The sequence below is a fragment of the Lentibacter algarum genome (assembly GCF_018860975.1).
In the GTDB taxonomy this organism is placed as follows: Bacteria; Pseudomonadota; Alphaproteobacteria; order Rhodobacterales; family Rhodobacteraceae; genus Lentibacter; species Lentibacter algarum_A.
The window spans coordinates 567,076-789,326 of sequence record NZ_JAHKQI010000005.1 but is presented as its reverse complement, the minus strand read 5'-3'; the positions used below and the strand labels follow the sequence as shown (position 1 = coordinate 789,326).

228 protein-coding genes, 4 tRNA genes, 1 other RNA gene and 2 riboswitches (2 of these 235 only partly in view) are annotated in these 222,251 nt (G+C 58.4%); of the genes, 110 read left to right on the top strand and 123 right to left on the bottom strand.

All coding sequences use genetic code 11. The features are described 5' to 3' along the window. Window positions 1-309 carry the 5' portion of a (2Fe-2S)-binding protein gene (locus KO498_RS08140; protein WP_215959370.1) on the bottom strand. 150 nt of this gene lie to the left of the window's left edge, so 309 of the gene's 459 nt are visible here — the first part of the coding sequence; its start codon is at window positions 307-309; its stop codon lies off the left edge, out of view. A gap of 133 nt (window positions 310-442) precedes the next feature. Between KO498_RS08140 and KO498_RS08135 the strand changes: the two genes are divergently transcribed. Further along, window positions 443-1,435: an AraC family transcriptional regulator gene (locus KO498_RS08135; RefSeq protein ID WP_215959369.1), complete on the top strand. Its 993-nt coding sequence runs from the start codon at window positions 443-445 to the stop codon at window positions 1,433-1,435. A gap of 25 nt (window positions 1,436-1,460) precedes the next feature. Here KO498_RS08135 and KO498_RS08130 read toward each other — a convergent pair whose 3' ends face one another. Then, window positions 1,461-2,714, bottom strand: coding sequence for an aminotransferase class V-fold PLP-dependent enzyme (locus tag KO498_RS08130; RefSeq protein ID WP_215959368.1), 1,254 nt, complete (start codon window positions 2,712-2,714; stop codon window positions 1,461-1,463). 117 nt (window positions 2,715-2,831) lie between these two features. Here KO498_RS08130 and KO498_RS08125 point away from each other — a divergent pair, with 117 nt between their 5' ends. The 3 genes from KO498_RS08125 (at window position 2,832) to KO498_RS08115 (ending at window position 5,812) form a co-directional block, all read left to right on the top strand. Next, window positions 2,832-3,413 carry a TetR/AcrR family transcriptional regulator gene (locus KO498_RS08125; protein WP_215959367.1) on the top strand — a complete coding sequence of 194 codons (582 nt, stop codon included), beginning with the start codon at window positions 2,832-2,834 and terminating at the stop codon, window positions 3,411-3,413. Window positions 3,414-3,425: 12 nt separating this feature from the next. Continuing rightward, the gene (locus tag KO498_RS08120) at window positions 3,426-4,280 is read left to right on the top strand and encodes an SDR family oxidoreductase (RefSeq protein ID WP_215959366.1); all 855 of its coding nucleotides are present in this window, start codon (window positions 3,426-3,428) and stop codon (window positions 4,278-4,280) included. A gap of 125 nt (window positions 4,281-4,405) precedes the next feature. After that, window positions 4,406-5,812: a KAP family P-loop NTPase fold protein gene (locus KO498_RS08115; RefSeq protein ID WP_215959365.1), complete on the top strand. Its 1,407-nt coding sequence runs from the start codon at window positions 4,406-4,408 to the stop codon at window positions 5,810-5,812. Window positions 5,813-5,865: 53 nt separating this feature from the next. Here the strand turns inward: KO498_RS08115 and glyA are convergent, their stop codons facing one another. Continuing rightward, a complete protein-coding gene (glyA, locus tag KO498_RS08110) occupies window positions 5,866-7,149 on the bottom strand; it encodes a serine hydroxymethyltransferase (protein ID WP_215959364.1) in 1,284 nt (427 codons plus the stop codon). Between the two features lie 187 nt (window positions 7,150-7,336). Between glyA and KO498_RS08105 the strand changes: the two genes are divergently transcribed. The 3 genes from KO498_RS08105 to KO498_RS08095 all read left to right on the top strand — a co-directional run bounded on the left by KO498_RS08105 (window position 7,337) and on the right by KO498_RS08095 (window position 9,773). After that, window positions 7,337-8,098 carry an NAD kinase gene (locus tag KO498_RS08105; protein WP_215959363.1) on the top strand — a complete coding sequence of 254 codons (762 nt, stop codon included), beginning with the start codon at window positions 7,337-7,339 and terminating at the stop codon, window positions 8,096-8,098. Window positions 8,099-8,109: 11 nt separating this feature from the next. After that, window positions 8,110-8,667: a hypothetical protein gene (locus KO498_RS08100; RefSeq protein ID WP_215959362.1), complete on the top strand. Its 558-nt coding sequence runs from the start codon at window positions 8,110-8,112 to the stop codon at window positions 8,665-8,667. A 62-nt stretch (window positions 8,668-8,729) separates the two neighbouring features. Next, window positions 8,730-9,773, top strand: a complete 1,044-nt coding sequence (locus KO498_RS08095; RefSeq protein ID WP_215959361.1) for an endonuclease/exonuclease/phosphatase family protein — start codon at window positions 8,730-8,732, stop codon at window positions 9,771-9,773. A gap of 55 nt (window positions 9,774-9,828) precedes the next feature. On the opposite strand, the gene KO498_RS08090 is transcribed toward KO498_RS08095, so the two are convergent. The 5 genes from KO498_RS08090 to KO498_RS08070 form a co-directional block, all read right to left on the bottom strand. Further along, on the bottom strand, window positions 9,829-10,008 hold the full coding sequence (locus tag KO498_RS08090) for a hypothetical protein (protein WP_215959360.1): 180 nt from the start codon (window positions 10,006-10,008) through the stop codon (window positions 9,829-9,831). Between the two features lie 39 nt (window positions 10,009-10,047). Beyond that, window positions 10,048-10,482, bottom strand: a complete 435-nt coding sequence (locus KO498_RS08085) for a GFA family protein (protein WP_215959359.1) — start codon at window positions 10,480-10,482, stop codon at window positions 10,048-10,050. A gap of 144 nt (window positions 10,483-10,626) precedes the next feature. Continuing rightward, complete coding sequence (locus KO498_RS08080) at window positions 10,627-11,862, bottom strand: hydroxymethylglutaryl-CoA reductase, degradative (protein WP_215959358.1); 1,236 nt, start codon at window positions 11,860-11,862, stop codon at window positions 10,627-10,629. Then, the gene (gene prpE, locus KO498_RS08075; protein WP_215959357.1) at window positions 11,859-13,754 is read right to left on the bottom strand and encodes a propionate-CoA ligase PrpE; all 1,896 of its coding nucleotides are present in this window, start codon (window positions 13,752-13,754) and stop codon (window positions 11,859-11,861) included. The genes KO498_RS08080 and prpE overlap by 4 nt, the downstream gene beginning before the upstream one ends. 95 nt (window positions 13,755-13,849) lie before the next feature. Next, window positions 13,850-16,129 (bottom strand): NADP-dependent malic enzyme, encoded by a 2,280-nt coding sequence (locus tag KO498_RS08070; RefSeq protein ID WP_215959356.1) that lies wholly within the window; start codon window positions 16,127-16,129, stop codon window positions 13,850-13,852. 102 nt (window positions 16,130-16,231) lie between these two features. Here KO498_RS08070 and KO498_RS08065 point away from each other — a divergent pair, with 102 nt between their 5' ends. From KO498_RS08065 to KO498_RS08045, 5 genes are all read left to right on the top strand, one after another. Further along, complete coding sequence (locus KO498_RS08065; protein ID WP_354667635.1) at window positions 16,232-16,672, top strand: cytidine deaminase; 441 nt, start codon at window positions 16,232-16,234, stop codon at window positions 16,670-16,672. Then, the gene (locus KO498_RS08060; RefSeq protein WP_215959354.1) at window positions 16,669-17,976 is read left to right on the top strand and encodes a thymidine phosphorylase; all 1,308 of its coding nucleotides are present in this window, start codon (window positions 16,669-16,671) and stop codon (window positions 17,974-17,976) included. Before KO498_RS08065 ends, KO498_RS08060 begins: the two co-directional genes overlap by 4 nt. Beyond that, window positions 17,973-19,181: a phosphopentomutase gene (locus tag KO498_RS08055; protein WP_215959353.1), complete on the top strand. Its 1,209-nt coding sequence runs from the start codon at window positions 17,973-17,975 to the stop codon at window positions 19,179-19,181. Before KO498_RS08060 ends, KO498_RS08055 begins: the two co-directional genes overlap by 4 nt. A gap of 31 nt (window positions 19,182-19,212) precedes the next feature. Beyond that, a complete protein-coding gene (upp, locus tag KO498_RS08050; RefSeq protein ID WP_215959352.1) occupies window positions 19,213-19,845 on the top strand; it encodes a uracil phosphoribosyltransferase in 633 nt (210 codons plus the stop codon). 77 nt (window positions 19,846-19,922) lie between these two features. Further along, window positions 19,923-21,329, top strand: coding sequence for an SPOR domain-containing protein (locus tag KO498_RS08045; protein WP_215959351.1), 1,407 nt, complete (start codon window positions 19,923-19,925; stop codon window positions 21,327-21,329). A 78-nt stretch (window positions 21,330-21,407) separates the two neighbouring features. Here KO498_RS08045 and KO498_RS08040 read toward each other — a convergent pair whose 3' ends face one another. After that, window positions 21,408-21,782, bottom strand: coding sequence for a hypothetical protein (locus KO498_RS08040; RefSeq protein WP_215959350.1), 375 nt, complete (start codon window positions 21,780-21,782; stop codon window positions 21,408-21,410). Window positions 21,783-21,839: 57 nt separating this feature from the next. Between KO498_RS08040 and KO498_RS08035 the strand changes: the two genes are divergently transcribed. Next, on the top strand, window positions 21,840-22,610 hold the full coding sequence (locus KO498_RS08035) for an alpha/beta fold hydrolase (protein WP_215959349.1): 771 nt from the start codon (window positions 21,840-21,842) through the stop codon (window positions 22,608-22,610). On the opposite strand, the gene KO498_RS08030 is transcribed toward KO498_RS08035, so the two are convergent. After that, window positions 22,607-23,443, bottom strand: coding sequence for a DUF6473 family protein (locus tag KO498_RS08030; RefSeq protein ID WP_215959348.1), 837 nt, complete (start codon window positions 23,441-23,443; stop codon window positions 22,607-22,609). The two genes, KO498_RS08035 and KO498_RS08030, sit on opposite strands and share 4 nt — an antisense overlap. A 171-nt stretch (window positions 23,444-23,614) precedes the next feature. Here KO498_RS08030 and KO498_RS08025 point away from each other — a divergent pair, with 171 nt between their 5' ends. Continuing rightward, the gene (locus KO498_RS08025; protein ID WP_215959347.1) at window positions 23,615-24,490 is read left to right on the top strand and encodes a 3-hydroxybutyryl-CoA dehydrogenase; all 876 of its coding nucleotides are present in this window, start codon (window positions 23,615-23,617) and stop codon (window positions 24,488-24,490) included. 167 nt (window positions 24,491-24,657) lie between these two features. Here KO498_RS08025 and KO498_RS08020 read toward each other — a convergent pair whose 3' ends face one another. Next, window positions 24,658-25,104: a MarR family winged helix-turn-helix transcriptional regulator gene (locus KO498_RS08020; protein WP_215959346.1), complete on the bottom strand. Its 447-nt coding sequence runs from the start codon at window positions 25,102-25,104 to the stop codon at window positions 24,658-24,660. Window positions 25,105-25,188: 84 nt separating this feature from the next. Here KO498_RS08020 and KO498_RS08015 point away from each other — a divergent pair, with 84 nt between their 5' ends. Beyond that, on the top strand, window positions 25,189-25,614 hold the full coding sequence (locus KO498_RS08015) for an ABA4-like family protein (protein ID WP_215959345.1): 426 nt from the start codon (window positions 25,189-25,191) through the stop codon (window positions 25,612-25,614). Window positions 25,615-25,681: 67 nt separating this feature from the next. Here KO498_RS08015 and KO498_RS08010 read toward each other — a convergent pair whose 3' ends face one another. The 3 genes from KO498_RS08010 to KO498_RS08000 all read right to left on the bottom strand — a co-directional run bounded on the left by KO498_RS08010 (window position 25,682) and on the right by KO498_RS08000 (window position 31,266). Further along, entirely contained in the window at window positions 25,682-26,587 is a 906-nt protein-coding gene (locus KO498_RS08010; RefSeq protein WP_215959344.1) for a LysR family transcriptional regulator, read from the bottom strand. A gap of 147 nt (window positions 26,588-26,734) precedes the next feature. After that, entirely contained in the window at window positions 26,735-30,190 is a 3,456-nt protein-coding gene (gene smc, locus KO498_RS08005) for a chromosome segregation protein SMC (RefSeq protein ID WP_215959343.1), read from the bottom strand. Between the two features lie 125 nt (window positions 30,191-30,315). Then, window positions 30,316-31,266: a glutathione S-transferase family protein gene (locus tag KO498_RS08000; protein WP_215959342.1), complete on the bottom strand. Its 951-nt coding sequence runs from the start codon at window positions 31,264-31,266 to the stop codon at window positions 30,316-30,318. 207 nt (window positions 31,267-31,473) lie between these two features. Between KO498_RS08000 and KO498_RS07995 the strand changes: the two genes are divergently transcribed. Beyond that, complete coding sequence (locus KO498_RS07995; RefSeq protein WP_215959341.1) at window positions 31,474-31,821, top strand: hypothetical protein; 348 nt, start codon at window positions 31,474-31,476, stop codon at window positions 31,819-31,821. 7 nt (window positions 31,822-31,828) lie between these two features. On the opposite strand, the gene KO498_RS07990 is transcribed toward KO498_RS07995, so the two are convergent. Then, window positions 31,829-32,998 (bottom strand): MalY/PatB family protein, encoded by a 1,170-nt coding sequence (locus KO498_RS07990; protein WP_215959440.1) that lies wholly within the window; start codon window positions 32,996-32,998, stop codon window positions 31,829-31,831. 110 nt (window positions 32,999-33,108) lie between these two features. Here KO498_RS07990 and def (KO498_RS07985) point away from each other — a divergent pair, with 110 nt between their 5' ends. Genes def (KO498_RS07985) through KO498_RS07970 form a run of 4 tightly spaced genes read left to right on the top strand, consistent with a single transcriptional unit; the run spans window position 33,109 to window position 35,266 of the window. Further along, complete coding sequence (gene def, locus KO498_RS07985) at window positions 33,109-33,627, top strand: peptide deformylase (protein WP_215959340.1); 519 nt, start codon at window positions 33,109-33,111, stop codon at window positions 33,625-33,627. Then, complete coding sequence (def, locus tag KO498_RS07980; protein WP_215959339.1) at window positions 33,624-34,115, top strand: peptide deformylase; 492 nt, start codon at window positions 33,624-33,626, stop codon at window positions 34,113-34,115. Before def (KO498_RS07985) ends, def (KO498_RS07980) begins: the two co-directional genes overlap by 4 nt. Next, the gene (fmt, locus tag KO498_RS07975; RefSeq protein WP_215959338.1) at window positions 34,115-35,023 is read left to right on the top strand and encodes a methionyl-tRNA formyltransferase; all 909 of its coding nucleotides are present in this window, start codon (window positions 34,115-34,117) and stop codon (window positions 35,021-35,023) included. The genes def (KO498_RS07980) and fmt overlap by 1 nt, the downstream gene beginning before the upstream one ends. A 6-nt stretch (window positions 35,024-35,029) precedes the next feature. Then, the gene (locus KO498_RS07970; protein WP_215959439.1) at window positions 35,030-35,266 is read left to right on the top strand and encodes a GlsB/YeaQ/YmgE family stress response membrane protein; all 237 of its coding nucleotides are present in this window, start codon (window positions 35,030-35,032) and stop codon (window positions 35,264-35,266) included. Here the strand turns inward: KO498_RS07970 and KO498_RS07965 are convergent. From KO498_RS07965 to KO498_RS07945, 5 genes are all read right to left on the bottom strand, one after another. Beyond that, a complete protein-coding gene (locus tag KO498_RS07965; protein ID WP_215959337.1) occupies window positions 35,263-35,883 on the bottom strand; it encodes a trimeric intracellular cation channel family protein in 621 nt (206 codons plus the stop codon). The genes KO498_RS07970 and KO498_RS07965 overlap by 4 nt on opposite strands. Then, window positions 35,880-36,347 carry a ribonuclease HI gene (gene rnhA, locus KO498_RS07960; RefSeq protein ID WP_215959336.1) on the bottom strand — a complete coding sequence of 156 codons (468 nt, stop codon included), beginning with the start codon at window positions 36,345-36,347 and terminating at the stop codon, window positions 35,880-35,882. The genes KO498_RS07965 and rnhA overlap by 4 nt, the downstream gene beginning before the upstream one ends. After that, a complete protein-coding gene (locus tag KO498_RS07955) occupies window positions 36,340-36,942 on the bottom strand; it encodes a class I SAM-dependent methyltransferase (RefSeq protein ID WP_215959335.1) in 603 nt (200 codons plus the stop codon). Before KO498_RS07955 ends, rnhA begins: the two co-directional genes overlap by 8 nt. Continuing rightward, window positions 36,939-37,895 carry a 4-hydroxy-3-methylbut-2-enyl diphosphate reductase gene (gene ispH, locus KO498_RS07950; RefSeq protein ID WP_215959334.1) on the bottom strand — a complete coding sequence of 319 codons (957 nt, stop codon included), beginning with the start codon at window positions 37,893-37,895 and terminating at the stop codon, window positions 36,939-36,941. Before ispH ends, KO498_RS07955 begins: the two co-directional genes overlap by 4 nt. A gap of 107 nt (window positions 37,896-38,002) precedes the next feature. After that, complete coding sequence (locus KO498_RS07945; protein WP_215959333.1) at window positions 38,003-38,575, bottom strand: LabA-like NYN domain-containing protein; 573 nt, start codon at window positions 38,573-38,575, stop codon at window positions 38,003-38,005. A gap of 133 nt (window positions 38,576-38,708) precedes the next feature. Here KO498_RS07945 and folK point away from each other — a divergent pair, with 133 nt between their 5' ends. The 13 genes from folK to KO498_RS07880 all read left to right on the top strand — a co-directional run bounded on the left by folK (window position 38,709) and on the right by KO498_RS07880 (window position 49,671). Beyond that, the gene (folK, locus tag KO498_RS07940) at window positions 38,709-39,278 is read left to right on the top strand and encodes a 2-amino-4-hydroxy-6-hydroxymethyldihydropteridine diphosphokinase (protein WP_215959332.1); all 570 of its coding nucleotides are present in this window, start codon (window positions 38,709-38,711) and stop codon (window positions 39,276-39,278) included. Between the two features lie 76 nt (window positions 39,279-39,354). Continuing rightward, the gene (rpoZ, locus tag KO498_RS07935; protein WP_215959331.1) at window positions 39,355-39,708 is read left to right on the top strand and encodes a DNA-directed RNA polymerase subunit omega; all 354 of its coding nucleotides are present in this window, start codon (window positions 39,355-39,357) and stop codon (window positions 39,706-39,708) included. Window positions 39,709-39,743: 35 nt separating this feature from the next. After that, window positions 39,744-41,909, top strand: coding sequence for a RelA/SpoT family protein (locus tag KO498_RS07930; RefSeq protein ID WP_215959330.1), 2,166 nt, complete (start codon window positions 39,744-39,746; stop codon window positions 41,907-41,909). A gap of 12 nt (window positions 41,910-41,921) precedes the next feature. Then, a complete protein-coding gene (locus tag KO498_RS07925) occupies window positions 41,922-42,554 on the top strand; it encodes a DUF2062 domain-containing protein (RefSeq protein ID WP_215959329.1) in 633 nt (210 codons plus the stop codon). A 190-nt stretch (window positions 42,555-42,744) separates the two neighbouring features. Beyond that, window positions 42,745-43,497 (top strand): pyridoxine 5'-phosphate synthase, encoded by a 753-nt coding sequence (locus tag KO498_RS07920; protein WP_215959328.1) that lies wholly within the window; start codon window positions 42,745-42,747, stop codon window positions 43,495-43,497. After that, window positions 43,490-44,116, top strand: a complete 627-nt coding sequence (locus tag KO498_RS07915; RefSeq protein ID WP_215959327.1) for a LysE family translocator — start codon at window positions 43,490-43,492, stop codon at window positions 44,114-44,116. Before KO498_RS07920 ends, KO498_RS07915 begins: the two co-directional genes overlap by 8 nt. Continuing rightward, the gene (gene acpS / locus KO498_RS07910; protein WP_215959326.1) at window positions 44,113-44,514 is read left to right on the top strand and encodes a holo-ACP synthase; all 402 of its coding nucleotides are present in this window, start codon (window positions 44,113-44,115) and stop codon (window positions 44,512-44,514) included. The genes KO498_RS07915 and acpS overlap by 4 nt, the downstream gene beginning before the upstream one ends. A 51-nt stretch (window positions 44,515-44,565) precedes the next feature. Further along, window positions 44,566-45,402 (top strand): signal peptidase I, encoded by an 837-nt coding sequence (gene lepB, locus KO498_RS07905; protein ID WP_215959325.1) that lies wholly within the window; start codon window positions 44,566-44,568, stop codon window positions 45,400-45,402. Next, window positions 45,399-46,079: a ribonuclease III gene (gene rnc / locus KO498_RS07900; protein WP_215959324.1), complete on the top strand. Its 681-nt coding sequence runs from the start codon at window positions 45,399-45,401 to the stop codon at window positions 46,077-46,079. Before lepB ends, rnc begins: the two co-directional genes overlap by 4 nt. Beyond that, window positions 46,076-46,954: a DMT family transporter gene (locus KO498_RS07895; protein WP_354667633.1), complete on the top strand. Its 879-nt coding sequence runs from the start codon at window positions 46,076-46,078 to the stop codon at window positions 46,952-46,954. Before rnc ends, KO498_RS07895 begins: the two co-directional genes overlap by 4 nt. A gap of 55 nt (window positions 46,955-47,009) precedes the next feature. After that, window positions 47,010-47,918 carry a GTPase Era gene (gene era, locus KO498_RS07890; RefSeq protein ID WP_215959323.1) on the top strand — a complete coding sequence of 303 codons (909 nt, stop codon included), beginning with the start codon at window positions 47,010-47,012 and terminating at the stop codon, window positions 47,916-47,918. Beyond that, window positions 47,915-48,247: a DUF1491 family protein gene (locus KO498_RS07885; RefSeq protein WP_215959322.1), complete on the top strand. Its 333-nt coding sequence runs from the start codon at window positions 47,915-47,917 to the stop codon at window positions 48,245-48,247. The genes era and KO498_RS07885 overlap by 4 nt, the downstream gene beginning before the upstream one ends. Window positions 48,248-48,267: 20 nt before the next feature. Further along, window positions 48,268-49,671 carry an FAD-binding oxidoreductase gene (locus tag KO498_RS07880; RefSeq protein WP_215959321.1) on the top strand — a complete coding sequence of 468 codons (1,404 nt, stop codon included), beginning with the start codon at window positions 48,268-48,270 and terminating at the stop codon, window positions 49,669-49,671. Between the two features lie 75 nt (window positions 49,672-49,746). On the opposite strand, the gene KO498_RS07875 is transcribed toward KO498_RS07880, so the two are convergent. Both KO498_RS07875 and KO498_RS07870 read right to left on the bottom strand, forming a co-directional pair. Then, window positions 49,747-50,376, bottom strand: a complete 630-nt coding sequence (locus tag KO498_RS07875; protein ID WP_215959320.1) for a class I SAM-dependent DNA methyltransferase — start codon at window positions 50,374-50,376, stop codon at window positions 49,747-49,749. Window positions 50,377-50,414: 38 nt separating this feature from the next. Further along, window positions 50,415-50,660, bottom strand: a complete 246-nt coding sequence (locus tag KO498_RS07870) for an accessory factor UbiK family protein (protein WP_215959319.1) — start codon at window positions 50,658-50,660, stop codon at window positions 50,415-50,417. 97 nt (window positions 50,661-50,757) lie between these two features. Between KO498_RS07870 and lgt the strand changes: the two genes are divergently transcribed. The 4 genes from lgt (at window position 50,758) to KO498_RS07850 (ending at window position 53,798) form a co-directional block, all read left to right on the top strand. Beyond that, window positions 50,758-51,669: a prolipoprotein diacylglyceryl transferase gene (gene lgt, locus KO498_RS07865; protein WP_215959437.1), complete on the top strand. Its 912-nt coding sequence runs from the start codon at window positions 50,758-50,760 to the stop codon at window positions 51,667-51,669. Next, the gene (locus KO498_RS07860) at window positions 51,666-52,733 is read left to right on the top strand and encodes a class I SAM-dependent methyltransferase (protein WP_215959318.1); all 1,068 of its coding nucleotides are present in this window, start codon (window positions 51,666-51,668) and stop codon (window positions 52,731-52,733) included. The genes lgt and KO498_RS07860 overlap by 4 nt, the downstream gene beginning before the upstream one ends. Further along, complete coding sequence (gene pgeF, locus KO498_RS07855) at window positions 52,723-53,481, top strand: peptidoglycan editing factor PgeF (protein WP_215959317.1); 759 nt, start codon at window positions 52,723-52,725, stop codon at window positions 53,479-53,481. Before KO498_RS07860 ends, pgeF begins: the two co-directional genes overlap by 11 nt. Before the next feature lie 170 nt (window positions 53,482-53,651). Continuing rightward, window positions 53,652-53,798: a hypothetical protein gene (locus tag KO498_RS07850; RefSeq protein WP_215959316.1), complete on the top strand. Its 147-nt coding sequence runs from the start codon at window positions 53,652-53,654 to the stop codon at window positions 53,796-53,798. On the opposite strand, the gene KO498_RS07845 is transcribed toward KO498_RS07850, so the two are convergent. From KO498_RS07845 to KO498_RS07815, 7 genes are read right to left on the bottom strand one after another with little or no spacing between them, the layout of a single operon-like run. Then, on the bottom strand, window positions 53,795-54,730 hold the full coding sequence (locus tag KO498_RS07845) for an AEC family transporter (RefSeq protein ID WP_215959315.1): 936 nt from the start codon (window positions 54,728-54,730) through the stop codon (window positions 53,795-53,797). The genes KO498_RS07850 and KO498_RS07845 overlap by 4 nt on opposite strands. 2 nt (window positions 54,731-54,732) lie before the next feature. Then, window positions 54,733-55,545, bottom strand: coding sequence for an MBL fold metallo-hydrolase (locus KO498_RS07840; protein ID WP_215959314.1), 813 nt, complete (start codon window positions 55,543-55,545; stop codon window positions 54,733-54,735). Then, window positions 55,542-56,333, bottom strand: a complete 792-nt coding sequence (locus KO498_RS07835; protein ID WP_215959313.1) for a TatD family hydrolase — start codon at window positions 56,331-56,333, stop codon at window positions 55,542-55,544. The genes KO498_RS07840 and KO498_RS07835 overlap by 4 nt, the downstream gene beginning before the upstream one ends. Next, a complete protein-coding gene (locus KO498_RS07830) occupies window positions 56,330-57,466 on the bottom strand; it encodes a DNA polymerase III subunit delta' (RefSeq protein ID WP_215959312.1) in 1,137 nt (378 codons plus the stop codon). Before KO498_RS07830 ends, KO498_RS07835 begins: the two co-directional genes overlap by 4 nt. Further along, entirely contained in the window at window positions 57,466-58,092 is a 627-nt protein-coding gene (gene tmk, locus KO498_RS07825; RefSeq protein ID WP_215959311.1) for a dTMP kinase, read from the bottom strand. Before tmk ends, KO498_RS07830 begins: the two co-directional genes overlap by 1 nt. Next, window positions 58,089-59,246, bottom strand: a complete 1,158-nt coding sequence (locus KO498_RS07820) for a D-alanyl-D-alanine carboxypeptidase family protein (RefSeq protein WP_436835924.1) — start codon at window positions 59,244-59,246, stop codon at window positions 58,089-58,091. The genes tmk and KO498_RS07820 overlap by 4 nt, the downstream gene beginning before the upstream one ends. Before the next feature lie 12 nt (window positions 59,247-59,258). Beyond that, entirely contained in the window at window positions 59,259-60,122 is an 864-nt protein-coding gene (locus KO498_RS07815) for an SPOR domain-containing protein (RefSeq protein WP_215959309.1), read from the bottom strand. A 262-nt stretch (window positions 60,123-60,384) separates the two neighbouring features. Here KO498_RS07815 and KO498_RS07810 point away from each other — a divergent pair. Further along, window positions 60,385-60,474: transfer RNA gene (locus tag KO498_RS07810), tRNA-Ser, on the top strand. A gap of 221 nt (window positions 60,475-60,695) precedes the next feature. Here KO498_RS07810 and KO498_RS07805 read toward each other — a convergent pair. Next, window positions 60,696-60,860, bottom strand: coding sequence for a hypothetical protein (locus tag KO498_RS07805; protein ID WP_215959308.1), 165 nt, complete (start codon window positions 60,858-60,860; stop codon window positions 60,696-60,698). Window positions 60,861-60,893: 33 nt separating this feature from the next. Continuing rightward, window positions 60,894-61,802, bottom strand: a complete 909-nt coding sequence (locus KO498_RS07800) for a sugar kinase (RefSeq protein ID WP_215959307.1) — start codon at window positions 61,800-61,802, stop codon at window positions 60,894-60,896. Between the two features lie 424 nt (window positions 61,803-62,226). On the opposite strand from KO498_RS07800, the gene cysG reads away from it, so the two are divergent. From cysG to KO498_RS07770, 6 genes are read left to right on the top strand one after another with little or no spacing between them, the layout of a single operon-like run. After that, window positions 62,227-63,612, top strand: a complete 1,386-nt coding sequence (gene cysG, locus KO498_RS07795) for a siroheme synthase CysG (protein ID WP_215959306.1) — start codon at window positions 62,227-62,229, stop codon at window positions 63,610-63,612. Further along, window positions 63,609-63,908, top strand: coding sequence for a DUF2849 domain-containing protein (locus KO498_RS07790; protein WP_215959305.1), 300 nt, complete (start codon window positions 63,609-63,611; stop codon window positions 63,906-63,908). Before cysG ends, KO498_RS07790 begins: the two co-directional genes overlap by 4 nt. Further along, on the top strand, window positions 63,895-65,562 hold the full coding sequence (locus tag KO498_RS07785) for a nitrite/sulfite reductase (RefSeq protein WP_215959304.1): 1,668 nt from the start codon (window positions 63,895-63,897) through the stop codon (window positions 65,560-65,562). Before KO498_RS07790 ends, KO498_RS07785 begins: the two co-directional genes overlap by 14 nt. Further along, entirely contained in the window at window positions 65,549-66,271 is a 723-nt protein-coding gene (locus KO498_RS07780; RefSeq protein WP_215959303.1) for a phosphoadenylyl-sulfate reductase, read from the top strand. The genes KO498_RS07785 and KO498_RS07780 overlap by 14 nt, the downstream gene beginning before the upstream one ends. Beyond that, window positions 66,268-66,681, top strand: coding sequence for a DUF934 domain-containing protein (locus tag KO498_RS07775; RefSeq protein WP_215959302.1), 414 nt, complete (start codon window positions 66,268-66,270; stop codon window positions 66,679-66,681). Before KO498_RS07780 ends, KO498_RS07775 begins: the two co-directional genes overlap by 4 nt. 11 nt (window positions 66,682-66,692) lie before the next feature. Continuing rightward, window positions 66,693-67,535 (top strand): ferredoxin--NADP reductase, encoded by an 843-nt coding sequence (locus KO498_RS07770; RefSeq protein ID WP_215959301.1) that lies wholly within the window; start codon window positions 66,693-66,695, stop codon window positions 67,533-67,535. Between the two features lie 106 nt (window positions 67,536-67,641). On the opposite strand, the gene aroQ is transcribed toward KO498_RS07770, so the two are convergent. The 6 genes from aroQ to KO498_RS07740 all read right to left on the bottom strand — a co-directional run bounded on the left by aroQ (window position 67,642) and on the right by KO498_RS07740 (window position 72,197). Continuing rightward, window positions 67,642-68,073, bottom strand: coding sequence for a type II 3-dehydroquinate dehydratase (gene aroQ, locus KO498_RS07765; protein WP_215959300.1), 432 nt, complete (start codon window positions 68,071-68,073; stop codon window positions 67,642-67,644). Further along, a complete protein-coding gene (locus KO498_RS07760; RefSeq protein ID WP_215959299.1) occupies window positions 68,070-68,879 on the bottom strand; it encodes a crotonase/enoyl-CoA hydratase family protein in 810 nt (269 codons plus the stop codon). The genes aroQ and KO498_RS07760 overlap by 4 nt, the downstream gene beginning before the upstream one ends. A 125-nt stretch (window positions 68,880-69,004) precedes the next feature. Beyond that, window positions 69,005-69,421: a peptidoglycan-binding protein LysM gene (gene lysM, locus KO498_RS07755; protein WP_215959298.1), complete on the bottom strand. Its 417-nt coding sequence runs from the start codon at window positions 69,419-69,421 to the stop codon at window positions 69,005-69,007. A gap of 72 nt (window positions 69,422-69,493) precedes the next feature. Then, complete coding sequence (locus KO498_RS07750) at window positions 69,494-71,299, bottom strand: ABC transporter transmembrane domain-containing protein (RefSeq protein ID WP_215959297.1); 1,806 nt, start codon at window positions 71,297-71,299, stop codon at window positions 69,494-69,496. A gap of 88 nt (window positions 71,300-71,387) precedes the next feature. Continuing rightward, window positions 71,388-71,461 (bottom strand) — tRNA-Gly (locus KO498_RS07745). A gap of 49 nt (window positions 71,462-71,510) precedes the next feature. After that, window positions 71,511-72,197, bottom strand: coding sequence for an SOS response-associated peptidase (locus KO498_RS07740; protein WP_215959296.1), 687 nt, complete (start codon window positions 72,195-72,197; stop codon window positions 71,511-71,513). A gap of 85 nt (window positions 72,198-72,282) precedes the next feature. On the opposite strand from KO498_RS07740, the gene maiA reads away from it, so the two are divergent. Further along, window positions 72,283-72,924, top strand: a complete 642-nt coding sequence (gene maiA / locus KO498_RS07735) for a maleylacetoacetate isomerase (RefSeq protein ID WP_215959295.1) — start codon at window positions 72,283-72,285, stop codon at window positions 72,922-72,924. Here maiA and KO498_RS07730 read toward each other — a convergent pair. From KO498_RS07730 to hisD, 4 genes are all read right to left on the bottom strand, one after another. Then, entirely contained in the window at window positions 72,921-73,376 is a 456-nt protein-coding gene (locus KO498_RS07730; protein ID WP_215959294.1) for a low molecular weight phosphatase family protein, read from the bottom strand. The genes maiA and KO498_RS07730 overlap by 4 nt on opposite strands. 2 nt (window positions 73,377-73,378) lie before the next feature. Continuing rightward, a complete protein-coding gene (locus tag KO498_RS07725; protein WP_215959293.1) occupies window positions 73,379-73,858 on the bottom strand; it encodes a UPF0262 family protein in 480 nt (159 codons plus the stop codon). Between the two features lie 117 nt (window positions 73,859-73,975). Further along, the gene (locus KO498_RS07720; RefSeq protein WP_215959292.1) at window positions 73,976-74,410 is read right to left on the bottom strand and encodes an SRPBCC family protein; all 435 of its coding nucleotides are present in this window, start codon (window positions 74,408-74,410) and stop codon (window positions 73,976-73,978) included. Continuing rightward, the gene (gene hisD / locus KO498_RS07715) at window positions 74,411-75,715 is read right to left on the bottom strand and encodes a histidinol dehydrogenase (protein WP_215959291.1); all 1,305 of its coding nucleotides are present in this window, start codon (window positions 75,713-75,715) and stop codon (window positions 74,411-74,413) included. An 84-nt stretch (window positions 75,716-75,799) separates the two neighbouring features. On the opposite strand from hisD, the gene KO498_RS07710 reads away from it, so the two are divergent. Then, window positions 75,800-77,203 carry an amidase gene (locus KO498_RS07710; protein WP_215959290.1) on the top strand — a complete coding sequence of 468 codons (1,404 nt, stop codon included), beginning with the start codon at window positions 75,800-75,802 and terminating at the stop codon, window positions 77,201-77,203. A 15-nt stretch (window positions 77,204-77,218) separates the two neighbouring features. After that, window positions 77,219-77,533: a DUF1272 domain-containing protein gene (locus tag KO498_RS07705; protein ID WP_215959289.1), complete on the top strand. Its 315-nt coding sequence runs from the start codon at window positions 77,219-77,221 to the stop codon at window positions 77,531-77,533. A 4-nt stretch (window positions 77,534-77,537) separates the two neighbouring features. Here the strand turns inward: KO498_RS07705 and KO498_RS07700 are convergent, their stop codons facing one another. Genes KO498_RS07700 through KO498_RS07690 form a run of 3 tightly spaced genes read right to left on the bottom strand, consistent with a single transcriptional unit; the run spans window position 77,538 to window position 79,444 of the window. After that, window positions 77,538-78,008 (bottom strand): DUF2948 family protein, encoded by a 471-nt coding sequence (locus tag KO498_RS07700; protein ID WP_215959288.1) that lies wholly within the window; start codon window positions 78,006-78,008, stop codon window positions 77,538-77,540. Continuing rightward, window positions 78,005-79,276: a UDP-N-acetylglucosamine 1-carboxyvinyltransferase gene (gene murA / locus KO498_RS07695; protein WP_215959287.1), complete on the bottom strand. Its 1,272-nt coding sequence runs from the start codon at window positions 79,274-79,276 to the stop codon at window positions 78,005-78,007. Before murA ends, KO498_RS07700 begins: the two co-directional genes overlap by 4 nt. 12 nt (window positions 79,277-79,288) lie before the next feature. Continuing rightward, entirely contained in the window at window positions 79,289-79,444 is a 156-nt protein-coding gene (locus KO498_RS07690; RefSeq protein WP_215959286.1) for a hypothetical protein, read from the bottom strand. Window positions 79,445-79,527: 83 nt separating this feature from the next. Between KO498_RS07690 and KO498_RS07685 the strand changes: the two genes are divergently transcribed. Beyond that, a tRNA-Thr gene (locus KO498_RS07685) sits at window positions 79,528-79,602 on the top strand. Between the two features lie 15 nt (window positions 79,603-79,617). Here KO498_RS07685 and KO498_RS07680 read toward each other — a convergent pair. Further along, window positions 79,618-80,310 (bottom strand): GntR family transcriptional regulator, encoded by a 693-nt coding sequence (locus tag KO498_RS07680; protein ID WP_215959285.1) that lies wholly within the window; start codon window positions 80,308-80,310, stop codon window positions 79,618-79,620. Further along, window positions 80,307-81,671: a formimidoylglutamate deiminase gene (locus tag KO498_RS07675; RefSeq protein ID WP_215959284.1), complete on the bottom strand. Its 1,365-nt coding sequence runs from the start codon at window positions 81,669-81,671 to the stop codon at window positions 80,307-80,309. Before KO498_RS07675 ends, KO498_RS07680 begins: the two co-directional genes overlap by 4 nt. 77 nt (window positions 81,672-81,748) lie before the next feature. Between KO498_RS07675 and hutI the strand changes: the two genes are divergently transcribed. From hutI to KO498_RS07650, 5 genes are all read left to right on the top strand, one after another. Then, window positions 81,749-82,942: an imidazolonepropionase gene (hutI, locus tag KO498_RS07670; protein ID WP_215959283.1), complete on the top strand. Its 1,194-nt coding sequence runs from the start codon at window positions 81,749-81,751 to the stop codon at window positions 82,940-82,942. Then, window positions 82,939-84,480 carry a histidine ammonia-lyase gene (hutH, locus tag KO498_RS07665; protein ID WP_215959282.1) on the top strand — a complete coding sequence of 514 codons (1,542 nt, stop codon included), beginning with the start codon at window positions 82,939-82,941 and terminating at the stop codon, window positions 84,478-84,480. Before hutI ends, hutH begins: the two co-directional genes overlap by 4 nt. After that, window positions 84,477-85,262: an N-formylglutamate deformylase gene (hutG, locus tag KO498_RS07660; protein ID WP_215959281.1), complete on the top strand. Its 786-nt coding sequence runs from the start codon at window positions 84,477-84,479 to the stop codon at window positions 85,260-85,262. Before hutH ends, hutG begins: the two co-directional genes overlap by 4 nt. Continuing rightward, on the top strand, window positions 85,259-86,926 hold the full coding sequence (hutU, locus tag KO498_RS07655; protein ID WP_215959280.1) for a urocanate hydratase: 1,668 nt from the start codon (window positions 85,259-85,261) through the stop codon (window positions 86,924-86,926). The genes hutG and hutU overlap by 4 nt, the downstream gene beginning before the upstream one ends. 109 nt (window positions 86,927-87,035) lie before the next feature. Continuing rightward, a complete protein-coding gene (locus KO498_RS07650; protein WP_215959279.1) occupies window positions 87,036-88,055 on the top strand; it encodes a GrpB family protein in 1,020 nt (339 codons plus the stop codon). A gap of 6 nt (window positions 88,056-88,061) precedes the next feature. On the opposite strand, the gene KO498_RS07645 is transcribed toward KO498_RS07650, so the two are convergent. Genes KO498_RS07645 through KO498_RS07625 form a run of 5 tightly spaced genes read right to left on the bottom strand, consistent with a single transcriptional unit; the run spans window position 88,062 to window position 92,112 of the window. Then, entirely contained in the window at window positions 88,062-88,514 is a 453-nt protein-coding gene (locus tag KO498_RS07645; RefSeq protein WP_215959278.1) for a hypothetical protein, read from the bottom strand. Further along, window positions 88,511-88,993, bottom strand: coding sequence for an RNA pyrophosphohydrolase (locus KO498_RS07640; protein WP_215959277.1), 483 nt, complete (start codon window positions 88,991-88,993; stop codon window positions 88,511-88,513). Before KO498_RS07640 ends, KO498_RS07645 begins: the two co-directional genes overlap by 4 nt. An 8-nt stretch (window positions 88,994-89,001) precedes the next feature. Then, on the bottom strand, window positions 89,002-89,745 hold the full coding sequence (locus KO498_RS07635) for a sulfite exporter TauE/SafE family protein (protein ID WP_215959276.1): 744 nt from the start codon (window positions 89,743-89,745) through the stop codon (window positions 89,002-89,004). Next, entirely contained in the window at window positions 89,738-90,997 is a 1,260-nt protein-coding gene (locus tag KO498_RS07630) for a cytochrome P450 (RefSeq protein ID WP_215959275.1), read from the bottom strand. Before KO498_RS07630 ends, KO498_RS07635 begins: the two co-directional genes overlap by 8 nt. Further along, a complete protein-coding gene (locus KO498_RS07625; RefSeq protein ID WP_215959274.1) occupies window positions 90,994-92,112 on the bottom strand; it encodes a sulfotransferase family protein in 1,119 nt (372 codons plus the stop codon). The genes KO498_RS07630 and KO498_RS07625 overlap by 4 nt, the downstream gene beginning before the upstream one ends. Window positions 92,113-92,191: 79 nt before the next feature. Between KO498_RS07625 and KO498_RS07620 the strand changes: the two genes are divergently transcribed. Genes KO498_RS07620 through KO498_RS07590 form a run of 7 tightly spaced genes read left to right on the top strand, consistent with a single transcriptional unit; the run spans window position 92,192 to window position 101,441 of the window. Further along, window positions 92,192-93,457, top strand: a complete 1,266-nt coding sequence (locus tag KO498_RS07620) for a hydroxymethylglutaryl-CoA reductase (protein WP_215959273.1) — start codon at window positions 92,192-92,194, stop codon at window positions 93,455-93,457. After that, on the top strand, window positions 93,454-94,359 hold the full coding sequence (locus KO498_RS07615) for a UbiA family prenyltransferase (protein WP_215959272.1): 906 nt from the start codon (window positions 93,454-93,456) through the stop codon (window positions 94,357-94,359). The genes KO498_RS07620 and KO498_RS07615 overlap by 4 nt, the downstream gene beginning before the upstream one ends. After that, window positions 94,359-96,782, top strand: a complete 2,424-nt coding sequence (locus KO498_RS07610) for a PEP/pyruvate-binding domain-containing protein (protein ID WP_215959271.1) — start codon at window positions 94,359-94,361, stop codon at window positions 96,780-96,782. Before KO498_RS07615 ends, KO498_RS07610 begins: the two co-directional genes overlap by 1 nt. Further along, entirely contained in the window at window positions 96,769-97,866 is a 1,098-nt protein-coding gene (locus tag KO498_RS07605; protein ID WP_215959270.1) for a DUF3419 family protein, read from the top strand. The genes KO498_RS07610 and KO498_RS07605 overlap by 14 nt, the downstream gene beginning before the upstream one ends. Next, window positions 97,866-99,185 carry a diacylglycerol/polyprenol kinase family protein gene (locus KO498_RS07600; RefSeq protein WP_215959269.1) on the top strand — a complete coding sequence of 440 codons (1,320 nt, stop codon included), beginning with the start codon at window positions 97,866-97,868 and terminating at the stop codon, window positions 99,183-99,185. The genes KO498_RS07605 and KO498_RS07600 overlap by 1 nt, the downstream gene beginning before the upstream one ends. Beyond that, entirely contained in the window at window positions 99,182-100,027 is an 846-nt protein-coding gene (locus tag KO498_RS07595; RefSeq protein ID WP_215959268.1) for a hypothetical protein, read from the top strand. The genes KO498_RS07600 and KO498_RS07595 overlap by 4 nt, the downstream gene beginning before the upstream one ends. Then, on the top strand, window positions 100,020-101,441 hold the full coding sequence (locus KO498_RS07590) for an AMP-binding protein (RefSeq protein WP_215959267.1): 1,422 nt from the start codon (window positions 100,020-100,022) through the stop codon (window positions 101,439-101,441). Before KO498_RS07595 ends, KO498_RS07590 begins: the two co-directional genes overlap by 8 nt. A gap of 60 nt (window positions 101,442-101,501) precedes the next feature. Here KO498_RS07590 and KO498_RS07585 read toward each other — a convergent pair whose 3' ends face one another. The 6 genes from KO498_RS07585 to rsfS form a co-directional block, all read right to left on the bottom strand. After that, window positions 101,502-102,836 (bottom strand): S41 family peptidase, encoded by a 1,335-nt coding sequence (locus KO498_RS07585; RefSeq protein ID WP_215959266.1) that lies wholly within the window; start codon window positions 102,834-102,836, stop codon window positions 101,502-101,504. Window positions 102,837-102,839: 3 nt separating this feature from the next. After that, window positions 102,840-103,979, bottom strand: coding sequence for a murein hydrolase activator EnvC family protein (locus KO498_RS07580; RefSeq protein ID WP_215959265.1), 1,140 nt, complete (start codon window positions 103,977-103,979; stop codon window positions 102,840-102,842). Beyond that, entirely contained in the window at window positions 103,976-105,496 is a 1,521-nt protein-coding gene (gene gpmI, locus KO498_RS07575) for a 2,3-bisphosphoglycerate-independent phosphoglycerate mutase (protein ID WP_215959264.1), read from the bottom strand. Before gpmI ends, KO498_RS07580 begins: the two co-directional genes overlap by 4 nt. A gap of 81 nt (window positions 105,497-105,577) precedes the next feature. Further along, window positions 105,578-106,087, bottom strand: coding sequence for a hypothetical protein (locus KO498_RS07570; RefSeq protein WP_215959263.1), 510 nt, complete (start codon window positions 106,085-106,087; stop codon window positions 105,578-105,580). Window positions 106,088-106,098: 11 nt separating this feature from the next. Beyond that, window positions 106,099-106,569: a 23S rRNA (pseudouridine(1915)-N(3))-methyltransferase RlmH gene (gene rlmH / locus KO498_RS07565; protein ID WP_215959262.1), complete on the bottom strand. Its 471-nt coding sequence runs from the start codon at window positions 106,567-106,569 to the stop codon at window positions 106,099-106,101. Beyond that, window positions 106,570-106,944 (bottom strand): ribosome silencing factor, encoded by a 375-nt coding sequence (gene rsfS / locus KO498_RS07560; protein WP_215959261.1) that lies wholly within the window; start codon window positions 106,942-106,944, stop codon window positions 106,570-106,572. 234 nt (window positions 106,945-107,178) lie between these two features. On the opposite strand from rsfS, the gene KO498_RS07555 reads away from it, so the two are divergent. Further along, the gene (locus tag KO498_RS07555; RefSeq protein WP_215959260.1) at window positions 107,179-107,676 is read left to right on the top strand and encodes a hypothetical protein; all 498 of its coding nucleotides are present in this window, start codon (window positions 107,179-107,181) and stop codon (window positions 107,674-107,676) included. An 81-nt stretch (window positions 107,677-107,757) separates the two neighbouring features. On the opposite strand, the gene cobS is transcribed toward KO498_RS07555, so the two are convergent. From cobS to cobU, 3 genes are read right to left on the bottom strand one after another with little or no spacing between them, the layout of a single operon-like run. Beyond that, window positions 107,758-108,507 carry an adenosylcobinamide-GDP ribazoletransferase gene (cobS, locus tag KO498_RS07550; protein ID WP_215959259.1) on the bottom strand — a complete coding sequence of 250 codons (750 nt, stop codon included), beginning with the start codon at window positions 108,505-108,507 and terminating at the stop codon, window positions 107,758-107,760. After that, window positions 108,504-109,520 carry a nicotinate-nucleotide--dimethylbenzimidazole phosphoribosyltransferase gene (gene cobT / locus KO498_RS07545; protein WP_215959258.1) on the bottom strand — a complete coding sequence of 339 codons (1,017 nt, stop codon included), beginning with the start codon at window positions 109,518-109,520 and terminating at the stop codon, window positions 108,504-108,506. The genes cobS and cobT overlap by 4 nt, the downstream gene beginning before the upstream one ends. Further along, the gene (cobU, locus tag KO498_RS07540; RefSeq protein WP_215959257.1) at window positions 109,507-110,028 is read right to left on the bottom strand and encodes a bifunctional adenosylcobinamide kinase/adenosylcobinamide-phosphate guanylyltransferase; all 522 of its coding nucleotides are present in this window, start codon (window positions 110,026-110,028) and stop codon (window positions 109,507-109,509) included. Before cobU ends, cobT begins: the two co-directional genes overlap by 14 nt. 24 nt (window positions 110,029-110,052) lie before the next feature. Here cobU and KO498_RS07535 point away from each other — a divergent pair, with 24 nt between their 5' ends. Genes KO498_RS07535 through bluB form a run of 5 tightly spaced genes read left to right on the top strand, consistent with a single transcriptional unit; the run spans window position 110,053 to window position 114,033 of the window. Further along, a complete protein-coding gene (locus KO498_RS07535) occupies window positions 110,053-110,676 on the top strand; it encodes a histidine phosphatase family protein (protein WP_252731309.1) in 624 nt (207 codons plus the stop codon). Next, the gene (locus KO498_RS07530; protein ID WP_215959256.1) at window positions 110,673-111,485 is read left to right on the top strand and encodes a propanediol utilization protein; all 813 of its coding nucleotides are present in this window, start codon (window positions 110,673-110,675) and stop codon (window positions 111,483-111,485) included. Before KO498_RS07535 ends, KO498_RS07530 begins: the two co-directional genes overlap by 4 nt. Continuing rightward, a complete protein-coding gene (gene cbiB, locus KO498_RS07525) occupies window positions 111,482-112,420 on the top strand; it encodes an adenosylcobinamide-phosphate synthase CbiB (protein WP_215959255.1) in 939 nt (312 codons plus the stop codon). The genes KO498_RS07530 and cbiB overlap by 4 nt, the downstream gene beginning before the upstream one ends. Before the next feature lie 6 nt (window positions 112,421-112,426). Then, a complete protein-coding gene (gene cobD, locus KO498_RS07520) occupies window positions 112,427-113,413 on the top strand; it encodes a threonine-phosphate decarboxylase CobD (RefSeq protein ID WP_215959254.1) in 987 nt (328 codons plus the stop codon). Next, the gene (gene bluB, locus KO498_RS07515) at window positions 113,410-114,033 is read left to right on the top strand and encodes a 5,6-dimethylbenzimidazole synthase (protein ID WP_215959253.1); all 624 of its coding nucleotides are present in this window, start codon (window positions 113,410-113,412) and stop codon (window positions 114,031-114,033) included. The genes cobD and bluB overlap by 4 nt, the downstream gene beginning before the upstream one ends. Here the strand turns inward: bluB and KO498_RS07510 are convergent. Together KO498_RS07510 and cobO are read right to left on the bottom strand one after the other, a co-directional pair. Further along, entirely contained in the window at window positions 114,030-115,475 is a 1,446-nt protein-coding gene (locus tag KO498_RS07510; RefSeq protein WP_215959252.1) for a cobyric acid synthase, read from the bottom strand. The two genes, bluB and KO498_RS07510, sit on opposite strands and share 4 nt — an antisense overlap. Before the next feature lie 17 nt (window positions 115,476-115,492). Beyond that, window positions 115,493-116,104 (bottom strand): cob(I)yrinic acid a,c-diamide adenosyltransferase, encoded by a 612-nt coding sequence (cobO, locus tag KO498_RS07505; RefSeq protein WP_215959251.1) that lies wholly within the window; start codon window positions 116,102-116,104, stop codon window positions 115,493-115,495. Window positions 116,105-116,142: 38 nt separating this feature from the next. Further along, window positions 116,143-116,366: riboswitch (cobalamin riboswitch) on the top strand. A gap of 88 nt (window positions 116,367-116,454) precedes the next feature. Between cobO and KO498_RS07500 the strand changes: the two genes are divergently transcribed. Genes KO498_RS07500 through cobJ form a run of 7 tightly spaced genes read left to right on the top strand, consistent with a single transcriptional unit; the run spans window position 116,455 to window position 124,426 of the window. Further along, entirely contained in the window at window positions 116,455-116,844 is a 390-nt protein-coding gene (locus KO498_RS07500; RefSeq protein ID WP_215959250.1) for a DUF1636 family protein, read from the top strand. Next, a complete protein-coding gene (gene cobW, locus KO498_RS07495) occupies window positions 116,837-117,895 on the top strand; it encodes a cobalamin biosynthesis protein CobW (RefSeq protein ID WP_215959249.1) in 1,059 nt (352 codons plus the stop codon). Before KO498_RS07500 ends, cobW begins: the two co-directional genes overlap by 8 nt. A gap of 5 nt (window positions 117,896-117,900) precedes the next feature. Further along, window positions 117,901-121,185, top strand: coding sequence for a cobaltochelatase subunit CobN (gene cobN / locus KO498_RS07490; protein WP_215959248.1), 3,285 nt, complete (start codon window positions 117,901-117,903; stop codon window positions 121,183-121,185). Next, on the top strand, window positions 121,182-122,321 hold the full coding sequence (locus KO498_RS07485; RefSeq protein WP_215959247.1) for a cobalamin biosynthesis protein CobG: 1,140 nt from the start codon (window positions 121,182-121,184) through the stop codon (window positions 122,319-122,321). Before cobN ends, KO498_RS07485 begins: the two co-directional genes overlap by 4 nt. Window positions 122,322-122,325: 4 nt before the next feature. Further along, window positions 122,326-122,955: a precorrin-8X methylmutase gene (locus KO498_RS07480; RefSeq protein ID WP_215959246.1), complete on the top strand. Its 630-nt coding sequence runs from the start codon at window positions 122,326-122,328 to the stop codon at window positions 122,953-122,955. Continuing rightward, on the top strand, window positions 122,952-123,680 hold the full coding sequence (gene cobI / locus KO498_RS07475; RefSeq protein ID WP_215959245.1) for a precorrin-2 C(20)-methyltransferase: 729 nt from the start codon (window positions 122,952-122,954) through the stop codon (window positions 123,678-123,680). Before KO498_RS07480 ends, cobI begins: the two co-directional genes overlap by 4 nt. Further along, window positions 123,677-124,426 carry a precorrin-3B C(17)-methyltransferase gene (cobJ, locus tag KO498_RS07470; protein ID WP_215959244.1) on the top strand — a complete coding sequence of 250 codons (750 nt, stop codon included), beginning with the start codon at window positions 123,677-123,679 and terminating at the stop codon, window positions 124,424-124,426. Before cobI ends, cobJ begins: the two co-directional genes overlap by 4 nt. Here cobJ and KO498_RS07465 read toward each other — a convergent pair. Continuing rightward, window positions 124,423-125,157, bottom strand: coding sequence for a cobalt-precorrin-6A reductase (locus KO498_RS07465; protein WP_215959243.1), 735 nt, complete (start codon window positions 125,155-125,157; stop codon window positions 124,423-124,425). The genes cobJ and KO498_RS07465 overlap by 4 nt on opposite strands. On the opposite strand from KO498_RS07465, the gene cbiE reads away from it, so the two are divergent. From cbiE to cobF, 7 genes are all read left to right on the top strand, one after another. Further along, the gene (gene cbiE / locus KO498_RS07460) at window positions 125,156-126,367 is read left to right on the top strand and encodes a precorrin-6y C5,15-methyltransferase (decarboxylating) subunit CbiE (RefSeq protein ID WP_215959242.1); all 1,212 of its coding nucleotides are present in this window, start codon (window positions 125,156-125,158) and stop codon (window positions 126,365-126,367) included. The two genes, KO498_RS07465 and cbiE, sit on opposite strands and share 2 nt — an antisense overlap. Then, window positions 126,364-126,729 carry a cobalamin biosynthesis protein gene (locus KO498_RS07455; protein WP_215959241.1) on the top strand — a complete coding sequence of 122 codons (366 nt, stop codon included), beginning with the start codon at window positions 126,364-126,366 and terminating at the stop codon, window positions 126,727-126,729. Before cbiE ends, KO498_RS07455 begins: the two co-directional genes overlap by 4 nt. Then, window positions 126,726-127,520, top strand: coding sequence for a precorrin-4 C(11)-methyltransferase (gene cobM / locus KO498_RS07450; RefSeq protein WP_215959240.1), 795 nt, complete (start codon window positions 126,726-126,728; stop codon window positions 127,518-127,520). The genes KO498_RS07455 and cobM overlap by 4 nt, the downstream gene beginning before the upstream one ends. Continuing rightward, window positions 127,513-128,832: a cobyrinate a,c-diamide synthase gene (locus KO498_RS07445; protein WP_215959239.1), complete on the top strand. Its 1,320-nt coding sequence runs from the start codon at window positions 127,513-127,515 to the stop codon at window positions 128,830-128,832. The genes cobM and KO498_RS07445 overlap by 8 nt, the downstream gene beginning before the upstream one ends. After that, window positions 128,829-129,548 (top strand): uroporphyrinogen-III C-methyltransferase, encoded by a 720-nt coding sequence (gene cobA / locus KO498_RS07440; protein WP_215959238.1) that lies wholly within the window; start codon window positions 128,829-128,831, stop codon window positions 129,546-129,548. Before KO498_RS07445 ends, cobA begins: the two co-directional genes overlap by 4 nt. A gap of 36 nt (window positions 129,549-129,584) precedes the next feature. Next, window positions 129,585-129,764, top strand: a riboswitch (cobalamin riboswitch). Window positions 129,765-129,815: 51 nt separating this feature from the next. Further along, entirely contained in the window at window positions 129,816-130,493 is a 678-nt protein-coding gene (locus tag KO498_RS07435; RefSeq protein ID WP_215959237.1) for an energy-coupling factor ABC transporter permease, read from the top strand. A 65-nt stretch (window positions 130,494-130,558) separates the two neighbouring features. After that, window positions 130,559-131,311 carry a precorrin-6A synthase (deacetylating) gene (cobF, locus tag KO498_RS07430; protein WP_215959236.1) on the top strand — a complete coding sequence of 251 codons (753 nt, stop codon included), beginning with the start codon at window positions 130,559-130,561 and terminating at the stop codon, window positions 131,309-131,311. A 244-nt stretch (window positions 131,312-131,555) separates the two neighbouring features. On the opposite strand, the gene KO498_RS07425 is transcribed toward cobF, so the two are convergent. Beyond that, window positions 131,556-132,416 carry an N-formylglutamate amidohydrolase gene (locus KO498_RS07425; RefSeq protein ID WP_215959235.1) on the bottom strand — a complete coding sequence of 287 codons (861 nt, stop codon included), beginning with the start codon at window positions 132,414-132,416 and terminating at the stop codon, window positions 131,556-131,558. Between the two features lie 151 nt (window positions 132,417-132,567). On the opposite strand from KO498_RS07425, the gene KO498_RS07420 reads away from it, so the two are divergent. The 3 genes from KO498_RS07420 (at window position 132,568) to KO498_RS07410 (ending at window position 133,879) form a co-directional block, all read left to right on the top strand. After that, window positions 132,568-132,642: transfer RNA gene (locus KO498_RS07420), tRNA-Val, on the top strand. Window positions 132,643-132,723: 81 nt separating this feature from the next. After that, entirely contained in the window at window positions 132,724-132,849 is a 126-nt protein-coding gene (gene ykgO / locus KO498_RS07415) for a type B 50S ribosomal protein L36 (protein ID WP_008205324.1), read from the top strand. Window positions 132,850-132,958: 109 nt separating this feature from the next. Next, window positions 132,959-133,879: a hypothetical protein gene (locus tag KO498_RS07410; protein ID WP_215959234.1), complete on the top strand. Its 921-nt coding sequence runs from the start codon at window positions 132,959-132,961 to the stop codon at window positions 133,877-133,879. A 16-nt stretch (window positions 133,880-133,895) separates the two neighbouring features. On the opposite strand, the gene KO498_RS07405 is transcribed toward KO498_RS07410, so the two are convergent. The 7 genes from KO498_RS07405 to KO498_RS07375 form a co-directional block, all read right to left on the bottom strand. After that, window positions 133,896-135,116 (bottom strand): phenylacetate--CoA ligase family protein, encoded by a 1,221-nt coding sequence (locus KO498_RS07405; protein WP_215959233.1) that lies wholly within the window; start codon window positions 135,114-135,116, stop codon window positions 133,896-133,898. A gap of 53 nt (window positions 135,117-135,169) precedes the next feature. Continuing rightward, entirely contained in the window at window positions 135,170-135,997 is an 828-nt protein-coding gene (locus tag KO498_RS07400) for an ABC transporter ATP-binding protein (RefSeq protein WP_215959232.1), read from the bottom strand. A 70-nt stretch (window positions 135,998-136,067) separates the two neighbouring features. Continuing rightward, window positions 136,068-137,351, bottom strand: coding sequence for an ABC transporter substrate-binding protein (locus tag KO498_RS07395; RefSeq protein WP_215959231.1), 1,284 nt, complete (start codon window positions 137,349-137,351; stop codon window positions 136,068-136,070). 74 nt (window positions 137,352-137,425) lie between these two features. Next, entirely contained in the window at window positions 137,426-138,535 is a 1,110-nt protein-coding gene (locus KO498_RS07390) for a branched-chain amino acid ABC transporter permease (RefSeq protein ID WP_215959230.1), read from the bottom strand. Window positions 138,536-138,540: 5 nt separating this feature from the next. After that, window positions 138,541-139,527 carry a branched-chain amino acid ABC transporter permease gene (locus KO498_RS07385; protein WP_215959229.1) on the bottom strand — a complete coding sequence of 329 codons (987 nt, stop codon included), beginning with the start codon at window positions 139,525-139,527 and terminating at the stop codon, window positions 138,541-138,543. Between the two features lie 38 nt (window positions 139,528-139,565). Beyond that, entirely contained in the window at window positions 139,566-140,387 is an 822-nt protein-coding gene (locus KO498_RS07380) for an ABC transporter ATP-binding protein (RefSeq protein WP_215959228.1), read from the bottom strand. After that, complete coding sequence (locus tag KO498_RS07375) at window positions 140,384-142,357, bottom strand: AMP-binding protein (protein WP_215959227.1); 1,974 nt, start codon at window positions 142,355-142,357, stop codon at window positions 140,384-140,386. The genes KO498_RS07380 and KO498_RS07375 overlap by 4 nt, the downstream gene beginning before the upstream one ends. A gap of 181 nt (window positions 142,358-142,538) precedes the next feature. On the opposite strand from KO498_RS07375, the gene KO498_RS07370 reads away from it, so the two are divergent. Both KO498_RS07370 and KO498_RS07365 read left to right on the top strand, forming a co-directional pair. Next, window positions 142,539-144,461: a PAS-domain containing protein gene (locus tag KO498_RS07370; RefSeq protein ID WP_215959226.1), complete on the top strand. Its 1,923-nt coding sequence runs from the start codon at window positions 142,539-142,541 to the stop codon at window positions 144,459-144,461. Continuing rightward, window positions 144,458-145,159: a response regulator transcription factor gene (locus tag KO498_RS07365; RefSeq protein WP_215959225.1), complete on the top strand. Its 702-nt coding sequence runs from the start codon at window positions 144,458-144,460 to the stop codon at window positions 145,157-145,159. The genes KO498_RS07370 and KO498_RS07365 overlap by 4 nt, the downstream gene beginning before the upstream one ends. Before the next feature lie 122 nt (window positions 145,160-145,281). Here the strand turns inward: KO498_RS07365 and KO498_RS07360 are convergent, their stop codons facing one another. From KO498_RS07360 to fdhF, 3 genes are read right to left on the bottom strand one after another with little or no spacing between them, the layout of a single operon-like run. Then, complete coding sequence (locus tag KO498_RS07360) at window positions 145,282-146,481, bottom strand: hydantoinase/carbamoylase family amidase (protein WP_215959224.1); 1,200 nt, start codon at window positions 146,479-146,481, stop codon at window positions 145,282-145,284. Next, window positions 146,478-147,404 (bottom strand): HNH endonuclease, encoded by a 927-nt coding sequence (locus KO498_RS07355; protein ID WP_215959223.1) that lies wholly within the window; start codon window positions 147,402-147,404, stop codon window positions 146,478-146,480. Before KO498_RS07355 ends, KO498_RS07360 begins: the two co-directional genes overlap by 4 nt. A gap of 3 nt (window positions 147,405-147,407) precedes the next feature. Then, window positions 147,408-150,179 (bottom strand): formate dehydrogenase subunit alpha, encoded by a 2,772-nt coding sequence (fdhF, locus tag KO498_RS07350; protein ID WP_215959222.1) that lies wholly within the window; start codon window positions 150,177-150,179, stop codon window positions 147,408-147,410. A gap of 153 nt (window positions 150,180-150,332) precedes the next feature. Here fdhF and KO498_RS07345 point away from each other — a divergent pair, with 153 nt between their 5' ends. The 5 genes from KO498_RS07345 (at window position 150,333) to KO498_RS07325 (ending at window position 154,247) form a co-directional block, all read left to right on the top strand. Beyond that, window positions 150,333-151,064: a TSUP family transporter gene (locus KO498_RS07345; RefSeq protein ID WP_215959221.1), complete on the top strand. Its 732-nt coding sequence runs from the start codon at window positions 150,333-150,335 to the stop codon at window positions 151,062-151,064. A gap of 67 nt (window positions 151,065-151,131) precedes the next feature. Further along, window positions 151,132-151,782: a histidine phosphatase family protein gene (locus tag KO498_RS07340; protein WP_215959220.1), complete on the top strand. Its 651-nt coding sequence runs from the start codon at window positions 151,132-151,134 to the stop codon at window positions 151,780-151,782. 12 nt (window positions 151,783-151,794) lie between these two features. After that, window positions 151,795-152,841: a saccharopine dehydrogenase gene (locus KO498_RS07335; RefSeq protein ID WP_215959219.1), complete on the top strand. Its 1,047-nt coding sequence runs from the start codon at window positions 151,795-151,797 to the stop codon at window positions 152,839-152,841. Further along, window positions 152,838-153,092, top strand: a complete 255-nt coding sequence (locus KO498_RS07330; RefSeq protein WP_215959218.1) for a SemiSWEET family sugar transporter — start codon at window positions 152,838-152,840, stop codon at window positions 153,090-153,092. The genes KO498_RS07335 and KO498_RS07330 overlap by 4 nt, the downstream gene beginning before the upstream one ends. 12 nt (window positions 153,093-153,104) lie before the next feature. Next, complete coding sequence (locus KO498_RS07325; RefSeq protein WP_215959217.1) at window positions 153,105-154,247, top strand: saccharopine dehydrogenase C-terminal domain-containing protein; 1,143 nt, start codon at window positions 153,105-153,107, stop codon at window positions 154,245-154,247. A 93-nt stretch (window positions 154,248-154,340) separates the two neighbouring features. Here the strand turns inward: KO498_RS07325 and KO498_RS07320 are convergent, their stop codons facing one another. The 3 genes from KO498_RS07320 to mutL all read right to left on the bottom strand — a co-directional run bounded on the left by KO498_RS07320 (window position 154,341) and on the right by mutL (window position 157,739). Continuing rightward, a complete protein-coding gene (locus KO498_RS07320) occupies window positions 154,341-154,667 on the bottom strand; it encodes a DUF3775 domain-containing protein (RefSeq protein WP_215959216.1) in 327 nt (108 codons plus the stop codon). An 85-nt stretch (window positions 154,668-154,752) separates the two neighbouring features. Further along, complete coding sequence (locus KO498_RS07315; RefSeq protein WP_215959215.1) at window positions 154,753-155,907, bottom strand: DNA recombination protein RmuC; 1,155 nt, start codon at window positions 155,905-155,907, stop codon at window positions 154,753-154,755. Then, a complete protein-coding gene (mutL, locus tag KO498_RS07310; RefSeq protein ID WP_215959214.1) occupies window positions 155,904-157,739 on the bottom strand; it encodes a DNA mismatch repair endonuclease MutL in 1,836 nt (611 codons plus the stop codon). Before mutL ends, KO498_RS07315 begins: the two co-directional genes overlap by 4 nt. Window positions 157,740-157,963: 224 nt before the next feature. On the opposite strand from mutL, the gene KO498_RS07305 reads away from it, so the two are divergent. Continuing rightward, window positions 157,964-160,204 (top strand): transglycosylase domain-containing protein, encoded by a 2,241-nt coding sequence (locus KO498_RS07305; protein WP_215959213.1) that lies wholly within the window; start codon window positions 157,964-157,966, stop codon window positions 160,202-160,204. Here the strand turns inward: KO498_RS07305 and KO498_RS07300 are convergent. Further along, complete coding sequence (locus tag KO498_RS07300; RefSeq protein WP_215959212.1) at window positions 160,201-160,599, bottom strand: hypothetical protein; 399 nt, start codon at window positions 160,597-160,599, stop codon at window positions 160,201-160,203. The genes KO498_RS07305 and KO498_RS07300 overlap by 4 nt on opposite strands. A 180-nt stretch (window positions 160,600-160,779) precedes the next feature. Here KO498_RS07300 and KO498_RS07295 point away from each other — a divergent pair, with 180 nt between their 5' ends. Then, window positions 160,780-161,547, top strand: coding sequence for a FadR/GntR family transcriptional regulator (locus tag KO498_RS07295; RefSeq protein ID WP_215959211.1), 768 nt, complete (start codon window positions 160,780-160,782; stop codon window positions 161,545-161,547). A gap of 54 nt (window positions 161,548-161,601) precedes the next feature. On the opposite strand, the gene KO498_RS07290 is transcribed toward KO498_RS07295, so the two are convergent. From KO498_RS07290 to KO498_RS07270, 5 genes are all read right to left on the bottom strand, one after another. After that, window positions 161,602-162,159: a F0F1 ATP synthase subunit B gene (locus KO498_RS07290; protein WP_215959210.1), complete on the bottom strand. Its 558-nt coding sequence runs from the start codon at window positions 162,157-162,159 to the stop codon at window positions 161,602-161,604. Window positions 162,160-162,162: 3 nt separating this feature from the next. Continuing rightward, a complete protein-coding gene (locus KO498_RS07285; protein WP_215959209.1) occupies window positions 162,163-162,699 on the bottom strand; it encodes a F0F1 ATP synthase subunit B' in 537 nt (178 codons plus the stop codon). Between the two features lie 84 nt (window positions 162,700-162,783). Further along, a complete protein-coding gene (locus tag KO498_RS07280; RefSeq protein ID WP_108827259.1) occupies window positions 162,784-163,008 on the bottom strand; it encodes a F0F1 ATP synthase subunit C in 225 nt (74 codons plus the stop codon). Window positions 163,009-163,059: 51 nt separating this feature from the next. Next, window positions 163,060-163,818, bottom strand: coding sequence for a F0F1 ATP synthase subunit A (locus tag KO498_RS07275; RefSeq protein WP_215959208.1), 759 nt, complete (start codon window positions 163,816-163,818; stop codon window positions 163,060-163,062). 2 nt (window positions 163,819-163,820) lie between these two features. Then, entirely contained in the window at window positions 163,821-164,150 is a 330-nt protein-coding gene (locus KO498_RS07270; protein WP_215959207.1) for an AtpZ/AtpI family protein, read from the bottom strand. A gap of 272 nt (window positions 164,151-164,422) precedes the next feature. Between KO498_RS07270 and KO498_RS07265 the strand changes: the two genes are divergently transcribed. Continuing rightward, on the top strand, window positions 164,423-164,755 hold the full coding sequence (locus KO498_RS07265) for an ArsR/SmtB family transcription factor (RefSeq protein WP_215959206.1): 333 nt from the start codon (window positions 164,423-164,425) through the stop codon (window positions 164,753-164,755). A gap of 52 nt (window positions 164,756-164,807) precedes the next feature. Here the strand turns inward: KO498_RS07265 and KO498_RS07260 are convergent, their stop codons facing one another. Both KO498_RS07260 and KO498_RS07255 read right to left on the bottom strand, forming a co-directional pair. After that, window positions 164,808-165,674, bottom strand: a complete 867-nt coding sequence (locus KO498_RS07260; RefSeq protein WP_215959205.1) for a LysR family transcriptional regulator — start codon at window positions 165,672-165,674, stop codon at window positions 164,808-164,810. Between the two features lie 343 nt (window positions 165,675-166,017). Then, window positions 166,018-166,236 carry a hypothetical protein gene (locus tag KO498_RS07255; protein WP_215959204.1) on the bottom strand — a complete coding sequence of 73 codons (219 nt, stop codon included), beginning with the start codon at window positions 166,234-166,236 and terminating at the stop codon, window positions 166,018-166,020. 323 nt (window positions 166,237-166,559) lie between these two features. Here KO498_RS07255 and ffh point away from each other — a divergent pair, with 323 nt between their 5' ends. From ffh to KO498_RS07225, 6 genes are all read left to right on the top strand, one after another. Continuing rightward, window positions 166,560-168,056 carry a signal recognition particle protein gene (ffh, locus tag KO498_RS07250; RefSeq protein ID WP_215959203.1) on the top strand — a complete coding sequence of 499 codons (1,497 nt, stop codon included), beginning with the start codon at window positions 166,560-166,562 and terminating at the stop codon, window positions 168,054-168,056. 3 nt (window positions 168,057-168,059) lie between these two features. Next, a complete protein-coding gene (locus tag KO498_RS07245; protein ID WP_215959202.1) occupies window positions 168,060-168,617 on the top strand; it encodes a GNAT family N-acetyltransferase in 558 nt (185 codons plus the stop codon). After that, on the top strand, window positions 168,614-168,916 hold the full coding sequence (locus KO498_RS07240) for a chorismate mutase (RefSeq protein WP_215959201.1): 303 nt from the start codon (window positions 168,614-168,616) through the stop codon (window positions 168,914-168,916). The genes KO498_RS07245 and KO498_RS07240 overlap by 4 nt, the downstream gene beginning before the upstream one ends. A 12-nt stretch (window positions 168,917-168,928) precedes the next feature. Further along, entirely contained in the window at window positions 168,929-169,351 is a 423-nt protein-coding gene (rpsP, locus tag KO498_RS07235; RefSeq protein ID WP_215959200.1) for a 30S ribosomal protein S16, read from the top strand. A 199-nt stretch (window positions 169,352-169,550) separates the two neighbouring features. Next, a complete protein-coding gene (gene rimM, locus KO498_RS07230; RefSeq protein WP_215959199.1) occupies window positions 169,551-170,057 on the top strand; it encodes a ribosome maturation factor RimM in 507 nt (168 codons plus the stop codon). Beyond that, window positions 170,054-170,851: a hypothetical protein gene (locus KO498_RS07225; protein ID WP_215959198.1), complete on the top strand. Its 798-nt coding sequence runs from the start codon at window positions 170,054-170,056 to the stop codon at window positions 170,849-170,851. The genes rimM and KO498_RS07225 overlap by 4 nt, the downstream gene beginning before the upstream one ends. Before the next feature lie 42 nt (window positions 170,852-170,893). On the opposite strand, the gene KO498_RS07220 is transcribed toward KO498_RS07225, so the two are convergent. The 7 genes from KO498_RS07220 to nudC all read right to left on the bottom strand — a co-directional run bounded on the left by KO498_RS07220 (window position 170,894) and on the right by nudC (window position 177,222). Beyond that, window positions 170,894-172,921, bottom strand: coding sequence for an NADPH-dependent 2,4-dienoyl-CoA reductase (locus KO498_RS07220; RefSeq protein WP_215959197.1), 2,028 nt, complete (start codon window positions 172,919-172,921; stop codon window positions 170,894-170,896). 66 nt (window positions 172,922-172,987) lie between these two features. Beyond that, complete coding sequence (gene arsH / locus KO498_RS07215; protein WP_215959196.1) at window positions 172,988-173,701, bottom strand: arsenical resistance protein ArsH; 714 nt, start codon at window positions 173,699-173,701, stop codon at window positions 172,988-172,990. Window positions 173,702-173,705: 4 nt separating this feature from the next. Then, window positions 173,706-174,086: a hypothetical protein gene (locus tag KO498_RS07210; RefSeq protein ID WP_215959195.1), complete on the bottom strand. Its 381-nt coding sequence runs from the start codon at window positions 174,084-174,086 to the stop codon at window positions 173,706-173,708. 9 nt (window positions 174,087-174,095) lie between these two features. After that, window positions 174,096-174,872, bottom strand: a complete 777-nt coding sequence (locus KO498_RS07205; RefSeq protein ID WP_215959194.1) for a DUF6478 family protein — start codon at window positions 174,870-174,872, stop codon at window positions 174,096-174,098. Window positions 174,873-174,965: 93 nt separating this feature from the next. Beyond that, window positions 174,966-175,667, bottom strand: a complete 702-nt coding sequence (locus KO498_RS07200; protein WP_215959193.1) for a hypothetical protein — start codon at window positions 175,665-175,667, stop codon at window positions 174,966-174,968. A gap of 68 nt (window positions 175,668-175,735) precedes the next feature. Continuing rightward, the gene (locus KO498_RS07195; RefSeq protein WP_215959192.1) at window positions 175,736-176,203 is read right to left on the bottom strand and encodes an SRPBCC family protein; all 468 of its coding nucleotides are present in this window, start codon (window positions 176,201-176,203) and stop codon (window positions 175,736-175,738) included. Between the two features lie 59 nt (window positions 176,204-176,262). Beyond that, the gene (nudC, locus tag KO498_RS07190) at window positions 176,263-177,222 is read right to left on the bottom strand and encodes an NAD(+) diphosphatase (protein ID WP_215959191.1); all 960 of its coding nucleotides are present in this window, start codon (window positions 177,220-177,222) and stop codon (window positions 176,263-176,265) included. A gap of 177 nt (window positions 177,223-177,399) precedes the next feature. Here nudC and KO498_RS07185 point away from each other — a divergent pair, with 177 nt between their 5' ends. The 3 genes from KO498_RS07185 (at window position 177,400) to ffs (ending at window position 179,814) form a co-directional block, all read left to right on the top strand. Further along, window positions 177,400-179,265 (top strand): 5'-nucleotidase C-terminal domain-containing protein, encoded by a 1,866-nt coding sequence (locus KO498_RS07185; RefSeq protein WP_215959190.1) that lies wholly within the window; start codon window positions 177,400-177,402, stop codon window positions 179,263-179,265. A 63-nt stretch (window positions 179,266-179,328) separates the two neighbouring features. After that, window positions 179,329-179,670 (top strand): hypothetical protein, encoded by a 342-nt coding sequence (locus tag KO498_RS07180; RefSeq protein WP_215959189.1) that lies wholly within the window; start codon window positions 179,329-179,331, stop codon window positions 179,668-179,670. Window positions 179,671-179,715: 45 nt separating this feature from the next. Further along, window positions 179,716-179,814, top strand: an RNA gene (gene ffs / locus KO498_RS07175) — signal recognition particle sRNA small type. Here ffs and KO498_RS07170 read toward each other — a convergent pair. From KO498_RS07170 to KO498_RS07155, 4 genes are read right to left on the bottom strand one after another with little or no spacing between them, the layout of a single operon-like run. Further along, the gene (locus KO498_RS07170) at window positions 179,814-180,482 is read right to left on the bottom strand and encodes a DUF1045 domain-containing protein (protein ID WP_215959188.1); all 669 of its coding nucleotides are present in this window, start codon (window positions 180,480-180,482) and stop codon (window positions 179,814-179,816) included. The genes ffs and KO498_RS07170 overlap by 1 nt on opposite strands. After that, entirely contained in the window at window positions 180,479-181,264 is a 786-nt protein-coding gene (locus KO498_RS07165; protein ID WP_215959187.1) for a metal ABC transporter permease, read from the bottom strand. Before KO498_RS07165 ends, KO498_RS07170 begins: the two co-directional genes overlap by 4 nt. Next, entirely contained in the window at window positions 181,264-182,013 is a 750-nt protein-coding gene (locus tag KO498_RS07160; protein ID WP_215959186.1) for a metal ABC transporter ATP-binding protein, read from the bottom strand. Before KO498_RS07160 ends, KO498_RS07165 begins: the two co-directional genes overlap by 1 nt. Beyond that, window positions 182,010-182,513 (bottom strand): transcriptional repressor, encoded by a 504-nt coding sequence (locus KO498_RS07155; protein WP_215959185.1) that lies wholly within the window; start codon window positions 182,511-182,513, stop codon window positions 182,010-182,012. The genes KO498_RS07160 and KO498_RS07155 overlap by 4 nt, the downstream gene beginning before the upstream one ends. Before the next feature lie 45 nt (window positions 182,514-182,558). Between KO498_RS07155 and KO498_RS07150 the strand changes: the two genes are divergently transcribed. Beyond that, window positions 182,559-183,536, top strand: coding sequence for a zinc ABC transporter substrate-binding protein (locus KO498_RS07150; RefSeq protein WP_215959184.1), 978 nt, complete (start codon window positions 182,559-182,561; stop codon window positions 183,534-183,536). 9 nt (window positions 183,537-183,545) lie between these two features. On the opposite strand, the gene speB is transcribed toward KO498_RS07150, so the two are convergent. From speB to KO498_RS07130, 4 genes are all read right to left on the bottom strand, one after another. Next, window positions 183,546-184,505, bottom strand: coding sequence for an agmatinase (gene speB, locus KO498_RS07145; protein WP_215959183.1), 960 nt, complete (start codon window positions 184,503-184,505; stop codon window positions 183,546-183,548). Continuing rightward, complete coding sequence (locus KO498_RS07140; RefSeq protein WP_252731308.1) at window positions 184,502-185,296, bottom strand: C40 family peptidase; 795 nt, start codon at window positions 185,294-185,296, stop codon at window positions 184,502-184,504. The genes speB and KO498_RS07140 overlap by 4 nt, the downstream gene beginning before the upstream one ends. Then, complete coding sequence (locus tag KO498_RS07135; protein WP_215959182.1) at window positions 185,293-186,675, bottom strand: leucyl aminopeptidase family protein; 1,383 nt, start codon at window positions 186,673-186,675, stop codon at window positions 185,293-185,295. Before KO498_RS07135 ends, KO498_RS07140 begins: the two co-directional genes overlap by 4 nt. Before the next feature lie 100 nt (window positions 186,676-186,775). Next, window positions 186,776-187,192, bottom strand: coding sequence for a hypothetical protein (locus tag KO498_RS07130; protein ID WP_252731307.1), 417 nt, complete (start codon window positions 187,190-187,192; stop codon window positions 186,776-186,778). 160 nt (window positions 187,193-187,352) lie between these two features. Between KO498_RS07130 and KO498_RS07125 the strand changes: the two genes are divergently transcribed. Continuing rightward, the gene (locus tag KO498_RS07125) at window positions 187,353-188,000 is read left to right on the top strand and encodes a carbonic anhydrase (RefSeq protein WP_215959181.1); all 648 of its coding nucleotides are present in this window, start codon (window positions 187,353-187,355) and stop codon (window positions 187,998-188,000) included. On the opposite strand, the gene KO498_RS07120 is transcribed toward KO498_RS07125, so the two are convergent. The 15 genes from KO498_RS07120 to KO498_RS07050 all read right to left on the bottom strand — a co-directional run bounded on the left by KO498_RS07120 (window position 187,997) and on the right by KO498_RS07050 (window position 205,080). Continuing rightward, window positions 187,997-188,560, bottom strand: coding sequence for a hypothetical protein (locus KO498_RS07120; protein ID WP_215959180.1), 564 nt, complete (start codon window positions 188,558-188,560; stop codon window positions 187,997-187,999). The two genes, KO498_RS07125 and KO498_RS07120, sit on opposite strands and share 4 nt — an antisense overlap. A 9-nt stretch (window positions 188,561-188,569) precedes the next feature. Next, window positions 188,570-190,219, bottom strand: a complete 1,650-nt coding sequence (locus tag KO498_RS07115) for a DUF4139 domain-containing protein (RefSeq protein WP_215959179.1) — start codon at window positions 190,217-190,219, stop codon at window positions 188,570-188,572. A gap of 258 nt (window positions 190,220-190,477) precedes the next feature. Further along, window positions 190,478-191,500, bottom strand: coding sequence for an aspartate-semialdehyde dehydrogenase (locus tag KO498_RS07110; protein ID WP_215959178.1), 1,023 nt, complete (start codon window positions 191,498-191,500; stop codon window positions 190,478-190,480). Window positions 191,501-191,564: 64 nt separating this feature from the next. Further along, a complete protein-coding gene (locus KO498_RS07105) occupies window positions 191,565-192,743 on the bottom strand; it encodes an MFS transporter (RefSeq protein ID WP_215959177.1) in 1,179 nt (392 codons plus the stop codon). A 98-nt stretch (window positions 192,744-192,841) separates the two neighbouring features. Further along, window positions 192,842-193,588: an SDR family oxidoreductase gene (locus KO498_RS07100; RefSeq protein WP_215959176.1), complete on the bottom strand. Its 747-nt coding sequence runs from the start codon at window positions 193,586-193,588 to the stop codon at window positions 192,842-192,844. An 11-nt stretch (window positions 193,589-193,599) separates the two neighbouring features. After that, complete coding sequence (locus KO498_RS07095) at window positions 193,600-194,376, bottom strand: hypothetical protein (RefSeq protein WP_215959175.1); 777 nt, start codon at window positions 194,374-194,376, stop codon at window positions 193,600-193,602. Window positions 194,377-194,387: 11 nt separating this feature from the next. Continuing rightward, window positions 194,388-195,839: an aldehyde dehydrogenase family protein gene (locus tag KO498_RS07090; RefSeq protein ID WP_215959174.1), complete on the bottom strand. Its 1,452-nt coding sequence runs from the start codon at window positions 195,837-195,839 to the stop codon at window positions 194,388-194,390. Continuing rightward, window positions 195,839-197,434 carry an ABC transporter ATP-binding protein gene (locus KO498_RS07085; protein ID WP_215959173.1) on the bottom strand — a complete coding sequence of 532 codons (1,596 nt, stop codon included), beginning with the start codon at window positions 197,432-197,434 and terminating at the stop codon, window positions 195,839-195,841. Before KO498_RS07085 ends, KO498_RS07090 begins: the two co-directional genes overlap by 1 nt. Then, a complete protein-coding gene (locus KO498_RS07080; protein ID WP_215959172.1) occupies window positions 197,431-198,246 on the bottom strand; it encodes an ABC transporter permease in 816 nt (271 codons plus the stop codon). Before KO498_RS07080 ends, KO498_RS07085 begins: the two co-directional genes overlap by 4 nt. Further along, the gene (locus KO498_RS07075; RefSeq protein WP_215959171.1) at window positions 198,243-199,190 is read right to left on the bottom strand and encodes an ABC transporter permease; all 948 of its coding nucleotides are present in this window, start codon (window positions 199,188-199,190) and stop codon (window positions 198,243-198,245) included. The genes KO498_RS07080 and KO498_RS07075 overlap by 4 nt, the downstream gene beginning before the upstream one ends. An 82-nt stretch (window positions 199,191-199,272) precedes the next feature. After that, window positions 199,273-200,751 carry an ABC transporter substrate-binding protein gene (locus tag KO498_RS07070; protein WP_215959170.1) on the bottom strand — a complete coding sequence of 493 codons (1,479 nt, stop codon included), beginning with the start codon at window positions 200,749-200,751 and terminating at the stop codon, window positions 199,273-199,275. A gap of 240 nt (window positions 200,752-200,991) precedes the next feature. Further along, a complete protein-coding gene (locus tag KO498_RS07065) occupies window positions 200,992-202,290 on the bottom strand; it encodes an acetylornithine deacetylase/succinyl-diaminopimelate desuccinylase family protein (protein ID WP_215959169.1) in 1,299 nt (432 codons plus the stop codon). A gap of 56 nt (window positions 202,291-202,346) precedes the next feature. Then, window positions 202,347-203,033: a ribulose-phosphate 3-epimerase gene (rpe, locus tag KO498_RS07060; RefSeq protein ID WP_215959433.1), complete on the bottom strand. Its 687-nt coding sequence runs from the start codon at window positions 203,031-203,033 to the stop codon at window positions 202,347-202,349. Continuing rightward, entirely contained in the window at window positions 203,023-204,078 is a 1,056-nt protein-coding gene (gene fba, locus KO498_RS07055; protein WP_215959168.1) for a class II fructose-bisphosphate aldolase, read from the bottom strand. Before fba ends, rpe begins: the two co-directional genes overlap by 11 nt. Window positions 204,079-204,141: 63 nt before the next feature. Further along, window positions 204,142-205,080, bottom strand: a complete 939-nt coding sequence (locus KO498_RS07050) for a class 1 fructose-bisphosphatase (RefSeq protein WP_215959167.1) — start codon at window positions 205,078-205,080, stop codon at window positions 204,142-204,144. 106 nt (window positions 205,081-205,186) lie between these two features. On the opposite strand from KO498_RS07050, the gene KO498_RS07045 reads away from it, so the two are divergent. The 6 genes from KO498_RS07045 (at window position 205,187) to KO498_RS07020 (ending at window position 214,343) form a co-directional block, all read left to right on the top strand. Beyond that, window positions 205,187-208,387 (top strand): 2Fe-2S iron-sulfur cluster-binding protein, encoded by a 3,201-nt coding sequence (locus KO498_RS07045; RefSeq protein WP_215959166.1) that lies wholly within the window; start codon window positions 205,187-205,189, stop codon window positions 208,385-208,387. A gap of 104 nt (window positions 208,388-208,491) precedes the next feature. Beyond that, complete coding sequence (locus KO498_RS07040) at window positions 208,492-210,126, top strand: long-chain-fatty-acid--CoA ligase (protein ID WP_215959165.1); 1,635 nt, start codon at window positions 208,492-208,494, stop codon at window positions 210,124-210,126. Further along, window positions 210,123-210,542: a PaaI family thioesterase gene (locus KO498_RS07035; protein ID WP_215959164.1), complete on the top strand. Its 420-nt coding sequence runs from the start codon at window positions 210,123-210,125 to the stop codon at window positions 210,540-210,542. The genes KO498_RS07040 and KO498_RS07035 overlap by 4 nt, the downstream gene beginning before the upstream one ends. Continuing rightward, entirely contained in the window at window positions 210,539-211,576 is a 1,038-nt protein-coding gene (locus KO498_RS07030; protein WP_215959163.1) for an NADP-dependent oxidoreductase, read from the top strand. Before KO498_RS07035 ends, KO498_RS07030 begins: the two co-directional genes overlap by 4 nt. Before the next feature lie 319 nt (window positions 211,577-211,895). Continuing rightward, the gene (locus tag KO498_RS07025; protein ID WP_215959162.1) at window positions 211,896-213,308 is read left to right on the top strand and encodes a D-alanyl-D-alanine carboxypeptidase family protein; all 1,413 of its coding nucleotides are present in this window, start codon (window positions 211,896-211,898) and stop codon (window positions 213,306-213,308) included. A gap of 21 nt (window positions 213,309-213,329) precedes the next feature. After that, complete coding sequence (locus KO498_RS07020; protein WP_215959161.1) at window positions 213,330-214,343, top strand: Hint domain-containing protein; 1,014 nt, start codon at window positions 213,330-213,332, stop codon at window positions 214,341-214,343. Here KO498_RS07020 and ccoS read toward each other — a convergent pair. The 8 genes from ccoS to ccoN form a co-directional block, all read right to left on the bottom strand. Beyond that, window positions 214,340-214,498, bottom strand: a complete 159-nt coding sequence (gene ccoS / locus KO498_RS07015; RefSeq protein WP_215959160.1) for a cbb3-type cytochrome oxidase assembly protein CcoS — start codon at window positions 214,496-214,498, stop codon at window positions 214,340-214,342. The two genes, KO498_RS07020 and ccoS, sit on opposite strands and share 4 nt — an antisense overlap. Beyond that, window positions 214,495-216,690: a heavy metal translocating P-type ATPase gene (locus KO498_RS07010; protein WP_215959159.1), complete on the bottom strand. Its 2,196-nt coding sequence runs from the start codon at window positions 216,688-216,690 to the stop codon at window positions 214,495-214,497. Before KO498_RS07010 ends, ccoS begins: the two co-directional genes overlap by 4 nt. Then, window positions 216,687-217,388, bottom strand: coding sequence for a FixH family protein (locus KO498_RS18400; RefSeq protein ID WP_354667632.1), 702 nt, complete (start codon window positions 217,386-217,388; stop codon window positions 216,687-216,689). Before KO498_RS18400 ends, KO498_RS07010 begins: the two co-directional genes overlap by 4 nt. Continuing rightward, complete coding sequence (gene ccoG / locus KO498_RS07000; RefSeq protein ID WP_215959158.1) at window positions 217,388-218,836, bottom strand: cytochrome c oxidase accessory protein CcoG; 1,449 nt, start codon at window positions 218,834-218,836, stop codon at window positions 217,388-217,390. The genes KO498_RS18400 and ccoG overlap by 1 nt, the downstream gene beginning before the upstream one ends. Before the next feature lie 401 nt (window positions 218,837-219,237). Next, complete coding sequence (ccoP, locus tag KO498_RS06995; protein ID WP_215959157.1) at window positions 219,238-220,101, bottom strand: cytochrome-c oxidase, cbb3-type subunit III; 864 nt, start codon at window positions 220,099-220,101, stop codon at window positions 219,238-219,240. A gap of 3 nt (window positions 220,102-220,104) precedes the next feature. After that, the gene (locus tag KO498_RS06990; protein WP_215959156.1) at window positions 220,105-220,305 is read right to left on the bottom strand and encodes a cbb3-type cytochrome c oxidase subunit 3; all 201 of its coding nucleotides are present in this window, start codon (window positions 220,303-220,305) and stop codon (window positions 220,105-220,107) included. Between the two features lie 11 nt (window positions 220,306-220,316). Next, window positions 220,317-221,045 carry a cytochrome-c oxidase, cbb3-type subunit II gene (gene ccoO, locus KO498_RS06985; RefSeq protein ID WP_215959155.1) on the bottom strand — a complete coding sequence of 243 codons (729 nt, stop codon included), beginning with the start codon at window positions 221,043-221,045 and terminating at the stop codon, window positions 220,317-220,319. 11 nt (window positions 221,046-221,056) lie between these two features. Beyond that, window positions 221,057-222,251: the 3' portion of a cytochrome-c oxidase, cbb3-type subunit I gene (gene ccoN, locus KO498_RS06980; RefSeq protein ID WP_215959154.1), read on the bottom strand. 413 nt of this gene lie beyond the right edge of the window; the window shows 1,195 of its 1,608 coding nt (coding positions 414-1,608); its start codon lies off the right edge, out of view — the gene reads right to left on this strand; the stop codon is at window positions 221,057-221,059.

The following is a 222,251-nucleotide window of genomic DNA, read 5'->3' as shown; positions in this document are numbered from 1 at the left end:
GATCTGCCCTGACTGACAGTAGCCGCATTGCGCCACCTGCTGCGCAACCCAAGCGGCCTGCACCGCGTGCAAAGCGTCGGGCTGCCCAAGGCCTTCTATCGTCGTGACTTCACCGTCAACATCTTCGGCGGCAACCTGACAAGAGCGCACCGCGACCCCGTCAATATGCACCGTGCAGGCCCCGCACGCCGCAACGCCGCAGCCGTATTTCACACCTTTAACGCCAAGCTCGTCACGCAGCACCCAAAGGAGCGGCATATCGCCCTCGACATCAACCTCATGTGCTTTGCCGTTCACCGTAATCTGCATCGTCGCGCTCCTGCTTTGTTGCCTCAATATAGCGTCATCCATCGGCAATAAAACTCGCAAATCGCGCCATTCATCTTGCAGATCCCGCCAAACACGCCCTATCACCAGTGGACACTGTTACCTGAGAGCTGCTTTGAAACACCCCGAAACCTACCCGATCAGTGCCCCCTTGGCCCATTTTTCCGCCCTCACAGGCATCCCCGCTAGCCGCATCCTGCGCCGCGCAAACCTGCCTGACGACTTCCTTGATCACCACAAAGCCGAGGTCAATGCGCTGACATACTTTGATATCTGGCACGCCTATGCCGCCGAGGCCTCGGAAAGCGACGACATTTTCGCACTCGCCAAGGAGGTCGCCGCGCAGTTGGTGTTGCCGTCAATACTGGCCTATTCGGCCTCGGCAACCCTGCGTCAGGGCGTCAAACGGATGAGCCTGTTCAAGCCCCTTATCTGCCCTCTGCGGCTTGATATCTCCGAGCCCAACGACGTTTTCACTTTCACCATCGCGCCGCTCAATCCGAGCTACATAATCCCGCCGCTCATGGTGAAATTCGAGCTCGCCTTCCTGCTGGCCCTGTTTGAAGCCAGCACCGACAGCCCGGTTGCCCCCCTGCTCATCGGCCTCCCCAATGGTGTGCAGCTCACACCCGCCGAGCAAGACCTCTGCAAGGTTGTGCCCACACCGGCCAAGAGCCTTACAATCACCCTTAGCGGTAACGACGCCGCGCGCCCCCTGCTCTCTGCAAACGCCGCGCTGATCAAACAGCTCGAGCCGCTGTTGCACCAGCAACTCAGCAACAAGAAACGCGCCCTCGGCTTGCAACACCGTCTGCACAACGCCTTGCTTGAGATGCTCCCAGCCGGAGAGTCCAACCTCGCAAGCGCCGCCCATAAGCTCAACACGTCACGGCGCTCGCTTCAACGTCAGCTCAAAGCAGAAGGCGTCTCTTTTCAACATGTTCTAGAGAGCACCCGCGCCGAGCTGGCCAGCTCCTATCTCAAGCGCCCCGACATCTCGGTCACCGAAATCGCTTACTTGCTCGCCTTCCGCGATCCAAACTCGTTTTACCGCGCGTTTCAGGGCTGGACAGGCCTCACCCCCATGCAGGCCCGAGCAGCGCTCTAGGGTTTCTTTTGGCGAAAACTCAAAGTCAGCCTGCAAGGTCTTTCATAACGGCCAAAAATTGCGCCACTTCGCTCACCGAGTTGTAGTGACACATCGACACGCGCGCACAGCCGTCGAGGCCAAGAGGGTCAAGCACATTGCCAGAATAGTGATCAGCTTTGCGTAGATGCGTGCGTATGCCCTGAGCATTGAGCGCCTCCACCACATCAACCGCGGGCATGCCTTCAATTGTAAGCGAAACAAGCCCCTCGCGCGCGTCATTGTCGGCCCCTCCGAGCATGGTCACGCGCGGCATTTCACGCAGCCCCGCAAGGTTGCCAACCCCGTCAATCATCGCATCGGTCAGCGCCTTTTCCTGCGCATGAATAGCTTCGCCCGCCGCAACGATCTGCTCGCGCCGTCCCGTGGCGCCCGTCTCGCCGCCGAGCCACTCAAGATAACCGCAAACATCGCTCAAGGTCGCATAGGCCCCCGTATCGCGTGTGCCCATCTCCCAGTTCAGCGCAGGCCCACCGTCCAGCGCGTTATGCGCCACGGCTTCCAGAACGGGCGACATCCAAGCCAGCCCATAGCCATGCCGCGAGAACATTTTGTAAGGGCTGATCACATAGCCGTCGACATCATAGGCCGCCAGATCAATCGCCCCGTGCGCCGCATGCTGGATGCCATCAACAATGATCAAACACTCCGGCGCTTTGGCGCGTATGGCCTTGGAAACCGCAGCAACATCAACGCCCATTCCGGTGACAGGCGATGTGTGCACAATCGTCGCAACAACGGTGTTGGCCGTCACCGCATCGGCGTAGGCTTGCGCTGCAATCGTGCCACTGGCGTCGTCATGGGCGATCAACACATGCGTCAGCCCGGCTTCCTCGGCCCAGCGCGCCGCCGCCGAGCGGCTCGCGGGGTGCTCAAGCGTCGAGCTCAGAACAACGCCCTGCCCCCGCCGCGCCAAGCAAGCGTTCATGATCAACCGAAACAACAGCTCCGTGCCGCTTTCGCCAACAAAGAACTGCCCGTCTTTGGCGTTCATCATCAGCGCCATATCGGCCTTTGCCTTGGCGATGATATCAACCAGCGCCTTGCTCGCCCCGTTGGCCCGCCCCTGATTGTCAGGGATAGCGGCAAACTTTGCGGACGTCTCAACCGCAGAGTTGAGCGTCAAAGCCCCACCCGCGTTCTCAAAGAACACCCGCGCGCCTTCAAAGGGGCAACTTTCAACATGCGCAAACCGCGCCCGCACTTCACCCATCAGATCATCAGAAAACGCATTCGCCATACCGGCCTCCTTGGTTGCCCCATCAAAAGCGCAAAGCCGCGCAAATGAAAAGCCCCCTTGTATCGCTGATATGTCTGCCTATTTGTAGTAATGAATATTCATTACTGATTCGGAATCATGAAACGTAAGCCACAAGAAGAAGTTCAGACACGCATCGTGAACGCTGTCACCAAAGTCGCCTCCGAGCGCGGCATTGGCGGCACCTCGATGGCCAATGTCGCCAAGGCCGCACGCGTATCGGCCGGGACGCTCTATCTGCATTTCGCGTCAAAAGAAGACATGCTGCAAAAGGCCTACTTAAGCGTCAAACACGCTTTTCACGACAAGCTCATGCAATCCATCCAAGACGCGAAAACACCGGAAATCGCTATCAAGGCGCTCTGGAACGCCCTGCTCGAGTTCCAAACAGCCCGGCCTACGGCCTTCCTCTATCTTGAATACGCCGGCGCCGCCCAAGTCTTAACCGAAGCCCAGCGCGCCCAAGTCGCGCCGCTTCAGCAAGACGTTAACGAGCCGATCCGCTTGGCGATTGAGCAAGGCACAATCACAGTCTCGCTGGATATCGCCACCAACTTGCTCATCGGCTCTGCCATGCACCTTGCGCGCAAACACGCCCTCGCAGGCACAGCCATACCCGCTGACGAAGCCGACCAGACCTACGCCAGAGTCTGGGCCGCACTCACCCTTCAACAAACATAGGAAGCTACTCACATGTCAAAAGTTATTCTCGTCACAGGCACATCAACTGGTCTTGGCATTAGCATCGCCGTGCAGGCGGCTCAGGCTGGCCACACCGTCTACGCAACCATGCGCAATCTTGCCAAGCGCGCAGCCCTTGATGCCGCAGCCAAGGATGCTGGTGTTTCGCTCAAGGTCTTGGCGCTTGATGTGCAAGACAGTGCGAGCGTCCAAGCCGCTGTCGATACGATTATCAAGGCCGAAGGCCGCATCGACACGCTCGTCAACAACGCAGGGGCCGGATTTGTGCGCTCAACCGAGCAAGCCACAGAAGCAGAAGTTGACTGGGTGATGGACGTCAACTTCAAAGGCGTCGTGCGCTGCACAAAAGCCGTTCTGCCGCATATGCGCACTGCCCGTAGCGGCCACGTGCTCACTGTCTCTTCCGTCGGCGGGCTTGTCGGCCAGCCGTTTAACGAGCTTTACTGCGCGGCCAAGTTCGCCGTCGAAGGCTATACCGAGGCGATGGCCAGCTACATCACCCCCAGTTTCGGCATCAACTTCACCACGGTCGAGCCCGGCGGCATTGCTTCGGAGTTTGCCAACAACGCCCTCGCCCAGATCGAAGGCACAGGCGGCATTCTGGATGATGAATACAAGCCGATCCTGATGAAATACGTCGGCGGCGCCGAAAACCGCCAAAACGATGGCGTCTACCAAACAGCAGACGAAGTCGCCGAAGTTGTCATGGGCGCGCTTGAGGCCGACACCCCGCCCGTCCGCGTGCGCACTTCTAAATGGGCCGAAGACTTCTGCGCCCTCAAAACGCAGGCTGACCCTGACGGAACCAAACTCGCCAAACAAGTGTTCGAACGCTTCTTGGGCTGATCACCTCGCTAAAACACAAAAGCCCCCCGCATCACTGCGAGGGGCCGTTCAATACTGATCTCAAAACAACCTTGCGCCGAACTCCTACAGATGCTCCTTTATGGTGCTACATAAAGGAAAGTTGGATGCCCCGCCTCTCTCTCCCAGAGCCAGACATCAACATCTACAAAGACGGCTTTGACAAGCACAAGGCCCTGCTTGATCGTTCACAGCAAGGTCAACACCTGTCACACCTCGTCGAGACACTGGATGACCCTACAACAATCGCCGTTGACGGTGCTTGGGGCGCTGGCAAAAGCCACTTCCTCAAATGCTGGGTTGGTCAACACCTCAGAGATAATGCCGATACCGAAGTGCTATACTTCGACGCCTTCGCGCATGACTACCTTGACGACCCGCTGGTTGCCCTCACAGGCGCCTTGGCCGCTCGGATAGAAGACCCTGCGTCAAAGACCACGCCGAAAATGGGCCAAAAGGTGGGTGAAACCATCAAGAAAGTGGCACCCTTTGTGGGCCGTACAGCATTGCGCCTTGGCATATCTCTAGCAACCGCAGGTATCGTTAATCGCGCCGATGAAGCCTTAGAGAGCATTCTCGGCACCGATGAAGAAGCTGAAGGAGACGCCAAAAACCTTGCTCAGGCTGGAGCTGGCTCACTTTCTGCAGATGCAGAAAAAGCCATTAAGGACTTCTGGCAAGCAGAGGCGGGCAAGCGCGCCGCAATGGAAGCTTTCCATACTGCCCTAAAAACCCTCACCGAACCCGACGAGAGCGGCAAACCTACACGCCGCCTTGTGATTGTGGTCGATGAGCTAGACCGCTGCCGCCCCGACTATGCGCTCAACCTGCTTGAAATCATCAAACACTTCTTTCCCGTCAACGGCGTCACTTTTGTGCTCGGAACCAACCTCCGCGCCATGCAGAACCATGTGATCGCAAGGTATGGCGCGGGTGTCGATGCGGCGATTTACTTGCAGAAATTTGTGAGCTTCAGCATGCGGCTCAGCGATGGTGTCAATGGCTCAAACCTTGTCGCTTACTTTGATAAGCTTATTGCAATATTAGGCTGCGTTGGTGGCTACGCTGAAGTCAGTAAAGGCTACATCAAGCACTTGCGTGGCAACAGTGACATAACTCTACGCGGCTTACAAAGCTTGGCGCGGCTCTGCATTCTAACCCCAGAGCCACAAGGACAGTTCAACGCTGAACGCTACAAATTCACTTTGATCACTGGGTTGCTCTACCTTCAGGCCATGAACCCTGATGTCATAGACAAAATGCGCAAGAAAAATTTGGAGTGGAAAGACATCTCCGATCACCTACGGCCCTATGACCTGCTATCTCGGGATGTCTATGAGCGTGAAATTTCAGAAGCATGGCTCCTTTGCTTCCAAGATCAAAAGTCACCAGGTTTTTGGATTAATCATCTTGGCGATGATGTCGACATCATAACCAAGAGCTACGGCCCCGACACCCCCCGCCAACTCTATGAGCGCTATGTCGGTTCTATTTCCCTAGACCTCATTTCATAACAAAAGCCCCCCGCGTTTCCGCGAGGGGCTTTCGGTTTGCTTAAGTCTAAGGCCTAGAGGTTCGGATACAGCGGGAAGCCTTTGAGCATCGCGGCAACTTCGCCGCGCACTTTGGCTTCGACAGCTTCGTTGCCTTCAGCGCCATTGGCCGCCAGCCCGTCAACCACCTCAACAATCCAATCCGCGATCTGGCGGAACTCGGCTTCGCCAAAACCGCGGGTGGTGCCTGCTGGTGTGCCAAGGCGGATTCCCGATGTCACTGTCGGCTTCTCAGGGTCAAACGGAATACCGTTTTTGTTGGTCGTGATGTGCGCACGGCCCAGCGCCGCGTCGGTGATGTTACCCGTCACGCCTTTAGGGCGCAGATCAACCAGCATAACGTGTGTATCTGTGCCGCCTGTAACGATATCGAGGCCACCCTTGATCAGCTGATCAGCCAGCGCGTTGGCGTTGCTTTTCACCTGCTTGATGTAATCCTTGAAGTCGGGGCGCAGCGCTTCTCCAAAGGCCACAGCTTTCGCCGCGATCACATGCATCAACGGGCCGCCCTGAATACCGGGGAAGATCGCCGAGTTGACCTTTTTGGCAATCGTCTCGTCGTTTGTCAGGATCATACCGCCGCGTGGGCCGCGCAGGGTTTTGTGCGTTGTTGTCGTCGCCACATGCGCATGTGGGAAGGGGCTCGGGTGCTCGCCCGCGGCAACGAGGCCGGCGAAGTGCGCCATATCAACGTGCAAGTAAGCGCCAACCATATCAGCGATCTCGCGCATGCGGGCAAAGTCGATCACCCGTGGAATGGCCGAACCACCCGCAATGATCATCTTCGGCTGGTGCTCTTTTGCCAGCGCTTCAACTTGGTCGTAGTCCAAGAGGTTGTTATCCTCGCGCACGCCGTATTGCACCGCGTTAAACCACTTGCCCGACTGGTTGGGTTTCGCGCCATGCGTGAGGTGCCCACCGGCATCAAGGCTCATGCCCAAAATTGTATCACCCGGCTGCAAGAGCGCTTGGAACACGCCTTGGTTGGCTTGCGAGCCAGAGTTCGGCTGCACATTGGCAAAGCCGCAATCAAAGAGCTGCTTGGCGCGGTCAATCGCCAGTGTCTCGGCCACATCTACGAACTGGCAACCGCCATAGTAACGGCGGCCCGCATAGCCCTCGGCGTATTTGTTGGTCAGCACAGTGCCCTGCGCTTCCATAACGGCGGCTGAAACGATGTTCTCTGAGGCGATCAGCTCGATCTCGTCGCGCTGACGGCCAAGCTCGCCCGTGACTGTCGCGAAAAGTTCGGGGTCGCGTGACGCCAGTGTTTCAGTGAAAAAACCTTTGTTAGACATGCTCGTCTCCCGTGAGTGTAAAAGCGATTCCAGTGTTTCTCAGATGTTTCCTATTGGAAACCAATCCCTGCTGAAACCCTATTTCCGACCAATCTCAACTTCTGCACGCCAATCCGGCGTTCGACAGGTAGACAAGCAAGCCCAATAGTCTACTTTGACAGCCAATAGGAAACTAAAGAGCGCCCCAATGACACTCAAGATCGCCTTTTTAGCCAGCGACGCGCCTTTGGCTCAAACGGCCCACGCAGCTCTCGTAGGCCGCTACGGCAACACCGAAAAAGAAAAAGCCGATATCATTGTCGCGCTTGGCGGTGACGGCTTCATGCTGCAAACCCTGCACAGCACTCAGGCGCTTCCGGCCCCTGTCTACGGGATGAACCGCGGCACCGTCGGATTTTTGATGAACGAGTATCACGAAAGCGACTTGCCGGAGCGGCTTTCAGAGGCGTTGGAAGAAGTCATCAACCCGCTTTCAATGAAAGCCACCTGCACCGACGGCACCGTGCACAACGCGCTGGCGATCAACGAAGTTTCGGTGCTGCGGATGGGCCCGCAAGCGGCCAAACTCAAAATCACCATCGACGGGCGCCTGCGCATGGAAGAGTTGGTCTGCGACGGCGCGCTTGTCTCTACACCCGCAGGAAGCACCGCCTACAACTACTCGGCGCATGGCCCGATCCTGCCAATCGGCTCCGATGTGTTGGCCCTCACCGCCATCGCCCCCTTCCGCCCCCGCCGTTGGCGTGGCGCATTACTTCCCAAAGCCGCCAAAGTGCGGTTTGAAGTAACAGACCCCGAAAAGCGCCCCGTCATGGCCGACGCCGACAGCCGCTCCGTGCTCAATGTTGCAAGCGTCGAAATATCCTCAGCGCCAAATGTCGCACACCGTATCCTGTTTGATCTCGGTCATGGCCTGGAAGAGCGCCTGATCCGCGAGCAATTCGTCTAATGGACCCCATCATGAAGCCTTTCACACGCGTCGCGCCCACCGCCACACTCACCGCCGCCCTCGCCGCCACCCTCACCGCCTGTACGCTTACGCCGAAGTCAGGCACCGAGGTGGCTCTCAGGGAAGTTCTCGATACCCACGCAGGCCAATATGAATGCCTCGACTACCAAGCTGCAAGCGACAGCTGCAAAGCCCTCGGGCGCAGCGTCGTCTATGGTGATGATGTGATAACAACTTCCCTGTTTGCCTTTGACGAGGGGCTGCCAGCACAAATCAAAGTTGTCTCGCGCCACAAACTCGAAGGAGCCGCCCTTTGCGGCCTCACCGCCCCTATCAAAATCACCGTCACCTCGCAGGGCACCCCGCGGGCCAACCAAGCCATCAAAGAACTGTTCGCCAAAACATTCAACGACAGCATCCCAAACCTTTGCACACGCTACTACCGCGACGGCTCCGGTGACAGATACATCAACATCACCACCGACTTACAAGGCACCCCCGTGCCCGACAGCGCCGTCAAAGCGCGTTTCTTTGACGAGCAGAAAAACCTGCGCATCACCAAGCTCTGAGCAACAATCGCTCCTGTATGAAGGCTAACTGTGCTAACCTCTCTGCAAAAGGAGCGCAGATAATGGCTTATTACGGATTGCTCAAAAACAACATCCTCTACCCGCAAGGCAACAGCGCCCCCGGGCAAGCTGGTTGGGTCTGTGATCACCTCCTCGCCCTGCGCCGCGACCTTGCCCAGCAAATCAAAGACCAGCGCAAGCCAAATTCGCTGATCCTTGGCTCATGGAACATCCGTCACTTTGACGGCGGCAGGCCCCGTCTGCGCGAAAGCTTCCACTACATCGCCGAGATCATCGACCACTTCGACATATGCGCCGTGCAAGAAGTCAAAGATATCGAAAGCGTCGAGCGCCTGTGCAAACTCCTCGGTTCCAACTGGGACTTCTTTATCAACGACAGCTCCGGCGCAGGCCGCGGCAACCATGAGCGCATGGCCTTCATCTTCAACAAAGACCGCGTGAAGTTTCGCAACCTCATCGGTGAGCTGGTCTTCCCGCAAGACACACTCCCCGGCGGCGAGCAAATCGGCAGAACACCCTTCTTTGCCGCCTTCCAAGCGGGCTGGTTCAAGTTCACCCTCTGCTCGACGCACATCGTCTATGAAGAAGTCGACAACCGCCCCCTCAGGCGCGACGAAATCAGCGCCATCGCCAAGCTGCTGAAGAAACGCGCCAAGGCCAATAAGGAAGTGCATATCTTCCTTGGTGACATGAACATAGACGCCACAACAGACGCCTCCTTCCAACTCCTGCTTAACGAAGGCTATATCGCGCCGTTGTTTGGCGAAACCAACCTCGCTGGCGGCAAAACCTTTGATCAGATCACCTTCACCGGCCCCCAAGACGAAGCCCGCCTGTTGCGTCACGGCACGTTTGACTGGCGCACAGCCGTTTACAAGCCTTCCGAGCAGCAAGCCTATGAAGCCACAGCCATGGCCATCCGCGAAAAGCCCGACACAGGCAAACCCTACGGCAATTGGGCAAGCACCTACTCCGGCTGGTGCACCCACGAAATGTCAGATCATTTGCCCATCTGGATCGAGATCGAAGTCGACTACTCAGACGACTACCTGCGCACAATCAGTGAAAGCCAGCCAATCGCCTAAAGCGGGCTTTCTCTTCGCACAAATACTCACCTTTTGGTGCCACACCTCAGCAAGCTCAAAGCTTGCCGTCGCGCGCGGCCTTCTCTTCTTTGGTCAGCTTGTTGTTCCACTGATTGTTGCTCAACCCAAGTTCGGCTTTCGGTGGTTTGGTCTTGCCAATCTTCACTTCGCCGCCCTTGTTCAGGAACTCCTGAATAAGCGCATCATCGGTGGTCTCTTTGGGTACATGTTTCATAGGCTCAGCCTAGGCGCTTGCCCATCGGCTTGCAACCGCTCACTCGTGAAGCTCCGACACATCCGGCACTGGCGGCTGGCCCTCAAACTGCGGCTTGCCATCGGTTATCTCACAACAACCTGACTTTTGCCCAACAAAGGCATGGCGGAACACGTCAAGCTCACTGCAGTTATCCAGCACCCCCGCCTGCAAAACAATCATGCCTTCATGCTCAACTGGCAAAGGGCTGCCGCAAGTCCTGCAGAAATTGCGCCTGTAGGCCGGAGGGGTGTCAAGCAATGGCGCTTCATAGCTGGCAATATTGCCGACTTCTCCCGTCCACACAAACTTGTCACCCGCTGCCGCAACTTCTGGCGAAAACAAGCCCCCCGTCGCCTTCCGGCAGCGCTCGGCATGGCAGGCTTGTATCGGGCTCACCCAGCCCTCAAGCTCAAAGCCCACCGCCCCGCACAAACAACTCCCCGTCAACCTCATCTCCGAACTCCCGTTTGCAACGCACCTCACAGCATCATGCCGCTCGCGGCGTTAACCTTTTCGCCGCTCTCAAAACTGTCAGCACGCATTATGCACTGCTATATGCACTGTGGTATGCACGCATTGTGCAGCCCGTTTTAGCGGTTAACTTTTCAACAAATCACGCGCCACATCTTCGCGCACACCAAGCCCGTCGATCATCGCTTTGGCAATCCGCTCGACATCCTCACCAGTGGCCCCCGCAGCGATCGCCACATTGCGCGCATGCAGGCCCATATGGCCGCGCTGAATGCCCTCTGTCGCCAGCGCTCTAAGCGCCGAGAAATTCTGGATCAAACCCACCGATGCCGTCACCCGTGCAAGCCGGTCAGCTCCATCTACCCCCATGATTCTCAATGCTTTTTGCGCCATGGGATGCACCTTGGTAGCCCCACCAACAATGCCCATAGGCACCGGCATTTCGATCTCGCCCCAAAGGTCACCTTCCGCCGTCACACCATAGGTCGTTAACGGCCCGTAGCCCCCCTTGGCAGCATAGGCATGCGCCCCCGCCTCAAGCGCGCGGCTGTCATTGCCCGTCGCCAAAGCCACAGCCGAAACCCCGTTCATGATCCCCTTGTTGTGCGTCGCGGCGCGGTAAGGGTCATGCTTGGCAAATTCATAAGCCGAAACAATGCCTTGCACGGTTTCAGCGCCTATCTCATCCGCCGCCCAAACTGCCCTCGCACGCACCAATCGGCGGTCAGCAAGGTTGCTCAATATCCGCAATCCGACCTTGCCACCGGTCCACTCTTCAAGCTTCGGCGCCAAGGCCTCTGCCATCGTGTTCACCGCATTCGCGCCCATAGCATCACGCACATCTACGATCAGATGAATGACCAGAAACGGCCCGGCAATACGCACCTCAAGCTCGCGAAACCCGCCGCCGAGCTTCACCAGCATCGGGTCACAACCATCACAAAGCGCTGATATTTCGGCACTTTTTGCTCGCACGGCTTCCGCCGCAGCTTCCAAGTCAGCAAGGCCCGTCACCTGCACCTGAGCGATCATGCAAGGCGCGTCAGCCTCGGTCACAACGCCCCCCGTCGTCCGACACGCCAGTGCCCCGTTGCCCACCGCAGCAATCACCGAGCTCTCCTCGGTCGCCATCGGAACCAGCACGTCATCGCCGTCAACAATCAGGTTCGTCGCCACGCCCAAAGGCACGGCCATAACCCCGATCACGTTCTCGCTGAGATGCTCTGCCAGCTCCCCCGAAACAGCTGCCTCAAGGTTAATCTCGGCCGCATCCGCCGCGCTTAAAAGTCCTTGTTTTACAAGCTCCTGCAAACGCCCGCCACGGCTTAGCTTGTGAAAACCCGATATCCTCGATGTGCTCATGCGTCCTCTGCGAACCCAAGGCTTTTCAGCGCCACTGTGATCTCGTCGAGGATCACCGGATCATCAATCGTCGCCGGCATTTTCCAAGCCGTGCTATCGGCAATCGACACCATCGTCCCGCGCAAAATTTTGCCCGAGCGCGTCTTCGGCAACCGTTCAACCACAGCCGCCAGCTTGAAGGCCGCCACAGGGCCAATCTTGCTGCGCACAAGGCCGACAACCTCTTTGACAACCTCCTCATGCGGCTTACTGCATCCTGCGTTAAGGCACAGAAATCCAACAGGAACTTGCCCCTTGAGCGGGTCGGCAACCCCGATCACCGCGCATTCGGCAACATCCTCATGGCCGGCCAGAACTTCTTCCATGCCGCCCGTGCTCAGACGGTGGCCAGCGACGTTGATCACATCATCTGTGCGCGCCATGATGTAAAGATACCCGTCCTTATCAATCATCCCGGCATCACCGGTTTCGTAGTACCCGGGAAAGGCGTTAAGATAGCTCTTCTGGAAGCGATCTTCAGCCTTCCACAAATTCGGCAGCGTCCCGGGCGGTAACGGAAGCTTAACCGCAATGGCTCCAAGCTCACCCGCAGGCAGTTCATGCCCGCCGTCGTCAAGAATTGTCACATCATAACCCGGCATCGGAACCGAAGGAGAGCCAAGTTTGACATCCAACAATTCAACACCGGCGGGGTTGGCGGCAATCGCCCAGCCTGTCTCGGTTTGCCACCAATGATCGATCACCGGCACGCCGAGCTTCTCCTGCGCCCAGATGATCGTATCAGGATCAGCGCGCTCACCTGCGAGGTAAACCTGTCCAAGACAGCTCAGGTCATACTTCCCAACAAGCTCCCCCTTCGGGTCTTCACGTTTGACAGCACGAAACGCCGTCGGCGCGGTGAAAAAGCTCTTAACTTTGTGTTCTGAAATCACCCGCCAGAATGTGCCCGCGTCCGGCGTGCCAACGGGTTTGCCCTCAAACACAACCGTTGTGTTGCCGTGAATGAGCGGCGCATAACAAATGTAGCTATGCCCCACGACCCAGCCCACATCAGAGGCCGCCCAGAAGACGTCACCAGGGTCAACATTGTAGATGTTTTTCATCGTCCAGTTGAGCGCCACAAGCTGACCGCCCGTGTGCCTGATCACCCCTTTTGGCGCGCCCGTAGTGCCGGATGTGTAGAGGATATAGGCAGGGTGATTGCCTTCAACTGGCAAGCAATCCGCAGGTTCAACACCGTGCTGAAAACCATGCCAATCAAAATCACGCCCTTCAGTTAGCTTTGCAACCTCTTGTTCTCGCTGAAAAATAACCGTGAACTCCGGCTTATGAGCGGCCAGCTCAACAGCTCCGTCAAGCAGCGGCTTATAGTGCACAACGCGCCCCGGCTCGAGGCCGCAAGAGGCGGCGATGATGGCCTTGGGCTTGCAATCGTCAATGCGCACTGCAAGCTCGTTGGCCGCAAATCCGCCAAAGACGACTGAGTGCACGGCACCAATGCGCGCGCAGGCCAGCATCGCCTCAAGCGCTTCCGGCACCATCGGCATGTAAATGATCACACGGTCGCCTTTTTCCACGCCCTTGGCGCGCAACGCTCCGGCAAGGCTAGCGACGCGATCTTTGAGTTCCGCATAAGTGATTTCGCGTTTGGTGTGGGTGATCGGGCTATCATAAATGATCGCCGTTTGTGCCCCGCGCCCCGCGTCAACGTGCCGGTCAACGGCGTTCCAGCAGGTGTTGCACATCCCGTCCGAGAACCACTCAAAGAGATTTTCACCCTTGTCAAACAACGCCTTGGACGGCTTTTTGTCCCAGTCAATCGCCTCGGCTGCTTGCATCCAATAAGACTCAGGGTCGGCCTTCCAACCGGCATACATCTCTTTATAGCTCATGTGTCTCTCCTCCGTTGACCTATGGTTAAGCTCCGGAACTGCCGTTTATCAAGCCTGATGATTTGCCTTGCGTCAGTAAACCGCAAGGCAAATCATTAACCGTAATCCTCGACAGGAGTGCCAGCAATTGCCGCCATATTGAGCAAACCGCGCGCCGTTATGCCCTGAGTCACCACATGCGCCTTGTTGCCCATGCCCATCAAAATCGGGCCAACTTCAAGCCCGCCGCCTTTCATTTTGAGAATGTTGCGCGCTGTTGATGCCGCATCAGCGTGGCCAAAAATGAGAATGTTTGCAGAGCCTTGCAGGCGATTGTCAGGCATCAACCGCGCGCGCAAACCCGCGTCAAGTGCGGCGTCGACATTCATCTCTCCTTCATAGGCAAAGTCCTGTTTGCCCGCATCCAGCAGCGCAATAGCAGCCCGAATGCGTTTGCCCGATCCTTCCGCCTGGTTGCCAAACTGCGACTGCGAGCAAAGCGCAACCTTTGGTTCAACCCCAAAACGCGCAGCGTGCCGCGCAGCGCCAATAGCTGCCTCGGCAATCTGTTCGGGCGTGGGCAGCTGATGCACATGGGTGTCGGCAATAAACAGTGGGCCGTCTTCCAGGATCATCAGCGACAAAGCCCCATGAGCGTACCGTTCCTGGCAGCCTAAAACCTGCTCCACATAGTTCAAATGCCAGCGAAACTCGCCAAATGTGCCGCATATCATACTGTCGGCATGGCCAAGATGCACCGCGGTTGCCGCGATGGCTGTGGTGTTGGTGCGCATGATCGCGCGGGCCAAGTCAGGGGTCACGCCTTTCCGGGACATAAGCCCATGATAACTCTCCCAATACTCGCGATATCTCGGGTCATTTTCTGGGTTGATCAGCTCATAGTCTCGGTCGGCTTTGATAGTGATTCCGAACCGTTCGCAGCGTTGTTCAATCACTTCCGGACGCCCGATAAGGATCGGCCTTTCGACTGTTTCCTGCAAAATCGCCTGCGTCGCACGCAATACGCGTTCGTCTTCCCCCTCGGCAAAAATGATCCTGCGGGTGGCCTTTTTGGCCGTCTCAAAGACGGGGCGCATCAACAGCGCGGATTTGAAAACTGATTGATTAAGCTTCTCTTTGTAGCCTTCAATGTCTGCAAGCGGACGCGTCGCGACACCTGTCTCCATCGCCGCTTTGGCCACGGCCGAACTGACAATTGCAGAAAGGCGAGGGTCGAAAGGTTTCGGGATCAGATACTGCGCCCCGAAAGTCAGCTGCTCTCCCTTATAAGCCGCCGCGGCTTCGGCACTTGTTGTGGCACGGGCCAACTCGGCAATGCCCTCAACGCAGGCGATCTGCATCTCATCGTTGATCTCGGTTGCGCCGACATCAAGCGCACCACGGAAAATGAAGGGGAAGCATAGCACGTTGTTGACTTGATTGGGAAAATCGCTGCGACCAGTCGCCATGACGGCATCAGGTGCTACGGCCAGAACCTCATCTGGCATGATCTCCGGCGTCGGGTTCGCCAGTGCAAAGATGATCGGACGTTTGCTCATTTTGGCAACCAGCTCAGCACTAAGAACCTTAGGGCCGGAAAGACCTAGGAACAGGTCCGCACTGTCGATCACTTCTGCCAGTGTGCGCTTATCGCTCTTCTGGGCGAAGGCCGCTTTTTGCGGGTTCATGTCTTCTTCACGGCCTTCATAAACAAGCCCATGCACGTCACAAAGCCAGACATTCTCGCGCTTCACACCAAGCTTGAGCAGCATGTTGAGGCAAGCAATTCCCGCCGCGCCGCCGCCGGTGCTGACAATCTTGATGTCTTCAAATGCCTTGCCGACAACGTGCAGCGCATTGGTCGCCGCCGCGCCAACCACGATCGCAGTTCCGTGCTGGTCATCGTGAAACACAGGAATGCCCATGCGCTCACGGCAGATTTTTTCGACAACAAAACAGTCAGGTGCTTTGATATCCTCAAGGTTGATGGCCCCGAAGCTCGGTTCCAGCGCGCAGACAATATCGGCCAGCTTTTCAGGGTCGGATTCATCAACTTCGATGTCAAAACAGTCAATCCCAGCGAACTTCTTGAATAAGACAGCCTTGCCTTCCATCACCGGTTTTGAGGCCAGCGCGCCGATGTTACCAAGGCCCAACACAGCGGTTCCGTTGGTGACGACCGCGACAAGGTTGCCGCGGGCAGTATAGCGGCTGGCTTCAGCCGGGTTGGCGGCGATTTCGACGCAAGCCTCGGCAACCCCCGGTGAATAGGCACGCGCGAGGTCCCATCCGTTGGCCATTGGCTTTGTCGGGCGCACCTCAAGCTTTCCCGGAGTGGGAAACTCATGATAGGCAAGCGCCGCCTCGCGGGCAGATTGTTTTCTATCTTCATCCATATCGCGCCCTCGCATCTGTGCGGTCCAAACCCAATAGTTTAGCGTTAAACTATTATCCGCTCAATTAAAAGCAGCGAAACTCGGCACTGCCTCTTGCAATCTATAACCTGTCTCTCGCAAACTGGTGAGGAAATTATAAAGGAGTGCGTAATGCCCCTCGCCAAAGCTGCTAGTAACGTCCGTGAAAACGCCTATGCACCATATTCAAATTTTAAAGTCGGAGCCGCTTTACGCAGCGCCTCAGGCGCAGTTTATACAGGCTGCAACGTTGAGAATGTTGCCTACCCCGAAGGCACATGCGCCGAAGCGGGCGCGATTGCAGCAATGATCGCGGCTGGCGATAGCATAATCACCGAAGCCTATGTGATTGCTGACAGCCCTACGCCTGTAACGCCGTGTGGCGGGTGCCGCCAGAAGCTGGCTGAGTTTGGCGCGGGCGAAGTAAAAGTGACGATGGCGACCACAGATGGCGGCGAACTTGTGATGTGCCTCGCCGAGCTTTTGCCAGGCGCGTTCTCACAGGACCACATGGACAACTCATGAGCGACACCCGTGCCTTTCTGGCGGCCCTGCGCGACGGAGACAACGCCAGTCTGGCAGCGTTTGAGGCTTTCGCCGAGGGGCTTGCAGACCACTCTGTGAGCGATGCGCAAGCCGGCGCATTTGCTATGGGCGCGCTGCTCAAAGGGCTGTCTCGCGACCAGCGTGTTGCTCTCACGCTGGCGATGCGTGACAGCGGTGATGTGCTTGACTGGCAGCTTGATCGTCCTGTGCTCGACAAACACTCAACAGGTGGAATAGGCGATTGTGTATCGCTTCTTTTAGCCCCCGCTCTGGCTGCATGCGGCGCGGCGGTTCCGATGGTTTCGGGGCGCGGACTCGGGCATACGGGCGGCACGCTAGACAAGCTTGACGCGATCCCCGGTTTCAAGACCGATCTTGACGAGGCACAGTTCCGCCGTGTGGTTGAGCAAGCGCATCTGGCAATTATCTCGGCTTCAGCCAACATCGCTCCTGCCGACAAGCGCCTCTATGCTATTCGCGACGTGACGGCGACAGTCGAAAGCCTTGATCTGATCACCGCATCAATCCTCTCCAAAAAGCTTGCGGTCGGGCTTGAAGGGCTGGTTCTGGATGTCAAAACCGGCTCTGGTGCGTTTATGAAGACTCTCGATGACGCGCGCGCGCTGGCGCGATCGCTGGTCAACACAGCCAATGCCGCAGGTTGCAAGACCACTGCACTGATCACCGATATGAGCCAACCATTGGTGCCTTCGCTTGGCAACGCGCTCGAAATTGCCGAGGTCATGCGCGCTTTGCAATCGCCTCAAAGCTCGAAACTGCTCGAAGTGAGTGCAGCTTTGGGCGGCACTTTGCTTGCCGATAACGGGCTAAGTGACACGCCGCAATCCGGCGCCGCAGCCATCATCAGCGCCGTGCAGAACGGGAAAGCCGCCGAGGCCTTCGGGCGGATGGTGCATGCGCAAGGGGGCCCTGTGCAATTCGTTGACAGCTGGCAGCGTTTCCTACCGGAGGCCAACAATATCCGTGAAGTGCGCGCGCCCGAAGCAGGCTTTATCAGTGCTTATGCGGGCGAGCGGCTCGGGCTCGCAGTGGTCGCGCTCGGCGGTGGTCGACAAGTCGAATCTGACGTGGTTGATCCGGCGGTTGGCCTGTCTGACTTGCTCCCGCTTGGCACAAGCGTCAAGAAAGGCGACACAATCGCGCGCATTCACGCTAGCCGCGCGGGCCATGCCACAAAAGCCGAGGCCGAGGTTCTGGCGAGCGTAACGATCGGCAAAAAACCGGAACTGCCCCCGCTCGTTTACGAAAGGATCGAAGCATGAGCCGTGCCTTTCTGGTGGTGCTTGATTCCGTCGGTTGTGGCGGAGCACCCGACGCAGCCGACTTCTTCAATGGCACGCTTCCTGACACTGGCGCCAACACGCTAGGGCATATCATTGAGGCCTGCGCTAAAGGGCACGCAGAGGAAGGCCGCACAGGGCCTTTGCGGGTTCCAAACCTGGCCGGATTGGGCCTGATCGAGGCGGTGAAGCTGGCGTCTGGCATTGCCCTGCCCGTGAGCACCGCGCCGCATAACGGGCGCTGGGCCGCTGCAACAGAAGTGAGTCTTGGCAAAGATACCCCTTCGGGCCATTGGGAGCTTGCTGGCGTGCCGGTTCCGTGGGACTGGCACTACTTTCCCGACACGCAACCGGCCTTTCCAGATGAGATCACCGAACTGGTGAAGCGGCTTGCAGGCGTTGACGGGGTTTTGTGCAACGCGCATGCCTCGGGCACACAGGTTATCGACGACTTGGGCGCCGAGCATATGCGCTCGGGCTGGCCTATTTGCTATACTTCCGCCGACAGTGTTTTCCAGATCGCGGCGCATGAAGAAAGCTTCGGCCTTGAGCGGCTGCTTGAGCTTTGCCGCGCTCTCGCTCCGCATTTGCACAAGCTCAAAGTCGGGCGGGTCATAGCACGGCCATTCTTGGGAAGCGAAGGTGCGTTCGAGCGTACCGCCAACCGCAAAGACTTTGCGATCGAGCCGCCGAGCCCGACCCTCTGCGACTGGGTTTCTGAAAATGGCGGGCATGTGCATGCGATCGGTAAGATCGGGGATATTTTCTCGCTACGCGGTATCGACAGTTATGTAAAAGGCCCAGATATTGATCTGATGGTTGATCTGCACAACCAACTGAAAAATGCGCCGGAAGGCTCACTGACATTTGCGAATTTTGTCGAGTTTGACACCCAGTACGGGCACCGTCGCGACGTAAGCGGCTACGCCCGCGCGCTTGAGTGGTTTGACCGCGAGTTAGGACAGATGCTGCCTGTTTTACGCGAGGGTGATGTCCTTATCCTTACCGCTGATCACGGCAATGATCCGACATGGGCCGGCACCGACCACACCCGCGAGCGGGTCCCCGTTCTGGTGGCTGGGGCGGGGCATTCCGAGATCGGGCACATTGCCTTCAAGGACGTCGCGGCGAGCATTGCGGCGCATCTGGGCTTGAAAACCCGTGGCGATGGCGTCAGTTTCCTGTGAGCTCAAGCCTGCCAAAATGAAAAGAGATTCCATGACCCAGCACCTGACCGTCGTTGACCACCCGCTCGTGCAACACAAACTCACGCTAATGCGCGACAAAGCAACACCGACAGCTCAGTTCCGGCAATTGCTGGGCGAGATTACCCAGTTGCTTGCTTATGAAGCCACGCGTGATTTGCCCTTGGAAAACCGCAGCATCGAGACGCCGCTCGAAACCATCGATTCGCCGGTTTTGGCAGGCAAAAAGCTGGCGTTGATCTCCATCTTGCGGGCCGGCAACGGAATGCTTGAGCCTCTGCTCAGCTTGACGCCCTCGGCGCGGGTAGGCTTCGTTGGCCTTTACCGTGACGAGGAAACGCTCTTGCCTGTGCAGTATTATTTCAAAGCACCCGAAAACCTCGCGGAGCGCGAAGTTGTCGTTGTTGATCCGATGCTGGCAACAGGCAACTCAAGCGCAGCTGCGATTGACCTGCTCAAGCAGGCAGGCGCTAAAAACCTGCGCTTTTTGTGCCTTTTGGCAGCGCCTGAAGGTGTTGCGCGGATGAAAGAGGCCCACCCCGATGTCGCTATCACCACAGCCTCGCTTGACGCAAAACTGAACGAACAAGGCTACATCGTTCCCGGCCTTGGCGACGCCGGCGACCGGATGTTTGGCACGAAATAGCCGAAAAAAACGCAGCAGCCTGCTAGACTCGCCTGCGCTGATCAGGCAATGTCACGCAACACTTGTGGGGGCAAGAAATGAACCTGAAATCAATACTCGCAGTTACCATTATCCTTTCATCTTTCGGTCTGAGCGCAGCTCAGGGCAAGACGCTTCGCAATGCCGGTGAGCCAGCCGAGTTTCCGCCTGCCAGCTACAAAGGCAAGCAGTATGTGGACAGCCGGGGCTGTTCCTACATTCGCGCTGGCATTGATGGCCTCGTGCAGTGGGTGCCGCATGTGACGCGCAAGCGGCAAGTTGTTTGCGGCCAGAAGCCGACCTTTGGAGCGGGACAACGGCCTGCTGTTGTTGCCGCGGCCCCTGCCAAAAAGCCGGTGCAGATTGTTCCCAAGGTGCTGCCAGCGCAAACGCCGGTTAAGAAAGCCGCCCCTAAAGTAGCGCCCAAGCCGAAGCCAGTCGTGCAGCCCAAGCCAGTAAAAATAGCCCCGAAGCCTATGCCACGTGTGGCAAAAGCTCCGCGTGTTATTGTGCCTCAACCTGTGAAGCGAGCGCCACAACAGGTGCAACAGGTGCAGCGTATCCAACCGAGTGTTCGGGTCGCTCCTGCGGCGAAAGTCGCGCCTCAGCGGGTGCAATCGCAAGTCGCCACGCGCCGCACGTCCTGCACAAACTTTACCGGTGTCAGTGCGCAATATGCTGGCCGCGGCAGCGGTGTGCGCTGCGGATCACAGAAGCAAGCGCAAGCGCAGGCACGTGTTCAGGTGCGTCGCACCACCGCGCCTGTCGCGCCCGTGGCGGTTGCTCGTCAGCCTAAAGTTGTTGTGCGTCAGCCCGCACCTCAGCGCCGTGTTGTCGTGCAGCAGCAGGCCCAGAAACAACCGAGAATCATCAAACGCGGCAGCGACGGTCAGATCAACGCCAGTGGCACGACACGCGTAGTGCCACGGCATGTGTATGACAATGAGCAAGCGTCCAAGGTGACCCAGAAAGTGCCTAAAGGCTACCGTCCGGCTTGGACCGACGATCGTTTGAACACCAAGCGCGCCAATATGACAGTGAACGGCATCCGCCAGTCTGATCTGGTCTGGACACGCACGGTGCCGCGCAAACTTTACCTGCGCAGCTCTGGTCGTGTGGTCAACAACTTGTTCCCGAAACTGCGTTATCCATACACAAGTATGCGTGATCAGGACGCTGCGATGGGCCTTATCGCTTCTACGCGCAACGAGCCCAAACCTGCAAAGACGCAGCCCGCCACGACAGCCGGGCGCTTTGTTCAGGTCGGCACTTACAGCCAAGCCGGAAACGCCAAACGAGCGGCGTCGAAGCTACAAGCAGCAGGCCTGCCTGTGCGTATGGGCACACTCAAGCGCTCGGGCAAAAGCTACCGTGTTGTCATGGCAGGGCCGTTTGCTGGCAACCAGCTGAACGGTGCTTTGTCAAAAGCGCGTCGGGCTGGCTTCTCGGATGCGTTCGTGCGCTAAGCGCTGCACAGAAACCCCGACGACCAACATTTCAGGGCCTTTGTTACACAGTCTTTTCAGGACGGTGAAGCAGAGGCCCTAAATGAATCCGCGTAGATGCAACACCGTGATTACGATCGCCGCAAGCAGCAGCACGTTGAACGACAGGCTGGCGACGAGCCGCAGCGCACTATCGACTCGCAATTTCTTGCGATCAATCGTTTCCAGATACTCGGTGAGGCGGACGTCGGCGCGGTACAAGTTTGTTTCGGACAGCTGCGCAAACAACGCCGGATGGTCAGCCTTGGCGAGTGCTTCAATGATCACTTGCGCTCGTTTTTTCTGTGAGGAAGGCAGCCGCCTGCCCGCACGCCGCACAGCCTTTTCCAAGCTTGGTTGCGACAGACCCAAGCGCTCGTTCATCAGCGCACAGAGGCGGGCTTCGATTTGTTTGATTTCTTGCGGGTCGCTCACTCTGCGGGGCCTCATATCTTGCTTTGTTTTGCCGCGTTGACGCGCTAACAGGGACATATGCTAAACTTTATCCGCCACGGAACCAAGACCGAGAAACCACCTCTTTTGATCGCACATGGGCTTTTTGGCTCGGCGCGTAACTGGGGTGTTATCGCAAAGCGCCTTTCCAGCGAGCGCGAGGTGATCGTGGTTGACATGCGCAACCACGGATCTTCCCCTTGGTCAGACACCCACACCTATGAGGCAATGGCCAGCGACCTTGCTGAGGTGATTACTGCCGAACTTGACGGCAATGCGCATGTGCTTGGCCACTCGATGGGCGGGAAAGCGGTTATGGTTCTGGCGCTCAAATACCCTGAATGTGTTGGGCGGCTGACAGTTGCAGACATTGCGCCCGTGCCTTACGGACATTCCCAGCAAAGCAACATTGACGCCATGCTGGCGGTTGATCTGGACGCAATCGAAACTCGGCAAGACGCCTTGCGCGCGCTTGAGCCGCTGGTCAGCGAAGCCAGTTTGGCGGCGTTTTTCACCCAATCGCTTGATGTGAAAGCCCGAAAATGGCGGCTCAACCTTGAGGCACTCGCTAAGGAAATGCCGAATGTGCTGGCCTTCCCTGATTGCAGCGGTGACCCCGCGTTTGCAGGGCCAGTGCTGTTTTTGTCAGGCGCCAACTCTGACTATGTGCAGCCCGAGCACCGCTCTGTGATCAAGCCGCTGTTTCCGGCGGCCCGTTTTGCCAAGATACCGGATGCAGGCCACTGGTTGCATGCAGAAAATCCGCGTGCCTTTGTTGCTGCGCTTGAGGTCTGGCTGAACGCTGCTTAGCGCGCGCCTAGATGAGCCGGTAGCCTTTCCTGCAAGGCAAATGCTGCTTCCGTGTGAGCAGCCGGCCCTAGCAACTGCAAGGTCGCTTGCACTTCGAGCGGCGCGAAAACCATACCCTCGTTACCGCGCGCAAGAGCGGCGGAGCTGGCTTTGACAATCACTGTTTCGGAAGCGCCCATCTTGACCTGATCAAGCATCTTTTGCGTCACGCCAAAGGGGCTGCTGGTCACATGGTTGATCCCGATCTTTTCCTCCGGCCCGTGATCGGCAAACCAGAGCAGAACCTTGGTCCCCGAGATGCGATCCAGCAGTAAGGTTGTTCGTGCGACCCATGCATCCTGCAACTCATGCAGGACAAGTGTAAACCGCTCCATACCCAAGCCTGCGAGGTGCGCAAGCATATGATTGGTAAAGTGAAATTCGGTAAAATCAACGTCTTGATACACAGCGCTCAAGTGTTTGGACGCCCCAAGAAACCTGTCGTTGCGACGCGGATGCACGGAGTAAAACCGGTTCGATATCGTCTGTGCTCCCATGATTTGCACGACTGTCAAAGAAGCCTGCGCTGCTATATCGAGCGTCGTAGCGTCGTTCAAAAACGAGTCGAGCCCGGCATTTGGAACGCCCAAGTTCAGGCATTGGACATCAAGCATATCTTCCAGCTGATCGACAAAAGGCCTTGCGACAAACTTGCCGTAGGTTTCAGTGCTGCCCAGAAAGGCGATGAACGCCTCTTCAGGGTCACGCTTGGGGCCGCGAAACATCAGCCGCGACGCGCCATAAGTGCATGGATAGTATTCAAGGGGGCGGCCCCCCAGTTTTTCATAGGCCATAATTCCCACAACATTTTTAGTTCACCCAAAACCAGAATGCGGCGGACAAATTGAGATTTCGCTAACACATAAAGTCTTAACGAAATTTGGCACGGAGCTACCCCGCGGAAAAGTCGCTTGCGGCGTCCAAGCCTCGGCGCGTATGCTTTGCTTGAGGTTGAGGAGCGGTAGATGGAAATTCAAAAAGTTGGTGTTATTGGCGCGGGACAGATGGGCAACGGAATTGCGCATGTTATGTCACTGGCCGGCTATGATGTGATCGTCAACGATCTTAGTGAAGAAGCTCTTAACGCTGCGGTTGCCCGTATCGAAAAGAACATGCTGCGGCAGGTTTCCAAGGGGCAGATCGAAGAGAGTGACATGGCTGCGGCATTGGCGCGGATCGGCACTTCGCTTGATGTTGCAGCACTTGGGCAAAGCGACTTGGTGATCGAGTCTGCGACCGAAAATGAAGAGATTAAAAACAAGATCATCGAAGGGCTCATTCCGCATCTGCCCGAGCATACAATCGTGACCACAAACACCTCGTCTATCTCGATCACGCGCTTGGCGTCGCGCACGGACAGGCCCGAAAAGTTTATGGGGTTTCACTTCATGAATCCGGTGCCGCTTATGAAGCTTGTCGAGCTTATCCGCGGTATTGCGACAGATGATGAAACCTACCAAAGCTGCCTGAAAGTCGTTGAAACACTTGGGAAAACTGCCGCAAGTGCCGAAGATTTTCCGGCCTTTATCGTCAATCGCATCCTGGTGCCGATGATCAACGAGGCCTGCTATACGCTCTATGAGGGGGTCGGCAATGTGGCCTCTATCGACAACGCGATGAAGCTGGGTGCAAACCACCCTATGGGGCCGCTTGAGCTTGCTGACTTCATCGGGCTCGACACCTGTTTGGCGATCATGAATGTGCTGCACGACGGCCTCGGCGATACCAAATATCGCCCCTGCCCTTTGCTGACAAAATATGTCGCGGCGGGCTGGCTTGGCCGCAAGGTAAAGCGCGGATTTTACGATTATCGCGGCGACGTTCCGATGCCGTCACGCTAGCAACGTACGCTCGGGTTAACGCCGGTTTTTGCGAGCGGCTCGCATGTGACTTGCGTGCATACCACAGTGCATATGGCAGTGCATAATGGGTGCAGACAGATTTGGCTGCCTTTAAAAGCCAGATTTGGTTAACGCAGCGTGCGCAAGATCCGGGTGAGCGGCCCGCATCAGGCCAGTCTGTCTCCCGTTCCCGCGATCAGGCGGCGCAGCATTGCTGCGAATTGGTCTATCTCTTTTTCGTCCCACCGATCGCCGAAAAGATAGTCGGCACGTTTGGAGAATGTCGCCAGTGCTTCTGCAAGTTTTGCTTTGCCAGCCGCTGTGGCCACGACAAAGACCAACCGTGCGTCGCGTGCGTCGACTTCCCGATCAACAAGCCCGATCTTTTCCATCGGGGCAGCCATGCGGGTGATCGTGGAGGCGCTCACATGCATCCGCTTTGCCAACTCAACGCGCGACAGGCGGTTGGCGGCCGAACGCTCAAGATGCAACATCAGCAGAAACTCGTTCACAGAGATGCCGTGAACCGCCGACAACTCACCTGCTAGTCCGGCTCTAAAGTCGTCAGCGACTTGAAGAAGTCGCATTGCGTTTGTGGTGTTCATATCTGTCATGTCATCTATTTATTGCAAAGTGCTTGCATGTGCAAGCATAATTCAATAGTTGGCGCCATCTATTTAACCAAAGGATGACTCGACATGACTTTTGAAACTCTCTTCTCACTCGCTGGCCTTCTCGCTATGGCAGGATGGCTCATACTCCTGCTGTCGCCTCTCATGCCGCGATGGTCTGACCGGATTTCCGGTTTGATCCTGCCAGTGCTTCTCTCCATTGGCTATCTGGCATTGGTTTTGTTTCCCACCACCGAAAGTGGCGGCGGCTTTGGCAGCTTGGCCGAGGTAATGCAGTTGTTTTCATATGAACAGGCAGCGCTGGCAGGCTGGGTTCATTTCCTAGCATTCGATTTGTTTATCGGGGCATGGGCCTGCCGCAAGGCGCGCTCAGAGGGCATGGCTTTTTGGATCGTTCTACCTTGCTTGCCGCTGATCTTCATGATTGGGCCTGTCGGGTTGCTCGTGTTCCTTGCCGCCCGTGGGATACGTTTGCAAATGACACGCGCCTGAGGCTCTTCAAAAAAAATGGCCTCGCGCAATGCGAGGCCAGTTCAGGGAAGCAATCAAGATATGTGGCTCACCAGACTGATGGGCCTTTGTCGCCGAACGAATGCACGAGAAAGTCGATGAAGGCGCGCACTTTTGGCTGAGTGAAACGGCCCGGCGGGTAGACTGCATAGATGCCTTGTGTCTCGGTCGGAAGCTCGGGGATCGCGTCTACGACAAGGCCCTGCTCGAGTGCGTCAGCGTAGAGAAAGCTCGGCAGGTAGGCGATGCCAAGACCGGAAATCGCTGCGTTGAGAAGTGACTGGCCATCATTAACCGTGAGCCAGCCAGCGGTGCGCACTTGGCGCTTTTCGCCTGAGGGCGCGGTGATCTTCCAGACGTTGCCAGCCGAGTTGTTTGAATAGTGCAGCAGCTTGTGCTCGTTGAGATCGTCGATCTTTTGCGGGCGGCCGTAGCGCTGGAAATAATTCGGCGAGGCGATCATGCGCATATTTGTCTCGGTCAGCTTGCGCGCTCTCAGGGTGCTGTCTTCCAGGTCACCCATACGGATGGCCATATCAAAGCCTTCAGAGATCAACTCAACGTAGCGGTTGTTGAGCACCATGTTGACGGTGATATCAGGGAAATCGGCCAAAAACTCGCCCAGCACTGGCGAGAGGTGATTAACCCCGAAATCTGTCGCAACAGAGATGCGCAAAAGGCCGGATGGATCGGACTGCATCGAGCTGACAAGCGCGTCGGCTTCGCCTGCGTCGTTAAGGACACGGCGGGCGCGGTCATAGTACGCAAGGCCGATTTCTGTCGGGCTTACACGGCGGGTTGTGCGGTTGAGAAGGCGCGCACCAAGGCGGGCCTCAAGAGAGGACACGTGCTTGGAAACGGCAGACTTCGAGATCCCCATTTTCTTGGCAGCATCGGTAAACCCGCCCTGGTCAACGACCATAGCGAAGGCTTCCATTTCGGTTAGACGATCCATACTCGAGTACCTCAAATTCTTTTCTTGTTGAGGCTGTGTATGGCGGTCAATGAAGGCGCAATCTGGGCAGATGTGAGATAATACTGGGGTATTGCCGAGGATCGTTCCGGCTGTGGAAACAGCGAAACAGGTGTTTCAGGGGCAGCCTTAGGCCACCATCGCCTCGGCTTTCTTGAGGTCGACACTGACCAGCTGTGACACGCCTTGTTCTTGCATGGTCACACCGAACAGGCGGTCCATGCGGCTCATGGTGACGGCGTGGTGGGTGATGATCAGGAAGCGCGTGTCGGTGCGGCGGCACATTTCGTCGAGCAGGTCACAAAAGCGGGTGACGTTGGCGTCATCAAGCGGGGCGTCGACTTCGTCAAGCACACAGATCGGCGCGGGGTTGGCGAGGAAGACTGCGAAGATAAGCGCCATAGCTGTGAGGGTCTGTTCGCCGCCCGACAGCAGCGAGAGTGTTGCGAGTTTTTTGCCGGGTGGTTGGCACATGATTTCGAGGCCAGCTTCGAGCGGGTCGTCGCTTTCGACCAGCACGAGGTTTGCGTCGCCGCCGCCGAAGAGGTGACGGAACAGCAGTGTGAAGTTGTTGTTCACTTGCTCAAACGCGGTCAGCAAGCGTTCGCGGCCTTCGCGGTTAAGGCTGTTGATGCCGTTGCGCAAGGTGCGAATCGCTTCTTCGAGGTCTTCCTTCTCGCTCTTGAGGCTGTCGTGCTCTTCAGAAACTTCCTTGGCGTCTTCCTCGGCGCGCAGGTTGACGGCGCCCAAAGCGTCACGTTGGCGTTTGAGGCGGTTGACGTCGTTCTCGATCGCGTCGGAGGCGGGCATTTTCTCCGGATCGGCCTCAAGACTGGCGAGCAGTTCTTCGGGCGATGTTTCGGTTTCTTCCGCGATGCGCTCGGCGGCGTAGGCAACTGTCTCACGCGCGGCATCGGCGCGGGCTTCGGCGCGGGCGCGGGCTTCGCGGGCCTCGGAGGCAAGGCGCTCGGTGTCGCGCTCAAGGTTTGAGGCGGCGCGCTCTGCACTTTCGGCTTCCGAAAGGGCATCGGCGGCTTTGGCGCGGCGCTTGTCGGCATCGGATATCGCGTGGCCGAGTTCTTCGCGCTTGGCGGCGATCTCTTCGGGAGCGGCAGTGGCTTCTTTGAGTTCGACTTCTGAAGCGTCTTTGCGTTCGGCCAGCTCAGAAATGCGCTTGCCCGCGGTTTCAAGCCGGTGGCGCCAGCCGGAAAGCTCTTTGGTGACTTCCTGCGCGCGGCGGGTGCGGGCCTCGCCTTCGCGGCGCAGCTCGTCGTGGGCCGAGCGCTTGGACATCATCATCATCCGCGCGGCTTCGACTGTTACCTTGATGTCTTCAACCTGCGCGCGGGCCTCATCAAGGTTGCCCAGGCCAGCGAGGCCCTTCTCGGCTTCTTGCAGCGATTTGCGCGCTGTCATTGCCTCTTCTTCGTGGCGGCTGACGGCAAGGCGCAGGCTATCAAGGCGGCTTTCGGCCAGTGTGCGGTCGGCTTCGGCGCGGCTCAGGGCGCGGGCGGCTTCGGCGACGGCGGTGTCGGCGGCGCGGCGGGCTTCGCGGGCGGCTTTGTCGGCTTCGGCCTCGCGGGTGAGCTGCTCGGTGAGCACTTGGTGAGCGCGGCGGGCGCCTTCTGCGCGGGCGTTGGCAGCTTCCATCTGCTGCTTAAGCGCTTCAAGGCGGTTGATTTGCTCAAGGCGCAGCGCGGCGGCGCTTGGCGCGTCTTCGGCCCATGCGCGCAGCCCGTCCCAGCGCCAAAGATCGCCCTCAACACTGACAAGACGTTGGCCGGGCTTGAGCTTGGGTTGCAGCGCGGGGGCTTCGTCGGCGTCAACCAGACCGATCTGGGCCATACGACGTGCAAGAACGGCAGGAACATTGACGTGCTCGGAGAGTGGTTTGATGCCTGAAGGCAGCGGATGAGCTTCAGAATAGGCGGGCAAACTGGCCCAGCCTGACGGCCCGTCTTCGCCGACTTCCGGTGCGCGCAGATCGTCGGCCAGCGCCGCGCCGAGGGCTTTTTCGAAACCGGGCTCGACTTGCACTTTGTCGATGATCTGGCCGCCTTCGGCTGTGTCACGCTCGACAAGGCGCGCGAGGGCTGTCGCTTCGGCCGACAAAGCGTTGACCTCGCCTTCGGCTTCACTCAGTTCTGCACGCGCAACCGCTTCGCGGCTTTGGGTGGCAGCGCGGGCGGCTTCTGCGGCAATGAGCGCCTCTTCGGCTTGGGCGGAGGCTGCGTTGGCGGCGGCTTCAGAGCGCTCTGCGGCTTCAAAGTCGGTGGCGGCTTTGGCGAGGGCGGCGCTTGACACTTCGGCGGCGCTGCGTGCTTTTCCGGCTTCCTCGCCTGATCGGGCTTCAGTTTTGCGGCTGTCTTCCACGAGGCGTTGGGCTGACTGGTGACGCGCAGACAGACGCGCGACATCTTCTGTGAGCTCAGAGAGCGCGCTCTCGCGGTCTTGCAGGATTTCAGCCGCTTCATGGCTTGTCTCGGCAGCACTTGTCAGCTTGTCGCCGTGGCCTTCGCTGGCTTTTTTGAGCTCTTCAGCCTCCCATTCAAGCCGCTCGATGGTTTCGCCAGCGTCGCGGTTGAGGGCCTCTTCGCGCTCCATATCGGCGGCGAGCTGCGTGATGCGATTTTGCAGGGTTTCGATGACTTGCAAGGCGCTGCGCTCTTGGTCTTCGAGCGTGTCGCGCTGCACTGTCAGCCGCTGAAGCACGGCGGCGGCGATGGCTTCTTCTTCGCGCAGGGCTGGCAGCGCGTCTTCGCTGGCTTGGCGGGCTTTGGTGCTTTCGCGTGCCGCTGTTTCGGCTTGGCTGGCAAGAACAGTGCGCTCTTTGAGGGTCGCTTGCTCCCCGACCAGGGCCTCGTCGGCTTCCTTCCAACGGCGGTAGAGCAGCAGGCCCTCGGAGCGGCGCAATTCTTCGCCGATTTCACGGTAGCGCGCGGCTTGCCGGGCTTGGCGGGCGAGCTGGGAAAGCTGTGCCGCGAGTTGCTCGATCACGTCATCGACGCGGGCAAGGTTTGTTTCGGCACCTTTCAGTTTCAATTCTGCCTCGTGGCGACGCTGATAGAGGCCGGAAATACCTGCGGCCTCTTCAAGGATGCGGCGGCGGTTTTTGGGCTTGGCGTTGATCAGCTCGGCGATCTGCCCCTGACGCACCAGCGCGGGCGAATGCGCCCCTGTGGAGGCGTCGGCGAAGAGCATCTGCACGTCGCGCGCGCGGGTATCTTTGCCGTTGGCTTTGTAGGCCGAGCCGACATCGCGGGTGATGCGGCGCACGACTTCGAGATTGTCGAAGTCATTGAAGCCCGCAGGCGCGAGGCGGTCGTGGTTGTCGATGTGCAGGCTGACTTCCGCAAAGTTGCGCGCCGGGCGTGTTGCCGCGCCAGCAAAGATCACATCTTCCATACCGCCGCCGCGCATCGCTGTCGGGCGGTTTTCACCCATGACCCAGCGCAGGGCTTCTAGCAGGTTTGACTTGCCGCAGCCATTAGGGCCGACAACGCCTGTCAGGCCGTCCTGAATGATCAGGTCGGTCGGATCAACGAAGCTTTTGAAGCCCTGTAGTCTGAGTTTGTGAAACTGCACGCGTGATTAAGCCTGATTCCGGATTTGAACCAGTTTGGCTTGTAGCTTGCTTGCGAGTCAACGCGCGTGACGCCCTATATGGGGATATCCGCCGAGTTATCCACAAGATATTGCTATATGTCGCGTCAGTTTCCGCGATTGTGCGGCGCTTCATAGTCAAGCACGGGCGGCGTCGGAATGATGCGATTTGGATTTATCGTATCGTGGCTGTAGTGATAGTGCCTGACGATGTGGGGCATATTGACTGTCTCGGCCACGCCTTCGTGCTGGTAAAGCTCGCGGGTGTAGGCCCAGAGGTTCGGGTAGTCGACAAGACGCTTGCGGCTGCATTTGAAGTGCAGGTGATAGACCGGATCAAAGCGGATGAGGGTTGTGAACAGCCGCCAGTCGGCCTCGGTTAGGTGATCGCCCATCAGATAGCGGCTATTTGCGAGGCGCTCTTCCAGCCACTCAAGCGTGTCAAACAGCGGGGTGATGGCGGCGTCATAGGCTTGCTGGCTGGTGGCAAAGCCGCACTTGTAGACGCCGTTGTTGAGCGTGTCATAGATGCGGGTGTTGACCGCTTCGATGGCGTCGCGTTCGGCTTCGGGCCAATAGTCGAGCGTGTTGCCAGTAATGCCGTCGAACGCCGCGTTGAACATGCGGATGATCTCGCTGCTCTCGTTTGACACGATAGTCTCGCGCTCTTTGTCCCACAGTATCGGCACGGTGACGCGGCCCGAGACCTGCGGGTCGGCTTTCAGGTAAATGTCGCGCGCGAAGGGGAGGCCATAGAGCGTGTCGCCGGTTGCGCCGTGCGCGTCGCGCTCGAATGTCCAGCCTTCAGAAAGCATGTCGGGGTGAACAACCGAGACAGAGATGTGCTCTGTCAGCCCCTTGAGGGCGCGGAAGATGAGCGTGCGGTGCGCCCATGGGCAGGCGTAGGACACATAGAGATGATAGCGGCCCGAAGCTGCGGGGAAGTCTCCCTCGCCTATCCAGTTGCGAAAGCCGGCAGTGCTGCGCTTGAAGGCGCCGCCTGTTGCTTTGGTGTCATACCATGTGTCATGCCACACGCCGTTTACGAGCTGCCCCATTGGTGCTGTCCTTTGTCTGTTGAGTGCAGGTTAAGCGACGATGCTGCCGAAAAATACGCCTAGTAGCGCGCAGAAGCCCTGCACAAATGCACATACGAGAGTCACTGGAAGGCAACAGATCATGCTGTTGAGCAACAATCTGCTGCATTGTTACTTGTTGTTCATATCTGATGTGCAAGGCTGTAAATCTGCTACGGGGAGACTGCCATGAACGACTATCTTTCACCGGAAATCGAAGCTGCGTTGAAGGCGGCACGCAAACAAGCGATGCGCAATTCAAGCCGCCTGCGGGTGCTGGTTGATGACAACAGCTATGCGATCAACCGGATGTGGAACGAGGGCTTTGCGCTTGATCTGGAAGATGCGCCGCATTTGCGAGGTTTGGTTGATGTTTACGATGGCGCCAAGCACTTGATGCAGTGTTTGATTATTGCCTCTGACGCACAGGCCGGCGAGATGCTTTATGAATTCAAGCGCGCCACGGCTGCGGTTGACAGCGCACCGCTTGACTACGTGCGCGCTGCCGATGCTCCGGTTGCTTTGCTAGGCTCTTAGGAAGGCCTTACTGCAAATCCCCAAAAGCTTGCTTCATTCGCTCGACCGCTTCCTCAACCAGCGCTCGTGGTGTCGCGAGGTTAAAGCGCATGTAGTTTTCGCCGCCTGTGCCAAACGTCGGGCCGTGATTGGCGGCGATCCTGGCGGTTTTCTCGACACGCTGGGTGTATTCTTCGGGGCTCATGCCCGTGTCTTCAAAACTAACCCACGCAAGGTAGGTGCTTTCAAGGTTCATTGATTTGAGGCCGGGTATGCTGTTGATGCCTGCGTCAAACAGCTTTCTGTTGCCGTCCATGTAAGCGACCATTTCGTCAACCCATGCTGCGCCTTCGGGCGAGTATGCCGCCTCGGCCATGTGGAGACCGAAAGAGTTTGCCGACAGGCCAAGCGCAGCCATGCGCGTCTCGAACTCGCCGCGCAGTTTTTCGTCGGCGATGATCACATTGCCAGAATGACTACCCGCGATGTTGAAGGTCTTGGTTGTCGCCGTCATCATCACCAAGCGATCAGAGATGTTGTCCAACAGGGCAAACGCGGTGTGCGTCTGGTCGGGCATCACGATATCATGGTGAATCTCGTCTGACACCAAGATGAGGTCATGTTTGCGAGCAAAGTCAGCGACTTGCTCAAGCTCGTCACGGCTCCAGACGCGGCCACCGGGGTTGTGTGGTGAGCAAAACACCAAGAGCTTCTCGCTGCCATCGAGGATGTCATCGTAACTGTCAAAATCCAACTCGTAGCGACCGTTGTTCACCACCATCGGGCATTCGACAACGCGACGGTTGTTGGCTTTGATCACCTTTGCGAAAGAGTGGTAAACGGGTGTGAACAGCACGACGCCATCACCCGGCTCTGTCCATGTATCAACGCACATCGCGGTGCCATTGACCAAGCCATGCGTGGTGAAGATTGCGGCGGGATCAACCTCCCAGTTGTGGCGGGTTTTCATCCACCAGCAGATCGCGGCGCGGTAGCTCGCGTCGCCGGCGTAGTAACCGTAGACTCCGTGATCGAGCATTTCTTGCAGCTTGTTTTGCACACAGGTGGGCGGGCGGAAATCCATATCGGCGACCCACATCGCGATGCCGCCATCCGCAGGCACACCGTAGAGCGGCTCCATTGCGTCCCATTTGGCGGAATGCGTTCCTTTGCGGTCAATGATCTCGTCAAAATTCACTGAGTCTGTCATGGCTATGCCCCTCGTTGATTTGAGCAAGACGCTACCGGATTACACGCGAGGCGCAAGGCCATGTTGCACCGCGCTGCAACCTGCCCTAAATGGAGCCTATGAAAATGCCTATTCTTCTGCACCCCGACCCGCGGCTCAAAAAGCTATGCGCCCCTGTTGACGACTTGTCAGACAGTTTGCGCGTGCTGGCTGATGACATGTTAGAAACCATGTATGACGCGCCCGGCGTTGGCCTTGCTGCGCCGCAAGTCGGCCAGCTTGTGCGCCTGTTTGTGCTTGATTGCATTAAGGAAGAAGGCGAAGAGGCGCGACCGATGGTGATGTTTAACCCCGAGATTGTCGCCGCGTCGGAAGAGATGAATGTCTACGAGGAAGGCTGCCTGTCGATCCCCGAGCATTACGCCGAGGTGAAGCGCCCCAAGGTTGTTGATGTGCGCTGGCTTGACCGTGACGGCCGCGAGCAGACCGACACGTTTGACGGGCTGTGGGCGACGTGTTTTCAGCACGAGCTTGATCACCTCAACGGCAAGCTGTTCATTGATCATATCGGCGCGATGAAGCGGCAGATGATCACCCGCAAGATGCAAAAACTCAAGCGTGAGCAAGCGCGGGCATGACCGCGAGAACTTGCATTCCTTGGCCAGACAAGCGCCTGCGCAGCAAGGCCGAAACTGTTTCCGAGATCACCGATGAAGTGCGCGAGATCTGGGCTGATATGGTTGACACAATGGAGGCCATGCCCGGTGTCGGGCTTGCGGCTGTGCAGATCGGTGTGATGCTGCGGCTGGCGGTTGTTGACGCCTCCGAGGGCCGCGGCGAAGCGGTGCTAATGGCCAACCCCGAGATCGTCGATGCGAGCGCCATATTGCGTGAACATGAGGAAGCGAGCCCTAACTTGCCCGGCGTTTCAGCGAAGGTGAAGCGGCCACGCGGGGTGAGCGTGCGGTTTATCAACGCCGAGGGCGCCGAAGAACAGCGCGAGTTTGTCGGACTTTGGGCAACTTCTGTGCAGCACCAGATAGATCATCTGAACGGAAAAATGTATTTTGACAGGCTCAGCAAAGTGAAACGCGACATGCTACTGCGCAAGGCGAGGAAGGCCTGATGCGTGTTGTGTTCATGGGGTCTCCCGAGTTTTCGGTTCCGGTGCTTGAGGCATTGGTCGCGGCGGGGCACGAAATCGCGGCTGTCTATTGCCAACCCCCCCGCCCTGCAGGCCGCGGCAAGAAAGAGCGGCCTACACCGGTGCATGCGCGCGCGCTTGAGCTTGGATTTGAGGTGCGGCATCCGGTGTCTTTGCGCTCGGATGAGGCTTTGGCAGAGTTCGCCAGCTTTGAGGCCGAGGTCGCGGTTGTGGTCGCTTACGGGTTGATTTTGCCACAGGCGGTATTGGATACGCCTACGTATGGCTGCTTGAACATCCACGCCTCTTTGCTGCCGCGCTGGCGCGGTGCGGCGCCCATTCACCGCGCCATCATGGCTGGTGATGCAGAGACGGGTGTGTGCATCATGCAGATGGAAGCAGGGCTTGATACCGGGCCGGTGCTCTTACGGGAAGCTGTCGCGATTGGCTCGAAAGAGACGACCGCCGAGTTGCATGACAGGCTCGCGGCACTTGGCGCCGGAGCAATCGTTAAAGCGCTGTCAAAGATAGATAATTTAACAGCAGAGGTGCAAGCTGAAGAGGGTGTTACCTATGCAGCCAAGATCGACAAAGCCGAGGCGCGGGTTGACTGGAGCCAGACAGCAGAGGTTGTTGACCGGCAGATTCGCGGGCTCTCACCCTTCCCCGGCGCGTGGACTGAGCTTGACGGCGTGCGGGTAAAACTGCTGGCCTCACGGCTTGCCGAGGGTAGCGGCGAAGCAGGTGAAGTCATCAATACGCTGCCGTATGTTTCTTGCGGCAAGGGTGCTGTGCAACTGCTCAGGCTGCAAAATGCTGGCAGTCGCGCTCAGGATGCCGAAGACTTTATGAGGGGCACACCCCTACCGCTTGGCACTAAATTCTGTTAAGGAGGCATCATGGTTATCTGGCTTATCATCATCGGCGCAGCGGCGGGCTTTCTGGCGACAAAACTGATGCGCATCGAAGCCGATCTGGTCACCACGATGGCGATCGGCATTGGCGGCGCGCTTATAGGCGGGCTGATCCTTGGTGTGCTTGTCAGGGTCTTTGGCATGCTCTCGGGGCTTGTCGGTGCCGTGCTTGGGGCGATGCTGTTGATCTGGCTTTGGCAGACCTACATCAAACGTTAGCGTGGCGGGCGAGCTTTGTAGACAGGCAAGCGCCAGCCGAAGGTGATAGACCCTGCCCGCAAGACGAATGTGCTGAGCACGCTACTGCCGTAAATCACCAGCGATGATGAACTGAAGTAGGCGACGACAAGCGCCATTGCTGCACCGCCCAGCGCGGCAGAGACGTAAAGCTCGCCCTGACGCAGCACCATCGGGACTTCATTGGCGACAACATCACGCATGAGGCCGCCAAATGTGCCTGTCATCACCCCCATCATAAGCACAACGGGCCAACCAAACCGGAGCTCAAGCGCCACGCCAACACCTGCCGCAACAGCCACACCGAGCGCCATAGCATCGAGCCAGAGGAGCAATCGCGCACGGCTTTCAAAGCGGTGTGCGGTGAAAAAAATCAGTATGGCAGCGAGGCAGGCGATGCCGATATGCTCGGGATTGGCGACCCAGAAAACCGGATCACGATCAAGCATGAGATCACGCAGGGTGCCGCCACCGACGGCTGTTAGCGATGCCAAGAAGGCAAAGCCGATGATGTCGAGTTGAGCCCGAGAGGCTGCAAGCGCACCTGTAAGCGCAAAGATAAAGACCGAGGCATAATCAAGCAAGGAGAGCGCACTCATGCGGGGCTTTTCTTCGGCTTGAAGGGCTCCATTCCGGCGCGGGCGAGTTCATCAGCGCGCTCGTTCTCGGCATGGCCCGCGTGGCCTTTGATCCACTTCCAAGTGACGTTGTGGCGCTCTTGGGCGGCGTCGATACGCTGCCAGAGGTCAACGTTTTTGACCGGCTTTTTGTTGGAGGTTTTCCAACCGTTGCGCTTCCAGCCAAAGATCCAGCCCGTGACGCCGTTTTTGACATAGGCGCTGTCGGTCACGACTGTGAGGCTGGAAGGTTTCTCTAGCGTTTCCAAAGCGTTGATCGCCGCTAGAAGCTCCATTCGGTTGTTGGTTGTGTCGGCCTCACCGCCCTGCAAGCAGCGCTCTTTCAGCACCTTGTCGCCCTCTTTGGCGAGCAGCAAAACGCCCCACCCACCAGGGCCGGGATTGCCGGAGCATGCTCCGTCGGTATAGGCAAATAGTTCAGGCATGTGATCGCACCAGAATGAAGGGATCAACAGAGCCAGAAAGCCCCCTGCCCCTGCCTTTTTGGGTTAGATAGGGCGTGAAGCCCGCGTCTTGCAAAAGCTGCATAAGTTCGTCTTCCGTGACATAGGTGTATTGGCGGCCGATGGTGTCGCGCGCGGCGCCGTCGCCGAGCTTCATTCCTATATGGAACACGCCTGCGGGCTTGAGCACGCGTTTGATGCGCGCGAGATGCGCAGGTAGGTCTTCGCGTGGAGCGTGCAGGAGTGAGAAGCTTGCCCATACGCCATCGTATGCTTCGTTCGCGTCGAGGTCTTCAAAGTAGGCTTGCCACGCGTTCACGCCTGTGTGCTGCGCGGCGAGCGTGACCATTTCGGCAGAGCCGTCAAACGCATCAACCTTGCAGCCACGTCTTACCATTTCTGCTGCGAAGTGGCCGGGGCCGCAACCAAAGTCGAGAACATGGGAATTTGCAGGTAAGTCAGCGACAAAAGCGACAAGGCTTTCGTGGTCGGATTTGTTGACTGTTAAACCTGCATACTCGGATGCTTTGGCGTTGTAGACAGCAAGCGTTTCATCCCGATCTTTTGTGTCGCTCATGCTGGCATTCTCAGAACGCGGGGCACTTTGAATTCAACGTTTTCCTGTGCGGTTTCGACCAGTTCGGTCGTTACTGTGTAGCGCTCGGCGAAGGCCGCGATCACCTCTTCGACCAGCACCTCGGGGGCCGAGGCTCCGGCAGACAGGCCGACGGATTTGATCCCCTCAAGGGCGCGCCAGTCGATCTCGGTTGCGCGGCCGACGAGCTGGGAATAGGCACATCCGCCCTTGGCTGCAACTTCAACCAAACGGCGGGAGTTTGACGAGTTGGGCGCACCTACGACCAGCAGCGCGTCAACCTTGCCAGCGATGGCCTTGACGGCGGCTTGGCGGTTGGTTGTGGCGTAGCAGATGTCTTCTTTGTGGGGGCCGACGATGGCGGGGAAGCGGGCCTGAAGCGCGCTAACAATGCCTGCTGTGTCGTCAACCGAAAGCGTGGTTTGGGTGACGAAAGCGAGCTTGTTGGGGTCGCGGACAGCGACCTGCGCCACATCGTCCTCGGTTTCGACGAGCAGCACTTCGCCGTCGGGCAGCTGCCCCATTGTTCCGACAGTTTCAGGGTGCCCTGTGTGGCCGATCATGATGATTTGCAAGCCAGCGGCGGCGTGGCGCTCGGCCTCGATATGCACTTTGGAAACCAACGGGCATGTTGCATCAACATAGACCATCTCGCGGCGCGCGGCCTCAGCTGGCACGGCCTTAGGAACGCCGTGAGCCGAGAAGATAACGGGGCGATCATCGGGGCAGTCTTCAAGCTCTTCGACAAACACTGCCCCCTTGGCACGCAGGTCGTCGACGACAAACTTGTTGTGCACAATTTCGTGCCGCACAAACACCGGCGCGCCCCATTTTTCGATCGCCATTTCGACGATCTTGATGGCGCGATCGACACCTGCACAAAAGCCGCGCGGTGCGGCGAGGTAGATTGTGAGAGGTGGTTTTGATTGCAACATTTGAGCGCTCCTGTAGCTCTGAGCTAAGCGATGCATCTCGGCAGGTCTAGACCTTAGGCAAAAAAAGGCGCGGCTGGTGAGTGAAGCCTGCCGCGCCTGTTGTTGGGTTAGTCTTGGGTCTCAAAGCTGGTGTCGCTTCGCGCGACAGGCTCGCGGTGAGGCCTGCCTATGACGTCACGCAGCTCTTCAAGCTCGATGAAATTGTCAGCCTGGCGGCGCAATTCGTCGGCGATCATCGGAGGTTGGCTACGGATGGTAGACACCACAGATACGCGAACGCCCTGTCGCTGAAGGCTTTCGACAAGGGGGCGAAAATCACCGTCGCCGGAGAAGATCACGATGTGATCAACCCGCGGAGCGAGTTCCATCGCATCAACGGCAAGCTCGATATCCATATTGCCTTTGACCTTACGGCGGCCCATCGAGTCGGTGAACTCTTTGGCAGGTTTGGTCACCATGTTGAAGCCATTGTAATGCAGCCAGTCAACCAGCGGGCGGATCGGTGAGTATTCCTCGTTTTCGAGAAGTGCTGTGTAATAAAATGCGCGTAGCAATTTGCCACGGCGCATAAACTCGCTGCGAAGTAACTTGTAATCGATATCAAAACCAAGCGCCTTGGCGGCGGCATAGAGGTTTGATCCATCGATAAAGAGCGCTAATCGCTCGTCTTTATAAAACATAATTGTTCTTCCTTCATTGCCAGTCTCTTAATTGTCCTTATTGAGTGGTTCGGACGGCGAGACCGAGGCGCAGGCTTAGAGGCACGCAATTTTGTGATCAAGTATCGTTTTGTGGCAATGACAGGATAGTGTTTTGAATACGAGACAGCAAATTCACTTCATCGCGCTCGGCGCGAACTTGCCGTTTGGCAAAGCCAAACCTCAACAAGTGTTGCACTTAGCCTTGGAGGCCTTGGCAGAATCAGGGATGGAGATTGTCGCGAAAAGCCGGTTTTACGCGACGCCCTGTTTCCCTGCCGGGGCCGGGCCGGACTATGTTAACGCTGCGGCAGTTTTGCAAAGCGATATGGGCCCGGAGGCCATGCTGGAAAAGTTGCACAGCGTTGAAACGCAGTTTGGGCGCGAGCGCTTGCAACGTTGGGGCACACGCAGTCTTGATCTTGATTTGTTGGCCACAGGCGAGAGCGTTCTGCCCGACGAGGCCACCTTCAAAAGCTGGCTAGATCTTTCACTTGATGCGCAAAAGACAGTGGCGCCGGAGGGGCTCGTTTTACCACATCCGCGGATGCATGAGCGCGCTTTTGTGCTGGTTCCTCTAGCCGAAATAGCACCCGACTGGCGGCATCCGGTTCTGAACAGGAGCGTGTTGCAAATGTTGGCGGATTTGCCGGCGCGTGAAAAACAAGCCGTCAAAGCGCTTTAAAGGGCTTTTACACCTTGTCATTTGGGCAATTGCGGCATAAATAGCCAGCTTCACGAGATTGATCTGGAGTGTCCCCATGGCCCGCGTCACAGTAGAAGATTGCGTAGACAAAGTTCCCAACCGCTTTGAGCTTGTTATGCTTGCTGCCCACCGTGCACGCGAGATTTCGGCTGGTGGTGCTGTGACTGTCGAACGCGACAACGACAAAAACCCTGTTGTCTCACTGCGCGAAATTGCTGACGAAACGCAATCGGCTGATGATCTGCGCGAGCGTCTGATCGAAAGCAACCAGAGCCAGATCGAAGTTGACGAGCCTGAAGACGACGCCATGGCGTTGCTTATGGGCGCTGAAGCAGACAAGCCTGCTGACGACGATATGTCAGAAGAGCAGCTGCTGCGTCAGCTTATGGAAGCCCAAGGCCAAGGCTGATTTTACTGGGCTGAACGTAACAAAGGTTCAAGCGGATGATCCCTGTTGATGAGCTGATAGGTCTCGTCCGCGCCTATAACCCCAAGTCTGATGAAGCTCTTTTGCGGGCAGCATATGAGTTTGGCAGAGACGCCCATGAAGGGCAGTTTCGCCATTCGGGCGAGCCGTATTTCTCGCACCCTGTGCAGGTTGCGATGATTCTCTCCGAACAGCGGCTTGACGATTCAGCCATCATCACCGCGCTTTTGCATGACACCATCGAAGACACCGGCGCTTCATATGAGAGTGTAGCCGAGCAGTTTGGCAGCGAGATCGCTGATCTGGTTGATGGCGTGACCAAGCTGACAAACCTGCAACTCAGCTCGACAGAAACCAAACAGGCCGAGAACTTTCGCAAGCTGTTTATTGCCATGTCGCGTGACCTGCGGGTGATTCTGGTGAAGCTGGCTGACCGTTTGCACAACATGCGCACCATCAAAGCCATGCGCCCTGACAAGCAGGCGCAGAAAGCCCGCGAGACGATGGATATCTATGCGCCGCTGGCCGGGCGTATGGGCATGCACTGGATGCGCGAAGAGCTTGAAGACCTCGCCTTTAAGGTGCTCAACCCCGAAGGGCGCGCCAGCATCATGCGGCGGTTTATCACCCTGCAAAACGAGGCCGATGACGTGATCGGGCGGATCACCACCGATATGCGCCTTGAGCTGCAAAATGCCGAGATCGAAGCGAAGATCATCGGGCGCGCCAAGAAGCCCTACTCTATCTGGCGCAAGATGCAGGAGAAGGAACTCGCCTTTTCGCGGCTGTCAGATATCTACGGTTTTCGCATTGTCGCGGCCAATGAAGCTGATTGCTATCGCATTCTGGGGGTTATCCATCAACGTTGGCGGGCCGTTCCCGGGCGGTTCAAGGACTATATCAGCCAGCCGAAGACAAACGGCTACCGCTCGCTGCACACCACGGTGTCGGGGCGTGACGGCAAGCGTGTTGAAGTGCAGATACGCACCGAGCAAATGCATGACGTGGCCGAAAGCGGCGTGGCGGCGCATTGGTCATATCGCGAGGGCGTGCGCGCCGAAAACCCGTTTGCGGTTGATCCGGTCAAGTGGATATCGGGGCTGACCGAGCAATTTGACGATGACGATGATCACGACGCTTTTCTGGAAGCCGTGAAACTTGAGATGTATTCGGATCAGGTGTTTTGCTTCTCGCCCAAGGGTGATGTTATCAAGCTGCCGCGCGGCGCAACGCCGCTTGATTTTGCCTATGCTATCCACACCCGCATAGGCCATGCCTGCGTTGGTGCCAAGATCGACCACATGCGCGTGCCTTTGTGGACACGGGTGCGCAACGGGCAGTCGATCGAGATTATCACAGCCGAAGGCCAGATGCCGCAGCCAACATGGCTTGAGATCGCGGTGACGGGCAAGGCCAAGACGGCCATCAGGCGGGCGCTTCGGGAGGTTGACCGCGAGCGCTACATCAAGCTTGGTCGCGAGATCGCCCGCGCCGCCTTTGAACATGTTGGCAAGAAAGCCACCGACAAGGTCTTGGAAACCTCGGCGCGAAACCTCGGCATAGAAGAGAGTGACGAATTGCTGGCGCGGCTTGGCAGTGCCGAGATCGTTGCGCGCACGGTTGTGCAAGCGGTCTACCCTGATCTGGTTGACGACAAGCCCGATATGACAGCCCCTGCGGGCACGGTCATCGGCCTCGCTGCCGACCAGCACTTTGACCGCGCGCCCTGCTGCCAGCCGTTGCCCGGTGAGCGGATTGTCGGCATCACATTCCGCGGCAAGGGCGTTGTCGTGCATGCTATCAACTGCGAAAACATGGGGCTGTTTGAAGAACAACCCGACCGCTGGATTGACCTGCAATGGCAAGCGGGCAAGCATCCGGCTGTTTACCCGGTAACGCTTGAATTGACGATCGGCAACGATGCCGGCGTGCTCGGAAGGATCTGCACTCTGATTGGTGAACAGAAGGCCAATATCTCGGATATGAAGTTTCTCGATAGGAAACCAGACTTTTACAAACTAATGGTAGATGTTGACCTTAGTGATGCAGAACATCTTCATGCGGTGATTTCTGCTCTCAACGCAGAGAATGATGTTGCAGCGTCCGAGCGGGTGAGTGACCCTTCGCGCATGCAAAGCAGTAAGGCCGACTCAGAGACAGGCGGCGACGGAACAGAAAGTTGAGGCAGGCAGAGTTTGGTTTTTAAGCGGCGCGATAAGAGGCCTTGGTGGAAGGTGATTGTCGACTTTATCTACCCGAAGGGCGGATGGAGGCGCGCGTTTCAATATGTGCAGCACCGGCTGCACCGCCTGCCCGACCCGCCACACAAGATATCGCGCGGGATATGGGCCGGCGTGTTCACCACCTTCACACCGTTTTACGGGCTGCATTTTTTCATCGCGGCGGGGATTGCCTTTGTTATGCAAGGCAACATTATTGCCGCGCTTTTGGCAACGTTCTTTGGCAACCCGCTGACTTACATTCCGATCGCTGTCGTGGCTTTGAAGACGGGGCACTGGCTGCTTGGCACCGAGTTTGAAGAGGCCGATCAGCGGTTGGGTGAGAAGTTCTCTGGTGCTGGTGCTGACCTTTGGCACAATTTCAAGGCAATGTTCACTTCGGACGTCGCGGACTGGCACGGGCTGTCTGTGTTTTTTGACGAGGTGTTCTACCCCTATATGATTGGTGGCATTTTGCCGGGAATTCTAACGGCTTCGATCTGCTATTACCTCGCGGTTCCCTTGATCCGGTTCTATCAGAACCGCCGCAAAGGGCGAATTAAGGAAAAATTGCAAAGCTTGCGAAAGAAGAAAACAGAAGATCATTGAGGGCCAGTGGTGCTGGTGAAAGCCCTGTCGAATTTTGCTTTGCAAAATCCGACTCGCTGAGGGGGCCAGCCCCCTCAGACACCCCCGGGATACTTGACCCAAGAAAATGAGTTGGTGTTGGTTGGGGCTTGCGGGCGGATTTGATCAAATTACTCTGTGAGCATACGAATCGTTTTCTTTGGAGACCGTTATGACCGATCAGAACAAGTTGCGACTTGGTGTGAATATTGACCATGTGGCAACCGTCAGGAATGCTCGCGGCAGTGCTTATCCGGACCCTGTGAGGGCGGCGAAGTTAGCTGAAGGCGCAGGAGCGGACGGGATAACCGCGCATTTGCGCGAAGACCGGCGCCATATACGTGACGGAGATATTGACGGGTTGATGGCCGCTTTGAGCACACCTTTGAATTTTGAGATGGCGGCGACCGACGAGATGCAGGCGATAGCGCTCAAGCACCGTCCGCATGCTGTGTGTATCGTGCCGGAAAAGCGCGAAGAGCGGACTACCGAAGGCGGGCTTGATGTCGCGGGGGATGACAACCGTTTGGCTGGCTTTGTTGCCAAATTACGCGAGGCTGGTTGTCGTGTTTCACTGTTTATCGGCCATGAGGAGGCGCAGATTCGGGCTTCAGCCCGGATCGGGGCACAGGTTATCGAGCTGCACACAGGTGCTTACTGCGACTATCACTACGAGGGCGACTATGCCGCGCGCGATGCCGAGCTTGAGGCTTTGAAGGCTGGCGCGGCGCTGGCGCATTCGCTTGGGCTTGAAGTGCACGCGGGGCATGGGCTGACCTATGAGACAGTTGCGCCGATTGCCGCGATGCCCGAGGTGCGCGAGCTTAACATCGGGCATTTCCTGATGGCGGAAGCGCTGTTTGTTGGCATGAAACCTGCAATTGCCGAGATGCGGCGCTTGATGGATGAGGCGCGTGATGGGTGAAGCCGGTTTTCTACTGCCCATCAGTGTTGTTTTGCTCGGCTGGGTGCTGGCAGGGGGTAGCCCCGGCCCTGCAACTTTGAGCATTTCCGGCACTGCGATGTCTGAGGGGCGCGTTTCAGCTTTGCTGGTCGCGGCGGGCATTGTGGTTGGCTCGGCGACTTGGGGCATCGCGGCGGCGCTCGGCTTTTCAGCGGTGATGATGGCCAATGCTTGGCTGTTTGAAATGCTGCGTTATGCGGGCGCGGCTTACCTGCTTTACTTGGCAGTGAAATCTCTACGTTCAGCTTGGACTGGCGGCGCTGTGAAGCCTGTTGCTGCCAGTAAGAAAGCGTTGTTCAGGCGCGGGCTTTTGCTGCATTTGACCAACCCGAAAGCTATTCTGTCATGGGGTGCGATTTACGCGATAGTGCTCGCGCCCGATGCTGGCGCGGGCCAAGTCTGGCAGTTGTTTGGCATCCTGATCTGCGCGTCGATGCTGGTGTTCTTCGGCTATGCTGTGCTGTTCTCGTTTGCTCCGGTCGCGCGCGCCTATGCGAAAAGCCGCCGTTGGTTTGAGCTTGGCTTTGGGGTATTGTTCGGTGCTGCGAGCCTCAAGATACTGACGGTGAAGCTCACATGATTTTGGGCGTCGGCACCGACTTGGCGAACATCGAGCGGATCGCCGCCACGCTTGAGCGCTTTGGCGACAGGTTTCGCAACCGCGTTTTCACCGAGATCGAGCAAGCCAAAGCCGAGCGGAGGCTTGACACGCCGGGCACTTACGCCAAGCGTTGGGCGGCCAAGGAGGCTTGCTCGAAGGCACTCGGCACCGGCCTGCGCATGGGCATTGCCTGGAAGGATATGCGGGTGAGCAACCTGCGCACAGGCCAGCCTGTGATGGAAGTGACGGGGTGGGCCAAGGAGCGTCTGGACGAGATGACGCCCGCTGGCCATGAGGCGATTATTCATGTGACCTTGACCGACGATCACCCTTGGGCGCAGGCCTTTGTGGTGATCGAGGCGCGGCCTAACGCTTGACACCAATGCACCTGCCTATCATGTAGCTGTGAGCAGCAAGGAAAGTCGCGCATGAGCACCGAAGAGAAAAAACCAAACGGCATTTGGGAAACCATCAAAACCATATTCTGGGCTTTGCTCATTGCGGGCGTGTTTCGCTCGGTGTTCTTTCAGCCGTTCTGGATCCCTTCCGGCTCGATGAAAGACACGCTTTTGATCGGCGACTTTCTGTTCGTGAACAAGATGGCCTATGGCTATTCCTACGCTTCTTGCCCGAGCGTGCGCATTCCGGCTGTCGGGCTGAACGTTGATGCGGAAGACCTCTGCGGGTTTATGAAGGGCGATAATGCACGCGTCTGGGGCGGTGAGCCCGAGATGGGCGATGTCGTGGTGTTCCGGCATCCTGTGAACGGTACCGACTATATCAAGCGGCTGATTGGCCTGCCCGGTGACACCGTGCAAGTTACTGAGGGTGTTTTGCAGATAAACGGCAAGCCGGTAACCCTTGAAGACGGCGGCAGCTTTGATGAGATTTTTGCTCTGCAAGGCCCACAAGGTATGCGCCCGCGTTGTGAGAACGGGGCCGTTGGCGAAGGCGCCACTTGCAAAAAGTCGCGCCAATACGAGACGCTGCCTAACGGCCGCCGGCACAGTGTTTTGAACATCACCAACCAGCCCTCTGACAACACGCCGGTTTATACCGTGCCTGCCGGGCACTACTTTTTCATGGGTGACAACCGCGACAACTCGACCGACAGCCGCTTTGACCAACTTGTTGGCGGTGTCGGATTTGTTCCCTACGAGAACCTGATCGGCCGCGCTGACCGTATCGTGTTCTCCTCGGCCGGCCGCCGTATGCTCTATTTCTGGACATGGCGCGGCGATCGCTTTTTCAAGCGGGTTGAGTGAAGCTCTCGGCTGACACCAAAGCCTTTGAGGCGCGCATCGGGTATTCTTTCAAGCGGCCCGAGCTATTGTTGCGCGCGCTGACGCATCCTTCGGTTTCGTCCCCAACACGGCCTGACAACCAGCGGCTCGAGTTTTTGGGGGACCGCGTGCTTGGTCTTGTGATTGCCGAGGCCCTTATGGCCGACGACAAAGCCGCCAAGGAAGGCCAGCTTGCGCCGCGTTACAACGCTTTGGTGCGCAAGGAAACCTGCGCCGATGTGGCGCGGGAGATCGACATTGGTGCGGTGCTCAAGCTAGGGCGCTCGGAGATGATGTCAGGCGGGCGGCGCAAGACGGCGCTTTTGGGCGATGCGATGGAAGCGGTGATTGCGGCGGTGCATCTTGACGGCGGATTCGAGGCCGCGCGGGCGTTCATCCTGCAGTTCTGGGCGAGCAGGATAGCGAGCGTCGAGAGTGACGCGCGCGACCCCAAGACCGCGCTGCAAGAGTGGGCGCAGGCCCGCAAACAAACCCCGCCAAAATATGTTGAGACGGCCCGCTCCGGCCCTGACCATGCGCCTGTGTTTACCATCGAGGCGCAGCTTGCCAGTGGCGAGACAGCCCAAGCAACGGCCCCCTCAAAACGCCACGCCGAGCAAGCCGCGGCCCGTGAGTTGCTTGAGCGCGTTGGTGGGTGAGACAGGCTGACAACAAGCTTGGCGCTGGCCTTATGGTCGCGTCTATGGCAGGGTTTGCTCTGGAGGATGTGTTCTTCAAGTCAGCCACGCAAACCGCACAGGTTGGCCCCTCTCTGATCACTTTCGGTGCTCTCGGGCTGCTGCTCTTTGCAGGCTATTCCTTGCTGCGCCAAGAGGCGGTGTTTCACTCTGCAGTTTTTCACCGTTCACAGCTTATCCGCTCGGCCTTTGAGTTGATGGGGCGGTTGTTTTACGGCCTCGCGCTTGCCTATGCGCCCTTGGCCAGCACCTCGGCGATTTTGCAAGCCACACCGATTGTCGTGACCATCGGCGCGGTATTTGTGTTTGGTGAGGTTGTTGGTTGGCGGCGTTGGGCGGCCATGTTTGTTGGCCTTGTCGGGGTGCTCATAATCCTGCGGCCAGGCATAGGTGGCTTTGAGTTGACCTCGCTGTTTGCGGTGCTCGGAATGCTTGGCTTTGCAGGGCGTGACTTGGCCACGCGCGCGAGCCCTGCGAGCATGACCATGGCACAACTTGGCACCTTAGGCTTTTCTGTGCTGGTGCTTGCTGGCGCCATTTTGACGATACTTGAAGGCGTTCCGCCTGCCCTGCCTGCAGGCGTGCCATTGCTCAAGCTGATCGCGGCCGCCTTAGTTGGTGTTTTTGCTTACAGCGCCCTCAATGCGGCGATGCGTGTGGGTGATGTCGGCTTTGTTGCGCCGTTCCGCTACACGCGACTTGTGTTTGCGCTTATCCTTGCGGTGACGCTCTTTGGCGAGCGGCCCGATGGCTTTGTGCTGCTCGGGGCTGTCGTGATCGTGGCGGCCGGGCTGTATAGCTTTCTGCGTGATCGCGCCCTCAAAAGCCCGCACTAGCGGCCAGCGCTTAAACGCGCTAGAAGCGCCACAACAGCTTTTGGAGCAAGACACAATGACAAAACGCGCGGGCTTTGTCGCCCTGATTGGCGAGCCGAATGCGGGCAAATCGACGCTGACCAACCGTATGGTTGGTGCCAAGGTAAGCATCGTGACACATAAGGTTCAGACAACGCGAGCACGCATTCGCGGTGTGGCGATCGAGGGCGACTCGCAGTTGGTGTTTGTTGACACACCCGGCCTGTTTGCACCCAAGCGGCGGCTTGACCGCGCTATGGTAGCCGCAGCATGGGGCGGCGCGGCGGATGCGGACATCGTTGTGTTGCTCATTGAGGCGCACCGTGGCGTGACCGAGGGTGTTGAGAGCATTATTGCCAGCCTGACAGCCTTTGAGGGCAAGCAGCGCGTGGCGCTGGCGATCAACAAGATCGACAAGGTGAAGAGCGATGTGCTGCTGGCACTCACCGAGGACATGAACGCGCGCTACCCGTTCGAGCAGACCTTTATGATCTCGGCCGAGCGCGCACACGGCGTCCCTGCCCTGCGCGAGTGGCTGGCTGCCGAAGTGCCGGAAGGGCCGTGGCTTTACCCCGAAGACCAGATTGCTGATTTGCCAATGCGGATGATTGCCGCCGAGATGACACGCGAGAAGCTGACCCTGAGGCTGCACCAGGAACTGCCTTACCAGATGACTGTCGAGACAGAGAACTGGGAAGAACGTAAAGACGGCTCCTGCAAGATTGACCAGATGATTTACGTCGTGCGCGACGGGCATAAAGGTATTGTGCTTGGCAAAGGTGGCGAAACGATCAAGTCGGTTTCCAAGGCTTCGCGCGAAGAACTCGAAGAGTTCCTGGGCCGTAAAGTTCACCTTTTTCTCAAGGTTAAAGTGCGGCCCGGCTGGCTTGATGATGCCGAGCGCTACCAAGAGATGGGCCTGAATTTCAAGGACGGCAACGCTTGAGCAGACTGACCGCTGAATTCTGGGTTTCGGCCTATATTGCGCGTCTGCGACTGCAAGACATCCCTGCCTTTGTGGTTCAACATGGCGATGACACCGCGGGCGTGGTGTTTGTGAAACTCAACACGCTCGACGGGCAAGCACAAGTGTTCCAACGCAGTTTTGACCTGATGAGTGATACACGCCATTGGGCCGTTCTGGCCGAGGGCGCCGAACGCGAGGTTGATGAGGCACTGGCGAGGCAAAAGCGCTCTGACCCTGACTTGTGGATTATCGAAGTTGAAGACCGCGACGGGCGGCATTTGCTTGATGAGCCAGGGTTGTCGGACTAGGCTTTCTGCAAGGAGGCCTCATGCTCGACAAACTTGCTCAGATCGTTGGTGACAAACAGGTGCTCGAGGGCGCTGACATGGAGCGGTATAGCCGCGACTTTCCCGGTGACTTCAGCTGGACACCCTTAGCCGTTGTGCGGCCCGCCAACACCGCTGAAGTCTCCGATATCGTCAAGCTCGCGAATGCCACGGGCACAACCGTCGTGCCAGTGTCGGGCAACACCGGCCTCGCGGCAGGGGCCATTGCCGAAGGCGCGATCATGATCTCGCTAGAGCGCATGAATGCCATTCGCGAAGTGCGCGCCGAGGCCAAGATCGCGGTGGTCGAGGCTGGCGTGATCCTCGCCAACCTGCGTGGTGCGGTTGAGGAACAAGGCCTCATATTCCCCCTCACCTTCGGGGCGCAAGGCTCGGCGATGATTGGTGGCAATCTGTCAACAAATGCAGGCGGCTCCAACGTTGTGCGCTATGGCAACACCCGCGATCTATGCCTTGGGCTTGAGGTTGTGCTGCCGACAGGTGAAGTGATGGATATCATGAGCGAGCTGCACAAAGACAACTCGGGCTATAACCTCAAACATCTGATGATCGGCGCTGAGGGCACGCTCGGCATCATCACCGCCGCTGTGCTCAAGCTGTTTCCCAAACCGCGCGCCTATGCAACGGCGATGATTGCAACTGACAGTCTGACAAGTGCCTTAGCCCTGCTCGGGCAGTTGCAAGCGGCCACGGGCGGTGCTGTCGAAGCGTTTGAATACATGCCGCAAATCTATATTGAAACGCATATGAAAGCCACGCAAGCGCGAGCACCGTTTGAAGAAATGCACGCGGTGAACATACTTGTCGAAGTCGGCGCAACGGCTGCACGCGATGCCGCCGAACAAGACGATGGCCGCGCTATGATCAGCCACACGCTCGAAGACACACTTGCTACGTTGTTCGAAGATGGTGTGATCCTCGACGCTGTCGTGGCCCAAAACGAAGCCCAGCGCCGCGAGATGTGGGAGCGCCGCGAGGCTGCCGCTGAGATTATTTTTGCACAGGCTCCGATCATCAACAACGACATTGCGGTGCCGGTTGATAAGGTCGAAAGCTTCATCAACATGGCTGATCAGCGCATCAAAGAAGCTGACAGCGAGGCTTACCCACTGATCGTTGCGCACCTTGGTGACGGCAACGTGCATTACGCCGTAAAAGCACCGAACCACTCGGCAGATGTGAAAGCGCAAATTGTCGAGATCGTGGAAGACTGCGTGCTCGCACATGGCGGCAGCTTTTCGGCCGAGCACGGTATCGGAACTTACAAGCTCCCCTCAATGGCAAGGCGCAAAAATCCCGCAGCTTTGGCTGCGATGCGGGCGATCAAAGCGGCACTTGATCCTAACAATATCATGAACCCTGGAAAGGTCGTTCCGCCCGAATAGGCAGACACCAATCCGAGGATGTCGCCGCAGGCTTAAAGACGAGATGTTGAGCGCGCCCTATGGCGCACTATTTGGTCAGGCCTTGTAAAACAGGGCGATGTTGCCGCGGTCGTCGGCGTGCTCATGCTTTGCTTCTGCGCCGTAGATCTGCACAGGCACCAACTCAAAATCGTGGATTTTCCCGACAAGGCTGTCAAACTTAGAACGAAACCCTGCTGCTTCCCAATGCGCTTCGCTGATTGAAATTGCGATCAGAGCGCCTGTCGCCGCGATTCTCAGAACTTCATCCAGAGCCTCCGGCCCGACGTGGCCCGTGGTGAAGGTTCCCGAGGAGACAACAGCATTGTAGGCTCCGTCATTCACCGGCAGTCGCTTTGTCATGTCGCCGGTGAACAGCCGTTGATAGACATCTTTTTGCGCGGCTTTATCGAGCATTTCCTGGCTGATATCTGTGCCATCCACCGGGCCAAGCCCAAGCGCGCTCAGGGCCAAACCGACAAGCCCTGTGCCAGCACCGATGTCCAGGATCGGCCCGTTCGGCGAACGCGCAGCCAAGGCTTCGGCGACATGTTCGGGCAAGCGGTAGGCAAGCTCGTCTGCAAAACCTGTGTCATAGCTTTCGGCCCAGGCGCCGTAGAGACGCTTGCTGTCTTCAGGAGTTTTGAGCGCATAGGCTGCGTTCAGGTCGTCGTCGCCATCTGTCATGGCTCTACTGAACTTTGAGCAGAGCCATCTGGCAAGTGTTATTTCTTTTTGGCTTCAATTGCGTCAAGCCGCGCTGCCAAGCTGGCATTTTCTTCGCGGGCTTTCTGAGCCATAGCGCGAACAGCATCAAACTCCTCGCGGGTGACAAAGTCCCGGTCCGCGAGCCAGCGATCAACCAGTGATTTCATCGCAGTTTCCGCTTCTGTCTTCGCTCCCTGTGCCACGCCCATCGCGTTGGTCATCAGCTGGGAAATGTCGTCGAGCACTTTGTTACGTGTTTGCATGTTTCACTCCGGCGTTTTGCTTTCTTCCTATATGGGGTAGTGCAGCGCAATCCTCAAGGTTGACGTCAGTTTCTTCCAGATGCACACAGGTTTAATGATGCAAGCAATGATCCCCTTCCCCGAGATTTCACCCGAGATTTTCACTCTGCCTATCGCTGGGTTCGAGTTCTCGCTGCGCTGGTATGCATTGGCCTATATCGTCGGCATTATCATTGCGTGGCGCGTCAGCCTGCGGGCGGTGGCGACTGCGCGGCTTTGGGCCGGTGATGCGCCTTGCACCAAAGACCAGCTCGAAGACCTGCTCACTTGGATCATCCTTGGCATCATCATCGGCGGACGGCTGGGGTTTGTTTTGTTTTACGAGCCTGCTTACTACTTCGCCAACCCGAGCCAGATCTTGCAAGTTTGGCAGGGCGGCATGGCCTTTCATGGCGGTTTTCTCGGCGTTGTCGTGGCCTCGTGGATATGGACGGTGCGCAACGGAGTCTCCAAGATCGGCGCTGCGGATACCATCGCCCTTGGTGTGCCTTGGGGCCTGATGCTTGGACGGCTGGCAAACTTTATCAACGCCGAGCTTTGGGGCCGACCAACGGATGTGCCATGGGCGATGAAGTTTCCGACAATGTGCCGCGACACCATGCTGCAAGGCTGTGAACCTGTCGGTGACTGGTTTTACACCGGCAATGAGCTGCTGCGCCATCCCTCGCAGCTTTACCAAGCCGCGCTTGAGGGGGCTTTGCTTGGCCTCGTTCTGCTGTGGTTGGCCTACAAACGCGATGCGCTGAAAAAGCCGGGTTTGATCCTTGGCGTATTTGTTTTTGGTTACGGCGCGGCGCGCTTTGTGGTCGAGCATTTTCGCGAGGCCGATGCGCAGTTTATCACACCCGAGAACCCGCTTGGGCATGTGCTGCGGTTGGGTGAGTTTGGTGTCTCGATGGGGCAACTTCTTTCGCTGCCGATGGTGGCTGTTGGCCTCGGCTTTATCCTTTACGCGCGGCGGCGCGGGTGAACCCGCTTGAGGCCATCATCACCCGTCAGATAGCCGCGACGGGGCCGCTCACCTTGGCGGACTATATGTCGATCTGCCTGCAACACGCCGAACATGGCTATTACACCACCCGTGACCCTTTGGGCACGGCAGGTGACTTCACCACAGCGCCTGAGATCAGCCAGATGTTTGGTGAACTTCTCGGCCTCTCGCTGGCTCAGACATGGCTGGAGGCAGGATCGCCCGAGCGCTTCACTCTCGCAGAGCTTGGGCCCGGGCGCGGCACGCTTATGGCTGACCTTCTGCGCGCCACACGCGGTGTTGCGGGGTTTCACAGTGCTGCCGAGGTGCTGATGGTTGAAAGCTCGCCCGTGTTGAGCGCCCGCCAACAAGAGGCGCTGCTGCCGCATCGGGCGACTTGGAGCAGCCAGCTTGATCTGACAGGGCAGCCGTTGTTTCTCATTGCCAACGAGTTCTTTGATGCGCTGCCCGTGCGGCAGTTCATCCGTGATGGTGATAACTGGCGCGAGCGGGTTATCGGGCTAGAAGGTGACAGCTTGGCCTTCGGGCTGACCGAGGTAAGTGACTATAGCTTTCTGACGCATCGTCTGGCCGACACGCAGGACGGCGACATTGTCGAGCATTCTGCCCCGTCGCAAGCCATTGCTGCGCAGATCGGCCAGCACATCGCGCGGCACGGCGGTGTGGCACTGCTGGTTGACTACGGCGACTGGCGCTCAAAGGGTGACACGTTTCAGGCGCTCAAGGCACACGAGAAAGTTAGCCCGCTGCACAACGCAGGTGCAGCAGACTTGACTGCACATGTCGACTTTGAGGCGCTTGCGCTGGCCGCCTCTCCTGCCGCTTCAAGCGCGCTGACACCGCAAGGCGTATTCCTCGAACGTCTGGGTATCACCCAAAGGGCGCAGGCCTTGGCCAGCAAGCTCAGTGGTGCGGCGCTGGAAAGCCACATTGCGGCACATCGGCGCTTGACGCACCCCGAAGAAATGGGGACGCTCTTTAAAGTGATGGCACTTTACCAAAGCGGCGCAACACCGCCTGCGGGGCTCAACCATGGCACTTGAAATTCTTACCGATGACAGTTTGGCGCCGTTAAAACACGGGTTCTTCACTCGCAAGGGCGGTGCCTCGTCTGGCATCTATGCGGGGCTCAACTGCGGGCATGGCTCGTCAGATCTGACCAGCGCGGTGACGATCAACCGCGCGCGCGTTGCAGCGGCGCTTGATCTGACACCCGAAGTGCTTGTCTCTGTGCATCAGGTGCATTCGCCGGATGTTGTGCACGTTACTTCGCCGATCGCAGAGAAGCCCATGGCCGATGCAATGGTGACAGCTCAAGCCGGCTTGGGCCTCGCGATTTTGACAGCCGATTGCCAGCCGGTGCTGTTTGCCGACCACGATGCAGGTGTGATCGGTGCTGCACATGCGGGATGGAAAGGCGCGCAAGGCGGTGTTCTGGAAGCCACAGTTGATGCAATGGAAGCGCTGGGCGCAAAGGCCGCAAACATCTCGGCCGTGATCGGGCCGTGCATTTCGCAGCGTTCCTATGAAGTCGGGCAGGAATTTGTGGAGAGGTTCTTGGATGAAGACCTCGACAACAACCGTTTTTTCATCAGCGGACGCGATGAGGGCAAATATTTGTTTGATTTGGCGGGTTTTGGCCTGTCACGCCTGCGCGCACGCGGTGTCGGCAACACCAGCTGGACAGGTCATTGCACCTATGAAGACGCGGCGCGCTTTTACTCGTACCGCCGCACAACGCACAACAAAGAGCAAGACTACGGCCGCCTGATCGCGGTTATTCGCCTGTAAGCTAATTTTGAAACAATCGGCTCAATTGGGGCAGTGTTGTTTCTAAAATACTCAAAAATTGTCGCCAATACGCCCAATGTGCGCCTCATTTCACCGCTTTATTCGGACTTGAGCAACAATCAAGTCAAACCAACAAGCCGGTAAACGGCAGGTATATGAGGATAGGTTTCATGCAGGACCAACACAAACGCAAGCGCTGGCTCGACAATATGATCGAAGCTGCGAAACACGAAACAACAGCAATGCCTTGGGCCCGAGGCGCACGGCGCGCGGCGTTTATTGCCAAACGCAAAGAGACGCTTGGCGTAGCGGCTTAAGGCATCACGCCGAGCCAGAGCCAAACACTGAAAACCGAGAGCGTCGTTGCAACCAATACAGAGGCTGCAGCGACCCTTTCTGCTTTTCCATAGATGCTGGCAAAAATGTAGACATTGACGCCTGGGGCCATCGCAGCGGTGAGCACAGCAGAGCGGAAGGCCGGTGTTTCAAGCTCCATCAGACGCCCCATGTTCCAGACAATTGTCGGATGCAGCACCAAGGACACCGCGCAGATGAAAGCGATGACCTTGCTGTCACCTCTTATCTTGTAGCGCACCAGCACGCCGCCAAGACCAAACAGCGCCATAGGCAACGCCGTTTGCACGATAAGCGCGATTGCGTCGAGCAGCACTTGTGGTGGATGAATCCCCGTCAGGTTCACCGTGAAGCCAAGTAGCATACCGAGCACCAGCGCATTGCGGAACATTGCTTTGACCACGGTAGCAGGTGTTTTGACCAATGACGCGCCGCTGGCGTGAGCACGGGCAATTTCCATTGCGGTGATACCGACCCCGTAGCAAAACGAAGCGTGCACAGCGACGATTGCGTAGTTGGCTTGCAACGCGTCGCTGCCATAGGCCTGCTCGGTGAGCGCGAGGCCAAGCATGATCGAGTTTGCGAACAGGCAGCAAAAACCGATGGCGACGCTGTCTTCCCAGTCGCGCTTGAACAGGTAGTGCGCGGTCAGCAGCCCGATGGTGAAGCAGCTGATAGACCCTGTATAATAGCTGAGCAACAAAGACGGATCAAAGCTGGCGCTCAGGTCAAGGCCGGAGATCGCGGTGAACAACAGCGCTGGAATGGCGAAGTTCTGAGTATATTTCATCAACCCGTCGACGACGTCGTTGGAAAACAACTTTGCCCAGACAGTGACGTAACCCGCCCCGACAACAAGAAAAACCGGCAGGACGACGTCAAGCAAGGCTTGCATGGTTAATCCTTGAGCTTGATCACCATACCGTCATAGGCGGGGGTGATGTGATCGGGGGTTTCGGCCTCGAGCGTGTCATAGTCGAGGTCGATGTGCATGTTGGTTAGGACAGCGCGTTTGGGCGCGGCATCAGCTATCCACTCAAGCGACTGCGCAAGGTGGCTGTGTGTCGGATGCGGCGCACGGCGCAGCGCATCAAGCACCCACACGTCGAGGCCTTGCACAGCCAGCCATGCTTCTTCTGACATTTGCGCGACATCCGGCAGGTAAGCCAACCCGCCGATGCGAAAACCGAGCGCTTCGATAGCCCCGTGGTTGACTTCAAAGGGCGTAAACACGATCTCACCGCCGGCACCTGTTATGCCGAAGGCGTCGTCAATTGTGTTCATCTCACAAATCGGTGGATAGGAGCTGCCTTTAGGCTGGGTGAAAGCATATCCAAACCGCGCATAAAGATCACGTTGGGTGTAGCTGTCGGCCCAGACTTGTAGCCTTGTGCGCATGTTGAACACCACCATCCGCAAGTCATCGAGCCCGTGCACATGATCAGCGTGCGAGTGCGTGTAGACCACTGCGTCCAGCGCCCCCACACCTGCCACAAGCAGTTGATTGCGCATGTCGGGGCTGGTGTCGATCAAGACCCGCGTGGTGCCTTGGTCGGTGACGCGCTCAACCAGCATCGAGCACCGCTGGCGTCGGTTTTTGGGATTGTCGGGATCGCAATCACCCCATTCCCCTCCCGCCTTTCCGGCGAGGCGCGGAACACCGCCCGAAGAGCCACATCCGAGGATGGTATATCGCAGTTCGGCACTCATGCGAACTTGGCCTTGGTGAACAGCCGCTCAAAGTTGGCCTCGGTTTGGACGGCGAAATCGTCGTAAGAAAGGCCGAACACCTCGGCACCGACTTTTGCAGTGTTGACGACATATGACGGCTCGTTGCGCTTGCCTCTGAAGGGCGGCGGGGCAAGGTAGGGCGCGTCTGTTTCAACCAACACACGCTCGACGGGGGCGCTGGCGAAAATGTCACGGATATCTTGTGATCGAGGAAAGGCACTGATGCCCGACATTGACAGATAGAAGCCCAGATCAAGCGCGGCTTTTGCCAGCTCGGAAGAGGACGAAAAGCAGTGCATGACGCAGCTAAAAGCTGCATTGGCGTGCTCTTCGGCGAGGATGCGCGCCATGTCATCATCGGCGGCGCGCGCGTGGATGATGAGCGGCAGGCCGGTGGCAGCCGCAGCGGCGCAATGAATGCGCAAGCTGTCTTTTTGCACTTGGGCGCTTTCGGCGGTGTAGTGATAATCAAGCCCTGTCTCGCCGATGCCGACAAATTTCGGGTGTTCAGCAAGCTTCACCAACTCGTCAAACGTGGCCATAGGCTCGTCGGCAGCGCTCATCGGGTGAGTTCCCGCGGCGAAGAAAACCGGCGCGTGCGCCTCGGCGATGGCTTGCACTTGCGGCAACAACCTGAGTCGCGTGCAGATGGTGACCATGCGGTGAACGCCAGCTTCTACGGCGCGGCTGACAACTTGCGGCAGTTCTTCAGCGAAATCGGGGAAATCGAGGTGACAATGGCTGTCGGTTATCTTTGGAATGCTCATCTTGCGCTCTGCTCGGCAACTGATCGTTGAATACGCATAAACGTATCAAGGATGAGCGCGGCAGGGTCAAGGTTCACCGCGCGGCCATGACGAGCGCGAGTAAGCAACGCGTCAGAAAGCTTGGCCCAACGCCGGGCGGCATGGGCGTCGGGGCTGAGGCGGGTGAGCAGCTCGGCCTCGCCAGGGTGCGCTGGCGACATGCTGTTTGCTCCTGCAGCCCCCGCACGCGCAAGGCGGAACATCAGCGTTTCGAGCAGGTTGAGCAGCAGATCAAGCTTTTCTTCGGCGCCGCGTGCCGCAAAGCTGTCGGCAAGCCTGACAACACGTGAACGCTCAAGCTGCGGCAGGGTTTGAAAGACGCCAATGAGCTCGCTGTAAAGCGCAAGCCCGTCAAGCTGCAAGAGACGCGCCGCCGCGCCGACCGAGCCACCCGAGAGCGTGCCAAGCGCCTCGGCGGCACCGTCACTTTGCCCAGCGTCAAAGCCTGCACCTTCCAGCGCGAAAGCCATGTTCTCAGCTGAAAGTGTGGCAAGGCGCAACTCGCGGCAACGCGAGCGGATGGTTGGCAAAAGGCCAGCGGGCTGATGGGCGATAATCAAAAATGTTGTCAACGCGGGCGGTTCTTCGAGCATTTTCAAGAGCGCGTTAGCAGCCTGCACATTTAGCTCGTCGGCGGCGTCAATGATCACCACGCGGCGGCCACCCTCAGCAGCGGACATCGACAAAAAGCGGCCCAGCTCCCGCACGTCATCAACCACAATGCCATCACGCATGCGCTTGGTGTCGGGGTTCACTGTGCGTGTGATACGAAACAGCCGCGACTCCGAGCCAGCCACCATGCGTTGCAGCACGGGGTGTGCGGCATCGACATCAAGCGTGGTTGGTTTTTCAGGTTCTCCAAACAGCCCGCCCTCGGCCTCTTGCGTGAGCAAAAACCGCGCCAAGCGCCACGCCAGCGTGGCTTTGCCAACGCCTTTTGGCCCAGTGAGTAGCCAGCCGTGATGCAGCCGCCCGGCGTTGTAAGCGTCGAGAAATTTTTGCTCGGCGTCGATCTGCCCATAAAGCTGAACCGCGTCGCGCGGATGCGGTGCACCTTCCAGGCGATCAGGTTCAAAGACGGGTGCGTCAGCCATCAGAGCACTGCTTTTAAGGCTTTGAGCGTGTCGCTGGCAACGGTGTCGATGTTCTGACTGGCGTCAATCACAGCGAAACGCTCAGGTTCCGCTTTGGCCAGCTCAAGAAACCCCGCGCGCATTTTGACCTGCAGCTCAAGGCCGAAATCTTCAAACCGCTCTTCTGATGTTTGGCGGGCCTTGGCGCGGGACAGGCCTGTGCTCGGGTCCATATCAAACAGCAACGTAAGGTCAGCTTCGCAGCCAATCATCAGCGCATGCAGCTGGTCAACCGTGCTGCGCAGATCGCCACGCGAGATCCCCTGATAAACGCGCGTTGAGTCAACAAAGCGGTCACAGAGCACAACTTTGCCTGCAGCGAGGGCTGGCTCGATAGTGCGCTCGAGATGATCGCGCCGCGCCGCTGTGAACAACAGAATTTCGGTTTCGGCAGACCAGCGGTCAGGCTCGCCTTCAAGCACCAGAGTGCGGATCTCTTCGGCCCCTTTCGAGCCGCCAGGCTCGCGCGTGAGCAGCACTTCATAGCCCTCGGCCTCTAGCGCGTCTTTAAGCAAGCGCGACTGGGTTGATTTGCCTGATCCGTCGACGCCTTCAAGTGTGATGAAGCGTGCGGGCCTGACACTCAAAGCGCGCCCTCGGCATTTGCCGCAATCTTGCTCAACACCTTTTGGGAAGCCGTCTTGAGGCGCACCATAACACCGCCGCCATCAACCGCATGCGCAGCCACGAGCGGCACTTCGGTTTCTGACAGGCCCTCTGGCTTGATCAACAGTGTGCCGACTTTTTGTCCGGCAGTGATCGGCGCTTTGAGCGGGCCGTCATAGACTACTTCGGCCGCGATTTTGCCTTTCGAGGCAATGGGCACAAGCGCGAGCAAGTCGGCATCAGCCGTCAGGTCGACAGTGTCCTGTGCACCCATCCAGACATCTGCTTTGGCAATAATGTCGCCTTTTTCCAAGAGCTTGGCTTGGCTGAACTGGCGGAAGGCCCAGTTCGTTATCGCTTCCGCTTCAGTGGCGCGCGCGCTTTCGCTTTCCAGACCGGAGATCACGAAGATGATACGGCGGTTGCCCTGTTTGACGGAACCGACAAGCCCATACCCGGCTTCCTGAGTATGGCCTGTTTTGAGACCGTCAGCGCCGATACCGAGGCCCAACAGAGGATTGCGGTTAAAGCGGTTTTGCGATTCTTTCTCGTCAAAGAGAAACTCGCTTTCAGCAAACATTGTATAGTGTTCGGGGAAATCTTCGATGATGCGTGTCGCCAGAATTGCCAGATCGCGCATTGACATGCGCTGTCCGGGATCGGGCCAGCCGTTCGAGTTCGCGAAGGACGAGTTTGTCATACCCAAAGCCTTGGCGCGCTCTGTCATTTTGCGTGCAAAGCCTTTTTCAGTTCCGTCAGGGCTTAGAGTTTCGGCAATCACGGCGCAGGCATCATTGCCCGAAAGCACGATGATACCGCGCAGCAAGTCATCGACCCGAACGCGCTCGCCCTCTTCCAGAAACAACGTTGATCCTTTGTAGCTGTGCGCATGACGCGACACACGCAGACGCTCGTCAGGCTTGAGTTGCCCGTCGCGCAGCGCCTCAAAAGCCATGTATAGCGTCATCAGTTTGCTCATCGAAGCCGGTGGCAAGGCCACGTCAGCATCCTTTGACAACAAAACAGTGCCAGTCGTGTAGTCAAGCACGTAGGCCGACTTTGCACGGGTTTCAAAGGCCGCAGCAGGCAGGGCCAGCACCAATACAGCAAAGGCGAGTGAGAGCAGACGAGGCATCATAAAGCTCCGTTAGTTTGTGACAGCGTAGGCGTCAGTAAACCCTGAAGCCTTCACGCGTTTGATCAGCTGGTTAAGCTCGGATTTGTTCTGAGCTGGCCCGACGATAACCCGCCAGAAAGTTTTGCCATTGAGGCTTTGCTTTTTGACAGTCGGAATCATCCCCGCTGTGCGCATTGCCGTCGCTGTATTGTTGGCATTTTTCTCGACACTAAAGATACCGAGTTGCACGTAAGGCTTTGACAATGAGGACTTCTTGGGCGTTGCCGGTTTCGGAGTTACGGCCGGTGTTGCGGCTGCCGGCGTATCTGCGGCTTCGATTGCGGCAGCGGCGCTTTTGATCGGGTCAAGCGAGGTTTCCTCAACAAACTCGGGCTCGGAAAGCCCCTGACCTTCACCCTCAACCGCGACTTGCTCTTTGCGAAGGGCGGTAACGTTCAGCTCCATAGGCTGGCCTGCAAGCATGCCCAGGGCCTCGGCTGCGTCTGATGATATCTGCAAGCGCGGGCCTGGGTTTTCACGCTCACGGCGAAACAGCGCTCCGACGACAAATTTGTTGTTGGCTGCGTTGCGAAGGATCACCCGCTCGGGCTCTTTCACGTCAGGGTGTGCAGCCCAAACGCCACCGAGTGAGGGGCGACCATCCCACAAACCGGCTTCAGACACCTGAAACACTTCCGGTGCTTCGACATCACGCTCGACGGTTTTTCCGCTAGCCGCAACCGCTGGTGCATCGCTCGCTCCGTCAGCAGTCTTTGGGTTGAACAGTGAAAACTCGCCACTCTCTTCACAGGCAGTCAATGCCAGTGTAAGGCCAAAAACAAGGCCAATGCGGCCAAGCGTGAAAGGTGTTCTCGTCAGTGATCGCGTTTGCATTTTACTATCTGCCCATGTTCACAGAGCCCAGTCTCGTAGAACTCTGTTATGCTTCAATCCCTGCGCTTTACGTAACGCATTTTCGGGGAGTCTAGCCATTTGCTGCGCACATTAAAAGTCTGGGGTTAAAAATCGGCAATAAATCGTCGGCCAGGCGAGCTGTGCTCAACATGCCGCCCTTTCGGCTGCCTGCAAAATTATCGCGTTATTGCGCATTTTTATGGTTTCCCCCGTCGCAAACACGCGCTATGAGGGCCGCGTCGGAGGAGTGGCAGAGTGGTTGAATGCACCGGTCTTGAAAACCGACGAGGGTTAACGCCCTCCGTGGGTTCGAATCCCACCTCCTCCGCCATCTAGCAATTTCGTTAAATTTGAATGGGTCGCCTTGGGCGGCCTTTTTCTTTGGGGGGGGCGTTATTGCTCGTGGTTTGCGGCTTCTATATGCTGCGACACGCTATTGAGCGATTTGCTCGACCGGATGTATGGCAATCAGGCTGGCGATCTCCTGACCATCGGCAAAGGTGAGCGGCGCCAAAACCGCCTTGGCTTGTTGTGGTAAGGCCGCGAGAAAGATCAGCTCACATCCACCGTCGATAACCTCTTGGCTTTTTCACAAACGCGGACTTTGTCGAACACTTCGGGCAGAGGCCAGAACCCCACTGACAGGAAGCTCTGCACGCATGATGCCGGTGATGACTGCTCCGGGATGTCACCTGTGCCGATGAAGCCAGTTTTCATGTGATCCTCCTGTGAATGGGATCAAAACTCTAGCTAAACTACCAGCTCCGCCAGAGGGATGATCGCGCCTTTGTGGCCAATCACTTGCCCTGCACAACCTTGAGCGGTGCGGATCGCTTCATCAACTGGCAAGCCGCGCATGAGCGACGCCACATAGGCGCCGTTGAAAGAGTCACCCGCCGCCGTAGTGTCGATCACGTTTTGAACGGGCGCGACCGAAAACCTGGTAAGGCTCCCATCTGCAAGGTGAACCGTGTCGGCGGGCCCGTTTTTGACAACAACATGCCGCGCGCCGAGGCTCTCGTAACGTCGGGCGCTTATTTCCGGTGTGGCGTCGCCGAAGGCCGATGTTTCGTCATCAAAGCTTGGTAGCACGAGATCGCTTATAGCAGCGGCTTTTGAGATCATATCGAGCATACGGGTTTTGTCGCTCCACAGGTGCGGGCGAATGTTGGGATCAAACGCCAGAACCGCGCCTTGCTTTTTGTGCTGCACCAGCCCTGTAAGCAGTTCTCCAAGGTCGTCCGGAGGCAAGATCGCCAGCGTGATGCCAGAAAAATAGACCACATCCGCCGCGGCGACTTTTTGCCAGAGTTGGCCGGGTTGGCGCACCATCATCCGCGCCGCAGAGGTGTCGCGCCAATAGGTAAAGCTGCGCTCTGCGCCGTTCAGATGGATCGCATAGAGTCCGGGGCGACGGTCGGCGATACGGGGGGTATCGTCACAATTGATGCCACCTGATTTGGCAAACGCAAGCAACTGGTCTGACAGAGGGTCTTCTCCGAGTGCCGTGTGAAAGCCTATCTCTGCATCAGGTTCAGAGTAGGCGCGCGCATACCAGAGCGCGTTGAACACATCACCCGAAAACCGTTGCTGCCAAAGATCTGGGCCAGCGCCCGACAGTTCGATCATGCATTCGCCAATGCCAAGGATTGAGGTCATCGCGTTGGTGTCCTTTGTGTTGCTGTTGCTGCAAACGCGGCCAATGCGTCACGAAGCTCGGCCAGCCCCTTTGAGGCGGCCAATGTAGGAAGAGCCCGGATTGCTGGCAACACCCTGCGTGAAAACGGGATTCTCACGCGCGCCACATCAAGCCTAAAGCAAATCTGAACAGGTTGGCTCGACGACTCACCTCTCGCAGAAGCCCGCATATCCGGAACAAAAGGCGCGCAAGGCAAAATCCGGCCAAACAAAGTTCCTTTGATGGCTACAGACCAGACGAAACGTTTGCGCAGCTCCGCGAAATCAGAGCAATTTCCCAATTTATCCCTAGTTTAAGGCCATTCATACCTACCTGACCTGCGTCTATGGTGCTTTTGGGGGAAAATATCCCATATTGGGGCTGTCAGTCATCGCAGGTAACACCATGAAGCATTTCCCGATCTTTGTTGACCTAAACAATCAGCCAGTCGTCGTTACGGGCGGCGGAGAAGCAGCGCTTGCCAAATTGCGCCTGTTGCTCAAAACCAATGCTGATCTTGAGGTTTATACGGCCAACCCCGAGCCTGCGGTCGAGCGGCTTGCTTTGAATGGCCAGATCAAACTGCACCGTCGGACGTTACAGCCAGCCGATATTGCCAATGCCACTTTGCTTTATGCCGCCGATGCAGACGCCAGCGAAGCGCTGCGCGTTGCGGGCCTCGCCAAAGCGGCCGGGGTGATGTTCAACGTGGTCGACAATCTGGAAGCCAGCGCCTTCATCACGCCGGCCATCGTTGATCGTGACCCCGTGACAGTTGCCATTGGCACAGAAGGTGCCGCTCCGGTGCTTGCCCGCGCGATCAAGGCCAAGCTCGAGGAAGAGTTGCCCGAGCGGCTTGGTTTTCTAGCCCGTATCGGCAAGTTGTTTCGCCCGCAGGTAGCCGCCCTGCCCGAAGGCCGTGCACAACGTGCATTCTGGTCTGACTATTATTTCAAGTCGGGCCCGCGCCTCGCGTCGCAGCCAGAAACGGAAGTGCAGGCTGCCCTCGCTAGCCTTCTTAAAGCCCACTCTGCCCAAACCCCTCTTGAAGGCCACGTTGCCTTTGTCGGTGCAGGGCCGGGCGACCCCGAGCTGCTGACGCTCAAAGCCCGCAAAGCTTTGCACGAGGCCGATGTGGTGATCTATGACAGGCTGGTCTCTGCGCCAGTGCTTGAGCTGTGCCGCCGCGAGGCTGTTATGGTCTCGGTAGGCAAAGAGGGCTTTGGCCCCTCAACGCCGCAAGACGAGATAAACGCAAGCATAGTTGAACACGCTCAAAACGGTGCACAAGTTGTGCGCCTCAAAGGCGGTGATCCAACGATCTTTGGCCGCCTTGATGAAGAGATCGAAGCGCTTGAACCTTATGGCATCAGCTATTCAATTTTGCCGGGCGTCACCGCCGCTTCAGCCAGCGTTGCCGCTATCGGCCAGAGCCTGACCAAGCGTGGCCGCAACAACGCCGTGCGCTTTCTTACCGCCCACGCCATGCAGGGCTTCGCCGAACAGGACTGGGCCGCATTGGCGCGTCAAGGAGAAGTCAGTGCCGTTTACATGGGCAAAAAAGCCGCGCGATTTGTGCAGGGGCGCTTGCTCATGCATGGAGCGGCCCCGGCAACTCCAGTGACCATCATCGAAAACGCTTCACGCCCTGATCAGCGCATAATGAGCACAACTCTAGCCCACCTGAGCGCTGACATTGACGCAGCCGCGCCCCAAGGTGCCGCGCTTATCTTGCTCGGCCTCGCCCCACGTGAAGCCGCTGTTAACACCCTCAAGGAGGCCGTGATATGAGCCACCAAGTGATCACCGCCAACGCCCTGCTTGAAGGCGACGTTGTTTACCTCTCAAAAACCAATCATTGGGTGCGCAGGCTCGAAGACGCAGAGGTCTTCGCTGATGCCGAACTGGCCAAACTCGCTCTGGAACTGGCCGAGGTCCGTGATAGCGAAGTTGTTGGCGTCTATCTGATGAACGTATCGGTGGAAACAGGCACACCCGCCCCAACCCACTTTCGCGAGGCGTTTCGCCAAACCGGCCCATCAAACCGCTTTCACGGTAAACAGGAGCAAACTCATGTATCAGTATAATGATTTTGACACCGCCTTTCTGGCTGACCGCAACGCGCAGTTCCGCGCTCAAGTCGCCCGCCGCGTTGCCGGGGAACTCACCGAAGACGAGTTCAAGCCACTACGGCTGATGAACGGCGTTTACCTGCAATTGCACGCCTATATGCTGCGCGTGGCGATCCCTTATGGCACGCTCAACTCTGCGCAAATGCGCGCCTTGGCCTTGCTTTCCGAAAAGTGGGACAAGGGCTATGGCCACTTCACCACCCGTCAGAACATTCAGTATAACTGGCCCAAACTGGCGGATATCCCTGACATGCTAGACGCGCTCGGCGAGGTTGGTTTGCATGCGATACAAACCTCCGGCAACACGATCCGCAATGTCACCGCCGACCACTTCGCCGGTGCCGCAGCCGACGAGTTGGCCGATCCGCGCCCCGTAGCCGAGCTGATCCGCCAGTGGAGCACCGATCATCCCGAGTTCCAGTTTATGCCGCGCAAGTTCAAAATCGCGATCACCGGAAGCGAGAACGACCGTGCCGTAACCCGCGCTCATGATATCGGGCTGCGCATGGTATCGCGTGACGGCGAACATGGTTTTGAAGTCATCGTTGGTGGCGGCCTCGGGCGCACACCGATGATCGGCAAGGTGATCTCCGAGTTCTTGCCCAAGGCTGATTTGCTGCCCTATCTGGAAGCGATTGTCTCGGTTTGGAACCAGATCGGACGTCGCGACAACAAGTATAAGGCGCGTATCAAGATTACAGTGCACGAGCACGGCATCGACGAAATCCGCCGCCTCGTTGACGCGCGGTTTGCACAGATCAAGCCTAAGTTCACTGGCATTGATCAGACGTTGCTAACAGATATTGAAGCACAGTTTGCCGCGCCCGCCTTTAAGACAACGGGCCTTTCTGGATATGAAACCGAGCGCGCCAACAACCCCGCTTTCCGCTCATGGAGCGACACAAACCTCGCGGCGCACAAAGCCGAGGGCTACGCCATTGTCAGCATTTCGCTCAAGGCCCACGGTGCGACTCCGGGTGACGCGACCGCCACGCAAATGCGCCTGATGGCCGATCTTGCCGAACGCTATGGCCACGACGAGTTACGCATTTCACACGAGCAAAACGTGATCCTGCCGCATGTTCACAAATCAGACCTTCCGGCGCTTTACACCGCTCTGCGTGACGCTGGCCTTGGCACCGCGAATATCGGGCTGGCCTCTGACATCATCGCCTGCCCTGGCATGGATTATTGCGCGCTGGCAACCGCGCGCTCTATCCCGATTGCCCAGCAGATCGCCGAGCGCGTTGACGATCTTAAAATCGAGCACGACTTAGGTGAACTCAAGATCAAAATCTCGGGCTGCATCAACGCCTGCGGGCATCACCATGTCGGGCATATCGGCATCCTCGGTCTCGACCGCGCAGGTGTTGAAAACTACCAGATCACCCTCGGGGGCGACCATACCGAGACCGCCATGCTCGGCGCTCGCACAGGCCGCGGCTTTGCTTATGGAGAGATCGTTCCCGCGGTTGAGCGCCTGATGTTTGCCTATCTTGAACTGCGGCTTAATGATTCCGAGAGCTTCCTCGAAACCTATCGCCGCGTGGGCCTCTCTCCCTTCAAAGCCGCCCTTTATCAAGAGGTTTCAGCCCATGCTGCAGAGTAACCTCTTAGAAACAACCCGCCTGCACAACGCCCGGTTTGCAGCCTCACAAGCGCATGACCTGCTCAAGGCTGCGCTCCATGACAAGCAATTTGGTGAGGTCGCATTGGTATCAAGTTTTGGAACAGAGGCCGCTGTTCTGTTGCACATGATCTCGCAGATCGCCCCCGCTACACCCGTGCTTTTCTTGGACACCGAGTTGATGTTTGCCGAGACATTGGCCTACCAGCGTTCGCTAAGTGCCGCCTTGGGCCTTACGGGTGTGCGCCTAATACGTGCAAACGCAGGCGAACTTACCAAGCAAGACCCCGACAACACACTACACCAACGCGACACCGATGCATGCTGTGCCCTACGCAAAACCGCGCCGCTGCAAGCTGCACTGGAGGGCTTTAACAGTTGGATCAGCGGGCGCAAACGTTTTCAGGGTGGCAAGCGTGAACACTTACAACTTATCGAAGCCGAGCAAGGCACCGGACGCATAAAACTCAACCCGCTCGCCAACTGGAGCAGTGACGACACCCGCGCCTATATTGCCAAGCATGATCTTCCCAAGCACCCGCTTCTGGCGCAAGGCTATGGCTCGGTTGGCTGCGCGCCTTGCACCGTCCCTGCTGAAGGCCGTGAAGGCCGTTGGAAGGGTCAGGAAAAGTCAGAATGCGGCATACATTTTGAAAACGGAAAAATGGTTAAAACAGGAGCAACAGCATGATTACCCTTGTTCGTGACGACGGGTTTCACCGCGAAGACTGGCCGCATGGCTTCACGGAAAATCGCCGCGAGATAAGCGGCGAAAATGGCTCTGGGCTTGATCTTGATGCCAGCGCTGATCCGGCCGAGCTGCAAGGCCGTTTGCTCAATGTCGGAATGATCCGTGTGCGCTTTGACAGCTTTGCCGACGGGCGGGTGTTCACCATCGCGCGGCAGTTGCGGCTGATGGGTTACACAGGGCGTTTGCGCGTGGCAGGCCCCCTACTCGCCGACCAATATGCAATGGCTCGGCGTGTAGGCTTTGACGAAGCCGAAATCAGTGCCGAGCACGCCGAACGGCAGCCCGAAGCCAGCTGGATATTTCGTGCTGATTGGCAAAACAACAACTACCAAGCCCGCCTGCGCGGCTGAAAGTAATCAAGATGAATGTTCAAGCAACTCCGGCGGTGAAAGCCCAGCCCAAAACCCAGCCCAACACCCAAACGATCACCGGTGTCACCCACTACACCGACCGCCTGTTTTCGTTCCGCTGCACGCGGCCGGCGAGCCTTCGGTTTCGCTCCGGCGAGTTTGTGATGATCGGCCTCATGGGCGATCCCGACCCTGTCACCGGCAGGCAAAAACCGCTCTTGCGCGCCTATTCTATCGCCAGCCCGAGCTGGGATGAGGAGCTTGAATTCTACTCGATCAAAGTGCCGGACGGGCCGCTGACATCGAAGCTTCAGCACATCAAAGAAGGGGACGAGATCATCCTGCGGCCCAAGCCTGTTGGCACGCTGGTGCATGACGCCTTGTTGCCCGGAAAGCGCCTCTGGTTTTTTGCCACAGGCACCGGTTTTGCGCCCTTCGCCAGCCTGCTGCGTGAGCCGCAAACCTTTGAAGATTATGACGAAATCATCATCACACACACCTGCCGCACGGTGGGCGAACTCACCTATGGACGCGATCTGATCGAAGGCCTCAAGAGCAACGAATTGCTCAATGAAGTCATTGGCGAGGGCTTCTGGAAGAAGATCAAATACTACCCGACGACGACCCGCGAAGAGAGCCCGAAGATGGGCCGTATCACCGACCTCATGCGCAGCGGCGAGGCCTTTGCCGACCTCGGCGTCGAGCCGCTCTGCGCGCAAAACGACCGTGCCATGATCTGCGGCAACCTCGCGTTCAACCTTGAACTCAAAGACATGCTGGAAGACTTCGGCCTCGTCGAGGGCGCCAACTCCGACCCGCAAACATACGTGGTTGAAAAGGCATTCTTGGACTGACGCCTTACTCTGGTGCGCCCGCGCCCATCGACGGCGGCCAATTGCGCTTCCGGCGCAAGCTCGAGGCGATGATCGCGGAGGAAGCTTTGGTTGATGATCGGATGCTTTAGGCGAGCTTTTTGACAGCCCAAGCCAGCCCGTCAACATAGCCCTGCACACCGCGACCGACGATCACCTCGTCGGCGCGCAGGCTGACGTAGGAGTGGTGGCGGAACTTCTCGCGTTTGTGGACGTCAGAGATATGCACCTCGACAACCGGCCCCTCAAAGGCGCTCAACGCATCAAGAATAGCAACCGACGTATGCGTGTAAGCAGCGGGGTTGATCACAATCGCATCTGCCGTCTCGCGAGCCTCTTGAATCCAGTCAACAAGCACGCCCTCGTGGTTTGACTGGCGAAACTCTATGCTCACATCTGCAGGCGCAGCCTTGCGGCACATCACTTCTACATCGGCCAACGTGTCGCTGCCGTATATCTCGGGCTCACGCTTGCCGAGCAAGTTGAGGTTGGGGCCATTGAGGATAAAAACTGTGCTCACGGCGCGTTCTTGCGCACCCGTGCTGCGCTTTTGTCAGCAAATGCGGCAAGGCGGGAGCGCGCATCCGGCTGCGTGTTCACAACACCAGCCACGACCGATTCAGCATAGGCTGCATCCATCGCTGACATGTTCTGCATGTGGCTCACCGCAGAGCAAATGGCGAAATTGGATAGCGGCAGGTTTTCGGCGGCACGCCGTGCAAGCTCAAGCGCTTTGTCATAGACCGAGCCTTCGACAACATACTGAGCAAGGCCGACATCAGCCGCCTCTTGGCCTTGATAAACACGGCCCATCAGCATCATGTCGATCATCCGCGATTTGCCCACAAGATCAGACACGCGGATCGTCGCGCCGCCGCCGGTAAACAAGCCGCGTTGGCCCTCGGGCAGGGCAAAATAGGTGCTGTCGTTCATCACCCGCACATGCGCCGAGCTGGCAAGCTCAAGTCCGCCGCCAACAACCGCGCCTTGCAACGCCGCAATGATCGGAACACCGCCATATTCCATTTTGTTAAAGGCCTCGTGCCAGCGCAGGCAGAGGTGCATAAACTCGGCAGGCGAGCGGTCTTCATCGTGGTGCTCAACAAGATCAAGTCCTGCGCAGAAGTGATCGCCCGCCCCCGCCAAGACAACTGCCCGCACACCGGCGCGCGGCGCTTTGGAAAAGAACTCGACCAACTCCTCGACGGTGTCCGCATTCAAAGCATTGCGCTTGGTCGGGCGGTTAAGGGTAACAACCCAAACGCCATCATCATGCGCCTCGAGTGCTAGGTTTCTATACTGCGAAATGTCGATCTGAACGTTCATGGCTTTGCCCTCAAAACTCTGGTTACAACAGGCGTAACGAAGCACTTGCGCCTTCGCAAGAGGGGAACGACAAACAAAAAGGCCCCCGCAAATCTGCGAGGGCCTCTCTAACACAAAAGCTAATTTTAAGCTGCTGAATCCTGTGGGATGCGTAGCACTTGGCCCGGGTAGATCTTGTCCGGGTCGCTCAACATTGGTTTGTTGGCTTCAAAGATCTCCATGTAACGCGAGCCTTTGCCCAGCGCTTTTTCGGAAACTGCCCAGAGCGTGTCGCCCTTTTCAACGGTGTGGAAGGCCGCGTCGCCTGCGTCGTCTTCAACTTCGGCAACGCCTTCAACGTTACCAACCGCGAGGATAACTTTTTCGCGCATTTCGTCAGAAACGGCGGCGCCCGTTACTTTAACTTTGTCGCCTTCGATGCTGATATCGAGGCCCTCGGCGTCAAGCCCGAGATCGGCAACTTCTTTTTGCAAGTCTGCGGCTGTCGGCTCTTCGCTCTTAAGGCGCTTACCCGACCGTTTGAAAAAACTAAAAAGACCCATGATCATTCTCCCTGTCTGTGTCTGTTTCTGCGCGCAGTCTCCCCTAAGTAGCACTACAGAACAAGGGGGAAATCAGGGAGTTTCTCCCCCCACGACACCCCCGTCTGTAAACTGAAGGCGCGCCAGTTCGGCGTAAAGCCCGTTCGCAGCAACAAGCTCGTCATGGGTGCCCTGCGCGGCAATCTTACCACCGTCCAACACAACGATGCGGTCAGCTTTTTTCACTGTCGCCAAACGGTGCGCAACGATCAGCGTGGTGCGGTCTTGTGACAGGGTTTCGACAGCTTGCTGAACCGCCCGTTCACTGGCCGCATCAAGCGCCGAAGTCGCTTCGTCCAGCAGCAGCAAAGGTGCATCCCGCAAGATCGCGCGAGCGATGGCAACCCGCTGTTTTTGCCCGCCCGAGAGCATCACTCCACGCTCGCCAAGAGTTGCGTTATAGCCCTCTGGCAAAGCACTGATAAACTCATGCGCAGCCGCGGCCTTAGCGGCGTTCATTACCTCCTCGTCAGAGGCCTCGGGACGGCCAAAACGGATGTTGTCCATCGCAGTTCCGGAGAAGATGACCGGATCTTGAGGCACCACAGATATCTGTTGGCGAAAGTCCTGCCGCTGCATGTCGCGCAGATCAATCCCGTCAAGGGTAACGCGGCCCTTGTTCGGGTCATAAAAGCGTTGGATGAGCTGCATAACTGTGGTCTTGCCCGCGCCCGAGGGGCCGACAAGAGCGATGGTTTCACCGGGCTTGATGCTCAGGTTCACTGCTTCAAGCGTTTGCCTTTCAGGCCGCGACGGGTAAGAGAACCCGACATTGTCAAAGCTTATAGCTCCAGTGAGTTTGGCAGGGCATTTCACTGGCTCGACAGGGTCATTCACCGTGTCTTGCGCGTTCAGAAGCTCGACCAATCGTTCGGTCGCGCCCGCAGCGCGTTGCAGCTCGCCCCAAACTTCCGAGAGCGCGGCGACCGCGCCTGCAACCATGATCGCGTAGATCACGAATTGCACCAAGGCACCCGAGCTCATTGTGCCGGTGCGCACGTCATGCGCGCCAATCCACAGCACGCCGACAACACCCGCGAAGATCAGGAACATCACGGTGACTGTCATGATCGCGCGCACGGTAATGCGGCGGCGCGCGACGTCATAGGAGGCCTCGGTAACGTCACTAAAGCGACCACGCGTCACCGCTTCTTGCGCGAAGGACTGCACCGTTTGCACAGCGCTCAGCGCCTCGGAGGCCTGCCCCGAACTGGCTGCTATCCAGTCCTGGTTTTCACGGCTGAGCCCACGCAGTTTGCGCCCTAATGTGAGAATCGGAATCACCACCAGCGGCACGATCAACAGCACCAGCCCTGTAAGCTTGGCCGAAGTGAACAGCATCAAGATCATCCCGCCGATAAAGATCAGCACATTGCGCAGCGCAACCGACACAGATGAGCCGATAACCGACTGGATAAGCGTCGTGTCTGTGGTGATACGGCTGAGAATCTCGCCCGTCATCAGGCTTTCGTAGAAGGCGGGGCTAAGGCCGATCACCCGATCAAACACCGCCTTGCGAATATCAGCCACGACCCGTTCGCCAAGCCGTGTGACCAAGGCATAGCGTAGCCCCGTGCCCAGCGCGAGCAAGGCTGCAACGCCGATCGCTGCGAGAAAGTAGAGATCAAGAATCTCCTGAGATTCGGCGTTAAAGTTATCAACCACACGCCGCACCGCCAAAGGCAATGTCAAAGACAGGCAGGCCGTCATAAGAAGCGCAAAACCGGACAGGATCAGCAGCGTTTTATACGGCGCCAGAAAGGGCACCAGCTCGCGCAACGCGCCAACTTGCTTTGACGCTTCGCGCTCTTGGGATTCGCTTGATACCTTGTCTGCCATCGTCAACCTGCCTCAATGTTATCAGCTTTCTGGCCATTCGCGGTAGAGGCGTCAAGCATCCTATTGTCGCGCAGGAATGTGAAGGGAGTGGAGCGGGCGGCGGGAATCGAACCCGCGTCATTAGCTTGGAAGGCTAAGGTCTTACCACTACACAACGCCCGCGCAGTGCACACTACCTATTTCATCGGTTTTTGGGGGTCAAGGCCACTCTTCAACTTGTCTCAAATGGCTCGATAAGCTGCGCACCTGACGCGCGGTTTGAGTTCACTTCAGCCCGCACACGGTGGACATTCAGCGCTTCGTCTGGCGCAGGTTGCATGAGTATGGCCGCGCCTTTGCCCTCTTCGCCAAGCCACTTGCCCCAGTCGCGCGGCGCAAGGATCACTGGCATGCGGTGATGCACATCAGCCGTCGCCGCGTTCGCCGCACAAGTCACCACGGCGCAGGTGTCTTGCGCGTCATCGCCCTCTCCGCTGCTCCATGTTTGCCAGATGCCAGCCATCACCACAGATTCGCGATCTGCACGGGTGAAATACCAAGGCAGGCGCTTGCCTTCGGCGTCTTTCGTCCACTCGTAGTAGCCACTTGCCGGTATAAGGCACCGGTGCGAACGGACAGCGGCACGAAAGGCGGGCTTCTCGGCAATCGTTTCCGCACGGGCGTTGATCAGTAATGGCCCATCGTTGGGTGTTTTATACCAATGCGGAATAAACCCCCAACGCATCGCCACAAGCGCGCGGCTTGCGCCGCCGGTGTCACCACTGGCACGCACCACATGAATATCGTTGGTCGGACAAATGTTAAAGTTCGGCACCGACGGCAAGCTGTTAGAAGGCAAAGCTGCAAACAGCCGCGCCATAGAATCGCTGGGAAGGGTGTTGGCAATTCGTCCGCACATATGCCGATTAGACCCGACTGTTAGCTGATTGCCAACACCAGCAACTGCGCCTATTCTTCACCCGTTAACAAAGAGGCGCTCTCAAATGGAATTTTATGGTTACTTTCGCAGCTCAAGCTCATACCGCTGCCGCATCGCGTTCAACTTGAAGGGCGTAGAGTATACCTTCAAACAAGTGCATCTCAAGCAAGGCGAACAGCACTCCGAGGCCTTTAAGGCGCTCAATCCGCAAGGGCTTTTGCCGGCATTGGTCACGGATGATGGTGATGTTTTGATCCAGTCACTCGCAATCCTTGAATGGCTGGATGAAACCCAAACAGGTATGCCGCTTCTCTCGTCAGATCCGCTCACACGCGCGCAGGAGCGCGGCTTTGCTCAGGTCATCGCCTGCGAGATTCACCCGCTGCAAAACCTGCGTGTGCTGAAGTATCTGACAGGCGAACTCGGGCTATCGGAAGGCCAGAAAGACGCATGGCTACACCGCTGGCTTCGCACGGGCCTTGAGGCCTGTGAAGGCCTGCTGCAAGCACGCTCTGCGACAAAGTTCTGCTATGGTGACACGCCGAGTCTTGCCGACATCTGCCTCGTGCCGCAAGTCTTCTCTGCGACGCGCTTTAATGTTGATATCAGTGATCTACCGCGCGTATCAGAAGTGTATGAAGCCTGCCAAAAGCATCCAGCCTTCGCCAAAGCCGCGCCGCAAAACCAGCCTGACTTTGAAGCCTAAGAAGCCCCGTCGCCCCAATGTGCCTTGATCTGTGCAACAATCTGGTCACGCGCCTTGCGGTAGGCTTCAAGCTTGGCATCACGGGTTTCGCCCTGTGCAGTCGGATCCACAATCGGCCAGTATTCCAACTCGCAATGGAAGCCCTGCGTAAGTTCTGCCGCAAGATCACGGCTACGCTCAGAGAGGGCGACGATCACATCAAACGAAGACAGCACTTCGCCCATGCGCTCCATATCGTCAAAGCTGCGCGAGCGGTGGCGAGCGAGTTCCACACCAAGCTCAGCACAAACGGCAATGCTAAAGCCGTCGATCTCGAGATCATTGCGCACACCGGCTGACTGAACGTAAGTGCCGGTGCCATAAAACTGCTTCATGATGCCCTCGGCCATAGGCGAGCGTACAGCATTATGATCACAGCAAAACAGCACCGATTGTGGGAGTCTATGCGGCAAGCTCAGCTCCCGAAGTGCAGCACGCAGACCAGCGTGAACAGACGGCGTGAGGTGTCATTGTCGATCTCGGCTTTGCCTTCAAGCCGCTCGGTAAGTATGCGCGCCCCTTCGTTGTGAATGCCGCGCCGCGCCATGTCGATGGTCTCGATCTGGCTTGGCGGCATGTTCTTCACCGCGTCAAAGTAGCTTTCGCATATCTGCCAATAGTCTTTCACAACCTGCCGGAATGGCGAGAGCGAAAGATGAAACTCTGCCGCCTTTTCCTGCGCTTCGGTCAGAATATCGAACACCAGCCGCTTCTCACGGATCGACAGCCCGACACGGTAAGGCCCATCAGGCGCAGCCCGCTCGTCGCGCTTCGGAAGCGTAAAACTGTTGTCCTCCAACAGATCATAGATCGCAACCTTACGCTCTTGCTCGATCTCCGGCGTCGGCGGCGGCAGGTTGCTGTCATCCAGCTCGATATGACTAATACGGGACATGTTTTAACACCTTCACTTGCACAAAAGGTCCCTCCCTTTGGGCGGCAGACTAAGGGAACATAAGGCCCTTTGGCAATGTCGAAATTACATCGGGGTTAAGGCCTGTTTTGCAGCAAATTAGCCTGACAGAAGCAACTTTAAGCGCGGCTTGTGGCGCGCGCTATAGAGGTATTTAGCCCAGACTGCGAAAATGGAGGTGAGCCATCCAGCATCAATATCAATCTTGTCGCTCAAACGGCTGCCATCTGCCGTCTCTGTCACTTCCAATGTGTGTTTCCAACTTTTCACACCGGCGCCCTTTTCTGACGAACGCAAAATCATGCGCTCATCGTCACATTCCAGCACTTCCATAAAGTAGGGCTGGTTCGGCAGCTTGCCAAAGAGCGAAACCATCACATTCAGTTTCTGACCAGTTACCGCACGCCCTTTTGGCAACCCCTCGAAAGCCGCGATGCCCTGCATGACTTGCGCCAAGGCGCCATAGTCTGTCGCCAAAGCCCAGAGCTCGGCTGCGGGCACAGGATAGTTGCTCTCTACATATACTGTCTTCAATTACTGTCCGTTCAACCTATCCAGCCGTGCTCGCACGCTTAGGCCGTGCGCCTCGAGGCTCTCTGACTTCGCCAATGTCTCAGCCGCTGGCCCGATTTTGCCGAGGGCTTCAGGCGTCATCTTTGCGAGCGTCGTGCGCTTGACAAAATCCATCACCGAAAGGCCGGAGCTAAACCGCGCCGAGCGCGCCGTTGGCAGCACGTGGTTCGGGCCGCCGACATAGTCGCCGATCGCCTCGGGCGTCCAAGCGCCGAGGAAGATCGCGCCGGCGTGGGTAATGCTTTTGGCCAACTCATCAGGGTCAGCCACACACAGCTCCAGGTGCTCAGGCGCGATGCGATTTGACAGCTCGCAAGCCTTGGCCATGTCTGGCACCATGATGATCGCGCCGAAATCTTCCCATGACTTGCCCGCAATGGCGCGGCGTTCGAGCGTTTGCAGATGCTTCTCAATCGAGGCCTGCACAGCCTTGGCAAGTTTCGGGCAATCGGTGATCAACAGCGCCTGTGCGCTTTCGTCGTGCTCGGCTTGTGAAAGCATGTCGAGCGCGATCCAGTCAGGGTCGTTGTCAGCATCGGCGATCACCAAAATCTCGCTCGGCCCTGCGATCATGTCGATGCCGACCTTGCCAAACACCCGCCGCTTGGCCGCCGCGACAAAGGCGTTGCCGGGGCCGGTTATCTTGTCTACCGGCGCGATGCTCTCGGTGCCGTAGGCCAGCGCGGCCACGGCCTGCGCCCCGCCGATGCGGTAGATCTCGTCAACACCCGCAAGCTGCGCCGCCAGCAACACCAGCGGGTTGGCTTTGCCGTCGGGTGTTGGCACCACAATTGCCAGTCGCTCAACCCCCGCAACTTTGGCAGGGATCGCGTTCATCAACACCGAACTCGGGTAAGACGCCAAGCCGCCGGGCACATAAAGCCCCGCCGCGCTCACAGGAGACCAGCGCCAGCCCAAAGTGGCTCCGCTCTCATCAACCCAGCTCTCATCCTGTGGCATCTGCCGCGCGTGGTAAGCCCTGATGCGCCCGGCGGCCAGTTCAAGCGCCGCGCGTTCGGCTTCAGGCACCTGAGCAACCAATGCCTCGATCTCGGCTGGAGAAAATCGCAGCGTTTCTGGTGTCAGGGTCAGCCTGTCAAACCGTTCGGTTAACTCGATCACCGCCGCATCGCCACGCGCACGCACATCGGCGATAATGTCAGCAACAACGGCATCAACATCGGGGCTATCTTCGCGTTTTGCCCCGAGCAGGGCGGTAAAACTGGCTTCAAATCCGGCGTCAGTGGCGTTCAGAAACTGTGGCATGCGCTTATCCTTAAAGGCTTGTGCCCCTCATATCTCTCCGCCAAGCTGCTCTCAACCCTATGATTGCAACCAAGGAGCATAGCTATGAGCGAGATCACCAGTTGGAGCGCTGTCGCCACCGTTGAAGCACTAAAAGCGCGCAAGGTGTCAGCTGTCGAAGTCACGCAAGCGCATCTTGACCGGCTTGAGGCATTAAATCCGGCGCTCAATGCCATCGTTGACGCCGTGCCAGACGCCCTTGAACGCGCAAAGGCGATCGACGCAGGCACGATCAGCGGCGGCATGTTGCACGGCGCTCCGGTAACGACCAAGATCAACGCCGACCAGGCAGGGCTGGCCAACACCAACGGTTTGCCTGCCAACAAAGACAACATCGCGGCTGAGGACTCAGCCGTTGTCAGCAACCTGTTCAGTGCAGGTGCTGTCGTCATTGGCCGAACAAATACGCCCGAAATGTCGCTGCGCTGGTGCACATCAAACCCGCTGCACGGCGTCACTCTCAATCCTTGGGACAAGACCATCACTCCCGGTGGGTCATCTGGCGGCGCCTCAGCTTCGGTCGCGTCAGGCATCGGCGTTATTGCGCATGGCAATGATCTCGGCGGCTCGCTGCGGTATCCGGCCTTTGCTTGCGGTATCGCCTCGATCAAGCCCTCGCTGGGCCGTATTCCGGCGTTCAACGGCACAGCGCCGAGCCGCCCGCCGATCACCAGCGTTATGTCAACGCAAGGGCCAATTGCGCGTTCGGTTGCAGACGTGCGGCTGGGGCTGGCGGCAATGTCAGCAGGCACCTCTCGGGATGCGAACTGGAGCCCCGCGCGCGCCTCTTACCGCAGCCGCACAGGTGACATAACTGTTGGCCTCGCCCCCTCGCCCTTCGCCGCCGAGACACACCCGCACCAACTTAAGGCGATGGCCCTCGCTGCCCAAGGCCTGCGCGATGCAGGCATCAAGACCCGTGAAATTGACCTGCCCGAAACAGCCCTCGCTTCCGAGGTCTGGAACAAACTATTGTTTACGGAAACAGAGATAATCGCCGGAGATGCCGTAAAGCAAACCGGCTCGCCAGAGTTGATAAACTTGCTCAATAATATCGCCGAGTATTCCGGCGGCATCTACGACTTGGAAGGCTACATCAAAGGCCAGATGGAGCGTATGCGGCTGCAACGCGTCTATGCACAGCTGTTTGACGAGGTTGATCTGGTGATGTTGCCGACATCCCTTATCCCGCCGTATGAAAACGATCTCGACTTCAAGGATCGCAGTAAAGCCGGCATGATCCTCGATGCACAAGCGCCGCTCTATCTGGTCAACTTGCTGGGCCTGCCTTCAGTCGCTTTGCCAACACATGTGCAAGACGGGCTGCCGCTCGGTGTGCAACTCATGGGCCCGCAATACGACGACGACTTCGCGCTTGACGTGGCTGAACGGCTTGAAGGCGAGCTCGGATCAGTTCTGGGCCAAATGCCCGAGCCGTTCCGGCTTTAGCACAAGGAGAGCAACATGCTAGAACTACGCCCCAACTGCGAGTTATGCGACCGTGACCTGCCGCACTACAGCCCCGACGCGCGCATCTGCACCTACGAATGCACTTACTGCGTCGCATGCGTTGAAAACGTGCTGCACAACGTCTGCCCGACATGTGGAGGCAACTTTGTGCCGCGCCCGATCCGGCCACACAAAGCCTATCGTGACAGCAAGAAACTCGGCCTCGGGCACCATCCGGCAAGCACGACACGCAAGCATTCACAATGGAGCGTTGAGGACGTGCGCACGCTGGTCGAGGTGCTTAGGAATGTGCCGCCAGACAAGCGCTAGCGCCTTATCCCTCGTGGCTCGGAGCCTGCTTTGAAGGTGCAACATAGGGTCGCGTCACGTCTTTCAACGAGGCTTCAAGCGCTTCACAGGTCAGCTTGATCGCTCCGTCGCCCGCGAGCGTCAGGATAATGTCGCCTGACACATCGTCGCGCGGCTCCCATGTGACTGAAAGCAAAGAAAGAACCGTCTCGGTCTCGCTGCGATCAACGCCTTGGCTGGCCACACGCTGCACCATGTCAAAACTTAGCAAAGACTGCACGCGCTCGGGCTTGTGGCGGTCTTTTCCGGCGTCTTCCCAGCGAAAGCGGTTGAGCAGCAATGCAAAGCGCTGCGCCTTGGCATCATAGCGCATTTCCGTGATCGGAAAGACTGCATCCTGCGTCAGGGCCGAGATGATTTTAAGGTCATCAACGTCCTGCGCTCCAAGGTTCAGCGGGCTCTCGCCACCATCCTCAAACCGTGCATCTTCGCTCATGTTTCCTTCACCCGTTCGATCTTGGCGCCGATACCCGAGAGCTTGCTCACAACTTTCTCATAGCCGCGGTCAAGGTGATAAACGCGGCGCACGACGGTTTCACCCTCGGCTGCCATACCGGCAAGGATCAGCGAAACAGAGGCGCGCAGATCGGTCGCCATCACCGGCGCACCTTTGAGCTTATCAACGCCATGCACGGTTGCCGTGCCGCCATGAACCTCGATGCTCGCACCCATACGCACCAGTTCAGGCGCGTGCATAAAGCGGTTCTCGAATATCTTCTCTTCCAGCACAGATGTGCCCGAGGCCGTGCAAAGCATCGCCATCATCTGCGCTTGCAAGTCGGTCGGGAAGCCGGGGAAAGGCTCGGTCGTAACATCAAGCGCCTTGAGCCGTCCGTTCTTGCGCGCGACTTTTAGGCCCTTGTCGGTTTCGGTCACGTCAACACCGGCCATGTTGAGCTTTTCAACAAAGCTCTCAACAAGGCTCAGCCGACCTCCGAGGCACTCGACTTCGCCACCGCAAATCGCCGGGGCGAGCATATAGGTGCCAAGCTCGATCCGGTCAGTAACGACAGGGTGCGTAGCGGCCCCGAGCCTGTCGACACCCTCAATGGTGATGCTGCTCGTGCCGTCACCTGAAATTTGCGCCCCCATACGACGCAGGCAGTCGGCCAAGTCAACGATCTCGGGCTCGCGCGCGGCGTTGTTAATTACGGTTGTGCCCTTGGCCAGCGTCGCCGCCATCATAATGTTTTCGGTTGCCCCCACAGAGGCAAACGGGAAATCGATCACTGCACCTTTAAGGCCGCCAGTAGGCGCTTTTGCGTGCAAGTAGCCGTCCTTAAGCTCAATCGTTGCGCCCATAAGCTCAAGCCCATCGGTGTGAATATCCATCGGGCGCGCACCGATCGCACAGCCCCCCGGAAGCGACACAACCGCCTCACCAAGTCGCGCCAGTAGCGGCCCAAGTACTAGGTTTGACGCCCGCATCTTGCGCACGATCTCATAGTCGGCAACATGGTTCATCTCGCCGTGGCAAGACATGGCGATAACTTGCCCGTCAGACAGCGTGCTGATCTCGGCCCCAAGGCTTTCAAGCAGCTCAGTCATGGTTTTGATGTCGCTGAGGCGCGGCGCATTGGTCAGCGTCAGCGGCTCTTCGCTAAGCAAGCAAGCCGGCATCAACGTCAGACAAGCGTTCTTTGCGCCTGCGATCGGAATCTGGCCGTTTACAGCGCCGTTGCCTGTTACAATAATCTGGTCCATCTGCTCTACCTTTTAAGTTTTATCACCGTTTGAAACATCAGACTGCACCTTCGCGCGCGCCTTGGTTTGTGCCTTACGTCGGCCCATATTGGCCTTCAAGGCCGCTTTCAAGCGCTCTTCACGTGCGGTTGCACCCTTGGCTTTCGGTTTTGATTTATTCTGCTCCATGCGCCAGTCATATATCGCTTCCCCTCAAGCGTCCAGATTGGCCTTGCACGAAAGCTGATTTGCGTCTAATCACCCGCCACGATGCTGTGGTAGCTCAGTGGTAGAGCGCGTCATTGGTAATGACGAGGTCGGGAGTTCAATCCTCCCTCACAGCACCAGCTTTCCTTCACCCCTTACAATTCCGTCCGCAGCTCATGCTCGGGCCGAAAAAGCAGCCGGACTTTGGTGACAGCTCGGGTGCCGTCCCAAGTGAGGCGATCAATCGCCAGCAGCGCAGCTTGCTCAGGGCAGCACAAATGCGCAGCCTCATCTGCATCAGCCGCCTTGGCGCTTATCGCGATATCGCCATGCGTATAGGGCACGTGCTGCAAGAGCCACTCGTTGGCGCTGATGGTGTCAAACGGCTCGACCAAGGCCTGCGGAACAACCTCGCAGTCAATCCAGCGGTCTTCCAGTGCATAGGGCGTGGCGTTGGCCATGTGCAAAGCCTGAACATGCAACGTCTTGCAATTTGCAGTCACTTGCATCGCCCCGCGCACCGCCGCAGGCGCGCGCATCATTGAACGATCAATAAGCTGGTAGCCATACTTAGCCCCGCGCGCCGCGACTTCCTGCCTGATGATCGCAATATCGAGCGTCGCCTTGGCCACGGGGGCCGCTGCGACCCGCGTGCCGGCTTTGCGTTTGCGGTCAAGAAGGCCCGCCTCGGCCAAAGCCCTCAAAGCTCGGTTAACGGTGGTGCGCGCACAGCCAAACTCTTGCGCCAGCTCGGCTTCTGTCGGGATCAGCTCACCCTGCCGCCACTCGCGCGCATGAATGCGGCGCAGCACTTCTTCTTGCACCGATTGCCAGTCGCGAAAACTCATAATGCATCCTTCAAAGCCTCGATCGTGCGGAGGTATCCAGCCACGATCTTCTCGCGCCCGACATGCCGCCCGCCCTGCACCATATGCCGCCCGGCAGACCAGACATCAACAACCAGCCTGTCGTCACCCGCAAAAATCCAACTGTCCAGTAGCGTGTCATGCGAGCGCCCCCAAAGGTGCTCGCTTGCGGTATCGAGCGTGAGCATATCGGCCCAGTAACCCGCCTCAAGCCTGCCCGATTTGCGCTGCGTGGCCTGTGCGCCACCTGCGAGAATGCTATCAAACATCCGCCGTCCGGTTGAGTGCTCAACCGTCGCCAAAGCCGCGCGGCTGTTGTCACGCAGGCGTTGCGAGTGATCCAAAGTGCGAAGCTCTTCGCTCAAAGCAATGCGGATGTTGCTGTCAGAGCCTATCGCCACCGCGCCGCCACTCTCAAGCCAGCGCACGCCGTCAAAGATGCCGTCACCAAGGCTGCTTTCGGTGATCGGACACAGGCCGGCAACCGCGCCGGACTTTGCCAGGGCCACGGTCTCTTCGGGCAACATCTGTGTGCAATGTATCAGGCAAAAGCGCTGATCAAGCCCCATGTTCTTCAGCGCCCATTCAACAGGCCGCACGCCCCAGTGGGCCTCGACTTCCTCAACCTCAGGTATCTGCTCTGCAAGGTGCATGTGGATCGGGCCACGGGCAAACGCCGTGCTATATTGCCTCAAATCCTCGACACCAACTGCGCGCAAAGAGTGCGGCGCAACACCATAACCCGCGTCCTCAGGCAATGCTTTGACAGCCTCAACAGCCCCCGCATGCAAAGCCTGAAAGCGCTCGAAGGTGTTGCCAAACCTGATCTGCCCATCGCCCAAAGCGCGCCCGTCGCAGCCGCCAAACTGGTAGTGAACAGGCAACATACACAGCCCCATGCCCGAAGCCTCAGCCCCCGCCGCAACGCGCTCGGCCATCTCGCTCAGGTTGTCATAAGGCACGCCGCCGGGCTGGTGGTGCAGGTAATGGAACTCGGCATTGCAGGCATATCCCGCCTCAAGCATTTCCATCTGCACGAAGGTGGTTATGGCCTCGACGTGCTCGGGCGTGAGGCGGTCAAGAAAGCGAAACATCAGTTGCCGCCACGTCCAGAAACTGTCGCTGGCATTCGGCCCGCGTCGCTCGGTGAGCCCCGCCATAGCACGCTGAAATGCATGAGAGTGCACATTCACCGGCGCAGGAAGCAAACATTCAACCCGCTCGCCCACCTCCGCCGCGCCAACCGTCACCGCATCAATGCGCCCGACAGCGTCGATATCAACCCGCACATCGCTTGCCCAACCATCTGGCAGCAATGCCTGTTTCGCCCAGAATATTTTCATAATGCACCCGCTTGACAAATTATTATGTATGCACATAAAAACATTAAGCGCATCTAATAGCAAGTGAGTCTCTACCAATGCTTTTAACAAACGCCCACATCGCGACCCTACAAAGCAACGACAGCTTCGGCCTCATAGCCGATGGCGCAATCGCGCTGGAAGGCGAGCAAGTCGCATGGGTCGGCGCGGCCAAAAACCTGCCCGCAGGCTACAACACCCTTCCCACACAAGACCTCGGCGGCAGGCTCGTCACCCCTGCGTTTACCGACTGTCACACGCATGTCGTCTTCGGCGGCAACCGAGCGGCAGAGTTCGAATTGCGCCTCAACGGGGCCAGTTATGAGGAAGTCGCGCGCGCAGGCGGTGGCATCGTCTCAACCGTCACCGCCACCCGCAATGCCTCCGAGGCAGACCTGCTGACAGACGCCCTCACCCGCGTTGATGCGCTGATCGCCGAGGGTGTCACGCTGATCGAGGTAAAGTCAGGCTACGGCCTAGACCGCGATAGCGAGCTCAAAATGCTCCGCGTGGCGCGTGCCATCGCGCAAGCACGCCCTGTTGATATCCGCACAAGCTACCTCGGCGCACATGCAACACCGCCCGAGTATAAAGACCGCCCCGATGCCTACATTGACGAGGTTTGCATCCCCACACTTCACGCCGCACATGCCGAAGGGCTGGTTGATGCCGTCGATGGCTTCTGTGAGGGCATCGCCTTTGATACCACGCAAATCTCCCGAGTGTTTGACGCTGCCGTGGCCCTCGGCATTCCCGTCAAACTCCACGCTGAGCAACTCTCCAACATCGGCGGCACACAGCTCGCTGCGCGCTACAATGCCCTCTCGGCCGATCACGTCGAATACGCCACAGAGGCCGACGCCCAGGCACTGGCCGCGTCAGGCACAGTCGCAACCGTCCTGCCCGGTGCCTTCTACACCCTGCGCGAAACCCAAAGCCCACCCATCGCCGCCTTCCGCAAACACGGCGTGCCCATCGCACTGGCAACCGACTGTAACCCCGGCTCCTCGCCGCTCACCTCGCCGCTGCTAACCATGAACATGGCCTGCACGCTGTTCCGGATGACTCCGCTTGAGGCCTTGCTCGGGATCACCGCCCATGCCGCTGCCGCTTTGGGCGAGGTAACCCGTGGCCGTATCACCGCTGGCGCTCACGCCGATCTCAACATCTGGAACGCGGCTCACCCCGCGGAACTCGCTTATCGCATCGGCTTCAATCCGCTGCACGCACGCATCTTCAAGGGGGCACTATGACAGTCATTCTCACACCGGGTGCAGCCACGCTTGCCCAACTGCACGACATCTACACAAGTGAAAAGCCGGCCACGCTGCACCCTGCTTCGCACGCAGGCATAGAAGCAGCAGCAGCCCTCGTCGCCAAGGCCGCCGCTGGCGATGCCGCCGTCTATGGCATCAACACTGGCTTTGGCAAACTCGCTTCCGTCAAAATCGCGCCCAAGGACGTAACCACCCTGCAGCGTAACCTCATCCTGTCGCATTGCTGCGGCGTGGGCGATGCCCTCGACACTGCAACAACCCGCCTGATGATGGTGCTCAAACTGCTCTCTCTGGGGCGCGGTGCCTCCGGCGTTGTTATGTCTACCGTGCAAATGATCGAAGCCATGCTGGCCAAGGGCGTCACCCCCGTCGTGCCCTCTCAGGGTTCGGTCGGAGCCTCGGGCGATCTCGCCCCGCTCGCTCACATGGCCGCGGCGATGATCGGCGAAGGCGAGGCAACTTACAAAGGCCAACGCATGCCAGCCGGTGAGGCCCTCAAGAAAGCCGGTATCGCCCCTATCGTTCTCGGTGCAAAGGAAGGCCTCGCGCTGATCAACGGCACGCAGTTCTCGACAGCCTGCGCTCTCGTCGGCCTCTGGGGCGCTTTTCAGAATGCGGCCACGTCCGTGCTCACCTGTGCCCTCTCGACTGATGCAATCATGGGCTCAACCGCGCCCCTGCAAGACGCGATCCACACACTGCGCGGCCATGCAGGGCAAGTCGCCGTCGCTCGCGCCCAACGTGCTTTGATGGAGGGTTCCGAGATTCGCGAAAGCCACCGTGACGGCGATACCCGCGTGCAAGACCCCTACTGCATCCGCTGCCAACCGCAAGTCACCGGCGCGGCGATTGATCTTTTGCACGCCGCCGCTCGTACACTCGAGATCGAGGCCAACGCCGTCACCGACAACCCGCTGGTTCTGGTCGAGGAAGGCCTCATTGTCTCCGGCGGAAACTTCCACGCCGAGCCCGTCGGTTTCGCCGCCGACCAGATCGCCGTTGCAGTGTCCGAGATCGGTGCAATCGCCCAGCGCCGCGTGGCCTTGATGGTTGACCCGACGCTGTCATTTGACCTCCCGCCGTTCCTCACACCCGATCCCGGCCTCAACTCCGGCTTGATGATCGCAGAAGTTACGACAGCCGCTTTGATGAGTGAAAACAAACACCTAGCAAACCCCTGCACGACCGACAGCACCCCAACATCGGCCAATCAAGAAGACCATGTCAGCATGGCAGCCCACGCCGCCCGCCGCTTGCTTCGGATGAACGCAAACCTCAACGTCATCCTCGGTGTCGAGGCCATGTGCGGCGCGCAAGGCATCGAGTTCCGCGCGCCTCTGCAAACCAGCGCAACGCTGAAAACCGCAATCGAAGTGCTGCGCACTGACGTTCCGACAATGGGCGAAGACCGCTACATGGCCCCCTCGCTAGAAGCCGCCGCTACGCTGGTTTCATCAGGCGCGCTGACACGCTCGGTTACCCTGCCTGCTTTCGTCACGGGCCTGCCAGAATGACGCCCGTAAGCACCCAGCAAGGCAACAGCCCCCTCGTCCTCGGCCTGCCCCATACAGGAACGTATGTTCCTGATGACATCTGGCAAAAACTCAACACCAACGGCCAAAAGCTCGCCGATACCGACTGGCATATTGACCAGCTTTACGACGGCTTGCTTGAGGGCATCACCACCGTCAAAGCCGAGTTCCACCGCTACGTCATCGACGCCAACCGCGACCCTGCTGGCGTGAGCCTATACCCCGGCCAGAACACCACAACGCTGGTGCCGCTCACCGACTTTGACGGCGAGAGCATATGGCGAACCGAGCCAAGCGAAACCGACATCACCGCCCGTCGCGACACATTTCACACGCCCTACCACGCCGCCCTAAAAGCCGAACTCATGCGCGTCAAAGCCCTGCACGGCTACGCGATCTTGTATGATTGCCATTCGATCCGCTCTCATATCCCCTTCCTGTTTGAGGGCGAGCTGCCGATCTTAAACATTGGCACAAACCTCGGCACAACCTGTGATCCGCGCATCGAAAGCTCCGTCGTAGACATTGCCCGCGCGTCGGCACACAACACCGCCCTCAACGCCCGTTTCAAAGGCGGCTGGACAACACGCCACTACGGGCAGCCGTCTGAAAACATTCATGCAATTCAAATGGAAATCGCCCAGCGCGCCTACCTTGAAACCGAGGCCGCGCCGTGGCGTTACGACCCCGCAAAAGCCGAGAACCTATGCGAAACCCTACGCCCTATCCTGACATCACTCGCCAATTGGAGGCCGCTCATATGACCAACTCACGCCACAACACCCGCGACGTTTTCCCTGCAACTGGCAGCGAAATCACCGCCAAAAGCTGGCTCACCGAAGCGCCGATGCGCATGCTGATGAACAACCTGCACCCCGATGTCGCCGAGAACCCGCATGAGCTTGTGGTTTACGGCGGAATAGGCCGTGCCGCGCGCACTTGGGAAGACTTTGACGCCATCGTTGAAGCCCTGAAGGAGCTCGACGACACGCAAACGCTCCTCGTGCAATCCGGCAAGCCCGTTGGCGTGTTCAACACCCACAAGGACGCCCCGCGCGTGTTGATCGCCAACTCCAACCTCGTGCCGCATTGGGCCAACTGGGATCACTTCAACGAGCTCGATAAAAAGGGCCTTGCGATGTATGGTCAGATGACCGCTGGCAGCTGGATCTACATCGGCACGCAGGGCATTGTTCAAGGCACCTACGAGACCTTCATGGAAGCCGGACGCCAGCACTATGAGGGCAACCTCAAAGGCCGTTGGATCCTCACTGGTGGCCTCGGAGGCATGGGCGGAGCGCAGCCACTCGCAGCCGTCATGGCCGGCGCCTGCTGCCTCGCTGTCGAGTGCGACGAAACCCGCGCCGACTTCCGCCTGCGCACCCGTTATGTTGATGAGAAGACCCACGATCTTGACGAGGCCTTGGCCATGATCGAGCGTTGGACTGCCGCCGGAGAGGCCAAGTCTGTTGCGCTGATTGGCAATGCCGCCGATGTCTTCCCAGAGCTGGTCAAACGCGGCATTCACCCCGACATGGTCACCGACCAAACCAGCGCGCATGACCCCGTGCATGGCTACCTTCCGCAGGGCTGGAGCGTGGCCGAATGGCGCAGCAAGCAAGAGAGCGCGCCCAAAGACGTTGAAGCCGCAGCGCGCGCCAGCATGAGAGTGCAAGTTGAAGCGATGGTGGCTTTTGAAAAGGCGGGCGTTCCGACGTTTGATTACGGCAACAACATTCGCCAAGTCGCGCTGGAAGAGGGCTTGGAAGACGCCTTCGCCTTCCCCGGCTTTGTGCCTGCCTATATTCGCCCGCTGTTCTGCCGCGGCGTTGGCCCGTTCCGCTGGTGCGCGCTGTCTGGCGACCCCGAGGATATCTACAAAACCGACGCCAAGGTGAAAGAGCTGATCGACGATGCGCACCTGCACAACTGGCTCGACATGGCCCGCGAGCGCATCGAGTTCCAAGGCCTGCCCGCGCGTATCTGCTGGGTCGGCCTCGGGTTGCGCGACAAGCTCGGCCTCGCTTTCAACGAGATGGTGCGCAACGGCGAGCTTTCCGCCCCCGTCGTCATCGGCCGTGACCATCTGGACTCAGGTTCAGTCGCCTCGCCCAACCGCGAGACGGAAGCCATGAAAGACGGCTCTGACGCAGTGTCAGACTGGCCACTGCTCAACGCCATGCTCAACGTCGCAGGCGGCGCAACTTGGGTGTCGCTGCACCACGGCGGCGGCGTCGGCATGGGCTTTTCACAACACTCCGGCATGGTCATCTGCTGTGACGGCTCCGAGGACGCCGACCGCCGGATCAAAAACGTGCTCTGGAACGACCCTGCAACAGGTGTCATGCGCCACGCCGATGCTGGCTACGAGGAAGCGCTTGAGTGCGCCCGCGAGAACGGGCTGAACCTGCCGGGCATCTTGCGCTAAGCCAAATCAAGGGGGGTAAATCTGCCTAAGGTTTACCCCCGCTCGCGCATATTATTGCCGCTTTGCTTTGTTAGTGTTTGCTAACAACAAGTATAAGCAGACAGGCATTATGATACTTTTCAAGCGCAGTTTAATCTTGGCAATTCAAGCCTTTGCACATCTTTTCATCTCCAAGTTCTGTTACGAAATGAAGTGGGGCTTTGCCATCGGTGGCATCGCTCTTTTGTCGGCGGCGACGATCTTCATCTCGCCGATGATGATCATAATTCTGCCGCTTTGCGTCTCTGTCTCTAACTCGGCCTATACGCTGGGCACGCAACACTCGATGCTGGGTTACCTTGGCCTCGCAAAGGGCTTCACAACCGAGGCCTTGCTCACCGAAATCATCAAAACGAGCTTCGTGCGCAGCATAGGCTATAGCGTGGTTTTCGCTATCATAGCTGTGGTTTTACTGTGCAGTTTCAGCCTTGAATACCTCTCCGGATTTCTGTCAAATCCGCCTGAGTTCATCAAAGCCGAGCAAGCGTTGTTCATGTCGGGCAAGCTGCCTGCATTTGTCGTCGGGTTCCTGACGTTCTCGGCCTGCTCACTGGTCTATGAAAGCATCTATGCCGTGCCACTGGCCGCCGCTGCCTATTCGATCAGCCCCAATGCGCGCGGCTTTAACGGGTTTTGGGGCATGGGCTATCGCTGGAAGGAAGTGCTCTTCTGCCGCATCCTTTACTTGCTTTCGGTTTGCCTGTTTGCCCTCGTCCTTGCCGCGATATTCCTGAGCGCCAAGCAGGTTGGCATTGTCACCCATTACATCACCAGCTTTGCAACAGGCGCAGCACCCGACTTTGAAACATACCCCGTCGAGGCGCTGGCCCTGACAAGCCTCGGAGCACAGCTCGGTTTTATCGCGTTTATGCTCTTCGGCGTCTACCTGGCGAGCCCCTTCTTGCACGCGGTGCGCGCATTGGTGTTCCGCGACAAGCTGCGTGAACACCTGCAAACAGAGGAGGCTGCCTATGAAGCCGCCAAACCAACACCGGAAATGCTGCGCAAAGCCGCCGAGAAAAAGCGCGCTGACAGCCGCAAGCTCTGGAAAAAGCGCATGCCTGCGCCGCTCACCGTTGTCAAAGAATAGAGCGTTCTAACGATCGCTCGCGTTGTCGCAACCACCCGCTCTTTGGCACTGCTCAATCTTTTCGCGGGCTCCCTTGTCGATCTCCAGAAATGACCAGAAAGGGCAAGGCTCTGCGTCAAACACCAACTCGCTGCCTTGCTTGCGCAGAAACAGAACCTGCCGTGCATCTAATGTAACCCCACCGCACCACGCGTCAAAGCAATGAATGTTCACTGTCACTATCTCGTCAAACGGCACGTTAAAGCCCGTCGTCGCAAGACGCTTACCCAAAAACCGCGCTTCAAAGCGCTTGCTGTCGGTCTGTTCGGTGCCCTCAAAGCGCCCGTCAACAACGTAAAACTGCTGCTCTGACTCCTCGGCTGCTGCATATGCTCCCTCCGGCGTGGGCGGCGAGCACGACAGCGCATTGGCCATGCTGGCGCTCAAAATCAGGCAAAGACAGGCACGTAACAACATCATATCTTATCCCCCAGTTCCTCCATCACCGCCTGATAGACCGCACGTTTGAACGGCACGATATTGTCAACAAGCTCCCCCGCAGGAAGCCAGCGCCACTCAGAGAATTCGGGGTGTTCTGTTGCGATATTCACGTCAGCGTCCGCGCCCTGAAAGCGCAGCAAAAACCACTTCTGCTCTTGCCCTCGAAAGCGCCCCTTCCAGATTTTCGGCACAAGATCATGTGGCAAATCATAGGGTAGCCAGCCCTGCGTTTCGGCCACAACCTCAACCAGATGCGCCTCAACGCCGGTCTCTTCCCAAAGCTCGCGCAAGGCGGCGTCGCGCGGCGCTTCTCCGTCATCAACCCCGCCTTGGGGCATCTGCCAAGCGGCGACATCACTGTCGCACCGCTGGCCGACGAACACCTCGCCCTTGGCGTTGGCAAGCATCACCCCGACACAGGGGCGATAGGGCAGTTTGGCAATGTCTTCGGGTGTCATAGTGAGCCTCATTTCAGGAAAAACAGTATGGTCATCACCAGACCAACTGCAACAATTCCGGCGCGCAGAGCGGCCATGTTTTTGATCCTGCGGGAATAGCGCGCACCGATGTAGCCGCCCGCCGTTGTCGAAACCGCCAGCACAAGGGCGCTCTTCCAAGCGATCAAACCAGCCAGCGCAAGTGCCGCGACAGAGACAATCGAGATTAGCCCCGAGATCAGGTTTTTCAGCCCGTTCATGCCGTGAATGTTTTGAAAGCCCATAAGGCCGAACACCGCCAAAAGCATGAGGCCCAAACCGCCGTTGAAATAACCTCCATAGATCGAAACGGTGATCAAGATCATGTAGCTGCCAATGCGCCCCAAGCCGCCGTCAATTGCCAGCACAGACAAAAGCTTGTTGCCAAAGGCAAAGGCCAAAGTCGCGATCAGCAGGAGCCACGGCACCAACCCGACAAAGGCCTCCTCGCTGGTGACAGTCAGCAAAAGCGCGCCTGTTAAGCCGCCGCAACAGGCGACGATAAACATCTCCCGCAAGCTCATCACGCCCTCGGCAGCGATGTCCTCTCGAAAGGCCCAAGCACTGCCGAAATAGCCGGGAAGAGCTGTCAAAGTCGCCGTGGCATTGGCCATGATCGGCGGAACCCCGAGCCAGACCAGCGCCGGAAACGAAACGAAAGTGCCGCCGCCCGCAACCGCGTTCAGCCCGCCAGCCACCAGCCCCGCGAGGCATAAAACCACGATTTCAAACATCATCACCCTCTTTGTGCAGCCGCATCCTTACAGGCCCTTCATGCCGCAAAGTGATGCCCGGTGAAAGGCCCAAACCCTGATCAGGCAGCAGCTTCAGCCGAAACCGTGCAAAGACACGGTTAAGCACATGCGCCCCGATCGTGTTGGCCAGATACAAGCCGACACAGCGATGCTCGCCAAGCCCGAACGGAATGCAGCCATCGCGCGCGCGGGGGTGATCGCCTGCGAACCTCGCCGGATCAAAGCGCTCTGGATCGTGCCAGAGCTTGGGGTGTCGGTGCATAAGATAGGGCGAAATCAGCACCGAGCTGCCACGCGGGATGTGATAGCCACCGATGGTGTCGGCCTCTACAGCGCGCCGTTCTATCACCCAGATTGAAGGGTAAAGCCGTATCGCCTCGGCGAAAATTGTTGCGGGATCAGCCGCTTCGTGCCCGCCCGAAGATGCACGGATAAACGCCCAAGACAAGGCGTTCGCTGTGGTCTCATGGCCTGACAACAACAGCGTCACCGTCGCATCCCGCAGTTCGGTGTCGCTCAGGTGGGTCTCGCCCGCGCCCTCATGCGCGGCAAGCAACCGCGTCAACACGTCATCGGGGCGTTGTGTGCTACTGCGGCGCGCAAGGATGAGCTCAAGCACGATCCCGTCAATCTCCTTCAGCGCTGCCTTAAAGGCAGGCCTGTGCAGCCGTGGCGACAGAAGCGAGGCGTCAAGAGGGGCTTCGATGCGCCGCCATGTATCAGCCAGAACCACTTCAAGCGCGGCGTTCAGCTTTTCGGTGTCGATGCTTGACGAGAACAGAACCTCGATCACGGCAGCAATCACCAGCTGCATCATTTCATCCACGATATCGACTTCACCCGCCAGCTGCCAGCGTTCCAGCATCGGTTCAATGAGACGGTCAAGCGCCGGTTCAATGCCGGTAAAATTGCTCGGCTGAAAACCGGGTTGGACCAATTTGCGGTGCCGTTTCCACGCAACCTGATTGGCCGAGAGCAGGCTGTCGCCGGTGGTGGCGGCAATCCTGTGGGCACTGCGGGTGTTCTTGTCGTAATTGCTGGCATTGCGTGTCAGCACATGCTCGACATACTCGGGGTGATTGAGCAAATGCACCGTCACCGGCCCAAAGCGCATCCGAACAATATCGCCATGCTCATGTGCGGCCTCGGCCAGAAAACCCAGAGAATCTGCGCTAAACTCGGTAAGTGAGCCCCAAATCAACGCTCCCTTTGGCCCGGGTGCGCGCTTCATTTAGGGTAGTTCCCTTTTTCAAAGCTACGCGCCCAACGCGCGGCAACCACCGCTTTTGTGGCCGCATCCAGCCCATCAAAACTGTTCTTCTTGTAGCCAGCAAGACTGTCGACATAAGCGCGCAGTTTTGGCTCGAACGCCTCAAAGCCGTCGAGCGACAACTGCCTGTAAACTTTGGCAAGCTCTTCAACCGGGTTGGCTTCCAGCGCGTCAAATCTGATCTCAACGATCCGCCCTTCAGGCACGGAAGGCAGGTCTTCGTAAAAGGCGTCATACATCGTCTCGTGGCGCTGTAGTATGCCCTCGTCAATGGCGCTGATGTCTGGCTTTTGCAGATAGGTATACCAGCCAGCAGTGTCAAAAAAGTGCCGCTGCGACTGAAACACGCGGTAAGGATCGCGGTGAATATGCACAAACCTCGCGTCCGGAAACATCTCAAGTATGGTGCGAATGCGCGCAGTATGCGGCGGCGACTTGATCAGCAGCGCCCGCGCATCATCCAGCGAGAGCTTCTTGCAAAACCGCACAAAGGCCGCTTTCCACTTGCCGACTTCACGCGGTTCGACATCACGAAATGTCATGTAACGATCGTAATGTTGCATCCGGTTCGGAAAGCTGGTGCCAAGGTAAAGCGAGGTCAGCGTCATCAACAGCGGCGCAAACTCGTCCTCCTGCGGCGAGCTGAACTTCAACGCCATGTTGTCCATAGGCCGCGTCTCGGGCACCAGCCAGGGGAACATCCTTGTGGTGAAATTTTCTGTAGTCAAAAACGTGTAGGGGTTCACCACTTGGTAGGTGTTGGGAAACTGGAACTGCGCTTCGTCCTGCGCCAGAAGCTCGTGCAGCAACGTCGTGCCGCTGCGCCAATGCCCGAGCACAAACAGCGGCGGGCGGGTTAGTTTTACCTGCTCGACAGCCCGCCCGTAGCGCAGCGCCTCAACCGCCGCAAACACCGAGTTTGACAGGCTCGCCAGCGTGATAACAGCAGCGCGGTGCCAATAGGCAGGCGAAACCCGAAAGCGGTTCTGCATCAGCAATTTGCACCACTTTCCAAAGGTAATACCCGTCAGGTAATTGTGGCTTATGCTCCAGCGATGCTTAAGGCCGTTTTTCATTTAGTTTCCTTGCCCGATCGCGCATACTGTAGCCATATTGTGAGAGAAATACTTTGAAAGTAAAGCAGGAGCGCGGCACTTGACCATCCCATCGCATGTTATTGAAATGCTGCACAAAGTGCGCGCTCGCTTTCAGGCGGCGCCGTTGAAAGAGCGCATGCTGCCAAATGACGCCGACTTCACAACTCTACGTCCGGTGCGCAAAGCCAGCGCGGCCTCGGTGAACAAATACTGGAGCCGTCTGTCAGAAGTCGCCTCACCGGATGACCAGCAGGCCATAGCCGACCCGCTGACAATGACCGAACCAGACCAGTTCAGCGCCAATATCGAGAACTTTATCGGCACCGTCAAAATGCCGGTCGGTATCATCGGCCCCTTGCGCATCAACGGGCTGAACGCGCATGGCGACTATCACGTGCCGATGGCCACAACCGAGGCAGCTTTGGTTGCCTCCTATGCACGCGGCGCCTACGCCGCGACAAAGTCGGGCGGCATCAGCACAGCCCTGCTCTATGAAGGCGTCATTCGTACACCGGCCTTTGTGTTTGACGAGTTGCTCAATGCGGGCCTCTTCGTTGAGTGGGTCGTCAGCCAGATCGACAGCCTCAAAGCCAAGGCCGAAGGCACAACCAATCACGGCAAGCTTGTTTCGGTCGAGCCGGTGATCGACAACAACATCGTCTTTCTCATTTGCCGCTACACAACAGGCGACGCGGCAGGCCAGAACATGGTGACAATCGCGACCAACGCGCTGTGCGAAGATATCGCCGCGCGCTGCCCCGTGCCTTTGAAGGCATGGTATATCGAGGGCAACTTTTCGGGCGACAAGAAAGCATCGTTTCTCGGTTTGGTCACAGGGCGCGGACGCAAAGTCAGCGCTTCAGTCACGCTGTCGGCGGAGGTGGTCGAAAAGACGCTCGGCACCACAGTGCAAGCCATGCTGGATTACGGACAAGTCGCCAATCTCGGCTCGCATTTGTCCGGTCAGCTCGGCGCACAGGCGCATTTCGCCAACGGCCTCGCAGCGCTTTACATTGCCACAGGCCAAGACGCGGCCTGCGTCGCCGAAGGCGCTATCGGCATCACCCGCATGGAGGCCCGCGACGACGGACTGTTCTGTTGCGTGACCATGCCAAACATTCTTGTCGGCTCTGTCGGCGGCGGCACATCACTGCCAAGTCAGTCAGCCGGGCTGAACATTCTGGGGCTCAAAGGCGCGGGCAAAGGTGCGGCATTGGCCGAAGTTGCCGCCGCCACCTGCCTCTGCGGAGAAATCTCCATCGTCGCCGCTATCGCCGCCGGGCATTTCACCCGCGCACATGAAAATCTGGCCCGCCACAGATGAGTTTCTCTGCCCTCTGGACATATCAAAAAGAGCGCTTCCCGCTGGCGCAAACCATGCCGCTTCTGGCCGTGTTCTCCGCCGCGAGCCTCACCGTCTCGGCCGAGCTGTCAGGCCGCGATTTGCCAAGCTACGGGGCTTACATCGCAGGCTTCATTGTTGCGCTTATGCTGTTCTTTCAAATGCGGGTCTGCGACGAGTATAAAGACCTTGAGGATGACACCCGTTACCGCCCTGAGCGCCCTATCCCCCGCGGCCTCGTCTCGCTCCGCCAGATTATCACGCTTGGCCTTGCCTCCCTTCCCATCGCTGCTTTCGCAACTTGGACGTGGCATCCGCCCGCGCTTTGGCTGCTGGCACTGGTCTGGGCGTGGCTAGCGGCCATGACAGCCGAGTTCGGCGCGCCTGAGTGGCTCAAAGCGCGCCCCGTGCTCTACTTGCTCAGCCATATGCTGATCATGCCGCTGATCGACCTTTTGCTCACCGGCTTTGAGTGGCTTCCCGCAGGTTCCGCTGCCAACGGGCTCTGGCTGTTTCTGGCGCTGTCCTTCGTCAACGGTTGTGTGCTCGAAATCGGCCGCAAGCTCTGGGCGCCCGAGGCCGAAATCACTGGCGTCGATACATACTCCCGCCTCTGGGGGCCGCGCAAAGCAGCCCTTGTCTGGAGCGCATGCGTCCTGCTCTCCTTCGCGCTCTTGCTTGCGGTCTGCCAAGCCACTGGCGCGCTTTGGGTTGGTCTTATGTTTGGCGGGTTTGGCGCAGCACTCTGCCTGTCAGCCGCCGCTAAATACGTCAAAAACCCAACACCTGAAGCCCAAAAGCAGCTTGATACCCTCGCTGGCCTCTGGGTGTTTGACTGCTACGCCATCGCCGGTTTTGCACCGCTTGTTCTAAGGATGCTCTGATGTCGCTGATTGTCACACAGGAAGACGCGCGCGAGGTCGAGGTCGTCGGTGGCAAGGCCGCCGCCCTCGCACAATTGGCTGGCTTCGGTTTCAACCCGCCTGCATTCTTTGTGATCAAAGCTGACGCATTCGAGACATCCGGCCAGATCAAAGGCCTTAAAGCCGCGCTCAAGAACTTGGGTAAAGGCCCCTTCGCCGTGCGCAGTTCTGCCCGTCAGGAAGACGGCGCCGAGCACAGCCATGCAGGCCAGTTTGACACCCACTTGAACGTGCAAGCCGCCGATGTAGGCAAAGCCGCCAAGCAAGTCTGGCAGTCCGGCTTTTCGGAAACGGTTGCAACCTACCGCGCTCTGAAAACCGGGGCCGCCGCTGAGGGCCCCGCCGTCATCGTCCAACAGATGATCGACGCACACGCCGCCGGCGTTGCCTTTTCCGCTGACCCCGTCACAGGCCTGCGCGGACAGGTGACTATCTCGGCCATCGCGGGCTTGGGCGAGCGTTTGGTCTCAGGCGAGGAAGACGGCGAAGACTGGAGCGTTGGCAAAACCGCCTCTGGCCCCGCCAAACCCGAAGTGCTTACATCTGACGAAGCGCTGCAAGTCGCCGCTCTGGCACGCAAGTCCGAAGAAGCCTTCGGCCTGCCGCAAGACATTGAATGGGCGCTTGACGCTGACGGGCTGCACATCCTGCAATCGCGTCCGATCACCACGCCGCTTTTGCCCCTGCCGCAGCCTGACGCGCACCTGACGATCTTTGACAATTCCAACATCGTCGAGAGTTACCCCGGCATGGTCAGCCCGCTGACCTACTCGTTTGCGGTGCATGTCTACACCCGCGTTTATCAGGCCTTCGTGCGGCTGCTCGGCGTGCCTGAAAAGACCGTTGAAGAAAACGCCGCGGTGTTTTCCAACATGCTCGGCGTGGTTGACGGGCGGGTCTATTACAACCTCGTCAACTGGTATCGCGCGCTGGCTTTGCTGCCCGGTTTCTCGCTCAACCGCGCCTATATGGAAACCATGATGGGCGTCGATACGCCCATGCCTGCCGAGGTCACAGACAGTATCGGCCCGCCCCCCGCAAAGGGCCTCAAGAAGCTGCTTGAATACCTCAAACTCATCAAAGTCGCTGGCAATCTGCTCTGGCAAGCCTTCCGTCTGCCCCGCACCCGCGCGCGCTTTAACGCGCGGCTTGATGCGGCGCTCAACAGCGGGTTTGAAGTCAGCACAGCCGGCCCAACCGCCCTCGCCGCCGAGTATCGCCGCATTGAAAGCACCCTGCTTGACCGCTGGGATGCGCCGCTGATCAACGACTTTCTGTGCATGATCGCCTTCGGTGCTTCGCGCAATATGCTTGAAAAATGGCTTGGCGCTGACGGGCTCACTCTGCACAACGACGTGATGATCGGTCAGGGAGATATCATCTCTGCCGAGCCAGCTCAGCGCATCGCCACGATGGGGGCGATGGTGCGTGAGGCAGGCCTGGCCGAGGCCCTTGGCCAGCACGGATTAGGCGCACTTGACGCACACCCAGCTATCGCTGCGGAGGTGCGATCCTACCTCGACAAATTCGGTGACCGCTGCACAGAAGAGCTCAAACTTGAGAGTATCCCGCTCACAGAAGACCCGACAAGCCTGCTGCAAGCTATCGCCTTCAGTGCCACGCGTGACAGCGTCGAGAAACATGACACGCAAGAGCCCAACTGGGCCGCGCTCTTTCCCAAAGCACCGCTCAAGCGCCGCGTTGCAAAGTGGGTGATCAGCTGGACAAAGAACCGCGTGCGTGACCGCGAGAACCTGCGTTTTGAGCGCACCCGCATCTTCGGCTACACGCGCCGTGTTTTCCTTGCGCTCGGGCGCGAGTTCGCGGCGCGTGGGCTGCTCAAAGCCCCGCGTGACGTGTTTCACCTCACCACGCAAGAGGTGCTCGGCGCGGTCGAAGGCGCAGGCCTTTCGGCTGATCTCAAAGCGCTGGTGGCCCTGCGCAAAGCGGCAAGCCAAGCCGCCGCCCAGCGCCCTGATCCGCCCGAGCGGATCGAGCTGCGCGGCCCCGCAATCGCTCCTGTCTGGAACGAAACACCCGTAGAGAAAGACAGCGCAACGGCCCGCAGCGCCACAGGCTGCTCGGCAGGTCAAGTCACAGCCCGCGCCCGTGTGATCCGTGACCCGCGCACAGAGGCGCTTGAGCCCGGCGACATCCTCGTTGCGCGTCACACAGACCCGGGCTGGATCGCGGTGTTTTGCAACGCCTCGGCAATCGTGGTCGAGCGCGGCTCGCTTTTGTCACATTCCGCCATCGTTGCGCGTGAGCTGGGCATCCCCTGTGTCGTGGGCCTCAAAGGCGCAACACAATGGATAGAGAACGGTGAGTTGATCAGCGTTGACGGTGCAACAGGCCAAGTGGAGCGCATAGATGCAGACCTCTGAGATTGAAAGCAAAGCCGACTTCGAGCACATCCGCTATGCACAACTCTGGGAAGATGCCGACGTGCTGACCAAAGGCTTGGGCGACTGCAAAGGCGGCACGCTGGTGTCGATCTGCTCGGCGGGCGACAACGCGCTGGCTATGCTGACGCTCGACCCGGCGAAGGTCGTGGTGGTTGACCTGTCCCTCGCCCAGATCGCCTGCCTCAAGCTGCGTATCGGCGCTTTCACAAACCTCACACACCCCGAGTTTTTGCAGCTCATGGGCGCACGACCAAGCGACAACCGTAAGGCGCTTCTCTCCAAGGCATTGAAAGGCACCGACGCCGAAACAACCGCCTACTGGCAAGGCTTGGCCGACGAAGTCGAGCAACACGGCGCAGGCGGTGCGGGCAAGTTCGAGCGCTACTTTCGCATCTTCCGCACGCGGCTTCTGCCTTTCGTGCACAGCCGCAAAACCATCGACGATACCTTCGTGTCGCGGCCCAAGCCCGAGCGTCAGAAGTTCCTCGATACGCGCTTTAACACATGGCGCTGGCGGCTGCTGCTAAATGCGTTTTTCTCGCGCTTCGTGATGGGCCGTATGGGCCGCGACAAAGCCTTCTTTGATCACGTAGAAGGCAGCCCTGCCGAGCACGTCGCAAGGCGCATTCACCATGCCGCCGTGGAGTGCGACCCAGCCGAGAACCCCTACTTGCACTGGATCCTCAAAGGCACGCACGGTGACGCCCTGCCGATGACATGGCGTGAGGAGCACTACGAAACAATCAAAGCGCGGCTTGATAGGCTTGATATCAGGCCCGGTTCGCTTGAGGCCTTCGTCTCCACCGGAGAAAAGGCCGACGGTTTCAACCTCTCTGACATTTTTGAATATATGTCCGCCGAGGTTTTCGAGCAGGTCTATGGCAGTGTGCTTGCCGCTTCCGCACCTGGCGCGCGGCTGGTCTATTGGAACATGATGGTGCCGCGCCGTGTGCCCCCCGCTTTTGCGCAGCAAGTCACCACGCTGACAGCGCTAGAGGACACACTCAAGGCCCAAGACAAAGCATTCTTTTACTCCGATTTTGTGGTTGAGGAAGTCACCTGATGAGCGTCACCTTGCAGATCATCCTTGCGCTTGCCTCTGTCGCCACGCTGCTCTGCCTCATGGCGGTGGTGCGCTGGCTGGCGGCGCGCAGCGATATCGGCTCTGAGGTGCAGCGCAAGCTTGTTCACATTGGCACAGGCCTCTACGCGCTCACCCTGCCTTGGCTGTTTCCAACGCGTTGGCCTGTCTACTTTCTGGTTGGTCTCACACTTCTGGTTATGCTCGTTTTGCGCCTCCCCGGCTCCAAACTCGGCAAGACCCTGCACAGCGTCGAGCGGCAATCATATGGTGATTTCCTGCTCGCAATCTCCGTTGCCGTTTGCCTGTTTCTGGCGCAAGAGCAGCTCTTCCTTTACGTGCTCCCGATCGCCGTTCTCACGCTTGCCGATGCCGCTGCAGCGCTGGCCGGAAGCAATTACGGAACCAAGTTTTTCAAGGTCGAGGAAGGCCAGAAAAGCATCGAAGGCAGCGCCGTCTTTTTCACCCTCACCTTGCTGATAGCTGTCTTCTGCCTCATGCTGATGACACCCCTGCCACCAGCAAACATCATCGTGCTTTCGCTTATGGTCGCGGGGTTTGGCACTTTGGTTGAGGCAGTCAGCTGGCGCGGGTTTGACAACTTGTTCCTGCCCGTTGGCCTGCTGATCTTCCTGTTCTTTCACGCCCAAAACCCGCTGCTCGAGCTGCTTTTAACGGCAGCACTTTTCACCGTTAGCATACTCGCCTTTCTCAAAATTGCGCCCATGCTTGGCCTCAGCAGACACGCCGCGCGGGTCTATGTGATCACTGTTTTCGTCCTGCTCGCAGTGACCGAGATGCAAAATGCCGTGATGCCTATTCTTGCGCTCGGTGCGCACGCCTGGAGCCGCAGTGTCACGCCTTGCTCTGGCAAATACCCAGATCTCGACATCGTCGCAGGGCTGGCTTTTCTCAGCCTCGGCTGGCTGACGCTGGGCAATGCCTCGGGCTGGAACGCGATATCCTTTTATGGCCTCACCGCGATGTCTTTGGTCACGGGCCTTTGCGCCGTAGCACTCTCAAAAAGCGCGTTGTTTGCGCGGCTCGCGTCGTTGCTGGCAATCACTGCGGCTCTCTGCGGTATCCGCTTCGTGGTGATTGGCCTCAATCCTGAAACGACAAACTGGAACGGGCCGATGTGGGGGCTGGTCATCGCCTGCCTTGTCTTGGCAGCGGTCGTGCCCTCACTCTTTGCGCAGGCCTTTGCCAAGGCCCGTGTGACAAAGCTTGCGCTCATGTCGCTGCTCATACCGCTTCCTGCTTACCTGATGGTGATAGATTTTTCGAGGTTCACACTATGACGCAACATGTGTTTCAAGCCGAGGGCGCAAAGCTCACCGTGTTTCTTGACGGCCCCGAATGGGACGGTGCGCCGACAGCGACAATCGGCGCTTTCACCTGCAAAGCCGAAACGGCCGGAGCTGACGTCTTGCAGCAAGCGATCACCTTCGCCCGCGCGCAAGGCCTCTCTCGCGTCATCGGCCCGATGGACGGCGACACATGGCACAGCTACCGCTTTGTCACCGAAAGCGATGGCAGCCCTGCCTTCCTGCTTGAGCCGCGCGAAACCCCTATGCCGCTGGAGCTGTTCAAAGTCGCAGGCTTCACCGAAATCAGCCAGTATTTCTCGGCCCGCGTGCCGCTGACGCAAACCGCGCTCACCAAGCCCGCGTCAACCGACACTTTCACCATCGAACCGTGGGATGGCACCAACCCCGAAGCGCTGTTCAATCAGGTGTATGACCTTTCAAGCGAGGCTTTCTCGCAGAACATGTTTTACAAACCTATCAGCCGCGAGGCCTTCCTCGCGATGTATATGCCAATGGTGCCAATGCTCAAACGCGAATTGATCTTTTTTGCGCGGCGGCCCGATCAAAGCCTCGCGGGCTTCCTCTTTGGAACGCCGAACTTTGCCGAAGGCCCGCAGCCAAGCAGCGCGATATTGAAAACCTACGCCAGCCTTGAGCGCGGCGCAGGGCAGCACCTCGCTTATGCCTTTCACAAAGCCGCCGCCGCTGCAGGTTATGACACCGCCATTCACGCACTCATCCACGATGACAACCAGTCCGCCGAGCGCAGCGCCGCCGAGGGGGCTGATGTCTTCCGCCGCTACGGGCTGTTCGGGCTAAAGCTCGATGGGTAGCATCCTCAACGACTTTAACGCTGCCGTTGCGCGGCACCCCGAGCGCGTGGCAATCGTTGATGGAGCGGGCATAAGCACCACCTTCACCGAGCTGCAAAACCGGGCTGAAGGCCTCGCACGCACATGGCATCGCAAAGGCATCCGTAAGGGTGATCGCGTGCTCTTGGCGATGGGCATCGGAACTGATCTCTACGCAAGCCTCGCGGCGCTCTGGTCGCTCGGCGCGACAGTCGTTCTGCCCGAACCCGCGATGGGGCTCAAAGGCCTGCGTCACGCTGCCCGCGTCACCAAGCCCGCGGCGTTTTGCAGTGCGGGCGCCTACGGCTTGCTCAAGTTTGCCCTGCCCGAGCTTTGGCCAATGAAACACCTGCGCCCACACAAGAGCAGCGGTGCTGCACCTGGCTTGCCGCCGCCCTCCGAGACAGACATCGCTCTCATTTCTTTTACCTCCGGCACCACAGGCATGCCCAAGGCAATCCCGCGGAGTCACGCGTTTCTCAGCGCGCAGCACCGCGCCATCGCGCCGCTTTTGCACAGTGACAAGCCCGAGCGCGATCTGGTCACGTTTCCCGTGTTCGTCTTGATCAACATCGCCAGCGGCCAAACCTCTGTGCTGCCCAACTGGAAGATGTCACGGCTTGGCAAACTCGCCCCCACGCAGCTTGAACACTGGATCACCAGCCAGAATGTCACCCGTGCCTTACTGCCCCCCTCGCTCTGTGAAAAGCTCGCTCAAACGCAGATTCCTGCCACGCTGCACACCGTCTTCACGGGTGGCGGGCCGGTGTTTCCCGACATGCTCGCAGCCCTCAACACCGCCAAGCCAAGCCTGAAAGCGGTCTGTGTTTATGGCTCAACCGAGGCCGAGCCGATCGCCCATCTGCCTGCTCATGACATCACGGCTGATGACCACGCGCTGATGACCTCCGGCAAAGGCCTGCTCGTCGGCACGCCTGTTGATGTCGTCAATGCGCGTGTGCAGCAGGGCGAAATTCAAGTCGCAGGCGCGCATGTAAACAGCGGCTATCTTGACCCCGCCCATGACGCCGAAAACAAGATCGTCGAAGGCAAAACTATCTGGCACCGCACCGGCGATGCAGGATATTTTGATGCCCATAACCGCCTTTGGCTGCTGGGGCGGGTCGGCTCGGAGGTCGACACAGCCATAGGCCCTGCCTTCCCGTTTTCTATCGAAGTTGCTGCACGGCAGTGGCAAGGGGTTGCGCAATGCGCTTTGGTCGCCGTCAACAGCACCGCAACGCTTGCCGTCGCCGGAGACACAGCGCAACGCGCGACGTGGACAAACAATGCCGCCAAGCTCGGCATCACTTCTGTCAAATCCGTCAGCCACATCCCGATGGACAGACGCCACGCGTCAAAGGTTGACCGCGCGGCATTGCTCAAACTGCTCTAGCGCATAGAAAAAAGGCCGCGCTCTCGCAAGCACGGCCCTCTCGATGTCTTTGCCTATAGCTTACTCAGACGGGCCGAGCGCCGACAGACCTTTCAAAATGTCGATGGCATAGGCGAGCTGATAGTCGTCAACCCGCAGCTTGGCAGCGGCAAGCGCTTTTTCCTGATCGCGCTTGATTTGCTCGATCTCGTCTTCAGTCAGACTGTCATTGCTGATGCTGCCGCGCAGGTCAGCCTCGGTGCGTGCCTTGAACTTGACGTCCGCCTCCTCGGCCTCTTCTTCGGTGCGGCGTGGTTGCTCGACAACGATATCAGGTGAAACGCCAAGCGCCTGAATAGAGCGGCCCGATGGTGTGTAGTAGCGAGCCGTCGTCAGGCGCATCGCCCCTTCGCCCCGCAGTGGCATCACAGTTTGAACCGAGCCTTTCCCGAAGCTCTTGGTGCCAACCACAATCGCGCGGCGATGATCTTGCAGCGCTCCGGCAACGATCTCTGACGCCGAGGCCGAGCCACCGTTGATCAACACAACCAGTGGCTTGCCACCGGTCAAGTCACCCGCAACCGCGTTAAAGCGGTCGCCGTCTTCAGGCTTGCGGCCGCGTGTCGACACGATCTCGCCACTCTCAAGGAAGGCATCCGATACTTTGATCGCCTGTGTCAGCAAGCCACCGGGGTTGTTGCGCAGATCAAGGATAAAGCCGTTAACCTTGTCCATGCCGCCCGCTTCCTCAACTTGCTTGGCAATGCCGGCTTCAAGGTTGGGGTAGGTCTGGTCGTTGAACGTGGTCAGGCGCAGAACAACTGTCTTGCCTTCGATGCGCGAGCGCACCGCCGTCAGTTTGATGGTGTCGCGGATGATCGAAATTTCCAGCGGCTCGTCAGCGCCTTCACGGGCAACGGTGATCACGATCTCGCTGCCAACGGGCCCGCGCATCATTTCGACGGCTTCATCAAGCTGAAGGCCAAGCAGGCTCTCGCCGTCAACATGAGTGATGAAATCACCAGCCTCGACACCGGCCACATCAGCGGGTGTGCCGTCGATCGGGCTGACAACTTTCACAAAGCCGTCTTCCTGCGTCACTTCGATGCCAAGACCGCCGAACTCACCGCGCGTCTGCACGCGCATATCAGCGGCGTCATCAGGGCTCAGGTAGCTTGAGTGCGGGTCAAGCGAAGTGAGCATCCCGTTGATCGCGGCTTCGATAAGATCGCCCTCGTCAACTTCCTCGACATATTGCGCGCGGATCCGCTCAAAGATGTCGCCGAACAGATCAAGCTGCTGGTAAACGTCTGTAGTTTTGGCTGATTCTTGCGCCAAAAGCGGCGCCGCGACTTGCGTGGTGATCACCAGCCCCGCCAAAGTGCCGCCCGCGGCAGCCATCAGAAACTTCTTCATTGCTCAATCATCCTTTACTGACCGGAACCACCCCTCGGGATTTACCGGCTTGTTGTTTTCTCTTACTTCCAAGTAGAGCGTTTCTGAAAGATCACTTCCAGCCCCGTTTTCAACTTGGGTCAAAATTTCGCCGACAGCCGCACTCTGGCCGCCCATCAGGCCAAGCGGCGCGCCCTCGGCAAGCACGTCTCCCGTGGTTGCATACACTACATCAAGCCCGCCGAACACCATCAACAGCCCGTTTTGCGGTTCAAGTATCATCACGTTTCCGAAGTCGAGCAGCGGGCCTTGGTAACGCACTGTCGCAGCCGCAGGATTGCTGACAAGAGCACGGGGGCGCGTGGCGATCAGAACACCCTCGCGTTTAATGCCTGCGGCATCGGCCTCACCTGCACTGCGCAAAATGCGGCCGGCAACAGGCAAAGGCAGCGTGCCCTTACGTGTCTCAAGCACATCGTTTGCAAGTTCAACAGGGCCGCCGCTGATCTGCCAGAGGCTTGAAGCAAAGCTCTCAAGCGTATCGGCAGTCGCAATAAGCAGGGCCGTTTTCACCGGGTCTTCAATAAACTTTTTCGGCAGATCGACGCGGTCAGCGATAGCCTGGTTCAACTCGGTGCGCGCCTCTTGTGCTCCGGAAAGGCCCTTTTGCAAGTTGCTCTCGGCGTTGGCCTGTAGCGCTCGCAGGGTGCTCACCTCGTCAAGCTTGGCGCGCAACTCGGCCGCCTGCAGCGCCAGCGCTGGTGTCATCTCAGACACGATCATACCGGCCCGCGCCGTGCCCAAAGCCCCCTCGGGGTGCAAAAACAAACTCGGAGAGCCAACCCGCCCGCGCGCTTGCAGCACGGTTAGCAAGCCAGCGATCTCTTCTTCCTGTGCTGTCAACTCAAGCGTCAACGCGCGCTCGCGGATCGTCACCCGCCGCAAGCCCGAGCGCACCGCTCCAAGGCCTGCTTCAAAGGCGCGCACTGTCTGGGTCAGCGCCGCGACACGGTCTTTGCCGCTCTTGGCCTTGCCCAGCGCAAGCTCGGCGGCCTGCACTTGCTCAAGCGCTGCCTTTGCCGCTTCGGCGGGGGGCTGCTCTTGTGCATTTGCCGCTGATCCAGCCACAAGGGCCGCAGCTAAAAGGCAAGCGCGCATTGTCATGTGATCAGGTTCACTCCGGTCATTTCTTTAGGCTGTTTCAAGCCCATCAAACTCAGGATGGTCGGCGCCAAATCACTCAAACGCCCTTCCCGCAGCTTCGCACCCTTCGGCCCGCCAAACAACAACGCCGGCACGGGGTTTGTAGTGTGCGCAGTGTGCGGCCCGCCCGTTTCAGGGTCAATCATCATCTCGCAGTTGCCGTGGTCAGCCGTCACGATCATCGCGCCTCCGGCCTTCTCAAGCGCCGCCATAACCCGCCCAAGCCCTGCATCAACGGCTTCACATGCCTTGATAGCGGCCTTCAAGTCGCCCGTATGGCCGACCATATCGGGGTTGGCATAGTTGGTGACGATCATGTCAAAACCGTCTTCTATCGCCCCGACAAAAGCGTCGGTCACCTCCGCCGCACTCATCTCGGGTTGTAGATCATAGGTCGCAACCTTTGGGCTCGGCGCCATGTAGCGCTCCTCACCTTCGTAGGGCGTCTCTACCCCGCCATTGAGAAAGAAGGTCACATGCGGATATTTCTCTGTTTCCGCACAGCGAAACTGCCGCTTGCCCTGCTTTGACACCCATTCGCCCAGCGTGTTGATGATCTCGCGCGCAGGAAACACCGTGCTCATATAGGTGTTATGCGCATCAGAATACTCAACCATACCCAGTGCCGCCGCCAGCTTGGGGCGCTTACCGGTATCAAAGCTGTCAAATGCGGGGTCAGCGATTGCCGCCAATATTTCGCGCGCCCGATCCGCCCTGAAATTGAGGCAAAACAAGCCGTCGTCGTCTTGCATCCCGTCGTAGCCCGCAAGCACCGTGGCAGAGATGAACTCGTCGGTTTCGCTGCGGTTATAGGCGTTGGAAATTGCGCCGTGGGCATCTGCGGCCCTATAGCCGCTCTCTCCGAGCACCATTGCATCGTATGCTTCCTTCACCCGCTCCCAACGGTTGTCGCGGTCGAGCGCAAAATAGCGGCCCGTGACAGTGGCAATCCGCGCGCCCTCCGGCAGTGCTTCTTGTAACGTCGTGAAATAGCCGTAGGCCGACTTTGGCGCAACATCGCGGCCGTCGCTTATCGCATGCAAACATACAGGCACGCCGGCGTCGGTTATGGCGTTTATCGCCGCGATGAAGTGGCTGAGGTGCCCGTGCACCCCCCCGTCAGACACCAGCCCAAGCAAATGCGCCGTGCCGCCTGTGGCTTTGAGGGTGTCGATAAACGCCAGCAGAGCAGCCTCCTCAAAGAAGCTTCCCTCCTCGATCGACAAGTCGATCTGCCCGAGGTCCATCGCCACAACCCGCCCCGCGCCAATATTGGTATGGCCCACCTCCGAATTGCCCATCTGCCCGCGCGGCAAGCCAACGTCAGGGCCGTGCGTCGTCAAAAACGTTGAGGGGCACTCTGCAAGCAGGCGGTCATAGTTGGGTGTCTCGGCAAGCAGCGGCGCGTTGGCCTCTGGGCTGTCAGAATGGCCCCAACCGTCAAGGATACATAAAACAACAGGTTTCGGGGTGCTCATGGGCCAGTTTCCTCTTTGCTGACGCATGTAAGCCCTGCGCCGCCTCGAGGCAACCGCCCAAGGGGCTGTTAGCGCAACCGATCAACGCAAAAGCGCGCCCATATGCTCGGCGATCGCCCGTTCTCCGGCCGCCTTAAGCGCCGCGTCATCAAGCCCGGCACGCTGGCAATACTCGGCAACCTCCTGCCGCGCCTGCGCTCCAACTTCCATGACACGCGCTGGTGTGCCGTCAAACTCGGTGTCAAACACCGCCGCAACAAGCCCCTCGATGTGGCCCTGGTGGCCCGCATCCGGCGCGTCGGGCGCTTGTTCGGCAATCTTGGGCAAAGCCTCGCCGCGCACGACATCCTCAAAGGCTTCGCGCATCTCGACGCGCTGCTCGGGGCTGAAACGCACACCGCTCTCGGCCTCGGCTTTATTGAGCGCCTCTTCCAGAACCTCCATAAGCTGCGGCAAAGCACGCGCCCGCACAGCGGCGCTCATCGGCATGCTACGGGTGGCATCTTCAGCAAGCTGCCTAACATCAATCTGCGCCGGATTGATTTTTGACAAGTTTGCCGCAGCTCCGCGTTTCTTGAAAAATCCGAACATCGCTCTGGTCCTTAAGTCCTGTGATACGGCGCACCGGCGAGAATAGACGCCGCGCGGTATAGTTGCTCGCTGAGCATGACACGCACCAGCATATGCGGCCAGACCATCTTGCCAAAACTGAGAGAAAAATCGGCTTTGGCGCGCAGGCCCGGTGCAATTCCGTCAGCTCCGCCAATCACAAAGGCGACGTCCTGCGAACCGGCATCGCGCCAGCCAGCCAGCCGCTCGGCAAACTGCGGTGAGGTCTCAAGCTTGCCGCGTTCGTCCAAACAAACAAGCACGCAGCCTTTGGGCAAAGCGCGCTCAAGCAACGCCGCCTCGGCCTCCATGCCGCCGCCTTTTCTGTCGTCAAGCTCATGAATTGTCAGCGCGGTAAGGCCAAGCCCGCGGCCCGTGCGCTCAAAGCGCTGCACATAGTCGTCTATCAGCGCCTTTTCAGGCCCGCTCTTGAGCCGGCCCATAGCGCAGATATGCACGCGCATTTAGCTGTTCGCCGTGTCTGGCGTCAGCCACATCTTCTCAAGCTGGTAAAACTCGCGCACTTCAGGGCGGAAGACATGAATAATGATATCGCCAGTGTCGATCAAAACCCAGTCGCCAGTGCCCTTCCCCTCAATCTTGGAAAAGCGGCCGTGCTCGACCTTCAGCTTCTCGGCCAGCTTCTCGGCCAGTGCCGTGACTTGCCGCGAAGAGCGCCCCGAACAGACGACCATATAGTCGCCCATAGAAGACTTGCCGCGCAGATCAATCTGCACGATATCTTCGGCTTTGTCGGCTTCAAGCGTGGCGAGGATCACAGCAAGCAGCTCGTCGCTGGTCAATGGATCAAACTCTTTGCTCTGTTTAAGTGGGCTCATTGTGGCCTCAGCAGTGTCGGGTGACAGGGGTAAACCCTCCTTCTGGCGCACCTGCGAAAGCTCCGGTGCCGAGCATAAATTGATTCTAGCACCGCATATGCAACTTCTCAATGACAGCTTCAAGCGCGCAATTTCCTGCGACCAATTTGAGACAAACTCCGCTAAAACTTTATGAACGGGCTGGAAAAAGTCATCCCTTTGACGCAAGGACAAAGCACTTAAGGGGGAACTGCTATGCGAATTGCTGCTTACATCATCGCCGGATGCCTTGCTTTGGCAACACCCGCTGCGGCTCAAGGCGGGGCTCAGGAAGAGGCTGCAACAGCCACGCAACCTGCGACTGCCGCGTGGCAAACACGCGTTGAGGGCTCGCAACATATTGCAGCCGCGAGCAACCGCGGCGGCCAAACCGCGATTGTGAACTTCTCCAAAGACAGCAAGAATGCAACGTTGTTTGTAACGGGCCTCTGGAAAACCCGCCCGCTCGACTTGCGCCTCTGGGTCGCCTACCCCGGCAACAAGCGCAGCTATATCGACACCTACCGCTTTGCCAAGATCGTCGAGCATGACGGCAAGTTCGCCTATCTCCTCGAAATCCCGCCCTCTCAACTGCGGCCTCTGCGCGGCGGCGAGATGCTGGTGATCGAAGACCTCAACCACCGCGCCCAGATCCCGCTGTCCGGCTCGTCAAAGGCCATCACCGCAGCCCAACAAAGCGCGGCAGCCAGCTGAGGCAGCGACCTGCGTGTTTCCACAACTTCGGTTGGAGTGTCTGCTGAAAGCCGCAATGAGGTTGATCGCTTGATCGTGCAGCTAGAGAAACACCGAAAGCAGCGCCCAAGCAAGTGTCTCGCTGATCAATTGAGTCGCGCCCAAAACATCGCCCGTATGCCCGCCGATGTAGCGCTTTGCCTGCCAGCCAAGAAGCGCCGTCACGAGCAGCATAACCGCCAGCGTCACAAGGCCTGCAACGCCTAAGAACAGCGCCAAAAACACCGCCGCAACCCCGCCAAGAAGCAAAGCCATTGGCGCCCGCCCTTCGGCCAGAACGCCCATACCGTCGCCGCGGGCAGGTGGTAAAACTTCAAGCAACAGCACCATCATGTAACGGCTCGAAAACCCTATCATCAGAAAAGCCAGCAAGCCTGCTTGCGCTCCTATTGCGCCGATAGACGTGACCCAAACTCCGAGGCAAATGATCAGCGCCGCAACCCCGTAGCTACCGATAGAACTGTCGCGCATGATCTCAAGCCGATGCGCTGTGTCACGCCCGCCGCCGATCCCGTCGGTATAGTCGGCCAAGCCGTCAACATGCAGCGCTCCGGTGAGCAAAACCAACGCCGTGAGCGCGCCCAAAGCCGCCAGCATTGGTGCTGCACCAAGCCAGAAGAGCACCCCATATGCAGCCCAGACAATCCAGCCGATGAGCAGCCCCACAAAGGGAAAGGCCCATCGGGCCTCTGTCAGTGACGGCACATCACCCCTCACCTGCCCCGCAGGCAAACGCGTCAGCAGAATCACCGCAATGTGCAGCTCTTTGAGGCGGGCCTGCATTGGCGTCATGCCTCCGAAACACCAGCTTCCGCGAAAGTCGCCATGCCATTATGACACTCAAGCGCGCCGCGCAAAACGTTGACAGCCAAGGCAGCGCCAGACCCCTCACCAAGCGCCATTCCAAGGTTGAGCAACGGCTCCTTACCAAGCCGCTCAACAAGGCGCTTATGCCCCGCTTCAGCGCTCATGTGCGCCACAATGCAATGATCCAGAAGCTCGGGGGCGATATCGTGTAGAGGAACCACAGCCGCCGTGCAAATATAGCCATCCAGTAGCACCGGAATCGACAGCGCTCGCGCCTGCAAAACCGCACCGCAAATTGCCGCCTGCTCGCGCCCACCATAGGCCGCCAACAGGCCAAGCCCGCGCGCATCCGCATGCAGCTTGCGCCCAGTTTCAATGACCCGCGCTTTCAGCGACTGCCCGTCTTCATCAGAGCCTGTGCCGCGCCCGACCCACGACGCTGCCGTGCCGCCAAAGCCCGCACAGGCCAGCGCCGCCGCGATTGTAGAATTGCCAATACCCATCTCGCCAAGCGTCAAGGCTTGCGCGCTCGGATCAACCGCCTCGGCCCCCTTGCGCATCGCGTCAAGCACCTCGGCTTCGCTCATCGCTGGCCCCTGCGTGAAGTCTGCCGTCGGGTTCTCAAGCTCAAGCGCTACAACAGAAAGCTCGGCTCCCGCCGCACGACAAAGCTGATTGATCGCCGCACCACCACCGCTAAAATTGGCGACCATCTGCATGGTTACGCCCTGCGGGAACGGGTTCACGCCCTGGTCGCAAATGCCGTGATTTCCAGCAAACACAACCGCCTGCGCTTTGTTCAAAACAGGCCGCGCATCGCCTTGCCAGCTGGCCATGAACACAGCCAGATCTTCCAGTCGCCCCAGTGATCCAGGCGGTTTTGTCAGGGAATTTTGCCGCTCACGCGCCGCTTCAGCCGCTTCTCCATTGGCTTTAGGCAAGCTCGTCAACAGCGCCGATATTCCGTCGAGTGTCTTGATATCACTAAATATTGTCATTTGGTTTTACCTTTACTGGGTAGCCCGCGACACAAAGCCAAACAGTGTCCGATGCTTGCGCCACTCTCTGGTTAACCCAGCCAGCAGCATCTCGAAAATCGCGTGCGAGTTTGTTTTCAGGCACAATACCTGCGCCCACTTCATTTGTTACGAAAATCACGTCCGCAGTTTGCGTGGCAAGCACCTCAACCAGCGCCTCGGTTGCCGCGCGCCAGTCGTCGCCAGCGAGCATCAAATTGCTCAGCCACAGCGTCAAACAGTCAACCAATCGCGGTGCATCTCCGTCCGTTTCAACCAGTGCTTCAGGCAGCAAAACGGGCGCATGCACATCGCTCCAATTGTCGCCGCGCCGCGCACGGTGTGTGGCAATCCGCGCGCTCATTTCTTCATCGCGCGCTTCGGCTGTGGCAATGTAGACTGCCCGCCCCATAGGCTTCAGCGCCAGCTTTTCGGCCAACTGCGATTTGCCGGATCGGGCCCCGCCTATGATCAGTGTCGACTTTTCCATGGCGTTGTGGAAAAGCAGGTTTGATTGAAAAAGGAAAGCGGAAAGAAAACCAGTTTGCTCAGGCTCTCCGAACAAAAAGCCCAACTTGTCTTGCTGCGGCACGCGCCAACAGCGGGCGGCTTACGTTTGTGCGGACGCACCGATGCTCCGGCCGATCTTTCCGCCGCGCCAATCACTGACGCTCGCAGCGCTCTTGAGGGCATCACACAGATTGTCAGAAGCCCCGCCCTACGCTGTGCCCAAACCGCCGAGGCCCTCTGGCCCGACGCCAGCATCGCCCAAGACGCCCGCCTTTGGGAGCAGGACTTCGGCGATCACGACGGTATGCTCTACGCAGACCTTCCAGATCTTGGCCCCATGACCAACGCCCAACTCGCGGCCTACACGCCACCAAACGGCGAGAGTTTCACCTCGCTTTGCGCGCGCGTTCACCCCGCCCTCAACGAGCTCGCGGCAGTGGCTCAAAAGGCCCAAAGCCCCGTCGCAATCGTTGCACATGCGGGTGTCATCCGCGCCGCAATCGCCAGCACCATGCAGCAGCACAGCGAGGCTCTTGCCTTTGAGGTCGACACACTATCCTGCACCCGCCTGCGCGTCGGCCCGACGGGCGCATTTTCGGTGATCGAGGTCAACAAAACATGGGGGTGAGCGTCGCAGGTCACTTCGGAGAATGGCTCCAGGGCCGCCTTGGTCCTGACGGGCCTGTCGCGCTTGTCACCTTGCTTTGCCCTGCTCTGCATGTCCGCACAAGCGACACCGCAAGACGCGCAGTAAGACGCCCGGCAAGACGTCCGGTGTTTACTCCAGAACAACTCGCCCCCTTCTGGGAAACTCTCGAAATTCCAGCCGTCCCCCTCCCGAACCTCACCTACGATATGCCCCTCGGCGCGGGCGCGGGGGCGTCAACGGCAACGCTCATCGCCTACGCTAAACACGCTGGTTTCAGCGGTGAAGCAGAACAGCTCGTCAAAGGCTGCCTCGCCGTCGAAGGCGCAAGTGATCCGCTCATGCTTCCCGACGCAGACAGCCTCCTCTGGGCCTCTCGCGAAGGCCTCATTGTAGCGAAATACAAACGTCCGCCAGCCTGCACAGTGCTCGGCGGTTTCTGGGGCGCACCCGAGCAAACCGACGCCACCGACCAAGACTTCCCCGACATTAGCGAGCTCGCAGAAGACTGGGCAAACTTCTCCGATCTCGCCAGCCTCGGCGCAATCGCCAGCCAGTCATCCGAGCGCTGCACGGCCCTTCGCCGCTCACCTGAAACACCGTCGTGTCCGACGTCCGATCCACTACCAGACCTCGCCAAATCCCTCGGCGCTTTGGGTCACATCCGCGCCCACACAGGCTCCGCCCGCGGCCTGATCTTCCCCGTCGGAGCCGCGCCCAAACACGGCCTTGAGGCTCTCGGTGAAGCAGGCCTCACAGCAACACTCGCCTTTCAAACAGGTGCCTCATGAGTTTCGCTGCCATGATGCTCGCCGGCCTGCTCATCGACGCCCTCATCGGCTGGCCAAGCTGGCTATTCAAACGCATCAAACATCCCGTCACATGGATGGGCTGGCTGGTTGATCTCTGCGACAGAAAGCTCAACAAGGGTATGCGAGCGCAGCAACTCATCGGCGGTGTGCTCACCACAATAGCCCTCATTCTTGCCACAGCCCTGCCTGCCTACCTGCTGCAGACTCTCCTGCCTGCAAACGCAATCGGTATCCTCGTCGGCGGCATCCTCGCTTGGCCGTTCATCGCCGCGCGCGCGATGCACGAACACGTGCAAGCCGTCGCAAGGCCGCTCTTGGAAGGCGACTTGCCAGCCGCACGCCAAGCCGTCTCGATGATCGTCGGCCGCAATCCCGAAGCGCTAGATCAACAAGGTATCGCTCGCGCCGCCATCGAAAGCCTCGCCGAGAACACCTCTGACGGCATCACCGCGCCCCTTTTCTGGGGCTGCATTTTTGGCCTGCCAGGTATCGCGGCCTACAAAGCCATCAACACGATGGATTCGATGATCGGCCACCGAACCCCGCGCTTTGAGGCCTTCGGCAAAGCCGCCGCCCTCCTCGATGATCTGGTCAACCTACTGCCCGCCCGCATCACTGGGTTCTTGTTTGCTGTCGCCTCCTTTCACCGCTTCAAACCTGCCTTGAAAGCCATGCGCCAAGACGCGCATAAACACCGCTCGCCCAACGCAGGCTGGCCCGAAGCGGCAATGGCAGGCGCGCTTGATGTCTCGCTGTCTGGCCCGCGCAGTTATGATGGCCACATCACCGATGAGCCCTACGTCAACCCGACTGCTCCGCCGCCCTTGGCACAAACACTTGCGCAGGGCCTGTCGCTTTTCCGGCGCACAATGGCGTTGACGGGGCTTGCATTGCTTGCACTTTCGCTTGTCTAAAAGGGCATGAGCAAACAACCCACTCCCACGCGCGACCACGGCGGCAACCTTGACGCTGCGATGCTGGCCTATGGCGGCACGGCTGAGGGTTGGATCGACCTTTCGACAGGCATCAACCCCGCGCCTTACGCTGTGCCAAATGTGCCCGCTTCCGCATGGAGTGCACTGCCACGAAAACCCGAGCAAGACGCACTGCTAACCGCCGCAACCAAAGCCTATAGGACAGAGGCCAGCATCACCGCATTTGCCGGTGCACAAGGCGCGATCCAAGCGGTGCCCTACCTGCAAGCGCCCTCCGAGGCCCGCGTTTTGACCCCGACATATAACGAGCATGCCGCCGCTTTGCGCGCCGCTGGCTGGCGCGTTTCCGAGGCAGCGACACTGAGCGCCTTGCAAGGGGCTGCCCTCGCTGTCGTCGTCAACCCCAACAACCCTGACGGCAAGCGCTATGCACCTGCCGAGCTGCGCGCGCTCGCGCAAAACGTCGGCCTGCTGCTGGTTGATGAAAGCTTTGTTGACCCTGAGCCAGAGCTCTCGCTCGCGCCAAACCTTGATAGCGACAACATCATCGTCCTGCGCTCCTTTGGCAAATTCTACGGCCTCGCCGGCATCCGCGTCGGCTTTGCTTTGTCATCCCAGAAAATCGCTGCACGCCTCCGTGAGTTCGCAGGCCCTTGGCCCGTCGCCGGCCCCTCCCTGTCGATCGCAGCATTGGCCTTGGCAGACGTTGCATGGCAGCAAGAAACCGTAACACGCCTCACCCAAGACGCCGCCCGCCTTGACGCGCTCGCCCAAGCAGCGGGTTGGCAACTCATCGGTGGCAGCCCCCTGTTTCGCACCTACGCCACTGCCTCGGCCCAAGTCGCGCAATCCCACCTTGCCAAACATCACATCTGGTCGCGCATCTTTCCCTACTCAAACAGCTGGATCCGCCTCGGGCTCACCCACGGAAGCGGCAACTGGCGCCGCTTAGAGCAGGCGCTAGCGCGATGAAAATGACGGAGCAACACGCAGATGCCCTCAAGGATCTGCTCACGTGGCGGCGTGATGTACGGCACTTTTCCCAAGCCCCCGTTAGCCCTAAGCACCTCGACCAGTTGCGTGCTGCAATGGATCTCGCACCCTCGGTCGGCAACGCCCGCCCTTGGCGCATAATCCGCGTGCTAAACCCCGCCCTGCGCGCGCAAGTGCGCGACGAGTTCAGCCGCTGCAATGCAGAAGCCGCAAGCGATTACAGCTCTGAAAAACAAGAGAAATACCTGAAGCTCAAACTCGCAGGGCTAGATAACGCCCCCGAGCAACTGGCGATCTTTACCGAGATTGACCCAAGCGAAGGCCACGGCCTCGGACGCAAAACCATCGCGCGAACGCTCGAACAATCCACCGCGATGGCCGTCTATAACCTGTGGCTCACAGCCCGCGCGCTCAACCTCGGCGTTGGGATGCTGTCGATCCTTGACCCGACCCGCATGCAAGCGTTGTTTGAAACACCCGCAGGCTGGCAATTCACGGCCTACCTTTGCATCGGTCAGGCCGAGTTTGACGATGATACACCGCTTTTGCACCGTGAAGACTGGCAGGCAAACACGCGCACCAACTGGGAAACCCGCTAGCGGGCCAGCCCGATCAGGCCAGCAACATCGAGATGTGTTTCCAGATGATCAGCCAAAGCATCGAGCGTGGCATCAATTTGCGTCTCGTAGCGCGCGCTTGTCCCTTGCGTGCCAAACCCTGCAAGCCACGCCCTCCGGAAACTGTCGTCGGTAAACATCCCGTGCAAATAGCTCCCCGCCACGCGCCCGTCAGCCGAGACAGCGCCCTCGCCCCGCCCGTCAATCCTTGCAAAAGGGCGAGCACAATCGCCGCCTGCCGTGCGGCCAATGTGGATCTCGTAACCGCGCATATCCGCGCCCGTCGCCGCATGAACTGCACGCACCTCGCGCAAGCTCTTGTTGCCGCCCATCACCGTGCTCACGTCAAGCAAGCCAAGCCCTTCAGCCTGCCCGCTCGGCCCTTCGATGCCCTCAGGGTCATCAACCACCGATCCGAGCATCTGGTAGCCGCCGCAAATGCCCAGCACATGCCCGCCGCGCCGCACGTGTGCTTTGATGTCCACATCCCAGCCCTGTGCGCGTAAAAACGCCAGATCAGCGCGGGTTGATTTACTGCCCGGAATGATCACAACATCCGCATCCGCCGGAATAACTTCACCCGCATTCAGCATCGTCAACCGCACATTCGGCTCTAGCGTCAGCGGGTCCAAGTCATCAAAATTCGCAATCCTTGAAAGCCGCAAGCACACCACATGCAAGCCTTGCTCGCGCACAGGCGCGGCAATATCCAAAGCGTCCTCGGCAGGCAGCTTCCAAGCATCGCCAAACCAAGGCGCAACACCGTGGCCGCGCCATCCGGTCTGTTGTTCTATCAGCTTATACCCGTCATCAAACAGAGATGGGTCGCCGCGAAACTTGTTGATGATAAAGCCCTGTATCAGAGCCGCATCCTCGGCAGAAATCACCGCCTGCGTGCCAACGATCTGCGCAATCACACCGCCACGGTCGATGTCCCCACAGAGAACAACGGGCACATTGGCCGCCTGAGCAAAGCCCATGTTGGCAATGTCACCCGCACGAAGGTTCGCTTCTGCAGGGCTACCGGCGCCCTCGACGATAACAAGGTCGTAAGCACTGCGAAGTCGCTCAAAGCTCTCTAGCACGGCCCCCATCAACCGGGGTTTCAAAGCCGCATATTCACGCGCCTTCGCCGTGGTCAACCGCTTGCCCTGCACGACAACCTGCGCGCCAACATCGCTCTCGGGCTTGAGCAAAACAGGGTTCATGTCGGTGTGCGCCGCCAGCCCACAGGCCCGCGCCTGCAACGCCTGCGCGCGGCCTATCTCGCCGCCATCAGCGGTCACCGCCGCGTTGTTAGACATGTTCTGCGGCTTAAACGGCGCAACGCTCAGCCCGCGCCGCACAGCCGCCCTGCACAGGCCAGCGACCAACATCGACTTGCCCACATTCGAGCCTGTGCCCTGAATCATCAACGCCGTCATGTCGCGCCCCCTAGGGCCTAAAACTCAATGCCCTTCTGCGCCTTCACACCGTCGCGGAACGGGTGCTTGACCAGCGTCATATCCGTCACCAGATCAGCCGCCTCAATCAGCTCCGGCTTGGCGTTGCGCCCCGTCAGGCACACATGCGTCATAAACGGCTTTTCGCTCTGCAAAAACTCAACAACCTCGTCGATATCAAGATAGTCGTTGCGCAACGCGATGTTGATTTCGTCGAGCAACACATACTGAATGCTCTCATCACGTATCAAAGCCTTCGCCTGCTCCCAACCCGCTTGAGCTGCTTTGACATCGCGCTCGCGGTCTTGGGTTTCCCACGTGAAGCCCTCACCAGAAACAACAAACTTGCACTCGTCAGCATAGTTCTTTTCCAGAAACTCGCGGTCGCCCGTCATCCAGTTACCCTTGATGAACTGCACAACCGCACAGGGCATCTCATGTGCAATACAACGCATGATCATGCCAAAGCCCGCCGAAGACTTGCCCTTGCCCGTGCCGGTATTGACGATGATCAAACCTTTTTCTTCGGTTTTACTCTCCATCATCTTATCGCGCGCCGCCTTGATTTTGCGCATTTTTTCGGTGTGGCGGGTGTTTTCTGCATCGGTCATGGGCGTCTCCTTGAGCTTGACATCTCTTCAGATTCGGGTGCATCAGCTTCTGTGTTGGAGCCTGTGTAAATGGGTGAAAAGGGAATGTGCAACCTCTGATCGCATCGGTGATCTTAGACCAAGCACAGCCGCCCCCGCGACCGTGAGTAGATAAGGTCGTCCGAGCGCCACTGGCCAATCGGCTGGGAAGGCAGGACAACCGCCGACGCGAAATGCGCCGATATCTGCGAGCCGGGAAACCTACCAGCAAGAGACGAGACGTAACCGGACGGGGTGTTCCGGTGTCGGGACAGGCACGTTGCCACCCCGCCATCAGGCCCGCCTTCGCCCTTTTTTTGGGATAGAGAACAGTGGCCAACCATCCAACAGAACTGCTCGTCTGCGTCAAATGCAGACAGGGCCAAGAGATCCCCGATGACGAGCGCCGCCCCGGCCAAAAGCTCTATGACGAGCTCGCAATCGCAGGCCTCCCCGAAGGCGTCACGCTACGGGCGGTTGACTGCCTGCAAAACTGCGATCACGGCTGCACTGTAGCGCTCAGAGGCGGTGATCGTTGGACATATATCTACGGCAATATCGCAGAAGCGTCGCAAACCGACGTGCTGCTTGAAGGTGCCGCGCTCTACCATGACACAACCGACGGCCTCATCCCGTGGCGCACCCGCCCCGAGCACTTCAAACGCAACTGCGTTGCCCGCATCCCGCCCCTCAATATGCCTCAGGAGGCCACCAATGACTGATCTAGCAAAACTCCCCGTCACCGTGATCACCGGCTTTCTCGGCTCGGGCAAGACAACGCTCATCCGCGAGCTGATGCAAAATCCGGGCGGCAAGCGCCTCGCCATTGTGGTCAACGAGTTTGGCGATGTCGGGGTTGATGGCGACATCCTCAAAAGCTGTGCCATCCCTGATTGCCCCGCCGAGAACATCATGGAGCTGGCCAATGGCTGCATCTGCTGCACCGTCGCCGATGACTTTATCCCGACCATCGAAGCCCTGATGCAGCTTGAGCCGCGCCCTGATCACATCCTGATCGAAACCAGCGGCCTTGCGCTGCCCAAGCCGCTGCTCAAGGCGTTTGACTGGCCTGATATCCGCAGCAAGATCACTGTTGATGGCGTGATCGCTCTGGCCGATGCCGAAGCCGTTGCCGCTGGCCGTTTCGCGCACAATGTCGCCGCCGTTGACGCACAGCGCATGGCCGATGACAGCATCGACCACGAAACACCCCTCTCGGAAGTGTTCGAAGACCAGATCAGCTGCGCCGACATCGTGCTGCTCACCAAAGCCGACCTCGCAGGCGCCGACGGTATCGCCAAGGCCAAAGAGATCGTCGCACACACCGCCCCGCGCCCGCTGCCTGTGGTTGAAGTCACCGAAGGCGTGGTTGATCCGCGCATTATTCTGGGCCTGGAGGCCGCCGCAGAAGATGACATCGCCGCGCGCCCAAGCCACCACGATGGCCCGCACGAGCATGACCACGACGAGTTTGAAAGCATCGTTGTTGACATCCCCGAGCAGGTAAACCCCGACGATCTCGTCGCAGCAATCGTCACCCTTGCCAACGAGCACAACATCCTGCGCGTCAAAGGCTATGCCGCCGTTCAGGGCAAGCCCATGCGCCTGCTCGTGCAAGCCGTCGGCGCGCGCGTGCGTCACCAATATGACCGCCCGTGGACAGCCGAGGAAAACCGCGCAGGCAAGCTCGTGGTCATCGCCGAGCATGACGATGTGAACCCAGACGCAATCCGGGCTGTGCTCACCGCGTCGGCTTCCGTACCAGCCGAGTAACTCCGATGCATGTCGTCTTCCGCGAAAGCCACGGGCTAGAAGAAACCGAGACACCAACAGACCTCGCGCAGTCCCCTGCCGATCTGGTGGTGCTCTCGTTTTCCGACAGTGACCTCGGGGCATTCGCGGAAGGCTGGCATCGCTCAAAAGGCGCACTCCCTAGCCTGCGTCTGGCCAATCTCTCGGCCCTCAAACACCCGCTCTCTGTCGACACCTACATCGAGCAAACCCTTGCTGGCGCAAAAGGCGTGCTTATCCGGCTCATCGGCGGCGTGCCCTACTGGCATTACGGCCTCCAGCAACTCAAAGAACTCGCCCGCGACAGGGGCATAGCCGTCGCCGTGCTGCCTGCTGACGGGCGGCCCGACACGCGCCTTGACGCCTATAGCACATTGCCTGTCTCTACTCTGCACCGCCTCGCACACCTCTGTGACAACGGCGGTGCCATCGCCGCGCAAGCCGCCCTCGCGCAACTCTCCCTCGCCGCGGGGCTCTATGCCGGCCCTGTCATGGGCTCTAAAGTGGTTCCCGAAGCCGGAGCATGGACACCCGAAACAGGCGTCACTTCCCTCACCGATGCACAGCTCACCAGCACTAAACCGCGCATCGCGATTGTGTTCTATCGCTCCTACCTCGTCGCCGCCGACATGGCCCCGTTGGAAGCTCTGTTCAACAGCTTTGCCGAGCGCGGCTACGAAGTTCTCGGCTTCTTTGCCCCCTCGCTCAAAGCACCAGACTCCGCCGCGTGGCTCGCTTCGCAAATCAGCAGCTTCGCCCCATCCGCAGTGATCAACGCCACTGCCTTCAGCGGCAAAGGCAGCGCCGGAACCTCTCCGCTCGACGCGGCCAATGTCCCCGTTTTCCAAACCGTGCTGGCCACATCAACCCGCCAAGCATGGCAGGAAGCCGAGCGCGGATTGTCACCCGCCGACCTCGCCATGCACGTGGTTTTACCCGAGGTCGACGGGCGGCTCACCGGCGGCGTTGCTTCCTTCAAAGAGCCAAGCCAGCGCGACGAAGCGCTTGAGTTTTCCCGCCAAATTCACACGCCCGACTTGGAGCGCATCGAGGCACTCTCCGACCGCGTTGAAGGCTGGATCAATCTCGCTGCCAAGCCCCAAGCCCAGCGCCGCGTCGCCCTCATCCTTTCAACCTATCCTGGCAAAGACTGGAACATGGGCCACGCCATCGGCCTCGACGCCCCCGCCTCAGCCGAGGCCATGTTGCAAGACCTCGCAAGCGACGGCTACAGCGTTTCAGACAGTGGCGAGCCGCTCACCGACACCCTCTTAGCACGCAGCTTTTCCTACCAGCTTGCCGACTATGTAAATGCTCTCAAAACCCTCCCGCAACAGCTCCAAGATGATCTCGCAACTGCATGGGGCGCGCCGGAAACCGATGCCGACGTCACCAACGGCGCTTTCCAATTCGCCCTCACCCAACGCGGCAACATAACTGTCGCCCTGCAGCCCGAGCGCGGCACGCCCAAGGCCCGCGAAGACGAATACCACGACCTCTCGCGCACGCCTCGCCACGCCTATGTTGCCTTCTACCTCTGGCTTCAGGCCAACACAGATGCCCTCGTGCACATCGGTGCGCACGGCACGCTTGAGTGGCTCCCCGGCAAGTCTGTCGCCCTCTCGCAAGACTGCTGGCCCGAGGCGCTCGTCGGCTCCCTGCCGCTCATCTACCCCTTCATCGTCAACGACCCCGGCGAAGCGGCACAAGCCAAACGCCGCATTGGCGCGGTGACGCTCGGACACATCCCGCCGCCCCTGCGCGAGAGCGGATCACACGAGCGCCTCGCCCGCTTGGAGGCGCTGCTGGATGAGTTTTCAAACGCCGATGGCCTCGCCCCCAAACGCCGCAACCGCCTGCAAGACGACATCCGCGAAGAAGCACAGGCGCTTGGTGTCGAAGATGATCTCGGCCTTGACCGCGCCTCCTCAACGGCCGAGGCGATCACCCGCATCGACAGCTTTGTTTGCGATGTGAAGGAAGGCCAGTTCGGCGAGGGCCTGCACATCTGGGGCCGCGTCCCACCAGCACAAACCAGCTTTGAAACCGCCCCCTCCGCCGCATCCGAGCAAGCCGCGCTCATCGCCGCCCTCAACGGCAAACGCATCGAGGCTGGCCCCTCTGGTTCTCCTTACCGTGGCCGCGCCGACGTGCTGCCAACAGGCCGCAATATGTTCACCACCGATCCGCGCTCGGTGCCCACCCGCGCAGCCTATGCGCAAGGGGTGGCCCTCGGTGAAGAGCTCATGCGCCGTCACTTGCAAGACGAGGGCGACTGGCCAAAAAACCTGATCGTTGATCTCTGGGGCTCCGCCACCATGCGCACCGCCGGAGAAGAGTTCGCCATGGCGCTGCACCTGCTGGGTGTGCGGCCTATCTGGGAGCCATCATCAGAGCGCGTCAGTGGCATCGAAGTGCTGCCAATCGCCGAACTCGACCGTCCCCGCATCGACGTCACCCTACGCGTTTCCGGCCTGTTCCGCGACGTGTTCCCAACCCTCTCGGCCCTGTTCGGACAAGCCATCCGCGCCTTGGCCGAACGCGACGAAGCCCCCGACTGGAACCCCTACGCAGGCCGCAGCAACCTCGCCCGCGTCTACGGCCCCGCCCCCGGCAGCTTCGGCCTCGGCATGGGCGACAGCGTTGAAGACTACACCGACGCAGGCCGCCAAGCCGCCGGAGAAGCTTGGCTCAATGCCAGCGCATGGGCGTTTGACGGGCTGGAAAGCACGCAAGACGAAGCAGGCATCCGCAACCGCGTCGCCGCCGCCGACAGCTTTGTTCACCTGCAAGACCTGCCCGAAACAGACCTGCTGCTCGCGGTTGACTACGCCGCCCACGAAGCCGGATTTGCCGCCGCACAGGCCGTCACGGGAGGCAAAGCAAACCTCTATCACCTTGACGCAAGCAACCCCGACGCCCCCCGCGCCCGCGCCCTCTCCGAAGAGATATCGCGCGTCACATACGCCCGCGCCGCTAACCCTGCCTGGCTCAAAGGCATGCAAGCGCACGGATTTCGCGGAGCCGCCGAAATTGCCGCAACACTTGAGCACATGGCCGCCTTTGCACAGCTTGCAGGTGTCGTCGCACCGCATTTGTTTGATCTCTATCATGAGGCAACGCTGAACAACGCCGAAGTCGAAGCCTTCCTGCAAGAGAACAACCCCGAAGCGCTGCAAGCCATGCGCGCCCGCTTCCGCGCCTTGCTTGACGCTGGTTTGTGGGAGAGCCGCCGCAACTCCGTTCTCGCCTCCCTTGAGGTCGCATCATGAGCACGCAGCCCACAATCAAAGGCTGGTGCCCCGGTGCTTACAAACCGATGATGTCAGGCGATGGTCTCATCCTGCGCATCCGTCCGCGCCTTGCCCGCCTCACAGCCAAGCAAGCCCTCGGCATGTGTGACCTCGCTCAGCAATATGGCAGTGGCCACATCGACCTCACCAACCGAGCCAACCTACAAATTCGCGGGATCAAGGAAGCCGACCACGAAGCACTCTTGGAAGCCCTCAATCAACTCGACCTGCTCGATGCCGACCCCGCGCTTGAGGGCCGCCGCAACATCCTTGTCACGCCGTTCTATGAAGCGGGCGACATCACCGAACGCCTCGCCACAGCCCTCACCGATGCGCTGCATAAGCTGCCCGAACTGCCCGCAAAGTTCGGCTTTGCAATCGACACAGGCGAGGCGCCGTTGCTGGCAGATGCCTCTGCCGACATCCGAATTGAGCGCAGCGAGCTGGGTTTGATCCTACGTGCTGACGGAACAGACCTCGGCCATGAAACCACCGAAGCGACCGCAATCAACGACGCCATCAAGCTTGCCCGGTGGTTCGCTAACACGCGCACACTCGAGCAACGCCGCATGGCGCAAATCACGCAGCAAGGCGTCACGGCCCCGCGCCCGCCCTCCGAGCAGCCTCAGCCCTCGCTAACCGCAACAGGCGCACTTCTCGGTGCCGCTTTCGGAAGCCTCAACGCCGCCGATCTCGCAGCCCTGATCACCACCAGCCAAGCAACAGCCCTGCGCACAACGCCGTGGCGCATGTTCGTGCTTGAGGGTGCAGATATGCCCACAAATTCGCCCTTCATAACCGAAGCACACGACCCCGTGCTCAGTGCTCACGCTTGCCCCGGCGCGCCTTACTGCCCCTCGGCAACCGTAACGACGCGCCCGATTGCAAGCGTTCTTGCAAAGAGAAATCGAGTCCAAGTGCACGTTTCAGGCTGCTCCAAAGGCTGCGCTTTCTCAAAGCCCTGCGCTCTTACTTACATAGGCCATGACGGCTATTTTGATCTTGTAAGAGACGGGTGCGCATGGGATGCCCCTGTATCGCGCGGCCAGTGCGCGAGTGACGTGCTGAGAAACCCATCACCAATGCGACCAAGCGACAACTTTTTAGACGGATAGCCCAATGACCTACACCTACGAAACCAATGGCGCTGCGATCTACAAGCAATCCTTCGCCATGATCCGCGCCGAAGCCGACTTGGCCAACTTTGCGCCAAGTGAGGAACAAGTCGCCGTGCGGATGATCCACGCGGCTGGCATGGTCGGGCTTGAAAAGCACATCCGCTTTTCGGAGGGTTTCGCCGATACCGCGCGTGCCGCATTGGAAGCCGGAGCGCCGATCCTTTGTGATGCACGCATGGTCAGCGAAGGCGTCACCCGCACGCGCCTGCCCGCAAACAACGAGGTGATCTGCACCCTGCATGCAGAGGGCATCTACGAGCTTGCCGCCGAGATGGGCAACACCCGCTCGGCCGCGGCGCTCGAGCTTTGGAGGCCACACCTAGAAGGTGCAATCGTCGCCATAGGCAACGCCCCGACAGCGCTGTTTCACCTCCTCAACATGCTGGAAGACCCGAGTTGCCCACGCCCTGCCGCCATCATCGGCTGCCCTGTTGGCTTCGTCGGCGCGGTTGAAAGCAAAGATGCGCTCTGGGCAGACCAACCGGTGCCAAGCTGCATTGTCCAAGGCCGCCTCGGCGGCAGCGCGATCACGGTTGCCGCCGTCAACGCCATTGCGAGCCGCGCAGAATGAAGGGCGGCACTATATTCGGTGTCGGCCTCGGCCCGGGCAACCCCGAGCTGATGAGCGTGAAAGCTGACCGCCTCGTGCGCGGCGCGGCGCATATCGCCTACTTCCGCAAAGCAGGCCGCAAGGGCCAGTCACGCCAGATCGTTGAAGGCATGCTCGCCGCGAACGTCACCGAGTTCGCGATGGAATATCCGGTGACAACCGAGATCCCGCTATCTGATCCGCGCTATAACGAGGTGCTTTCAGAGTTCTACGAAAGCTGCACCGCGCACTTGCGGGCCCTTGCAGAAACCGGCGAAGATGTGATCGTGCTCTGCGAAGGCGACCCGTTCTTTTACGGCAGCTTCATGCATCTCTACACCCGTTTGCAAGGCAATACCCAAGTCGAAGTTATCCCGGCCATAACGGGCATGTCCGCCGCCTACACGACCACAGGACAACCGATCACTTGGGGTGACGACATCATGTCAGTGCTCATGGCAACGCTACCGGAAGATGCCCTGACGGAGGCCATGCAAGCCGCCGATGCGATCATCGTGATGAAGATCGGCAAGAACATCGACAAACTCCGCCGCGCCCTCAAAGCTGCGGGCAAGTTTGAGGCTGCATGGATCGTTGAATATGCCAGCATGCCCAACCAAAAGATGCGCTTGTTGAGCGATACAGGCAGCGAGCCAGTGCCCTATTTTTCGATCGTCGTGGTGCACGGAAACGGGCGGCGGCCATGAGCGGCTCCCTCGTCATCGCAGGCCTCGGGCCGGGCAACGAAGCGCTGGTAACGCCCGAAGTGCGCGCCGCTTTGGCACTGGCAACCGATGTTGTCGGCTACATCCCCTACGTCGCCCGCGTGGCCCCCCGCGAGGGCCTGACACTGCACGCCAGCGACAACCGCGTCGAGATCGACCGCTCGCAGCACGCGCTTCAAATGGCCGCTGAGGGCAAGCATGTCGTCGTCGTCTCCTCCGGCGATCCGGGTGTGTTTGCGATGGCATCGGCAGTGTTTGAAGCGCTTGAGGCTGGGCCTGCTGCTTGGCTTGATATCGACATCCAAGTGCTCCCCGGCATCACCGCCAGCCTCGCCGCCGCCGCGCAAGCTGGCGCGCCACTCGGCCATGATTTCTGCACCATCAACCTCTCTGACAATCTCAAGCCTTGGAGCTTGATCGAAAAGCGCCTGCGCCTCGCCGCCGAGGCCGACTTTGCGATGGCGTTTTACAACCCGCGCTCCAAGGCCCGCCCTGAAGGCTTCGTCCGCGCATTGGAGGTTCTCAACGAAGCCTGCGGCGATGATCGCCCCGTGATTTTTGCCCGCGCCGTGACAACACCAGAGCAGGTGATCAACGTCGTGCCGCTCTCGCAAGCCACGCCCGAAATGGCCGATATGCGCACCATGGTGATCGTCGGGTCTTCAACCACACGCATCATCAAACGCGCGGCGGGCAACATCATCTATACGCCGAGATCAGTGCTCTAATGACCAAGCCAGCGCATCACCTCGGCCACATCATGCGCCTCGGCCCGTTCGGGCAAAGCAGGTCTGTTGATCATAATCAGAGGCAGGCCCAGCGCGCGCGCCGCGTCAATCTTCGCACGCGATCCGCTGCCGCCAGCATTCTTGGCAACCACAAGCTCAATGCGATGTTCGCGCATCAAGGCAATGTCGCTGTCAACGTCAAATGGCCCACGCGCCACGACGACCTCACAGTCTTCAAACGGCAGATCACCCTCCGGTGCATCCACCAAACGCAGCAAGTAAAAGTGCTGCGGATTTGCCGCGAAAGCCTGCAAATGCATGCGCCCGACGGCCAGCATCACGCGCTTGGCGTCGCCTTGCAGGGCCTCAACAGCACCGTCAATGTCGGGCACATGCCGCCAGTCATCACCCGCCTCCGCCACCCACGGCTGCCGCGTCAAAGCCAGCAACGACACGCCAACCTCGGCGCAGGCTTGCACGGCATTTCGGCTCATCTGGGCTGCAAACGGGTGTGTGGCGTCAACAACATGCGTAACGCCCTCAGCGCGCAGGTGGTCAGCCAAACCGGCAACACCACCAAAGCCACCAATCCGCATCGGCAAGCCCTGTTCCGCAGGCCGCTTCACGCGCCCCGCCAGCGACAAAACCCCGCGCACTCCGGCGTCGCGCACAGCTTTACAAAGCGCCTTGGCCTCAGTCGTGCCGCCCAAGATCAGCAGGTTGGTTGTCATGTCTAAATCTCCGTCAAAAAACCTGTGGGTCACTGTTATTGGTCTCTCCGAAAGCGGCCTCGATAGTCTGTCAAAAGCAAGCACCGCAGCCCTCACCAAGGCCGATATCATCTTCGGCCCGCCCCGTCACCTAGCGCTGATCGGCGAGACAAAAGCCGAGCAAATCGCTTGGCCCGTGCCCTTTGCTGACGGTATCAAAATGTTGCTCGAAATGCGCGGCAAACAAGTCGTCGTGCTGGCGTCAGGTGACCCTTTCTGGTTCGGCGCTGGCACCACGCTTGCCAAGCACCTTGAGCCGCACGAATGGTGCGCCTTCCCCGGCCCGTCTACCTTCTCGCTGGCCGCATCCCACATGGGCTGGCCGCATGAGCATACGCCCTGCTACGGCCTGCACGCAGCACCCCTCTCGCGTCTGCGCCCCATGCTCGCCAACGGCGCAAAAGCCCTCGTCCTTCTGCGTGATGGTAACGCGGTGCACGCACTCGCCGCCTACCTCACCGAGCAAGGCTTCGGCGCATCCGAGCTCACCGTGCTAGAGGCCCTCGGCGGCCCGCGCGAAACCGTAAGCACGCACCAGGCCAACACACTCGCCGTGCAAACCTTCCAACACCCCGTCTGCGCCGCCATCACCATCACGGGCGATGGTGCATCTCTCCCCCGCGCTTCGGGCCGCCCGGATACGTGGTTTGACAGCGACGGCCAAATGACAAAACGCCCCGTGCGTGCGCTCACGCTCTCCGCCCTCGCCCCACAGTTCGGTGAGCACCTATGGGACATCGGCGGCGGATCCGGCTCGATCAGCATTGAGTGGCTGCTCTCGCATTCGTCCCTCACCGCAACCACAATCGAGCCGCAAGAAAGCCGCGCCGCACGCATCGCAGAGAACGCCGCGCGCCTCGGCGTTGACCGTCTCAAGGTTATCCACGGCAGCGCCCCCGATGTGCTTGCCGACCTGGCAAAACCCGATGTCGTCTTTGTCGGCGGCGGGTTGTCGGCCACGATGCTCGAATGGCTTCTTAGCAACCTGCCCAAGGGCACCCGCCTCGTGGCCAATGCTGTCACACTTGAAACCGAAGCACTCTTGCTCACCGCACAGGCCAAGCACGGCGGCGACCTCCTCAAAGCCGAGCTATCACAAGTGCAGCCCTTGGGCAGCAAACGCGGCTGGAAAGCCAGCTTCCCGATCGTGCAGTGGAGCCATACGCTATGATTGTTGCAGGCTTTGGATTTCGCCAGTCAGCCACGCTTGATAGCCTGCGTGATGCCTATGCAAAGGCCGGACACACCGCGCAAAGCATTGCCACAGCCGCCGACAAAGCCGAAGCGCCCGCCTTCCAGGCCCTCGCCGCCGAGCTTGATCTGCCCATCGTCGCTGTCGCCCCCGAAGCACTTGAAATGCAAACCACAACAAGCCAATCGCAAGCCTCGCAAGCCGCGCATCAAACCGGCAGCGTTTCTGAGGCCTCCGCCTTAGCCGCCGCTGGCCCGCAAGCAAGGCTCTTGTCAGCCCGCGTGATTTCTGATGATAGGCTGGCAACCTGCGCCATCGCGACAATAAAGGATGCAACATGACCGTTCACTTCATCGGCGCTGGCCCCGGCGCGCCTGACTTGCTCACGCTACGCGGCCGCGACATCATCGCCGCCTGCCCGGTCTGCCTTTACGCTGGATCGCTGGTGCCCGAGGCGATCCTGTCGCATTGCCCAGCCGACGCCAAAGTGATCAACACCGCGTCGATGGATCTGGACGCGATCATCACCGAGATCAAGCAAGCCCACGCCGCAGGCCAAGACATCGCCCGCCTGCACTCTGGCGACCTCTCGGTCTGGTCGGCGATGGGCGAGCAGCTCCGCCGCCTCAAGGCCGAAGGTATCCCGTTCAGCGTCACCCCCGGTGTGCCCTCCTTCGCCGCCGCCGCTGCCTCTTTGGGCGCCGAGCTTACACTCCCGGGCCTTGCTCAATCGGTCGTGCTCACCCGCACACCGGGCCGTGCTTCAACGATGCCCGAAGGCGAAACCCTGAAGAACTTCGCCGCGACGGGTGCGACACTGGCGATCCACCTGTCGATCACCAACCTCGCCACAGTTGTGAGCGATCTCACGCCAAGCTACGGCGCTGAGTGCCCCGTTGCCGTCGTCTACCGCGCCAGCTGGCCTGACGAGCGCATCATTCGTGGAACTTTGGCTGACATCGAAAGCCAGATCTCTGAGGACATCGCCCGCACCGCCCTGATCCTTGTCGGCCCCGCGCTGGCCGGAGAAGGCTTCACCGAGAGCTGCCTCTATTCAACAGATTACGACAGGCGCTACCGCCCTCAAACAGCCGAAAGCCCTTGGGCCAGCTGGCAAGAAGGAGATGACTGAAATGCGCGGATTGATGATCTCGGCGCCTTCATCAGGGACAGGCAAAACCACCGTCATGCTCGGGCTATTGCGCGCGCTGGCCGACGAGGGCCTCAACGTGCAGCCCTTCAAGTCGGGGCCAGATTACATCGACCCCGCCTTCCACTTCGCTGCTGCCAAACGCGCCTCCTTCAACCTTGATACCTGGGCGATGGACGAGCAATTGCTCACCGCAATCTCGCATCAAGCGCAGGGTGCAGACATCTGCATCGCCGAGGGCTCAATGGGGCTTTATGACGGCGTCGCAACCCGTGGCCAAACCGGCTTTGGCAGCAGCGCCGAAACCGCCCAACGCATGGGTTGGCCTGTGGTTCTGGTCGTCGATGTTGGCGGGCAAGCGCAATCCGCCGCAGCCACGGCGCTCGGTTTTCAGGCCTACAACCCCGAACTGCCCTTTGCTGGTGTGATCCTCAACCGCTGCGCCTCGCCCCGTCATGAACGCCTCGCGCGTGTTGGTATGGATCATGTCGGCATCCCTGTTCTCGGCGTGCTCCCGAGGCGCGGTGATCTGACCCTGCCAGAGCGGCACCTCGGCCTTATCCAAGCCGTCGAGCACCCCGATCTTGAAGCCGCGATCACAGGCTACGCCGACTTCCTGCGCGAACATGTTGACTTGGAAGCCATCAAAGACGCGGCGCTTGGCCATGCGCTCCCAACCGCCGCAGCCCAACTGCCCAAACCGCCAGCCCAGCGCATCGCCCTCGCGCGCGACGCGGCGTTCTCGTTCACCTATCCGCACCTGCTCGCTGGTTGGCGCGAGGCGGGCGCCGAGATCATTCCCTTCTCGCCGCTGGCTGACGAAGCACCTGATGCGAGCGCCGATGTCATCTGGCTCCCCGGCGGCTATCCGGAGCTGCATGCAGGCACCCTCGCCGCTGCAAGCACCTTCAAGGCTGGCCTGCACAAACATGCTAAAACCCGCCCCGTGCACGGCGAGTGCGGTGGCTACATGGCGCTTGGCGAAGCGCTGATCGACAAAGACGGAAACCGCCACCAGATGGCTGGCCTATTGGGACTCGTGACCAGCTACGAGAAGCGCAAATTCCACCTAGGTTACCGCCGCGCCGTCCTCAACGAAGCAATGGCTGGCCTTGATGCAAACCAAGCCCTGCGCGGCCACGAGTTTCATTACTCAACCATCTTGGAGCAGCCCGACGCCCCCCTCGCACAAGTGTTTGACGCCGACGCAAACCCAGTGCCCGAGACCGGCTCAAAGCGCGGCCACGTCAGCGGCACGTTCTTTCACCTGATCACGCAGGAAACGTCAGAATGAGCGGTTTCGTCAGCTTCGTCGGCTCCGGCCCGGGCGACCCTGAGTTGCTCACACTCAAAGCCGTTGACCGCCTCAAGCGTGCCGATGCGGTGCTGTTTGACGACCTTTCGTCAGGGCCGATCCTGCAATACGCGAGCGAAGAAGCCGATCTGGTGGGCGTTGGCAAACGCGCTGGACGTCCCTCGCCCAAGCAGCAACACGTCAGCAACCTGCTGGTAGATTACGCCAAAACCGGTCAACGCGTTGTGCGGCTCAAATCCGGCGACGGCGGTCTTTTTGGCCGCCTTGAGGAAGAGCTCGTCGCGCTCAAAGACGCGGGTATCGACTATGAAATCATTCCCGGTATCCCCTCGGCCTTCGCTGCCGCCGCCGCCGCCGGCATCCCGCTCACGCGCCGTCAAACCGCGCGCCGTGTGCAGTTCGTCACAGGCCACGACGTGACAGGCGAGCTGCCCCAAGACGTGAACCTAACAGCGCTGGCTGATCCGCAAGCCACAACCGTTATTTTCATGGGCAAACGCACTTTTCCCAAGCTGCTCGCCGCGCTCACGAAACACGGCCTCTCGCCCGACACTCCGGCGATCCTCGCCGAGGATATCGGCCGCGAAAACCAACAGATCACCCGCACCACCATGCAAGCGCTGGCAGAACAGTTGAGCCAAAGCATCGGCGACACGCCTGCACTCATTCTCTATGGGCCGCTCGCAGAGGCTTAAAAGTCGCTTTTGTCCTTGTGTGGAATCCGCTCTATGGGCTACTCCTAAAAGCACGGCACCACATGTGTGGTTTTAAGGGAATCGGGTGCAAACCCCGAACTGCCCCCGCAACTGTAAGCGGCGAGCGCGACGGATTGACCACTGACCATTTGGTTGGGAAGGCCGGAAGCGCTGCGACCCGTAAGTCAGGAGACCTGCCGTGCAATCACCGCGTCAAGCGGACCCAACACTGTCGGCGGGGCAGTGAACACGAAAGAGGGACAGATCATGCATATCGAACCAGGCGTCGTTGACGCAGCAAAAATGGGCTTTGCCTACGCAACAGCCGCAGGCGCCGGCGCTTACACCGTTAAGCTGGCCGTCACAGACCTTGCCAAGCGCAACATTGTTTCGCTGGCCGTGCGCACGCTCATCGCCGCCATCGGAACATTCATCTTCTTTGAGGTTCTGCCGCATTTTGCAGTTGGCATCTCGGAAGTTCACTTCATCCTTGGCACCACATTGCTACTCGTGCTCGGTGCCGCCCCCGCGGCAATGGGCCTCGCCCTTGGCCTGCTGTTGCAAGGCATGTTCTTCGCCCCGTCCGATATGCCGATGTATTTCGTCAACGTGACGACACTTCTCGTGCCGCTCTTTGTGATGCAAGCTCTCGCGAGCCGCATCATCCCCGAGGGCAAAGCCTTTGTTGATCTGGACTACGCAGACGTGCTCAAGCTTTCAGCCACGTTCCAAGCGGGCGTTGTTGCCTGGGTTGCCTTTTGGGCCTTCTACGGCCAAGGCGTTTCGGCAGAAACATTCTCGCTGGTCTCAACATTTGGCGCGGCTTACATGCTCGTGGTCATCATCGAGCCAGTAGCAGACCTGATCGTGCTCGCGGCAGCCAAATCACTGCGCGGCAAGACACCGGCAAGCCTTGTGACACCGCGCCTCTACAACGCGGCTTAAGGCTAACAAACGTATTGGCCCGAGCCTTCACTTGAGGGTTCGGGCCTTTTTTATGCGAGCATTTCATGATCAATGATCTCTGGCTTATCGGCATCGGCACAGGCAGCCTGACGCATCTCACACATGAAGGCCTGCAAGCCCTGCGTGACGCGTCCGTCATTCTCGTCCCGCGCAAAGGCACGGGCAAAGATGACTTGGCCGATATACGCCTCAAGCTTATCTCGCAGGCGCAAACCAACGCCGAGATCATTTTCTTTGAATACCCCACGCGCGACCCTTCCCTGCCCTACATCGAGCGGGTCGCCGCTTGGCATCGCGAGATAGCCCTGCGTTGGCAAGCGGCTCTTGAAGGCCAAAATATAGCAGGCCCCGTGGCCCTCCTCATCTGGGGCGACCCCTCGCTCTACGACAGCACCATGCGCATCGCAGGTTACCTCTCCCCGAGGCCAAAACTGCGCGTCATTCCCGGTGTCACCTCACTGCAGGCCCTCACCGCCGCGCATGCTATCCCGTTCAACACAGTCAACGGCAACGTCCTCATAACCACAGGCCGCCGCCTACGCGACGAAGGCTGGCCAGCAGGCAGTGAGACCGTAATCGTCATGCTCGACGGTGAGGCCAGCTTCCAACATCTCACCGAGCCCAACCTGCACATCTGGTGGGGCGCCTACCTCGGCATGCAAGAGCAGATCATCGACGCAGGCCCCCTCCCTGAAGTGGCGCAAAGAATAGCCCAAACCCGCGCCGCCGCCCGTGAGGCCCACGGTTGGATCATGGACACATACTTGCTGCGTAAAGGTGGCGAAACTCCGGGGTAGAGCTTTGCCCGGCGGGCCGGTCATTACGGCATACCGCTGTGAGCAACCGCGATCCGCGCGCTGCGTTAAGTTAACCCCCGTTAATCTTTTCGGCAGAATTGTCAGCACGCATTATGCACTGTGGTATGCACTGCTATATGCACGCGAGTCACCTGCAAGCCGTTCGCAACTGCGAAAGTTAACGCCGCAAAACGCAGCCTTAAGCTGGGCTTAAACCCCTTATGTATATGGTGTTCGGGCAGGTTTACTCCGCCGCCAACTGCTCGCTCTTACGCCCGATCTCGCAAATCTCCGCCGTCACCCGCTTCAAAACCCGCTGAAAGGCTTCAAAGTTCCCGTTTGGCCTGATCATATGCTCGTTCATATAGAGCGCGCGGTCGATCTCGATCTGAATCGCGTGTTGGCCCTTACTTGGCCGTCCGTAAGCCTGACAGGTATAGGCCCCCGCAAACGGCACATTGCGCACTACGTGCAGCCCTTCGGCAGCAAAGGCCGCCTCAATGCGGTCAACAACCTCGTTTGACGCCGCCGCACCGTGCCTGTCGCCAACCACAATCTCGGGCCTGCGCATACCAGAGCGCATGGCTATATCCATCGCCTCATGCGGCATCGAGTGGCAGTCAATCAAAATGGCCTCGCCAAAAGCCGCGCTCGACTGATCAAGCAGCTTTCGCAGCATCGCATGATAGGGCCGCCAATAGGTTTCAATCCGGCGTTGCCCCTCGCTCAGCGGCAGCTTGCCACGGTATATCGCCCGCCCGTTTGACACCACCCGCGGCACCACGCCAAGCCCCGAGGCCACACGCGGGTTATGGCCACGGCTGCTGACACCTTCAAACAGCGCAGGATCAAGCTCATCTGCGGCGCGGTTGAGATCAACAAAAGCGCGCGGAGCACCGGCCAACAGCAAGGGCGCGCCAAGCTTGGGCGCGGCGCTAAACAGTTGATCTACAAAGGCATCTTCCGATGAGCGTATACTATGCTGGTCAAGCAGCGTCTTGCGCAGAAACGTCCAGGGGTAATCGCGCCCACTATGAGGCGAGGCGAAGACAACAGAGGTGTCGCGCCGTTCCGGATGGATCAGATCATAGGCAATACGTGGCATTCCGGCTCCAGTTTTCTTGCTCAATTATAAGCACAGAAATATAGCTTCCAAAAGCCCTTGATCATATCACCGACTCCTCTTATAGACACGGAACACTGGCGTGGGTTTCCGCGCCTCTCTTTTATTGGAGAGGTCACACCTAAGTCAGTTCGGGCGATTAGCTCAGCGGTAGAGCACTTCGTTGACATCGAAGGGGTCACAAGTTCGAACCTTGTATCGCCCACCAGAATTCACCGTTTCGGCCCCGGCTGAAACACCCGCAAACCCAATGGCGCAAGGCCTGCGCCGCGATTAAGGAGATAGCCTGATGAAGGTTAAGAACTCACTTCGCTCGCTGAAGAACCGGCACCGTGATTGCCGTATCGTGCGCCGCAAGGGCCGCGTTTACGTGATCAACAAAACACAGCCGCGTTTCAAAGCCCGTCAGGGGTAAGCGACTCACACAGTTGTGTAGCATTGCAAAAACTCGCCTCTTCGGGGCGGGTTTTTTCTTTTGGGCGATAGGTATAAACTATCCTTCGCATAAGTCAGGAGGCAGCACGATGAACAAAATCTTCGGATGGTTGTTGAGCGGCCTGTTCTTTTTAAGCTCGCTCCAAACAACCCTCGCCTGCGCTTTTCACGGCTACAACCCCAACCCGACGCTGGTTGATGTGCTGCTGACAACCGAGCAAGCCGTCATCGCCCGCCTCGATCCGGCAAACTCGCAACGCTACAAAGTCACCGAGGTTTTGATGGGTTCAGAGGCGCCTGACATTCCCGTGCCGGTTGCCGCCAACATCCGCAAAACCCTTGCTGCCAGCCCCACAAACAGCATCCTGCTCGCCCGCGACGGCGCCTATGGGCCGTGGATGGCGCTAACCATACTCGACAGCCGCCTGCAAAGCGTGATCAAGCAAGTGGTGCACAAACAATCTGCCTTCAACAACGGCACAGGCGAAGCCCGCCTCGCGATGTTTGCCAAACTGGTCAATGATCAAAGCCCTGCCGTGCGCCGGCTCGCCTTGCAAGAACTTGACCGCGCGCCTTACAACGCCCTGCAACGTGCCCGCTTGCCTAAGGTTCAAGGCCTCAAGCAACAGCTTGAAACAGGGGACGAGGCCCTAATGCCTATCCGCGTTTTGCTGGCTGGGTTGACGGAAAGCCAAAGCTTCAGCGGCTTTATGCGCGACGAGCTCGACCTCGCAATAAAAGGCGATATCGCTTACATGGGTGCCTACGCCACGGCCCTTGTCGAACTTGAAGGCAAGCCCGCAGTCGAGCACCTCCTGCAAAGCCACCTGAGCAACAAAGCCCTGCCGCTGACCACCCGCACCAAGCTGTTGCAAGCCCTGTCTATCCAGCACAAAACCGCGCCCCGCGCGACCCGCCGCGCCATTGCTCAAGGGGTCGCAAATCTGCTGCACACCTCGCCGGAACTTAGTGAATCAGCTGCACAATTCTTCGGGTTTCGTAAGGGCTAGCTGTGATTAAGCCCTCTCAGTCGTAGCTGCGCTGATCCTCGATCACCAAGCCGTCTTTGGGCAAGCTGCCAAGCGCAACAACGTCAACCTTACCCTTGAGCTTAAGCACTTCAGCGACAGACTTGGCGTAGGCGTCAGCATCACCGCCCTCGGCCTCAACAAGCACTGTCATCGCGTCCATCTCACCCTCGCGGCTGGCAACAACGCGCACCTTGGCGATCTCGGCGTGTTTGGACACCAAAGCAGCAACCTGCTCTGGGCGCACGAACATACCTTTGATCTTGGTGGTCTGGTCAGCGCGGCCCATCCAGCCTTTGATGCGCATATTGGTGCGGCCACAGGGGCTTTGCCCTTCAAGCACCGCGCTCATGTCGCCCGTGGCAAAGCGGATCAGCGGGTAGTCAGGGTTCAGCGTGGTCACCACAACCTCACCGACTTCACCCGCGGCAACAGGCGTGCCCGTGCCCGGTGTGACGATCTCGACAATCAAACCCTCGTCAACGATCATCCCCTGATCAATGCCGCTCTCGTAAGCGATGGTTCCAAGGTCGGCGGTGCCGTAGCTTTGCAAGCAGGCAATGCCACGGTCGGCATACTCTTGGCGCAGAGACGGGAACAGCGCTCCGCCGCCGACAACCGCCTTGCTGATCTTGAGCTTGAGGCCCATCTCGTCCGCCTTGTCGAGAATGATCTTGAGGTAGTCGGGCGTGCCCGCATAAGCGGTGCTGCCAAGGTCGTGCGCGGCTTGCGCCTGTAGCTCGGTCTGGCCAACACCGGCTGGCAAAACCGTCGCGCCAACCGCGCGTGCGCCGCTCTCAAACATCATGCCCGCTGGCGTGAGATGGTAGGAGAAACAGTTGTGCACGATATCGCCTTTGCCAACACCCGCGGCCTTCAAAAACCGTCCTGCACGCCACCAGTCGTGGCCAATGCCACCGGGCTCATAGATCGGGCCGGGGGACTGGAACACATGCCCGAACTCGTTTGGCGCAAGTGTCGTCAACCCGCCAAAAGGCGCGGCGCTTTTCTGAGCTGCGCCCAAGTCGGACTTGCGCAGAACCGGCAAGCTCGCCAGCGCGTCAACCGAGGTAATGCTCGCGGCATCAACACCCTTCAGGCTCTCGCCATAACCGGCCAATGCCTGCGCACGGGCGATCTGCTCAGGGAGCGCCTTGGCGATATCAGCCGCGCGCTCAGAGGCACTACGGGTTTCGAGTTTGTCAAAAAACTGGCTCATCTAGAAAGCCCTCATAAGGGTTACAGGCTGCCCATCGGGCGGCGAAATCAGGCTTAACTCAGCCAACGCTTGCGGCGACGGTAAGAACGCACATCGCGAAAGCTCTTGCGGCCTTCATCAGACATGCCAAGGTAAAATTCCTTCACATCAGGGTTCTCGCGCAGCTCGGCGGCGGGGCCGTCCATAACCACGCGGCCTGACTCAAGGATATAGCCGTAATGCGCATATCGCAGCGCGACGTTGGTGTTTTGTTCGGCCAAAAGGAAGGTGTAACCCTGCTCCTCGTTGAGCGACTTCACAATCTGGAAGATCTGCTCAACCAGCTGCGGCGCGAGGCCCATTGACGGCTCATCCAGCAAAATAGTCTCGGGGCGGCTCAGCAAAGCACGGCCAATCGCGACCATCTGCTGCTCACCACCCGAAGTGTAGCCCGCCTGTGACTTGCGGCGCTCTTTGAGGCGTGGGAAGTAGTTGTAAACCATCTCCAAGTCAGCATCGACAGCGCCTTTGCCATCGGAGCGGGTGTAGGCGCCTGTGAGCAGGTTTTCTTCAACCGTAAGGTGCTCAAAACAGTGGCGGCCTTCCATCACCTGGATAACGCCGCGCTTCACCAGATCAGCAGGGTCAAGGTGTTGGGTAACCTCGCCGCGATAAGAGACAGAGCCCTTGGTGACTTCGCCGCGCTCGGAGTGCAGCAGGTTCGAGATCGCCTTCAGCGTCGTGGTCTTGCCAGCGCCGTTGCCGCCGAGCAAAGCCGTGATACCGCCCTTGGGTACATTCAGGCTCACGCCCTTCAGCACGAGGATCACGTGATTGTAGATCACCTCGATATTGTTGACCTCAAGAACGGTCTCTTGTTGTGTTTCGGCAGCATCAAGCATGTGAGCGTCTCTCGTTTGAAACTTCTAAAAGGTGCCTCGGCCACCGTCTGGCAGCCGAGGCAGGGTAGGCTTACTTGCAACCAGCTTCGATGCCGGCCTCTTTGGCATATGCCGCTGAGTCTTCATCAATAAGTGGCTGGATCACTTCAGCGTCTGACGGCGCAAAGCCGGAAATCAGCTTCCATTCTTTCGCGGTGGCATCCCACTGCGTCACGCCGACGAGACCGTCGCCACCATGGTTTTCACAAGAAACCTTGAAGGCTGGCCCGAAGTTTGGAAAACCAAGAGAGGTCATCTTTTCTTCGGTCATCTCCAGTGCTTCCATCCCGTCGCGCATCATCGACGGTGTGATGTCGGCGACGCCATGGATCTCTTGTGCAGTCTTCGCAGATTCTGCTGCAAGCATCGCGGCATAGATACCACGGTTGTACATTACGGTTCCGATTTGGTTTCCGTTTCCGGCAGCTTTACCCGCGTCCACAACGTACTTCTGGATGTCGTCATACACGGGGAAGTCACGCCCCACGCCATTGAACGTTACCGCTTTGTAACCATCGGCTACATCACCAGCAGGCAACACATCGACTTCCGAACCAGACCACCATATGCCAATGAAGTTCTCCATCGGGAACCGGATGTTCGCGGCTTCCTGAATCGCAACCTGGTTCATTACGCCCCAGCCATACATGACAACGTAGTCGGGCTTGTCGCGGCGGATTTGCAGCCATTGGGATTTTTGCTCTTGGCCGGGATGGTCAACAGGGATGGTTTTAAGCTCGTAACCGTGCTTTACAGACAGATTTTCCAACGTGCGGATAGGCTCTTTGCCGTAGGCCGAGTTGTGGTAGATCAGCGTGATCTTCTTGCCCTTCAAGTCACCCGCATTCTCGCCCGAGAGGTAGTTGATAACACCTGATGCGCCGTCCCAATAATTCGCCGGAAAGTTGAAAACATGGCTAAAGACTTTGCCGTTTTTCGCTGACGTTCGGCCTAGGCCTGTTGTCAGCATCGGAATGTCATCTGCTGTGACTTTCGGGATCAACTGGTAGGTGATACCTGTAGACATAGGCTGATACACGAGCCCGCCGCTGCCTTTCAGCGATTCATAGCATTCAACACCTTTTTCGGTATTATAGGCTGTTTCGCATTCGGGAACCTGTGTCATCACACCGCCGATACCGCCATCACGCTCGTTGAGCAGTGTGAAGTAGTCGGCGTAACCGTCCGCGAACGGTATCCCGCCAGCCGCGTATGGGCCTGTGCGGTATGACATTGACGGGAACACGAGGTCCGCCATCACTGGTCCTGCTACCATCGTAGCAGCGAGGGCCATTGTTGCTAGTGTCTTCTTCATCGGGTTTCCTCCCTTGGTTTTTCCGACGTGTGCCGGGGTATTCAGTTCCCCCGACGAATTTTGTCGCGCGCGCCCTAGTGCGGGAACGGCCACAATCTCAGTTTTTCTTTTGCCACGCGCCAAAGTTGCGCGAGACCGTGCGGCTCGGCGATCAGAAACGCGATGATCAACGCCCCCACGATCAGGAACTCCAGATGCGCCGCGAGGTCTGTTGGCCAGCCGAGGCCTCCAACCAGAACGTTCTTCAGCAGCACCGGCAAGAGCACGAGGAACGCAGCCCCCGCGAATGACCCGAAGATCGAGCCAAGCCCGCCAATGATCACCATGAACAGCACGAGGAACGATTTGTTGATGCCAAAGGCTTCGCCAACCTCCACCGCGCCGAGGTAGACCGAGAAGAACAAGGCTCCCGAAATGCCGATAAAGAACGAGCTGACAGCAAAGGCGCTGAGCTTGGCTTTGAGCGGGTTCACCCCGATGATCTCGGCGGCGATGTCCATATCACGAATGGCCATCCACTTACGGCCAACAGAGCCGCGCGTCAGGTTGCGCGCGACAACGGCGCAGATCGTCAGGATCACGAGGCAGAAGAGGTATTTCGCCCATGCGTCAACATTCGGGCCGGTGACGTTTACACCAAATATCCCACGCTCCGGAGCATTGATCTGGCCGGAAGCCGAGAAATTGTAGGCCCACTCCCACTTGTTGAAAAGCCAAACGAGGAAGAACTGCGCCGCCAACGTAGCAACGGCGAGGTAGAAGCCTTTGATGCGCAGGCTTGGCAAGCCAAACAGCGCGCCGACGATGGCTGTGACAAGACCTGCAAGAATGACCGAGAAGAAGATATTGATCGGCGGCAGCGCGTATTGAACACCGCCCAGCCAGATGTCGATCCCCGTCATGAACTTGTAGCAAGCATAAGCGCCCACCGCCATAAACCCGCCTGTGCCGAGCGAGACTTGCCCGCAATAGCCGACAAGGATGTTCAGGCCGATCGCCGCGATCGAGTAGATCAGGAACGGCATGAAGATCGCGTTGACCCAGTAGTCGTTGAGCATGAACGGGATCAGCGCAAAGGCCACGAACAGCACAAAGTAATAGCGGTAGCGATCGAACTTGATCGGGAAGGTCTGGTTGTCGTCTTTATAGGTGGTCTTGAAATCACCTGCTTCACGATAAAACATCGGCCTTACACCCTTTCGATAATTTTTTCGCCGAACAGGCCCTGCGGCCTAAAGACGAGGAAGATGAGCGCCAGAACATAGGCAAACCAGTTTTCAGTAGCGCCGCCGACCATTGGGCCAATAGCGAACTCAAACAGCTTTTCACCAACGCCGATGATAAGCCCGCCGACAATCGCACCGGGGATCGATGTGAAGCCGCCGAGCATGAGAACGGGCAAGGCTTTCAAGGCGATCAGCGACAGCGAGAACTGCACGCCCGACTTGGTGCCCCACATGATGCCAGCAACAAGCGCAACAAAGCCCGCCAGTGACCAGACCATCACCCAGATGAAGTTGAGGTTGATCCCAACCGAAAGCGCGGCTTGGTGATCATCAGCAACAGCCCGCATCGCGCGGCCCTGCTTGGTGTATTGGCTGAACAACACCAGCGAAAACACGAGGATCGCAGCAATGACCGTGGCAACGATATCAAGGTTGTCGATGAAGAAACCGTAGTCAAAGATATTGAAAGTCACGTTGTCTATCCAGGCATTGATGCCCTGCGGCAAGCCAACATCGAGCTTCTTGATGTCACTGCCCCACATGATGTCACCAAAGCCTTCAAGGAAGTAGGCAAGGCCGATTGTCGCCATGAACAGGATGATCGGCTCTTGGCCAACAAGGTGTCTGAAGACAAACTTTTGCACCATCCAAGACAGTAAAACCATGACAGCCGCTGTGCCAAGGATCGCCACTACAGCAGGCAGATGCCAGCCAAAGTGATGCAGCTCGGTGCCGAACATCGCGTTGATCAGATGTGCGAAAGGCACTTGCCCGTCCATGATCCCGACCAGCGTGAGAGCCGCAAAAAGCGCCATAACGCCTTGTGCATAGTTGAAAATGCCCGAGGCTTTATAAATGAGAACAAAGCCCAAAGCGACGAGCGCATAAAGCACCCCTGCCATCAGGCCGTTGAGGAAAACCTCCATCGCGTAGACGAGTTGGTCAGACATGGAAGCCTCCGAATTTAGAAATTGTCAGGGTGTTCAGATCAGTCATGGCTCACCCCCAGATAGGCGTCGATAACCGCCTGGTTGTTGCGCACTTCGTCGGGCGAGCCGTCGCCGATCTTCTTGCCGTAATCCATCACGACAACGCGGTCGGACAAGTCCATAACCACGCCCATGTCATGCTCGATCAGGCAGATCGTCGTGCCGAACTCGTCGTTCACATCCAGAATAAAGCGGCTCATGTCCTCTTTTTCCTCGACGTTCATGCCGGCCATAGGTTCATCAAGCAGCAAGATCGAAGGCTCGGCCGCAAGGGCTCGCGCCAGTTCAACCCGCTTTTTGAGGCCATAAGGCAAACGCGACACAGGTGTCTTGCGGATCGCCTGAATTTCAAGAAAGTCGATAACCTTCTCAACAACTTCACGGTTCGCAACTTCTTCTTGCTCGGCCTTGCCCTTCCAGATCGCTTGGCTGAAAAGCCCCGTCTTCATGTGGTTCAAACGGCCGGTCATCACGTTGTCGAGCACAGTCATGCCCTCAAACAATGCGATGTTCTGGAAGGTGCGCGCAATACCTTGCTGTGCAACCTCGTAAGGGCGCATCTGCGGGCGACGCGAGCCCTTATACCAGACTTCGCCCTCTTGCGGCACGTAAAACCCCGAGATCACATTGAGCATCGAGCTCTTGCCAGCGCCGTTAGGGCCAATAATGGCGCGGATCTCGCCTTGCTTGATGTCAAAGCTGATGTCGGTGATCGCCTTCACACCGCCAAACCGCAGGGTGATGTTTTTCATCTCCATCACCGTGCCGCCGATCTTGCGACCGTCTGCCGTGACGTAGCCCTCGTTGCTCATATCGTTCATTCCGCTGCCACTTTCTGCGCGCTTACGGGCTGCACCTTGGCGTCGCGAATTTGCAATGTCGCGCTGATGCTGCCTTTGCGGCCGTCTTCATAAGTTACTTCTGTCACGGTCGAGACTTCGCTTGAGCCGTCATAAAGTGCTGTGATGATGTCAGAGAACTTGTCCTCAACAATCACGCGGCGCACTTTGCGGGTGCGGGTCATTTCGCCGTCATCGGCATCAAGCTCTTTGTGCAGGATAACAAAGCGGTGCACCTGACAGCCCGAGAGCATGTCGTCTTGTGCGACGCTTTTGTTCACCGCTTCGACGTGTTCCTGAATGGTATCAAGCACCCGCGGATGCCCCGCCAGCTCTTGGTATGAGGCGTAGGCAACATTGTTGCGCTCGGCCCAGTTGCCAACAGCCGTAAGGTCGATGTTGATGAACGCCATGCAACTGTCTTTGCCGTTGCCAAACAGCACAGCTTCCAGAATGTCTGGGTAGAACTTGAGTTTGTTCTCGACATACTTTGGCGCAAACATCGCGCCGCTCGACATTTTGCCAACATCCTTGGCGCGGTCGATGATGCGCAAATGCCCCGAGTCCTTCTCAAAGAAGCCCGCATCGCCCGTTGCGACCCAGCCTTCTGGGTCTTTGGTTGAGGCCGTGCTTTCGGGGTTTTTGTAGTATTCCACAAAGGTGCCGGGGCTGCGGTAGAAAATCTCGCCACTGTCGTCGATCTTGATCTCGACGTCAGGTGCCGGCACGCCAACCGTGTCAGCCCGCACTTCACCGTCTGGCTGCACAGTGATGAAAACAGTCGCCTCCGTCTGGCCGTAAAGCTGTTTGAGGTTGATGCCAAGCGAGCGGTAAAACTCGAAAATCTCTGGGCCGATGGCCTCACCCGCCGTATAGCCGACGCGCACGTTGCTAAAACCGAGGGTGTTTTTGAGCGGGCCGTAAATGAAGATGTCACCAAGCTTGTATTTCAGCCGGTCAATCAGCCCGACAGATTTGCCATCAAGGATCGCTGGGCCAACGCGCTTGGCAAGGCCCATCGCCTTATCAAACATCCACTTTTTCATCCGGCTCGCGTCTTCCATGCGGATCATCACATTGGTCAGCTGGGTTTCAAACACCCGCGGCGGGGCGAAGTAATATGTCGGCCCGATCTCGCGCAAGTCGGCCATAAGCGTGTCGGCGCTCTCGGGGCAGTTGGTGCAAAACCCTGTCCAGTAAGCCTGACCAACCGAGAAGATAAAGTCACCAACCCAGCCCATCGGCAGGTAAGCAAGGATCTCGTCCGACGAGTTAAGCTTGTCAAACTCCGAGGCGTTCTTGGCGCTTTCAACGATGTTTTGGTTGCTCAGCACAACGCCCTTAGGCTTGCCTGTGGTGCCCGAGGTGTAAAGCATCACGCAGGTCGTGTCGTAAGTCGCCTTGCCGCGACGGGCTATCAGGTCTTCTATCAGCTCGTCATGCGCCGCACGGCCCTGCGCCTGAATATGGCTGAACTCATGCAATTTCTTGTGGTCATATTTGCGCATCCCGCGCGGGTCGATGTAGATCATGTGCTCGAACTGCTTGAGCCCGTCTTGCACGTCGATCACCTTGTCGACTTGCTCCTGATCTTCGGCAACAACAAAGCGTGCGCCACAGTGATCAAGCACATAGGCCATCTCGTCAGCCGAGGCGTCTTGATACAGCGGTACAGGGATAGCGCCAACAGACTGCGCAGCAACCATCGCCCAGTAAAAGTAAGGCCGGTTGCGCCCGATGATAGCAATGAAGTCGCCCTCGTTCACACCGAGGTTGATAAACCCGAGCGCCAGCGCTTCGATCTCTTCCGCAGTTTCAGCCCAGGTCCAGCTCTGCCAGATGCCAAACTCTTTTTCACGGTAAGCATCCTTACCGCCAAACTCGCGCGCATTCCGCTCCAAAAGCGCCGGAATGGACACAAGTCCTCCGGTAGGTTGTGACGCCTGTGCCAAATCTAGTCCTCCCAATGCCCCTGCTAACAGAAACGATTCTCCTCGCCTTCAGGGTGCGGGTTTAAAGCTCGCCGTCAACTTTTTCCTGAACATTTCCGGAATCTTACGAATTGTAACAATCCGCGCTTCTCTCTTTGCGCGCTGCCCCCGTGGTGCTAGGCAAAAAGAAGGAGACCCGCCGATGAACACGCGCAGCAGCAACACCGAAGCCATGACAATGGCCGGCCTCAACCTGATCCAACAAGCCCTGTCAATCTATGATAGCGACTTGCGGTTGGTGGTTGCGAACGACAGGTTCCGCACAATGTTCGAGTTGCCCGAGGTGCTCATGACAGCAGGCGCAAGCTTTGAAGAAACGATCCGCTTTCTCACCCAGCGTGGAGAATATGGCGAGGTCTCTGACCCCGAGCAGTTTATCAATGAACGGGTTGAACTGGCGCTGAACTTTGAGCCTCACTATATCGAGCGCCAGCGTGACAACGGCACATGGGTTTCAATCGAGGGCTCGCCGCTGCCGCAAGGAGGTTGGGTCGCGGTCTATACCGATATCACCAGCACCAAGCAGCAGGAGGAGTTGCTGCGCACCCGTTCCGAAACACTCTCGGACCAGTTGCTCACCCGCGCCGAAGAACTCGCCAGTTCAAACCGCGCGCTAGGGGCCTCTGTCATGGCGCTTGAAGTGGCCAAACGCCAACTTACCGAAATGGAAGCGCGCATTCGCCTGACCACTGAAATGATGCCTGCGCACATCTCTCATATCGGGCCAGACATGCTTTACACCTATTCCAATCGCAGGCTCTCGCAAGTGATGCCCGGCTCCATCGAAGACCCTGTCGGCAAACACGTGTCCGAAGTGCTCGGCCCCGAAACATGGGCGATCCTCGACCCTCAGCTCAAACGGGGATTTGCAGGAAAAGCCACTGTCTTTGAATTCAACCATGAGCCCAGCTCCCAGCGGATTCGCGTCGCGCTCACACCGGATGAAAGCACAGGTGGTGTCTATGTCCTGTCGATGGATATCACCGAAGAAACCCAGACCCGCTCGGCACTTCAACAAACCCGCCGCCGCGAGATTGCCGCTCAGATGATATCAGGACTGGCGCATGATTTCTCCAATTTGCTGACAATCATACTTGGTTCCCAATCCCGCCTCGAGCGTGTCGAGTTGCCAGAAAATGCGCAGGATCTTGTTGCCGCGACGCTCTCGGCAGCGCGGCGTGGCGGGGTGCTGCTCAACCGCATCGCCGACATGACAGGCGCGCGCGACTATCACCCCGCGCCAACCCACATCGCACCCTTTCTGGGCGGCTTTGACACATTGGCCCGCTCGGCCCTGCCCGAAGGCATTACCCTGACGATCAACAATCACATCGCCCAGGACGCGCTGATGCTTGACGCCGGTATGCTGCAAGACAGCTTGCTCAACCTCGTGCTCAATGCGCGTGATGCTTGCGGCCGTGAAGGCCGGATCACCCTCACCGCCATCACCGTGCAGAACACTTGGGCGGAGTTCACAGTCAGCGACACAGGTAAGGGCTTTTCCGAGCATGCGCTCACCCGTGCCTTTGATCCGTTCTTTACCACCAAAGGCGAAGGCGGCTCAGGCCTCGGCCTGCCGATGGTCTATGACGCTGCCAAGCTTTCGGGCGGCTCGGTGCATGTGCGCAACATTAGCACTGGCGGGGCAAACACTGGCGGCGAAGTGACCATTCGCATGCCCTTGCGCCTCGCTCCTGCACCGGTTGAACCCGGCCTCGCTTTGCTGGTTGAAGACAACTCCGACATTCGGGCAGACATGCGCCAAATGCTGGTCGCCTTCGGGCATTCCGTGATCGAAGCAACCAGCGCCGAAGAGGCCCTCGCCCTTGCGCGTGAAGTGCCCGACATTTCGCTGGTGCTCTCTGATATCTCGCTGGAAGGTGAACTCACGGGCATCGACTTGCTTGAACGCCTACCCGCCTCCAAACCTTCTTGTTTGTTGATGACAAGCATGCCCGACAGCCACCCGCTCTACCAAAAAGCGCTGGCCGCAACGGCTGTCTTGCGCAAACCCGTGTCAGAGCAAATGCTGGCCAGATACCTCGGAACGGAACCCACACCATGACAGCGCCTTTGGTCACTATCCTCGACGACGAACCCGCGATCCGCGAGATGCTGACCGAGGCTTTGCAAGAAGCCGGCTTTCGCACGATGAGCTTTGGCCGCGCAACCGAGTTTGAAGCTGCCTTGCTACAAACCTCGCCCGATGTCTGTTTGGTTGATCTCTCCTTGCCTGACAAAGACGGGCTGACGCTGGTGCACAGGCTGGCGCTTGAGCAGGGCGCGTCGGTGATCATCATCTCCGGTCGCGCACAGGTGCAAGACCGCGTCACAGGGCTCGAACTCGGCGCTGACGACTATATCATCAAGCCGTTCGAGCCTGCCGAAGTTGTCGCCCGCGTGCGTGCCCGTCTGCGCAAAAATGCCCCTATGGAACAGGCCGGCGAAACCGCAAAGTTCAACGGCTGGACTGCGCATTTTGACCGTTACATGTTGATTGACGCCAGCGGTGAAGAAACTGCCTTCTCGCATGCGGAAGGCGAGGTTCTGCGGCTGTTTCTTGAACGCCCCAAGCGGCTCATCTCGCGTGCGAGCATGCAAGAAACCCTCGGCGGCGCGGCGGGTGAAAGTTTTGACCGCGCGATGGATGTGCGCATCTCTCGCCTGCGCACCAAACTCAGAGAAGACCCGAAGAACCCGCAGTTGATCAAAACCATCTACGGCGCTGGCTATATCTTTTTGGGCGACGTGAGCTGGAGCTAGCTTGTGCGTTAACCTTTCGCCTGCGATTTTGCGGCGCAAAACTGTCAGCACGCATTATGCACTGGTATATGCACTGTGGTATGCACGCATTGTGCAGGCAGCTTTTGGCAAAATCCAAAAGGTTAACAGCTGCTCACAGCACCTGCCAAAACATCCAGTCCTGTCACCAGATCGGCCTCATCCGTGTCTTCCTCAAAGGCATGGCTGATGCCGTTGATCGAGGGCACAAACAGCATCGCCACGGGCATATGCGCGGCAACATTCGTTGCATCATGCAGCGCACCTGACGGCATCCTGCGCCACTTGTCTACCGCGTGTTTTTGTGCACTGTTTTCAAGTGCTTGCCGCAACTCTGCGTTCATCTCAACAGGCTCTAGCCCAAGCATTTTTCCAAAGCTCACCTGCATGCCCCGGGCCTTGGCAACCTCTCTCGCTGTGTCGCGGATGATCTCTTCCATACGCGCCAATCGGGTCGTGTCACCGTCACGCCATTGCATCGAAAAAACCGCCCGTCCCGGCACTATTGAGTGCGCATCAGGGTGCAGCTTCACATGGCCAATCGTCCACACAGTCTGCGGTGTGACAACATTGCGAAAACGGTTGTTTATCAATGTGTTAAACTCTGCCAGAGCTTGGAAACTGTCCTTGCGGCGGTGCATCGGCGTGGTGCCCGCATGGTTCTGTTCGCCCTCAAAAGTGACGCGCATATCGCGGATACCAACGATGCCGGTGACAACGCCAACGGCCTCTTTTGCCTCATCAAGCCAAGGCCCCTGCTCGATGTGCATTTCGATAAAACCACTGAAGCGTTTGGGATCAACAAACCCCTCCGAAGCAGGCATGCTCGCGCGGGCATCCGCAAGGGTCATACCTTCTGTGTCGAGCAGCTTGTCAGCTTCTTCAAGGCTCATCGCACCCGACCAAACCGTGCTGCCCGTGGTCACACCAAAGCGCCCCTCCTCGTCTTGAAAGGACACCACCGAAACCGCAGGCCCGCCCGCCTCCTTGCTAGCCCGCGCGACCTCTAGCGCCGCGATCACCCCCAAGGCCCCGTCAAGCCACCCGCCCTCTGGCTGGGTGTCAGAATGTGACCCTAGTAACAATGACTTAGGCTCTTTTGACAACCCGAAGAGCGACCCCATCGGATCATAAAAAGCCACAAGCCCAGCCTCTTCAAACTTGTCCGCAAGCCAAGCCCTGGCAGCGATATCCTCGGGCGAAAACGCAGGCCTCACAACGCCTTTGCCAACTCCGGAAGCGCCGAACTTGCGCAGCTCGTGAAGGTCAGAAAGAAAGCGTTTGTGGTTCGGTTTCAACTTCATGCTGTCATCCCGTATATGTGCTCTCGGTGATACTTCAGATATGCGGGATGCTGGTGATCACGCGGGTTATCAGGCAAGTGCAACTTCCCTGTCGGGCAAATCAAACGCGTCTTCACATCTGCAGGAACTTTGTTGTCGGATACCAATATTTCATAGTTTTCACCGACCGAAATCAACCCACGATCAAACATCCAATGCAGGGTTCCCGAGAGTGCGAGCCCGTTCACGACAATATCCGGCCCCATGTCGGCAACAGGGCGAATATGCGCCGCCTGCACCTCAGCTCTCCCGCCTCCATTGCGCAAATCAAGCCCTGAAATCGCGCATCTCCCCTTGTAGGCTGCCTTCACATTGCGCGCGAAGGACGCCTCGCGTTTGGGGCGTGAACTCAAGATATTCTCTCTGATATCAATAAGTTCCGCACCAGTGAACGGCTGTTGTGCTTCTGCAAACTCAAACAAGGGCTCAGAGGCCACTTGAGCCGCCTCGCGCGGCAGCGCATCCGCACCTTCAAGCGGCTTAAGTCCTGCAGTCACGATCTCGCTGAACTCGGCAAAGCTTAATCTGCGAACGGCCGAAACACTGGCCCCGCCTGAAATCGCCCTGCCATCAGCCCCGCGCAACGAGGCTTCAAAGGCGGTTCCAAAAATGTTGTTGCGAGGCACAACCTGTTCGAACTGCCACTCGGTTCCCCGCTCGTAATAGGCAAAGTAGTGGCCCTCTTTTTGCGGATCGGCCACGACACTCGCCAGCTTGATCACCGAAGTATACCCTAGCGCGCCCTTCTTGCCTTCGTAGATGACAACCCAATCACCTATGGCTTCTTCAACCATCCGCAGATAGCGCTTGGGAAAGTGATAGGCGACACCGGGTGCATCATCGTAGATCGAGTTTGGATTCTGGATGAAAACCGCGTTGGCCATGCCCTACTCCGCAGCCACTGTCGCCGCCTCTACTTTCACTGCCGAGAACTTGAATTCGGGGATTTTGCCGTAAGGGTCGATCGCAGGGTTTGTGAGCACGTTGGCCGCCGCCTCAACGTAGGCAAACGGCACGAAGACCATGTCTTCGGCCACGGCTCTGTCCGCGCGGGCCATGATGGTAATGCTGCCACGGCGGGTTGTCAGGCGCACGTGCCCGCCTGCCTCAACCCCAAGTTTTCGCAGGGTTTTCGGATGCAGAGAGCAGTTGGCTTCCGGCTCCATCGCGTCGAGCACCTTGGCGCGCCGCGTCATTGAACCAGTGTGCCAATGCTCAAGCTGGCGACCGGTGGTCATGATCATCGGAAACTCTGCGTCAGGCGCTTCGTCTGGCGCGATCACACTCGCAGGGGTAAACTTGGCGCGGCCATCTTCGCGCGGGAAACCGTCACCAAACACAATGGCTTGGCCCGGGTCTGTTTCGCTCAGCGACGGGTATGTAACTGTCTCGGTTTCAAGCCGCTCCCATGTGATATTGTCGAGCGATTTCATGTTGAGCTTCATCTCGTTGAAGACTTCACTCACGTCGTCATACGTCCAATCAAGCCCACAGCGTTGCGCCAGATCAACCGTGACTTTCCAGTCTTCTCGCGCCTCGCCAGGAGGGGCAACAGCTGGCCGCACGCGCTGCACTTGGCGGTTGGTGTTGCTGACGGTGCCGTTCTTTTCATAAAGCGCCGAAGCGGGCAGGATCACATCGGCATAGTTTGCTGTTTCTGTTAGGAAAATGTCCTGCACAACAAGGTGCTCGAGCTTGGCAATCGCGTCGCGTGCGTGCTCGACATCGGGGTCAGACATGGCGGGGTTTTCGCCCTGAATATACATGCCCTTGATGCGCCCGGCATAGGCTTCGTCGATGATCTCGGTCACTGTCAGGCCCTTCTCGCTCGAGAAGTCACCAGCGCCCCAAACATCGGTGAAGTTCTTGCGGATGGTGTCGTCCATCACGCTCTGGTAATCCGGCAAGAACATCGGCACGAGGCCCGCATCTGACGCGCCTTGCACGTTGTTCTGGCCCCGCAGAGGGTGCAAGCCGGCGCCCGGTTTGCCGACATTGCCAGTCATCAAAGCAAGGCTGATCAGGCAGCGCGAGTTGTCAGTGCCATGAATGTGTTGACTGACGCCCATGCCCCAGAAAATAAGGCCAGCCTCGGCCCCTGCGAAGATGCGCGCAACCCGGCGCAACTGCTCGGGCGAGACACCGCAAATCTCGCTCATCGCTTCGGGTGAGAACTCTTTGAGGTGCGCTTTTTCGGCCTCCCAGTTTTCAGTCCAGCGGTGGATATACTGGCTATCGTAAAGCTCTTCCTCGACGATCACATGCATGATCGCGTTGAGCATGCTGACGTCCGCACCGGGGCGGAATTGCACCATCTCCTCCGCAAACCGCCTCAGACCAACGCCGCGAGGGTCCATCACGATAAGCTTTCCGCCGCGCTTGGTGAACTGTTTGAAATAGGTCGCGGCAACCGGGTGGTTTTCGACAGGGTTCGCCCCGATCACAATCGCCACATCGGCGTTTTCGATCTCGTTGAACGTCGCAGTTACGGCGCCCGAGCCGACGTTTTCGATCAGGGCTGTAACAGAGCTCGCATGGCAAAGCCGTGTGCAGTGATCGACGTTATTGTGCAAGAAGCCCTGCCTAATGAACTTCTGGAACAAATAGGCCTCTTCGTTGGTGCATTTGGCCGAGCCAAAGCCAGCAACAGAGCGCCCGCCGTGCTTTTCGCGTAGGTCTGAAAGCCCGCCAGCGGCAAGCGTCATCGCCTCTTCCCAGCTTGCCTCGCGGAAGGTCTCTTGCCAGTTTGCAGGGTCAACATTCAGCCCCTTGGCAGGTGCGTCGTCTCGGCGGATGAGCGGCTTTGTCAGGCGGTGCGGGTGGTGAATATAGTCATAGCCAAAGCGGCCTTTAACGCACAAACGCCCTTCGTTTGCGGGGCCATTGATGCCCTCGACATATTTCACCTTGCCGTCTTTGACCTTAAGAGAAACCTTGCAGCCAACGCCGCAGAACGGGCAGACGCTTTCGGTCTCGCTGTCAAAATCAGCGCTGTCTCCTAGTTGCGCATCGTCCAAAACCGTCGCAGGCATAAGAGCACCTGTCGGGCAGGCTTGCACGCATTCTCCGCAGGCAACGCAGGTGCTTTCACCCATCGGGTCAGCCATGTCGAACGTTGGATATGCATCGTGCCCGCGCCCTGCCATGCCGATCACATCGTTGACTTGCACCTCGCGGCAGGCCCGCACACAGAGGTTGCAGGAAATGCAGGCATCAAGGTTCACGCGCATCGCGATGTGGCTGTCATCAAGCAATGGAATGCGGCCTTCTTCCAGCTTGGGGAAGCGACTCTCGGTGATGCCGTTGAGATCGGCCATGTCCCAGAGATGCGCAGACTTGTCATGGCTCACGTCACGCTCGGGTTGATCAGCCAGAAGCATCTCGACAACCAGCTTACGCGCACTCGTGGCACGGGCGTTGTTGGTGACAACAACCATGCCGTCTTGTGGCTCACGAATGCAGGACGCCGCCAAAGTGCGCTCGCCTTCGATCTCGACCATGCAAGCGCGGCAGTTGCCATCAGGGCGGTAGCCGGGAGCAGGCTTATGGCACAGATGCGGGATGACGAGGCCACGTCCATTGGCCACTTCCCAAATCGTCTGGCCTGCCTCGGCCACGACTTCTTCGCCATCAAGCGTGAACTTTACTGTGTCAGACATGCTGCGACTCCCGTTCTTTAGCTTATCTTAAAACAGATGCGCTGCGCGTTACATACGATATTCCCGACATAGGCAGGCGTATTTGCGTCGCGCATTGTGTTTGGGTCAAATCTGCGCCTAAGCTAACGTAGACTTTAACTAAAAGGCCATCACATGTCGGCATATCTCCCTGAACTGACGCCTTGGTTTGTTTGCGCTCTGGCTGTGTTCACTGGCGCAATTCTTCAGCGCATTTCCGGCGCCGGTTTCGGGATGATCGCAGCACCCGTTATGGCACTTGTCGCGCCGGCTTGGCTGCCCGGAACTGTGCTTTTGCTTGGGCTGGTAGTTGGACTTGGCGCAATTGTTAGCACAGGTGGCGCGGTTGACAGGCGTGACTTGCCCGCCGGTTTCGCGGGGCGCACCCTGGGTGCGATTATTGCCGCGTTCATAGCAGCCGCAGTCGTTGGCACGCCCGCTTTGCCCATCATTGTCGCGCTGATCGTGCTTTTTGCTGTCGCACTCAACCTGGCTGGTTTGCACCTGCCGATCACGCAACCGGCGCTGTTTGGTGCGGGGGCAATCGCAGGCGTCATGGGCACGCTCACAGGCATTGGTGCGCCGCCAATGGCGATCTTGTATTCCGCGGTTGAGCCGCGCCGCTCGGCGGCGACACAAAACACATTCTTCGGCTTTGGCATGTTTGTCTCGATCACCACACTCGCTTTTGCTGGCCTCATCGGCCTCAAGCACATCGCCTTCGCCCTTAGCCTCGCGCCGATTGTTCCGCTGGCGCTCTGGGCTGCCCGCCCGCTTGCAGCACGAGTCGAGCGTGGCTCGATCCGCCCTTGGGCGCTCGGTCTGGCAACGCTTTCAGCAATAATTCTGTTGTCAAAAAACCTCTGACACAACCTCTTTAACCTGCCGCAACCTCAGGCTAACCTGCCGCGAAACGCAAACAAACGAGGGCAGCATGGCAGAACTGATTCTAGTCCGACACGGGCAAGCCAACAGCCATGCCACCGACGAAGCCAGTTACGATAAACTCTCTGATCTCGGGCATGAGCAGGCACGCTGGCTTGGCGAACATATGCAGGGCACCAACCCGCATTTTGACCACGTAATAACAGGCACTTTGCGCCGCCAAAAAGAAACCGCCGCCAGCATGGGCTATGGCGACACAAAAGTTGACGCACGTCTGGACGAGTTGCAATATTTTGCCATGGCCGCCGCGCTCGAGGCTGAACATGGCGTGCCAACCCCCAATGAGCCAACCGAGTTCGCCGCGCATCTTCCGCTGATGATCAAGCACTGGGCAGCCGGCACCGTAACTGGCGTTCCCGAAACATTTGCCGATTTTCACAAGCGCACCACCGGCCTTATCGACGAGCTTGGTGCGGGCCACGGGCGCATTCTTTTGGTCACATCCGGCGGCGTCATTGGCACGATCCTGCGGCATGTCTTGCACCTCAACGATATTGCGATGGCCAAGATCATGCTCCAAGTGATGAACTCATCAATGCACCGGCTCGAGTATGTGCATGACACGCTGATGCTGGGCAGTTTCAACGCCACTCCACACCTCGACACCCCGGGCCGCGAACACGCCCGCACCTTTGTTTGACAGGATTTTGACATGACACATCTCTGGCTACGCTCCGAGCAGCGCGAACATGAAGAGCGCACCGGCCTGACCCCCGAAGGCGCCAAGGCCTTGATCGACGCAGGCATCAAGCTGACCGTTGAAGAAAGCTCGGTGCGTGCGATCGGCCTGCAAGGATACATCGACGCGGGAGCCAGCATTGCGCCTGAAAACAGCTGGCCTGATGCGCCGCTTGATGCGATCATCTTCGGGCTCAAGGAACTGCCCGATGATGGCACATCGCTGCCACACCGTCACATCATGTTTGGCCATGCCTACAAAGGGCAGTTCTCTGGTAAAGCGCTTTTAGAGCGGTTCAAAGCTGGCGGCGGCACGCTCTATGACCTCGAGTATCTAGTTGATGAAACGGGCCGCCGTGTTGCTGCCTTCGGTTACTGGGCCGGTTTCGCCGGGGCTGCTGTAACGCTCAAGGCCTGGGTCGCCCAACAGTCGCAGGCGCTCTGCCCACCCGTCGGCGCTTACCCCGGCAAGGACGCTTTGCTCACCGAACTCGCCGCACAAATGCCCGCCAAACGCCCCACAGCGATCGTCATCGGTGCGCTTGGCCGTGTTGGCACAGGTGCGTCGGATATGCTTGAAGCGATGGGCGTTGCTGTCACCAAATGGGACATGGCCGAGACCAAAAGCGGCGGCCCTTTCCCCGAGATCCTCACACATGACATTTTCATCAACTGCATCCTTGCGCGTCCAGGAACTCCGCAGTTTGTACCACTTTCAGCCAAGGAGGCCGCGCGCAAACTTACCGCGATAGGCGATGTCGCTTGCGACCCTGACAGTGACTACAACCCTGTGCCTGTCTACTCGGAAGCAACGACATGGGACGCACCTGTGGTTCGCGTTCATGATAGCCCGCCGCTTGACGTGATGGCGATCGATAACCTGCCGTCGATGCTCCCTGTCGAAAGTTCACAGGACTTCGCGGCACAACTCTTGCCGTCTTTGCTCACCCTGCAATCCCTCACAAGCGGAGTTTGGGCGCGCGCCGGGGCCGAGTTTCACACCCATGTTGCAAAGCTATGATCCCTTCAGTTTACATCGGCTATGTCGCAGCAACTCTTGGAACGATATGCTGGGTTCCGCAGGCTTGGAAAGCATGGAGCACCCGCGACACTTCAGGCATCTCGCTGGCTTCTAACCTGCTCTTTTTCACCACGGTCTCACTCTGGTTGCTCTACGGCATCATGATCGGAGACTGGCCGATTATTGTCGCAAATGTCTGTGCTGCAACCGCAGTCGCCGTTATTGTCGCAGCCAAACTGAAATACAAATAGGAAACTCATATCATGACAATTCACTGGTGCGGCACAGGCCTCTCAGCAATCCCCGGCCTGCGTAGGCTGATCGAGAACGGCCATGACGTTGTGGTCTGGAACCGTACAGTGGCCAAGGCTGAAGAAGCCGTCGGCGACATCGCCAAAGACATCCGCGCCTTTGAAATGGACGCCATTACAAACGCCACTCAAATGGGCGATATCGTGGTCTCGATGCTGCCGGGTGATTGGCACGTGCCCCTTGCCGAAATGTGCATAAGCAAGCAGGCCAATTTCGTCAGCTCAAGCTACATCGCCCCTGAAATGCGCGCGCTTGATGCCGCCGCGCTCGATGCTGGTGTGGCATGTGTCAATGAAGTCGGCCTTGACCCGGGCATCGACCATTTGATGGCACATTACCTTGTTGCCGACTACCGCGCCTCCTCAGGCTATGACGCAAACAACGACATCTCGTTCGTCAGTTATTGCGGCGGCATTCCCAAAGAGCCAAACCCCTTCCGCTACAAGTTCAGCTGGTCACCGCTTGGGGTGCTCAAGGCCCTGCGCTCGCCATCAAAATCGATCAAAAACTACACCGAACTCAATGTCAGCCGCCCGTGGGACGCGATCAGCACCTATGACGCGCCCCTACCAACACCCGAGAGCTTTGAGGTTTACCCAAACCGTGACAGCCTGCCGTTTATGCAAGACTACCGCTTTGAAAACAGCTGGCGCGTCAAAGAGTTTGTGCGCGGCACTCTTCGCCTCAATGGCTGGAAAGACGCTTGGAGTGATGTTTTCGCCGAGATCGAAACCCTCAAAGGCCCCGAAGGCGAAGCCCGTTTGGAAGAAATGTCGAGTGGTTTCTGGCGCGACAACGCCTATGACGAAGGTGAGCCTGACCGCGTGGTGATGTTCGTCGCTCTCAAATGCGAGAAAGACGGCGTGCCAACCTATCACAAAACCTACGTGATGGACGCATGGGGCGACGCGCGTGGAACGGCAATGGCGCGCCTTGTCTCAAACCCTGTTGCACTGGCCGTAGAAGCCGTGGCTAACCGCGCTATTCCCGCTGGTGTCCATGCCGCACCGCACGATCCAAAGCTCGTGCAGGACTGGCTTAAAGAAGTCGACACCCTCGCTCAACACCTGCAAATCGTCGATCATCTGGGCTGAGTGACCAGACATACCTTTTTCTTGGTCTAAATATCCTGGGGGCCCGGGGGCAAAGCCCCCGGTTCGTCGGATTTTGCAAAGCAAAATTCGAAACTAGCCACCACGAATAAGATCATCTTCATCGTCCGAAGCAGAAAGGCCAAGAGCCTCAAGACCGTTCTCTAAATGGTCTGACAAATGCGGCGTGCCCATCAAGTAGTCGGGCGTCGGTGTTGTCGCTTCCGCTATGGCCAAGGCCCGCGCCTCAACCAGTTCCTCGGCTTCAAAACTACCACGTCCGATCCACATAACGGCGACGAGATCGGTGAGTTCCTCGTCAGTGAGGGTTTCAAAAAACCCCGACAATTCCGCTTGGGCACGTCCCATTTCCCGAGACATCAGAACAATCTGAGCAATTTTGTTGATACTTATGTTGAGCATTTCCAGCCTCCAGTTCGCACATAAGACAAGTCTGCACAGCTATCTTAATCCCGCGCCTTGATCTGGCGCAAGCAAGCGTTTGTGGTCACTCTGGTGCTTTGAGGGGGACAATCGTCGGATCATCAGGCGCAAGCTCTTCAAAATCAAAGTTATCAAGCCGTCTTGATCTGCGCCCGGCTTTATCTGCCGAAATTTTGATATCAGCGATGTCTTTTGAGGCCTGCCCAAAGTGCCGATCAAGGTTTTCAACCCGTGTGCTCAACCGCTCAACGTCACCAAACAATAGGCCCAACTCGCGCCTGATCGCCCCTGCCTGTTCTCGCATCCGAGCATCCTTCAAGATCGCCCGCATGGTATTGAGTGTCGCCATGCAGGTCGTCGGCGAAACGATCCAGACCCGCGCAGAAAAGCCCTCGCGCACCAACTCGGGGAAGTTGGCGTGAAGTTCTGCATAGATCGCCTCGGAAGGCAAAAACATCAACGCGCCGTCAGCGGTTTCCCCATCAAGAATATACTTCTCACTGATATCCTTGATGTGCTTCTTGATAGACACGCGTAGCATCTTCGCCGCTTCGTTCACTTGCCAGTCGTTCTCGGCACGGCGCAGCGCCTCATAGGCTTCCAGCGGAAACTTCGCATCAATCACAATTGGCCCGGGCGGATTTGGCAAATGCACCAGGCAGTCAGCACGCTTGCCGTTGCTCAGCGTGGCCTGCAACTTGTAGGCGTCGCTCGGCAGGGCTTTGGTGACAATATCATTGAGCTGGATCTCCCCGAACGCCCCGCGCGTTTGCTTGTTGCTCAAGATATCCTGCAGGCTCAAAACGTCACCCGACAGCTTGGTGATATTGTCCTGTGCCTTGTCGATCGCCACCAGTCTCTGTTGCAATTCTCCAAGAGATTTAGCCGTTCGCTGCGCTGATCCAACAAGGTTCTCGTTCATCTTGCCGCTCACATCGGCAAGGCGTTTTTCCATCAGTTGCAGCATGTTGGCTTGCGACGCAGCCTGCGCTTCGCTCACATGTGTTAGCCCGCCAGCGAGCTGTTGCTGTCCGTCTGAAAGCTGTTGCACCCGCGCACCGAGGTTGCCGATCTGGTGCACCAGAGGTTCGGTCATGCTGGCCGAACGGGCCGCCGCGCGCATGCCCAAAAACAGCATCAGGAACAGCAGCGCAATCAGCACAGCCCCCGTCACAAGCAAGCTCATTTCACTAATCTGATATCCCGCTAGTTCGATCATGTTCTGCCAAACAGCCTTTCGATGTCGCTGAGTTTCAGCTCAATATATGTCGGTCGCCCGTGGTTGCACTGGCCCGAGTGCGGTGTTGCTTCCATCTCGCGCAGCAATGCGTTCATCTCTTCGGCGCGCATCCGGCGTCCGGAGCGTATCGAGCCGTGACAAGCCACCCGTGAAAGCACCGCTTCCAGCTTGTCCTTCACCGTGCTTGTCGTGCCACCGTCGGTGAGTTCATCTACGATATCACGTAACATCGCTTCGGCGTTGACCTCACCCAAGATCGCCGGAGTTTCACGCACTGCCACGGCGCCGCCGCCAAAGGGCTCAAGTGTCAAACCAAGTTGCGCAAGGTCGCCCGCAGCTTCAAGCAACAACGCGCAATCGCCTTCGCTCATACTCACGATCTCAGGGATCAAAAGCGCCTGCGCACGCACACCGTTCTCTGACATCTGGCGCTTGAGTCGCTCGTAAACCAGCCGCTCGTGGGCGGCGTGCTGGTCAACAATCACCATGCCGTTCTGCGTTTGTGCGACGATGTAATTCTCATGCACCTGCCCGCGCGCGGCTCCCAGCGGCAGGCCCTCAACATCCAGTTCATCAACGACAGGCGTTGCCTCAACCCGCGCCGAGTAGTCGCTCGCCATATCGGCAAAACCGGGCGCTTGCGCTTGATAGGCTGCGTGTCTAGCGCCCGAACCCGGGCGGTCCATCTGGTACACCCGCGGCTCGCTAAACTCGGGCCGCATCGCCCCCAAAGCCGCGTCCGCCACAGTCGACGACGCCCTATGCCCCGCCTCGGCCAGCGCATGTTTAAGAGCACTCACAATCAGCCCACGCACCATCGCCGGATCCCGAAAGCGCACTTCTGATTTCGCAGGGTGAACATTTACGTCAACCAGTGTCGGAGCACAGGTTACAAACAGCGCAACAGCGGGGTGCCTGTCGCGGCTGAGAAAGTCGGAGTAAGCGCCGCGCAAGGCGCCGATCAGCAGCTTGTCGCGGACGGGCCTGTCATTGACAAAAAAGAACTGCGCCACGGCACTGCCGCGCGAATATGTCGGCAAGGCCGCATAGCCTGTCAACCTGATCTCTTCGCGGGTCGCGTCAATCGCCAAGGCGTTGTCAGCAAAGTCGCGGCCCATCACCTGCCCCAAGCGGCCGTGCAACGCCGAAAACATATCGCCGCTTTCGGCCTCGGTGCGGAACTTTACCCGGCCTTCACCGCCGCCTGACACATCGCTGAGCGTGAAGGCAACGTAGGGTTCCGCCATCGCAAGCCGCTTGACGACATCGGAGATCGCCTGCATCTCGGCGCGATCAGAGCGCATGAACTTTAGCCGCGCAGGTGTGGCATAGAAGATATCTCGCAACTCAACACGCGTGCCTTGCGCGCCCGCCGCTGGCTTAACAGCGCCCACCTGACTGCCGCTCACCTCTATCATCGCTGCCGCGTGGCCTTCCGCACGGCTGGTGATACCGAGGCGGCCGACAGCGCCGAGCGACGGCAATGCCTCACCGCGAAAACCAAAGGTATGAATGTTAAGCAAATCAGAGCCGTCAATTTTTGATGTCGCGTGACGTGACAGCGCCAAGGGCAAATCCTCAGGGCTCATGCCGCAGCCATCATCTGTCACTCTGATCAGCGTCTTTCCGCCGTCAGCCACATCAATTCTGATGCGCCGTGCGCCGGCGTCGATCGCGTTTTCAACCAGCTCTTTCACTGCTGAAGCAGGCCGCTCAACGACTTCGCCAGCAGCGATGCGGTTGATTGCGGCGTCGTCAAGCTGGCGGATCACCGGCGGTGATTGGCTTATATGGGGGGTGATCTCAGGCATGCCACAACAACTAGCATATACACGCGCGATTCGGCCATGCAGGAGATGAGCATTTAGGTTAATCTACCTCGGTGAATTCAGGCTGTCGCACCTGTCCTGCGAAATTGTGTTGGTTTCCATCAAAAACTGCACAAACACGCGCAAAACTGCGGTTCTTTCCCCTCTACATTTCCGCTTCCAGCGGTTATGGTCACGCAACAACAAGCTCCGAGCAGGGCCAGATAATGAGTAATTCAGGACGCAAAAAGCCGCTTGTCGCCGAGCGCCGCTTTCCAAAGAAACCCGCCAAGAAAAGTGCGGCCGCTAAAAAGCCGGTTGCCAAAAAGCGCAAACCAGCCAAGCGCAAGGCCACCAAGCCCAAGGCACAACGCGGGATAATTCGCCGCGTTCTATATGGCCTTCTCATCTGGCCGTTCAAAATCCTCTGGGCCTTTGGCTGGCGTATGGGCCTTGTCTGCATACTCATTCTCGGGCTGAGCGTTGGTTACGTCTCCTATACACTGCCGCCCGTCGAACAACTGTTTGACGGACGCTCGCGTGGCTCCGTCACACTGCTTGATGTCAAAGGCACTGTCTTTGCCTGGCGCGGTGACCAGTTCGGCGGTGCAGTGACGGCAAGCAGCGTCTCACCGCACCTCAAAAACGCCATTGTCGCCACCGAAGACAAACGCTTTTACCGACACTTCGGCCTGTCGCCCCGCGGCATAGCATCTGCCGTAAAAATCAACCTTAGCGAAGGTCGCGGCCCGCTCTCTGGCCACGGCGGCTCGACGCTCACCCAGCAAACCGCAAAGCTCATCTGTCTCGGCACCCCGTTTGATCCAAGCCGTTGGAAAGATGAAACCGCTTATGAAGCCGACTGCCGCGAAGGCTCGCTCTGGCGAAAAGCCAAGGAAGCCGTCTATGCGATGGCGATGGAGTTCAAATACACCAAGAATGAAATCCTCACAGTTTACATCAACCGCGCCTTCCTCGGAGCCGGTGCACGTGGCTTTGAAGCAGCATCGCAACGCTATTTTGGCAAATCGGCGGCCGAAGTTGATCCGGCTGAAGCGGCTATGCTTGCCGGCCTTCTTGTTGCCCCGTCGCGCTACGCGCCGACAAACAACCTTGAGCGCTCGCAGGCCCGCGCCGCGACAGTCGTGCGTTTGATGGAAGAGCAAGACTACCTCTCGCACGCTCAGGCGCGTGAAGCTCAGGGCAACCCTGCAACGCTTTCAAAGGCCGCTCAGGCCAAGGCCGGAGGCTACTTTGCCGACTGGGTTATGACAACAGGCCCGGAGTTTTTCACCCGTAACACAACGGAAGATGTGATCATCCGCACCACGCTTGACCAACGCGTGCAGCGTGCCGCCGAGGCCGCGATGCAAGAAGTCTTTGCCGCCAAGTTAAAGCCCGGCTCAAAGGCACAGGCCGCAATTGTGATCATGTCGGCAGACGGCGCCGTGCGCGCCGTTGTCGGCGGGCGCAAAACCAAGGTTTCCGGAGAGTTCAACCGCGCAACCCAAGCCAAGCGTCAACCCGGCTCGTCGTTCAAACCCTTCGTCTACGCGGCCGCGCTCGACGTTGGGCGCTCACCTCTCGATATCATCGAAGATGCGGAGTATTGCATCAAGGTGCCCGGCTCGAGCGAGTATTGCCCGAAGAACTACGATCGCAACTTTCACGGTCAGGTTACGCTCACCGAAGCACTGGAAAAGTCCTACAACATCCCCGCCGTCAAGCTTGCGAATGAAGTCGGCCTCGATGTGGTGCGCAAAGTTGCAACCGAGTTTGGCATCGGCTCCAAAATGGCCCCCGGCCCTGCGATCGCCCTCGGCGCGTCAGAAGTGACATTGCTTGAACTTACCGGCGCCTATGCCGGCATCCTGAATGGCGGCAGCGCTGTGGCTCCTTACGGGCTTGTCGAGCTCCGCCTGCTTGGCAACAACGAGCCTTTGATGTCTGCGACCGGCGGCATAGGCGAGCGGGTCATCCAACAAGAAGCAGCCGAAAAGCTCACCTGGATGATGAACAAAGTTGTCACCGAGGGCACAGGCCGAAAAGCGGCCCTTGAAGGGCGTGATGTCGCGGGAAAAACCGGAACATCGCAATCGGCCAAGGACGCTTGGTTCATTGGTTTCACCGCCGACTATGTTGCCGGTGTCTGGATCGGCTATGACGACAACACCCCGCTCACCGGTGTCACTGGGTCGGGCCTGCCTGCCGAAATCTGGCGTGTGGCGATGAAGCGCGCGCACGAGGGCCTGCCGTCACGGGTGTTACCGATGCGTGCTCCAGAACCCGGCGAAGGCCAGCCCGCGACTGCCGAGGCTGCGCAGTCAAACAGCACCCAGACAAGCACCGGTATTGACAGGCTGCTCGAAGGCATTTTTGGCGGCAAAAGCTCGGACACGTCCGGCGGCACACCAGCGCAGGTTCAGGAGCGCGAAAAACGCGAGCAAGACAACCGTGAAAGCCGTTAGCCTGATGTAAGCGAGCAGCTTATATCGTAGGTCATTTCTCCGCCGAGGCCTTCGTACGGCGCTCCGTTGCTGTCACAGCTCAAGTTTTGCGGCGCTGGTGGCACGTCCTGTCCTTTGCATTTCAAGTCAGCCACTATCATCGCCTGATCCCCGCGCAAACGTTTGACTGTGCAGCCCGATGCTTGCTCGATAGCTGCAACCGCGCGGGGCGCCACGGTTGACATCCGCGGAGCCCATTCCGAGTTGGTTCTGATTGCTTCTGCCCGCCTGTCGTGAACACGAATATCAAAACTGCTACCGTCAACCACGATCCGGCTGAGCGGCGCCCCCCGAAAAGGGAGGCTCGGCGTGTCGCAGGCGGCGAGCAGGGTTAACGCAATGGCAATGTATCTCATGCTTTCAAGATGGCGCGACATGCTTAACAAGCGGTTAACAATGAAAGAAACACGTGCAGACCAGTCTTCCGCGGGCCATCGCTTCCAACTCGAACAAGCAACGCTGCTAAGGGTTGAAGCTTTGCGTTGTAGGTCATATCATTTTACCAATTGTTCCTAGCGACGTGACAAAGGGAAGCCATGCCGTTTCAACCCGTTCAGCCCGAAAAGCTCAGCCATGTCGTCGTCCGGCAGATCGAACAACTTGTTTTGCGCGGTATCCTGCGCCCTGGTGAACGTCTGCCGTCAGAGCGCGAGTTGGCCGAGCGCCTTAACGTGTCACGGCCGTCGCTTCGCGAGGCTATCGGCGACCTGCAAGATCGCGGCTTGCTGATGTCCAAGGCGGGCTCGGGTGTCTACATTGCTGACGTGCTTGGCTCGGCCTTTTCCGATGCCTTGATCGAGTTGTTCTCGTTGCATGACGAAGCTGTGTTTGACTACCTCGCCTTTCGCCGTGATCTGGAAGGCATCGCTGCCGAGCGCGCTGCGCGACTGGCGTCTGAAACTGATCTGAAGGTTATCAACCAGGCCTACCAGACCATGGAAAAAAGCGAGCGACGGGGTGACCCTGCAAAAGAAGCTGAACTTGATGCTGCCTTTCACATGTCGATCATTGAGGCGAGCAATAACGTCGTGATGCTCCACATGATGCGCTCGATCTTTGATCTGCTCAAGCAAGGCGTGTTCTATAACCGCTCGCGCATCTTTCAGCAAAATGTAAACCGCGAAGAGTTGTTATCGCAGCATCAGAAGATCAACGAAGCTCTGCAAGCGCGAGATCCTGCCGCTGCCCGTAGAGCAGTTGAAAGCCACCTCGATTTTGTCAATGCGACACTCGCTGACCAAATCAAATCAGACAAAAACGAAAGCATCGCCCGTCTTCGTTACGAACATGGCGAGCAGTCGTGAATGCAAAAAAGCCCGGCTCAGTGAACCGGGCTTTTGCAATAGTTTTCTGAAAGCTTAGTGCAGCTTAGCGTCAACTTCGGCAATCGCCTCGTCGATCAGCTTGTTGCCGCCTGCAGCGGTCATCTGATCGGCAACAATGTCTTTCGCCGCGCCAACCGCAACCGTGATAGCAGTGTCACGCACTTCTTTCACAGCAGATGCTTCAGCAGAAGCGATCTTGTCTTGAGCCGCTTGCAAACGACGTGCGATCGAAGCCTTGATATCACCCTTAGCCACTTCAGCAGCTTCAGCCGCCTCTTCCTTGGCGTGGGCTACAATGCGGTCGGCTTGCTCTTGCACTTCTTTTTGCTTGCGCTCGTAGTCGGCCAGAAGCTTCTGGGCGTCTTCGCGTAGGCGGCGTGCTTCTTCAAGCTCGTCTTTGATGCCTTCGGCACGCTTATCAAGCATGTCGCCGAGCATCGCCGGAACTTTGAAGTAGAACAAAACCCCGATGAACAAAAGGAAGCCAAGCAACACAATGAAGTTGGTGTTCTTCAGTGAGAGGAACGGGCCGTCCGCCGCGAAAGCAGGCGAGGCCATAACAAGAGCGAGGAGTACAGTCAGATTGCGCATGTTTTACCCCTTCATCCGTGCGTTGATCGCCGCTGTGAGCGTTTTGGCGTCAGCCTTACCGCCCATCGCCGAGACAAGCTCTTTGGCGGTGTCTTTGGCCACGTCCTTAACGCTTTTCAGCGCGCCGGCGCGAATTTCTGCAATCGCTTGTTCGCCTTCTGCCGCTTTCGCCGCAATCTCGGCATCCGCCTTGGCAAGAGCAACATCCAGTTCTTTCTGAATCTCGGCTTTCGCTTCAGCAACGATGTTGCCAGCCTCGGTGCGCGCATCAGCAAGGGCTTTGTTGTAGGCTTCTTCTGCCTCAACTGCCTTTTGCTTCAGCTCGTCAGCCTTGGCGATATCATTAGTAATTGTGCCCTGACGCTCAGCCAAAACCGCGCCAATGCGTGGTAGGGCAATGCGCGACAGCACAAAGTAAATCACGACAAGCGTGACCAGCAGCCAGAAAATCTGGTTGGCCCAGTTGGAAAAATCCAGCTGTGGCATGCCTGGGGCTGCTGCAGCAGCGTGCCCTGCGGCCTCGTGCGTTTCTGTAGCCATGATAGCCTCTCCCTTAAGGAACTTACCTAAGTTACCGGATGAGCTGTTAGGCCCATCCGGCCGTAAGGATCGTGTTCCGAAAAGTTAGACGGCGAACATAAGCAGCAGAGCTACGAGGAACGAGAAGATCCCCAAAGCTTCTGCGAAAGCGATACCGATGAACAGTGTCGCTGTTTGCGATGCTGCAGCTGACGGGTTGCGAAGTGCGCCGGCAAGGAAGTTGCCTGCTACGTTACCAACACCGATGGCGGCTGCGCCTGAACCGATTGCTGCGAGGCCTGCGCCGATGTGTGCGAGTTCACCTTCCATGAGTATTTCTCCTTACGATTGGAAGTTAAAAGATAGTTAGTTGTTCAAACCCTAGTGCGAAGGATGCAGAGCATCTTTAAGATACACGCAGGTCAGAATGGTGAAAACGTAGGCTTGGATAAACGCTACGAGAACTTCGAGGCCATACATCGCGGTGATCGCGACGACGGAGACAGGGCTGACAACGGCGATCGCCGCGAAGCCTGCAAAAACTTTGATAACTGCGTGGCCCGCCATAACGTTACCAGCCAAACGAATTGAGTGGCTAACGGGGCGCACGAAGTACGAGATGATTTCAATGATCGCCAGCACAGGGCGCAAGGCCAAAGGCGCTGATGCAACCCAGAACAGGCCCAGGAACTTGGTGCCATTCTTCACGAAGCCAACAATGGTAACCGTCAGGAACACCAGCATCGCCAGCACAACCGTCACAGCAAAGTGTGATGTCGTGGTAAAGCTCATCGGGATCAGGCCAAGGAAGTTGGCGAAGACGATGAACATGAACAGCGTCATGATGTATGGGAAAAAGCCGACAGCATCTTTACCGGCTACATCTTCAACCATTTTGTAGACAAAACCGTAGGCCAGCTCGGCAACACTCTGCGTGCGACCAGGAATAGTCGCGCGGCGTGACGTGCCAAGCACCATAAGCAAGATCACAGCAACAACTGACAGAGCCAACCAAAGCGTGACGTTTGTGATGGTGAACATGCTGACTGCGCCGTCACCAAACAATGGCTTCACGATGAACTGATCCATCGGGTGGAATACCAAGCCGCCAGTCTCTTCGCCGTGTGCTTCAGACGCCATGTCTAACCCTCTTCGTTTCGTTTGGCCATTTCGGCCATATTACCCTTTTGGATCTCCTCGGCAGAACGAAGCATCGTCTTCACTCCAGCCGCGAGGCCCAGAAATACAAACAGAACCAGAAAGATGGGGAGCGTGCCAAACAGCACATCAAGCCCGTATCCGATCCCGAAGCCAATGCCCAATCCGGCCACCAACTCGATCACCATCCGCCAGGCAACATTCGCCTGAGAATAGTGCTCCTCCATGTGGTCTTTGGGCGTATGCGCCGCTTTCGCCGCACTTATCCGCTTATCCAAGTCATCTAGTTGATCTTGTTTTTCGCGACTCGACACTCAAAAAGCCCTCATGGACAGTTGCGCAGTAAGTATTGCGCTGCACCCTCTGAGTCAAGCCGCTGAAGCAGATATCCAAGGCATTGATAAATAACAAATATTCACCATTGCCGGTTTGTCGCACCCCCTCAAAACCACCCACTTCAATATTCAACCATTCAGTTAATCTTACAAAACGGCCGGCTTTCCTTTTGACAAAATACTCAAATCCGCCCCCCACAACACTTAACCAAACGGTTGACGAAAAACGCCGCCCGCGCCACAAACACCCCATGAGCGAGCCCCTCGACAACACCTTCGCGGCCCTGTCCGACCCGACCCGCCGTGCAATTTTGGCGATGTTGCTGGAAGATGATATGGCCGTCACCGACGTTGCCGAGCCCTTCGAGATGAGCCTCGCTGCGATCTCCAAACATCTGACGATCCTCACCCGCGCGGGCCTGATCAGTCAGGAAAAGCGCGGCCGTGTGAAGTGGTGCAAACTGGAGCCAGACGCCCTCAAAGCCGCCTCGACATGGATGCAGAGCTTTGGCCAGTTCGAGCCCGTCAATCTCGATGCCTTCGAAGCCTTCCTCAATGCCGAGTTTGGGAGAGAAGCGCCCTAAAGCGTTTCGAAGTTAAGGTGAGGCACAACTTGCATTCGAAGCGAGACCCACATCACCCTGCCATCTGAGCTTTCAGAAACTGGGTGAATGCCTGCACCTTGGCTGTGCGGTGCAGGTCTACATGGGTCACCAACCAAAGCTTTGCCGCCCAGTCGCGTTCCGGCCCCGCGACCCGCACCAGATCAGCTTGTCCCGAGCCTTCCGGGAGAAAGCCAAGCCCGATACCTGCGCGCACGGCTGACTCTGCTGCGCGCGAGTCATCCGCCCGCAAAACAATTTGGGTTTCTTCAACATGCTCGGCCATCCAGCGAAAATACGGCGCCCGCGCATTTTCCTGCGCCGATCCGATAAACCTGTGCTGGCTCAAGTCAGACATGCCCTCAGGCCTGCCGTGTTGTTTTATGTAACTCGGCGCCGCAAACAGGCTTATCTTCATATCTGCCAGGTGCTGCACAACATTATTGTCTTGGTCAGGTGCTTTTTCACCTGCTCTGATAGCGACATGCGCCTCGCCGAACTCAAGCCGGAGTAGCTTTTCACCCGCAAGGTAGCGCACAGTCACATTCGGATGGATGTCCTGAAAGTCTTTGATGATCGGCATCAGAGTGCCCGTTAACTGCGCCAGCGAGGTGATCACCAACTCGCCCTCAACAACGTCACTGCGGCCCTTGATCTTGCCTTCAAGTTGAGAAAATTCGTCGTCGGCGCTCTGCGCAGCCTTCAAAAGCTCTTGCCCGGCTTCCGTTGGTGTATACCCGCGTGCATGCCGCTGAAAAAGCTTGGTTTTCAGCTGCTCCTCTAGCGCATCAACATGTCGGATCACTGTCGCATGGTGAAGGCCCAAAACTTCGGCTGCGCCACTCACTGTGCCCTTCTTGGCCACAAAATACGCAGTTCTGATCTCGTCCCAGTTCTGCATAACTACTCCAAGCTTCTAAAATTTTCTCTCTGGTGTGAAGGTCTGCATCAAAACACCCAAGAAATGCTCTGCGATTCGCTTGTATCGAGTTGGTTCGTGGGTTCTTCTCGGAGCCTAGCTCCAAACCAACAACAAACGCTTGATCCAGACGTAAAATCTACTGCCCAGCGGTCAAGCTGCCAACCCCTTTGCGCTGTTTGTACTGCCCGGTTCCGCCGCCCGATGATAGGACGTCACTTCAGTGGGCTCACCCAAACTCCGGACAAAAAAAATCAGCGCCCCGCACGCCCTGCAACTAGAATACAGAACGTGTAAGGCGCTGATTTAAAAAGCGTCTGTTGGTTTATGAGCCGCTTGATGCCGCTACTGCTGCGAGAGCTACGAGACCAAGCGCGATCGCGCCGCCTGTGCCCATTGAGCCGAGCGAACCAGCTGATGAGCCGGCTGGTGTTGGGTCAACATATACCGTGTCATCATCTGCAGGAGCAGTCATGCTACCGGCTGATGCGAAAGTAGGAGCTGCGATCATTGCGATTGCGGCGAACTTTGCTACGTTTTTCATATTAGTACCTCGAGTTAAATGGTAATTACCAACTCCATATTATCGCTGCCATATTTTGCGAACAAGCTAATTTTGGAAAATTTGCGGCTTGCGCGGACGAGCGCTCTTGATTGCGCCCAAAATGTATCACTTGACGTAAACAGCCCCCACGCGTAAATGCAGGCGCAACATCCGGAAGTCAAAATGCTTCCGGTCTTAATTCTGTCAAGATCGCCCCCCGTCAGCGAGTTTCGCCCACGGGGGAGTTTCTTGTTGGAATTTGATATTGGGCGGCCCGCGTCTTACATCGGGCCTGAACGCAGCGCTTTAAAGGAGCCGACCAGATGTTTGAGAACCTATCCGAACGCCTCACCGGTGTCTTTGATCGCCTGACCAAGCAAGGCGCGCTGTCAGAAGACGACGTCAAAACCGCGCTGCGCGAAGTGCGTGTTGCCCTGCTTGAGGCTGACGTTTCACTGCCCGTCGCACGCGAGTTTGTTAAAAAGGTGCAGGAACAGGCCACAGGCCAATCTGTCACAAAGTCAGTTACGCCCGGCCAGCAAGTTGTAAAAATCGTTCACGATGCGCTTGTTGATACCCTGCGCGGTGAAGAAGACCCGGGCAAACTCAAGATCGACAACCCGCCTGCGCCGATCCTTATGGTCGGCCTACAAGGCGGCGGTAAAACCACCACGACCGGTAAGATCGCCAAGCGCTTGAAAGAGAAGGAAGGCAAGAAAGTCTTGCTTGCTTCCCTCGACGTTTACCGCCCCGCCGCGATGGATCAGCTGGCCATCCTCGGCACCCAGATCGGCGTTGACACCCTGCCGATCGTGAAGGGTGAAACACCCGTCAACATCGCCAAACGCGCCAAGCAACAAGCGGCCCTCGGCGGCTATGACGTTTACTTCCTCGACACCGCAGGCCGCCTGCAGATCGACGAAGTCCTGATGAAAGAGGTCGAAGACGTTCGTGATGTCGTTGACCCGCGCGAAACACTTTTGGTGGTCGACGGCCTGACTGGCCAAGTCGCGGTCGAAGTCGCCGAAGAGTTTGACGCCAAAATCGGCATTTCCGGCGTTGTCCTCACGCGAATGGACGGCGACGGGCGCGGCGGTGCTGCCCTGTCAATGCGCGCCGTCACCGGCAAGCCGATCCGCTTTGTTGGCCTCGGTGAAAAGATGGACGCGCTTGAGACATTCGAGCCTGAACGCATCGCTGGCCGTATCCTTGGCATGGGCGATATTGTCTCGCTTGTTGAGAAAGCCCAAGAAACCATCGAGGCCGAACAAGCCGAACGCATGATGAAGCGCTTCCAGAAGGGTCAGTTCAACATGAACGACCTGAAGATGCAGCTTGAACAAATGATGAAGATGGGCGGCATGGAAAGCGTCATGGGCATGATGCCGGGCATGGGCAAAATGGCCAAGCAAGTGCAAGACGCAGGCTTTGACGACAAGATCATCAAACGCCAGATCGCCCTGATCCAGTCGATGACGAAGCGCGAGCGCGCCAACCCGCAGATCCTGCAGGCTTCGCGTAAAAAGCGTATCGCCAAGGGTGCGGGCCTTGAAGTGAGCGAGCTTAACAAGCTGCTCAAAATGCAGCGCCAGATGTCGGACATGATGAAGAAGCTCGGCAAGGGCAAAGGCGGCATGCTCAAACAAGCGATGAAGGGTATGCTCGGCTCTAAAGGCGGCATGCCAAAAGAACTCGCCGGCATGGATCCGAAAGCGATGGAAGAAGCCGCCAAGCAGCTCGGCGCCTCCGGCAAACTCCCCGGCCTCGGAGGCGGCATGGGCCTGCCCTCTGGCCTCTCAGGTTTCGGGAAAAAGAAATAAGCAATGACCGACGCGCTCACCATAACAATTCCGACGCTCACGACAGAGCGGCTGGTGCTGCGCGCGCCCTGCGAAGCAGACTTTGATGCAGAGGCCGCGTTCTACAGCTCTGACGCCTCGCGCTTTGTCGGCGGCCCGAAAAAACCGCATGAAACATGGCGCCTCATGGCAGCCATAATCGGCCACTGGGCCATTCGCGGTTTCGGCTTCTGGGCGCTCGAAGACAAAGAAACAAAAACCTACCAAGGCCGCGTTGGCCTCTGGTTCCCGCATGGCTGGCTTGAGCGCGAGATCGGCTGGACATTGATGCCGACCGCCACAGGCAAAGGCTACGCCACCGAAGCCGCCTTCATAGCGCGCGCATATGCCTATGAGGCTCTCGGCTGGGACACCGCCATCAGCCAGATCGACCCAGCAAACGAAGCCTCAAAAGCCGTGGCCAAACGCCTCGGGGCCAGTTTTGAGCAGATGTATGACGACCCCGAATATGGCCCGATCGAAGTCTGGCGGCACCTGTCACCAAACGACGCCGCGCAAGGCGGAATGGAGGCCTACGCATGAGCACCGAAACAATCCGCGCCGCTGAGCTGCTCAAGGAGCACCGTGACAGCATCGACCGGCTTGATGCCATCCTCGTCTACACCCTCGGTGAGCGCTTTAAGCACACTCAGGCAGTGGGGAAACTCAAAGCCGAACACGACCTTCCCCCGTCCGATCCTGCCCGCGAAACGGCGCAGATCGCACGGCTAGAAGATTTGGCAAAACGGGCGTCACTTGACCCCGAATTCGCCAAGAAGTTTCTCAACTTCATCATCGCTGAAGTCATTCAGCATCATCAATCTCATCAAGATAACACCTAAGGAATTACTATCATGGCTATGAAAATTCGTCTCGCCCGTGGCGGCTCAAAAAAGCGCCCTTTCTATCGCATTGTTGCGGCTGACAGCCGTATGCCACGCGACGGCCGCTTTATCGAAAAGCTCGGCACATATAACCCGCTCCTGCCAAAAGACAGCGAAGAGCGCGTGAAAATGAACATGGAGCGCATCCAGTATTGGCTCAGCGAAGGCGCACAGCCAACTGACCGTATCTCGCGTATGCTCGAAGCGGCTGGTGTTCTTGAGAAGAAAGAACGCGCCAACCTGAAAAAAGGTCTGCCAGGCAAGAAAGCCCAGGAGCGCGTTGAAGAGAAAGCTGCCAAAGCCGCAGCAGCAGCCGAAGCTGCAGCAGCGCCTGCTCCAGCAGAAGAAGCTCCGGTTGAAGAAGCCGCAGCTGAAGAAACAGCCGAAAGCTAAAGAAACGCGGGCCGGACGGGTAAACCTCCGGCCCCTTTTCTATCCGGATTATGGCTATGCTCTTTCGCCCCATACGAACACTCATACTCATCGGCAGCACATTTCTGGCTGGCGTGTTTTATGAACGCGCAGGTGCCTCCGAAAAATGCCAAGCCGCAGGCGGCGACGCGCAAAGTGGCCTTTGCCGAGGAGTTGAAAGATGAGTGATCAAACAACCTGCGTCGGGGCTATCGCTGGCGCTTTTGGCGTGCGCGGTGAAGTGCGCCTCAAAAGCTTTACTGCCGAGCCGGAAGACATCGCAAATTACTCCCCCTTGAGCACGGAAGACGGCGAGGAAATCACCCTCACCATTGCTCAGAAAATCAACAACGGTTTCGCGGCCCGCGTTGAGGGCGTCGCCACAAAAGAACAGGCCGATGCGCTGCGCGGCATCAAGCTCTTCGCGCGCCGTGACCAACTCCCAAGCCTGCCCGATGACGAGTTCTATCATGCCGACCTCATCGGCCTCACTGTGCTCGACACCGGCGGAACCGAGCTGGGAAAAGTGAAGTCGGTCCATAACCACGGAGCAGGCGACTTGCTTGAAGTCCACAGCCCTAACCTCAAAACTTCGGTGCTGCTGCCCTTCTCGAAAGCCGCAGTGCCCACCGTTGATCTCGCCGCAGGCCGGATCATCGCTGACCCGCCCGAGGGCCTGTTTGAATGACTAAAGTGATCGTCCACGCAGGCTTTCACAAGACAGGCACCACCAGCCTGCAAGACTTTTTCAGCAGAAACAAAACCGCCCTTGCGCCGCACCTTGCCTATTATGGCAAGCTTGATTTCAACCGAGCCGGTGCTCATGCACGTATCTACGCGCAACGGCCCTTTCCGCACCGTCGCCGTAAGTTCCGGCTGGCTTTGCGCAGCTTCCTGAGCAACATTCCCGATCATCAAACTATCATCCTGTCGCGCGAGACATTCTCAGGCGGCATGCCAGGCCATCGCCGCGTCACTGGCGGGCTGATGACGTCATATGTGCGCCCTGCAAAAGCCCTCGCAGCGGTGATCATCCAAGAGCTTGAGCGCCGCTTTGGAAAAGACGTAGACATCACCTTCTTTTACACAACCCGCGCCCGAGAGCCTTGGCTTCGCTCCGTTTATGGACACCTCTTGCGCTCGATCCGCCTCACTGACACGTTCGACGGTTTCAAGGCCCGTTTCCCCGAAAATCTCAGTCCCGCAAGCGAAGCCGCGCAGCTCTCGAAGGCCCTTGCGCCGCGGCCTGTGTTTACCTCCGCTCTAGAAGACACGCAGAACCGCGCTGAAGGCCCCGCTGCGGCCTTGCTTGATCTGCTCAACATCCCTCCAAAAACCCGCGCGGCTCTGCATCCCGTGCCACCAAAGAACACCGCCAACAGCCAGGACTTGCAAGCCGAGTTTCTAAAGCTCAACCGCACCATCAAAAATGAATCCAAACTCAAGGCAAAAAAAGAGGCCCTCCTAAAGAGCGCCCCTTAGTACTTTCCATTTGCCTAAATACTCAAAGCACAAGCCTACGCCTTAGAGCGCGGCTGCAAGCCTTGTGCCTTGGTCGATCGCGCGCTTGGCATCAAGCTCAGAGGCCACATCCGCGCCACCGATCACATGCACAGTGGTGCCCGTGCCCTCAAGCGCATCCGCCAACGAGCGCTCGCTCACTTGCCCCGCGCAAAGCACCACGTTGTCACATTCAACCAAAGTCGGGTTTTCACGCGCCTCGCCAAAGCTCACATGCAGGCCTCTTTCATCAATGCGCTCGTAATTCACACCGCCAATCATCTCGACACCCTTCATCTTCAAAGTCGCGCGGTGGATCCAGCCCGTCGTCTTGCCAAGTGTCTTGCCATGCCGCGTCGCCTTGCGCTGCAAGAGCACAACTTCTCGCGCCGGAGCTTCCGGCTTTGGCCCCGCATCAGCCAAACCACCACGGGTTTCAGACGGGTCGCCAACGCCCCACTCTTCCTTCCATTCCTCAAGGTTTAGCGTCGGGCTTTCGCCGGCTTGCGTCAGGTATTCGCATACATCAAAGCCAATACCCCCGGCACCAATCACTGCCACGCGTTTGCCGAGTTCGGCCTTGCCGCGCAGCACGTCGATGTAGTCAACAACATGCTTCATGTCCTGCCCCGGTATCTGCGGATCACGCGGAACAACGCCCGTTGCGATGATCACCTCGTCAAACCCAGCCAAGTCAGGCGCGCCAACTTCACGGCCAAGCTCAAGCTTCACGCCGTGCTTCTTCGCCATTGTCTCAAACCACTCGACAAAGCCCCAGAACTCTTCTTTCCCCGGAATTTGCTTGGCCATATTGAGCTGCCCGCCAACCTGATCAGCGCGGTCAAACACCGTCACATCGTGGCCACGCTCGGCGGCAGCAATCGCCGTGCTCATGCCAGCTGGCCCCGCGCCGACAATGCCGACTTTCTTAGGCGTGCTAACAGGTTCAAGCAGAATTTCTGTCTCATAGCAGGCCCGTGGATTGACCAAGCAACTCGACACTTTGCCTTGGAAAGTGTGGTCGAGGCAGGCTTGGTTGCAGGCAATACAAGGCGCGATCTCAGCGGCGCGTCCGGCTTCGGCCTTTGCAACAAAATGCGGATCGGCAAGGAAAGGCCGCGCCATGCTCACCATATCGGCGCAACCGCTTGCAATAACATCTTCCGCAACTTCCGGCGTATTGATGCGATTAGACGTGATCAGCGGGATGCTCACCTTGCCCATCAACTTCTTGGTCACCCAGGCAAAGCCCGCACGCGGCACGCTGGTTGCGATCGTCGGAATACGCGCCTCGTGCCAGCCGATGCCGGTGTTGATAATGTCCGCACCGGCAGCCTCAACAGCCTGCGCAAGCTGCACAACTTCCTCAAAGGTGCTGCCGTTGGGAATGAGATCAATCATCGACAACCGATAGATGATGATAAAATCGGCACCAACAGCGGCCCGCACCCGCTTCATGATCTCAACTGGCAGGCGCATGCGGTTTTCATACGAGCCGCCCCAACCATCCGTGCGCTTGTTTACATGCGTCACGAGGAACTGGTTGATGAAATATCCCTCTGATCCCATGATCTCGACACCGTCATATCCCGCCTTCTTGGCGTTAACTGCCGAAGTCGCAAAGTCAGCGATTTGTTTCTCGATACCGGCTTCATCAAGCTCCTTGGGCGGGAACGGGCTGATCGGTGATTTCACCGGTGACGCACTCACGCATTCGGGCCCGTAAGCATAGCGCCCGGCGTGCAAAATCTGCATGGCGATCTTGCCGCCAGCGTCATGCACGCGGTCGGTGACAACCTTGTGGTTGGCAATATCTTCATCGGTGTAAAGCCCCGCCGCGCCGGGAAAGACACCGCCCTCGTGGTTGGGTGCAATGCCGCCCGTCACCATAAGCGCAACACCGCCACGGGCGCGTTCCGCATAGAACTCGGCAACGCGGTTCCAGTTCTTGGTCTCTTCAAGATTGGTGTGCATCGAGCCCATGATCACGCGGTTCTTCAGCGTGGTATGGCCCAGATCAAGCGACTTAAGCATATTCGGATACTGTGACATTCGGCGACTCCCTTGTTTGCGCAGAAACTGCTGCAAATCTCGTCGCAAGTCACGTCAAACGCGGCGTCAGTCTTTGGCTTTGTTCACCCGTTTTGACAACTCTTCACGGCTTTCAACCCGCTCGGAGTAGCGATCAACCAAGTGATCTTTGATGTCGCGTGTGAGGTGCGTGAACTTTGCCAACTCCTCCATCACATCAACAACGCGGTTGTAAAGCGGCGAGGGTTTCATGCGGCCTTGCTCGTCAAATTCGTCCCATGCTTTGGGCACAGATGACTGGTTGGGAATGGTCAGCAGGCGCATCCAGCGGCCCAAAATGCGCAACTGGTTGACAGTGTTAAAGCTTTGGCTGCCGCCCTCAACCTGCATCACAGCGAGCGTCTTGCCTTGCGTGGGGCGCACACCGCCGATGGGCGCCAGCGGGATGTGATCAATCTGGGTCTTCATAATGCCAGTCATTGCACCGTGCCGCTCGGGGCTTGACCAAACCATGCCCTCACACCACATCACCAAGTCACGCAGCTCCTGCACCTTGGGGTGTCCGTCCTCACAGTCATCGACCAAAGGCAAACCCGAAGGGTTAAACAGCCGCGCCTCGCAGCCGAGCTTTTCAAGAATGCGCGCAGCTTCTTCGGCAACCAAACGGCTAAACGAGCGCTCGCGCAAACTGCCGTAAAGCAACAAGATGCGCGGCCTGTGGGTGCTGCGTTCTGTCGGGAACAACGCGTCAATTTCGGTGGCCTTAAATGCCGCCTCACTCAGGTTGGTTGTTTCGGTCATTGAATTAGCTGGTCTCGACACAGTGGCGCCTAAAGGCGCGTTTCAACATGTCAAGCTCTTGCCGCAACAGCTCAACTTCGGAGCGGATATCTTCATCAAGCGCCTCGCCACACAGCAAAGCGATGCCCGCCAATACCGTGCCGTCCTGACTGTCCTGAACGAGCACTGTGCGCAAGCCGTCCGAGATCGCCTCGGAAGGCACTGGAACACACAGCTCCCAGTCGTTGCCCGCGCCTTGTTTCAGCGCAATACCTTCCACCTGCTTGCCCTCAAGCGTCACCGAAATGCGCGGCGTTTCAGGCTGCGTGCCACCATCGGCCCGGGAAACAACGCCCTCCCATTTGCCTTCGATCAACCGGCGCTTTGTAACAATCAGATCACTCATAGCTTGCCTCTATAGCTCGGCTCGTGGTCTGCGCGACACGGTAAGGTCACGCAATACCACTTGGTTCATTTCAGGGCCTTCGAAGATCAGATCAAGCCAGATTTTCTCGATCCGCTTTTCATTGAGCTTCGAATAGGCAAGGTCAAATTCAACAGCCACATCCTGCTGATTGAGCGGCATTTCCCGCACGATTTGTTCAACATTCGGCCCGTTCTTGATGTTCAGCCGTGCAAAAATTTCGAGAGGCTTTTCAAACTCGACAATTGTGTGCACACGGATGAGGTGTTTCTTCAACAAACCCTGCGCGCCCTCCCCGGGCATATCGACCACGACCGACAGGAAAGACCCGTCAAACTTGAAAACATCAAGGCGCAGACCGTATGGCGCCAAATCCGCCTCGCGGGTGTTTCTGATCTGGCGCAGTGTCAGTTCCGAGTGCTGGCAATCGTGAAACAACGTCACTTCACTGCCCAGCATTTCTTTGTTCTGGGCCGAACTCATGCCGATTTTGGCCAAAGGCCCACGCCACAACTCGGGCCGCCACGCCCAGTCAGAGTCAAACGGCTTCTCAAAGGAGTACGAGCCGACCATCGGCAATGCCAACCGCTCGTCAGCGACGTGAATAAGCCTATCAAGCTGGCTCTTGAGCTTCCGCGCCTCGTTGCGTTCCTGTCGCAACTGTTCAATGCTTGCAGCACGTGCACTGCGCGCCGCCTTCGCCCAACGCCGCAATGAAAGCCGGTAAAGGTTGCGTTTCAAAAACGAGCTGTTTTTCGCAAGAGCCATAGAGTTCAACTGCCAGACGGTTCGCGGTGGATCACGGTGTTGACTGTTATCATAATGGAAACAAAGTTAACGAAAAGGTCTCATTGCGTTAATTTAGTCGACAATAGCAAAGAGTTTAGCGTTTTTGGGCTTGGTGGTGGTCTGTGCTTGCGCCAAAGCCGGATCAGCCGAGTAAAGCGGGCTTGCCTCAAGAACCTCTTCTGCAAAGGCCAGTAGCAGTGCTTTGCCGCGTTTGTTTGCAGCTGCACCGCCCTTCTCCGAATATACCGCCAGCCCGACAAGATAGCCGTTGAAAGCCAGCGTTGCGCGCCAATGCTTTGGCTCGCCGTTCGGCACAATGGCATCGCCGCCAGACTGAAGCTGCACAAGGCTCAGCCCGTCACCGGTTTCCTTGTGAACCGTGCCATGTCCGGCAAAGGCTTCTGCCAGCCCTGCCGCCGTTGTCGATGCCGCCTGCAAACCTTTGGGTTGTGCCTGAATGGTTAGCAAGACAGGTTCTTCACTGCCCGTCGGCTTGCCGCCCAAAGCCGCGCAAGGCGCCAGCATAGCAAAACCGCTGGCGCGCCCCGTCTTCACCGAACGTTTGTCAACGCAATAGCCTCTTGGCCCCTTGGCCGTCACCCTGTCGGGCACAATCGACGTCGCAACCAATGTTCTGCTGCCGAAGGCAAAGGGCCTGGCTGCATCCTGATTGGACGCTGTGCTTTCAGCGAGGCAAGCTGGCAAAAGCAGAACCGCGGCAAGCGCAATCGCGGCGCGTATCTTGCGCGCTGAACTGTCAAACTGTGTGGTCAAGTTGCTTCCCCCCAAAAGCCGGTTTCGCCCGAGATACAGAAGTCGCCGCACCCCGACAAGAGCAGGCACTATGCGTTGCGCTTGTAGTCTTCTTCAATTTCGGTCGCAAACTGCGCCAGACGCTTTGAAAGCCGCTTGGTCAGGTTGCCGCGTGCCAGCTTTAACGACTGCACCAATAGCCGCGCAGAAAGCGATTGTGGCGCAAGCGTGAGATCAATGCTCAGGCGAGTGCGCTGGCGCGACAGGGCCACCAGGTCCATCACCAGCATGCCGTTCAATCCGGTCATCTCGCTCTGCGCTGCGATCTTGTTGGGAGCATCGAATTCTGTCAGCTCAATGCGCATCTTCCGCGACTTGCCGCGAAACCCGAAGGCAGTGTCCCAGATCATGCCTTCACCGTCTTCTGTGCAACTGTCGACACGGCTCACTTCAGCGCCACGTCTCAACGCCCGACGGGCAAAGCCGTCAAAGTCGGTGACGCTCGTGAACACATGTTCTATCGGCGCTTCGATATCGTGATTTGTGATGAGCTGCATTCGGGCCTCATATTTTCTTTCGTTATGCGCGGGAATAGGTGTTCAAGCAAGCCAGTCGCTCAGTCAAGCCTGTCAGCAAGCCAGTTTTGCAACAGGAAATGCGCAATCGCGCCCTCCCTCGCCGGTTTCAAGAGCGGATGCTCACCAGCAAAGGCCTGAACCATCTCTTCACGGCTGAACCAACGCGCATCTTCGATCTCGACAGGGTCGATAGTGATCTCCTCATCCAGAGCCTCGCCTGCGCATCCAAACATCAGTGATGAAGGGAAAGCCCAAGGCTGGCTCGACAAATACCTGACCTCCCCAACCCTGATACCCGCCTCCTCATATACTTCGCGGCGCACGGCAGCTTCGATAGGCTCGCCCGGCTCAACAAAGCCCGCCAACAGCGAATACATGCCCTCGGGCCAGCCCGGAGAACGGCCCATCAGCACGTTGTTGCCTCGGGTGATCAGCATAATGACAACCGGATCAGTGCGCGGAAAATGCTGCGCGCCGCAGCTGCCGCAAGATCGCTGCCAACCGGCCATTGCCAGCGTGCTTTCCTGCCCGCAAACGGCGCAAAAGCGGTGCGAACGATGCCAGCTCAGAACGGCCTTGGCGGTTGTTGTCAGTTCGGCGTCTCTCGCGCTCAGCCGCGTCATGCAGCCGCGCAACTCTACAAACCTCTGGTCATCGGGCAGGCACGGATGGTGCTGCTCAGTGGGGTCGAGAAATGTGTTCATCGCATCTTTGTCGAGATCATCAGGCTGCCACGCCGAAAGATCATGCACGAACAGTAGCCGCCCGCCTTCACGCCCGAGAAGCAGCGGCGCGACGCCAAGATCGACAAACAGCGGGTGATCAGCGGGCAACCGCACCAAAGTGTCGCCTTGCACCAAAGGCTTGCCACGCCAATGCGCGATGATATCAGCCCGCCCGCTCTTGCGTGCGGCTTCAAGCCCCTGTGCGTCACCGCGTAGCTCGGCCGCACGGTCAAGTCCTGAGCCTCCGAATGTCACTGTCTCGGCAAGTTTCATACTGTCTCCAACGCATTTTCAGTATTTCTATATCCGACACAGTGTGTTTACCAGATGTTGCGTTCGCAGGCCTGATCGTCAGTTGATCTACTCAACCTAAACGTGTTTACTTGATGTCAAGCAACCCCTTTGCGTGTATTCGCCTATTGGCCCGTAAATCTCAACAAGGACAATCAATTGCCTCTCGCCACGCCAGACGAACCCGTCACTGCACGACCCGCGGCCTGCCTGCGTATATTGCAAACGACAGATCTGCACGGCCATGTGCTGGCATATGATTACTATCGTGATGCTCCCTCTCGTTCTCACGGGTTGTCGCTCACAGCTTCCCTGATCGGTGAGGCCCGTGCTATGGTGCCCCTGTCAATGCTGTTTGACAGCGGTGACTTTCTGCAAGGCTCGCCGCTGGCCGACAACCACGCGCGCAACGAAGCTAGCCAGAACACCACACATCCGGTGATCAGCGCGATGAACCTGTTGGGCTATGACGCCGTTACCCTTGGCAACCACGATCTTGATTTCGGAACCGACTATTTGGCTCAGGCCCTGTCGCAAGCCGACTTCCCCGTGGTTTCGGCAAACATTACTTTGCCAGATGCCGCACAGAAGTTGCTCAAACGTTTTGTTCTACTAGAACGCCGCGCGCCCGAGACAGGCAAGCTGATCAAGATCGGCGTGACCGGATGCCTGCCCTATGACACGCTGATCGGTAGCCCGTGTCTGCAAGCTGGTGTCAAAGTTGCCCCTGTTGGCCCGGCGCTGGAACGCGCCACGCGCGAGCTCAAAGCCCTTGGCGCTGACATTGTTGTCGTGCTGGCACATTGCGGCCTCGGCGGCGACACACCCTCCAACACCCGCGAAACCATCCGCAACACCGTTGCTCAAGTGTGCAACGTTGATGTTATTCTTGGCGGACATACCCATAGCGTGTTCCCGCAGGCCAGCAGCGGCGAGTGCCCTTTGGTTAACGGGCGGTCTGTAGTCATGGCCGGTGCATGGGGCGCCTATCTCGGGCAGGTTGACTTAAGCCTGCGCGAAACCGCCGACCGCGGCACCTCGCCACAATGGGAAATCGCTTCACAATCTGCAGTCGCATTGCCCGTCATGAAGGGACAACAACCTGCGCTAGACAACGACGAATGCCTGTCCATCATTCGCGACGCAAGCTCCGCACATGATGCTACCCGTGCCGAGTTAAGTGCGCCGATCGGCCAGACAGCCGGGCAAATCGACAGCTACTTTTCACTGGTGGGTAACGACGTCAGCCTGCAACTCATCGCCGCCGCCTTCAAGGCCAAAGCCCAACACCTACTTGCCGACAGCACGTTGCAAAACCTACCGCTTCTGTCGGCGGCAACACCTTACAAATCCGGTGCGCAGTCGGGCCCTACACACTTCAGCGCGGTCGCGGCGGGCACGATCACAAAGCGTGATATCAGTGACCTATACGGCTTTGCCGACAGGCTCTGTGTCTTGCGGATGACAGGGGCCGGTCTACGCGCGTGGCTTGAGCAAAGCGCCAGTGTTTTCAACCAAATCTCCCCCGGCGCACAAGACGCTCCGCTGCTTGACCTCGCCTTTCCGGGCTACTTCTTTGATGTCATCCCCCAACTAAGCTACGCCATCAACCTCACGCAACCAGCGCGCTTTGACGTTCACCGAAGGCTGCAAGCGCCCGATGCTCACCGTATCGAAGACCTGCGCTACAAGGGGCTGCCCGTGGCCGATAGTGACACATTCGTTGTCGCCGTAAACTCGTTTCGGGCCTTCGGTGCGTGGCCTCCGGCCGACCCACCGATAAGTGCAAGGCGCCAGTTGCTGCTCGATAGCAACCTCGCTTGCCGCGACGTGCTTGAAGACTACATCGCATCCTGTGGGCCTGTATCAACAGATGTGCAGTCGTCATGGCGCTTTGCGCCTATCGCCTCGACAACGGTCAGTTTCTTGACAGCACCCGAGGCGGCTCACACTTGCCCGCCCGAGTTCACATCGCTTGGCCTAACTCCCGAAGGCTTTGCAAGAATGCGCCTAAAGCTCGGCTAGACACCGCTCGACAGGCGCGCATATTCACGCCATATCTAGCGCGTCAACAGCGGGAGTAAGTCTATGTGGCGGTTTTTGTTTATGGTTCTGGCGCTCGGCGCGATTGCTGCATTTTTTACCAACCCTTCGGAAGAAAACGCCGAAGCAGCCCTCGGGCAAATGGTGGTCTCCGGTATCAATTCACAAGACATATCGGTAGACAAATCAGCCGCCGGAAACGCGCTTCTGATTGCGTGTAAGTTGCGCCCGAAAGACTGCCAGAAAGTGCTCGAAACACAGTTGAGCAGCCAATACAACGACTACACATTGTTCAGCACATTCAGCGCCGAAGGCCTTGGAATGAAAACATGGTGCATCGGCGCGTTCACCAAACTCACCTGTCCGGGCGGTATCAACCCCGAATAAGCCAAAACTCTTGCGAATCCCGCAACTGCGCCCTATATCGGGTTTTGAGAGGTTGGCGCGGGCGAACGCCTCGCCAACCCGGCCAGATCCGGAAGGAAGCAACCGTAACGAGTCCCGTTTGGGTCGTTGTCCAGCCTCTCACCTTACCCTTTCAGTTTGAACCGCTCTATCTGGTAAAAACGGCCATCTTGCGCCTCGCCCATCAGGCATAGTTCCGTCACCGGCACCGGCTCGGCGATAGCTGCGGCAAAATGCGTCTGCGCTTTGGCCAAAACCTCGTCAAACCTGCCTCGTGGAACGGGGCCAGTCAGCGTCATATGAAAGCGAAACCTACTCAGCACATAAGGATAGCCCCAACGCGCAAGGTTCTCCTCTTCCTGAGCGCTCAAGTTGGCTTTGCGGCGGCGGGCAAGCTCGGCCTCGTCTGGCGCGGCGCGAAAAGGGTCAAGCCCGCGCACCACATTGCTGGCAAGCACCGCCAAGTCAGGCAAATCGTCGGCAGGAGTCAGCGCCAGAAACCCGCCGATCCGGCTCAGCGTCAGCTTAATCGGCGCAACAGGCTGCATGCCTTCACACAACGCGGCAACAGCCTGCAGTAGGTCGGCCTCCGAGCTCCCGTCAACCAGCCGCATGGGCGGTTTGATCGTGCCATGAAAACCGTATTTGCGCGGCCGCCGTGTCAGCACCTCAAGCTCCGGAACATGTTCCCGCCCAAGCGCGCTGTCCCATCCGAGCCAACGCGCACCAACCGCGCCCAAGCCGGCATCAGGGCAAAAGAAGATAGCGTAGCGGCGGTAGGTCATGCCGCTCATCGCCGGATTACGCTCACCAGTAGCGAGCAAATGAACAGCACCGCCGCAACGCAAACAATGCTCGGCCCCGCTGGCGTGTCAAACATGAACGCGGCCTTGAGCCCGCCAAACGCAGACACCCCCGCAAAGACAACCGAGAGCAGTACCATAGCTTCAGGGCTGCGCACATGTGGCCGCGCGCTGGCCGCCGGTATGATCAGCATCGCCGTGATCAGCAGCGCACCAACAGCCTTGATGCCCACGGCCACAACCAGTGCCAAAGCCAGTATCAAGCCGAGTTCCTCACGCTTGGGGTGATAGCCGCTGGTGAGCGCCAGATCGTCGCTGACAATCCAGGTTACCAAGGCGCGCCAACGCCAGATAAGCCAAGCCGCCACGACGAGGAGCACCTGCCAGATCATCGCCAGATCAGAGCGCGCAACAGTCAGCACATCCCCGAACAAATAGGTCTCGACGTTGACAGCCTGACGGCTCATCGCCACGGCAACGAGACCAAAGGCCAGCGCCGAGTGCGCGATCACACCAAGCGCCGAATCACTTGTCTGGTTGCGATGCGTGAGTGTTAGAAACAAAACCGCAACCAGCAAGGCGCTCAGCAGAACACCCGAAAACACCGATATCGCAAAGCCAAACGAAAGCGCCACACCAAGGATCGCGGCATGGGCCATCGCATCACCGAAATAAGCCATCCGCCGCCACACGACAAAAGGCCCGATAAGTCCTGCTGCCATGGCAACACCCAGTGCCGCAAAAAGCGCGCGCGCCGCAAAATCATCCAGCATCAGGCGTCCTCACCATGAGCACAGTTTTCGTCATGCACGTGGTCGTGGGTGTGGTCATGTTCGTGCCGGTATAGCGCCAGCGTGCCGTGGGTTCCGGTGCCGAACAGCGCGCGGTACTCCGGCGCTGACTGCACAATCTCCGGCGTGCCCTGACAGCAAATATGCCCGTTGAGGCAAATCACCCTGTCGGAGGCGCTCATCACCACGTGCAGTTCGTGACTGACCATCATCACCGCACATCCAAGCTCCTGTCGCAGCTCTTCGATCATTCGGTAAAAGTCGGCCTGCCCCGTCTGGTCAAGCCCCTGCGTCGGCTCGTCAAGCATAAGCACATCGGGTTTTTGCAGCAACGCCCGCGCCAACAAGACGCGCTGCATTTGCCCGCCCGAAAGCCCCTCAAGCTGCCGCGCGCTCAGGGTCTCCGCTGACACCCGTTTGAGCGCGTGGATGACATCAGCATCACTTTGCCGCTTTGGCACATCCAGAAACCGCCGCACGCTCATCGGCAAACCCGTTTCCAGCGTCAGCTTCTGTGGCACATATCCGATCACCAAGCCCTTGGCGTGAGTCACGGTGCCACTGCTCGGCGTCAGCGCCCCCGCCAGCATCCGCAGCAGCGTCGACTTGCCCGAGCCATTCGGCCCGACAATGGTAACAATCTCTCCGCGCTCAACGCTCAGATTGACTCCATGCAACACCGTTTCGCCGCCAAACCGCCGTTCTAGGCCTTGCGCTTCGATCAGACTCATACACTGGCCTCGCCGCAGTCAGGGCAAAGCCCTTCAGCCTCGATCACCAATGTTTCGATCTGAAAGCCCGCCTCGCCCGCCGTGCGTTTGAACAAACCGCGCGGTTCGGCTTCGGCCACAGTTCCGCAAGCACGGCAGATCATAAATGCCGCATCATGCGCTTCACCAGGGTGGGCACAGGCAATATATGCATTCAGTTTCTCGATCCGGTGCGCGAGGCCGTTGTCCACCAAAAAACCGAGCGCGCGGTAAGCCACGGGCGGCTTTGAGCCAAGCCCCTCGGCACTCAGCCTTGCGAGCACATCATAAGCCCCGAGCGCCTCATGCGCTTCCAGCAAGATCTCAAGCACGCGCCGGCGAATGGGCGTGAACTGCACGCCAGCGGCCTCACACACCGCCTCGGCACGGCTCAACCCGTAGGTTTTGCAATGGGCGTGATCGTGCTTGCCAAAACCAACAGGTGATTTTGCGGTTGTTTTCGGGGTTGCATTTTCTGTCATGCTGTTATGTTATAACGTTTCAATTGAACGGTAAAGGCAAAAACCATGCTCAAGCACCTCTCACTTCCTCTCCTTCTTTGCATACCCGCTGTCGCTCAGGCTGACAATCTGCGTGTTGTCGTCGACATCCCTCCATTGCACTCGCTCACGACACAAGTGATGGGTGAAACGGGCACACCCGAACTGCTCACCAAGCCGGGAACCTCGCCACACAACCACGCGCTACGCCCATCTGAAGCACAGCGCCTGCAATCTGCCGATATGGTCATCTGGCTTGGCCCGGATTTATCCCCTTGGCTTGCCGAGGCTATTCATGAAATGGCACCAAACGCTGCCAGCCTGCCTTTGCTTAAAGCCGAAGGAACCACCCTGCTCGCACAGCGTGGCGCCCACCATCATGATCATGACCACGGCGATGAAGAACATGCTCATGAAGAAGAGCATGATGACCACGATCACGAAGGACATGACCACGAAGAGCACGCCGACGACGACCACGAAGGCGAAGAACGTCACGACACGCACGCTTGGCTTAGCCCCGACAACGCTGTTGTCTGGCTTGCAGTGATCGCTGAAGACCTCGCCAAGAAAGACCCGGCCAACGCCGAGGCCTACCGCGCAAACGCCGCTGAAGCTGCCAAAGCGATCACCGCCCAGTCTGCCGAAATCGAAGCACGCCTCAAGCCGTTGTCAGAGCGCGAATTCCTGACAGCCCACGACGCCTATCAGTATTTCGAAGTGCGTTTCGGCCTGACGTCACACGCGGCTATCACCGACAGCGAAGACCAAGACGCAGGCCCCGCACATCTGCGTGAAGTGCTTGAAAACTCGCCTGGCTTGGGTTGCTTCGTCACCGAGACAACAACATCACCGGCGACCATCAAGCTGGTCAGCGAAACACTCGACATCCCACATGTCGTGATCGACCCATTGGGAAGAGATATCCCGCTTGGCGCCGACAACTACAGCGCACTTCTCAACAACTTCGCTGACGGCTTCGAAAAGTGCCTGACACCGCGCTAAGCACTCCTGTTAAGCTTTATTTGCCGCCATTTGGCACAGAAGCTCGAACATGATCGAAACACCTAAAAACGCAGTCGCTCCCGAAGGATCAAACGGGGGCGACACCTCAACAACATCAGCGCCAACGATGTTGACACCACTCAACCCGCGCACAACCTGAAGTGCTTGGTAAGAGTTCGGCCCGCCAACTTCCGGCGTGCCCGTCCCCGGCGCGAAAGTCGGGTCAACAAAGTCGATGTCATAGCTCACATATGTCTCGCCGGTTCCTGCAATCTCGCGCGCTTCAGCCATCACATCGTCAGGCCCGCGTGCATGAAACTCCTCGATCGGGATAATCCTGATGCCCTCGGCGCGGGCGAAGTCGCGATCCTCGCTATCATACTGTGTGCCGCGAATGCCGATCTGCACAACGCGCTTCGGATCAAGCAACCCCTCTTCACAAGCGCGCCTGAACGGGGTGCCGTGGGTATACATCATCCCGTCAAAGTAGGAGTGATAGAGGTCGGTGTGGCTGTCAAAATGGATCATCCCGACAGGAGCCTCAGCGGCGACCGATCGCAAAACAGGCAGGCTTGAAAGGTGGTCGCCCCCTGCCGTTAGCGGCAGGATTCCGGCGTCTATCACTGCGTCATAAAACGCCGTAATCCGCTTCATGCTGTCTTGAATGTCCGCAGGATTCGGCCCCACATCGCCCAAATCAGCACAGCGCAGCGCCTCAAACGGGCGCATCCCGCTCACCGCGTGCTCGGCCCTGATCATGGTGCTGGCATCACGCAGCTGGCGCGGCCCGTGCCTCGGCCCGGGTCGGTTGGTCGTTCCACTGTCCCAAGGCACACCGATGATGCCCACTTCAACCTCGCCAAGCCGTGCATGGTCAAGCGGCACATGCGGCAGACGCATGAATGTGGGAATGCCCGCAAAGCGCGGCAAGTCCATGCCCGAAACCGGCTGAAAAAATGTATCACTCATGTCTCTCTCCCTACTCGTTTACGCGCCGTTACAGGGCCGTCTCCCTGCGCCTTGATCCGTGCAATCGCGGCTTTGATCGGCTCATAGGCTACATTCATGTGATAGGCATTTGCATGCAGCAAGGTCTCGCTATCCGACACCCAGGCAACATGCCCCTTCCAGAAAAGCACGTCACCGCGCTTTAAGGCTGCGCCCTGCGTCAAAGCCACGCCCAACTCGGCCTCCTGCGGGCCGGAATCACCGGGGCACGGTATGCCACAGGCCATACACCCCGCATGCACAAGCCCCGAGCAATCAATGCCAAACGCGCTGTCACCGCCCCAAACATAGGGCGTTCCCAACAGCCTCTCCGCAACACTGACAGGGTCAGTTTCAGCGTCCGACACGGGGCGCAAATGCGCTGTCGGAACAAAGCGGCGCAAACTGCCGCAGCTGATCTCGCTCCAGCGCCCCTCAGTGCCGACAACAAACACCCGCGCACCAAGGCTCAAGGGGAAATGCTCGCCTTGGGTTTTAAAGTCAGGGATATCAAGCGCATAGCTCAGCCGTGCGCTGACAACATGTGTCGCCGCCTCTGTCACATTATCCAAAGCACCGAGATCAAAAAAACCGGCGTAACCATTGCCCAGTGAATGCCCGACAACACGCCCCGCCTCGTCGGGGGTTTTATCCGTCACAACGACAGTCTGCCCAAACAACACCTCACGTTCGCGCCTGCCGCTTTCACTAAAGATCGTAGTGCTCGGGTGGATAACCTGCATGAGCTCGCCGCCCGCAGGCAACACGCTCATAGCTTTAACATCACGGGCAGCGCCTCAAGCAAAGCCCGCGCCCCCATACCGGTGCCGCCTTTTGTGCGGGCGGGCTTGGCACTCGGGTTCCAGCCGTAAATGTCAAAATGTGCGTAAGGCACATCACCCGCAAAGCGCCGCAAGAACAGCGCCGCCGTGATCGCCCCCGCAAAGCCGCCCTTTGGGGCATTGTCCAGGTCTGCAATCCCGGGTTCGATCATGCTTTCGTAGGCGTCCCAAAACGGCAAGCGCCACACCGGATCAGCAACCCGCGTTGACGCCATTTCAAGCGCTTGGGCAAAGCCTGCATCATCGCAAAAGTAGGGCGAAAGGTCAGGCCCGACAGCCACCCGCGCCGCGCCAGTAAGTGTGGCCATCGACAGCATCAAGTCAGGTGCGTCTTCCGCCCCGTAAGCCAATGCGTCAGCCAGAACCAACCGCCCCTCGGCGTCGGTGTTGTTGATTTCGACAGTCATGCCAGCGCGGCTGGTCAGAATGTCGCCTGGCCTGAACGCGTTGCTGCTCACCGCGTTTTCAACCGCCGGTATCAACACCCGCAGTTGCACCTTGAGGCCCAGCGTCATAATCATCTGCGCAAGCCCAAGCACCGTCGCTGCGCCGCCCATGTCCTTTTTCATCAGGCCCATCGACGCACCCGGCTTGAGGTTCAAACCACCGGTGTCAAAGCAAACACCTTTGCCCACCAGCGTCAGCTTCGGGCCGCTCTCGCCCCAGCGTATATCAAGTAGCCTCGGTGCCTCGGCGCTGGCACGGCCGACCGTGTGAATCAGCGGGAAGTTCTCTTCAAGCAAAGCCTCGCCGCGGATCACCTTGAAACTTGCTCCCTGCGCAGTAGCAATCTCGCTTGCAACGGCCTCAAGGGCGATCGGCCCCATGTCGTTTGTCGGCGTGTTGATCAGATCGCGGATGCGCTCCTCACCAGCGGCAATCACTTCAAGGCGCGTGGCATCAACACCCTCGGGGGCAACCAGCCGCGCCTTGGTGCCTTCTGCCTTTGCATAACGGGCGAACGCATAGTGGCTCATCAACCAGCCAAGTGCCTCGACACTCAGCTCATCCCCGTCAAGTTCAGTTACCAGCCGGTAGTCGCCAGCCGGCAGCTTCGCCGCCGCTCCCGCAAGATGAAACCGCCCGCGTTTGCGCTTGGCCTGCGTTCCATAGCCCGCCAATGCGGCACTTATGCTGCCATCCGGCGCTGGCAAGGTCAGCACCTGCCCTAGCCCCGCGGCAAAGCCCGAGGCCTTCACCCAAGCCTGCACATCAGAGGGCTGCGCCTTCAGCCAAGTCTCAAGCGTCTCAGGCTCCAACAGAAAAAGCGGTGTCACATCATCGTGGTTTTCAGCAAAAATGGCAGGCACGGTATCAAGCTCCAAAATCGGGTTCTGCTGCCAGCCTAATGTAAAGTTCCGCTCAAAGGAAACCTCCTATTGGAAACAGCCCGGCACCCCGAACCGGTTCTTAGATAGACATATCCTGAAGTTCCCAGATTTCTGTCAAAGAGCTTTCTCCCGTGCGCAGAAGTCGCTGATGAACAGCGGCCAATGCGTTAGCATCGCAACTGTCAATGCAGGCAACAACGTCGCGGGCCACACGTGTCAGCGCACTCATACCAACCTGCGTTGCAATGGCGCCCAATGAGCGAACACATTTGCGCATATCGGGCACCTTTCCGGCACGGTAAAGCCGCTCGGCCTGCGCAAGACGCACTGCAAGCTCTTCCATCGCACGGCACACAACATCTTCTGCCGCGCTGTCTCCGAGTTGTTCATACAGTTCTTCCAGTTTATCCGCATCAAGCTGCACTGGCTCACTCATCGCGAGCAAGGTAACTTGCTCAACGGGTCGGTCAAAAGTCCTACTTACAATCTCACCCATGGTCTCACCCCTCGGTTCTGGCCCCACTTCTGCCAGCGTGTATGGGGCAAAAAACTTCTGAAATGGTTTACCCCCAAGCGCGTTTTCTCTCGAATTCTCTGCGAATGCAGACTATTCAGATTGCCAACAGTGTGACCAACACCAAGGAAACCTTGACCCGATGCACAACGCAAAACTACTGCCCCACTACCTCGTTCAGCGCTTTCACGGCTGGAAAGCGACAACATATTCCGAGAACGAAAGCTGGTATCGGCGCCTTGCAGACAACGGTCAGAACCCGCGCGCTATGGTTGTTTCCTGCTGCGACAGCCGTGTGCATGTGACGTCAATCTTCGGCGCTGACAACGGCGAGTTCTTCTTGCACCGCAACATCGCCAACCTCGTGCCGCCCTATAAGCCCGACGGCGCGCAGCACGGCACCTCGGCCGCTGTCGAATATGCGGTTAAAGCGCTTAAAGTTGCGCATATTATCGTGTTGGGGCACTCAAGCTGCGGCGGCGTCGAGGGCTGCCTTAACATGTGCACAGGCCGCGCGCCCGAGCTAGAAGAAAAGACAAGCTTTGTTGGCCGTTGGATGGATATTCTGCGCCCCGGTTACGAGAACATCAAAGATATGCCCGAAGCCGAGCAACCCGCCGCCCTTGAGAAAGAAGCGGTGCTTGTCTCGCTCAATAACCTAATGACTTTCCCCTTCGTCGCGGACGATGTGAAAAGCGGCAAGATTACCCTGCATGGCCTCTGGCATGACATCGGCGAAGGTGCGATCGAGCAGTATTCGCCCGAAGATAACGGTTTCAAACCGGTCTAAAGGCCCAAGTCGCTCAGCTCACCGCGGGGCGTCAACATGGCGTTAAACTTGTCCATCGTGAAGGCAACTTCACGCCCTGTGTCCCAGTCAAACAGCGCCCGTTCGACCTTGCTGAGCGGCCCTTGGTAAATGTGGATAGCAAGGCAAGGTGCTGTGCCTTCCGCCGTGACCGCATGCACAACATCCGGCCCAAGCGTGAGCACCTCACCCGCGTTCACAGCCCGGTTCTTGGCGTGGCGCAAACCGTCGGCTTCGCCAATGTCCTTGCGGTGAAACAACACCTCAACCTCGCAACCGCGATACACAGCAATATGCGCGTTCATCAGGTGCTCATGCGGAGGCACAACAACGGCTGGGTCAAAGCGGCATGTCCAGATCGAGCAGGTCTCGTCTTCAAACAGCAGCACCTCGTCCTCGGGTTGCGCCTCTACCGCCTCCGCCAAAGCGCTCTGCTCGGCAAAACTGTCCTGCAAAACAACGCGCAAAGCGGCGGTAGGGTCTTCCCCCGCCGCCGCATTACGTGCTTTCGCTACCAAGGCGTCTAAAACTTCAAACGTCATGCACGCTCCTTATTTCAGCACCTTGCCTTCTGGCCATTCAAGCTCATGCTTAAGGCTGATGCTCTGCGTCGCGCCAGGCTTCAAATCAAAGCTCCACTGCAGCACACCGCGCTTGTCGTCGTAGTCTTCCACGCTCGGGCGCGGGTTGGCAATATACGAAATCTCAAGCTCTTCCTGCTCGGAGAATGGCACACGGTCAAACACTTGCACAGGCCATGTTTCACCCGTCAGGTTTTCAACTTCGATGGTCACCTCTTCGCTCAGCTCGGTGCTGCGCGAGATCATACCCCTGTCGCCCTCGTTGCGGCTTTTCACAGTGCGCTTCAGGCGTAAGCCGTCAATCGCGCCAAACGGGATGTCCGCCTCGCCACCAACAGGGATCACATCAGCAAGTTGCGTCTGGCCAACAAAGCGCCCGTCAAGGAACAGGCTCACTTGCGAGCTCGGCAAAATCAGCTCGCCCATGTCGTTGGTGATGCTCGCCATCAGAAAGCCCGTTTCGTCATACAAAGGCGCAGCAAAGGCCTGCACATTGGCATCGGTTGTCACCTCGCCCAAAGTGATGCGCAGATTATCGGCGCGGTTGGCGACATTAACGCGCTCGGGGTAGTCATAGGTCACCGCGAGGCCGTCATAGCTTGCCGTCGCACCTGCAAAGACAGGTTCTTCCATTGGTGCCCCTGCAACTACGCTTTCATCACTAACTGCGCGTTTTGAAAGGCTGCTCGCCTCAACCTGCACCCTCGATTTCGGCAAAGCGACCTGCGGATCAGTTACGCTGCGCTGCCAGGCAAATATCTCACGCGGCTCAACCTGCTGGCTTGGCCGCACAGTCGACAAAGTGAGCTTAACATCGCCCCAGTCTTCGCCCGTATACTGGCCGATGAAAGCCCCGCGCTCGACGCTGAGTTTGCCAGCGTCCTTATCAAGCCGCATGTCATAAATCGGCTGCCAGCTGGCAGAGTTCACCAAATAACTCACCTTCATAACGCCCGTCACAGGCGCATCAGCACTCGCCGTGACACTGAGCATCGCGTAGTCGGTGCCGCCGGTTTGCAGCGCGGCCAAAGTTTGGCGCGCCTTGTCCAAATCTTCGCGCAAATCCTTCAAAGCGCGGTCAGCCTCACCAGCCCTGAAGTGTGCCTCATGAGCGGCGCGGCGGGCGGCCAGCGTCTGCTCGTCAATCATCAGCGCCAGCGCCTGCAACTCGGCTGCATTTTTGCCAGCCGTGGTTTCCCCCGCGCCCAGTTTTTTCAAGAATTCGACCCGCGCGTTGGTTCCGTCGATCTCGACACGGATCAGCAGCACTTCCTGCTCGGCAACCCGCAAAGCACTTTCTAGCCGTTCGACTTCGCCTTCTGCCGCTTCGATCTCAGCGCTCTTGGCTTCGTCGCGCGGCGGCACAAAGTCGGTCCGCCCCGTCACAGATCCGAGCTTACCTGCGCTCAGCTCAACCCGAACCAACTCAAGCGGCGTGCCGCGCGGCAGGTCGGTCAGCACAAGCTCGTGCTTGCCAGCAGGGATGCTGTAAGGCACCTCGCGCACCAGTGTTGCGCCCTGCGGATAGAGCGTTGCAGAGGTGACATCACTCTCCAGCGGGAAGGTCTCGGCAATAAGAACTGTCGGGAAAAGGCCGATAACGGCAAAGGCAAATTTCATAAGACGAACTCCATGATGTGTAATTTGCACATCTTTTGCCGCAAAGCCCGGCAATGTGCAAGCCCCATGGCAAAATGTCAGGCAAATTTCCGCCTAGGACTATGCCTAGGACTATGCCTCAAACCGTGCTGCAATCGGCCGCGCTTTGCTCGCGCGGTGCGATCCTGCCAACGCCCCCGAAAATCAGGCAGCTATTCACCTTAAAGCAAAAAAGGGCCAGCGTCTCCGCCAGCCCCCTTTCGTAAAATTCAAAAAGCCTCAGCCCTTTTTAAGCACTTCACGGCCCAACAGCTCAGCAATCTGCACCGCATTCAAAGCAGCACCCTTGCGCAGGTTGTCCGACACACACCACAGGTTCAGCCCGTTATCAATCGTGCTGTCTTGGCGGATCCGGCTGATAAATGTCGCAAAGTCGCCAACACATTCAACAGGCGTCACGTAGCCGCCGTTTTCGCGCTTGTCGATCACCATGATACCAGGCGCCTGACGCAAAATGTCACGCGCTTCATCTTCATCGAGATGGTCTTCAAACTCGATGTTGATCGCCTCAGAATGACCAACAAAAACCGGCACACGAACACAAGTTGCCGTGACTTTGATCTTGGGATCAACGATCTTCTTGGTCTCGGCAACCATCTTCCACTCTTCTTTGGTGGTGCCGTCATCCATGAACACATCAATATGCGGAATCACGTTGAACGCGATCTGCTTGCTGAACACTTTCGGTGGCTTGTTGTCGGTTGGGTTGTAAATCGCTTTGGTCTGGTCCCAAAGCTCGTCAGCGCCCGCTTTGCCGGCACCAGAAACCGACTGATAGGTGCTCACAACAACCCGTTTGATGCGCGCACGGTCATGCAAAGGCTTCAGCGCAACAACCATCTGCGCCGTCGAGCAGTTCGGGTTGGCGATGATGTTTTTCTTGGCGTAGCCGTGCACAGCCTCGGGGTTCACTTCCGGCACGATCAGCGGAACATCAGCGTCGTATCGGTAGAGCGATGAGTTATCAATCACCACACAGCCAGCTTTCGCAGCCAGCGGTGCATATTGCTTCGTCGCTTCCGAGCCGACAGCAAACAGCGCCATGTCCCAGCCGGTAAAATCAAACGTGTCCAAATCCTGCGTTTTGAGCGTCTTGTCGCCAAAGCTGACTTCCGTTCCAAGCGAACGGCGACTTGCCAATACGGCAAGCTGTTCGATAGGGAACGCGCGTTCCTCAAGAATGTTCAGCATTTCGCGGCCCACATTGCCAGTGGCACCAACGACAACAATTTTATAGCCCATTAAGACGACTCCTTTATGTCAGAGGACGTCGCCCAATAGCCCAGCCAGCCTTGGGATTAAAGCCCTAGTCGGTGCGATCCAGCGAGAACAGGTAAATACACAACCCAACAGCAACAAGTGCGCCGTAAAACGCAAACAACATCTGGAACGGTTGTGCCGCCGTTTGCGCCCCGTTCGATACACTCGCAAACAGCCGCCCGCTCAGCATCTGCATTACCCCAACACCGCCGATGCCAAACAGGTTCATCAGCGTCACACCACGCCCAACCAGATGCGGCGGGTAAAACGAGCGCCCATGCGCCATCATCAGCGGAAAGCTCGCCCCGAAAAACCCGATCGCCGCAAACAAAAAGACGGCGAACCACATAGTCTGCAAGCTGATAAACCCAAGCGTAAAGCACGCCAGCATCGACAGCGTGTTGCCGCCAACAATCACCCATTTACGCGTGCCAAACACCCGATCAAGCGGCCCATAAGCAAAGGTGCCAGCTATCATCGCCGCGCCCATGACAAGCGTGATCGTGCCAACAAGCCCGTCCCCGGCGCCAAACACCTCACGAAAGTATGGCCCGATCCACAAGCCCCGCGCACCCCCCGCTGGCGCATACTGAAAGGCCATCAGCGGAAAGATCAGCCAAAGCGCCGGCATTTTCAGCAAGTCAAACACCGAACCGCGCTGCTCGCTTTTAACACGCTCGGGATCACGCACCAAAAACCACAAGCCGACAGCCATCAAAGCACTCGCCGCCGCCGTCCCCCAAACAACCGCGCGCCAGCCAAAGGCCTCAACCGCCAGCGTGGTCGGCAATGCTGCCGCGAGGTTGCCAACCGAACCGATCCCGAGGATCACAGCCGCCAATGTCGCAAACACGGCAGGCGAGTAAACCCGCGCAAAAATGTAGTATGACGCCATCAAAACCGGCGAGCAGCCAATGCCAATGAGCACCATCGCCAGCGAGATATGCGCCGGAGCCGTGGCCGAAGCAAACACCGCCGCACCGCCCGCACCACCAAGCATCAACAACACCGCCGCCGTGCGCCTTGGCCCGACTTTGTCCAAAGCCCATCCAACCGGTATCTGCATCGCTGCGAAGGCCAGAAACCAGAACCCCGACGCACTCGCCAAATCCGCAGCACTGGCCCCGACGTCGCGCTCAAGCACATCCGTCAAAACAGCTAAAAACGCGCGGTAAAACTGGCTCAGCACATAGGCTGCGCACAAAAGCACCAAATCAATCCGCATCCCTAAGCCCTGCTCTTTTTCTTGTTCTAAATATCCCGGGGGAGTTTGAGGGGGCTGGCCCCCTCAACGGGTCGGCCCAAGCAAAGCTTGGGTCGAAATCAGATCACCCGCCCGCCGTCAACTTCCATGCAAACACCTGTGATCATGCTCGCCTCGTCGCTGGCCAGAAAACACGCCGCATTGCCAAGGTCCTCAGGCGTCGAAAACCGCCCAAGCGGGATCGTCGCTAAAAACTTGGCGCGAACTTCCGGCGTGTCCTCGCCCATAAAGCTCTTGAGCAACGGCGTCTCGCCCGCAACCGGGTTCAGCGCATTTACCCGCACGCCCATCGGCGCCAGCTCAACTGCCATAGCTTTGGTTGCCGTGTTCACCCAGCCCTTTGACGCGTTATACCAGCTCAGGTTCGGCCGTGGGCTCACAGCCGCCGTCGAGGCCACATTGACAATCACACCGCTGCCGCGGGTCTTCATCGCCGGAGCAAGCTCCTTGGCAAACAGATAGATCGACTTGCAGTTGACCGCGAAAACACGGTCAAACTCGTCTTCGTCAACCGTCTCCATAGGTTTGGGCAAATGCGTCACACCAGCGTTGTTCACCAGAATATCAACGCCGCCCATGATCCGTAGCGCCGTCTCGACAGTCTCTTTCACCTGCGCTGCATCGCCGACATTGCACACATGCCCGAACGCGCCGTGATCAAGGTCTCCGGCCACGCCCATCGCCCCGTCGTGATTCATATCCACAACCATCACCTGCGCGCCCTCGGCGGCAAACTTGCGGGCAATTCCAGCGCCAAAACCGCTCGCGGCTCCGGTCACAATCGCTGTTTTTCCTTCTAGTCTCATAACCTTCTCCTCTATTGGCTGATCATCACCAGCATTCGGTGTCGCTCACCCGCAGGCAGCGTCAAAATCGTATCAAACAGCAGCAAACCAGCCTCGCAGGCGACGGCATTGCTCACTTTCCATTCGTTCTCATAGGCACGCATCAGCGCAGCACCATTGCTGCGTTTTGCCGCTTCGGCTTGCATCGCCGCAAACAGCCTTTTGCCACGTTTCGCCTGCTCGGCCTGACCGAGCTGCACCGGCTTGCGTGTCGCTCCGAGCCGCGCCGCCTTGTGCACAATCCGGTAGTATTCCTTCAGCGCTGGCGTGTTCAACTTCGAGGTTGCATTCGCCGCCAGGTGGCTCATCGCAGCCGGGTGCAAACGCCCCTTCAGTTCAAGCCCGCATTCGCGCGTGGGCAGGGCTTTAAACACCGTCGCCTCGACCTTGTAGTAATAGCTCAGCTCCGGTGCTGGCAGCCGTGTCAGCCCGCGCTCGACGATTGGCATCAAAAACCCGTCTGCAGAGCCAGTCGGCTCAAGCTTGCCCTGCCCGGCAGCGATCAGCCTGTCTGCAATCGCGCCTGTTACCACGCGGTCGTTCATAACCCGCCTGACATGCGCCATAGAAAGCGCAAGGTTCTCTCCGCGAAAGCCGTGGCCCGTAAGCTCCCGGCGCAGGCCTTCTTCGGTGTAAACACGCCCCAAAAAGTCGATCACGTCATCGCGGCTTGGCGCTGCAAAGGCCAGCGTGCCCACCAGCATCAACCCGGTGAGAATAACTGCCCGCACTGTCATGAGCCTGTTCATCTTGTTCCCACCTAACCGTGCAGCGCCGCAACGGTCTTGAGCGTGGTAAAGCCATAGAGCGCCTCAAAGCCTTTTTCGCGCCCGTGTCCGCTCTTTCCGATGCCGCCGAACGGCAGCTCAACACCGCCGCCCGCGCCGTAGTTGTTGATAAACACCTGCCCCGCACGTATCGCCTTCGCCGCCCGCATTTGCCGCGCGCCGTTCTCGCTCCAGATCGAAGCAACAAGGCCGTAGTCCGTGCCGTTGGCAATGCTGATCGCCTCGGCCTCATCGTCAAACGGGATAATAACCTGCACAGGGCCGAACACTTCGTCACGCGCCAATGCATGCGCGGGCTTAACCCCTGCAAACAACGTCGGCAGCACATAGTTGCCGCCCTCCGGCGCATCATTCAACACACCGCGCGCGGCAGTCTCCAGGTCGGCACCCTGCCCGATGAAACCCTCAACCAGCCCCTTTTGCTTGGCGCTGATCAGCGGCCCGAGGTCCAGGTCGCTCATCGCCTGTCCGACTTGCAGCTGTCCGTAACGCTCCGCCATGCGCGCAACGACCTCGTCGTAAACTGCGCGCTGAACAAGAATGCGTGAACTCGCCGAACACGTCTGCCCCGCATTCTGGATACCCGCGTTCACCAGAAACGGCAGCGCTGTGTCAAGGTTTGCATCATCAAAGACAAGCTGCGGGCTCTTGCCGCCAAGTTCCAGTGTCACAGGCTTCACATGCCGCGCCGCCGAGGCCTGAATCATGCTGCCCGTGGCGACTGATCCGGTGAAAGAAATGTGGTCAATCCCGTCATGCTCCGACAGCGCCGCGCCGGCCTCCGAGCCCAAGCCCGGAACCACATTCAGCACCCCGTCAGGCAGGCCCGCTTCCTTGGCCATATCCGCAAAAGCCAGCGCCGTGAGGCACGCGTCTTCGGCGGGTTTGAGCACACAGCAGTTGCCCGCAGCCAAGGCAGCCCCGACAGACCGCCCGATGATCTGCATAGGGTAGTTCCAAGGCACGATATGCGCTGTCACGCCGTGCGGCTCGCGCAGGGTGTAAACTGTGTAGCCGTCCAGATAAGGTATGCTATCGCCCATCAACTTATCTGCCGCACCACCGTAAAACTCGCAGTAACGCGCCAAGGCAACAGCATCAGCCCGTGCCTGTTTAAGCGGCTTGCCAACATCCAGCGCTTCAAGCCGCCCAAGCGCGTCAACCTTGGCCTCAACCAAGCGCCCGAGTTTGGCCAGAATGCGCCCCCGCTCTGCCGCCGGAACACGGCTCCAAGTGCTGTCATAGGCCCGCCGCGCTGCCTCGACGGCGGCATCAATATCGGCTTGCCCGCCGCGGGCAATCTCGCCGATCTGCGTGCCGTCAGAGGGGTTTACCAACGGAAGGGTTTTGCCGCTCGCAGGCGCAATCCACTCCCCATCAATCAAACATTTGCTCGGGTCAAACCACAGGTCATCTAGGCTCATCACGCTGGCTCCTCTTGGGTCGGCAATGTCGGCACCGCCGCTATAAGTTGTTTCGTATAAGCATGCTGCGGCCGCTCGAAAACATCCGCTGTCACACCCTCTTCAACGATCTCGCCGTGCTGCATCACAAGGCAACGATCCGTCACATTTCGCACCACGCTCAAGTCGTGGCTGATGAACAGATACGTCAGCCCGAGCTGCGTGCCAAGGTCTGCCAGAAGGTCAATTATCTGCGCCCTGATACTGACATCGAGCGCACTCACGGCTTCGTCGAGAATAATAAGCTCCGGCTTGATAATCAGTGCTCGCGCAATCGCGATCCGCTGCCTTTGCCCACCCGAAAACTCGTGCACATATTTATCGGCATCACCGGCGCTCAGCCCGACGCTTTCTAGCGCCTCGGCAATCGCCGCTTCACGCGCCCGGCCAACCGGTGCATCATCGAGCAAATGAAACGGTTCCGCCACCAGCCGCGACACTTTCCAGCGCGGGTTGAAGCTGCCGTAGGGGTCTTGAAAAACAACCTGCATTTTGCGCCGCACATCGCGGTTGGGCTTCTTGCCCGCAAACACCGGCTCACCGTCAAGCATGATGCTGCCGCTCTGCACCTGCTCCAACCCCAAAATCGCCCGCGTAAGCGTAGATTTTCCGCAGCCGCTTTCGCCAACAAGCCCGAGGCTCTCACCGCGTCTGATGTCAAAGCTCACGCCTTTCACAGCCCGAAAATACTGTTGGCCGGCAAACAGCTTTTCACGCGGTAAAGCATAGTCGCGCACAACATTCTGCACGCTCAATAGTGGCGCCGTGCCGCTGTGCTCTTCGCGCTCCGGCTGGTGGTCAGACGCCTTCAAGAGCGCCAGCGAGTAAGGGTGCTGCATGGTGTCAAACAGCTCGGGGCACGGGCCGCTTTCAACAACCTCGCCATGCCGCATGATCACGATCTCATCGGCCATATCCGCAACGACAGCAAGGTCATGGGTGATCAGCATCAGCCCCATACCGTCCTCGCGGGTCAACCGCTTGAGCAGCGCGAGCACCTCGGCCTGCGTCGTCACGTCAAGCGCCGTCGTCGGCTCATCCGCGATCAAAAGTTTAGGCTGCAATGCAATCGCCATCGCGATCACAACCCGCTGCCTCTGCCCCCCCGAAAGCTCATGCGGATAGCGGCTCATCGGGAACTTGTCCTCCGGCAACTCACAGCGGTTAAGCGCCTCACGCGCGCGCTTCATCGCCTCCGCACGGCTGACATTCTGATGGATCAAGATCGTCTCGGCCACTTGCGCGCCGATCGGCTGGATGGGGTTGAGCGCCGTCATCGGCTCTTGAAACACCATGCCGACTTCATCGCCGCGCAGCCCGCAAAGCCTGGCCTCAGGCAGTTCCAGCATCTCGTTTCCACTAAGGCAAACACGCCCCGTCGCCGTGCTACCCTCGGGCAAAAGCTGCATCACCGACAGCGCCGTCATCGACTTTCCCGAGCCGCTCTCGCCGATGATCCCGACAATCTGCCCCGCCTCGATGCTCAGGCTCACACCCTTCAAAATCGGCGTGCCGTAAATACTCAAGCTCAGGTTCTCGATCTTCAGCAAACTCATCGCCGCGCCCTCCGCAAGCGAGGGTCAAGCACATCGCGCAGCCCGTCCCCCATCAGGTTCAGCCCCAGCACTGTCAGCAATATCGCCAACCCCGGAAAGATCGCCAAATGCGGCGCAAAGCTGAACATCGTCTGGCTTTCGGCCAGCATCCGGCCCCAACTCGGCGTCGGCGGTTGCGCGCCAAGGCCAACATAAGACAAGCCGGCCTCGGCCAGGATGCCAAGCGAGAACTGGATCGTTCCCTGCACGATCAACAAGTTGGTCACATTCGGCAGGATATGCTCGAAGCTGATCCGCGCCGCACCCTTGCCCGACACCCGTGCCGCAAGCACATAGTCCTTTGTCCAAAGACTCAAAGCCGCACCGCGCACCAGCCGCGCAAACACCGGAATGTTGAATATCCCGATCGCGACAATCGCGTTCACAGCACTGGCGCCAAACACCGCCGTGATCATGATCGCAATCAACAGACTCGGGAAGGCAAACACCAAGTCATTGCCGCGCATGATCAACTCATCGAGCAATGAGCCTTTCCGCGCCGCCGCTGCCAGCCCGAGTGGAATGCCAATAAGCATGCCAATGCCAACAGCCACAACAGCCACAGCAATCGACGTGCGCGCCCCCACCATGATCATGCTGAAAATATCACGCCCGAAATGATCTGTGCCAAACAGATGCCCCAAGCTCGGCGCCTTCAAACGGTTGGCAATGTCTACACCCGTGACATCATATGGCACCCAAACAAAACTGATCAGCGCCGCCAAAGCAAACGCCCCGCTCAGCACCGCCCCGATGATCAAAGCGCGGTTCATGACCGCACCCGCAAGCGCGGATCAACCAGCGCATAGGCCACATCAACCAAGAAGTTCACCAAGATCACCGCGAAAACGAGCAGCATCACCACGCTCTCGACAACAATCAAATCCCGCGCCGAGATCGACTGAAACACCAGCCGCCCTAGCCCCGGCAAAAAGAACACATTCTCAATGATGATCGCCCCCGCCATGAGAAAGGAAAACTGCAAACCAATGATCGTCAGCACAGGGATCAACGCATTCCTGAGCGCGTGCTTCCACAAGGCTTGCCGCCGGCTCAGCCCCTTGGCCCGCGCCGTTCTGATGTAATCTTCGCCCAAAGTATCCAACAGCGAGCTGCGCATCACCCGCGCAAGAATACTCGCCTGCGGCAAAGCCAGCGCCACGGCAGGCAACGTCAGGCTCTTCATCGCAGGCAAAAACCCAACGTCCCAGCCCGCAAAACCGCCAGCACTAAACCAGCGCAGGTTCACGGCAAACAGCAGCACCATTAGCATCGCAAACCAGAAGTTGGGGATCGCCACGCCAAGCTGCGTCAGACTCATCACGCTCACATCAGCAATGCTGCCGCGCTTGCTCGCCGCCCAGATCCCCGCCGGAAACGCTATCAAAGTGCTCAGCGCCAAAGCAAACACCGCCAGCGGCAGCGAAATCCACATGCGCTCGCCGATCATCTCGCTCACAGGCGTTCGGTACGTATAAGAGGTGCCAAAATCACCGCGCAACATCCCGCCAACCCAGCTCAGATACCGCTCCAGCAAACTGCCATTCAGCCCAAGCTGCTCACGCAAGGCATTGAGCGTGTCTTCCTGCGCATTCATCCCGAGCATATAAGCCGCCGGATCGCCCGGAACGACCTCGACAAACAGGAAGATCACCACACTGGCAACCACCAGTGACAGCCAGAGCGACACCAACCGCTTGAGAACAAACCTCAGCATGCGCTCCTAAACCCCATGTTTTGTCTTTGTGTAAAAGTTCAAATCCAGCGCCCGCCAATCAAGCAGGCGCTGGCTTTTGGCCTCACTCTTTCCAGTGAACCGCTGTCATGTCTGTCGCCTGCGTTGGCGCACTTTCCCAAAGGCCAACAACACCGGCCTTGGCGATCGTCGGAACAGCAAGCTGGAACAGGTAGCCGTTCACTGCGTCCTCGGCGATCATCTTTTGCATCGCTACAGCCAGCTCCTTGCGCTTGGCAGGATCGGCCTCGGCTTCCAGCGAGGTGTTCAAAGCCTGAAACTCCGGCTTGTCATACTGGAAGTAATAGTCAGGCCGCGCATAAATGCCGATGTCCATCGGCTCGGTGTGGCTGACAATCGTCAGGCCAAAATCCTTGCCCTTGAACACTTGCTCAAGCCACTGCGCCCACTCAAGGTTGCTGATCTCGGCCTCAATGCCAACTTCGCGCAACTGTGCAGCAATGATCTCACCGCCACGGCGCGCATAAGAGGGCGGCGGCAGCTTCAGTGTCGTCTTGAAGCCGTCAGCATAGCCCGCCTCGGCAAGCATCTTCTTGGCCAGCTCGGGGTCATAATTGCTCCCAGCCGTCAGATCAACATAGTCAGGGTGGTGCGGCGCAAAATGCGTGCCGATCGGCGTGCCAAGGCCAAACATCGCTCCGTCAATAATAGCCTGACGGTCAATCGCATGTGACATCGCCTTGCGCACCATCACATTGTCAAACGGCGGCATCTTGTTGTTGGTGCTCAGGATGGTCTCGCCTTCGGTGTCCACGATCAGCACCTGAAAACGCGCATCAGCCTCAAACTGCGGCACGTTCTCTGGCGCCGGGTAGCCCGAGAACACATCAACATCCTCGGCCATAACAGCGGCGAAAGCCGCGCTCGGGTCGGAGATAAACTTGAAGGTCACATTATCAAGCACCGCAGGCGTGCCCCAGTATGCGTCGTTCTTCTCAAGCGTGATGCTGTCACCCTGCACCCAGCTTCCAAACTTGAAAGCGCCGGTGCCAACAGGCTGCTGCTTGATGCCCTCAATGCTCTCTGGAGCCACGATAACAGCGTCACCCCAAGCGAGGTTGAACAGCATCGAGCCGTTCGGCTCGGCGAGAGTCAGCTTCACTGTCAGCGGGTCAACCACATCAACCGAGGTAATGCCCGCGTAAAGCGCTTTCTGGGCATTGGCGCTGTCCTCGGCACGCGCGCGATCAAGGCTGAACTTCACATCTTCTGCGTCCATCGTCGTGCCATCATGGAAGGTTACACCCTCAGCGAGCATGAACGTATACGTCAGCCCGTCTTCCGAGATTTCCCAGCTCTTCGCGAGGCCCGGAATGATGCTCCCGTCCGACGTAAACCGTGTCAGGCCTTCAAAGACGTTGGCGTAAAGAACACTATCAATCGCGCCGGCTGCGGCGCTCGTCGGGTCAAGATGCGGCGGCTCGAGTTGCAGCGCCACAGTCATGTCGCCCGCAGCAAGTGCTCCGCTCGCAACCGTCATCGCCAAAGCGCTGACCGTGCTCAGTTTCGTCATAAATTTCATGGCAGTTCTCCATTTCAACCGGCCGTCATCGCAGCCCTTTTTGCAAGTCTGCCCTGCAAAGCCCTGAGTCTTCAAGCTTTTCTTGCCCCGAAGGGCAGCGCGCTCCCTCTGCACCGCACGCCGCGTTAAGACAATTTCTCGAGCAACGCGGGCTCAAGCCCGTCTGCACGCATTATGCACTGCCATATGCACTGCAGTATGCACGCAAGTCACAGAGGGCTTTGTGAGTTCAACGAGGCGTCAACCCGACCGTTCGCTGCCGCCGCCCAGCAGATCAAACAGGCTGCGCGCCATAACCTGTGCGCTTTGCACCATTTCGTCGATTCCGACATATTCATCCGGCTTATGCGCAAGGTCCAAAATCCCTGGCCCATAGGCGATACAGTTTTTCAAACGCCCGATACGGTCAATATGTTTTTGGTCGTAAGTCCCTGGAGACACAACATATTCCGCCTCCTTGCCCATGACTTCGCCAATCGCTTTCGCGACAGATTGCACTACAGGCGCGCTCTTTTCGGTCATCGTTGGCAGCACCCGTTGCAACTCGCGCACGTCATAAGTGAAGTTCTCGCGGCCTTCCTGCACATGCCGCAACAACCCGTGGATTTCCTCCTGAACCTCGTCGATATCTTCCTCGATCAGAAACCTCCGGTCGATCACCATCCGGCAACTGTCCGGCACGCAAGGGCTTGGCAAACCAGTATAATCTTCCGGTTGCTCGTTCTCGCCGCCGTGAACGGAGTTGATGTTCATCGTGCTTTGCTTGGCTCCGTCGGGCACCACAGGCATATCCGTGCGTTTCTTCGCCAAGGCAGGGAAAAGCGTGCGCTCCATCTCGGTCATAACCGCACCCATATGCCTGACAGCACAATCGCCCAGAAACGGCATCGAGCCATGCGCGATCTCGCCATATGTCTCGATCTCGGCCCACCAAACACCCCTGTGACCAAGGCAAATTCTGTCGTGCCCGAGCGGTTCGGGGATGATCACATGCTGCACTTTTTCGGGGTTAAAGAAGCCCTTCTCCGCCAGATAAGCCACCCCGCCAAAGCCGCCGGATTCCTCATCCGCCGTGCCGGAAATCTCGATAGCGCCTTGAAAATCAGGGCAAACCGCAATGAAAGCCTCCGCCGCGATGATGGAGGAAGCAAGGCCGCCCTTCATGTCGCAGGCTCCGCGCCCATAGATCTTGCCGTCGATCACTTCGCCGCCGAAGGGGTCGGTCGTCCAACCGCGGCCAACCTCAACAATGTCGATATGGCTGTTGAAATGCACACACTCCCCCGCGCGCGCACCTTCCTTGCGGGCAACAATGTTCCAGCGCGGGTATTTGTCGGTGTCGCCAATCGCCCCCTTGGCGCGGATCAGTTCTGTGTGGAAACCACTTCTTAACAATCTGCGATCAAGATAGTCACATATCTCGCGATAATTCTCACCGGGCGGGTTCAATGTCGGAATCTTTATCAAATCCTGACACAACGCGATCAGATCATCGCGCCGCGCGTCTATTTCTTCGCTTAGTCGTGTGGCAATATTCATGAGAGTGCTCCTAACTCCCGCACTATGCTGAGCAAAGCAACACTGTTCAAGACCCGTTAAGCTGCGCCTTCAGCAGCCGCCCGAATGTTGCGAATGTTCTCGCCATAAACCTCGGGCGTATCAACCGAGCCACCACGGAAAACAGCCGACCCCGCGACCAGCACATCGGCCCCCGCTTCAGCCATCAGCGGTGCGGTGTTCACATCCATGCCACCGTCGATCTCGACATGCACGTCTCGGTCACCGATCATCGCCCGCAACTTGCGCACCTTGGCTGTCATATCAATGTATTTTTGCCCGCCAAATCCGGGGTTTACCGTCATCACACAGATAAGATCAGTCAGCTCCAGCAAGTGCTCAACGGCCTCCGCCGGCGTGCCCGGGTTAAGCGCAACACCGGCCTTCATTCCCGCCCCGCGAATGGCTTGCAACGTGCGGTGAATATGCGGCCCGGCCTCGATATGCGCGGTCAAAACATCAGCGCCAGCGTCAGCATATGCGTCGATGTATTGATCCACCGGAGAGATCATCAAATGCACGTCCATCACCGTTTTCACATGCGGGCGAAACGCCTTTACAGCCATCGGCCCGAAGGTGAGGTTGGGCACAAAATGCCCGTCCATCACATCCACATGCACCCAGTCAGCACCCTGCGCCTCGATCGCCTGAATTTCCTGCCCGAAGTTGGCAAAATCAGCGCTCAAAATCGACGGCGCAATCTTGATGGAACGATCAAACATCAAGTGCACCGCTGGCATAGCGCGCCGCCATATCGTCCATCGAAACAGGCGTCATTTTGCTCGCTTGTCCGGCGGTTCCGAAGCGCTCGAAACGGTCAAGGCAGACTTTTTGCATAGCCTCCATCGCAGGGATCATAAACTTGCGCGGATCAAACTCGGCAGGCATTTCCTTGGCAATTTTGCGCCAAGTTCCGGTGATCGCCATGCGGTTATCAGTGTCGATGTTCACCTTGCGCACACCCGACTTGATGCCGCGTTCGATCTCTTCCACAGGCACGCCATACGTTTGCGGCATGTCCCCGCCATATTCATTGATAAGGTCTTGCAAATACTGCGGCACGCTTGACGATCCGTGCATCACCAAATGCACATTGGGTATCTTGGCATGGATCTCTTCGATCCGCTTGATCGCCAGCGTTTCACCGGTTGGTTTTTTCGAGAACTTGTAAGCCCCGTGCGAGGTGCCACAAGCAATCGCCAAAGCGTCAACTTGCGTCAACTTCACAAACTCCGCTGCCTCGTCAGGGTCGGTCAAAAGCTGGTCTTCGCTCAACTTTCCTACCGCGCCAGAGCCGTCTTCCTCCGCCGCTTGCCCTGTCTCAAGGCTGCCCAAAACACCGAGTTCGCCCTCAACCGAGGCCCCAACCCAATGCGCCATCTTGGCGACCCGCGCGGTGATATCAACGTTGTAATCCCAGTCCGCAGGCGTCTTCATATCCGCTTCAAGCGAGCCGTCCATCATCACCGAAGTAAAGCCGTGCTTCACCGCCGAAAGGCACGTCGCTTCGTTGTTGCCGTGGTCTTGGTGCATGCACAGCGGTATCGCCGGAAACATCTCGCTCAGCGCCTTGATGATATGTGCCAGCATCACATCACCCGCATAGGCCCGCGCCCCGCGTGAAGCTTGCATAATCACCGGTGCGTTGGCCTTCTCGGCGGCGCGCATAATGGCCAGCCCCTGCTCCATGTTGTTAACGTTAAAAGCCGGCACGCCGTAGTCGTTTTCGGCAGCATGATCGAGCAGTTGGCGGAGCGTAATAAGAGCCATCGGAACCTCGTGATGTTTGTTTGTAAAGTTAGCGCAGGCACTATCATGCCTGAGCTGTAATTCTCAAGCCTCGTAGTGGGCCTTCACACTGCGCACTTCCTCAACCGAGCCAAACACCAGCGGCGTGCGTGCGTGCAGCTCGGGTGCAGTCTTGTCGAGTATTCGCGTCACACCGTCATGTGCCTCACCGCCTGCCTGCTCGATCAAAAACGCAATCGGCGCGCATTCGTAGGTCATCCGCAGCCGCCCGTTCTCGTAGCCTTTGCGCTCGTCAGCCGGGTAAAGAAACACGCCGCCTCGGGTCAAAATCCGGTGCGCCTCGGCCACAAGGCTGCCGACCCAGCGCATGTTCATGTTCTTGCCCTTACTGCCGGTCTCGCCTGCTTCACATTCCTCGATGTAGCTGCGCGCACCCTTCACCCAGTGCCGACGGTTGCTCGCGTTAATCGCAAACTCCTTGCTGCTCGGCACTATCTGTTTGTCTTCTTCAACCAGCAAAAACTCGCCGCTCGCAGGGTCCATCGCATAGATCAGCACGCCGTCGCCGAACGTCACCGCCATACCGGTTTGCGGGCCAAACACGATGTAGCCGCCAGCAACCTGCTCATGGGCGGGCCTCAGAAAGCTCTCCTCCGCACCGTCCTTGGCTTCAAAAATGGAAAAGATAGTGCCGATAGAGACGTTCACATCAATGTTGGAGGAGCCATCCAGCGGATCAATCGCCAGCGCGTATTTGCCTTCACCAAGATCAAGCACAACCTCCTGCTCTTCGGAAGCATAATACTTCACAGCCGTCTCGCGCAGCGCTGCTTCAAAAAGCTCGTCGGCCATCACGTCAAGCGCCTTTTGCCCGTCTCCGTCACTGTTTTCGCCGACTTCGACACTCAGGCTGTCGCCCAATGCACCCCGCGCAATAATGCCGGCGACATCACGGCCAATGCGGGTCAGCGCATCCATGATGGGCAGCAAATCAGCAGGGATTCGTTTGGGGCTAAGCGACATGGGTGATTCCTTTTACAAATCTGCCTCTACATATCCCAGATTTTGAAAGGGAATTGAATCCCCTAACCAAACGGCGCAGATTGTTAACATCTAAAGGAGTCGCAAAATGGGTCATAAGTTCTTTTCCGCACGCAAGCGGCCTGTTCACAAAGGCCCCTACCCGCTCGAAAACCTCAAGCGCGTGCTTGATATCCCCGACCTCACAAGCCTCGCTGCGCGCCCGCACCTTAGCTTTCAGCGCCCTGAACAGCCCGAAAGCATCGTCAACGCCATGGGCGAGTTTCAAGCCATGCTCGACGCGATCCGTGACGGCTTTGTGAACCCCGCCAAGGCTGGCATCCCCGACAGCCCTGTTGAACGCGCCGATCACCTCAAGGCTTTTGGCTACTTCAACGATATGTCGATGGTCGGCTGCGGCCCTTTGCCTGCCTCTGCATGGTTGTCAGAGCCGCGAGTAAACCCCGATGTTGCGCGGCTTTCCGAGGCGCTGAAAACCCGTCAGACCAAGACGCTTGCTTCGGGCATTGACGTGATCATGGCCGACCTGCGCGAAAGCATGCAAGCCGAGCCGGGCGATATATCAAGCCACAAACATACGCTGGTTTTTGTGATCGAATATAACCGTGACCCGCGCCCTGACGAGGCTGGCAGCGAGTGGATCATCGACGCACAAGCCCAGCGCGCCGCCCTCCTGGGCGCCGAGGCCGCAAGCGTGTTGTCAAACTATATCCGCCTGCTTGGCTACTCGGCTCGTGGCCACACAGAAACCTCGACCGATGTTGACCTCGGCCAACTCGCCGTCGCCGCCGGGCTTTGCTCAATTGAAGATGGCGAAGCACATGCACCGTGGCTCGGCCCCCGTTTTGGCCTTGCTGCGGTGACAACAGACATGCCCCTCGCCCACGACAAGCCCCTCGCGCAGTGGGCCGATCAAGCCAAGTTCGCGCCCGGTTGGTGGCTTGGCAAGGGTCACTCGAAGTCAGCCCTCGGGCGTGACGCTTACGCCAAACGCGACTACGTGCTCGGTGCGCATCCGTTTGAAAAACTCAAGCGGCAGGACAGCCCGACAACGTACATCGACGAGGCCAATGTCGCCCGTGTTCCCAAGCGCACCGACATGTTTGCGCGCGCGCAGTTCGGTGACATGGGCAAGACCCAGCAAGACAACGCCAAGGGCGGGCATTATGTGCGCAAAGCCGCGCCTGCCTTTGCACAGCGCCGCGCTTTGGGGGCTTTCGTTTTGCTCCAAGACGGTGAAAGCAAAGCGGTTGAAAAGCCCACCGATGCACAACGAAACGCCGACAACATCAAAGCCGCGAGCTACTTTCTCAGCGTCGATGCCGTGGGCCTGTCGCGCTGCCCGGACTGGACATGGTATAGCCATGACGCCACCGGTGAAGAGCTGATCCCGCCGCATGGGGAAGCGATCAGCATGATCATCGACCAAGGCTTTGACACCACCGAGGGCAGCTCCGGTGACGACTGGATCGCAGTTGCCCAGAGCATGCGCGCCTATCTGCGCTTCTCTCTGCTTGGCGGCGTCATCGCGCAGCAAATTCGCAACCTTGGCTACAAGGCCAAAGCGCATACGGTGATGGACGGTGAAGTGCTGCAACCGCCGCTCTTGCTGCTCGCTGGCCTCGGGGAAGTCAGCCGCATCGGCGAGGTGATCCTCAACCCCTATCTCGGGCCGCGCCTCAAGTCGGGCGTCGTCACCAGCGACATGCCGATGGCGCATGACAGGCCGATCAACTTTGGTCTGCAAAACTTCTGCGAGAGCTGCAACAAATGCGCCCGCGAGTGCCCCTCCGGCGCAATAACGGCCGGCCCGAAGCTGATGTTCAACGGCTATGAAACATGGAAATCCGACAGCCAGAAATGCACCAGCTACCGTATCGGCACAGCCGGCGGCGCGATGTGTGGGCGCTGCATGAAGACCTGCCCGTGGAACCTTGAAGGCCTGTTCAGCGAGGCCCCTTTCCGCTGGGCCGCAAGCAACATCCCCAAGGCCGCGCCGGTGTTGGCGAAGCTTGATGACATGGCCGGAAACGGCAACCCGCGTGATGTTAAAAAGTGGTGGTGGGATCTGGAACTGCAAGACGACGGCGCCTACCGCCCGACTGTGCATGAGGTCAACCGCCGCCCGTTGCAGACTGATCTTGACCTAAAGTTTGAAGACCAAACGCTCGCCGTTTACCCCGCCCCACTGGCCCCGCACCCCTATCCATACCCTTTCCCGATGGATCGCGAAGAGGGCATCAAGGCCTATGAAAGTATGATCCCCGCCAAGGAGTATCAGGAGCGGCTCAAGGCTGGCGATACCACCATGATCCACCGCTACACCAACGACACCGAGTCGCCTGTCATGCGCCTGACGCTCTCCAAGGCCGACAAAATGAACGCTGATGTAACGAAGTATGAGTTCAGCACCGATGATGGCACGCCCCTGCCCGCTTGGACGGCTGGCGCACACCTCGATGTTTTGGTCTCGCCCGAGTTCTTGCGGCAGTATTCGATGTCGGGCAACCCGGCCGACAGCAGCAAGTTCCAGATCGGCGTGCTGCGCGAGGATGAAGGCCGGGGCGGCTCTGCCCTCATGCACCGGATATTCACCGAAGGCCGCAAGGTATTTGTGAGCTACCCGATCAACCACTTCGAGCTGGTGGAAGACGCCAGAAAAACCTTCCTCATGGGTGGCGGTATCGGCATCACTCCGATGATCGCTTTTGCACACCGTTTGCACGCCTTGGGCCGCGACTTTGCGCTGCATTACTCTTGCAGCTTGCGCAAAAATGCGGGCTACCTTGAAGACCTCGCAAACATGCCGTGGGCCGACAAAGTTCACTACCACTTCTCCGATGAAGGCACACGCGCAGACCTTGATCAACTGCTCGCGAACTACGCCGAAGGCCAGCACGTCTATACCTGCGGGCCCGAGCGTTACATGGAGGGCGTTATCGACGCCGCCACCCGACAAGGCTTCCCCGACGAGGCGCGACATCTTGAGTATTTCTCGGTTCCCGAACAACCCGAGTATGAAAATCACGACTTCACCCTCAAGCTCAAAGATGGCCGTGCGCTGCAAGTGCCCGCTGACAAAACAGCAACCGATGTGCTGGCCGAGAACGGCATTCATGTTGACGTCAAATGCTCCGATGGAATCTGCGGCGTCTGCAAATGCGGGCTCATCTCGGGCGAGGTTGAGCACCGCGACTTTGTGCTCTCCGCAAAGCAACGCGAGGGGGAGATCATCCTCTGCCAATCGCGCGCAGCCGAGGCCGATGGAGTGATCGAGATCGACTTGTAAAACCAAACGCGCCGTAACGTCACTTTGAGCACGAAACGAACTGGCTTGGCCTCCCCCCGCGGGCGAGGTTAGGTTCTAACCAAACCAAAAGGGAGGATGCCCCAATGCAGGGTATGATGATGAACCAAGCGCTGCTGATCAGCGATATTCTTAAATATGCAGCCGAAGCACACGGCGACAGTGAGATCATCTCGGTGCGCACCGAGGGCGACATACACCGCCAGACATACCATCAGGCGCACGCCCGCACAGCACAACTCGCGCATGGTCTTGAAGGCCTCGGCGTCAAACTCGGCGATCGGGTCGCAACACTGGCGTGGAACGGCTACCGCCATTTCGAGCTCTACTACGCGATCTCCGGCATTGGTGCGATCTGTCACACCATCAACCCGCGCCTCTCACCCGAACAGCTGATCTACATCGTCAATCATGCCGCTGATAAAGTGATATTTACCGACATTACCTTTGTGCCGCTGCTGGAGGCGGTAAAAGACCACCTGCCCAAAGACCTTACATATGTTGTCATGACCGACCGCGCCCATATGCCTGACAACACGTTGGGCGCGCTTTGCTATGAAGAACTGCTTGAGGGCAACGACACGCATATCGACTGGCCGCAGTTTGACGAGAACACCGCCGCGGGCCTCTGCTACACCTCCGGCACCACAGGCAACCCCAAAGGCGCGCTCTACTCGCACCGCTCAACCGTTTTGCATGCGCTCTATGCCTCGCTGGTTCTGGGCAATGGCTACAAGCCCGGTGACAAGATACTGCCGGTTGTGCCGCAGTTTCATGTCAACGCATGGGGCCTGCCTTACTCCGCACCGCTCATGGGCACGTCGCTTGTCATGCCCGGCGCTGCTCTCGATGGCCCAAGCCTGTTCAAGCTCATGGACGACGAAAAAGTCCTCTCGGCTTGGGGCGTCCCGACTGTCTGGCTTGGCCTCTCAAACGAGATCAAAGCACAAGGCCGCAAGCCTGAGAACTTCTCTGAGGTTGTCGTCGGTGGCTCGGCAGCTCCCCGCAGCATGATCGAAGGCTTCGAGAACCAAGGCGTTGATGTCATCCACGCTTGGGGCATGACAGAAATGAGCCCGCTCGGCACCCACGGCAAAATGCCACCTTGGGTTAAATCCCTGAGCAGCAAAGAGCAGATCGACAAAAAGTCGCTGCAAGGCCGCCGCGTGTTTGGCGTTGATCTCAAGATCAGCGATGAAGACGGCAACAGATTGCCTCATGATGGCGAGGCCGTGGGTGAGCTATTCGTGCGCGGCAATGCAGTTGTCTCGGGCTACTATAACAACGAAGAAGCCAGCAAAACCGCGTTCGACGCCGAGGGCTGGTTTGGCACAGGTGACGTGGCCAGCATTGACCAAAAAGGGTTTCTCAACATTCAGGATCGCGCCAAAGATCTGGTGAAATCAGGTGGTGAATGGATCAGCTCGATTGATCTTGAAAACGTGGCAATGGCGCATGAGCAAATCGCCAATTGCGCAGTCATCGCCATTCCCCATCCGAAATGGGACGAGCGCCCTGTGCTGGTTGCCGTGGCCTCCGGCGATGCGCGCCCAAGCTTGCAAGAGCTGCATGACCTCATGTCAGAGCACTTCGCCAAATGGCAGTTGCCCGACGACGTGGTCTGGCTCGACGAGTTGCCAATGACGGCGACAGGCAAGGTTTCAAAACTCAACCTGCGTAAGCAACTCGCCGACTATCAGTTGCCTGATCTGCGCACATGAGCAACGACCTGATAGAAGAGCCCTACCCATTTCAGCAAACCGTGGGCTTTGCTATTGAAGACTGGCGAGATGGCAACGCAACCCTGCGCCTGCCTCTCAAGCCACACCTCGGTAACCGCTACGGCATCTTGCACGGCGGCGTTCACGCGACGCTGCTTGATACGGCCATGGGCTTTGCTGTGTCCTACACGGGTGATGCCGACAATAAGCAACTGGTGATGACCCTGTCGCTCAACGTCAACTACCTCGGCGTGGCCACGGGCGACGAGCTCATCGCCATTGGCCACAAAACAGGCGGCGGACGCTCAACCGCCTTCGCCGAGGGCCGGATCGAAGACACTAGCGGTAATATCATCGCGACCGCGACAGCTGTGTTCCGGTATCGCGGAAAGTCAAAATCAGGAGAAACTACATGACCGAAACCATGCATCAGATCACCCTCGCCGCCCGCCCCGAAGGCGCGCCAAAAGACAGCGACTTCGCGCTCGTCCAGGCCCCTCTGCCAACACCTGCCGAAGGCGAAGTGCTGGTGCGCGTGCAGTATATGTCGCTTGACCCTTACATGCGCGGCCGCATGGATGACGCCAAGTCCTACGCCGCCCCCGTGCCCATCGGCGGCGTGATGGAAGCCGGCGGCGTCGGCGAAGTTATCGCTTCAAACTCACCGCATTTTGCCGTGGGCGACAAAGCCTTTGGTATGTTCGGCTGGGCCTCGCACGGCTGCCTGCCCGCAAAGGAAATGCGCAAACTCGACGACAGCTTGCCGCTCACAACAGCCCTCGGCGTGCTCGGCATGCCCGGCTTCACCGGATGGTATGGCCTCACCGAGCTGGGCCGCCCGAAAGCTGGCGAAACCCTCGTGGTTGCGGCAGCAACGGGCCCCGTCGGCTCGATGGTCGGGCAAATCGCCAAGGCCCGCGGGCTGCACACAGTTGCTATCGCTGGTGGCCCTGACAAATGCAAACTCGCCACCGAGAAGTTCGGCTTTGATGTGGCACTTGATCACTACGCCTACCCCGACGCCAAATCCCTGCGCGCGGCTCTCAAGGAAGCGGCGCCCAAAGGCATCGACATCTACTTTGAAAATGTCGGCGGCAAAATTTTCGAGGCCGTCCTGCCAATGATGAACACCTTCGGGCGCATCCCCGTCTGCGGTATGATCGCAGGCTACAACGCCGGTCGTCTCGGCGGTGTCGCAGGAAGCGGGCCAGACAGGCTCCCCGCTCTTTGGAGCTCTATCCTGGTCAAGCAAATGTCGGTCAACGGCTTCATCATCTCCAACCACTACGACCACTACGGCAAGTTCCTCGCTGAGGTTGCCCCGCTGGTCGCCACAGGCGAAATCGCCGTGCTCGAAGACATAACCGAAGGTCTGGAAAACGCCCCGCGTGCATTTATGGGCCTGCTTGAGGGCAAAAACGTCGGCAAACAGATCGTCAAAATCGGCTGAGTTTGCAGCCTCAAACGGTGCGAAATCCTGATGAGGCGGGGGCAGTATCCTCCGCCTTATTCCGCACATTTCTCCGCCACATTCTCGCCATAATGCAGCATGTAGCCCGTATTTTCTCCACCCATACAACATCTGGTGAAAAATAGCTGCCAACTTTGGGAAATGAAAACTTTCGTCAAATCCCTTCATATGTTAGCCTAAATGCAATTCAAAAAAGTCAGTCGAACAAATCGGCGGCGTTGAGGCAGAAAAAGGCAGACCCGTGCAGAATCCCAGCACAGCGGCCCGTTTGGGCCTGACACTCGTTGCATCCGTGTGGATGCTAGTTATCGCTCCAATGGCTGCGGTGGCAGCTCCCTACGCCGCGATGGTCATAGACGCGCGCACCGGCAAGGTGCTCCATTCGCGCAATGCAGACACCCGCCTGCACCCTGCTTCCCTGACCAAGATGATGACGCTCTATATCGCGTTCCAAGCGATCGAGAATGGCGAGATCAGCCTCGACACACTGTTGAAAGTTTCCAAGAAAGCCGCCTCCGAACAACCGTCAAAGCTCGGACTCGTCGCCGGCCAGCGCATCAAACTCCGTTACTGCATACGCGCAGCAGCGGTGAAATCAGCCAACGACTGCGCAACGGCCATAGGCGAAGCCATCTCCGGATCAGAAGCCGCCTTCGCCCGCCGGATGAACAACACAGCAAAATCTCTCGGCATGACCCGCACAACCTTCAAAAACGCTCACGGCCTTACCGAGAGCGGCCATTTGTCGACAGCCAATGACATGACCCTGCTGGGCCGTCACGTGATCTACGACTATCCGCAGTATTACAATCTGTTTAGCCGCCGCTCGGCTGACGCTGGCGTTGCGAAAGTCTATCACACAAACCGCCGCATGCTGGCCTCCTACAAGGGCGCTGACGGGATCAAAACCGGCTACACCCGTGCCGCTGGCTTTAACCTTGTCGCTTCTGCCGAGCGCGGTAACGAGCGCATCATCGCAACCGTGTTTGGTGGCCGCTCAACGGCCTCGCGTAACGCCAAAGTGGCCGAGCTTCTCGACTTGGGATTCAAGCGCGCGCCCAGCCGCGCACGGCTGCGCAAGCCATCACTGCCCGCCTATAACCCTGGCGCAAAAAGCGTTGTGGTTGCTTCCAACAATTCGGCGGCCCCAACAGCCAAAGGCAAAACCATCCGCCTCGTTACGGCCGTGCGCAAAAGCCTGCGCCCCAAACAACGGCCAGGAGCGGCACAGCCGGATCCTGTGATCCTGGCTATGAAAGACGACATCACCGAGGCCCTCGCAGAAGCGCAAGCAACACCGGTTGAAACCACGGAGCTTGCTCCGGCAGAGGCACCTGCAGTCAAGCCGCACGCGCGCCCGGAATCCGTTGTGCTCGCGAGTGTTCAGACACCCGCAGCCGCGCCCAAGCCGCAAGTCGTTCAAGACCAGACCCAAAAGATCGTGCGCGAGGTTGTCACCCGTGTGTCAACATCTGGCGGCAAGCACTGGGGCATCAACGTTGGTCGCTATACCACCAAGTATAAAGCCGAACGCGCGCTGCTCAAAACAGCTCTCAACGAAATGGAAACTCTCGACGGAAGCCTGCGCAAAGTTGTCAAACGTCCTAGAGGGTTCGAGGCCAACTTCAACGGCCTATCCCGCGAGCGCGCCGAACTCGCCTGTCGCCGTTTGCAAGCCCGTAACGTGACTTGTATCCTGATCGGCCCTTAACCCCACAAAGCGAGGCCCCGCATGCCAGCACCTTACATTTCTGAAATCAGGTATCTTGGCGCAGCCAGCACAGATTTTGTTGAAGTCGCGGTTGATGCTGGCACAAATGTCTCCAACATTTCGATTGTGATCTACAACCCCAACGGCACTGTGCGCTCGACAAACACACTCGGAACGCTCGACAACACCATCGCTGGAACCGATGTCTATGTGATAGATACCGCGACCTCCGGAACGTTCAACGGCCTGAATGCTAACGGCGCGGTCGCGATCGTCGACAATGGTGTCGTCACAGGGTTCTTCTCGTTCAACGGGCCTGTCACGGCTTCGGCTGGCCCAGCATCGGGAACAACCTCAACTGTGCTCGGAACCACTGCCTCTGGCGGCAGCTTTGAGTCAACCGATGGCACAAACTACACAGCCACGACAACACCAACTGCCGGAACCGTGCCCTGTTTTCTCACCGGAACGATGATCGAAACAAGCACAGGCCCCCGCCCCGTCGAGGGTTTGAAGATCGGTGATATCGTGCACACCCGCGACAACGGCCCGCAGCCGGTGCTTTGGGCAGGTCGCCGCGAGCTTACTTCGTTTGAGCGCGCGAACTCGGCAGTTCGCATTCCCGTTGCAGCCTTCGGACACATGGGCCCGTCACGCCCCCTCACCGTCTCACGCAATCATTGCATCTTGTTGAGCGGCCCCGAAATCGAGCTCAGGTTTGGCGAGGCAGAGGTGCTAGCACCCGCCAAGGCTTTGGTCGGCTGGGCCGGTATCCGCGAGGTTCCGGTGAGCGCAGGCTTGGCGTTTCATCACCTGCTTTTTGCCCAGCACGAGGTTATTGTCTCCGAGGGCCTTTCAAGCGAAAGCCTGCACCTCGGGCAAATGGCGTTGCTCGGGTTCTGCCCACAAGTGCGGCGTGTTTTGCAACGTCAGTTTGCTTGCCAGCTTCGCATGCCGGCAGCGCGTATGGTGCTTTCAAGTGCCGAAACTTCCTATGCGATCACTGAGATGATCACCCAGCCAACAGCCGCTTAACTCTTCGGCTTGTCGTCAAACTCATCCGACAAAATCCGCTGTGCGTCGCCGTCAGGGTCTTCGTATTGGTTGCTCTTTAGGGTGAACACAAAGAACAGCAGCCCAACACCGCCAAGCACAAGAGACACCGGAATGAGCACGGTCAGAATGTTCACTTTCCCGCCCCTCTCAGCCGCAATGCATTGAGCGACACTGTGATTGACGAAGTCGACATAGCCACAGCCGCAATCAGTGGTGTGGCAAGGCCTGCAACGGCCAAAGGCACCGCGATCACGTTGTAAAGCGTGGCAATGCGGAAGTTCTCCTTGATGCGCTTGACCGCTTTGCTGGCCGTGGTCATCGCCGCGGGGATAGGTGACAAGTCAGCACCCAGCAGCACGATATCGCTTGCAACCCGCGCCGCATCCAGAGCGCTCGCCGGCGAAATCGACACATGCGCCGCCGTCAGCGCCGCCGTATCGTTCAGCCCGTCTCCAACCATCAAAACCTTGTGGCCTTCAGCGCTCATTTGCTGAATGCGCGCGGCTTTTTCGGCGGGCAAGGCTTCAGCCGTCCAGTCCTCAATACCAAGCCGCATGGCCATAGCCTTGACGGCACCCTCGTTGTCGCCAGACATCAGGCAAACATGTTTTCCAGCCGCTTGCAAAGAGCGCACAGCCTGCGCCGCCCCCTCGCGCAAGCTGTCGTTGAAGGCAAACGTCACAGGCTCCGCATCGCCCAGCTTAAGCCACGCAGCAGTGCCCTCACCAGCAGTTGCCCCCGTCCAGGATGCGCGCCCAAAGCGCAGCTCTTGGCCGTGGAGTGTGCCCTTGGTTCCGTAACCCGCAACTTCGCTGACATCTTGCACAGGTGCAGCCGCAACGCCGGCGTCCTTGGCCGCAGCAACGATTGCCCGCGACAACGGGTGTGAAGACCCTTCAGCAAGCCCATAGGCCATCGCCAGATCTTCCGCTGAAACATCCGCAAAGTTGCTCAGCTCGGGCGTTCCGCGGGTCAGGGTTCCGGTCTTGTCAAACACCACAGTATCAACCTGCGCCAACCGCTCCAGCGCGGTGCTATGTTTGATCAACATACCCGCCCGAAACAGCCGCCCGCTTGCGGCCGTGGTAACAGCCGGAACCGCCAAACCAAGCGCGCAGGGACAGGTGATAATCAGCACCGCCGCTGCAATGTTGAGCGCCACACGCATATCGCCTGAGTAGACCAGCCAGCCCAAAAATGCCAATGCCGACAGGATATGAACCCCCGGCGCGTAGAGCTTCGCCGCGGCATCCGCCAGCGAGGTGTATTTCGAACGCCCGCTCTCGGCGATGGCCACCAAGTCAGCCATGCGGTGCAAAGATGTCTCCTCGCCAACTGCACTGGCTTCAACTTTCAACAGCCCCGTCAGGTTCACTTCTCCCGCCGATACCGCCTGCCCGACTTCGGCAAAAACCGGCAGGCTCTCACCCGTTAACAGCGAGCGGTCAAGCTCCGAAGTGCCTTCAACGATCACCCCGTCAACCGGCATACGCCCACCGGCCCGCACAACAATAATGTCGCCAACCCTAAGCTCGGCAGTGCGCAGTTCACGCTCCTGCCCGTCTTGCCAGACAATAGCGCGCGGCACCTCTAGCGCCGCAAGTTCCTCAGCCGCCGAACGTGCAACCGCTCGCGTGCGATGATCAAGATACCGCCCCGCCAGCAAGAAAAACGTCAACGTCAAAGCTGCGTCAAAATAGGCATGCTCGCCGGACAAAGCCGTTTCCCAAAGCGATGTGGCCACTGCCAGCAATATCGCCAATGTAATAGGCACATCCATGTTGAGCCGCCCCGCGCGCAGAGCGCCCCAAGCACTGCGATAGAAGGGCTGACCCGAAAAAATGACCGTCGGCAAAGTGATCGCCGCCGATATCCAGTGAAACATATCGCGGGTTGCATCCGCTGCTCCGGCCCAAACCGCAACGCTCAAAAGCATGACATTCATCGAGGCAAAACCGGCAACCGCCAAACGCATCAGAAGTTCGCGCGCGGCTTTGTCTGTGCTCGTTGCGCTCAAAGCGCCTGCGTCAAGCTCGTGTGCTTCAAAGCCGACTTCGCTCAGCGCTTCAACCAACATCGCGGCGGTTACATCAGCGGCGGCCTCAACCGTAGCGCGCTTCAAAGTCAGGTTCACCCGTGCGCTTTTAACGCCGTCAACCTTGCTTAGGCAGCGCTCGACTGTAGAGATGCAGGCCGCGCAATGAATGCCCGGAACCGATAGCGCGAGGTTCGCATCTTTCTGGGCCGTTCGCGCCGCGATATCAACAGCAGAGGGCGCTGCGCTACAAGCAGGACAGGCCGAAAAGCTGGCAGAAGCCCCGCTCATTTCAGATGCAAAACAAGCCGCTTTTGAAAGGCAGCGCCGTTCTCGGCAACAGCCTTCATGCGGATGTTCCAGTTACCTTTTGCCAATTCGACAGGCGTCACAAATGCGTTCCCGTCAAAGGTAAAGCTCAGGTCTTTATCGTCTTTCACATGTGTCGCACGGCCTAGCACAGCCTCAAGCCTTGCGGGCTGCACGGGCGTGCCATCAGCGCCGAGTATCTCAAGGCTGAGCACGCCGTCAGCGTGGCTCGCGCTCACGCTCCAGCCAAGCGCGACTTGCTCGGCTTTGCGAGCGTTAAACTCCTGGCTGGCGACATAGGAGTTGCTCACTTCGAGGCCAGGAAAAGTCGCAACGGCGCTATACGCCAACGCCAGGTTTGCTCCGATGATTGTCGTGAACGCCAGAAGCACTGTCACGAACATATGCCCGCCCATAAACCGCCCGATCCGCGACACCGAGCCACCAATCACAGCAGCAGCAGCGATCCCCCAGAGCAAAACAGCCATGAGGAACGGCAGCACGATCCCGCCATAGGAGCCAAAAGATACGCCCATCCTGATCAGCACTTTGTTGGCGTTAACCCCCAACTTGTAGCCGACATAAAGCCCCACGAAAGTTGCCACAACTCCCAGCACAGACAGGCCCGCGAAGTAGACAAAGCCCTTTCCAACAGGATTGTTTGCTGCTGCTGTGGTCATCAGTTTGCCCTACCGTTAAAGATCGTCGCCTTTTCGGCGCGCTCGCCTGTGCCCGTGTCTTGCACCCAGATCAGCAAGTCAACTCGCTCGCTTGCGGCGGCTTCGCTGCCTTTGGGGGCAACAACATAGGTGCGCACAAGTTTGGTGCTATCGGCAGGCACAACAATAACATCAGCCTCAGCGCCTTCAAGCGTCAGCTTGAACGCCGTTTCGCCTTCCACCCCGAGTTGAAAGCTGCGCGCCTCGCCGTGTTTGTTGCGCAGGCGCACTTCGTAAACATTGCGGATCGAGCCGTCAGAGAGCGTCACAAACGTTGGTTTGCGCACGGGGGCAACAGTCATGTCAACATCAGCGCGCATGAACAGCGCCACGAGAAGCAGCACCCCGACAAGCGACCAAAGTGTTGTATACATAATGGTGCGCGGGCGGAACACATGCTGCCAAACGGGCTTGGGTGCCTTGCCTTCGCGTTCGCGGCTTTCGTCGGTTAACGCCATATAGTCGATCAAACCGCGCGGCTTGCCAATCCTGTCCATGGTCTCATCACAGGCATCAATGCAAAGCGCACAGGTGATGCACGCAAGCTGCTGCCCGTCTCGGATGTCAATGCCCATCGGGCAGACATTGACGCAAGCCATACAGTCAATGCAGTCGCCCTGTTCGTCGTTTGCATCTCGGCTCAGCTTGCCTCGCGGCTCGCCCCGCCACTCGCGGTAGCCCACAATCAGCGTGTCTTCGTCGATCATCGCCGCCTGAATCCGCGGCCACGGGCAGGCGTAGATACAAATCTGTTCACGCGCGAAACCACCAAACCCGAAGGTGATCGCCGCCATAATGAAGATCGTGGAATAAGCGACCGGATGCGCGGTGCCATGCAGAAGATCGTTCAGAAGCGTCGGCGCGTCGGTGAAGTAAAACACCCACGCCCCGCCCGTCGCGAGCCCAATCAGCGCCCAAACAACCCATTTTGTCAGCCGCAGCCGGAGCTTGTGTAGGTCCCACTTCTTTTGCCGGTGCAGCCGCAATCGGGCATTCCTGTCGCCTTCTATCCAGCGCTCGACAAGAATGAACAAATCCGTCCAAACCGTCTGTGGGCAAGCATAGCCGCACCACACACGCCCCAAAGCCGAGGTAAACAGAAACAGCCCAAGGCCCGCCATAACAAGCAAGCCGGCAACAAAATAAAACTCGTGTGGCCAGATTTCGATCCAGAAGAAATAGAACCGCCGGTTTGCCAGATCAAGAAGCACCGCCTGATCAGGCAGACTTGGCCCCCTGTCCCACCTGATCCAAGGCACAAGGTAGTAAACCGCCAGTGCAAACGAAAGGATCGCCCACTTGAGATTACGGAATTTGCCATAGACTTTCTTGGGAAAGACCGGCTCGCGCGCAGCGTATAGCTCTAATTGTGGTTCAGACACGGAATCACTCCGACAATGGGGTTGCACTTGCGCTCTTTTCTCAAGCGGCAGTCAAATACTCTTTGACCTGCATCAAATCAGCATCTCAAACTTACCTTTTCTTCGCAACGTGGCGTATCCACGCAGCAAAAGCCTTGGCAACAGGGCGCCAGCCCACTGGAAAGGAAAACCACAACAACCGGGAGCACGAAAATGATTGGCCCGTTTCTTGACAGACCGCGTCACTTGCTGCCCGAAAGGCAAAACCGCTCGTTCTGGCGCGGGAGGCGTAGGACAAAGCCCTCCGAGCGCCGATAGCAAAAAGGGGCAGCGGCTTGCGGCCCTGCCCCTCTTTGATCTATTAAAAGGCACCGACCTTCCGGAAACGCGCGAACAGGACAGAATGGCCGGTGCCCTACTCCGGTGGCCCTAAGGCCGCCGGAATTTCTTTATTCACCGCCGCCGAGTTGGTGAACATAGGTCGCGACGGCGCGGATCTGCGCTTCAGTCAGACGCTCGTTCCAATCCGGCATCACACCTTTGCGCGAGTAAGTCACAGTCTCGATCAGCGTGTCGTAATCGCCGCCAAACAACCAGATCGCATCGGTCAGGTTCGGAGCGCCTTGCTCGCGGTCACCGGTGCCGTCTGCGGCGTGACACGAGGCACAGTTGTCTTCAAAAACAACAGCGCCTGCACTCACGAGACTGGCGTCATTCGGCGTGCCGGAAAGTGACATAACGTGGTTCACAACCGCTGCGATCTCATCGTCTTCAAGATAGTCGTCGCCAAAGGCTGGCATCTCCGAAAAGCGCGTGTCGTCGTCGCTTTCCTGTCGGATGCCGTGGCTGATTGTCTGGTGGATCGCCTCGACAGAGCCGCCCCAGAGCCAGTCATCGTCCTGAAGGTTCGGATAGCCCTTGCTTCCTTCGGCACCAGAGCCGTGACACTGCGCACACCATGTCGCAAACACCGCAGCACCCGCCGATGTGGCGTAGCCGCCAAGCTCGGGGTCATCCGCAATTGCCGCAAGATCAACGCTCGCGAGCTTCGCATTGATCGCCGCATTGCGGCCCTCGACTTCGGCAATATCCGCTGCAACTTCGGCTCGGGTCGAATACCCGAGATAGCCCTTGGTTGCGCTGGTTATGCCCGGCCATGCAGGGTAGGCGATCGAATACCAGATCGCCCAAATGATGCAGGCATAAAGCGTCCAAAGCCACCAACGCGGCATCGGGTTGTCGTATTCTTCGATCCCGTCCCAGCTGTGACCGGTTGTCTTTACGGGCTCTTTTTTTACAGGCTTCTTGGCCATATCCTAGGCCTCCTTCTTGCCAGCGGCAGTCTTGATGCTCGCGGGCTTGTCTTCGTGCCGGAACGGTATGTTCGCCACATCTTCATAGGTTTTGCTGCTGCCGGGCCGGAAGAACACCCAAGCTGCCATCACCACAAAAAAGGTGAAGAGCGAGAGCAGCATCCAACTATCGGCAAACTGGCGTAGGAGTGAGTAGGTTTCCATCGTATCTCCCCCTATCGGCTTTCGTCGGCAGTGAAGGTCGAGAAATCAACCAGCGTGCCAAGCATTTGCAAGTATGCGATCAGTGCGTCGGCTTCCGAGATCCCGGCCTGGCCGTCAAAATTGCGCACGCTTACCTTATCTCCGTAACGCTCGAGCAACCCGTCATAATCACTGTCGGGGTCGGCCTGCGCCTTGAAGTCGGCCTGCGCGCTGGCGATCATCTCTTCGCTGTATGGCACACCGACAAAGGCATGCGTCGCGAGCAGGTCTTGCACGTATTCGCCCTCGATCATCGTGTGTTCGAGAAAGCCGTATTTGGGCATGATCGACTCAGGCACAACCGACTGCGGGTTGCGCAAATGGTCAACGTGCCAATCGTCAGAGTAGCGCCCGCCAACCCGTGCAAGGTCTGGCCCGGAGCGCTTTGACCCCCATTGGAACGGGTGGTCATACTTGCTTTCGGCCGCAAGGCTGTAGTGGCCGTAGCGTTCCACTTCGTCGCGCATCGGGCGGATCATCTGACTGTGACAGACATAGCAGCCTTCGCGCACATAGATGTCACGTCCGGTGAGTTCCAGCGGGGTGTATGGGCGCATGCCCTCAACCTCTTCGATGGTGTTTTCGAGCCAGAACAGCGGTGCGATTTGCACCATACCGCCGATGCTGACCACCAGAAAAGCGAAGACAGCAAGCAGCGTCACATTGCGCTCGAGTGTTCCGTGTTTATCGAGAATAGACATATCCCAGCCCCTTATTCAGCGGGAACAAGTGAGTTGGTGCTGGCTTCAGTTGCCGGCGCCTTTCTCACTGTCATCCACAGGTTGTAACACATGATGATCGCGCCAGTGAGGAACATAACCCCACCCAGACCACGCACGATGTTCATCGGCTTTTTGGCGGCCACGGTGTCGGCAAACGAGTTCACAAGGAAGCCGTTGGCATCAACTTCGCGCCACATCAGGCCTTCCATGATGCCCGTCACCCACATGCTCGCCGCATAGAGAATGATACCGATCGTGGCGAGCCAGAAGTGCCAGCTTACAAGGCTGAGGCTGTAAAGCCGCTCGCGGTTCCACAGTTTTGGCACAAGGAAGTAGAGCGCGCCAAAGGTGATCATCCCGTTCCAGCCAAGCGCACCGGAATGCACGTGTCCGATTGTCCAGTCAGTGTAGTGGCTCAACGAGTTCACGGCTCGGATCGACATCATCGGCCCTTCAAAAGTCGACATGCCGTAAAAGCCGATCGAGATCACCATCATGCGGATAACCGGATCGGTGCGCAGCTTGTCCCATGCGCCTGAAAGCGTCATCAGGCCGTTGATCATCCCGCCCCATGAAGGCATCCAGAGAACGATCGAGAACACCATGCCCAGCGTTGATGCCCAGTCAGGCAGCGCCGTATAATGCAGGTGGTGCGGGCCAGCCCAGATATAAAGGAAGATCAGCGCCCAGAAGTGAATAATGCTGAGTTTGTAGCTGTAAACAGGTTGCCCTGCTTGTTTGGGAACAAAGTAATACATCATCCCGAGGAAACCCGCAGTGAGGAAGAAGCCCACGGCGTTGTGGCCATACCACCACTGCACCATCGCGTCTTGCACGCCCGAGAACACCTGAACCGACTTGGAACCGTAAATGCTTACCGGAATGCTCAAATTGTTCACCACATGCAGCATCGCCACAGTGATAATGAACGACAGGTAAAACCAGTTCGCCACATAGATATGCGGCTCTTTGCGCTTCACCAGAGTGCCAACGAACACCGCGAGATAAGCCAACCAAACAACGGTCAACCAGAGGTCAACATACCACTCAGGCTCGGCGTATTCTTTTGACTGCGTAGCACCAAGCAAATAGCCCGTCGCCGCCAGCACGATAAAAAGCTGAAAGCCCCAGAACACGAACCAGGCAAGGTTGCCGCCCCAAAGCCGCGCCGCAGATGTGCGTTGC

Bases quoted from the DNA above. Each gene is read 5' to 3' on its own strand.
- KO498_RS08130 (WP_215959368.1), bottom strand. From the start codon at position 2,714: ATGGCGAATGCGTTTTCTGATGATCTGATGGGTGAAGTGCGGGCGCGG.
- KO498_RS08125 (WP_215959367.1), top strand. From the start codon at position 2,832: ATGAAACGTAAGCCACAAGAAGAAGTTCAGACACGCATCGTGAACGCT.
- KO498_RS08120 (WP_215959366.1), top strand. From the start codon at position 3,426: ATGTCAAAAGTTATTCTCGTCACAGGCACATCAACTGGTCTTGGCATT.
- KO498_RS08115 (WP_215959365.1), top strand. From the start codon at position 4,406: ATGCCCCGCCTCTCTCTCCCAGAGCCAGACATCAACATCTACAAAGAC.
- glyA (WP_215959364.1), bottom strand. From the start codon at position 7,149: ATGTCTAACAAAGGTTTTTTCACTGAAACACTGGCGTCACGCGACCCC.
- KO498_RS08105 (WP_215959363.1), top strand. From the start codon at position 7,337: ATGACACTCAAGATCGCCTTTTTAGCCAGCGACGCGCCTTTGGCTCAA.
- KO498_RS08100 (WP_215959362.1), top strand. From the start codon at position 8,110: ATGAAGCCTTTCACACGCGTCGCGCCCACCGCCACACTCACCGCCGCC.
- KO498_RS08095 (WP_215959361.1), top strand. From the start codon at position 8,730: ATGGCTTATTACGGATTGCTCAAAAACAACATCCTCTACCCGCAAGGC.
- KO498_RS08090 (WP_215959360.1), bottom strand. From the start codon at position 10,008: ATGAAACATGTACCCAAAGAGACCACCGATGATGCGCTTATTCAGGAG.
- KO498_RS08085 (WP_215959359.1), bottom strand. From the start codon at position 10,482: ATGAGGTTGACGGGGAGTTGTTTGTGCGGGGCGGTGGGCTTTGAGCTT.
- KO498_RS08080 (WP_215959358.1), bottom strand. From the start codon at position 11,862: ATGAGCACATCGAGGATATCGGGTTTTCACAAGCTAAGCCGTGGCGGG.
- prpE (WP_215959357.1), bottom strand. From the start codon at position 13,754: ATGAGCTATAAAGAGATGTATGCCGGTTGGAAGGCCGACCCTGAGTCT.
- KO498_RS08070 (WP_215959356.1), bottom strand. From the start codon at position 16,129: ATGGATGAAGATAGAAAACAATCTGCCCGCGAGGCGGCGCTTGCCTAT.
- KO498_RS08060 (WP_215959354.1), top strand. From the start codon at position 16,669: ATGAGCGACACCCGTGCCTTTCTGGCGGCCCTGCGCGACGGAGACAAC.
- KO498_RS08055 (WP_215959353.1), top strand. From the start codon at position 17,973: ATGAGCCGTGCCTTTCTGGTGGTGCTTGATTCCGTCGGTTGTGGCGGA.
- upp (WP_215959352.1), top strand. From the start codon at position 19,213: ATGACCCAGCACCTGACCGTCGTTGACCACCCGCTCGTGCAACACAAA.
- KO498_RS08045 (WP_215959351.1), top strand. From the start codon at position 19,923: ATGAACCTGAAATCAATACTCGCAGTTACCATTATCCTTTCATCTTTC.
- KO498_RS08035 (WP_215959349.1), top strand. From the start codon at position 21,840: ATGCTAAACTTTATCCGCCACGGAACCAAGACCGAGAAACCACCTCTT.
- KO498_RS08030 (WP_215959348.1), bottom strand. From the start codon at position 23,443: ATGGCCTATGAAAAACTGGGGGGCCGCCCCCTTGAATACTATCCATGC.
- KO498_RS08025 (WP_215959347.1), top strand. From the start codon at position 23,615: ATGGAAATTCAAAAAGTTGGTGTTATTGGCGCGGGACAGATGGGCAAC.
- KO498_RS08020 (WP_215959346.1), bottom strand. From the start codon at position 25,104: ATGACAGATATGAACACCACAAACGCAATGCGACTTCTTCAAGTCGCT.
- KO498_RS08015 (WP_215959345.1), top strand. From the start codon at position 25,189: ATGACTTTTGAAACTCTCTTCTCACTCGCTGGCCTTCTCGCTATGGCA.
- KO498_RS08010 (WP_215959344.1), bottom strand. From the start codon at position 26,587: ATGGATCGTCTAACCGAAATGGAAGCCTTCGCTATGGTCGTTGACCAG.
- KO498_RS08000 (WP_215959342.1), bottom strand. From the start codon at position 31,266: ATGGGGCAGCTCGTAAACGGCGTGTGGCATGACACATGGTATGACACC.
- KO498_RS07995 (WP_215959341.1), top strand. From the start codon at position 31,474: ATGAACGACTATCTTTCACCGGAAATCGAAGCTGCGTTGAAGGCGGCA.
- def (WP_215959340.1), top strand. From the start codon at position 33,109: ATGAAAATGCCTATTCTTCTGCACCCCGACCCGCGGCTCAAAAAGCTA.
- def (WP_215959339.1), top strand. From the start codon at position 33,624: ATGACCGCGAGAACTTGCATTCCTTGGCCAGACAAGCGCCTGCGCAGC.
- fmt (WP_215959338.1), top strand. From the start codon at position 34,115: ATGCGTGTTGTGTTCATGGGGTCTCCCGAGTTTTCGGTTCCGGTGCTT.
- KO498_RS07965 (WP_215959337.1), bottom strand. From the start codon at position 35,883: ATGAGTGCGCTCTCCTTGCTTGATTATGCCTCGGTCTTTATCTTTGCG.
- rnhA (WP_215959336.1), bottom strand. From the start codon at position 36,347: ATGCCTGAACTATTTGCCTATACCGACGGAGCATGCTCCGGCAATCCC.
- KO498_RS07955 (WP_215959335.1), bottom strand. From the start codon at position 36,942: ATGAGCGACACAAAAGATCGGGATGAAACGCTTGCTGTCTACAACGCC.
- ispH (WP_215959334.1), bottom strand. From the start codon at position 37,895: ATGTTGCAATCAAAACCACCTCTCACAATCTACCTCGCCGCACCGCGC.
- KO498_RS07945 (WP_215959333.1), bottom strand. From the start codon at position 38,575: ATGTTTTATAAAGACGAGCGATTAGCGCTCTTTATCGATGGATCAAAC.
- rpoZ (WP_215959331.1), top strand. From the start codon at position 39,355: ATGGCCCGCGTCACAGTAGAAGATTGCGTAGACAAAGTTCCCAACCGC.
- KO498_RS07930 (WP_215959330.1), top strand. From the start codon at position 39,744: ATGATCCCTGTTGATGAGCTGATAGGTCTCGTCCGCGCCTATAACCCC.
- KO498_RS07920 (WP_215959328.1), top strand. From the start codon at position 42,745: ATGACCGATCAGAACAAGTTGCGACTTGGTGTGAATATTGACCATGTG.
- KO498_RS07915 (WP_215959327.1), top strand. From the start codon at position 43,490: ATGGGTGAAGCCGGTTTTCTACTGCCCATCAGTGTTGTTTTGCTCGGC.
- acpS (WP_215959326.1), top strand. From the start codon at position 44,113: ATGATTTTGGGCGTCGGCACCGACTTGGCGAACATCGAGCGGATCGCC.
- lepB (WP_215959325.1), top strand. From the start codon at position 44,566: ATGAGCACCGAAGAGAAAAAACCAAACGGCATTTGGGAAACCATCAAA.
- era (WP_215959323.1), top strand. From the start codon at position 47,010: ATGACAAAACGCGCGGGCTTTGTCGCCCTGATTGGCGAGCCGAATGCG.
- KO498_RS07880 (WP_215959321.1), top strand. From the start codon at position 48,268: ATGCTCGACAAACTTGCTCAGATCGTTGGTGACAAACAGGTGCTCGAG.
- KO498_RS07875 (WP_215959320.1), bottom strand. From the start codon at position 50,376: ATGACAGATGGCGACGACGACCTGAACGCAGCCTATGCGCTCAAAACT.
- KO498_RS07870 (WP_215959319.1), bottom strand. From the start codon at position 50,660: ATGCAAACACGTAACAAAGTGCTCGACGACATTTCCCAGCTGATGACC.
- lgt (WP_215959437.1), top strand. From the start codon at position 50,758: ATGCAAGCAATGATCCCCTTCCCCGAGATTTCACCCGAGATTTTCACT.
- pgeF (WP_215959317.1), top strand. From the start codon at position 52,723: ATGGCACTTGAAATTCTTACCGATGACAGTTTGGCGCCGTTAAAACAC.
- KO498_RS07850 (WP_215959316.1), top strand. From the start codon at position 53,652: ATGCAGGACCAACACAAACGCAAGCGCTGGCTCGACAATATGATCGAA.
- KO498_RS07845 (WP_215959315.1), bottom strand. From the start codon at position 54,730: ATGCAAGCCTTGCTTGACGTCGTCCTGCCGGTTTTTCTTGTTGTCGGG.
- KO498_RS07840 (WP_215959314.1), bottom strand. From the start codon at position 55,545: ATGAGTGCCGAACTGCGATATACCATCCTCGGATGTGGCTCTTCGGGC.
- KO498_RS07835 (WP_215959313.1), bottom strand. From the start codon at position 56,333: ATGAGCATTCCAAAGATAACCGACAGCCATTGTCACCTCGATTTCCCC.
- KO498_RS07830 (WP_215959312.1), bottom strand. From the start codon at position 57,466: ATGGCTGACGCACCCGTCTTTGAACCTGATCGCCTGGAAGGTGCACCG.
- KO498_RS07820 (WP_436835924.1), bottom strand. From the start codon at position 59,246: ATGCCTCGTCTGCTCTCACTCGCCTTTGCTGTATTGGTGCTGGCCCTG.
- KO498_RS07815 (WP_215959309.1), bottom strand. From the start codon at position 60,122: ATGCAAACGCGATCACTGACGAGAACACCTTTCACGCTTGGCCGCATT.
- KO498_RS07805 (WP_215959308.1), bottom strand. From the start codon at position 60,860: ATGAAAACTGGCTTCATCGGCACAGGTGACATCCCGGAGCAGTCATCA.
- KO498_RS07800 (WP_215959307.1), bottom strand. From the start codon at position 61,802: ATGACCTCAATCCTTGGCATTGGCGAATGCATGATCGAACTGTCGGGC.
- cysG (WP_215959306.1), top strand. From the start codon at position 62,227: ATGAAGCATTTCCCGATCTTTGTTGACCTAAACAATCAGCCAGTCGTC.
- KO498_RS07790 (WP_215959305.1), top strand. From the start codon at position 63,609: ATGAGCCACCAAGTGATCACCGCCAACGCCCTGCTTGAAGGCGACGTT.
- KO498_RS07785 (WP_215959304.1), top strand. From the start codon at position 63,895: ATGTATCAGTATAATGATTTTGACACCGCCTTTCTGGCTGACCGCAAC.
- KO498_RS07780 (WP_215959303.1), top strand. From the start codon at position 65,549: ATGCTGCAGAGTAACCTCTTAGAAACAACCCGCCTGCACAACGCCCGG.
- KO498_RS07775 (WP_215959302.1), top strand. From the start codon at position 66,268: ATGATTACCCTTGTTCGTGACGACGGGTTTCACCGCGAAGACTGGCCG.
- KO498_RS07770 (WP_215959301.1), top strand. From the start codon at position 66,693: ATGAATGTTCAAGCAACTCCGGCGGTGAAAGCCCAGCCCAAAACCCAG.
- KO498_RS07760 (WP_215959299.1), bottom strand. From the start codon at position 68,879: ATGAACGTTCAGATCGACATTTCGCAGTATAGAAACCTAGCACTCGAG.
- lysM (WP_215959298.1), bottom strand. From the start codon at position 69,421: ATGGGTCTTTTTAGTTTTTTCAAACGGTCGGGTAAGCGCCTTAAGAGC.
- KO498_RS07750 (WP_215959297.1), bottom strand. From the start codon at position 71,299: ATGGCAGACAAGGTATCAAGCGAATCCCAAGAGCGCGAAGCGTCAAAG.
- KO498_RS07740 (WP_215959296.1), bottom strand. From the start codon at position 72,197: ATGTGCGGACGAATTGCCAACACCCTTCCCAGCGATTCTATGGCGCGG.
- maiA (WP_215959295.1), top strand. From the start codon at position 72,283: ATGGAATTTTATGGTTACTTTCGCAGCTCAAGCTCATACCGCTGCCGC.
- KO498_RS07725 (WP_215959293.1), bottom strand. From the start codon at position 73,858: ATGTCCCGTATTAGTCATATCGAGCTGGATGACAGCAACCTGCCGCCG.
- hisD (WP_215959291.1), bottom strand. From the start codon at position 75,715: ATGCCACAGTTTCTGAACGCCACTGACGCCGGATTTGAAGCCAGTTTT.
- KO498_RS07710 (WP_215959290.1), top strand. From the start codon at position 75,800: ATGAGCGAGATCACCAGTTGGAGCGCTGTCGCCACCGTTGAAGCACTA.
- KO498_RS07705 (WP_215959289.1), top strand. From the start codon at position 77,219: ATGCTAGAACTACGCCCCAACTGCGAGTTATGCGACCGTGACCTGCCG.
- KO498_RS07700 (WP_215959288.1), bottom strand. From the start codon at position 78,008: ATGAGCGAAGATGCACGGTTTGAGGATGGTGGCGAGAGCCCGCTGAAC.
- murA (WP_215959287.1), bottom strand. From the start codon at position 79,276: ATGGACCAGATTATTGTAACAGGCAACGGCGCTGTAAACGGCCAGATT.
- KO498_RS07690 (WP_215959286.1), bottom strand. From the start codon at position 79,444: ATGGAGCAGAATAAATCAAAACCGAAAGCCAAGGGTGCAACCGCACGT.
- KO498_RS07680 (WP_215959285.1), bottom strand. From the start codon at position 80,310: ATGAGTTTTCGCGACTGGCAATCGGTGCAAGAAGAAGTGCTGCGCCGC.
- KO498_RS07675 (WP_215959284.1), bottom strand. From the start codon at position 81,671: ATGAAAATATTCTGGGCGAAACAGGCATTGCTGCCAGATGGTTGGGCA.
- hutI (WP_215959283.1), top strand. From the start codon at position 81,749: ATGCTTTTAACAAACGCCCACATCGCGACCCTACAAAGCAACGACAGC.
- hutH (WP_215959282.1), top strand. From the start codon at position 82,939: ATGACAGTCATTCTCACACCGGGTGCAGCCACGCTTGCCCAACTGCAC.
- hutG (WP_215959281.1), top strand. From the start codon at position 84,477: ATGACGCCCGTAAGCACCCAGCAAGGCAACAGCCCCCTCGTCCTCGGC.
- hutU (WP_215959280.1), top strand. From the start codon at position 85,259: ATGACCAACTCACGCCACAACACCCGCGACGTTTTCCCTGCAACTGGC.
- KO498_RS07650 (WP_215959279.1), top strand. From the start codon at position 87,036: ATGATACTTTTCAAGCGCAGTTTAATCTTGGCAATTCAAGCCTTTGCA.
- KO498_RS07645 (WP_215959278.1), bottom strand. From the start codon at position 88,514: ATGATGTTGTTACGTGCCTGTCTTTGCCTGATTTTGAGCGCCAGCATG.
- KO498_RS07640 (WP_215959277.1), bottom strand. From the start codon at position 88,993: ATGACACCCGAAGACATTGCCAAACTGCCCTATCGCCCCTGTGTCGGG.
- KO498_RS07635 (WP_215959276.1), bottom strand. From the start codon at position 89,745: ATGTTTGAAATCGTGGTTTTATGCCTCGCGGGGCTGGTGGCTGGCGGG.
- KO498_RS07630 (WP_215959275.1), bottom strand. From the start codon at position 90,997: ATGAAGCGCGCACCCGGGCCAAAGGGAGCGTTGATTTGGGGCTCACTT.
- KO498_RS07625 (WP_215959274.1), bottom strand. From the start codon at position 92,112: ATGAAAAACGGCCTTAAGCATCGCTGGAGCATAAGCCACAATTACCTG.
- KO498_RS07615 (WP_215959272.1), top strand. From the start codon at position 93,454: ATGAGTTTCTCTGCCCTCTGGACATATCAAAAAGAGCGCTTCCCGCTG.
- KO498_RS07610 (WP_215959271.1), top strand. From the start codon at position 94,359: ATGTCGCTGATTGTCACACAGGAAGACGCGCGCGAGGTCGAGGTCGTC.
- KO498_RS07605 (WP_215959270.1), top strand. From the start codon at position 96,769: ATGCAGACCTCTGAGATTGAAAGCAAAGCCGACTTCGAGCACATCCGC.
- KO498_RS07600 (WP_215959269.1), top strand. From the start codon at position 97,866: ATGAGCGTCACCTTGCAGATCATCCTTGCGCTTGCCTCTGTCGCCACG.
- KO498_RS07595 (WP_215959268.1), top strand. From the start codon at position 99,182: ATGACGCAACATGTGTTTCAAGCCGAGGGCGCAAAGCTCACCGTGTTT.
- KO498_RS07590 (WP_215959267.1), top strand. From the start codon at position 100,020: ATGGGTAGCATCCTCAACGACTTTAACGCTGCCGTTGCGCGGCACCCC.
- KO498_RS07585 (WP_215959266.1), bottom strand. From the start codon at position 102,836: ATGAAGAAGTTTCTGATGGCTGCCGCGGGCGGCACTTTGGCGGGGCTG.
- KO498_RS07580 (WP_215959265.1), bottom strand. From the start codon at position 103,979: ATGACAATGCGCGCTTGCCTTTTAGCTGCGGCCCTTGTGGCTGGATCA.
- gpmI (WP_215959264.1), bottom strand. From the start codon at position 105,496: ATGAGCACCCCGAAACCTGTTGTTTTATGTATCCTTGACGGTTGGGGC.
- KO498_RS07570 (WP_215959263.1), bottom strand. From the start codon at position 106,087: ATGTTCGGATTTTTCAAGAAACGCGGAGCTGCGGCAAACTTGTCAAAA.
- rlmH (WP_215959262.1), bottom strand. From the start codon at position 106,569: ATGCGCGTGCATATCTGCGCTATGGGCCGGCTCAAGAGCGGGCCTGAA.
- rsfS (WP_215959261.1), bottom strand. From the start codon at position 106,944: ATGAGCCCACTTAAACAGAGCAAAGAGTTTGATCCATTGACCAGCGAC.
- KO498_RS07555 (WP_215959260.1), top strand. From the start codon at position 107,179: ATGCGAATTGCTGCTTACATCATCGCCGGATGCCTTGCTTTGGCAACA.
- cobS (WP_215959259.1), bottom strand. From the start codon at position 108,507: ATGACGCCAATGCAGGCCCGCCTCAAAGAGCTGCACATTGCGGTGATT.
- cobT (WP_215959258.1), bottom strand. From the start codon at position 109,520: ATGACAATATTTAGTGATATCAAGACACTCGACGGAATATCGGCGCTG.
- cobU (WP_215959257.1), bottom strand. From the start codon at position 110,028: ATGGAAAAGTCGACACTGATCATAGGCGGGGCCCGATCCGGCAAATCG.
- cbiB (WP_215959255.1), top strand. From the start codon at position 111,482: ATGAGTTTCGCTGCCATGATGCTCGCCGGCCTGCTCATCGACGCCCTC.
- cobD (WP_215959254.1), top strand. From the start codon at position 112,427: ATGAGCAAACAACCCACTCCCACGCGCGACCACGGCGGCAACCTTGAC.
- bluB (WP_215959253.1), top strand. From the start codon at position 113,410: ATGAAAATGACGGAGCAACACGCAGATGCCCTCAAGGATCTGCTCACG.
- KO498_RS07510 (WP_215959252.1), bottom strand. From the start codon at position 115,475: ATGACGGCGTTGATGATTCAGGGCACAGGCTCGAATGTGGGCAAGTCG.
- cobO (WP_215959251.1), bottom strand. From the start codon at position 116,104: ATGACCGATGCAGAAAACACCCGCCACACCGAAAAAATGCGCAAAATC.
- cobW (WP_215959249.1), top strand. From the start codon at position 116,837: ATGACTGATCTAGCAAAACTCCCCGTCACCGTGATCACCGGCTTTCTC.
- cobN (WP_215959248.1), top strand. From the start codon at position 117,901: ATGCATGTCGTCTTCCGCGAAAGCCACGGGCTAGAAGAAACCGAGACA.
- KO498_RS07485 (WP_215959247.1), top strand. From the start codon at position 121,182: ATGAGCACGCAGCCCACAATCAAAGGCTGGTGCCCCGGTGCTTACAAA.
- KO498_RS07480 (WP_215959246.1), top strand. From the start codon at position 122,326: ATGACCTACACCTACGAAACCAATGGCGCTGCGATCTACAAGCAATCC.
- cobI (WP_215959245.1), top strand. From the start codon at position 122,952: ATGAAGGGCGGCACTATATTCGGTGTCGGCCTCGGCCCGGGCAACCCC.
- cobJ (WP_215959244.1), top strand. From the start codon at position 123,677: ATGAGCGGCTCCCTCGTCATCGCAGGCCTCGGGCCGGGCAACGAAGCG.
- cbiE (WP_215959242.1), top strand. From the start codon at position 125,156: ATGTCTAAATCTCCGTCAAAAAACCTGTGGGTCACTGTTATTGGTCTC.
- KO498_RS07465 (WP_215959243.1), bottom strand. From the start codon at position 125,157: ATGACAACCAACCTGCTGATCTTGGGCGGCACGACTGAGGCCAAGGCG.
- KO498_RS07455 (WP_215959241.1), top strand. From the start codon at position 126,364: ATGATTGTTGCAGGCTTTGGATTTCGCCAGTCAGCCACGCTTGATAGC.
- cobM (WP_215959240.1), top strand. From the start codon at position 126,726: ATGACCGTTCACTTCATCGGCGCTGGCCCCGGCGCGCCTGACTTGCTC.
- KO498_RS07445 (WP_215959239.1), top strand. From the start codon at position 127,513: ATGACTGAAATGCGCGGATTGATGATCTCGGCGCCTTCATCAGGGACA.
- cobA (WP_215959238.1), top strand. From the start codon at position 128,829: ATGAGCGGTTTCGTCAGCTTCGTCGGCTCCGGCCCGGGCGACCCTGAG.
- KO498_RS07435 (WP_215959237.1), top strand. From the start codon at position 129,816: ATGCATATCGAACCAGGCGTCGTTGACGCAGCAAAAATGGGCTTTGCC.
- cobF (WP_215959236.1), top strand. From the start codon at position 130,559: ATGATCAATGATCTCTGGCTTATCGGCATCGGCACAGGCAGCCTGACG.
- KO498_RS07425 (WP_215959235.1), bottom strand. From the start codon at position 132,416: ATGCCACGTATTGCCTATGATCTGATCCATCCGGAACGGCGCGACACC.
- ykgO (WP_008205324.1), top strand. From the start codon at position 132,724: ATGAAGGTTAAGAACTCACTTCGCTCGCTGAAGAACCGGCACCGTGAT.
- KO498_RS07410 (WP_215959234.1), top strand. From the start codon at position 132,959: ATGAACAAAATCTTCGGATGGTTGTTGAGCGGCCTGTTCTTTTTAAGC.
- KO498_RS07405 (WP_215959233.1), bottom strand. From the start codon at position 135,116: ATGAGCCAGTTTTTTGACAAACTCGAAACCCGTAGTGCCTCTGAGCGC.
- KO498_RS07400 (WP_215959232.1), bottom strand. From the start codon at position 135,997: ATGCTTGATGCTGCCGAAACACAACAAGAGACCGTTCTTGAGGTCAAC.
- KO498_RS07395 (WP_215959231.1), bottom strand. From the start codon at position 137,351: ATGAAGAAGACACTAGCAACAATGGCCCTCGCTGCTACGATGGTAGCA.
- KO498_RS07390 (WP_215959230.1), bottom strand. From the start codon at position 138,535: ATGTTTTATCGTGAAGCAGGTGATTTCAAGACCACCTATAAAGACGAC.
- KO498_RS07385 (WP_215959229.1), bottom strand. From the start codon at position 139,527: ATGTCTGACCAACTCGTCTACGCGATGGAGGTTTTCCTCAACGGCCTG.
- KO498_RS07380 (WP_215959228.1), bottom strand. From the start codon at position 140,387: ATGAACGATATGAGCAACGAGGGCTACGTCACGGCAGACGGTCGCAAG.
- KO498_RS07370 (WP_215959226.1), top strand. From the start codon at position 142,539: ATGAACACGCGCAGCAGCAACACCGAAGCCATGACAATGGCCGGCCTC.
- KO498_RS07365 (WP_215959225.1), top strand. From the start codon at position 144,458: ATGACAGCGCCTTTGGTCACTATCCTCGACGACGAACCCGCGATCCGC.
- KO498_RS07360 (WP_215959224.1), bottom strand. From the start codon at position 146,481: ATGAAGTTGAAACCGAACCACAAACGCTTTCTTTCTGACCTTCACGAG.
- KO498_RS07355 (WP_215959223.1), bottom strand. From the start codon at position 147,404: ATGGCCAACGCGGTTTTCATCCAGAATCCAAACTCGATCTACGATGAT.
- fdhF (WP_215959222.1), bottom strand. From the start codon at position 150,179: ATGTCTGACACAGTAAAGTTCACGCTTGATGGCGAAGAAGTCGTGGCC.
- KO498_RS07345 (WP_215959221.1), top strand. From the start codon at position 150,333: ATGTCGGCATATCTCCCTGAACTGACGCCTTGGTTTGTTTGCGCTCTG.
- KO498_RS07340 (WP_215959220.1), top strand. From the start codon at position 151,132: ATGGCAGAACTGATTCTAGTCCGACACGGGCAAGCCAACAGCCATGCC.
- KO498_RS07335 (WP_215959219.1), top strand. From the start codon at position 151,795: ATGACACATCTCTGGCTACGCTCCGAGCAGCGCGAACATGAAGAGCGC.
- KO498_RS07330 (WP_215959218.1), top strand. From the start codon at position 152,838: ATGATCCCTTCAGTTTACATCGGCTATGTCGCAGCAACTCTTGGAACG.
- KO498_RS07325 (WP_215959217.1), top strand. From the start codon at position 153,105: ATGACAATTCACTGGTGCGGCACAGGCCTCTCAGCAATCCCCGGCCTG.
- KO498_RS07320 (WP_215959216.1), bottom strand. From the start codon at position 154,667: ATGCTCAACATAAGTATCAACAAAATTGCTCAGATTGTTCTGATGTCT.
- KO498_RS07315 (WP_215959215.1), bottom strand. From the start codon at position 155,907: ATGATCGAACTAGCGGGATATCAGATTAGTGAAATGAGCTTGCTTGTG.
- mutL (WP_215959214.1), bottom strand. From the start codon at position 157,739: ATGCCTGAGATCACCCCCCATATAAGCCAATCACCGCCGGTGATCCGC.
- KO498_RS07305 (WP_215959213.1), top strand. From the start codon at position 157,964: ATGAGTAATTCAGGACGCAAAAAGCCGCTTGTCGCCGAGCGCCGCTTT.
- KO498_RS07300 (WP_215959212.1), bottom strand. From the start codon at position 160,599: ATGAGATACATTGCCATTGCGTTAACCCTGCTCGCCGCCTGCGACACG.
- KO498_RS07295 (WP_215959211.1), top strand. From the start codon at position 160,780: ATGCCGTTTCAACCCGTTCAGCCCGAAAAGCTCAGCCATGTCGTCGTC.
- KO498_RS07290 (WP_215959210.1), bottom strand. From the start codon at position 162,159: ATGCGCAATCTGACTGTACTCCTCGCTCTTGTTATGGCCTCGCCTGCT.
- KO498_RS07285 (WP_215959209.1), bottom strand. From the start codon at position 162,699: ATGGCTACAGAAACGCACGAGGCCGCAGGGCACGCTGCTGCAGCAGCC.
- KO498_RS07280 (WP_108827259.1), bottom strand. From the start codon at position 163,008: ATGGAAGGTGAACTCGCACACATCGGCGCAGGCCTCGCAGCAATCGGT.
- KO498_RS07275 (WP_215959208.1), bottom strand. From the start codon at position 163,818: ATGGCGTCTGAAGCACACGGCGAAGAGACTGGCGGCTTGGTATTCCAC.
- KO498_RS07265 (WP_215959206.1), top strand. From the start codon at position 164,423: ATGAGCGAGCCCCTCGACAACACCTTCGCGGCCCTGTCCGACCCGACC.
- KO498_RS07260 (WP_215959205.1), bottom strand. From the start codon at position 165,674: ATGCAGAACTGGGACGAGATCAGAACTGCGTATTTTGTGGCCAAGAAG.
- KO498_RS07255 (WP_215959204.1), bottom strand. From the start codon at position 166,236: ATGAAAAACGTAGCAAAGTTCGCCGCAATCGCAATGATCGCAGCTCCT.
- ffh (WP_215959203.1), top strand. From the start codon at position 166,560: ATGTTTGAGAACCTATCCGAACGCCTCACCGGTGTCTTTGATCGCCTG.
- KO498_RS07245 (WP_215959202.1), top strand. From the start codon at position 168,060: ATGACCGACGCGCTCACCATAACAATTCCGACGCTCACGACAGAGCGG.
- KO498_RS07240 (WP_215959201.1), top strand. From the start codon at position 168,614: ATGAGCACCGAAACAATCCGCGCCGCTGAGCTGCTCAAGGAGCACCGT.
- rpsP (WP_215959200.1), top strand. From the start codon at position 168,929: ATGGCTATGAAAATTCGTCTCGCCCGTGGCGGCTCAAAAAAGCGCCCT.
- rimM (WP_215959199.1), top strand. From the start codon at position 169,551: ATGAGTGATCAAACAACCTGCGTCGGGGCTATCGCTGGCGCTTTTGGC.
- KO498_RS07225 (WP_215959198.1), top strand. From the start codon at position 170,054: ATGACTAAAGTGATCGTCCACGCAGGCTTTCACAAGACAGGCACCACC.
- KO498_RS07220 (WP_215959197.1), bottom strand. From the start codon at position 172,921: ATGTCACAGTATCCGAATATGCTTAAGTCGCTTGATCTGGGCCATACC.
- arsH (WP_215959196.1), bottom strand. From the start codon at position 173,701: ATGACCGAAACAACCAACCTGAGTGAGGCGGCATTTAAGGCCACCGAA.
- KO498_RS07210 (WP_215959195.1), bottom strand. From the start codon at position 174,086: ATGAGTGATCTGATTGTTACAAAGCGCCGGTTGATCGAAGGCAAATGG.
- KO498_RS07205 (WP_215959194.1), bottom strand. From the start codon at position 174,872: ATGGCTCTTGCGAAAAACAGCTCGTTTTTGAAACGCAACCTTTACCGG.
- KO498_RS07195 (WP_215959192.1), bottom strand. From the start codon at position 176,203: ATGCAGCTCATCACAAATCACGATATCGAAGCGCCGATAGAACATGTG.
- nudC (WP_215959191.1), bottom strand. From the start codon at position 177,222: ATGAAACTTGCCGAGACAGTGACATTCGGAGGCTCAGGACTTGACCGT.
- KO498_RS07180 (WP_215959189.1), top strand. From the start codon at position 179,329: ATGTGGCGGTTTTTGTTTATGGTTCTGGCGCTCGGCGCGATTGCTGCA.
- KO498_RS07170 (WP_215959188.1), bottom strand. From the start codon at position 180,482: ATGAGCGGCATGACCTACCGCCGCTACGCTATCTTCTTTTGCCCTGAT.
- KO498_RS07165 (WP_215959187.1), bottom strand. From the start codon at position 181,264: ATGCTGGATGATTTTGCGGCGCGCGCGCTTTTTGCGGCACTGGGTGTT.
- KO498_RS07160 (WP_215959186.1), bottom strand. From the start codon at position 182,013: ATGAGTCTGATCGAAGCGCAAGGCCTAGAACGGCGGTTTGGCGGCGAA.
- KO498_RS07155 (WP_215959185.1), bottom strand. From the start codon at position 182,513: ATGACAGAAAATGCAACCCCGAAAACAACCGCAAAATCACCTGTTGGT.
- KO498_RS07150 (WP_215959184.1), top strand. From the start codon at position 182,559: ATGCTCAAGCACCTCTCACTTCCTCTCCTTCTTTGCATACCCGCTGTC.
- speB (WP_215959183.1), bottom strand. From the start codon at position 184,505: ATGAGTGATACATTTTTTCAGCCGGTTTCGGGCATGGACTTGCCGCGC.
- KO498_RS07140 (WP_252731308.1), bottom strand. From the start codon at position 185,296: ATGAGCGTGTTGCCTGCGGGCGGCGAGCTCATGCAGGTTATCCACCCG.
- KO498_RS07130 (WP_252731307.1), bottom strand. From the start codon at position 187,192: ATGGGTGAGATTGTAAGTAGGACTTTTGACCGACCCGTTGAGCAAGTT.
- KO498_RS07125 (WP_215959181.1), top strand. From the start codon at position 187,353: ATGCACAACGCAAAACTACTGCCCCACTACCTCGTTCAGCGCTTTCAC.
- KO498_RS07120 (WP_215959180.1), bottom strand. From the start codon at position 188,560: ATGACGTTTGAAGTTTTAGACGCCTTGGTAGCGAAAGCACGTAATGCG.
- KO498_RS07115 (WP_215959179.1), bottom strand. From the start codon at position 190,219: ATGAAATTTGCCTTTGCCGTTATCGGCCTTTTCCCGACAGTTCTTATT.
- KO498_RS07110 (WP_215959178.1), bottom strand. From the start codon at position 191,500: ATGGGCTATAAAATTGTTGTCGTTGGTGCCACTGGCAATGTGGGCCGC.
- KO498_RS07105 (WP_215959177.1), bottom strand. From the start codon at position 192,743: ATGCGGATTGATTTGGTGCTTTTGTGCGCAGCCTATGTGCTGAGCCAG.
- KO498_RS07100 (WP_215959176.1), bottom strand. From the start codon at position 193,588: ATGAGACTAGAAGGAAAAACAGCGATTGTGACCGGAGCCGCGAGCGGT.
- KO498_RS07095 (WP_215959175.1), bottom strand. From the start codon at position 194,376: ATGAACAGGCTCATGACAGTGCGGGCAGTTATTCTCACCGGGTTGATG.
- KO498_RS07090 (WP_215959174.1), bottom strand. From the start codon at position 195,839: ATGAGCCTAGATGACCTGTGGTTTGACCCGAGCAAATGTTTGATTGAT.
- KO498_RS07085 (WP_215959173.1), bottom strand. From the start codon at position 197,434: ATGAGTTTGCTGAAGATCGAGAACCTGAGCTTGAGTATTTACGGCACG.
- KO498_RS07080 (WP_215959172.1), bottom strand. From the start codon at position 198,246: ATGAACCGCGCTTTGATCATCGGGGCGGTGCTGAGCGGGGCGTTTGCT.
- KO498_RS07075 (WP_215959171.1), bottom strand. From the start codon at position 199,190: ATGCTGAGGTTTGTTCTCAAGCGGTTGGTGTCGCTCTGGCTGTCACTG.
- KO498_RS07070 (WP_215959170.1), bottom strand. From the start codon at position 200,751: ATGAAATTTATGACGAAACTGAGCACGGTCAGCGCTTTGGCGATGACG.
- KO498_RS07065 (WP_215959169.1), bottom strand. From the start codon at position 202,290: ATGAATATTGCCACACGACTAAGCGAAGAAATAGACGCGCGGCGCGAT.
- fba (WP_215959168.1), bottom strand. From the start codon at position 204,078: ATGGCTCTTATTACGCTCCGCCAACTGCTCGATCATGCTGCCGAAAAC.
- KO498_RS07050 (WP_215959167.1), bottom strand. From the start codon at position 205,080: ATGTCGCTTAGCCCCAAACGAATCCCTGCTGATTTGCTGCCCATCATG.
- KO498_RS07045 (WP_215959166.1), top strand. From the start codon at position 205,187: ATGGGTCATAAGTTCTTTTCCGCACGCAAGCGGCCTGTTCACAAAGGC.
- KO498_RS07040 (WP_215959165.1), top strand. From the start codon at position 208,492: ATGCAGGGTATGATGATGAACCAAGCGCTGCTGATCAGCGATATTCTT.
- KO498_RS07035 (WP_215959164.1), top strand. From the start codon at position 210,123: ATGAGCAACGACCTGATAGAAGAGCCCTACCCATTTCAGCAAACCGTG.
- KO498_RS07030 (WP_215959163.1), top strand. From the start codon at position 210,539: ATGACCGAAACCATGCATCAGATCACCCTCGCCGCCCGCCCCGAAGGC.
- KO498_RS07025 (WP_215959162.1), top strand. From the start codon at position 211,896: ATGCTAGTTATCGCTCCAATGGCTGCGGTGGCAGCTCCCTACGCCGCG.
- KO498_RS07020 (WP_215959161.1), top strand. From the start codon at position 213,330: ATGCCAGCACCTTACATTTCTGAAATCAGGTATCTTGGCGCAGCCAGC.
- KO498_RS07010 (WP_215959159.1), bottom strand. From the start codon at position 216,690: ATGAGCGGGGCTTCTGCCAGCTTTTCGGCCTGTCCTGCTTGTAGCGCA.
- KO498_RS18400 (WP_354667632.1), bottom strand. From the start codon at position 217,388: ATGACCACAGCAGCAGCAAACAATCCTGTTGGAAAGGGCTTTGTCTAC.
- ccoP (WP_215959157.1), bottom strand. From the start codon at position 220,101: ATGGCCAAGAAGCCTGTAAAAAAAGAGCCCGTAAAGACAACCGGTCAC.
- KO498_RS06990 (WP_215959156.1), bottom strand. From the start codon at position 220,305: ATGGAAACCTACTCACTCCTACGCCAGTTTGCCGATAGTTGGATGCTG.
- ccoO (WP_215959155.1), bottom strand. From the start codon at position 221,045: ATGTCTATTCTCGATAAACACGGAACACTCGAGCGCAATGTGACGCTG.